At 64.9% G+C, this 230686-nt stretch carries 167 protein-coding genes, 1 tRNA gene, 35 pseudogenes and 1 riboswitch (2 of these 204 running past the window's edge); of the genes and pseudogenes, 135 read left to right on the top strand and 68 right to left on the bottom strand.

What is annotated here, in order from left to right; all coding sequences use genetic code 11:
* A protein-coding gene (locus CKW46_RS18985; RefSeq protein WP_015356172.1) for a DUF2561 family protein crosses the window boundary here: on the top strand, positions 1-402 show its 3' portion. The gene continues 237 nt to the left of window position 1, outside the view; only the last 402 of its 639 coding nucleotides appear in the window; its start codon lies beyond the left edge, outside the window; its stop codon occupies positions 400-402.
* A gap of 445 nt (positions 403-847) precedes the next feature.
* On the opposite strand, the gene qcrB is transcribed toward CKW46_RS18985, so the two are convergent.
* The 4 genes from qcrB to ctaE form a co-directional block, all read right to left on the bottom strand.
* The gene (qcrB, locus tag CKW46_RS18980; RefSeq protein ID WP_015356171.1) at positions 848-2533 is read right to left on the bottom strand and encodes a cytochrome bc1 complex cytochrome b subunit; all 1686 of its coding nucleotides are present in this window, start codon (positions 2531-2533) and stop codon (positions 848-850) included.
* The gene (qcrA, locus tag CKW46_RS18975; RefSeq protein ID WP_041300403.1) at positions 2530-3714 is read right to left on the bottom strand and encodes a cytochrome bc1 complex Rieske iron-sulfur subunit; all 1185 of its coding nucleotides are present in this window, start codon (positions 3712-3714) and stop codon (positions 2530-2532) included. Before qcrA ends, qcrB begins: the two co-directional genes overlap by 4 nt.
* A complete protein-coding gene (qcrC, locus tag CKW46_RS18970) occupies positions 3711-4550 on the bottom strand; it encodes a cytochrome bc1 complex diheme cytochrome c subunit (protein WP_036427271.1) in 840 nt (279 codons plus the stop codon). The genes qcrA and qcrC overlap by 4 nt, the downstream gene beginning before the upstream one ends.
* Before the next feature lie 118 nt (positions 4551-4668).
* On the bottom strand, positions 4669-5280 hold the full coding sequence (ctaE, locus tag CKW46_RS18965; protein ID WP_041299334.1) for an aa3-type cytochrome oxidase subunit III: 612 nt from the start codon (positions 5278-5280) through the stop codon (positions 4669-4671).
* Positions 5281-5430: 150 nt separating this feature from the next.
* Here ctaE and trpD point away from each other — a divergent pair, with 150 nt between their 5' ends.
* Positions 5431-6534, top strand: a complete 1104-nt coding sequence (gene trpD / locus CKW46_RS18960) for an anthranilate phosphoribosyltransferase (RefSeq protein ID WP_012394897.1) — start codon at positions 5431-5433, stop codon at positions 6532-6534.
* Here the strand turns inward: trpD and CKW46_RS18955 are convergent.
* Positions 6472-8403: pseudogene (locus CKW46_RS18955) on the bottom strand (DEDD exonuclease domain-containing protein); the annotation flags it as partial. The gene trpD and the pseudogene CKW46_RS18955 overlap by 63 nt on opposite strands.
* Before the next feature lie 182 nt (positions 8404-8585).
* Between CKW46_RS18955 and CKW46_RS18950 the strand changes: the two are divergent.
* From CKW46_RS18950 to pimB, 4 genes and pseudogenes are all read left to right on the top strand, one after another.
* Positions 8586-8840, top strand: coding sequence for a hypothetical protein (locus tag CKW46_RS18950; protein ID WP_012394895.1), 255 nt, complete (start codon positions 8586-8588; stop codon positions 8838-8840).
* A 174-nt stretch (positions 8841-9014) separates the two neighbouring features.
* Entirely contained in the window at positions 9015-10175 is a 1161-nt protein-coding gene (gene ripC, locus CKW46_RS18945) for a peptidoglycan hydrolase RipC (protein ID WP_482052259.1), read from the top strand.
* Positions 10176-10233: 58 nt separating this feature from the next.
* A pseudogene (locus CKW46_RS18940) lies at positions 10234-11045 on the top strand (hypothetical protein).
* Between the two features lie 71 nt (positions 11046-11116).
* Positions 11117-12274: a GDP-mannose-dependent alpha-(1-6)-phosphatidylinositol monomannoside mannosyltransferase gene (gene pimB / locus CKW46_RS18935; protein WP_020725623.1), complete on the top strand. Its 1158-nt coding sequence runs from the start codon at positions 11117-11119 to the stop codon at positions 12272-12274.
* Positions 12275-12398: 124 nt separating this feature from the next.
* Here the strand turns inward: pimB and CKW46_RS18930 are convergent, their stop codons facing one another.
* On the bottom strand, positions 12399-14201 hold the full coding sequence (locus CKW46_RS18930) for an AMP-dependent synthetase/ligase (RefSeq protein ID WP_482052258.1): 1803 nt from the start codon (positions 14199-14201) through the stop codon (positions 12399-12401).
* Positions 14202-14408: 207 nt separating this feature from the next.
* On the opposite strand from CKW46_RS18930, the gene CKW46_RS18925 reads away from it, so the two are divergent.
* The 5 genes and pseudogenes from CKW46_RS18925 to CKW46_RS18905 all read left to right on the top strand — a co-directional run bounded on the left by CKW46_RS18925 (position 14409) and on the right by CKW46_RS18905 (position 17804).
* Positions 14409-14798, top strand: coding sequence for a hypothetical protein (locus CKW46_RS18925; RefSeq protein WP_011741296.1), 390 nt, complete (start codon positions 14409-14411; stop codon positions 14796-14798).
* Between the two features lie 96 nt (positions 14799-14894).
* Positions 14895-15329, top strand: coding sequence for an SRPBCC family protein (locus CKW46_RS18920; RefSeq protein WP_011741295.1), 435 nt, complete (start codon positions 14895-14897; stop codon positions 15327-15329).
* Positions 15326-16599 (top strand): annotated as a pseudogene (locus CKW46_RS18915) (ArsA family ATPase). The gene CKW46_RS18920 and the pseudogene CKW46_RS18915 overlap by 4 nt, the downstream one beginning before the upstream one ends.
* Positions 16596-16985 (top strand): hypothetical protein, encoded by a 390-nt coding sequence (locus CKW46_RS18910; RefSeq protein ID WP_015356162.1) that lies wholly within the window; start codon positions 16596-16598, stop codon positions 16983-16985. Before CKW46_RS18915 ends, CKW46_RS18910 begins: the two are co-directional and overlap by 4 nt.
* 87 nt (positions 16986-17072) lie before the next feature.
* Positions 17073-17804 (top strand): lysophospholipid acyltransferase family protein, encoded by a 732-nt coding sequence (locus CKW46_RS18905; protein ID WP_482053444.1) that lies wholly within the window; start codon positions 17073-17075, stop codon positions 17802-17804.
* On the opposite strand, the gene CKW46_RS18900 is transcribed toward CKW46_RS18905, so the two are convergent.
* A complete protein-coding gene (locus tag CKW46_RS18900; protein ID WP_482052257.1) occupies positions 17805-19088 on the bottom strand; it encodes a glycosyltransferase 87 family protein in 1284 nt (427 codons plus the stop codon).
* 40 nt (positions 19089-19128) lie between these two features.
* Between CKW46_RS18900 and CKW46_RS18895 the strand changes: the two genes are divergently transcribed.
* From CKW46_RS18895 to CKW46_RS18885, 3 genes are read left to right on the top strand one after another with little or no spacing between them, the layout of a single operon-like run.
* The gene (locus CKW46_RS18895) at positions 19129-20046 is read left to right on the top strand and encodes a hypothetical protein (protein WP_176456274.1); all 918 of its coding nucleotides are present in this window, start codon (positions 19129-19131) and stop codon (positions 20044-20046) included.
* Positions 20047-20055: 9 nt separating this feature from the next.
* Positions 20056-20535: a polyadenylate-specific 3'-exoribonuclease AS gene (locus CKW46_RS18890; protein ID WP_012394886.1), complete on the top strand. Its 480-nt coding sequence runs from the start codon at positions 20056-20058 to the stop codon at positions 20533-20535.
* A 48-nt stretch (positions 20536-20583) separates the two neighbouring features.
* Positions 20584-21972, top strand: coding sequence for a class II 3-deoxy-7-phosphoheptulonate synthase (locus CKW46_RS18885; RefSeq protein ID WP_012394885.1), 1389 nt, complete (start codon positions 20584-20586; stop codon positions 21970-21972).
* Positions 21973-22164: 192 nt separating this feature from the next.
* On the opposite strand, the gene CKW46_RS18880 is transcribed toward CKW46_RS18885, so the two are convergent.
* On the bottom strand, positions 22165-23166 hold the full coding sequence (locus CKW46_RS18880) for a 3-oxoacyl-ACP synthase III family protein (protein WP_041299330.1): 1002 nt from the start codon (positions 23164-23166) through the stop codon (positions 22165-22167).
* Positions 23167-23382: 216 nt separating this feature from the next.
* Here CKW46_RS18880 and CKW46_RS18875 point away from each other — a divergent pair, with 216 nt between their 5' ends.
* The gene (locus tag CKW46_RS18875; RefSeq protein WP_020725618.1) at positions 23383-23526 is read left to right on the top strand and encodes a hypothetical protein; all 144 of its coding nucleotides are present in this window, start codon (positions 23383-23385) and stop codon (positions 23524-23526) included.
* A gap of 8 nt (positions 23527-23534) precedes the next feature.
* Here CKW46_RS18875 and CKW46_RS18870 read toward each other — a convergent pair whose 3' ends face one another.
* Together CKW46_RS18870 and CKW46_RS18865 are read right to left on the bottom strand one after the other, a co-directional pair.
* Complete coding sequence (locus tag CKW46_RS18870) at positions 23535-23669, bottom strand: hypothetical protein (protein ID WP_265339393.1); 135 nt, start codon at positions 23667-23669, stop codon at positions 23535-23537.
* Between the two features lie 132 nt (positions 23670-23801).
* Positions 23802-24340, bottom strand: a pseudogene (locus CKW46_RS18865) (terpene synthase family protein); the annotation flags it as partial.
* Positions 24341-25162: 822 nt separating this feature from the next.
* On the opposite strand from CKW46_RS18865, the pseudogene idsB (CKW46_RS18860) reads away from it, so the two are divergent.
* The 8 genes and pseudogenes from idsB (CKW46_RS18860) (at position 25163) to idsB (CKW46_RS18825) (ending at position 33360) form a co-directional block, all read left to right on the top strand.
* Positions 25163-26199, top strand: a pseudogene (gene idsB, locus CKW46_RS18860) (geranylgeranyl diphosphate synthase IdsB).
* Between the two features lie 182 nt (positions 26200-26381).
* A complete protein-coding gene (gene idi, locus CKW46_RS18855) occupies positions 26382-26918 on the top strand; it encodes an isopentenyl-diphosphate Delta-isomerase (RefSeq protein WP_015356155.1) in 537 nt (178 codons plus the stop codon).
* A 53-nt stretch (positions 26919-26971) separates the two neighbouring features.
* A complete protein-coding gene (gene mvk, locus CKW46_RS18850) occupies positions 26972-27931 on the top strand; it encodes a mevalonate kinase (protein ID WP_482052255.1) in 960 nt (319 codons plus the stop codon).
* Positions 27928-28938, top strand: a pseudogene (gene mvaD, locus CKW46_RS18845) (diphosphomevalonate decarboxylase). The gene mvk and the pseudogene mvaD overlap by 4 nt, the downstream one beginning before the upstream one ends.
* Complete coding sequence (locus CKW46_RS18840) at positions 28935-29873, top strand: phosphomevalonate kinase (RefSeq protein WP_482052254.1); 939 nt, start codon at positions 28935-28937, stop codon at positions 29871-29873. The pseudogene mvaD and the gene CKW46_RS18840 overlap by 4 nt, the downstream one beginning before the upstream one ends.
* 197 nt (positions 29874-30070) lie before the next feature.
* Positions 30071-31126 carry a hydroxymethylglutaryl-coenzyme A reductase family protein gene (locus tag CKW46_RS18835; protein ID WP_117436091.1) on the top strand — a complete coding sequence of 352 codons (1056 nt, stop codon included), beginning with the start codon at positions 30071-30073 and terminating at the stop codon, positions 31124-31126.
* A 45-nt stretch (positions 31127-31171) separates the two neighbouring features.
* The gene (locus CKW46_RS18830) at positions 31172-32338 is read left to right on the top strand and encodes a hydroxymethylglutaryl-CoA synthase (RefSeq protein WP_482052253.1); all 1167 of its coding nucleotides are present in this window, start codon (positions 31172-31174) and stop codon (positions 32336-32338) included.
* Positions 32339-32354: 16 nt separating this feature from the next.
* Positions 32355-33360, top strand: a pseudogene (gene idsB, locus CKW46_RS18825) (geranylgeranyl diphosphate synthase IdsB).
* Positions 33361-33492: 132 nt separating this feature from the next.
* Here the strand turns inward: idsB (CKW46_RS18825) and CKW46_RS18820 are convergent.
* Entirely contained in the window at positions 33493-34728 is a 1236-nt protein-coding gene (locus tag CKW46_RS18820; protein WP_482053443.1) for a protein kinase domain-containing protein, read from the bottom strand.
* 150 nt (positions 34729-34878) lie between these two features.
* Between CKW46_RS18820 and CKW46_RS18815 the strand changes: the two genes are divergently transcribed.
* Positions 34879-35283: an Rv2175c family DNA-binding protein gene (locus CKW46_RS18815; RefSeq protein ID WP_011741279.1), complete on the top strand. Its 405-nt coding sequence runs from the start codon at positions 34879-34881 to the stop codon at positions 35281-35283.
* 37 nt (positions 35284-35320) lie between these two features.
* Here CKW46_RS18815 and CKW46_RS18810 read toward each other — a convergent pair whose 3' ends face one another.
* Together CKW46_RS18810 and idsA2 are read right to left on the bottom strand one after the other, a co-directional pair.
* The gene (locus CKW46_RS18810; RefSeq protein ID WP_117436088.1) at positions 35321-36901 is read right to left on the bottom strand and encodes an alpha-(1->6)-mannopyranosyltransferase A; all 1581 of its coding nucleotides are present in this window, start codon (positions 36899-36901) and stop codon (positions 35321-35323) included.
* Between the two features lie 4 nt (positions 36902-36905).
* On the bottom strand, positions 36906-37964 hold the full coding sequence (gene idsA2, locus CKW46_RS18805; RefSeq protein ID WP_036426503.1) for a bifunctional (2E,6E)-farnesyl/geranyl diphosphate synthase: 1059 nt from the start codon (positions 37962-37964) through the stop codon (positions 36906-36908).
* A 285-nt stretch (positions 37965-38249) separates the two neighbouring features.
* Here idsA2 and CKW46_RS18800 point away from each other — a divergent pair, with 285 nt between their 5' ends.
* Positions 38250-39146, top strand: a complete 897-nt coding sequence (locus CKW46_RS18800; RefSeq protein ID WP_117436086.1) for a mycobacterial-type methylenetetrahydrofolate reductase — start codon at positions 38250-38252, stop codon at positions 39144-39146.
* Positions 39147-39191: 45 nt separating this feature from the next.
* Here the strand turns inward: CKW46_RS18800 and lppM are convergent, their stop codons facing one another.
* Positions 39192-39839 (bottom strand): lipoprotein LppM, encoded by a 648-nt coding sequence (gene lppM, locus CKW46_RS18795; RefSeq protein ID WP_015356146.1) that lies wholly within the window; start codon positions 39837-39839, stop codon positions 39192-39194.
* 149 nt (positions 39840-39988) lie between these two features.
* Positions 39989-40627, bottom strand: a complete 639-nt coding sequence (locus tag CKW46_RS18790; RefSeq protein ID WP_011741274.1) for a GNAT family N-acetyltransferase — start codon at positions 40625-40627, stop codon at positions 39989-39991.
* Between the two features lie 302 nt (positions 40628-40929).
* On the opposite strand from CKW46_RS18790, the gene CKW46_RS18785 reads away from it, so the two are divergent.
* The 21 genes and pseudogenes from CKW46_RS18785 to CKW46_RS18685 all read left to right on the top strand — a co-directional run bounded on the left by CKW46_RS18785 (position 40930) and on the right by CKW46_RS18685 (position 65802).
* Positions 40930-41334 (top strand): SCO2097 family morphological protein, encoded by a 405-nt coding sequence (locus CKW46_RS18785; protein ID WP_117436085.1) that lies wholly within the window; start codon positions 40930-40932, stop codon positions 41332-41334.
* A 397-nt stretch (positions 41335-41731) separates the two neighbouring features.
* Positions 41732-42162 (top strand): annotated as a pseudogene (gene mraZ, locus CKW46_RS18780) (division/cell wall cluster transcriptional repressor MraZ).
* 1 nt (position 42163) lies between these two features.
* Positions 42164-43351 carry a 16S rRNA (cytosine(1402)-N(4))-methyltransferase RsmH gene (gene rsmH, locus CKW46_RS18775; protein WP_086085356.1) on the top strand — a complete coding sequence of 396 codons (1188 nt, stop codon included), beginning with the start codon at positions 42164-42166 and terminating at the stop codon, positions 43349-43351.
* Positions 43348-44619, top strand: a complete 1272-nt coding sequence (gene ftsL, locus CKW46_RS18770; protein WP_482052252.1) for a cell division protein FtsL — start codon at positions 43348-43350, stop codon at positions 44617-44619. Before rsmH ends, ftsL begins: the two co-directional genes overlap by 4 nt.
* Positions 44616-46691 carry a peptidoglycan D,D-transpeptidase FtsI family protein gene (locus tag CKW46_RS18765; RefSeq protein WP_015356142.1) on the top strand — a complete coding sequence of 692 codons (2076 nt, stop codon included), beginning with the start codon at positions 44616-44618 and terminating at the stop codon, positions 46689-46691. Before ftsL ends, CKW46_RS18765 begins: the two co-directional genes overlap by 4 nt.
* 250 nt (positions 46692-46941) lie before the next feature.
* Positions 46942-48732, top strand: a complete 1791-nt coding sequence (locus CKW46_RS18760) for a PE family protein (protein WP_482052251.1) — start codon at positions 46942-46944, stop codon at positions 48730-48732.
* Positions 48733-49131: 399 nt separating this feature from the next.
* Positions 49132-50700: a UDP-N-acetylmuramoyl-L-alanyl-D-glutamate--2,6-diaminopimelate ligase gene (locus tag CKW46_RS18755; RefSeq protein WP_051153676.1), complete on the top strand. Its 1569-nt coding sequence runs from the start codon at positions 49132-49134 to the stop codon at positions 50698-50700.
* Positions 50697-52274 carry a UDP-N-acetylmuramoyl-tripeptide--D-alanyl-D-alanine ligase gene (locus tag CKW46_RS18750; RefSeq protein ID WP_020787137.1) on the top strand — a complete coding sequence of 526 codons (1578 nt, stop codon included), beginning with the start codon at positions 50697-50699 and terminating at the stop codon, positions 52272-52274. The genes CKW46_RS18755 and CKW46_RS18750 overlap by 4 nt, the downstream gene beginning before the upstream one ends.
* Positions 52271-53350 (top strand): phospho-N-acetylmuramoyl-pentapeptide-transferase, encoded by a 1080-nt coding sequence (gene mraY / locus CKW46_RS18745; protein ID WP_015356136.1) that lies wholly within the window; start codon positions 52271-52273, stop codon positions 53348-53350. The genes CKW46_RS18750 and mraY overlap by 4 nt, the downstream gene beginning before the upstream one ends.
* A 1-nt stretch (position 53351) precedes the next feature.
* Positions 53352-54818 (top strand): UDP-N-acetylmuramoyl-L-alanine--D-glutamate ligase, encoded by a 1467-nt coding sequence (murD, locus tag CKW46_RS18740; protein ID WP_482053442.1) that lies wholly within the window; start codon positions 53352-53354, stop codon positions 54816-54818.
* A 6-nt stretch (positions 54819-54824) separates the two neighbouring features.
* Entirely contained in the window at positions 54825-56456 is a 1632-nt protein-coding gene (ftsW, locus tag CKW46_RS18735; protein WP_015356134.1) for a putative lipid II flippase FtsW, read from the top strand.
* Between the two features lie 104 nt (positions 56457-56560).
* Positions 56561-57652: an undecaprenyldiphospho-muramoylpentapeptide beta-N-acetylglucosaminyltransferase gene (murG, locus tag CKW46_RS18730; RefSeq protein ID WP_499019305.1), complete on the top strand. Its 1092-nt coding sequence runs from the start codon at positions 56561-56563 to the stop codon at positions 57650-57652.
* Positions 57649-59114: pseudogene (murC, locus tag CKW46_RS18725) on the top strand (UDP-N-acetylmuramate--L-alanine ligase). Before murG ends, murC begins: the two are co-directional and overlap by 4 nt.
* Positions 59111-60067 (top strand): cell division protein FtsQ/DivIB, encoded by a 957-nt coding sequence (locus CKW46_RS18720; protein WP_015356131.1) that lies wholly within the window; start codon positions 59111-59113, stop codon positions 60065-60067. Before murC ends, CKW46_RS18720 begins: the two are co-directional and overlap by 4 nt.
* A gap of 249 nt (positions 60068-60316) precedes the next feature.
* Positions 60317-61476, top strand: a pseudogene (gene ftsZ / locus CKW46_RS18715) (cell division protein FtsZ).
* Positions 61477-61567: 91 nt separating this feature from the next.
* Positions 61568-62275 (top strand): peptidoglycan editing factor PgeF, encoded by a 708-nt coding sequence (pgeF, locus tag CKW46_RS18710; protein ID WP_036426505.1) that lies wholly within the window; start codon positions 61568-61570, stop codon positions 62273-62275.
* Positions 62272-63057: a YggS family pyridoxal phosphate-dependent enzyme gene (locus CKW46_RS18705; RefSeq protein WP_020725594.1), complete on the top strand. Its 786-nt coding sequence runs from the start codon at positions 62272-62274 to the stop codon at positions 63055-63057. Before pgeF ends, CKW46_RS18705 begins: the two co-directional genes overlap by 4 nt.
* A gap of 64 nt (positions 63058-63121) precedes the next feature.
* Positions 63122-63793 carry a cell division protein SepF gene (locus CKW46_RS18700; RefSeq protein WP_015356129.1) on the top strand — a complete coding sequence of 224 codons (672 nt, stop codon included), beginning with the start codon at positions 63122-63124 and terminating at the stop codon, positions 63791-63793.
* 177 nt (positions 63794-63970) lie between these two features.
* Positions 63971-64261, top strand: coding sequence for a YggT family protein (locus tag CKW46_RS18695; protein WP_020725593.1), 291 nt, complete (start codon positions 63971-63973; stop codon positions 64259-64261).
* A 257-nt stretch (positions 64262-64518) separates the two neighbouring features.
* The gene (gene wag31 / locus CKW46_RS18690) at positions 64519-65313 is read left to right on the top strand and encodes a DivIVA-like cell division protein Wag31 (RefSeq protein ID WP_482052249.1); all 795 of its coding nucleotides are present in this window, start codon (positions 64519-64521) and stop codon (positions 65311-65313) included.
* An 84-nt stretch (positions 65314-65397) separates the two neighbouring features.
* Positions 65398-65802: a hypothetical protein gene (locus CKW46_RS18685; protein ID WP_015356128.1), complete on the top strand. Its 405-nt coding sequence runs from the start codon at positions 65398-65400 to the stop codon at positions 65800-65802.
* A 195-nt stretch (positions 65803-65997) separates the two neighbouring features.
* On the opposite strand, the gene CKW46_RS18680 is transcribed toward CKW46_RS18685, so the two are convergent.
* From CKW46_RS18680 to CKW46_RS18655, 6 genes and pseudogenes are all read right to left on the bottom strand, one after another.
* Positions 65998-66432 carry a type II toxin-antitoxin system VapC family toxin gene (locus CKW46_RS18680; RefSeq protein WP_117435415.1) on the bottom strand — a complete coding sequence of 145 codons (435 nt, stop codon included), beginning with the start codon at positions 66430-66432 and terminating at the stop codon, positions 65998-66000.
* A 5-nt stretch (positions 66433-66437) separates the two neighbouring features.
* A pseudogene (locus tag CKW46_RS18675) lies at positions 66438-66587 on the bottom strand (type II toxin-antitoxin system Phd/YefM family antitoxin); the annotation flags it as partial.
* A gap of 254 nt (positions 66588-66841) precedes the next feature.
* Complete coding sequence (locus CKW46_RS18670) at positions 66842-67783, bottom strand: alpha/beta fold hydrolase (RefSeq protein ID WP_015356126.1); 942 nt, start codon at positions 67781-67783, stop codon at positions 66842-66844.
* 148 nt (positions 67784-67931) lie between these two features.
* A pseudogene (locus CKW46_RS18665) lies at positions 67932-69135 on the bottom strand (ISAs1-like element IS2404/ISMul1 family transposase).
* A gap of 263 nt (positions 69136-69398) precedes the next feature.
* Positions 69399-69662, bottom strand: coding sequence for an integrase core domain-containing protein (locus CKW46_RS18660; protein ID WP_081652170.1), 264 nt, complete (start codon positions 69660-69662; stop codon positions 69399-69401).
* Positions 69601-70350, bottom strand: a complete 750-nt coding sequence (locus CKW46_RS18655) for a hypothetical protein (protein ID WP_499018079.1) — start codon at positions 70348-70350, stop codon at positions 69601-69603. Before CKW46_RS18655 ends, CKW46_RS18660 begins: the two co-directional genes overlap by 62 nt.
* On the opposite strand from CKW46_RS18655, the gene CKW46_RS18650 reads away from it, so the two are divergent.
* The 5 genes and pseudogenes from CKW46_RS18650 to CKW46_RS18630 all read left to right on the top strand — a co-directional run bounded on the left by CKW46_RS18650 (position 70336) and on the right by CKW46_RS18630 (position 76270).
* Positions 70336-70887, top strand: coding sequence for an IS30 family transposase (locus tag CKW46_RS18650; RefSeq protein WP_482052247.1), 552 nt, complete (start codon positions 70336-70338; stop codon positions 70885-70887). The two genes, CKW46_RS18655 and CKW46_RS18650, sit on opposite strands and share 15 nt — an antisense overlap.
* 334 nt (positions 70888-71221) lie before the next feature.
* Positions 71222-72424: pseudogene (locus CKW46_RS18645) on the top strand (ISAs1-like element IS2404/ISMul1 family transposase).
* Positions 72425-72494: 70 nt separating this feature from the next.
* The gene (locus tag CKW46_RS18640; protein ID WP_015356122.1) at positions 72495-72893 is read left to right on the top strand and encodes an MmpS family transport accessory protein; all 399 of its coding nucleotides are present in this window, start codon (positions 72495-72497) and stop codon (positions 72891-72893) included.
* Positions 72890-75748 carry an MMPL/RND family transporter gene (locus tag CKW46_RS18635; RefSeq protein ID WP_482052246.1) on the top strand — a complete coding sequence of 953 codons (2859 nt, stop codon included), beginning with the start codon at positions 72890-72892 and terminating at the stop codon, positions 75746-75748. The genes CKW46_RS18640 and CKW46_RS18635 overlap by 4 nt, the downstream gene beginning before the upstream one ends.
* A 291-nt stretch (positions 75749-76039) precedes the next feature.
* Entirely contained in the window at positions 76040-76270 is a 231-nt protein-coding gene (locus CKW46_RS18630) for an MbtH family protein (protein WP_020725582.1), read from the top strand.
* Between the two features lie 80 nt (positions 76271-76350).
* On the opposite strand, the pseudogene CKW46_RS18625 reads toward CKW46_RS18630, so the two are convergent.
* Positions 76351-76628 (bottom strand): annotated as a pseudogene (locus tag CKW46_RS18625) (IS256 family transposase); the annotation flags it as partial.
* A 656-nt stretch (positions 76629-77284) separates the two neighbouring features.
* On the opposite strand from CKW46_RS18625, the pseudogene CKW46_RS18620 reads away from it, so the two are divergent.
* Positions 77285-77614, top strand: a pseudogene (locus tag CKW46_RS18620) (integrase core domain-containing protein); the annotation flags it as partial.
* A 265-nt stretch (positions 77615-77879) separates the two neighbouring features.
* Positions 77880-78023, top strand: a pseudogene (locus tag CKW46_RS18615) (SAM-dependent methyltransferase); the annotation flags it as partial.
* A gap of 17 nt (positions 78024-78040) precedes the next feature.
* Here CKW46_RS18615 and CKW46_RS18610 read toward each other — a convergent pair.
* Positions 78041-79244, bottom strand: a pseudogene (locus CKW46_RS18610) (ISAs1-like element IS2404/ISMul1 family transposase).
* A 141-nt stretch (positions 79245-79385) separates the two neighbouring features.
* Here CKW46_RS18610 and CKW46_RS18605 point away from each other — a divergent pair.
* The 3 genes and pseudogenes from CKW46_RS18605 to CKW46_RS18595 form a co-directional block, all read left to right on the top strand.
* A pseudogene (locus CKW46_RS18605) lies at positions 79386-80072 on the top strand (phthiotriol/phenolphthiotriol dimycocerosates methyltransferase); the annotation flags it as partial.
* A gap of 170 nt (positions 80073-80242) precedes the next feature.
* Positions 80243-80425: pseudogene (locus CKW46_RS18600) on the top strand (replication initiator); the annotation flags it as partial.
* 647 nt (positions 80426-81072) lie between these two features.
* Complete coding sequence (locus CKW46_RS18595) at positions 81073-81330, top strand: Site-specific recombinase (protein WP_240274758.1); 258 nt, start codon at positions 81073-81075, stop codon at positions 81328-81330.
* 84 nt (positions 81331-81414) lie between these two features.
* Here CKW46_RS18595 and CKW46_RS18590 read toward each other — a convergent pair.
* Positions 81415-81500, bottom strand: a tRNA-Leu gene (locus CKW46_RS18590).
* Between the two features lie 149 nt (positions 81501-81649).
* Between CKW46_RS18590 and CKW46_RS18585 the strand changes: the two genes are divergently transcribed.
* The 3 genes from CKW46_RS18585 to CKW46_RS18575 all read left to right on the top strand — a co-directional run bounded on the left by CKW46_RS18585 (position 81650) and on the right by CKW46_RS18575 (position 85074).
* Entirely contained in the window at positions 81650-83005 is a 1356-nt protein-coding gene (locus tag CKW46_RS18585) for a M20/M25/M40 family metallo-hydrolase (RefSeq protein ID WP_015356118.1), read from the top strand.
* A 26-nt stretch (positions 83006-83031) separates the two neighbouring features.
* On the top strand, positions 83032-83559 hold the full coding sequence (locus CKW46_RS18580) for a YbhB/YbcL family Raf kinase inhibitor-like protein (protein WP_117438193.1): 528 nt from the start codon (positions 83032-83034) through the stop codon (positions 83557-83559).
* 126 nt (positions 83560-83685) lie between these two features.
* Positions 83686-85074 (top strand): HNH endonuclease signature motif containing protein, encoded by a 1389-nt coding sequence (locus tag CKW46_RS18575; RefSeq protein WP_041299313.1) that lies wholly within the window; start codon positions 83686-83688, stop codon positions 85072-85074.
* 11 nt (positions 85075-85085) lie between these two features.
* Here CKW46_RS18575 and CKW46_RS18570 read toward each other — a convergent pair whose 3' ends face one another.
* Genes CKW46_RS18570 through CKW46_RS18560 form a run of 3 tightly spaced genes read right to left on the bottom strand, consistent with a single transcriptional unit; the run spans position 85086 to position 87531 of the window.
* Positions 85086-86168 (bottom strand): quinone-dependent dihydroorotate dehydrogenase, encoded by a 1083-nt coding sequence (locus tag CKW46_RS18570; protein ID WP_015356116.1) that lies wholly within the window; start codon positions 86166-86168, stop codon positions 85086-85088.
* 32 nt (positions 86169-86200) lie between these two features.
* Positions 86201-86464 carry a DUF5703 family protein gene (locus tag CKW46_RS18565; protein WP_011740349.1) on the bottom strand — a complete coding sequence of 88 codons (264 nt, stop codon included), beginning with the start codon at positions 86462-86464 and terminating at the stop codon, positions 86201-86203.
* Positions 86461-87531 (bottom strand): YncE family protein, encoded by a 1071-nt coding sequence (locus CKW46_RS18560; RefSeq protein ID WP_117438195.1) that lies wholly within the window; start codon positions 87529-87531, stop codon positions 86461-86463. Before CKW46_RS18560 ends, CKW46_RS18565 begins: the two co-directional genes overlap by 4 nt.
* Positions 87532-87641: 110 nt before the next feature.
* Here CKW46_RS18560 and CKW46_RS18555 point away from each other — a divergent pair, with 110 nt between their 5' ends.
* The 6 genes from CKW46_RS18555 to CKW46_RS18530 all read left to right on the top strand — a co-directional run bounded on the left by CKW46_RS18555 (position 87642) and on the right by CKW46_RS18530 (position 91957).
* Positions 87642-87944: a hypothetical protein gene (locus tag CKW46_RS18555; RefSeq protein ID WP_015356113.1), complete on the top strand. Its 303-nt coding sequence runs from the start codon at positions 87642-87644 to the stop codon at positions 87942-87944.
* Positions 87945-88005: 61 nt separating this feature from the next.
* Complete coding sequence (locus CKW46_RS18550; RefSeq protein ID WP_011740346.1) at positions 88006-88836, top strand: undecaprenyl-diphosphate phosphatase; 831 nt, start codon at positions 88006-88008, stop codon at positions 88834-88836.
* Positions 88833-89579 (top strand): histidine phosphatase family protein, encoded by a 747-nt coding sequence (locus tag CKW46_RS18545; RefSeq protein ID WP_086085733.1) that lies wholly within the window; start codon positions 88833-88835, stop codon positions 89577-89579. The genes CKW46_RS18550 and CKW46_RS18545 overlap by 4 nt, the downstream gene beginning before the upstream one ends.
* An 88-nt stretch (positions 89580-89667) precedes the next feature.
* Positions 89668-90255 carry a DUF3090 domain-containing protein gene (locus CKW46_RS18540; RefSeq protein WP_011740344.1) on the top strand — a complete coding sequence of 196 codons (588 nt, stop codon included), beginning with the start codon at positions 89668-89670 and terminating at the stop codon, positions 90253-90255.
* Positions 90239-91054, top strand: coding sequence for an SCO1664 family protein (locus tag CKW46_RS18535; RefSeq protein ID WP_015356110.1), 816 nt, complete (start codon positions 90239-90241; stop codon positions 91052-91054). The genes CKW46_RS18540 and CKW46_RS18535 overlap by 17 nt, the downstream gene beginning before the upstream one ends.
* 111 nt (positions 91055-91165) lie before the next feature.
* Entirely contained in the window at positions 91166-91957 is a 792-nt protein-coding gene (locus CKW46_RS18530) for a 3'(2'),5'-bisphosphate nucleotidase CysQ (protein WP_015356109.1), read from the top strand.
* Positions 91958-91985: 28 nt separating this feature from the next.
* On the opposite strand, the gene CKW46_RS18525 is transcribed toward CKW46_RS18530, so the two are convergent.
* Positions 91986-93602, bottom strand: a complete 1617-nt coding sequence (locus tag CKW46_RS18525) for an aldehyde dehydrogenase family protein (RefSeq protein ID WP_482052245.1) — start codon at positions 93600-93602, stop codon at positions 91986-91988.
* Between the two features lie 310 nt (positions 93603-93912).
* Here CKW46_RS18525 and CKW46_RS18520 point away from each other — a divergent pair.
* The 4 genes and pseudogenes from CKW46_RS18520 to CKW46_RS18505 all read left to right on the top strand — a co-directional run bounded on the left by CKW46_RS18520 (position 93913) and on the right by CKW46_RS18505 (position 98544).
* Positions 93913-95116: pseudogene (locus CKW46_RS18520) on the top strand (ISAs1-like element IS2404/ISMul1 family transposase).
* 132 nt (positions 95117-95248) lie between these two features.
* Entirely contained in the window at positions 95249-96484 is a 1236-nt protein-coding gene (mshC, locus tag CKW46_RS18515) for a cysteine--1-D-myo-inosityl 2-amino-2-deoxy-alpha-D-glucopyranoside ligase (RefSeq protein WP_482052244.1), read from the top strand.
* Between the two features lie 23 nt (positions 96485-96507).
* The gene (locus CKW46_RS18510) at positions 96508-97389 is read left to right on the top strand and encodes an SDR family oxidoreductase (RefSeq protein ID WP_015356107.1); all 882 of its coding nucleotides are present in this window, start codon (positions 96508-96510) and stop codon (positions 97387-97389) included.
* 33 nt (positions 97390-97422) lie between these two features.
* On the top strand, positions 97423-98544 hold the full coding sequence (locus CKW46_RS18505) for an FAD-dependent monooxygenase (protein WP_252872615.1): 1122 nt from the start codon (positions 97423-97425) through the stop codon (positions 98542-98544).
* 137 nt (positions 98545-98681) lie between these two features.
* On the opposite strand, the gene CKW46_RS18500 is transcribed toward CKW46_RS18505, so the two are convergent.
* Positions 98682-99560: a PAC2 family protein gene (locus CKW46_RS18500; RefSeq protein WP_482052243.1), complete on the bottom strand. Its 879-nt coding sequence runs from the start codon at positions 99558-99560 to the stop codon at positions 98682-98684.
* Positions 99561-99909: 349 nt separating this feature from the next.
* On the opposite strand from CKW46_RS18500, the pseudogene CKW46_RS18495 reads away from it, so the two are divergent.
* Positions 99910-100119, top strand: a pseudogene (locus CKW46_RS18495) (vitamin B12 dependent-methionine synthase activation domain-containing protein); the annotation flags it as partial.
* On the opposite strand, the pseudogene CKW46_RS18490 reads toward CKW46_RS18495, so the two are convergent.
* Positions 100116-101553 (bottom strand): annotated as a pseudogene (locus CKW46_RS18490) (PPE family protein). The pseudogenes CKW46_RS18495 and CKW46_RS18490 overlap by 4 nt on opposite strands.
* A 392-nt stretch (positions 101554-101945) precedes the next feature.
* Between CKW46_RS18490 and CKW46_RS18485 the strand changes: the two are divergent.
* The 5 genes and pseudogenes from CKW46_RS18485 to CKW46_RS18465 all read left to right on the top strand — a co-directional run bounded on the left by CKW46_RS18485 (position 101946) and on the right by CKW46_RS18465 (position 107482).
* Positions 101946-104250 (top strand): annotated as a pseudogene (locus CKW46_RS18485) (PE family protein).
* Between the two features lie 118 nt (positions 104251-104368).
* Positions 104369-104650, top strand: coding sequence for a phosphoribosyl-ATP diphosphatase (locus CKW46_RS18480; protein WP_011740335.1), 282 nt, complete (start codon positions 104369-104371; stop codon positions 104648-104650).
* Positions 104651-104652: 2 nt separating this feature from the next.
* Positions 104653-105507 carry an ATP phosphoribosyltransferase gene (gene hisG / locus CKW46_RS18475; protein WP_482052242.1) on the top strand — a complete coding sequence of 285 codons (855 nt, stop codon included), beginning with the start codon at positions 104653-104655 and terminating at the stop codon, positions 105505-105507.
* Positions 105508-105623: 116 nt separating this feature from the next.
* A complete protein-coding gene (locus CKW46_RS18470) occupies positions 105624-106106 on the top strand; it encodes a glycine zipper 2TM domain-containing protein (RefSeq protein WP_015356101.1) in 483 nt (160 codons plus the stop codon).
* The gene (locus tag CKW46_RS18465) at positions 106103-107482 is read left to right on the top strand and encodes an FAD-containing oxidoreductase (protein WP_012394785.1); all 1380 of its coding nucleotides are present in this window, start codon (positions 106103-106105) and stop codon (positions 107480-107482) included. The genes CKW46_RS18470 and CKW46_RS18465 overlap by 4 nt, the downstream gene beginning before the upstream one ends.
* A 39-nt stretch (positions 107483-107521) precedes the next feature.
* On the opposite strand, the pseudogene CKW46_RS18460 reads toward CKW46_RS18465, so the two are convergent.
* Both CKW46_RS18460 and CKW46_RS18455 read right to left on the bottom strand, forming a co-directional pair.
* Positions 107522-109122 (bottom strand): annotated as a pseudogene (locus CKW46_RS18460) (DHA2 family efflux MFS transporter permease subunit).
* A gap of 312 nt (positions 109123-109434) precedes the next feature.
* Positions 109435-110638 (bottom strand): annotated as a pseudogene (locus CKW46_RS18455) (ISAs1-like element IS2404/ISMul1 family transposase).
* Between the two features lie 348 nt (positions 110639-110986).
* On the opposite strand from CKW46_RS18455, the gene otsB reads away from it, so the two are divergent.
* Together otsB and CKW46_RS18445 are read left to right on the top strand one after the other, a co-directional pair.
* A complete protein-coding gene (otsB, locus tag CKW46_RS18450; protein ID WP_482052241.1) occupies positions 110987-114643 on the top strand; it encodes a trehalose-phosphatase in 3657 nt (1218 codons plus the stop codon).
* A gap of 127 nt (positions 114644-114770) precedes the next feature.
* Entirely contained in the window at positions 114771-116054 is a 1284-nt protein-coding gene (locus CKW46_RS18445) for an Rv1453 family transcriptional regulator (protein ID WP_117436809.1), read from the top strand.
* A 53-nt stretch (positions 116055-116107) separates the two neighbouring features.
* Here CKW46_RS18445 and CKW46_RS18440 read toward each other — a convergent pair whose 3' ends face one another.
* Positions 116108-117097 carry a quinone oxidoreductase family protein gene (locus CKW46_RS18440; RefSeq protein ID WP_015356095.1) on the bottom strand — a complete coding sequence of 330 codons (990 nt, stop codon included), beginning with the start codon at positions 117095-117097 and terminating at the stop codon, positions 116108-116110.
* 19 nt (positions 117098-117116) lie between these two features.
* Between CKW46_RS18440 and CKW46_RS18435 the strand changes: the two genes are divergently transcribed.
* Positions 117117-117971, top strand: coding sequence for a DcsG N-terminal domain-containing protein (locus CKW46_RS18435; RefSeq protein WP_015356094.1), 855 nt, complete (start codon positions 117117-117119; stop codon positions 117969-117971).
* Here CKW46_RS18435 and CKW46_RS18430 read toward each other — a convergent pair.
* The 4 genes from CKW46_RS18430 to mptB form a co-directional block, all read right to left on the bottom strand.
* Positions 117921-118850 (bottom strand): COX15/CtaA family protein, encoded by a 930-nt coding sequence (locus tag CKW46_RS18430; RefSeq protein WP_482053441.1) that lies wholly within the window; start codon positions 118848-118850, stop codon positions 117921-117923. The genes CKW46_RS18435 and CKW46_RS18430 overlap by 51 nt on opposite strands.
* 70 nt (positions 118851-118920) lie before the next feature.
* A complete protein-coding gene (locus CKW46_RS18425) occupies positions 118921-119709 on the bottom strand; it encodes an ABC transporter permease (protein WP_012394018.1) in 789 nt (262 codons plus the stop codon).
* Positions 119706-120665, bottom strand: a complete 960-nt coding sequence (locus CKW46_RS18420; RefSeq protein ID WP_012394019.1) for an ABC transporter ATP-binding protein — start codon at positions 120663-120665, stop codon at positions 119706-119708. Before CKW46_RS18420 ends, CKW46_RS18425 begins: the two co-directional genes overlap by 4 nt.
* Complete coding sequence (mptB, locus tag CKW46_RS18415; RefSeq protein ID WP_482052240.1) at positions 120662-122479, bottom strand: polyprenol phosphomannose-dependent alpha 1,6 mannosyltransferase MptB; 1818 nt, start codon at positions 122477-122479, stop codon at positions 120662-120664. Before mptB ends, CKW46_RS18420 begins: the two co-directional genes overlap by 4 nt.
* 80 nt (positions 122480-122559) lie before the next feature.
* Here mptB and CKW46_RS18410 point away from each other — a divergent pair, with 80 nt between their 5' ends.
* From CKW46_RS18410 to CKW46_RS18365, 10 genes and pseudogenes are all read left to right on the top strand, one after another.
* On the top strand, positions 122560-123345 hold the full coding sequence (locus CKW46_RS18410; protein WP_012394021.1) for a helix-turn-helix transcriptional regulator: 786 nt from the start codon (positions 122560-122562) through the stop codon (positions 123343-123345).
* On the top strand, positions 123342-124787 hold the full coding sequence (gene sufB, locus CKW46_RS18405) for a Fe-S cluster assembly protein SufB (RefSeq protein ID WP_012394022.1): 1446 nt from the start codon (positions 123342-123344) through the stop codon (positions 124785-124787). The genes CKW46_RS18410 and sufB overlap by 4 nt, the downstream gene beginning before the upstream one ends.
* Positions 124784-125983 (top strand): Fe-S cluster assembly protein SufD, encoded by a 1200-nt coding sequence (gene sufD / locus CKW46_RS18400; protein ID WP_012394023.1) that lies wholly within the window; start codon positions 124784-124786, stop codon positions 125981-125983. Before sufB ends, sufD begins: the two co-directional genes overlap by 4 nt.
* Positions 125980-126762: a Fe-S cluster assembly ATPase SufC gene (gene sufC, locus CKW46_RS18395; RefSeq protein WP_015356090.1), complete on the top strand. Its 783-nt coding sequence runs from the start codon at positions 125980-125982 to the stop codon at positions 126760-126762. Before sufD ends, sufC begins: the two co-directional genes overlap by 4 nt.
* 2 nt (positions 126763-126764) lie before the next feature.
* Positions 126765-128018: a cysteine desulfurase gene (locus CKW46_RS18390; protein ID WP_015356089.1), complete on the top strand. Its 1254-nt coding sequence runs from the start codon at positions 126765-126767 to the stop codon at positions 128016-128018.
* Positions 128015-128512, top strand: a complete 498-nt coding sequence (sufU, locus tag CKW46_RS18385; RefSeq protein WP_085981860.1) for a Fe-S cluster assembly sulfur transfer protein SufU — start codon at positions 128015-128017, stop codon at positions 128510-128512. Before CKW46_RS18390 ends, sufU begins: the two co-directional genes overlap by 4 nt.
* Positions 128505-128852: a metal-sulfur cluster assembly factor gene (locus tag CKW46_RS18380; protein WP_011739953.1), complete on the top strand. Its 348-nt coding sequence runs from the start codon at positions 128505-128507 to the stop codon at positions 128850-128852. The genes sufU and CKW46_RS18380 overlap by 8 nt, the downstream gene beginning before the upstream one ends.
* 183 nt (positions 128853-129035) lie before the next feature.
* Complete coding sequence (locus CKW46_RS18375) at positions 129036-129983, top strand: PE domain-containing protein (protein ID WP_420891792.1); 948 nt, start codon at positions 129036-129038, stop codon at positions 129981-129983.
* A 61-nt stretch (positions 129984-130044) separates the two neighbouring features.
* Positions 130045-131248, top strand: a pseudogene (locus CKW46_RS18370) (ISAs1-like element IS2404/ISMul1 family transposase).
* A gap of 28 nt (positions 131249-131276) precedes the next feature.
* Positions 131277-131882 (top strand): PecA family PE domain-processing aspartic protease, encoded by a 606-nt coding sequence (locus CKW46_RS18365; RefSeq protein WP_482052238.1) that lies wholly within the window; start codon positions 131277-131279, stop codon positions 131880-131882.
* Positions 131883-131893: 11 nt separating this feature from the next.
* Here the strand turns inward: CKW46_RS18365 and CKW46_RS18360 are convergent, their stop codons facing one another.
* Both CKW46_RS18360 and CKW46_RS18355 read right to left on the bottom strand, forming a co-directional pair.
* A complete protein-coding gene (locus CKW46_RS18360) occupies positions 131894-133723 on the bottom strand; it encodes an acyl-CoA dehydrogenase (protein ID WP_011739954.1) in 1830 nt (609 codons plus the stop codon).
* A 105-nt stretch (positions 133724-133828) separates the two neighbouring features.
* Complete coding sequence (locus tag CKW46_RS18355; RefSeq protein WP_482052237.1) at positions 133829-134887, bottom strand: PE family protein; 1059 nt, start codon at positions 134885-134887, stop codon at positions 133829-133831.
* Positions 134888-135031: 144 nt separating this feature from the next.
* On the opposite strand from CKW46_RS18355, the pseudogene CKW46_RS18350 reads away from it, so the two are divergent.
* The 7 genes and pseudogenes from CKW46_RS18350 to CKW46_RS18320 all read left to right on the top strand — a co-directional run bounded on the left by CKW46_RS18350 (position 135032) and on the right by CKW46_RS18320 (position 142289).
* A pseudogene (locus CKW46_RS18350) lies at positions 135032-136234 on the top strand (ISAs1-like element IS2404/ISMul1 family transposase).
* 406 nt (positions 136235-136640) lie between these two features.
* Positions 136641-138620, top strand: coding sequence for a heavy metal translocating P-type ATPase (locus tag CKW46_RS18345; RefSeq protein ID WP_482052236.1), 1980 nt, complete (start codon positions 136641-136643; stop codon positions 138618-138620).
* A 94-nt stretch (positions 138621-138714) separates the two neighbouring features.
* Positions 138715-139071, top strand: coding sequence for a thioredoxin family protein (locus tag CKW46_RS18340; RefSeq protein ID WP_117436008.1), 357 nt, complete (start codon positions 138715-138717; stop codon positions 139069-139071).
* 66 nt (positions 139072-139137) lie between these two features.
* Positions 139138-139467, top strand: coding sequence for a thioredoxin (gene trxA, locus CKW46_RS18335; protein WP_041299304.1), 330 nt, complete (start codon positions 139138-139140; stop codon positions 139465-139467).
* Positions 139468-139550: 83 nt separating this feature from the next.
* A complete protein-coding gene (locus CKW46_RS18330; RefSeq protein WP_020724991.1) occupies positions 139551-140360 on the top strand; it encodes an enoyl-CoA hydratase in 810 nt (269 codons plus the stop codon).
* Positions 140361-140384: 24 nt separating this feature from the next.
* Complete coding sequence (locus tag CKW46_RS18325) at positions 140385-142013, top strand: ABC-F family ATP-binding cassette domain-containing protein (protein ID WP_482052235.1); 1629 nt, start codon at positions 140385-140387, stop codon at positions 142011-142013.
* An 84-nt stretch (positions 142014-142097) separates the two neighbouring features.
* Positions 142098-142289, top strand: a complete 192-nt coding sequence (locus CKW46_RS18320) for a helix-turn-helix domain-containing protein (RefSeq protein ID WP_011739624.1) — start codon at positions 142098-142100, stop codon at positions 142287-142289.
* Position 142290: 1 nt separating this feature from the next.
* On the opposite strand, the gene CKW46_RS18315 is transcribed toward CKW46_RS18320, so the two are convergent.
* Together CKW46_RS18315 and CKW46_RS18310 are read right to left on the bottom strand one after the other, a co-directional pair.
* Entirely contained in the window at positions 142291-142854 is a 564-nt protein-coding gene (locus CKW46_RS18315) for a TetR/AcrR family transcriptional regulator (protein WP_011739625.1), read from the bottom strand.
* Positions 142855-142863: 9 nt separating this feature from the next.
* Entirely contained in the window at positions 142864-145683 is a 2820-nt protein-coding gene (locus CKW46_RS18310; RefSeq protein ID WP_015356082.1) for an aconitate hydratase, read from the bottom strand.
* A 302-nt stretch (positions 145684-145985) separates the two neighbouring features.
* On the opposite strand from CKW46_RS18310, the gene CKW46_RS18305 reads away from it, so the two are divergent.
* The 9 genes and pseudogenes from CKW46_RS18305 to CKW46_RS18265 all read left to right on the top strand — a co-directional run bounded on the left by CKW46_RS18305 (position 145986) and on the right by CKW46_RS18265 (position 155048).
* Positions 145986-146537 carry an Rv1476 family membrane protein gene (locus CKW46_RS18305; protein WP_015356081.1) on the top strand — a complete coding sequence of 184 codons (552 nt, stop codon included), beginning with the start codon at positions 145986-145988 and terminating at the stop codon, positions 146535-146537.
* 231 nt (positions 146538-146768) lie between these two features.
* On the top strand, positions 146769-148178 hold the full coding sequence (gene ripA, locus CKW46_RS18300; protein WP_015356080.1) for an NlpC/P60 family peptidoglycan endopeptidase RipA: 1410 nt from the start codon (positions 146769-146771) through the stop codon (positions 148176-148178).
* A gap of 25 nt (positions 148179-148203) precedes the next feature.
* Entirely contained in the window at positions 148204-148923 is a 720-nt protein-coding gene (gene ripB / locus CKW46_RS18295) for an NlpC/P60 family peptidoglycan endopeptidase RipB (protein ID WP_011739629.1), read from the top strand.
* Positions 148924-149121: 198 nt separating this feature from the next.
* Positions 149122-150237 carry a chaperone MoxR1 gene (gene moxR1, locus CKW46_RS18290; protein ID WP_011739630.1) on the top strand — a complete coding sequence of 372 codons (1116 nt, stop codon included), beginning with the start codon at positions 149122-149124 and terminating at the stop codon, positions 150235-150237.
* Positions 150238-150296: 59 nt separating this feature from the next.
* Positions 150297-151208 carry a DUF58 domain-containing protein gene (locus CKW46_RS18285; protein ID WP_482053440.1) on the top strand — a complete coding sequence of 304 codons (912 nt, stop codon included), beginning with the start codon at positions 150297-150299 and terminating at the stop codon, positions 151206-151208.
* 34 nt (positions 151209-151242) lie between these two features.
* Positions 151243-152249, top strand: a pseudogene (locus tag CKW46_RS18280) (VWA domain-containing protein).
* Positions 152250-152363: 114 nt separating this feature from the next.
* Complete coding sequence (fabG1, locus tag CKW46_RS18275; protein ID WP_011739633.1) at positions 152364-153131, top strand: 3-oxoacyl-ACP reductase FabG1; 768 nt, start codon at positions 152364-152366, stop codon at positions 153129-153131.
* Positions 153132-153209: 78 nt separating this feature from the next.
* Complete coding sequence (gene inhA, locus CKW46_RS18270; RefSeq protein WP_015356077.1) at positions 153210-154019, top strand: NADH-dependent enoyl-ACP reductase InhA; 810 nt, start codon at positions 153210-153212, stop codon at positions 154017-154019.
* A gap of 6 nt (positions 154020-154025) precedes the next feature.
* On the top strand, positions 154026-155048 hold the full coding sequence (locus tag CKW46_RS18265) for a ferrochelatase (protein ID WP_482052234.1): 1023 nt from the start codon (positions 154026-154028) through the stop codon (positions 155046-155048).
* Between the two features lie 6 nt (positions 155049-155054).
* Here the strand turns inward: CKW46_RS18265 and CKW46_RS18260 are convergent, their stop codons facing one another.
* A complete protein-coding gene (locus tag CKW46_RS18260) occupies positions 155055-156005 on the bottom strand; it encodes an Rv1486c family protein (protein ID WP_117436026.1) in 951 nt (316 codons plus the stop codon).
* 57 nt (positions 156006-156062) lie between these two features.
* Here CKW46_RS18260 and CKW46_RS18255 point away from each other — a divergent pair.
* The 3 genes and pseudogenes from CKW46_RS18255 to CKW46_RS18245 all read left to right on the top strand — a co-directional run.
* Positions 156063-156221: pseudogene (locus tag CKW46_RS18255) on the top strand (NfeD family protein); the annotation flags it as partial.
* A gap of 892 nt (positions 156222-157113) precedes the next feature.
* Entirely contained in the window at positions 157114-157857 is a 744-nt protein-coding gene (locus tag CKW46_RS18250; protein ID WP_051045874.1) for a response regulator transcription factor, read from the top strand.
* Positions 157857-159377 (top strand): sensor histidine kinase, encoded by a 1521-nt coding sequence (locus tag CKW46_RS18245; protein WP_015356072.1) that lies wholly within the window; start codon positions 157857-157859, stop codon positions 159375-159377. Before CKW46_RS18250 ends, CKW46_RS18245 begins: the two co-directional genes overlap by 1 nt.
* Before the next feature lie 4 nt (positions 159378-159381).
* Here CKW46_RS18245 and CKW46_RS18240 read toward each other — a convergent pair whose 3' ends face one another.
* Both CKW46_RS18240 and CKW46_RS18235 read right to left on the bottom strand, forming a co-directional pair.
* Positions 159382-160356: a S1 family peptidase gene (locus tag CKW46_RS18240; protein ID WP_117436018.1), complete on the bottom strand. Its 975-nt coding sequence runs from the start codon at positions 160354-160356 to the stop codon at positions 159382-159384.
* Between the two features lie 64 nt (positions 160357-160420).
* On the bottom strand, positions 160421-161194 hold the full coding sequence (locus CKW46_RS18235; protein WP_499018072.1) for a TVP38/TMEM64 family protein: 774 nt from the start codon (positions 161192-161194) through the stop codon (positions 160421-160423).
* A gap of 206 nt (positions 161195-161400) precedes the next feature.
* Between CKW46_RS18235 and mutA the strand changes: the two genes are divergently transcribed.
* From mutA to lipL, 4 genes are all read left to right on the top strand, one after another.
* Positions 161401-163278: a methylmalonyl-CoA mutase small subunit gene (gene mutA, locus CKW46_RS18230; RefSeq protein WP_482052232.1), complete on the top strand. Its 1878-nt coding sequence runs from the start codon at positions 161401-161403 to the stop codon at positions 163276-163278.
* Positions 163279-163283: 5 nt separating this feature from the next.
* Positions 163284-165545, top strand: coding sequence for a methylmalonyl-CoA mutase (gene scpA, locus CKW46_RS18225; RefSeq protein ID WP_482052231.1), 2262 nt, complete (start codon positions 163284-163286; stop codon positions 165543-165545).
* 88 nt (positions 165546-165633) lie between these two features.
* Complete coding sequence (gene meaB / locus CKW46_RS18220) at positions 165634-166623, top strand: methylmalonyl Co-A mutase-associated GTPase MeaB (RefSeq protein ID WP_015356067.1); 990 nt, start codon at positions 165634-165636, stop codon at positions 166621-166623.
* Positions 166624-166686: 63 nt separating this feature from the next.
* Complete coding sequence (lipL, locus tag CKW46_RS18215) at positions 166687-167973, top strand: esterase/beta-lactamase LipL (RefSeq protein WP_117436021.1); 1287 nt, start codon at positions 166687-166689, stop codon at positions 167971-167973.
* A gap of 19 nt (positions 167974-167992) precedes the next feature.
* Here lipL and CKW46_RS18210 read toward each other — a convergent pair whose 3' ends face one another.
* The 3 genes from CKW46_RS18210 to CKW46_RS18200 all read right to left on the bottom strand — a co-directional run bounded on the left by CKW46_RS18210 (position 167993) and on the right by CKW46_RS18200 (position 170724).
* Positions 167993-168205: a dodecin gene (locus CKW46_RS18210; RefSeq protein ID WP_011739649.1), complete on the bottom strand. Its 213-nt coding sequence runs from the start codon at positions 168203-168205 to the stop codon at positions 167993-167995.
* Between the two features lie 127 nt (positions 168206-168332).
* Entirely contained in the window at positions 168333-170237 is a 1905-nt protein-coding gene (locus CKW46_RS18205) for a hypothetical protein (RefSeq protein ID WP_499018071.1), read from the bottom strand.
* Between the two features lie 19 nt (positions 170238-170256).
* Positions 170257-170724, bottom strand: a complete 468-nt coding sequence (locus CKW46_RS18200; RefSeq protein ID WP_238559376.1) for a GtrA family protein — start codon at positions 170722-170724, stop codon at positions 170257-170259.
* Positions 170725-171071: 347 nt separating this feature from the next.
* On the opposite strand from CKW46_RS18200, the gene CKW46_RS18195 reads away from it, so the two are divergent.
* From CKW46_RS18195 to CKW46_RS18170, 6 genes and pseudogenes are all read left to right on the top strand, one after another.
* Positions 171072-172328 (top strand): nucleotide sugar dehydrogenase, encoded by a 1257-nt coding sequence (locus tag CKW46_RS18195; RefSeq protein ID WP_117436023.1) that lies wholly within the window; start codon positions 171072-171074, stop codon positions 172326-172328.
* Positions 172325-173344 carry an NAD-dependent epimerase/dehydratase family protein gene (locus CKW46_RS18190; RefSeq protein WP_012394060.1) on the top strand — a complete coding sequence of 340 codons (1020 nt, stop codon included), beginning with the start codon at positions 172325-172327 and terminating at the stop codon, positions 173342-173344. The genes CKW46_RS18195 and CKW46_RS18190 overlap by 4 nt, the downstream gene beginning before the upstream one ends.
* 29 nt (positions 173345-173373) lie before the next feature.
* Entirely contained in the window at positions 173374-174867 is a 1494-nt protein-coding gene (locus CKW46_RS18185; protein ID WP_015356061.1) for a glycosyltransferase, read from the top strand.
* A gap of 85 nt (positions 174868-174952) precedes the next feature.
* Positions 174953-175885 (top strand): NAD-dependent epimerase/dehydratase family protein, encoded by a 933-nt coding sequence (locus CKW46_RS18180; protein ID WP_041299295.1) that lies wholly within the window; start codon positions 174953-174955, stop codon positions 175883-175885.
* Between the two features lie 398 nt (positions 175886-176283).
* Positions 176284-177487: pseudogene (locus CKW46_RS18175) on the top strand (ISAs1-like element IS2404/ISMul1 family transposase).
* A 518-nt stretch (positions 177488-178005) separates the two neighbouring features.
* The gene (locus tag CKW46_RS18170) at positions 178006-179574 is read left to right on the top strand and encodes a glycosyltransferase family 87 protein (RefSeq protein ID WP_482052229.1); all 1569 of its coding nucleotides are present in this window, start codon (positions 178006-178008) and stop codon (positions 179572-179574) included.
* Between the two features lie 171 nt (positions 179575-179745).
* On the opposite strand, the gene CKW46_RS18165 is transcribed toward CKW46_RS18170, so the two are convergent.
* The 7 genes from CKW46_RS18165 to rfbF form a co-directional block, all read right to left on the bottom strand.
* A complete protein-coding gene (locus CKW46_RS18165; protein ID WP_499018069.1) occupies positions 179746-180903 on the bottom strand; it encodes an FGGY family carbohydrate kinase in 1158 nt (385 codons plus the stop codon).
* Complete coding sequence (locus CKW46_RS18160; RefSeq protein WP_252872506.1) at positions 180875-181963, bottom strand: 3-dehydroquinate synthase; 1089 nt, start codon at positions 181961-181963, stop codon at positions 180875-180877. The genes CKW46_RS18165 and CKW46_RS18160 overlap by 29 nt, the downstream gene beginning before the upstream one ends.
* The gene (locus tag CKW46_RS18155) at positions 181954-182643 is read right to left on the bottom strand and encodes an SDR family NAD(P)-dependent oxidoreductase (protein WP_117436758.1); all 690 of its coding nucleotides are present in this window, start codon (positions 182641-182643) and stop codon (positions 181954-181956) included. The genes CKW46_RS18160 and CKW46_RS18155 overlap by 10 nt, the downstream gene beginning before the upstream one ends.
* Before the next feature lie 137 nt (positions 182644-182780).
* Positions 182781-183584, bottom strand: a complete 804-nt coding sequence (locus tag CKW46_RS18150; RefSeq protein ID WP_223161481.1) for an aldolase/citrate lyase family protein — start codon at positions 183582-183584, stop codon at positions 182781-182783.
* 165 nt (positions 183585-183749) lie between these two features.
* Positions 183750-185570 (bottom strand): thiamine pyrophosphate-binding protein, encoded by a 1821-nt coding sequence (locus tag CKW46_RS18145; protein WP_482052228.1) that lies wholly within the window; start codon positions 185568-185570, stop codon positions 183750-183752.
* Positions 185567-186511: a glycosyltransferase family 2 protein gene (locus CKW46_RS18140; protein WP_482053439.1), complete on the bottom strand. Its 945-nt coding sequence runs from the start codon at positions 186509-186511 to the stop codon at positions 185567-185569. The genes CKW46_RS18145 and CKW46_RS18140 overlap by 4 nt, the downstream gene beginning before the upstream one ends.
* An 8-nt stretch (positions 186512-186519) precedes the next feature.
* Complete coding sequence (gene rfbF, locus CKW46_RS18135) at positions 186520-187296, bottom strand: glucose-1-phosphate cytidylyltransferase (RefSeq protein ID WP_015356050.1); 777 nt, start codon at positions 187294-187296, stop codon at positions 186520-186522.
* Between the two features lie 177 nt (positions 187297-187473).
* On the opposite strand from rfbF, the gene rfbH reads away from it, so the two are divergent.
* From rfbH to CKW46_RS18120, 3 genes are read left to right on the top strand one after another with little or no spacing between them, the layout of a single operon-like run.
* Positions 187474-188817 carry a lipopolysaccharide biosynthesis protein RfbH gene (gene rfbH, locus CKW46_RS18130; RefSeq protein ID WP_012394085.1) on the top strand — a complete coding sequence of 448 codons (1344 nt, stop codon included), beginning with the start codon at positions 187474-187476 and terminating at the stop codon, positions 188815-188817.
* Between the two features lie 2 nt (positions 188818-188819).
* Positions 188820-189836, top strand: coding sequence for a CDP-glucose 4,6-dehydratase (gene rfbG / locus CKW46_RS18125; RefSeq protein ID WP_012394086.1), 1017 nt, complete (start codon positions 188820-188822; stop codon positions 189834-189836).
* A complete protein-coding gene (locus CKW46_RS18120; protein WP_015356047.1) occupies positions 189833-190333 on the top strand; it encodes a GtrA family protein in 501 nt (166 codons plus the stop codon). The genes rfbG and CKW46_RS18120 overlap by 4 nt, the downstream gene beginning before the upstream one ends.
* Here the strand turns inward: CKW46_RS18120 and CKW46_RS18115 are convergent.
* From CKW46_RS18115 to pks2, 3 genes and pseudogenes are all read right to left on the bottom strand, one after another.
* On the bottom strand, positions 190300-191919 hold the full coding sequence (locus CKW46_RS18115) for a hypothetical protein (protein ID WP_482052226.1): 1620 nt from the start codon (positions 191917-191919) through the stop codon (positions 190300-190302). The two genes, CKW46_RS18120 and CKW46_RS18115, sit on opposite strands and share 34 nt — an antisense overlap.
* A 339-nt stretch (positions 191920-192258) precedes the next feature.
* Positions 192259-192915: a class I SAM-dependent methyltransferase gene (locus tag CKW46_RS18110; RefSeq protein WP_482052225.1), complete on the bottom strand. Its 657-nt coding sequence runs from the start codon at positions 192913-192915 to the stop codon at positions 192259-192261.
* Positions 192916-192968: 53 nt separating this feature from the next.
* Positions 192969-199183, bottom strand: a pseudogene (gene pks2, locus CKW46_RS18105) (sulfolipid-1 biosynthesis phthioceranic/hydroxyphthioceranic acid synthase).
* Between the two features lie 304 nt (positions 199184-199487).
* Here pks2 and CKW46_RS18100 point away from each other — a divergent pair.
* The 4 genes and pseudogenes from CKW46_RS18100 to CKW46_RS18085 all read left to right on the top strand — a co-directional run.
* Positions 199488-200051: a carboxymuconolactone decarboxylase family protein gene (locus CKW46_RS18100; protein WP_015356043.1), complete on the top strand. Its 564-nt coding sequence runs from the start codon at positions 199488-199490 to the stop codon at positions 200049-200051.
* 132 nt (positions 200052-200183) lie between these two features.
* The gene (locus CKW46_RS18095) at positions 200184-201317 is read left to right on the top strand and encodes a nitronate monooxygenase (RefSeq protein ID WP_482052224.1); all 1134 of its coding nucleotides are present in this window, start codon (positions 200184-200186) and stop codon (positions 201315-201317) included.
* 177 nt (positions 201318-201494) lie between these two features.
* A riboswitch (M-box (ykoK) riboswitch) is annotated at positions 201495-201664 on the top strand.
* Between the two features lie 285 nt (positions 201665-201949).
* The gene (locus tag CKW46_RS18090) at positions 201950-202183 is read left to right on the top strand and encodes an Rv1535 family protein (protein WP_011739657.1); all 234 of its coding nucleotides are present in this window, start codon (positions 201950-201952) and stop codon (positions 202181-202183) included.
* Positions 202184-202425: 242 nt separating this feature from the next.
* Positions 202426-203151: pseudogene (locus tag CKW46_RS18085) on the top strand (glycosyltransferase family protein); the annotation flags it as partial.
* 101 nt (positions 203152-203252) lie between these two features.
* On the opposite strand, the gene CKW46_RS18080 reads toward CKW46_RS18085, so the two are convergent.
* Entirely contained in the window at positions 203253-203924 is a 672-nt protein-coding gene (locus CKW46_RS18080) for a class I SAM-dependent methyltransferase (protein WP_015356040.1), read from the bottom strand.
* Between the two features lie 101 nt (positions 203925-204025).
* Between CKW46_RS18080 and CKW46_RS18075 the strand changes: the two genes are divergently transcribed.
* Entirely contained in the window at positions 204026-204775 is a 750-nt protein-coding gene (locus CKW46_RS18075; RefSeq protein WP_012394100.1) for a glycosyltransferase family 2 protein, read from the top strand.
* Positions 204776-204892: 117 nt separating this feature from the next.
* On the opposite strand, the gene CKW46_RS18070 is transcribed toward CKW46_RS18075, so the two are convergent.
* From CKW46_RS18070 to CKW46_RS18055, 4 genes are all read right to left on the bottom strand, one after another.
* On the bottom strand, positions 204893-205627 hold the full coding sequence (locus CKW46_RS18070) for a GAP family protein (RefSeq protein ID WP_117436766.1): 735 nt from the start codon (positions 205625-205627) through the stop codon (positions 204893-204895).
* 24 nt (positions 205628-205651) lie between these two features.
* Positions 205652-206896, bottom strand: coding sequence for a glycosyltransferase (locus tag CKW46_RS18065; protein ID WP_117436767.1), 1245 nt, complete (start codon positions 206894-206896; stop codon positions 205652-205654).
* 63 nt (positions 206897-206959) lie between these two features.
* Positions 206960-207922, bottom strand: coding sequence for a hypothetical protein (locus CKW46_RS18060; RefSeq protein WP_499018064.1), 963 nt, complete (start codon positions 207920-207922; stop codon positions 206960-206962).
* Positions 207923-208347: 425 nt separating this feature from the next.
* Positions 208348-209856 (bottom strand): condensation domain-containing protein, encoded by a 1509-nt coding sequence (locus CKW46_RS18055; RefSeq protein WP_482052221.1) that lies wholly within the window; start codon positions 209854-209856, stop codon positions 208348-208350.
* Between the two features lie 699 nt (positions 209857-210555).
* On the opposite strand from CKW46_RS18055, the gene ileS reads away from it, so the two are divergent.
* On the top strand, positions 210556-213756 hold the full coding sequence (gene ileS / locus CKW46_RS18050) for an isoleucine--tRNA ligase (protein WP_482052220.1): 3201 nt from the start codon (positions 210556-210558) through the stop codon (positions 213754-213756).
* A gap of 4 nt (positions 213757-213760) precedes the next feature.
* Here the strand turns inward: ileS and CKW46_RS18045 are convergent.
* Positions 213761-214812, bottom strand: a pseudogene (locus CKW46_RS18045) (hypothetical protein).
* 55 nt (positions 214813-214867) lie between these two features.
* A complete protein-coding gene (locus CKW46_RS18040) occupies positions 214868-215440 on the bottom strand; it encodes a class I SAM-dependent methyltransferase (protein ID WP_164497857.1) in 573 nt (190 codons plus the stop codon).
* A 66-nt stretch (positions 215441-215506) separates the two neighbouring features.
* Here CKW46_RS18040 and CKW46_RS18035 point away from each other — a divergent pair, with 66 nt between their 5' ends.
* Positions 215507-216919, top strand: coding sequence for a DNA polymerase IV (locus CKW46_RS18035; protein WP_482053438.1), 1413 nt, complete (start codon positions 215507-215509; stop codon positions 216917-216919).
* Here CKW46_RS18035 and CKW46_RS18030 read toward each other — a convergent pair.
* Positions 216884-217840 carry an asparaginase gene (locus CKW46_RS18030; RefSeq protein ID WP_012394109.1) on the bottom strand — a complete coding sequence of 319 codons (957 nt, stop codon included), beginning with the start codon at positions 217838-217840 and terminating at the stop codon, positions 216884-216886. The genes CKW46_RS18035 and CKW46_RS18030 overlap by 36 nt on opposite strands.
* Before the next feature lie 75 nt (positions 217841-217915).
* Here CKW46_RS18030 and lspA point away from each other — a divergent pair, with 75 nt between their 5' ends.
* Positions 217916-218506 carry a signal peptidase II gene (gene lspA, locus CKW46_RS18025; protein ID WP_012394110.1) on the top strand — a complete coding sequence of 197 codons (591 nt, stop codon included), beginning with the start codon at positions 217916-217918 and terminating at the stop codon, positions 218504-218506.
* A gap of 14 nt (positions 218507-218520) precedes the next feature.
* Positions 218521-219432: an RluA family pseudouridine synthase gene (locus CKW46_RS18020; RefSeq protein ID WP_117436790.1), complete on the top strand. Its 912-nt coding sequence runs from the start codon at positions 218521-218523 to the stop codon at positions 219430-219432.
* Between the two features lie 7 nt (positions 219433-219439).
* On the opposite strand, the gene CKW46_RS18015 is transcribed toward CKW46_RS18020, so the two are convergent.
* From CKW46_RS18015 to CKW46_RS18005, 3 genes are all read right to left on the bottom strand, one after another.
* Complete coding sequence (locus CKW46_RS18015; protein WP_482053437.1) at positions 219440-220165, bottom strand: class I SAM-dependent methyltransferase; 726 nt, start codon at positions 220163-220165, stop codon at positions 219440-219442.
* 338 nt (positions 220166-220503) lie between these two features.
* Entirely contained in the window at positions 220504-221139 is a 636-nt protein-coding gene (locus tag CKW46_RS18010; RefSeq protein ID WP_015356027.1) for a lysozyme inhibitor LprI family protein, read from the bottom strand.
* A gap of 83 nt (positions 221140-221222) precedes the next feature.
* On the bottom strand, positions 221223-221633 hold the full coding sequence (locus tag CKW46_RS18005; protein WP_011739673.1) for a group I truncated hemoglobin: 411 nt from the start codon (positions 221631-221633) through the stop codon (positions 221223-221225).
* Between the two features lie 238 nt (positions 221634-221871).
* Between CKW46_RS18005 and CKW46_RS18000 the strand changes: the two genes are divergently transcribed.
* From CKW46_RS18000 to CKW46_RS17975, 6 genes and pseudogenes are all read left to right on the top strand, one after another.
* Complete coding sequence (locus tag CKW46_RS18000; RefSeq protein WP_117436771.1) at positions 221872-222888, top strand: SDR family NAD(P)-dependent oxidoreductase; 1017 nt, start codon at positions 221872-221874, stop codon at positions 222886-222888.
* A 4-nt stretch (positions 222889-222892) separates the two neighbouring features.
* Positions 222893-223696 (top strand): SDR family NAD(P)-dependent oxidoreductase, encoded by an 804-nt coding sequence (locus CKW46_RS17995; protein ID WP_012394116.1) that lies wholly within the window; start codon positions 222893-222895, stop codon positions 223694-223696.
* A 119-nt stretch (positions 223697-223815) separates the two neighbouring features.
* Positions 223816-224247, top strand: a pseudogene (locus CKW46_RS17990) (type II toxin-antitoxin system Rv0910 family toxin).
* Positions 224248-224313: 66 nt separating this feature from the next.
* On the top strand, positions 224314-227856 hold the full coding sequence (gene dnaE / locus CKW46_RS17985; protein ID WP_015356025.1) for a DNA polymerase III subunit alpha: 3543 nt from the start codon (positions 224314-224316) through the stop codon (positions 227854-227856).
* Between the two features lie 126 nt (positions 227857-227982).
* Positions 227983-229808, top strand: a pseudogene (gene fadD11 / locus CKW46_RS17980) (fatty acid--CoA ligase FadD11).
* A 14-nt stretch (positions 229809-229822) separates the two neighbouring features.
* Positions 229823-230686 carry the 5' portion of a lysophospholipid acyltransferase gene (locus CKW46_RS17975; protein WP_117436792.1) on the top strand. It continues 1011 nt past the right edge of the window, so only the first 864 of its 1875 coding nucleotides appear in the window; it begins with the start codon at positions 229823-229825; its stop codon lies beyond the right edge, outside the window.

The following is a 230686-nucleotide window of genomic DNA, read 5'->3' as shown; positions in this document are numbered from 1 at the left end:
GGGGCGGTCCCGATGCTGTTGCGGGCGCGACGGATGGCCGAGACTGGACCGCTGGTGACCTCGGTGCCATTGCGTAGAACGGGCGGGCAGCCGTTGCGGACGGCCAACGCCACGATGCGAGCCGCCGACCGTAGCGCGCGTCGGGATCACGCAAATGGGCGCTCGGAGGGCACGGAGTGGTCTAGCGAGGCGGTGGACCGCGTTTGGTTGCGTGGCACCGTGGCCCTGGTCGGGACGATAGGGATTGCTTTGATTGCCGTTGGCGCAGCGACCAATCTGATGGCGGTCGGTCACGACGGTGCGTCCTGGGTCGCCTACGGGCTGGCTGGGATCGTGACCGCAGGAATGCCGGCGATCGAGTGGTTCTACGTGCGCCAGTTGCGTCGCGTCTCGGTCAAATAGATCTCGGCCGGATAGGTCTCGGTCAGGCACCAGCCGGCGACTTCCCCGGCGTTCGTCCCTATGGCTGTCGTGGTTCAGACGCCTGAGATGCCTCGGATGCCGGGTGGGGGAGGGGAGAGGTGGTGGCTATCTCGACCGGTGCTGGTGTAGCGCAGTCGGGGACCGGCTGAGGGCACGAATTCCCCACGGACGAGCGATGGTTGGCGGATGGCCTACTCGCGGTCCGGGCCAGCGAGTGCCGGTGGCCATGATGGGGTCATTGGGTTCAATCGGTTCTGTGGGTTTATTGGGAAACCCACTTGGCGCCGCCCCAACGGCCACCTAACGCGACGCCATAGAACCAAGTAGCAGGGCCCAAAGACGCCAATAGGCCGGCTCCCGAAAGCGGGTCGAGGTGACTCCGCTTGGGGAACCGGGCCTGGCCAGTGGTTGCTACCCGTCGAGGCTAGTGATCACCCTCGTCGTTGGACGTCTCGTTGAGGCTGTCCTGGTATTCGCGCAACGCTGTCAGAGCACGGTGTTCGGCGGCGTGACCCGCCTCGCGCAGTGCCGCGTCCTCCGATGCCGGATCGGCGGTCAGGAAGCTACCGCTACCCGGCGATCCCGCCGAGCCCAGCTTGTTCATTCGCTTGGGCAATGGAGCGCCCTGGTAGTCCAGCGGAAGCGGATGACCATGCTCGTCGACCGGACCGAGCGGCTGGTGCAGTTCGATGTAGGCACCGTGCGGCAGCCGCTTGATGATGCCGGTCTCAATACCGTGCTCGAGCACCGCACGGTCGCTGCGCTGCAGTCCGATGGACCACCGGTAGCTGATGAAGTAGACGAACGGCGGAAGAATCACCATGCCGATACGTCCGATCCACGTCGTTGCGTTCAACGAGATGTGGAACTTCAGCGCGATGATGTCGTTCATCGCCGCCAGCGTGAGCAGCATGTAGAACGAGATCGCCATCGCTCCGACTGCGGTACGAACCGGAGCGTCACGCGGCCGCTGCAGCAGGTTGTGGTGCGCGTAGTCGCCGGTAAACCGCTTCTCCAGGAAGGGGTAGACGATCAGGAGCATGAAAATGAGACCCATGATCAGAGCGACCCACACCGGTGCCGGAATGGTGTGGTGCCAGAAGTAGAACTCCCATGGCGGCCAGATACGGGCCAGGCCTTCGGTCCACATCATGTAGAAGTCGGGCTGCGACCCTGCCGAGACGTGGGCCGGCTTGTAGGGGCCCAGATTCCAGATCGGGTTGATCTGCAGCAGACCGCCCATCAAACCCAGCACACCGGTGATGGCTGCGAAGAACGCACCAGACTTGACCGCGAACACGGGCATCACTCGGACACCGACGACGTTGTGCTCGGTGCGGCCCGGGCCGGGGAACTGGGTGTGCTTCTGGAACCACACCAAGGCCATGTGCATCCCGATCAGCGCCAGGATGATTCCCGGCAGCAACAGGATGTGCAGGGAGTACATGCGCGGGATGATGTAGCCCGCAGCGGTGCAGTCGTCGCCCACACCACCGCAGGGGAAATCGCCGCCGAACAACGCCCAGTGCAGCCAGGTGCCGATCACCGGCATCCCCAGCGTGATCGAGGAGAGCGCGGCCCGCAAACCGATGCCGGAGAGCAAGTCGTCAGGCAGTGAGTAGCCGAAGTATCCCTCGAACATGGCCAGGATCAGCAGCAACGAACCGATGATCCAGTTGGCCTCACGTGGCCGCCGGAATGCGCCCGTGAAGAAAATACGTGCCAAGTGCACCATGATCGCCGCGGCGAACATCAGTGCCGCCCAGTGGTGTACCTGGCGGACGAACAAGCCGCCACGCACCTCGAAGGAGATGTCGAGTGCCGACGCGTAGGCCTTCGACATCTCCACGCCGCGCAACGGCTGGTAGACGCCGTTGTAGGTGACGTCCATCATGGACGGATCGAAGAACAGCGTCAGGTACACGCCGGTGATCAGCAGCACGATGAAGCTGTACAGCGCGACCTCGCCGAGCAGGAACGACCAGTGCGTCGGGAAGACTTTGTTGAACTGTCTGCGCAGCGCTGCAGCGGGGTGGTAGCGCGTATCAATGTCCTCGGCCTGGCGGGCTAGGACATCACCGATCTTCGGCGGACTGAGTTTCGGGCTCATGATGTTGTGCGCTCCCAGAATGCCGGTCCAACGGGGTCGATGAAGTCGCCGTTGGCGACCAAATATCCCTCGGTGTCGATTGTGATAGGCAACTGCGCCAGCGCACGCGCGGCCGGGCCGAATATCGGCTTGGCGAAATGCAGCGCGTCGAACTGGGATTGGTGACACGGGCACAGAATTCGGTAGGACTGCTGCTCATACAGCGAAGACGGGCAGCCCAGGTGAGAGCAGACCTTGGTGAAGGCGAAGAGTTCTCCGAAGTTGAAGCTTTCTTGGCCTTGGCGCTTCACCACGCGGTGCATGTCGGTGGGCTTGATCCGAATCAGCATCACGGGGTTGCGGACGCCCATTGAGATCCGCTGCAGCTTTTCGTGGGATTCGACGGTGGTGCCGTCGCCGTCGGACTCCCGCCAGGGAAACACCGTCTCCATCCCGCCGGCGTCCAAGTCCTCGGGGCGCATCTTGGTGTACGGAGGCCCGTCACCGAGTCCGGTGGCTCGCGCCAGATAGATCGTCTCGCCGTGGAAACGCGGGGTCCAGCCCGAGGTCCACAGCACGGCCTTCTTGCCGTCAGCGGTGGGGACCACCGGCTTCCACGGGTTCTTGATGAGGCCGCCGGCAAACGCAACCAAGGTGCCGAGCCCGAACGCGCCCAGACCCACGCCCAACGACGCGCCGACCATCTTGCGCCGTCCGATCGTGGAGGCTTCGAAGGCGTCGGCGAGGTTGGCCACCACCGTCTTGCGGTCTACCTCGCGGGAGGCGCCGTCATGGCGATCTTGGATGGTGATCTCTTCGGGGATAAAGCGTTTCTGGAAAAGCACCGCGCCGATCGCGATCGCCAGTACGGACATCCCGAAGGTCAACCCGTACAGCGGGGTGGCAAGGGAGTAGAGCAGGTTGCCCTTGTCTCCGCTCGGCTTGTACTCCCACGGCCAGAAGAGGAAGACCAGCAGCAGCGCCAGGCCGAAGAACCCACCCAGCAAAAGCCAGAGGGCCACGCCGCGCTCCGCGCGCTTCTCCGCCTTGGTGCCCTCTACCGGCCAGCGAGGTTCCTTGTGGGCGATGCGCACGCCGTCGATGCTGCCGCCCAGCTCCAGCAGTTCTTGCTGGGACATTTCGGCCAGCGCGGCCTCGTCGGGCTCGCGCGAGACGCCGGTTTCCGTTGAGCCGTCGCTCATGATCGCGCCCCAATCCACAGTGCCAGCCCAATGGCGGCGACCATACCGATGATCCATATCGCCATGCCCTCAGGTGCGGGACCGAATCCACCGAGTCCGTAGCCGCCGGGCTGCCGCTCCTCGGCGGCGTTGCGAACGTAGGCGATGATGTCCTTCTTCGCGTCGAATGACAGCTGACGGTCGGAGAACTTCGGCATGTTCTGCGGACCCGTCAGCATCGCGGTGAGGATCTGCTGCTCGTTGGCGGGCCCCAGATCCGGCGCGAACTTGCCGGAGGACAGCGCCCCGCCCTTGCCCGTGAAGTTGTGGCAGGAGGTGCAGTTGAGGCGGAACAGATCACCGCCGCGGCCCAGATCATCTCCGCGCAGCGACTTCATCGCGAGGCTGCCGTCGGGGTTGCGCACCACGGTGGGGCCACCGCCGTTGGCTTGCACGAACGCGCCAAGAGCGTCGGTTTGTGCCTCATCGAAAATCGGCTCTTTGCGCTGTGCCTGCGCTTCGCCGCGCATGGCTGGCATCCGGCCCGTCGATACCTGGAAGTAGACGGCGGCCTCGCCGACTCCGATCAAGCTGGGGCCGTGGTCGGGCACGCCTTGCAGGTTGGCGCCGTGGCAAGACACACATGAGGTGTCGAACAACTGCTTGCCGGTGCGAAGCAGTGCGGCGGAAGACTCGTCGGCGACGGCTACCTGCGGGGCGGGTGTGAGTACGGCCGCCACGCCGCCAGCGATGGTCAGGGCTATCAACAGCAGCAGCCCACCCGATAACCGGCGATGAAGACGCCGTCGTGCGCGACTAGTTCGCTGTTCTGATCGGTGACTACGCGGGCCGCGCAGCGTCCCGACGAGTCGCCGGGCAACCGGCTCACTGCCACCGGATCGGGTGAATCCCAGTTTCTTCAACTGAGCTCTCCTGTTCGTTTCCTGATCGTGCCTGTTTGGGGGCTGCCAGCTGTTATCGAATGAAATAGATCACGGTGAACAGCGCGATCCACACGATGTCGACGAAGTGCCAGTAGTAGGAGACGACGATGCTGGCGGTTGCCTGGGCCGGGGTGAACTTACTCATCCTGGTCCGCACCAGCAGGAATATGAACGCGATCAGACCGCCCGTGACGTGTAGCCCGTGGAAGCCAGTGGCCAGATAGAACACGCTTCCGTAGGCGCTGCCGGGGATGGTCGTCCCATGAGTCACCAGGTGGTAGTACTCGTAGCCCTGGCCCAGGACAAAGAACAGACCCATCAGGAAGGTGATCACATACCAGCGGCGTAGCCCAAACACGTCGCCGCGCTCGGCCGCGAACACCCCCATCTGGCAGGTGAACGACGACGCGATTAGCACCAACGTCACCGGCACGGCCTGATAGAGATTCAGCTCCGTGGGCGGTGGCGGCCACTTCCCGCCGGCTTGCGAGCGCGCGGTGAAGTACATAGCGAACAACCCAGCAAAGAACATCAGCTCGCTGGAAAGCCACACTATGGTGCCGACACTGACCATGTTGGGTCGGTTCAGCGAATGCACGCGCGACGTGATGGCAGTACCCGAGGTCCCTACAGCACTCGTCACATCCGCAAGTATGACGCTTTGTAGTTGTCGAACTCTACCCGGGGCTGAAATTCGCTTCCGAGAGTCGCGTCGGCGCTGCGTTTGCGCCGGTCGCGGCCAACCGGTGGGCGGGCGATAGGAGGTAGTCGGACGCATGGGACTATCGGGCGCGTGGTGCTGTCATCCGAAGCTTCATCCGCGGCCGACCACTCGGCGGCCGCACCCATACCGACGTCCTCGTGGCCGCAGCTGCTCGGCCGGCTAACGGAGGGCAAGCATTTGGAGCCGGGTCAGGCGGGCTGGGCCATGGAGCAGATCATGAGCGGCAACGCGCGGCCCGCCCAGGTCGCCGCTTTCGCCGTCGCCATGAAGATGAAGGTTCCCACCGCGGGCGAGGTCGGCGAGCTGGCCGACGTGATGCTCGCCTACGCGCGTCCGATGCCGGCCGACTTGATCCGCGACGACACCGTCGACATCGTCGGCACCGGTGGCGACGGGGTCAACACGGTGAACCTGTCCACTATGGCGTCCATCGTGGTCGCCGCCGCGGGTGTGCCGGTGGTCAAGCATGGCAACCGAGCCGCCTCGTCGTTGGCCGGCGGCGCGGACACCCTGGAGGCCCTTGGGGTGCGCATAGACCTGGGGCCCGATCAGGTCGCGCGCAGCCTCAACGAGATCGGGATCGGGTTCTGTTTCGCGCCGCAGTTTCATCCGTCCTATCGGCAAGCATCGGTGGTTCGCCGTGAAATCGGGGTGCCCACCGTGTTCAATCTCCTTGGCCCGCTGACTAATCCGGCGCGGCCGCGGGCCGGATTGATTGGCTGTGCTTTCGCCGATCTCGCCGAGATCATGGCCGGTGTGTTCGCCACGCGTGGGTCCAGTGTGCTGGTGGTGCATGGCGACGACGGGCTCGACGAGCTGACTACGACTACGACGAGCACGATCTGGCGTGTCCAGGCGGGAACGGTCGACAAGTTGACTTTCGACCCGGGAGATTTCGGGTTCGCGCGTGCTGAATTGAGCCAGCTACTCGGCGGAGACCCGCAGGCCAACGCGGCCGAGGCGCGCGCTGTCTTGGGCGGTGCAGCCGGGCCTGTCCGGGACGCGGTGGTGCTCAATGCGGCTGGTGCGATCGTTGCTCATGCCGGGCTATCCAGCCGCGCTGAATGGCTGCCCGCCTGGCAGGACGGGCTGCAACGCGCCGCGGTGGCTATCGACAGCGGTGCGGCCGAGCAATTGCTCGCGCGATGGGTGCGGTTCAGCCAGCACGTCTGATTGCCGGCCGCCATCCGGGCGACCACGCGGATTTCCTTGGCTAACCTGCTCTGCGGCCAGCCGCGCCGAACGCGCCGCAGCCGCCCATGCCGCCCACGGTCCGGCTGATCTCAGCGGCGAAGTCCAGCCGGCGGACTCCGCACGGTCGGCGGTGTGCTCAGCGCCGGTGACTCGCACGATCCGCACTCCCGGGGTCGCCAGCCAGCGGGCAATCAGCGCGGTCTCTTCTACCAGCGCGCCGCCGAGTGGCGCCGGTGCCGGCAAGATCGTTTGCGCTCCGGCGTGGAGGGCGTCGACCACCGGCATCGGCGGTGTCCCACGTCGGGAATTACCGGCGGCTGCGAGCTGGCCGTGGCGGATCACCGCGAACTGGTAGCCGCCGCAGCCATCGGGAGCGGCCGCGACCAGCTCGGGCAGGGCTACCAGCGCGCGCAGTCGTTGGCCACGCCAGAGCACTTCGACAGCTGTGGCGATGTGGTCGCGCAGCCGTGCCGCGCTCTCATAGCGGTGCCGCTCGGCCAGGTCGCTGACTTGGTGCACGGCCGCGGTCAGTGCGGTGTTATCCACTCCCTCGATCAAGTCGGCCGCACGCTTGGCCGCGTCGGCGTACCCCTCGGCGGTGACGTTGCGCGCGGCGGGGCAGGCCGACACCTCCAACTCTGGGCAAGCCGGACCATGCAGTGCCGAGCGGGCCAGCCGCTTGGTGCAGGTTCTGACACCGGTGAAGCGCGCCAGCAGGGCCGCCGTTTCTGTCGCGTCGGTGCGCGACCGAAACGGGCCGACAACGCGGTCATGCCGGGGAGCACGAACTACCGATAGGCGGGGAAACGCCTCGTCGGTGAGCGTTACCCACCACCAACGGTGCGGGAACCTCGATCGACGGTTGTACGGCGGTGCATGCGCGGCAAGCATCCGCAGTTCACGGACTCCGGCCTCGAGGGCATGTGCGCACTCGACATGGTCGACGGCGCCGGCCAGGGCGACCATCTCCTTCATCCGGCCCCGAGAATCGGCGCCGTTGAAGTACTGACTGACCCGGCGGCGCAAGTCGACGGCGGTGCCCACATAGAGGACTTCGCCCGATGGCCCTCGGAACAGATAGATCCCCGGGCGGTGCGGCAGCCGGTCGGCGAGCACTCGCTTGCGACGCTGTGCCGGCGTCACGCCCGGTAGGTATGCACGCAGCTCGGCGTAGGAATGCACGCCCTGGTTGCCCACCCGCTCAATCAGGGCATGCAACACCTCGACAGTGGCGCGCGCGTCGTCGAGGGCGCGGTGTGTGGGTTGGGTGGCGACGGAAAACAAGCGCGCCAAAGCGGCCAACCGCACGCTGGGTGCTTCTTCGCGGCTGAGCACTCGGCGAGCCAGCCGGACCGTGCACACCACCTTCGATCCCGGCCGCGCGATGTCGCAGCGCCCTGCGGCCGCCCGCAGGAACCCGATATCGAACCCGGCGTTGTGGGCGACCAGGACCGAGTTGCCGACGAACTCGAAGAACATCGGCAGGACGGAGTCGATCGTCGGGGCATCACACAGCATGGCCGTGGTGATTCCGGTCAATCGCACGATCTGGGGTGGGATGCTGCGTTGCGGGTCGACCAGGGTCGCGAATTCGCCCAGGATCACGCCACCACGTACCTTGACGGCCCCGATCTCGGTGATGGCGTCCGGCGGCGATGCTTCAGTGCCCGTCGCTCGTCCGCCGGTGGTCTCCAGGTCCACGACCACGAAGGTGGTTTCGCGCAGCGACACGTCGTCTGCCTGGGCGGCCGCCGGGTCAGTGAGGTCGGTGCCCGGTAAGGCGATGTCCGCAAAGGCGGCCGGATCGAGCCCGGTGAGACTCAGCTGAGTTCCACCCGTCGCACCCATGGCCGTGACGTTAGGCACTCGCACCGACATTCGCCGGTTCCCACGCGGCGCGCGCAGACACTCGCACCGGCTGTCAGGGAGTGCTGCCGGATCTCGGCAGGACCAGATCTGTCGGTGGCGCCGGTTAGCGTTCGGCTCAGTTGACAGTGAGCGCAAGACACTACCGAGAGGACCGACCCCAAATGGCACACACCAGCGGAACCGACAGCAAAAGCGGTGCGGGGGCCGAACCGGGCGATCCGGTGGTGATTGATTGTGATGACTGCGCGGTCCGCGGGCCCGCGTGCCGCGACTGTGTAGTCAGCGTCTTGCTCGGGGTCCCCGACGAGTTGATGTACGACGAACGCGTGGCGCTGGAAGCCCTCGCGGATGCCGGGCTGGCGCCAAGGTTACGGCTGGTCCCAATCCGCCGTAACCGAGCGACTGGCGTCGCGTAGAAGTTATGTATGGTGGTGATCGCGCAAAGACGCGCTCCCACATGAAAACTACAGAAATCTTGCTATTTTCTTAACTCTCCCGTTTGGACAAACGCCGATATCATTTCGTAACCTATTTGAGACCTAAACCGGCTCGACGGCACATCGCCGATGGCAGTTTAAGGAAGCAAAATCTTGAGGCTCGACTGTAGGCAATTGACTGCGCGCGTTATCCGGCGGTCCGCCATCGGTTCGTTAGCGAGCTTCACCGCGTTGTCCGGCTTCGTCGCCGCGGGTGCGATGGCGGACCAGGCTGAGGACGCGCTGGCAAAGCTAAACGAGCTATCTCGGCAGGCGGAACAAACCACCGAAGCGATGCACAGCGCAGAGCTCGACTTGGGCGCGAAGCTGGCGGCTCAGCAGGCCGCTGAAAACAAGCTCATTGACGACCAGGCCGCGCTGGACGCTGCCAAGGGGCAGCTGGCTTCGTTCCAGACCGCGGTCAACAAGGTCGCCGCGGCCGCTTACATGGGTGGTCGCGCCAACGGTATGGACACGATTCTGACGGCTCCGTCCCCGCAGCTGCTGATCGACGGCCTGTCGATGCAGCGCGTGATGGCGCACCAGATGGCCACCCAGATGTCGGGTTTCCGGACCGCCAGGGAGCAGGCCGCCAAGGCTGAGCAGGCCTCCGAGAAGTCGGCCGCCGATGCCAAGTCCGCCGCCGAACAAGCTGCGGCCGTGCGGGCAAATCTGCAGCACAAGCAGAGCCAGCTGCAGGTCCAGATCGCGGTCGTCAAGTCGCAGTACCTGGCATTGACTCCGGACCAGCGCACCGCGCTCGCCGATCCAGGACAGGTTCCCGCCGGATTGCCAGGTGCCCCCGGGCCGGCGCCGGAGGGCACACCGCCAGGTGGACCGCCGCCAGCGGGCGCACCGGTGCCGGGTGAGGCCCCGCCGCCCGGTGGAGTGTCCGCGATGCCGTTCACGCCGCCAGACGGTGCCGGCGGCGACCGCGCGGCCGTGGTGCAGGCGGCGCTAACCCAAGTTGGGACGCCCTACGCGTGGGGCGGTGCCGCTCCAGGTGGGTTCGACTGCTCCGGGTTGGTCATGTGGGCCTTCCAGCAAGCCGGCATCGCGCTACCTCACTCCAGCCAGGCGCTGGCCCATGGAGGTCAACCGGTATCGCTGTCGGACCTGCAGCCAGGCGACGTCCTGACCTTCTACTCCGACGCGTCACATGCCGGCATCTACATCGGTGACGGACTGATGGTCCATTCGTCCACCTACGGTGTACCGGTGCGGGTGGTGCCGATGAATTCCTCGGGACCGATCTACGACGCGCGCCGCTACTGACGGCTCTACCACGGTGCTGCGGCATCGATCCCGATGGTTTTCGATTGCGCTGGCGTGCATATTTGTCATCGAGTTGGTAACGGCTGCCGCCGTAACGCGTCATCCGGATAGTGCGCCACAGCGGTCACTAGCGTCTGCTGAGGATCCTGGCCCGCCGACGGTTGTCATCGGAGATCGGACCGTGCGGCTGATCAACCTCGGCGGCGCGAACTCCGACCTACTGTTGTCGCGCGTCGGGGCGGACATCCGCGGCGCGGTCAATGCGGTGGTGGCCTTCTGGGGCACCGACTGGGCCCGCGAAATCTCGGTGGTGGCCGCCGGTTCAGACGAACAATTCCGAACGGCGGCGGGCGGCGGTACGGCGTCCCAATGGGCTGACATCGCGGCGGTGACTGGGCCGAGCGCTTCGATCCTGGCAGCCGGGCGGTGGCTGGCCAACGAATTGTGTTCGCACCAGGCGCGGTCAAGATGAGCGCCACGGCACTGCGAATAGTGCTGACCCACGAGCTTTTTCACTACGCGGCCCGCGTTGACACGGCACTTGACGCGCCGCGGTGGTTGACCGAGGGGGTGGCCGATTTCGTCGCGCGGCCGACCACTTCCCGGCCGGCTGAGGCCCCACCCGCAGCTCTGCCGTCAGACGACGACCTCGACATTCCCGGGCCGGCGCGCTCGCGAGCGTATGACCGAGCATGGTGGTTTACCCGATTTGTGGCCGACACCTATGGCACCACCAAGTTGCGCGACCTCTACCTGGCCGCCTGCGGTCCAGGGCATTCGGACTTGCCGCGAGCCGCGCTCGAGGTGCTTGGCACGGATGCTGCCGGGCTGCTCGCCGGCTGGCAGCAATGGATGAGCGTCTCGTCCTGATTCGAGCACGATCCAACGCGTGGCAAAGACCGCTGGATAGTCCACATCGTGGCCAGGCTAGATTGGCCCTGGTGAGTCGGGTCCTGCTGGTAACTAACGACTTTCCGCCCCGTCGCGGCGGCATCCAGTCGTATCTGAGCGAGTTCGTCGGTCGCCTCGTTGAGGCCGGGTCGCATTCCATAACGGTCTATGCACCGCAATGGAAGGGTGCGCAGGGGTATGACGACGTGGCCCGGGCCGCGGGCTATCGGGTGGTACGCCATCCCAGCACGCTGATGCTGCCCGTTCCGACAGTCGACAGCCGGATGCGCCGGCTGATCGCCCAGCACGACATCGATACCGTGTGGTTCGGTGCGGCCGCACCGTTGGCTCTGCTGGCGCCGCGTGCGAGGCAGGCTGGTGCGACCCGGGTGCTGGCCAGCACGCATGGTCACGAGGTGGGTTGGTCGATGCTTCCCGTCGCGCGGTCGGTACTGCGTCGAATCGGGGACACCACTGACATTGTGACCTTCGTCAGTCGCTACACGCGCTCGCGATTCGCGCCGGCCTTCGGGCCCGCGGCTTCATTGGAATACTTGCCGCCCGGAGTCGACACCGACCGGTTTCGGCCGGACCCGGCCGCCCGCGCCGAACTTCGCAAGCGCTACCAGCTGGGGGAGCGGCCCACCGTGGTGTGTGTGTCGCGGCTGGTGCCGCGCAAGGGCCAGGACACCCTGATCAAGGCGCTACCCGCGATCCGCCGGAGGGTCGACGGGGCGGCGCTGGTAATCGTCGGAGGCGGCCCCTACCTGGAGACGTTGCGCAAGCTGGCGCGGGACTGCGAGGTGGATGAGCATGTGACGTTCACCGGCGGCGTGCCGGGCGAGGAGCTGCCGACCCATCACGCGATGGCCGACGTGTTCGCGATGCCGTGCCGCACTCGGGGCTCTGGTATGGACGTTGAGGGCTTGGGCATCGTCTTTCTCGAGGCGTCCGCCAGCGGCGTGCCGGTCATTGCGGGTGAATCTGGTGGAGCGCCGGAAACGGTGCAGCACAACAAGACCGGGCTGGTGGTCGACGGCAACTCGGTGGACAAGGTCGCCGGCGCGGTCATCGAGGTGTTGGCCGATCGCGACCGGGCGGCCCGGATGGGTGACGCCGGCCGGCAGTGGGTGACGTCTCAGTGGCGCTGGGACACGTTGGCGGCCCGCCTCGCCGAGCTTCTGCGCGGCGACGATGCCGGCCGGTGAGGCCGGAGGAGGAGTCGGGCGATTGGGGTGGTGCGCGGCGACGATGCCGGCCGGTGAGGCCGGAGGAGGAGTCGGGCGATCCGCTCATGCGCGCCGCCGGCGGAGCCGCCGGCGGCGCGTTGGACTAATCCTTGGTGTAGATCGCCTCGATCTCGACGGAGAACTTTTCGGCGACCACGTTGCGCTTGACCTTCATCGTTGGCGTCAACTCGCCGGTGTCCTCGGTGAAATCGACGTGCAGAATTCGGAATTTGCGGATCGATTCGGCGTGGGACACCGCCAAGTTGGCCTCCTTGACGGCCGCATCCACCTCCGCAACCAGGTCGGGGTCCTCGGCCAGGTCGCGCACCGCCGCATGGTCGGCCTTGCTGTTGCGTTGCTTCCAACCGCCGAACGCCTCGGGATCGATGGTGATCAGTGCGCCGATGAACGGCTTGGCGTCCCCGACCACCATCGCCTGGCTGATCAGCGGGTGCGCCCGTAGCTGATCCTCTAGCACCGCGGGGGCGACGTTCTTACCGCCCGCGGTGACGATGAGCTCCTTCTTGCGGCCGGTGATGCTCAGGAAGCCGTCGTCGTCAACTGCGCCGAGGTCGCCGGTCCGGAACCAGCCGTCGGTGAATGCCTCGTCGGTGGCCTGTTCGTTGCGCCAGTAGCCGCTGAACACCACGCCGCCGCGTACCAATAACTCGCCGTCGTCGGCGATTCGCAAACTGTTGCCGGGCACCAGTTTTCCGACCGTCCCGATTTTGAGAGCGTCAATCTGGTTGACCGTGACGGCCGCGCTGGTCTCGGTCAGTCCGTAGCCCTCGTAGATGGTTAGGCCGACCCCGCGATAGAAGTGACCAAGTCGTGCGCCCAACGGTGCCCCACCGGAGACCGCCGCGTGGCAGTCGCCGCCAAGCGCCGCGCGCAGCTTGTGGTACACGAGCCGGTCGAACAGTGCATGCTTGGCGCGCAACAGCAACCCCGGGCGGCCGTCATCCCAGGCTCGACTCCAATCGACCGCCGTCTGCGCGGCGAGCTTGAAGATCGCCCCCTTGCCGTCGTTGGAGGCATTCTGTTCCGCGGTGTTGTAGACCTTCTCGAAAACCCGCGGTACCGAAACCACAACGGTGGGTTTGAACACCGCAAACAGTGGCAGCAGATTCTTGATGTCGCTGGTGAATCCGACGGTCACCTTGCTGGCGAAGGCCGACAAGGTAAGCGCCCGGGCCAGCACGTGGGCCAGTGGCAAGAAGACCAGCAGCCGTTGCCCGGGGGTCAGCAGCGTGGGTAGGCACTCCTGCGTGCCGCGAATCTCGTGAAGCAGGTTGGAGTGGGTGAGTTGGCAGCCCTTCGGCCGCCCGGTGGTGCCCGAGGTGTAGATCAGGGTTGCCGGATCCGAGGAGCGCAGCGCATCGAGTCGCGCCGTCAGCTCTGCCCGGTCAACCGACCCGCCCTCCTCGGCGAGCTGCTCGAGCGCCTTGGGACCCGAACCGTTGATAACCAGGACGCGGCGCAGGGCGGGCAGGTCACCGGTCAGCTCGGCGATCATTGCGGCATGCGCGTCAGTCTCAGCGAACGCCAGCACGGCTTCTGAATTCTGCAGCACCCAGCGCACCTGCTCGGCAGACGATGTCTCGTAGATGGGCACGGTGACAGCGCCCACCGCCAGGATCGCCAGATCCAGGATCGCCCACTCGTAGCAAGTGGCCGAGAAAATGGACACCCGGTCACCGGCCTGGACTCCGAGTGCGATCAAACCCAATGCTGCAGAACGAATGTGCCGGGCCGCCTCGGCGCAGGTGATATCGGTCCAGATACCGTCGATCTGGCGCTGATAGATGATGTGGTCGGGATCATCGCGCTCGTGCTCGAAAACCATGGCCGCGACGTTGTCGCGCTCGTCGACGGAAAAACGGGCGGGGACACTGTACTGACGCACTTCGTTTCGACCTCGCTACACCTGTTGTGGCGTTGATTGCCATTTTGCGGGCGGACTGCCTGCTCACAGCCTAATCGCAGCATTCGCGCAGCATGGAGGCGCCTGGTTGGCACCTGGTTCGGATTCTCACTGCGATTGCCCGCGCGCGGGTTCCGCACCTGCGGGGTGGTGCCAGCTCCCCTCAGGTGGGTGTGTGAAGCTGTGGCCATGAACAGCATCCAGATCGCGGATGAGACGTATATCGCCGCGGATGGCGCACGGGTCGGAGCCGCGGTCGCGGATCGATCAAGCTGGAGCCGGTGGTGGCCCGATCTGTGGCTGCAAGTCACCGAGGACCGCGCCGACAAGGGAATCAGGTGGGCGGTTACCGGGGCCTTGACCGGCACGATGGAGATCTGGCTCGAGCCGTCGTTGGACGGGGTCGTGCTGCACTATTTCCTGCATGCTGAACCCACTGGAGTGACGGCTTGGGAGTTGGCCCGGATGAAGCTGGCGAAAATGACGCATCAGCGCCGGGTGGCGGGCAAGAAGATGGCGTTCGAGGTGAAAACGACGTTGGAGCAGACACGCCCGATCGGAGTTTCTCCGGTAATTTAGCCGGGTCAAGGTAGCGCTTCGGGGAGTACCGTTTCTGCCGGAAGGCCGTGTCCCCGGGAAAAAACATCGAGTGCGGGGGCAGAGAAAGGTGGTCAGGTGGCGGACAAGACGACGCAGACGATTTACATCGATGCGGAGCCGGGTGAGGTGATGAAAGCGATCGCTGACATCGAGGCCTACCCCGAATGGATCTCCGAGTACAAGGAAGTCGAAATCCTCGAGGCCGATGACGACGGCTATCCGATGTTGGCCCGGATGTTGATGGACGCCACCATCTTCAAGGACACCCTGATCATGGCCTATGAGTGGCCGGCAGACCGTCAATCGCTTAGCTGGACCCTGCAGTCCAGCTCGCTGCTGAAGGCCCTTGAAGGTTCGTATCACTTGGCGCCCAAAGGCTCTGGTACTGACGTTACCTACGAGTTGTCGGTTGATCTGGCCATTCCGATGATCGGAATGCTCAAGCGCAAGGCTGAGCGCAGGCTGATCGACGGAGCCCTGAAAGATCTGAAGAAACGAGTTGAGGGCTGAGTGATCCTGTTGCGCCCACCCCGGCTCAGATCAGTCTCTTCGTAGGCAAAGGCGGGGTAGGAAAATCCACTTTGGCGGCCGCCACCGCGGTTTGCGACGCCACTGCTGGTCAGCGGGTGTTGGTGGTATCCACCGATCAGGCGCACTCGCTGGGTGATGTGCTGGGCATTGCGGTTGCGCCGACGGGCTCCGGCGAGCCGGTTCGTGTTTTTGCTGATCTCGAGACCGGTCAGGTCGACACCGGCGGGGGTTCTTGGACGCCCTAGCGCTGGACACCCTGGCGTTGCTCGAAGACCGCTGGCGAGACGTTGTCGATGCCCTCAATGGGCGATTTCCGGATTCGGAGTTGGGCAGCATTGCTCCCGAGGAGCTCTCCGCGCTGCCCGGAGTCCAGGAAGTGCTCGGTCTGCACGCGGTCGGTGAGCTCGCGGCCAGTGGACGTTGGGACCGCATCGTGGTCGACTGCGCCTCGACCGCGGACGCCCTGCGGATGTTGACCCTCCCCGCCACCTTCTCCCTGTACGTCGAGCGCGCGTGGCCGCGGCATCGCCGGCTCAGTCTCGCTATCGAAGATGGCCGCTCGGCCGCGCTGGTGGAGCTGCTGGAGCGAACCAGTGCCAGCGTCGATCGACTCAGCACTTTGCTGACGGATGGTTCTCTGGTCGGCGCGCATCTGGTGCTGACTCCTGAGCGGGTGGTCGCAGCGGAGGCGACGCGCACGCTGGGATCGTTGGCCCTGATGGGCGTCCGCGTCGAGGAATTACTCGTCAATCAAGTTCTGGTGCGGGACGAGGCATACGAGTACCGCAGTCTGCCCGACCACCCCGCCTTCTATTGGTATGCCGAACGCATCTCCGAGCAGCGTGCCGTTCTCGAGGAACTCGACGCCACCATTGGCGATGTGGCGCTGGTGCTGGTTGCGCATGCGGCCGGCGAGCCGATCGGACCCAAGGCCCTCGGTGGGCTGCTTGATGGCGCCCGCCGGCGCCGCGGAAGCGCGCCGCCGGGGCCGCTGCGTCCGATTGTTGACCTCGAGTCCGGGTCCGGCCTTGGGGCGGTATATCGTCTGCGGCTAGCGTTGCCCCAGCTCGATCCCGGTTCGTTGACACTGGGCCGAGCTGATGACGACCTGATCATCAGTGCCGGCGGCATGCGGCGCAGGGTGCGGTTGGCCTCCGTATTGCGGAGGTGCATCGTGCTGGACGCGCGCCTGTCTGGCGGTGAGCTGACCGTTCGATTTCGACCAGATCCGGAGGTGTGGCCGACGTGACTGGGCCCCATACCGAAGTTGGTCCTGAACTGCGCAAACTCGCCCAGGCGATCCTCGATGGCGTAGATCCTGCACTGCGCGCCGCGGCCGCCATGGCATCGGGCGGAGCGACCGGCAAGTGCCAACAGGTGTGGTGCCCGCTGTGTGCGCTCGCTGCGCTGGTCAATGGTGAGCAGCACCCGTTGACGACGGTTATCGCCGAACACAGTGTGGCGTTGCTCAACGTGATTCGCGCCATAGTCGACGACATCGACCGATCGGCGAAACCGCCGCCGGATGGTCCGCCCGGCGGGGGCCTCAGCAGTGAGAGCGCCCCCGAAAACGGGTCGGCGAACGCCGATGCGAAGACGCGCTACCAGGCGATCCCGATTACTCTGCAAGAGTAAGCGACCAACCTACGGAGGTGGTCGTACCTATCGCCGATGGGTACAGTTGGCGCAGACATCATTCCGATGCGGGTGAGAGGGAGGGCCATGTGGTACTATCTATTCAAGTACATCTTCATGGGCTGGCTCTTCACCCTGTTGGGGCGGCCGAAAGTCGAAGGGCTGGAACACATCCCGAGCTCCGGGCCGGCTATTCTCGCCAGTAATCACCTCGCTGTGGCCGACAGTTTCTACCTGCCATTGGTCGTGCGTCGTCGGATCACCTTCCTGGCGAAGGCCGAATACTTCACCGGTACCGGCGTGAAAGGCTGGATCAACCGCTGGTTCTACAGCGTCTCCGGGCAGGTGCCGATCGACCGCACCAATTCCGACGCGGCACAGGCCGCACTCGAAATCGCCGCAGGACTGCTGCGCCAGGGCAAGCTGCTGGGCATGTACCCAGAAGGCACCCGCTCGCCCGACGGTCGCCTCTACAAAGGCAAGACGGGCCTGGCTCGGCTGGCGCTGCACACCGGAGTTCCGGTCATCCCGGTGGCGATGATCGGCACCAATGTCGTCAACCCGCCGGGACGCAAGATGTTGCGCTTCGGCCGCGTCATCGTTCGTTTCGGTAAGCCGATGGATTTCTCGCGGTTCGAGGGTCTGGCCGGCAACCACTTCATCGAGCGGGCCGTCACCGACGAGGTGATGTACGAGCTGATGGGGCTCTCGGGCCAGGAGTACGTCGACATCTACGCCGCCAGCATCAAGAACGGCGGCAAGGGGGATGACGACGGGTCCGGCGACGCGGTACGGATTCCCGAAACCGCCGCCGGATAATCAGCGCGCGGCCGGGGCCGGGGTTCGGTCCGGCTCCGCCGGACGCTGCATTGTAATCCGGGTGGTGACCGTCAGTCCGGCCACGACGATCACGGCCAACGCCCACCACACGTAGGACATGCCGGCCAGCTGACGCCACCAGGCCGCGGTGGCCTCGCGGTGTTTGGGCAGCAAATCGATCGGTGACCAGCGCATCAGCGCCAATCCGGCAATGGTGACCACCGCCAGCGCGACGTTGCGCCGCCGCCAGGCCAGCACCCCGGTCACGACCACCGCCGGCAACATCCAAACCCAATGATGCGACCACGACACTGGGGAAACCACCAGGCCGAACAAGGCGACACAGATCACCGCAAGGCTTGGCTCTTCGGCCTGCAGGACCCGCCGCATCGCCCAGACGGTCACCGCGAGTACCCCTAAAGACAGCAACACCCACAGCAGGTGGCTCGCATGCTCGCCGATCGGTAGGCGGGCGAGTGCGCCCGCAATGTTCTGGTCGGTGTTGAGCGCCGCGGAACCGATCCGGTCGGTGTGCAGCAAGGTGTCGGTCCAGTACTCCCATGAGTCGTGCCAGGCCAGCGCGAAACCGGCCAGCGTGGCGACCACGAAAGACGCCACCGCCGTCAGCGCCGCCCGGTTGTCGCGGCGCAGCAGGAAGTAGAGCAGGAACACGGCCGGAGTCAGCTTCAGGGCGATCCCCAAGCCGAGCAACAGCCCCCGGGGCCACGGTGTGCGACGCGGGAAGCAGTCGAGTATCACCAAGGTCATCAGCACGGCATTGATCTGGCCAAAAGCGAAGTTGGAACTGATCGGCTCCAGCCAGAGCGAGGCCGGGGCCACGATGATGACCGCCAACCACAACCGGCGCAGCCACGCGGGTCCGGGCAGCTGCTCCGAGTTGGGCCACACATCCAGAGCGGTAAGCACCACCACCGTCGACGCGATCAGCACCACCAACGTCAAGAATGTGATCGCCACACTGGCCGCCGGCATGTGTAACCAGGCAAACGGGCTGAACACCACCGCCGACAGCGGAGGGTAGGTGAACGGCAGGTCCAGTCCGATTGGTGTGTGGAACTTCACGTCGCCGCTGTAGAGCGGGCGCCCGTCCAACCAGGCCTGACCGCCCATCTGATAGATGTCGATGTCGATGCGGTATGGGATGTGCCCGAACAACCGCCAGACCACGTATGCCAGTGCCGCGGCCGCTACCAGCCACAGCAGGTACCAAACCGAGACCCGCCCGAGTCGACTGCCCACGTCGGGCGACCTCAATGTACTCATTTCCCCGACAGCCTAATCGTTACCGGACGGCCGGACACCGCTGCAGCGAGGCTGCCGACCTGCATTCGTCGGTGGGCGTAACTTTTTTGAGGTGTTCTATTGGCTGCAGCATGACATTGTCGACCGCGGCCGATTGCCGCTTTTGTGCTGCCTGGTTGCCTTCATCCTGACGTTTTTTGTGACCCGCACCTTCGTGCGCGTCATCCGCGGGCGCCCAGACGATGGCCCGCCGCCCAGGTGGTGGCAGCCCCGCAATGTGCACCTCGGGTCGGTGCATGTCCACCATGTGACATTCGGGGTGGTGCTGGTGATGATCTCGGGGCTGACCTTGGTGACGCTGGCTGTCAACGGACGCGAGCCCGAACTCAGCGTGGCGGCAACTTTTTTTGGGATCGGCGCGGCACTGGTGCTCGACGAGTATGCGTTGATCCTGCATCTGTCCGACGTCTATTGGGAGGAAGACGGCCGTACCTCGGTGGACGCGGTTTTTGCGGCGGTAGCGGTGGCGGGTCTGCTGACCCTGGGTTTGCATCCCCTGATGTTCTTCCCGACGATCTGGTCCGGTAGCGATTCGGTGCTCCCGCGTGCGGTGGTGGTCGGCGGATTGGTGCTCACGCTGCCGCTGGCAACGGTGGTGCTGATCAAGGGCAAGGTGTGGACCGGGTTGCTCGGCATGTTCATCGTGGTGTTGCTGGTCATCGGTGCAATCCGGCTGTCGCGGCCGCATGCCCCTTGGGCCCGGTGGCGCTATACCGCGAAACCGGACAAGATGCGGCGAGCGTTGCAGCGCGAGCGCACCTTGCGCCGCCCGGTGGTGCGGGCCAAGCTCTGGTTGCAGTGTGCGATCGCCGGCACCCCTCGGCTGCCCGACGAGCGCGCCGTCGAGGCGCAGTTGGATCGCGACGTTCACCCCGCGCCGCCACCCGAGGGCACCGAGCCGATATTGACCTCCGTATAGGCTGCGGCGATGCGGTACTTCTATGACACCGAGTTCATCGAGGATGGCCGCACCATCGAACTGGTCTCGATCGGCGTGGTCGCCGAGGACGGCCGTGAGTACTACGCCGTTTCCACGGAATTCGATCCGGAACGGGCTGGAAGTTGGGTTCGTGCCCATGTGCTGACCAAACTGCCGTCACCCGCCTCGCAGGTGTGGCGTTCGCGCCGCCAGATCCGCCTGGACCTGGAGGAGTTCCTCGGTGTGGACAGCGGCGAGCAGATCGAACTATGGGCCTGGGTCGGGGCCTACGATCATGTCGCGCTGTGTCAGTTGTGGGGTCCGATGCCGGGCCTGCCGAAGGCGATACCGCGTTTCACCCGGGAATTGCGGCAGCTGTGGGAGGATCGCGGCAGCCCGCGGCTACCCCCGCGGTCCCGAGATGCCCACGACGCGCTGGTCGATGCCCGTGATCAATTGCGAAGGTTTTTGATCATCACCGACCGCTAGCAACGTTCGGCCCATCAGCCCGCAACAATGCCCAGTTACCATGTACCGATGAACTGGACCGTCGATATTCCGATTGACCAGCTGCCGTCGTTGCCGCCGTTGTCTGATGAGTTGCGGGCGCGGTTGGATGCTGCGTTGGCTAAGCCGGCTGCTCAGCAGCCCAGCTGGCCGGTCGATCAGGCGACGGCGATGCGTAAGGTGCTCGAGAGTGTGCCGCCGGTGACGGTGCCTTCGGAGATCATCCGGTTGCAGGAGCAGCTGGCGCAGGTCGCTCGTGGTGAGGCGTTTTTGCTGCAGGGTGGGGATTGCGCGGAGACGTTTACCGATAACACCGAGCCGCATATCAGGGGCAATGTGCGCACGCTGTTGCAGATGGCGGTGGTGCTGACCTATGGCTCGAGCATGCCGGTGGTCAAGGTTGCTCGGATTGCGGGGCAGTACGCCAAGCCGCGCTCGGCCGATACTGATGCGTTGGGGTTGAAGTCCTACCGCGGTGACATGATCAATGGTTTTCCGCCCGATGCTGCTGCCCGCGAGCATGATCCGTCGCGGCTGGTGCGTGCCTACGCCAATGCCAGTGCGGCGATGAACTTGGTGCGGGCGTTGACGTCGTCGGGGTTGGCGTCGCTGCATTTGGTTCATGATTGGAACCGCGAGTTTGTGCGGACCTCGCCGGCGGGGGCGCGCTATGAGGCGCTGGCCAACGAGATCGATCGGGGCCTGCGGTTTATGAGTGCCTGTGGGGTGGCCGACCGTAATCTGCAGACCGCTGAGATCTACGCCAGTCATGAGGCTTTGGTGCTCGATTATGAGCGGGCGATGTTGCGGTTGGGTGAGGGGGAAAACGGTGAGCCGCAGTTGTATGACTTGTCCGCCCATACCGTGTGGATCGGTGAGCGGACCCGTCAACTCGATGGCGCCCACGTTGCTTTTGCGGAGGTGATCGCCAATCCGATCGGGGTCAAGATCGGCCCGACGATGACTCCGGAGCTGGCTGTCGAGTATGTCGAGCGGCTGGATCCGCATAACAAGGCGGGCCGGCTGACGCTGGTGAGTCGGTTGGGGAACAACAAGGTCCGTGATCTGCTGCCGCCGATCGTGGAGAAGGTCCAGGCCGCCGGTCACCAGGTGATCTGGCAGTGCGATCCGATGCACGGCAACACCCACGAGTCATCCACCGGCTACAAAACCCGCCACTTTGACCGCATCGTCGATGAGGTACAGGGATTCTTCGAGGTCCATCGCGGCCTGGGAACCCACCCGGGTGGTATCCACGTCGAGATCACCGGCGAGAACGTCACCGAATGCCTGGGCGGCGCGCAAGACATCTCCGACTCCGACCTATCCGGGCGCTACGAGACCGCCTGCGACCCACGACTGAACACCCAACAATCACTGGAACTGGCCTTCCTGGTCGCCGAAATGCTGCGCGACTAACCGCCGTTGGCGGTGGGCTTTCCGATGGGATGACCGCTGCTGACCGTCCGAATTTCGGACGGTCAGCCCGCGGTGCTGGGGTCGGTTACCCGGGTCCGGCGCGCGCCTGTTCGTGACCAGGCGCGGGCAGGATTGCGACGCTCCCGGATCGTCGCCCCGGTCGGGGGCGGTCCGGTGGTGGCGCAGCGCGTGCTACTTGTGAGCGCCCACATCACCCGCGCTGCCCGACGCCGCGGCCAGCAGCGTGATACCGGCGGCCATTCCCCCACCGAAACCGATGCACAGGATATTGCCGTGCAGCTCGGGGTACGCGTGGTGCAGGGTGATGGGGATCGATGCCGAACCGGTGTTGCCGAATCGGTCGATGGTTTGGTGGCATGTGGCGTTACGCAGGTCCAGTAGCGAGTAGATCTCATCGAGCATGCGTCCATTGGCTTGGTGCATCACCACGTGGTCGATGTCCTCCACAGCGAGGTGGTGTCGCGCCAAGAATTTGCGGACTTGCTCCGGGACCGTGGTGGTGACGAAGTCGCGGACGCCTCGACCGTCCATGTGGAAGTAGTGCTGTCCCGCGTCGAGAGTGGCCGTGGTCAGGGGCTGGCGGCTGCCGCCGCCGGGCACCCCGATCAGGTTGATGTGCTGGGTGAAGGTGTGCAGTTCGGTGTCGACGATGCGCAGGTGCCTCGAGCTGGCTGTGGTGGGTCCGACCACCACAGCACCGGCGCCGTCGCCGAACAGGCAGACCGTTTTTCGGTCGGTGGGGTCAAGGATGCGTGAGTAGACGTCTGCTCCGATGACCAGCACGTGGATGCTGTCACGTTGGGCCAGCGCGTGTGCGGTGTTGATGGCGAACAGGAACCCGCTACACACCGCATTGGTGTCGAAGGCGTATGCGCTGTTGGCGTGCAGCGCATTTTGGACAAAGGCGGCCGTGGGTGGCTGGGGTTGGTCGGGTGTGGAGGTCGAGACGATGATCGCTCCGAGCTGCCCGGCGTTGATTGCGGTGTTGGCGAGGGCCTGTTCGGCGGCCTGGACGGCCAGATCCGAGGTGGCCTGCTCCGGGTCGGCCCAGCGTCGGGTCCGGATCCCAGTTCGGGCGAATATCCAGGCATCGTCGATGCCGGCGCTGGCACCTGCCTGGTTGTTGGTGACGACGCGCGGCGGTACGAATGCGGCGGTGCCTAGTATGCCCACTGTGGGCGGTAAGGGCACAGATTCCTCTGGGGGAGAGGGCATTTGCGCGAGCGCGCAACCACAGCAGCATTCGGGACGGTGCTCCATGATCTCCTCCAGGAAATTGTTGTGGAAGTTATTGCGAGATCAGTGTCGAATGGGTGACCGTTGACAGCGTGTGGATGGCGCTGGCCCGGTCACCGTGGATGCAGTTGTGGTCGAGTTGAAGTGGCGGTCTTGGATTTTGGTGTTGTCCTGCTGACGACCGCGGCCAAGACGCCGGCCGTGAACTACCTGGCTGAACCAACGGTCGCCAGTTTCTTTTCGCTCACGGCCGCGCCTTGTCGTGTGCTGATGTTCGCCGCAGCCCCTGGGCGCTGATGCGAGTCCTAGGTTCGCAAGTCCCCGAATACTTCCTTTTCGCGCTCCATGTCGATGGCGCGCGATGCGTAGTGTGCGGTCTCCAATGACCACGCCACGTTGCCGGTTATCCAGTTGCTGCAGGTATCCAGCATGGAGATCACGCCTTGTTGATCTTCGGTTGGCAAGCGTGGGATGAGGTGGGTGTGGATGAGCTGTTTGGTTTGATCGAAGCGCGCGATCTCCTCGTGCAGGTACTGACTGACCCGGTCGGCTGCTTGCGCAGTCGTGAGATCATCCTGAGACCGCAGGACGGCGACGTAGTTGCACAGGTCGCCCAGACTGAGCTCTTTGGGCGCGGAGTAGAGGTCCTGCTCCAGGACACGATGTTGTTGGCGGCTTCGCGAGCGGCCCGTATGTATGGGTGCACCAACAGCGACTCCGATAGGGCACGTCTAGCGGCGGCTTCGCCGAGGTCGAGCGTGATGAATACTGCGCTGGAGATCAGCCGGTGGGCTCGATATGACTGTTCGTCGAGCGCAATGCGTGATGCGTTGATCAGGGCATGGCTTCGGTAGGAGTTGACGTAATCGACCATGTCGTTGGCCAGTCGTCTGCACCAGTACGCCGGCATGCCCTGGGTAGTCCGCTCCCAAAGATCCTCCAACGCCACCACATAGGGCCTGACTACTGGGCTCGGGGGTGCTGAGGGCAGCCCGGTGTAGACGGTGTTGGTGGCCGCCGCCGTCGCAATGGCAAAGTCCTGATCGCAGCCGTCTATCGATTCATCGAAAACGTCGTCGAAGGCAAAGAGCCAACCGATCCAGTCCGCCATCAGATCAAGCTCCGCACCGGTTGCCGCCGGATAGGTCCATGCCGCCAGGCGATGCTGCGCGAGTGCATCGAAGGCGTCACCGTTGGGGCCGTCGAGGACGATGCCTGTGGCACGAGACCATGTCTTCAGGTGTTCCCCTGCTTTGTCGACATCGGGGCTGATTGTCGCCTCGGTACCCAAGTCGACCTGGGGGAAGTCAATAACGTTCACTTGGAGTCCATTTCCGTTGCGCTACTGGGAATTTCCGCCGCTGATTGAACAGGCTCGTCCTCAATGGATTCTCAACGGATCTTGAACCGTGGCGGAGTGTCTCGCCGCGAAAGGAGTGTGATCAAGCTGGGCAGCTTGATGTTTCGGCGTCGCAAGGTGTGATGTGAATGGAGAGCCCGTCGGGCGTGTGTGATCGGGGCCGGGCGAGCGGCAGAGCGGAGTTAAGTCCCTGCAAGAGCGACATCTTCACGAAGTCTCGCACTCTCATCGCCGCCCGCGTCGCATCCTGAATATGGGTACCAAAACGCACTTGCCTGCGGGTTCCGTCCCGCGGCCGCGATGGCCGCATCTGGGGCGGCTGGCATGCGTCCCGGGGGAGGCGAGCGGCGCCGCGCGTCGGTCTCAAGCGACTCACCCAGACATCTATTACGTACACGTTAAATCCAGATCGCACTTGGATATTCGGTTGATCCCTACCGGATCGACATGCTTCTGCGGCCCAACGAGCGCCGCAGGTCAGCTCATTGAGAAGTTGTTGAGGCCGGTACCGGACACTGCTCGTCACCGCTTGTGGTTCGCGGACAGGTTTCTTCTGATGTGAGGAGTTGGTCGATGTCGTTGGGCATGGTCAATGTTGCCAATGCGACCCCGAACGCAGCTCGGGCGCTGCTGAAAAATGCTCGGCAACAGTGCGATCCGGTCTTGCGGACAGCAGTGGGGTGGTTGAGTGAGCCGTTGGCCAAGATGACCGGATATCACCTCGGCTGGTGGGACGTCAATGGGGTGCCGGTAGATGGTTCGTCTGGCAAGTCGATTCGGGCGGCGTTGGCGTTTGGGGCGGCGTCGGCGTGTGGTGATGCGCGTGCCGCAGCTCCTGTGGCGGCGGCGGTGGAGTTGATGCACAACTTCTCGTTGGTTCATGACGACGTGATGGATCGCGATGCCACTCGCCGGGGTAGGGCGACGGTATGGGCGGTGTGGGGTGAGACCAATGCGATTGTTCTCGGAGATGCGTTGCACGCGTTGGCCGGCCGTGTGTTGGTTGAGATGTTGGAGCCTGAGGTTGCGGCGAACGCCGTTATGAGGTTGGAATCCTCGTGTGTGACTTTGTGCGATGGCCAGTTCGAAGATTGTGACTTTGAGACACGCGAGTCGGTGAGCGTTGATGGCTATCTGGAAATGGCGGCCGGCAAGACGACGGTATTGATGGGTTGTGCCTGTGCGTTGGGGGCGTTGGCCGCGAATGCGGATCCTGCCACGGTGACGGCGATGCATCAGTTCGGTTTCCAACTGGGCTTGGCGTTCCAGATCGTCGATGATGTGATGGGTCTCTGGGGAGATCCGAATGTCACCGGTAAGCCGGTCGGTAGTGATCTGGCCCGCCGCAAGAAGACTTTTCCGGTGGTCGCCGCCTTGGGCTCTGGTACGGAGGCGGCGGCTAGCTTGGCGCAGCTTTATGGGGCTGAAGAGCCGATGTCAGCCGATGAAGTGCGGCAGGCGATCGACTTGGTGGAGACCGCGGGGGCCGCAAGGCCGCCGAGCGGCAGGCCGATGAATGCATCGGTGCCGCGCTGGCGGCACTACCTGACTCCGCGCGATCAGAAGATCTGATTGCGTTGACGCAATTGGTCATTGCCCGCGACCGGTGACCTCTTACACCGAGCCGAAATGAAATCAGAACGGCCCGAGAGGCCCCCTTGCTGCACTTCTTGGTTGTCGGGTAAGCGGCCAACAGTTCAGTAGCGGTTGACGATTTGGTAGGCCGCGACGATGCGGTGATGGGGAACTGCTTCCGGGGATTTGCCGGACCACGCTGAAAGGACTGCTTGAAATGCCGGAGATCATGTTGGAGTTGGTTGATGCCGGTGGCGTCACGCAGGGTGTGGCGGAGAAGATCGCTGCGCATGAAGCGCCGGGGCTGCTGCATCGCGCGTTCTCGGTGTTCCTATTTGATGACTCCGGGCGAATGGCACTGCAGCGCCGTGCCGCGGGCAAGTATCACTGGCCAGGAGTCCTGTCGAACGCATGTTGCGGACACCCGTTTCCTGGGGAGAGCCCGCGGGTGGCCGCGCAGCGCCGAGTGCGCGAAGAGCTCGGGCTCGACGTCGAACTCGTACCGGCAGGGACGGTGACGTATCGCCACGCCGATGCGCAGACGGGTCTGGTCGAGCATGAGTTCAACCACCTGTACGTGGGGCGAATCTCGGGTCCGCCACAACCGGACCCCGACGAGGTCTCGGAAGTGCGCATGGTGACCGCGGCCGAACTGGCCCAGCTGCTCGAAGCGGATAGTTTCTCCGGTTGGTTCCTCACCGTATTAGGCGCCGCCCGAGTCGCTTTCGCCCAGTTCACGCAAGAGATCTACTAGCGATAGGGCAACAAGTGAGTCATCCCGCGATGAAGGCACGTTCGAGATCGGGTGTGGGAACGGCGACCGGGAAAGCGATCGTCCTAGGCGAGCACCTGGTGGTGCATGGGGCGGCCGCACTGGCCATTCCGATCCCGATATTGGTCGAGACGGCCACCGCACACCGGGGCCCGGCACCAACCCCGGTCCGGCAGCCAACGGTGGGGTCGATGGGTCTGGACATGGCGTCGCTGATCTCAGACTTCGCTGAACGGTTCGACGTGCCAGCCGCAGTCGCGTCGGGCGTGGTTGTCGAGGTGTCGCACGTCGTGCCATGCGGGCGTAGGTTGGGGTCGAGCGCGGCGGTGGTGCGAGCGGTGGTGCTGGCGCTTGCGGACCTGTTTGAGTGTGAGCCGTCTGCGGCGCAGGTTTATGAGCTGGTTCAGTCCAGGGAGCGAACCGCGCACGGCACACCCAGTGGGGTGGATGCGGCCGCTACCGGCGCTGACGGGCCCATTGTGTTCCACCGGGGGGCTGTCCGACCGGTGAGCCCGGCGCCGGTAGGGGTGTTTGTGGTGGCTGACAGCGGCGAGATCAGCGCGACCAAAGACTCCGTCGCTGAGGTCGCGGCAATCTTGACTGCCGACAGAGACGGCTTGGCTCGTCGGGACTGGCTCGTCGAGCAACTCGATGCTCTGGTCGGTCGCGCGGCCATCGACATGCAGCAAGGCGATCTCACCGCACTCGGGGCAGCGATGGCTCGCAACCACGACCTGCTCCGCGGGCTGAACCTGTCAACGCCGCGGCTGGAGGGTCTCATCGAGGCGGCCAACACCAGTGGCGCAATGGGCGCCAAACTCACTGGCAGCGGTCGCGGCGGATGCGCACTCGCACTTGCCCGCGATTGGGTCCACGCGCAAGTCATCGGTGAGGCAATGCTCAAGGCCGGCGCGGTGGCTACCTGGGCTGTCGCGCTCGACTCCTTCGCCGGACGGCTCACCGCGAGCGCATCGGGTCGCGAGGTTGCGCCGTGAGCACAGCAGCGGCGACCGCGGTCGCTCATCCCAACATCGCGCTGATCAAGTAGTGGGGCAAGCGCGACGAAGAGTTCATGCTTCCGATGACCTCGAGCCTGTCGATGACCCTGGATATCTTCCCGACTACGACCACCGTCGAGGTCGGGCCCACCGGCGGTGGAGTTGGTCCGGATATCGTGATGATGGCCTGGAAGCCGGCGCCGGAGGCTTTTTCGACCCGAGTTACCGAATTCTTGGATCTGCTCCGAGTGCGGGTGAAGTCGCGGGCCCCGGCGATCGTTGATACCCACAATGCGGGGCCCACCGGAGCTGGGTTGGCCTCATCGGCGAGTGGCTTCGCCGCGCTGGCCGCCGCTGCGTGTGCGGCCTACGGGTTGGACACCGATGTCCGGGAACTGTCCCGGCTAGCGCGTCGTGGTTCAGGCTCGGCGAGTCGTTCGGTGTTCGGCGGGTTCTCGGTGTGGCACGCCGGTGCCGCGATTGGAGCCGACGGTGATGCCCAATCCTATGCCGAGCCAATCGATGTCGCGCTTGATCTAGCGCTGGTGGTCGTTGTGGTCGAGGCCGGGGCCAAGCAGATCTCGAGCCGGGCGGCAATGAGCCAGACCGTCAAGACTTCTCCGCTGTATCGAGCCTGGGCTGACGCCAGCGGTGATGACCTGCACGCGATGCAGGCCGCGCTTGCCGCCGGCGACTTGCACGGCGCCGGTGCGATCGCCGAGGCCAACGCGATGGGCATGCACGCCACCATGCTGGCCGCCCGGCCCGCTGTTCGATACATCAGTGCGGCCTCGCTACAGGTAATCGACCGGGTCGTCGCGATGCGCGGCGACGGCATCGCGGCCTACCTGACGATGGACGCCGGTCCCAACGTGAAGGTGCTCTGCTCGCGCGATGATGCGGCACTTATCGCGGCCTCACTGAAGGAGCTGAGTCAGGTCCAGACGGTGGTGGTGGCCCATCCGGGGCCCGGGGTGGCTCTTGTAGAGAAGGCCACGCGGTGAACAGCATCCGAAAAGCACCGGGCAAACTGGTCATTTTGGGCGAGTTCGCGGTCGTCGAGCCTGGCTGTGGCGCGCTGGTCGCTGCGATGGACCGCTATGTCACTGTCCAGGCCGCGGATCTGGGCATCGGTGGCGGGGTCGCCGTCAGTAGCGAGCTGATAGCTGGCACTGTGGATTTGGATTCTGACCGGTCCGTCGCGGCCCGGCAGCTGCCGCATATCGCATCCGCGGTGGCCATCGCGCGCCAGTGGCTGGACTGCCCGGACCGCGGCGTCGGACTGACGATCACCTCGCAGCTGCATGAGCGTGGCGTGAAGCTGGGCCTAGGTTCCAGTGGGGCTGTCACCGTGGCGGTTGTCGATGCGGTTACCGCCGCATGGGGCGCCCCGGTAGACCGGACGACCTTATTCCGGCTTGCGTTGATCGCGACCGCGCGCCTGACGACCTCTGGCTCCGGTGTTGACGTGGCTGCGGCGGTGTTCGGAGGCTGGCTGTCCTACCGCTCCCCGGATCGCCAAGCCATCGTCGAACTCGCCGCCGCGGACCTGCATTCGGCGGTTCACGCCGAATGGCCCGGCCACGTCATCGCCGCGGTCGCGCCGCCGCCTGAACGTCTGCTCGTCGGGTGGACGGGCGCTCCCGCGGCCACCACGGCCCAGATCGGCAGGCTGGCATCCGGCGACCGAACCCGCGACGAGATTGTGCGCCGGTTCCGCGAGTCTTCCGAAGAATGTGTCGACGCCGCCATTGGCCTGCTGACACCTGCGACGGCCTCCTGCTGCGGGTCTGCGCCCGCTGGCGCGGGACTCGGCGAGCATGTGCGTCAGTTCCGGAATCTGCTGTGCGAGTTGGACCGCGCTACTGCAATGGGCATCTTTACCGAGCGGCTCAACGCGCTGTGCGCCGCAGCAGAAACCAGCGGCGCGGCCGCTTAACCCTCCGGTGCTGGAGGTGGCGACTGCGGGATTGCATTGGCAGGAAGCTCCGTCGATGTGGCCGGGCTTGGCCGTAGCTGGCTGCACGCGGGCATCCGCCCCCTCGACGTCGACGTAGCCCCACCAACGGTGAACGCCGCCGATATTGCTCTTCCAACAACAACATCCTTCTAACAGCCCGAAAGAGGTAACCACAAATGACCACACAACAGGAGCAGCTCTCGGTGCATGTCCCCCTACGCTGGGTGAGGCCCATCAAGATCTCGGGCAGCGAAGGGCAATTCAGCGCCCATGCACCGTTGGCCACCTATGAATCACCGGTATGGCCGTCCGTTGGTCGCGGGGCCAAACTGTCCCGTCTGACCGAAAACGGCATTGTCACAACCCTGATCGACGAGAAGATGACCAGGTCGATCCTGCTGATCGCCCCCGATGCCGCCGTCGCAAACAACACCGCGCGCCAACTGCAGACCGAATTCGCAGAGCTAGCAGCGGTTGTCGGACAAACAAGCCGCTTCGCCGAGTTGATCGGGATGCACCCGCAGATCACCGCGAACCTACTGTTCATTCGATTCGAGTTCCGCACCGGCGACGCCAGCGGCCACAACATGGCCACACTAGCGGCCGATCACCTGATCGCACATATCCTGACCCGCTATCCGCAGATGGAATACGGATCGATCTCGGGCAATATGTGCTGCGACAAAAAGCCGACCGCGATCAACGGCATCCTAGGCCGCGGAAAAAACGTGGTCACCGAGATCGTGATTCCCCGCGACCTCGTCGAACAGCACCTGCACACCAGCGCGGCAGCGATCACCGCGCTCAACATCCGCAAGAAACTCATCGGCACCCTGCAAGCCGGTACCATCCGATCGGCCAACGCGCACTACGCCAACATGCTGCTGGCCTTCTACCTCGCCACCGGCCAAGACGCCGCCAACATCATCGCAGGCTCCCAAGGTGTAACACACGCCGAGGACCGCGACGGCGATCTGTACTTCTCCTGCACCATTCCCAACCTGATCGCCGGCACCGTAGGCAACGGTAAAGACCTGGACTTCGTCACCGACAACCTCGCCCAGCTGCGATGCCGCGAACAACGGCCCCCCGGCGCCAACGCACGCCGGCTCGCCGTAATCTGCGCGGCCACCGTGCTGTGCGGCGAACTGTCACTCATGGCCGCCCAAACCAACCCAGGCGAACTCATGCGCGCGCACACCACATACGAACGCAAACCATCGACGGCCTAACAACAGACAACCCCAAAACCGCAACACCGGAAAGGAACATCCATCATGGTCTCGATCGGAATTCACGACCTATCAATAGCCACTGCGCATTACGTACTCGACCACGCAACCCTGGCCGAACACCACGGCGTGGACGTGAACAAATACCTCATCGGTCTGGGCCAACAGCAGATGAGCATCGTCGCACCAGATGAGGACATCGTCACTTTGGCCGCCGCGGCCGCCGACCCGATCATCAAACGGCATGGCAGCCAAAAGATCCGGACAATAGTCATCGGTACCGAGACCGGCGTCGATCAGTCCAAATCGGCGGGAATCTGGGTGAGCTCCCTGCTCGGCCTACCCTCGAGCGCCCGCGTACTCGAAGTCAAGCAAGCTTGCTACGGGGTGACGGGTGCTCTGCAACTCGCGCTGGCACTCGTACACCGCGACCCGACCCAGCAGGTGTTGGTCATCGCAGCCGATGTGGCCCACTACGACCTCGACAGCCCGGGCGAGCCCACTCAGGGCGCAGCGGCCGCGGCGATGCTGGTTTCGGCAGACCCCGCGCTGCTGCGGCTGGAGGAGCCCACGGGAATCTATACCGCCGACATCATGGACTTCTGGAGACCGAACTATCGCAGCACCGCGTTGGTCGACGGAAAGGCCTCGGTCACCGCATATATGGAGGCGGCATCGGGCGCGTGGAAAGACTACACCGAACGCGGCGGTAGACCCTTCGGCGAATTCGCGGCTTTCTGCTACCACCAACCGTTCACGAAAATGGCGTACAAGGCACACAAACAACTGGCCGCAGAAGCCGGTGAAGATGCCAGCGACGCCGCGGTCCAGGCGGCGGTCGGCAACACCGTCGAGTACAACCGGCGGATCGGCAACAGCTACACCGCATCATTGTATCTGGCCCTCGCGGCGCTGCTGGATCAAGCGGACGACCTCTCAGATCAGCCGATAGCGATGCTGAGCTACGGATCAGGTTGTGTAGCCGAACTATTCGCCGGAACCGTCACTCCCGGATATCAGCAACATCTACGCACCGATCAGCACCGCGCAGCGCTGGAAACGCGAATCCCGCTGAGCTATGAGCACTATCGCAGACTGCACAACCTCACGCTGCCCACCAACGGCAACCACCACAGCCTGCCGGTGGAAACCTCCCGCCCGTTCCGGCTGACAGCGATCTCCGAGCACAAACGGATGTACGGCGCAGTCTGATGTGAGGAGGTGGTCGATGTCGCTCGGCATGGCCGATGTTCCAGATGCGCCACCGGATGCGGGTCGGATACTGCTGTCGCGGGCTCGGCGCGAGTGCGATCCGGTAATGCGGGTAGCCGTGGGCTGGTTGGCTGAGCCGTTGGCAACCATGGCCGGGTATCACTTGGGCTGGTGGGATGTCAACGGATCCGGGACGGGTGGTTGGTCAGGGCGGGCGACGCGGGCCGCTTTGGTGGTCGGGGCAGCCGCCGCTTGCGGTGACGCGAGTGCGGCGGCTCCGGTGGCGGCGGCGGTGGAGTTGATGCACAATTTCTCGCTGGTTCACGACGACGTGATGGATCGCGATGTCACTCGCCGCGGCAGGGCGACGGTATGGACGGTCTGGGGAGAAACCAGCGCGATCATGTTCGGAGATGCGCTACACGTCTTGTGTAGTCGCGTATTGGCCGAGATGTTGGCGCCCGAGGTTGCCATGACCGCGATCGCGACGTTGGAGTCGTCGTTTCTGGGTTTGCGTGTCGGCCAGGTCGATGATGGTGACTTCGAGACGCCCAAGCGGGTAACGGTCGACGGGTACTTGCGGATGGCAGCCGGGAAGACCGCGGGATTGATGGGGTGTGCCTGTGAGCTGGGGGCGCTGACCGCGGGTGCGGATCCGTTGACGGTATCGGCGATGCGGTAGTTAGGCTACCACCTGGGCCTGGCCTTTCAGATCCTCGACGACATCGTCGGCATTTGGGGAGATCCATCTGTCACCGGCAAGCCGGTCGGCAGCGATCTGGCCCGCCGCAAGAAGACTCTGCCGGTGATTGCGGCGTTGGAGTCCGGCTCCTCGGCGGCGCTCAAACTGGCTGAGCTGTATCGGTCTACGGAGCCGATGACGGCCAATGATGTGGCGTGGGCGAGTGAACTGATCGAAGCCGCAGGGGGGGCGCAAGGCAGCTCGGCGGCATGCCGATGAACTCATGGATGCCGCCCTTGCCGCGTTGCCTGACCAGCTAGGCTCGGCTGATCTGATCTGATCTGATCTGATCTGATCTGATCTGATCTGATCGGCTTGGCGCAACTGGTGATCGGTCGCGATAGGTGATCAGGCGGTGCTGGGTGGTCAGCGGATCGCCGGCGTAGGAAACTCGCTCAGTGGTGTTGCGCGACTACAGCAGTCCGCTCAAGTTGCTGCCGATCGTCCACGCCGCGGCCGCAACCATCCCGGTGATTGCCAGCACCACCGCCACCCAGATCAGCACGGTGCGACGGGCACGCTGTCGTGCCCAGGCAAATTCGTTCAGGGAGATTCCGGCGAACTGCCCTGACACCGGCTCGTATTCATACTCGTCGGATTCGTCATCGAAGTCGGAGCCGGGGGGCTCGTTGTGATTCTCGGGTTCTCGGGGGAGCTCGCGCGTCGGCTGGCGGCCGTGCGGAGAGGCCGAGACTTGCTCGGAGGCCTCGAAGGGCCGGTGTTGGTTGACTCGGCTGTGCTGCAGCGCCGCCGACCGGTGCTGTGCCGAGTTGCGCGGTGCCGGCACCCGGAATTCGGGCAGCGCCAGCTCCTCCACGATTGCGTCCAGATCGGCCGCCATCTCGATCGCGTCGGCGTACCGTTCACTCGGGTCACGGGCGGTAGCGCACGCCACAAATTCATCGAACTGTGTTGGAACGCCCGTGATCACAGCGCTGGCGGGGCGCACGTCATGATCGAGTCGTTGATACGCGATGGACAACGCCGTGTCACCGGTGAACGGCGTAGCGCCGGTGAGCAGTTCGTAGGTGAGGATGCCGGCGGAGTAGACGTCACTACGGGGGCCGGCGTTGCCGTCGCGGACCTGCTCCGGGGACAGATAGGCTGCGGTGCCCAAAATGACGCTGGTGGAGGTGATCCCAGCCGCTGCGACGGCACGGACCAGCCCGAAGTCCGCGATTTTCACGTCACCGTCATCGGAGATCAGGATGTTCTCCGGCTTGACGTCGCGGTGGACCAAGCCGGCTCGGTGCGCGGTCGCCAGTCCACCAAGCACCGGGCGCAGCACCGCCGCGACGGCATGGGGCGGCATCGGGCCACGTTCGCTCAGCAGCTCCCGCAGGGTGCCGCCTTCGATGAGCTCCATCACCAGAAATGGATGCCGCGCATCTAAGCCCTGGTCGTAGACGGCGATCAAGCCGGGGTTCTTCAGCCGGGCGACCGTGCGGGCCTCGAGCTGAAAGCGGGTGAGGAATTGCTGATCGCCCGCATAGCGGGAGTCAATCACCTTCAGCGCGACCGGGCGATCGAGGCGAACGTCCAGGCCGCGGTAGACCGTCGAGGTTCCGCCGCTGGCGATCCTGGCCCCGACCAGGTAACGGCCATCCAACAGCGCGCCGTCCAATTGGTCCCCAATCCCGGCTTCAATTCGGCCCCGATGCGGGCCGACACGGTCTGCGAAGGAGCCGGGGAATTCAGCTCGAGCCACTGAGCCATCCTAGGTTGCGCCGCGAATCGCAGGGCGCAACGTAGCCGCAACGCGCACACCCGCCAGCTTGCCAGGTTCTACACTGGCGCGGTGGGCAGTATTCCGGCCGGCGACGACGTCCTGGACCCCGACGAACCAACCTATGACCTGTCTCGGGTCGCCGAACTTCTCGGCGTTCCGGTCAGCAAGGTGCATCAGCAGTTGCGCGAAGGCCACCTTGTCGCGGTGCGGCGCGAGGGGGGTGTGGTCGTGCCGCAGGTCTTTTTCACCAGCTCAGGTCAGGTGGTCAAGAGCTTGCCAGGGTTGTTGACGATCCTGCATGACGGCGGATACCACGACACCGAGATCATCCGGTGGTTGTTTACGCCGGACCCGTCGTTGACCGTCACACGCGACGGCTCACGCGACGCGGTGAGCAACGCGCGCCCCGTCGACGCGCTCCATGCTCACCAGGCTCGTGAAGTCGTCCGCCGCGCGCAGGCCATGGCCTACTAAGAAGGCTCGATCCAGGCCGTCTGAGGCTCGCTGAGCCCTACTGAGGGTCCTTGGTGCCCATATCGAGGGGCGCCGCGGGCTCGTCGGCCGGTGTCTCGCCAGGCCGGGTGCGCAGGTCGGGCGCGCGGTAGAGCGCGTACCACGCGGCCAGTGCGCAGCCTGTGGCGATCCAGAAGTGCAGCCAGGAGTACATCCCGTGTGATCCGTCGGGCTTAAAGATCACCATGATCCAGGTCGAAATCCCGGCGATGGCCGCCATCGATCGCCGGGACTGCGCCAGCGGCGCCGCGACGGCCAGCGGCCAGGAGTAATACCAAGGCAGGGCGGCTGGTACGAACAGCACCACGATGAGCATCGACCACGCGATGCCGGTCAATGCGGCCCGGTCGTCGCGCCGGAACCGCCACCACAGCAGCGGGAGCGATACGGCGATGATCGCGATTCCGATGAGTCGGGTGACGTGCAGCAAGGTGTAGAAGTCGAGCGTGAAGAAGTTCCTGCCCAGGGCATGGATCAGGTTGGCCGCCCCGGTCGGCAGGGTCAGCCAGTTGATGATCTTGACCGAACCGGCCAGCGCAGTGAGCCACCCGAGCCCCACCCGGGCCACCGCGGACAACACCGAGAACACGGCAAGAAAAACCAGTAGCGAGGCGGCGGCGGCCACCAGGAAGGCATGAGCCGGCCGATACCCCCGGCGCTCGTGTAGATGGCGCATCCATACCCAGAACAGGAAGGGCAGTGCCAGCCCGGCCGTCGCCTTGACCGCGACGGCGACCGTGATCAGCGCGATACCCGCAACATGGTGGCGTTGCAGGGTTAATGCGATACCGGCGGCCATCAGGCCCACCATCAGCATCTCGTTGTGCACCCCGCCCATCAGATGAATCAGGACCAATGGGTTGAGAACACAGATCCACATTGCGGTTGGGCTGTCGGCCCCGAGATGGTGAGCCAGGCGCGGGGTCGCCCAGATCAGTAGGGCCAACCCGGGCAGCATGCACAAACGCAGCAGCATGGTTCCTGCGACAACGTTGTTGCCGACGATCATGGTGACGACCTTTGCCACCAGGATGAATGCCGGACCGTACGGTGCGGTCGTGATCGTCCAGATCGGACTTACGTCGTTGAGCAGCGAATTCGCGTTGGCAACCGGGCCGACGGCGTAGGGGTCCAGGCCGTCGCGGAGCAGTGCCCCCTGGGCGAGGTAGGAGTAGGTGTCCCGGCTGAAGATGGGCACCGAAAGCAACAGGGGCGCCAACCAGAACGCCGTGGTGGCCCGCATGGTGAACTCGCTGGCTTGGCCGGCGAGGACCCCTCGCCCCAATCGCAGCCAGGCGATCAGCATGAGACCAACGCTCAGCCACAAAACGATCGATGACAGCACCAGCCCGTGACCGAAGCGCAGCCAGGACATGTGGATGGATTCCAGCAGTGGATCGTGCTGGCGGATGCTGCCCGCTCCCAGCCCGCCGACGGTGATCAGCACCGCACCCAGCAGCCCCAGCCGCGCAGGCCCGGCCTGGGGGGAGGACGCAAACTCTCGAATCCGCGAAAGGCGTTGCCTAACAGACATTTTTGTCACAGAGAGGGCTTCCGGAGTGGGTGTTGGACTTGTCATTGGTTCAGGCCGACCGGTCCGTGGCCGTCCGGGCCAGCGCGGACAAGCCGGCTTTGGCGCTGGCATTGATGGGTATGGACTCGAGTGTGGCAAGTGCGCGCCGGGTGAGCCCGGCGATCCGGTTCTCGGCGGCCGCAAGGGCCCCGACCCGCACGATCACCTCGCGCAGCTCGCCCACCTGCGAGTCGGTGAGCTCACTGCCGACCGCGGACCGCAACAAGTTGGCGGCCTTCGGGTCCGACCTGTCCGCCAGCGCGGCCGCCTCGGCGATCAACACCGTGCGCTTTCCCGACCTCAGGTCGTCGCCGGATGGCTTTCCCGTCACTGCCGGGTCGCCGAACACCCCCAGCACGTCGTCGCGCAGCTGAAACGCGACTCCGAGATCGGTTCCGAACTGGTGGAACGCCTCCTGGACATCGGGCCGGTCGGCGGCCGCGGCCGCCCCCAGCTGCAACGGCCTCGAGACCGTGTAGCAGGCGGTTTTGAAGGTTGCGACAGTCATTGCCGACGTAATGGAATCGGCCGCGCTGGCTTCGGCCACGATGTCAAGGTATTGCCCGCCCAGCACCTCGGTGCGGATATCCGACCAGACGCGCTGGACCCGCCGTTGCGCGTCGGGTGACAGGCTTGACTGGGAAACCCGCGAAATGATGTCGTCGGCCCAGGCCTGTGCCACATCGCCGATCAGGATCGCTGCCGAGATCCCGAATTGCTGTGCTGGGCCGAGCCAGTTCCGGTCCCGGTGTAGCGCCGCGAAGTGTATGTGGGCCGTTGGCCGGCCGCGCCGCGTTGACGAGGCGTCGATGACGTCGTCATGTATCAACGCCCAGGCATGTAGCAGCTCCAGCGCAGAAAACAACAACAGTAGATCCGGGTCGGGATCTTCGGTTGTCACGGCCTGCCAGCCCCGATAAGCGAAAATCGGCCTTAGCCGCTTGCCCCCGGAGAGCACGAACTCTTCCAGCCATGCGGTCAAGGCGCCGTAGTCGTCGCCGATGTAGGCCGCCTGGCTGCGACGATCACGCAAGTACAGTCGCAGTTGGTCGGTGATGGCGCCGGCCAGCTCTTCGGTTGCCGATGCGTCGACGCTCAGCGCGGCGCCCCTTTCTGCTCGGCTTGTCTCTGGCCCGACAGTGTATTAGGCCACAGCGCAGGCGGCGGGTGTTGGTCTTTTAGGGTTGCGGCGCGGGTTGACCCCACAAGTTGCTTCGCCTAACTGACTAACCCACACCTATGCTGTTGGAAGTGACCTGGGTTTTGCGGCTCCGCGCGACCCGGATCCCCTGTGCGCGGTGTGGCGCCGCCTGGCAACGGGCAGAGAATAATCGTCAAAACAAAGGGGAGCTGTGTGACCCTACGCACGATCGCGCTTGAGCTGGTGCCGCCCAATGTCGATGGCGGCAAGGAACGGGCATTGGAAGATGCGCGCAAAGTGGTGCAGTACTCGGCGGACTTCGGGCTGGACGGCCGTCTGCGGCACGTGATGATCCCCGGGATGATCGCCGAAGACGACGATCGGCCGGTGCCGATGCAGCAGAAGCTCGACGTGCTCGACTTCTGGCAGATCATCAAACCCGAAATGCCGGGGATCAACGGCTTGTGTACGCAAGTAACCGCGTTTACCGACGAAGCGGCCCTGCGTCGCCGGCTGGTGGATTTGTCTGACGCCGGTATGGAGGGCGTGGTCTTTGTCGGCGTGCCGCGCACCATGAACGACGGGGAAGGCTCCGGGGTTGCACCCACCGACGCGTTGTCGATTTATCGTGACTTGCTGCCCAACCGCGGTGTGATCGTGATTCCCACCCGAGACGGCGAACAGGGCCGGCTCAATTTCAAGTGCAACCAGGGCGCCACCTACGGCATGACCCAGCTGCTGTATTCGGACGCCATCGTCAAGTTTCTCACCGAATTTGCCGACAGCACCGACCACCGGCCCGAGCTGCTGCTCTCGTTTGGCTTCATCCCGAAAGTCGAAAGCCGCGTCGGCCTGATCAACTGGCTGATCCAGGATCCCGGCAACCCTGCGGTGGCCGTGGAACAGGAGTTCGTCAAGCGCCTGGCCGCGAGCGAACCTGCTCAGAAGCGCCAGCTCATGGTCGACCTGTACAAGCGGATAATGGACGGCGTCGTCGGTCTGGGCTTCCCGCTCAGCATCCATTTCGAGGCGACCTACGGGGTGTCTCCGGCCGCTTTCCAGACCTTCGCGGAAATGCTCGCCTACTGGGCGCCCGACACACACGGCTAGCCCGTTCGGCGGCACCGGGCCCCGGCGGCGTCGAGTCGAGCGCGCTTAGCTTGGCGGCTGATCGCCGGGGGCTGTGAATCGCGGGGAGCGGTCCCGGCTGACCCAAGCCAGCGCCGCCACCACCCCGGCGGCGGCGAACGACGCGATGGCGAGCCAGATGCCTGCCGCGGTGAAGGACCGGGTGTTGGGATCGGTGTAGCGCGCCTGAGCGTTCATGGTGCTGACCACACCCGGCTTGAGTTTCCACTGCACCACTTCGGGCTCGATGCGATCGCCGTTGGTGGACGTCACGGTGCCAGGGAACGCAACGGTCAGCTCGACCTCGGCATCGGCATCGGTCACCGACGTCAGATCGACGCGGCCCTCGAGAATCACCATGTTGCCGTTGCGGCGCAGCGACAGGTTCACTCCGGCGGCGTCGGGATTCATGTTGGCCAGCTGAGGCAGTTCGGCGAAGGTGAGATCGGAGAACACCGCCTGCGATCCCACGTAGCCGTCGCTGTCGTAGTTGGAGACCGCGACCTTCTGGCTGAACGCGACGTTGTCGCTGTCCAGCTGGGGCCCGGTGTCCTTGTTGTTCTTCGGTTTTGCCGCCGCGATGATCTCCCCGGACACCAGGTCCTCGGGCGAGATGGTGATCGACGCTCGGACCCGCAGGCACCCGGTGGCAAGCGGCACCAGCATCAATAGCATTGCGATTGCCAGCAACCGCCGTCGTCGGGCGCGCAACGCTGGGGCAGCTGGGGCTGAAAGTGGGGGAGAGCTGGCACGCACCTGGTCATCGTGCCAGACCCGGTGGGTTGGTACGGCAACCTGTCCGCCGGTTCGGGTGCCGCCGGGGCCTACAGGGGAAGCGCGCGGCCCAGGATTGCGAATGCGCGCGGATCGCCGGCGAAGTAATAGCCGCGGAGGATGTCGGTGAATCCCAGCCGCCGATACAGCCGCCACGCTCGATTGTCCTCGCCATTGCTTTCCGGAGTGGAGAGCAAGACGCTCTCCTCGCCGCGGCCGGCCAGAAGCCGACGGGTGAGCGCCTCTCCGATGCCCCGGCCTTGGGCGTTCGGATGGATATGCAACTCCGTTAGCTCGAAGTAGCTGCTCATCACCCGAGCGATCGCGTGCATCGGAAAACCGCGGCGTTGCAGGCCCAAAACGACCTGCTGTTGCCACCATTGACCGGGTGCTCCGGGATAGCCGTAGGCCACCCCGACCATCGGAGCGTTGGCCAGATCTGCGGCCGGCAACTCGTGGTTGGGATCGGCGCCAATGATGTCGGGGAGCTGCGTTGATGGCTGTGTTTGCGGTACGTCAACCGCGGCCACCGCCTTCCAGCCGCTGCGTCGGACGTGTTCCAGCCACATGGCAGCGCGCTGGTTTTCGGTGCCTCTGGGGTAACGCATCGCGTCGACGTAGACCGTCAAGGCCTCCCTGAGGCGGCGCTCCATCTCGTCCGGCGGCAGATCAATGACGAAGATCGTCAACGCGGGCTGCCCTCCTCGTGGTTGTTTGGTGCGATGCTTCAGCACCAGTATCTGACCACGCGCCAGTAGCTCAGCGAGCGGTTGGATGGTGATCGACCCGGAGTCGACGGGGCAATTGTGATGGGTTGCATCGCAGCGGTACTCCCACCCATTCGTGCGCATTGATGACGCCAGGATAGAATCGCCGGCGAGCCAGTGGTACCGCACGGATTCAGCTCGTATCATCTGAGTTAGTTGCCCGCACAACGGGCATCCGCGTTGCTATCGGTAGTTACGTGACAGCTGTCGGCAAGGAGGGACGAATGCCACTCTCCGATCATGAGCAGCGGATGCTCGAGCAGATCGAGAGCGCTCTCTACGCCGAAGACCCCAAATTCGCCTCGAGCGTCCGTGGCGGGGGTTTCCGTGCACCGACAGCGCGCCGGCCGTTACAGGGCGCGGCGTTGTTCGTCATCGGTCTGGCGATGCTGGTCTCCGGTGTGGCGTTCAAGGCCACGATGATCGGAAGCTTCCCGATTTTGAGTGTGTTCGGCTTCGTCGTCATGTTTGGCGGCGTGGTGTTCGCCATTTCTGGCCCGCGGTTGTCGGGTCGGGTGGATCACTCCCGGCCGGCGTCTGGCACATCGCGTCAGCGCCGCGGCAAGGGGTCGGGCGGCTCGTTCACCAGTCGTATGGAGGATCGGTTCCGCCGCCGTTTCGACGAGTAGGCAAATATCTGAACAAGGCGGGGCGGCCCACGGCCGCCCCTTTTTTGTGCCGCGGTGCGCTGGGCTGCCCGGTGCGGGTTTGCCCTTTTCCCCGTGCGCACCCACGAACTGGGCAATTACGGCGGATAGTCCGTACCGATCCCCATCTGTGACCGATCGGCGTGTCGCATATGCCCCACTTGGCCCCCATTCTCGGCCTGGATGCCTCTGAAATGCGGCTTTGTCACTCCTTAGACCCTCTACATGGGGGTGGTGGCGGTAGGGCTTCATACCGAAGTGGTAGATCAGTGGAAAAACATGGGCGCGAAACCCTGGCAATGGGGCGAAGTGGGGGATTGTGGGGTATGGTGGCTGAAGTGTTTGGGTGAGCAGAGTGACTCTGGCTGGAGGTGGCCTAGTGTTTCTCGGCACCTACACGCCCAAACTCGATGACAAGGGGCGGCTAACGCTGCCGGCCAAGTTTCGCGACGCATTGGCAGGGGGGTTGATGGTCACCAAGAGCCAAGATCACAGCCTTGCTGTCTACCCCGGTCGGAGTTCGAGCAATTGGCTCGCCGGGCCAGCAAGGCGCCGCGCAGCAACCCCGAAGCGCGAGCCTTCCTGCGTAACCTCGCCGCCGGCACCGATGAACAGCATCCCGACAGCCAGGGCCGCATCACGTTGTCGGCCGACCACCGCCGCTATGCGGGCCTCACCAAGGACTGCGTGGTGATCGGAGCGGTTGACTATCTCGAAATCTGGGATGCGCAGGCCTGGCACGAGTACCAGCAACTCCATGAAGAGAACTTCTCCGCGGCCAGCGATGAAGCACTCGGCGACATTTTCTGAGGTGCATGTCCGTGCACCGTGGTCTCTGCCCGAACCGACCCTGGCGTACTTCCCCAACGCCAGGTTCGTGCCTTCGGACAGGGACCTCGGCGCAGGGGCATTGCGCCTGGTAGGCGAGGATTGCCCGGCCCCAACCAGGGGAGGTGTCGCGGTGGCTGACGGCCCGACGGAACCCGGCTTCAATGACTTCCACCATGTGCCCGTGCTGGCGCAACGCTGCGTCGAACTGCTCAGGCCCGCGCTGACTCGCCACCACGCGGACGGGTCGGAGGCGGTTCTGGTCGACGCCACTATCGGCGCGGGTGGACACGCGGAGCGGTTCTTGACGGAGCTGCCGGGTTTGCGACTGATCGGGCTCGACCGTGATCCCAGTGCCCTCGAGATCGTCCGGACTCGATTGGCGCGCTTCGCCGACCGGGTCACGCTGGTGCACACGCGCTACGACGGTCTGGCCTCGGCGTTGACCGAACTGGGTTATGGCGCAGCGCAATCGATCGACGGCGCGCTATTCGACCTGGGCGTCTCGTCGATGCAGCTCGACCAGGCCGAACGAGGCTTCGCCTATTCCAAGGACGCCCCGCTGGACATGCGAATGAATCCGCAGTCAGCGCTGTCGGCGGCCGACATCATCAATACCTACGACGAGGCGGCACTGGCCGATATCCTGCACCGCTACGGCGAGGAGCGGTTCGCGCGCCGCATCGCGGCCCGCATCATCCGCAGGCGCGCCGACAGGCCGTTCACCACCACCGCGGAACTCGTTGCTCTTCTCTACGAGGCGATTCCGGCTGCGGCGCGGCGTACCGGCGGACATCCGGCCAAGCGCACGTTCCAGGCGCTGCGAATTGCGGTCAACGACGAGCTGGGCTCCTTGCGTAGTGCCGTCCCCGCCGCAATGGACGCGCTTGCTGTTGGCGGGCGGATTGTCGTCATGGCCTACCAATCTCTGGAGGACCGGATCGTCAAGCGGGTGTTCGCCGACGCGGTCGCCTCGCGCACACCGGTGGACCTTCCGGTTGAACTTCCCGGCCATGGGCCGCGATTCCGCTCGTTGACCCACGGCGCCGAACGCGCGGATGCGGCCGAGGTGGAACACAACCCGCGCAGCGCGCCCGTGCGATTGCGGGCGTTGCAACGGCTTGAGCTCGAGGCACTACCGCGACAAGGAACCGGGAAGGGCGAGTCATGAAGGCGAAGCGCGAGGCTCGGGTGCCTGGAAAACGCCAAAGCGGCGATCGTGGCGGCGGACGCGACGGTTCGGTCGCCCGTACCACCAGGCGCACACCGGCTGACGCGTCGCGCCGTGGTCGGGCCGGAAAGAAGAAGGCGCCCAACCGGGAGGCGCGGATCCCGATGTCGGGACCGCAGACCACACCCATGCCGCGGCCCGCGGAGCGCCCGGCGCGGCCGAAGAACACCGGGCAAGCCAAAGCGCGGGCCAAGGCTCGGAAAGCCAAGGCACCCAAGGTCGTCCGGCCCAAGCTGACGGAGCGGATGGCGGTCCGGCTGGCCTCGATGGACCTGCGTCCCCACGCACTGCTCAGCAGGGTTCCGTTTGTGGTGTTGGTGATCGGCTCGCTCGGGGTGGGGCTGGGGCTCACCTTGTGGCTGTCCACCGACGCGGCCGAGCGTTCGTATCAGCTCAGCCATGCTCGGGAGCGAACCCGGATGCTGCAGCAGCAGAAGGAATCGCTGGAACGCGATGTGCGCGAGGCGGAATCCGCGCCCGCGTTGGCCGAAGCGGCCCGCAAACAGGGCATGATCCCCACCCGGGACACCGCCCATCTGGTTCAGGCTCCGGACGGAAACTGGGTGGTGGTGGGTACCCCGAAGCCGGCTGATGGTGTACCCCCGCCACCGCTGAACAGCAAGCTGCCCGAAGAAGGTCCTCCGGCGCCTCCGAAGCCGGCCGTGTTGCCGCCCGAGGTTCCGGTGCGGGTGATGCCGGGTCCCGACGATCCGGCGTTGCTACCCAGAACGGGACCGCAACTGTTGCCGCGCACTCCAGACGGTTCGTCGACCCTTGGCGCCGGCACCAACCACCTACCGGGCCAGCCCCCGATCGAGATTCCGGGGCAGGTACCCGGGGCGCCGGGGCCGGTGCCGCTTCCCGGCCAGTTGCCTGGCGTTGCGGGTCCGGTCACCGGGCCGGGACAGTTGCCAGGACCGGCGGCCGGGGCGGTCCAAGTTCCCCCGGCTCCGGTCGTGTTGCCCGCACCAGTGCCCGCTCAGGTGCCCGCTGAGGTGCCGGTACCGGTGCCAGCGGTCACGGCGCCGCCCGTCGCGGTCGTCCCCGTGGCCCCGCAGACCCCACTGGCTGCGCCGGTGCCGGGGACGGCCGGGCTTCCGGTGGCTCCTCAGGCGGCGGTACCGGCGCCGGTGCCAGCGCTTCCGGCTCCGGCTAGCGGTATACAGCCCGGTCCAGCCGCTGCTGCGGCGCCAGGGGTGTCACGGTGAGCCGCGGCGAATCGCGGCAGGCTCGTCCGTCGCAGTCCTCGCGGTCACGGCGGGTCTCGGGCAAGGCGCATAGCGCCCACGAACCGCGCCAGCCCAGGTCGTCCGGTAAGACGCGGGCCGACCGCTCGCCCAAGCAGGTTCGTGAACCGAAGCGACTGCCCCAAGCCAAACAGGCCAAGAAGACCCGTCCGGCGGCGCGCACTGAGGTCGGCCCGCCCGGCCGGTCGGCACGGGAGCGGCGCACCCGCCAGGCGGTGGAAGTTGCCAGCCGCGGTGCTTCATTCGTGTTTCGGCACCGAGCCGGAAACGCGGTGATCTTGGTGCTGATGCTGGTGGCGGCGACCCAGCTGTTCGTTCTGCAGGTATCAAATGCCGAGGACCTGCGTGCGCAGGCGGCTGGTCAGCTGAAGGTCACCGACGTCGAAGCCGCGTTGCGCGGCTCCATCGTCGACCGGCACAACGATCGGCTCGCCTTCACCATCGAGGCACGTGCGCTGACATTCCAGCCGAAGCGGATTCGCAAGCAGCTGGAGGAGGCCAAGCTGAAGTCTCCGGCTGCGCCCGACCCCCAGCAGCGGCTGAAGGACATCGCGAAGGATGTTGCGGGCAAGCTGAACAACAAGCCCGATGCGCCCACCCTGCTCAAGAAGCTGCAGAGCAACGAGTCGTTCGTGTACCTGGCACGCGCCGTCGATCCGGTTATCGCCAGCGCGATCACCGACAAGTATCCCGAAGTCGGTTCGGAGCGCCAGGATCTGCGCCAATACCCGGGTGGATCGTTGGCGGCCAATATCGTGGGCGGCATCGACTGGGACGGCCATGGTTTGCTCGGCCTGGAGGACTCGCTTGACGCGGTGCTGGCCGGCACCGACGGGTCGGTGACCTACGACCGGGGATCGGACGGCGTCGTCATCCCCGGCAGCTATCGCAACCGGCACAAAGCGGTGCACGGGTCCACCGTCCAGCTGACCCTGGACAACGACATCCAGTTCTACGTGCAGCAACAGGTGCAGCAGGCGAAGAACTTGTCCGGAGCCCGCAACGCCTCGGCGGTGGTCCTGGACGCCCAGACCGGCGAAGTCCTTGCCATGGCCAACGACAACACCTTCGACCCGTCTCAAGACATCGGCCGCCAGGGCGACCGCCAACTCGGCAATCTGGTGGTGTCATCGCCTTTTGAGCCGGGTTCGGTAAACAAGATCATCGCCGCGGCCTCGGTCATCGAGTACGGGCTGAGCACCCCCGACGAAGTGCTACAGGTGCCCGGCACGATCCAAATGGGCGGCGTTACCGTGCACGACGCCTGGGGCCACGGTGTCATGCCCTACACCACGACCGGGGTGTTCGGGAAGTCTTCGAACGTGGGCACCCTGATGCTCGCGCAGCGGGTCGGCCCGGAACGTTTTTACGACATGGTCGGCAAGTTCGGTCTGGGCCAGCGCACCGGTGTCGGATTGCCCGGCGAAAGCGCCGGCCTGGTGCCGCCGCTCGACCAGTGGTCGGGCAGCACGTTCGCGAACCTGCCGATCGGCCAAGGGCTTTCGATGACACTGCTGCAAATGGCCGGCATGTACCAGGCGATTGCCAACGACGGGGTGCGGATACCGCCGCGGATCATCAAGGCGACCATCGCCGCCGACGGAACGCGTACCGAAGAGCCACGGCCCGAGGGCATCAGGGTGGTGTCGGCGCAGACCGCTCAAACCGTGCGCGAGATGCTGCGCGCGGTCGTCCAGCGCGACCCGATGGGCTATCAGCAGGGCACCGGAACCGCCGCCGCGGTGCCGGGCTACCAGATGGCGGGCAAGACCGGAACCGCGCAGCAGATCAACCCGGCATGTGGCTGCTATTTCGACAACGTGTACTGGATCACCTTCGCGGGACTGGCCACCGTCGACAATCCTCGCTACGTCATCGGCCTGATGCTGGACAACCCGGAACGCAACTCCGATGGAACCGCCGGTCACTCGTCGGCGCCGCTGTTCCACAACATCGCTGCGTGGCTGATGCAGCGCGAGAACGTGCCGCTGTCCGCGGACCCGGGGCCGCCCCTGCTGCTGCAGGCCACCTAGGAACCTGCTGCCGAGACCCACCACTGAACCAGCGCAACGCCTAGGTGCGCCGGCTCGTGTCGCGACCGCTAGGGAGAATGCTGGCCGCCATGCCTCACTGGAATCAGTCAAATATCAGAAACTGCGGTTTACATTCGGCATTGAATGTAAAGTTCTGGCAATCGGGAATTGCGTGATGTCAGAACTCGGTCGACCTGTCCATCCGGGTCGCCCGCTAACCGGCATCGGACTTGCGTGAGGGGATTTAGCGATGTCTTTCGTGTCGGTAACTCAGGAGGCACTGGCCGCGGCTGCGTCGGATGTTGGGGTGATCGGGTCGAGCCTGCAGGCGGCCAATATGTCGGTGGCGGCCCCGACGGCCGGGGTGTTGGCAGCGGGTGCTGATGAGGTGTCGGTGGCGATGGCGGCGTTGTTTTCCGGTCATGGACAGGCTTATCAGACGCTCAGCGCTCAGGCGAATGCGTTTCATGCCCAGTTTTTGCAGGCGTTGACCAATGCGGGGGGCGCGTATGCGGCCGCGGAGGTGGCCAACTTATCGCCGTTGCAGGGTGTTGAGCAGGGTGTGTTGGGGGTGGTCAATGCGCCCGCGCAAGCGTTGTTGGGGCGCCCACTGATCGGTGATGGGGCGGCGGGAACCGCGGCCAGCCCTAATGGTGGGGCTGGGGGGTTGTTGTACGGCAATGGTGGGGCCGGCTACAGCTACACCAGCGGCGCCACCGCTGAGGCAGGTGGTAACGGGGGCGCGGCGGGGTTGATCGGCAATGGCGGGGCTGGAGGCAGTGGCTGGGCCGGAGGAGCTGGGGGTGCCGGGGGCAACGGTGGATGGCTCTACGGCAACGGTGGGGCCGGCGGGCTAGGCAGGGCCGCCGCTGGGGACTACACAGCGGGCGGGGTTGGTGGTGCGGGTGGCAACGCTGGGCTGTGGGGTGACGGCGGAGCCGGCGGCAACGGCGGCGCTACCTATGATTACGATCAGAATTTCTCTCGACTGGGGGCACTCGAGGGGGCCGGTGGTAACGGCGGGCATGGTGGGCTGCTTTTCGGCAATGGCGGCGGCGGTGGCGACGCCGGGGCAAATAATAAATTCGTTACGGCTCAGGCCACGCCGAACGGCGCTGCCGGAGGGTACGGGGGAAACGCCGGGCTGTGGGGCAATGGCGGGGCCGGCGGCGACGGTGGCTTCGGCGGTACCGCAACAGTAATCGGGGACGGCGGGACCGGCGGAAACGGCGGGGCCGGCGGAAACGGCGGGTTGTTGTCCGGCGACGGCGGGGCCGGTGGGGTCGGCGGCACCGGGGGCATCCAGATCTACAGCGGCGGAGGCATCGGCGGTGCTGGCGGTATCGGCGGGAACGGAGGGGCCGGCGGTACCAGTGGGCTGATCGGCGATGGTGGAGCCGGTGGGGCCGGCGGAACCGGTGGTGGAAACGCCGGCGTCGGTGGTGTGGGCGGTGTCGGCGGAACCGGGGGAGCGGCGAGACTGTTTGGCAGTGGTGGAAGCGGTGGGATCGGTGGAACCGGCGGGCATAGTCTCATCAACAGCGGCGGCGGCATCGGCGGAAAAGGTGGCGGCGGCGGGGCAGCCGGGTTGATCGGCGATGGCGGGGCGGGCGGCAACGGAGGGGACGGTACTGGCGCTGGTGGCCTGGGCGGCAACGGTGCCAGCGCCGATTGGATCGGTAACGGCGGGTCCGGCGGCGCCGGCGGGTCCGGCGGACTCGGTGCACATGCCGGTGCCGGCGGGAATGGCGGGTCGTTGTACGGCAATGGCGGGTCCGGAGGGGCTGGCGGAACCGGCGCTAGCGGTGCCGGCGGCAACGGTGGTGGCGGCGGAGCAGCCGGGATGATGGGTGATGGCGGGGCCGGCGGCGACGGTGGGGACGGCAGCGCGGCTGGCGGGCTGGGCGGCGACGGTGGCAACGCCGATTGGCTCGGTAACGGCGGGGCCGGCGGAACCGGCGGGTTCGGCCTACCGCCAGCGACCGGCGGTTTCGGCGGGCGAGGCGGTCGACTATTCGGCTCGCCCGGCGCCCAGGGCTGACGTGCGCTGATGTGCCTGTCGGCGGCTTGCCGGTGCTGATTGCGCCGCCGCCGTCTGCTGCTGGTCGGCTTTCATGTGGCCTAGCCGCTGTTTATCGGGGTGTCGTGCGCCTCAGTAGGTAGCGCCCAGGAACCGGCGTGAGCGCGATTGTCGGCCCCGCCCCGCCGGGTTGCGGCCGATCACGAGCTGTTCGTCGCGGTGCTTGACCTAGGCTCGGGCTCCGGCGGTCGGGAACGGCGGGCCAGATGTCCGCTGTGAGCTGGGCTGTCACTGCGGGTCAACCCAGAGTTGGGCAGCCGGCGCGGCGCCGGGTGGGTACGGCACCGCGTCGTTACCGGGCGCGACTGGGTAGGGTGTCATGGCCGACCGGTTTCTCCCGGTGTCGGCCGTCGGACGGAGGTGGTGAGCGAGGTGGAGTCGGTGTTGCGCCCCAGCGCCGGCCCAGGTGTGCCGCTGGCTGAGCTGGCAGTTCAAGTCGGAGCGGTGCTCGCCGATGGCCCACATCGAGCCGCGGCCGTCCCGGACACGCTGATCACGGGCATGACGCTGCGCGCTCAGGCGGTGCAGCCAGGCGATCTGTTCGCGGCGCTGGCAGGATCTGCCACCCACGGGGCACGCCATGCCGCCGACGCGATCGAGCGCGGTGCCGTCGCGGTGCTCACCGACCCTGCCGGGGTGACGGCGATATCCGCGCTGGGTTGTGTGCCCGGCACCGTGCCGGTACTCGTCCATCCCGCGCCCCGCGGCGTACTGGGTGAGGCCGCCGCGCTGGTGTACGGACACCCGTCCGACCGGCTGACCGTTGTCGGTATCACCGGAACGTCGGGTAAGACCACCACGACCTATCTGGTGGAGGCCGGTTTACGGGCCGCCGGGCGGGTCGCCGGCCTGATCGGCACCATCGGCATCCGCATCGATGGCGCCGACATACCCAGCACCCTGACCACCCCCGAAGCGCCCGCCCTGCAGGCAATGCTGGCGGCGATGGTCGAACGCGGGGTGGACACGGTGGTAATGGAGGTGTCCAGTCACGCGCTGACCCTGGGCCGGGTGGATGGCATCCGGTTCGCGGTCGGCGGCTTCACCAATCTGTCGCGCGATCATCTCGATTTTCACCCCACGATGGCTGACTACTTCGAAGCCAAGGCATTGCTGTTCGATCCTGCCTCGGCGCTGCGTGGCCACAGCGTGGTCGTCTGCATTGATGACGAGGCCGGTCGTGCGATGGCCGATAGAGCCGGTGTCGCCATCACCGTCAGCGCCACAGGTCAGCCGGCGCACTGGCGCGCAACCGATGTGGCCCCGGTGGGGGCCGGAGGGCAAGAATTCACCGCGCTCGATCCTGCCGGCGTGGGGCATCGGGTGCGCATTGGGTTGCCCGGACACTACAACGTGTCCAATTGCCTACTGGCGCTGGCGATTCTGGATGCTGTCGGGGTCTCGCCGGAGCAGGCTGCGCCAGGGTTGCGGGAAACCCGGGTGCCTGGGCGCCTGGAACAGGTGGACCGCGGTCAGGACTTCCTGGCGCTGGTGGACTACGCGCACAAACCCGGCGCGCTGCGGGAGGTGCTGAGCACCCTGCGGAATCCGCAGCGCCGGCTGGCGGTGGTCTTCGGGGCAGGCGGTGATCGTGACCCTGGCAAGCGTGGACCGATGGGGCGCATCGCCGCGGAGCTGGCCGATTTGGTCGTTGTGACCGACGACAATCCTCGTGGTGAGGATCCCGGGGCAATTCGACGCACGATTGTGGCCGGGGCGGCCGAAAGCGGCGGGGCGGCGCAGGTGGTTGAGATTGCCGACCGAGGTGAGGCGATTGGCTACGCGGTCGACTGGGCGCGCACCGGTGACGTGGTGCTGATTGCGGGTAAGGGGCATGAAACCGGGCAGCGTGGCGGCGCAGAAGTGCGTCCGTTCGACGACCGGGTGGAGCTGGCCCGAGCCTTAGAGGCGCTGGAGTCCTGCACATGATCGACTACACCGTCGCCGAGATCGCCGAGATTGTCGGGGGGACGCTGGTCGACATCTCGCCGCAAGAGGCTGAGCAACGGCGGGTCACCGGGACCGTGGAGTTCGATTCGCGGGCGGTCGGCCCGGGCGGATTGTTTCTGGCTCTGCCCGGCGCGCGTGCCGACGGACACGATCACGCGGCGGCGGCGGTCGCGGCCGGTGCCGTCGCCGTGCTCGCCGCCCGCCCCGTCGGGGTCCCGGCGATCGTGGTTTCACCCGAACCGGACTCGACCGCCGACGCGTTGACCGGGGTGCTCGAGCACGACGCCGACGGGTCGGGTGCGGCCGTGCTGGCCGCCCTGGCCAAGTTGGCCAAGGCGGTGGCCGCGGAGCTGGTGGCCGGCGGACTGACCATCATCGGGATCACCGGGTCGTCGGGCAAGACATCGACCAAGGATCTGGTGGCCGCGGTGCTCAAACCTTTGGGCGAGGTCGTCGCACCACCCGGGTCCTTCAACAACGAACTCGGGCATCCCTGGACCGTGTTGCGTGCCACCCGCAGCACCGACTACCTGATTCTGGAGATGTCGGCACGCCATCCCGGCAATATCGCCGCGCTGGCACGGGTGGCACCACCGGCCATTGGGGTGGTGCTCAACGTCGGCACCGCACACCTGGGGGAGTTCGGTTCACGCGAGATCATTGCCCAAACCAAATCTGAGCTGCCGCAAGCCGTCCCGGCATCCGGGGTGGTCATCCTCAACGCGGATGACCCGGCTGTGGCGGCCATGGCCGAGGTGACTGCCGCCCGGGTGGTTCGGGTGGGTAGAGCCACCGCCACCGGAGCCGGCTGGGCCGGTCCCGGTGATGTCTGGGCGGGACCGGTCTCGCTGGATCGGCTGGCCCGGCCGCAGTTCACCATGCACGCCGGTGACGCCGCGGCCCAGGTACGACTCGGGGTGTACGGGGACCACCAGGTCTCCAACGCGTTGTGCGCCGGCGCGGTGGCCCTCGAATGCGGCGCGAGCGTGTCGCAGGTGGCGGCCGCACTCGCCGAGGCGGGGCCCGTGTCGCGGCACCGGATGCAGGTGAGCACCCGGCCGGACGGGGTGACGGTGATCGATGACGCCTACAACGCCAACCCGGATTCCATGCGCGCCGGGCTGCAGGCGCTGGCGTGGATCGCCCGCGGTGAGGCGGAGTCGACCGCCGCGAGTCAGCCTGGTGTCCGGCCTCAAAGTCGGCGCAGTTGGGCAGTGCTGGGCGAGATGGCTGAGCTCGGCGCGGACGCGATAACCGAGCACGATCACATCGGCAGGCTCGCCGTGCGCTTAGATGTGTCTCGACTCGTTGTCGTGGGAACTGGGAGGTCGATGAGCGCCATGTACCACGGAGCGGTCATGGAGGGTTCGTGGGGCACGGAGGCGGTCAGCGTCCCGGACCGCGACGCTGCCCTGGCATTGTTGCGCGCGGAGATCCAACCCGGAGATGTCGTCCTGATCAAGGCCTCGAACTCGGCCGGCCTGGGTGAGCTGGCCGACGCGCTGGCTTGCGCAGACGCAGGCTGTCAAGACCGCGGGAGTGCGCACTCATGAGACAGATCATGATCGCCGTCGCCATCGCGGTGGCGGTTTCCATCCTGCTGACACCGGCCTTGATCCGGCTGTTCACCAAGCAGGGATTTGGTCACCAGATCCGTGAGGACGGCCCACCGAGCCACCACAGCAAACGCGGAACACCGTCGATGGGTGGAGTCGCGATTCTGGCCGGCATCTGGGCGGGCTACTTCGGTACCCACCTCGCCGGCCTGGCTTTTGACGGCGAAGGAATCACCGCATCGGGTCTGCTGGTGCTGGGCCTGGCGACATCGCTGGGCGGCGTCGGATTCCTCGACGACATGATCAAACTCCGCAGGTCGCGCAACCTGGGGCTGAACAAGACGGCCAAGACGGTGGGGCAGATCACCTCCGCCGTGCTGTTCGCGGTGCTGGTGTTGCAGTTCCGCAATCCGGCCGGGTTGGCGCCGGCCAGCGCCGAACTGTCCTATGTGCGCGAGATCGCCACCGTCACCTTGACGCCGGCGTTGTTCGTGCTGTTCTGTGTGCTCGTTGTCAGCGCCTGGTCGAATGCGGTCAACTTCACCGACGGGCTCGATGGGCTGGCTGCTGGGTGCATGGCGATGGTCACCGGCGCCTACGTGTTGATCACCTTCTGGCAAGACCACAACGCCTGTGTCACGGCACCCGGGCTGGGCTGCTACAACGTGCGTGATCCGCTGGACCTGACGCTCATTGCCGCCGCGACCGCCGGTGCATGCATCGGCTTTCTGTGGTGGAATGCCGCTCCCGCCAAGATCTTCATGGGCGATACCGGATCCCTCGCGCTGGGCGGCATCATCGCCGGACTCTCGGTAACCAGCCGCACCGAGATCCTGGCGGTGGTGTTGGGGGCGCTGTTCGTCGCAGAAATCACATCGGTGGTGCTGCAGATCCTGACCTTCCGCACCACCGGGCGCCGAGTATTCCGAATGGCGCCGTTCCACCATCACTTCGAGCTGGTCGGGTGGGCCGAAACCACGGTGATCATTCGTTTCTGGCTGCTCACCGCCATCACCTGTGGTCTGGGCGTGGCCCTGTTCTACGGTGAATGGCTGGCCGCGATCGGTGCCTGACATGCTGGACCCGCTGGTGCCGGGCGCACCGGTGCTGGTCGCCGGCGCCCGGGTGACCGGCCGCGCGGTGCTGGCCGCACTGACCCGCTTCGGTGCGATACCAACGATGTGTGATGACGATCCGGCGATGCTGCGTCCCTTCGCCGAGAGCGGGGTCGCCACCGTGGACCCGTCGGTCGCCGTGCAGCAGCTGGCGCAGCCCGAACCCAGCCCGGAATCAAGATATGCCCTGGTAGTTACCAGTCCCGGTTTCCAGCCGAGCACGCCCGTGCTGGCCGCGGCGGCGGCCGCCGGCGTGCCCATCTGGGGCGATGTGGAGCTGGCCTGGAGATTGGATGCCGCGGGCTGCTACGGACCGCCGCGTCGCTGGCTGGTGGTGACCGGGACAAACGGCAAGACCACTACGATCTCGATGCTGCACGCCATGCTGGTGGCCGGCCAACACCGCAGCGTTCTGTGCGGAAACATCGGCAGCCCGGTGCTGGACGTGCTCGAGGAGCCCGCGGACCTGTTGGCCGTGGAGTTGTCGAGCTTCCAGTTGCGTTGGGCGCCATCGCTGCGGCCCGAGGCCGGCGTGGTCCTCAACATCGCCGAAGATCACCTCGACTGGCACGGCACGATGGCGGCCTACACCGAAGCCAAGGCGCGGGTGCTTACCGGTCGGGTGGCGGTGGTAGGGCTCGACGACAGCCGCGCGGCCGCGCTGCGCGACACCGCGCCGGCTCCGGTACGCGTCGGCTTCCGAATCAGTACGCCGGCGGTCGGAGAGTTGGGCCTGCGCGACGGGCATCTCGTCGACCGGGCCTTCTCCGACGATCTGGTGCTGTTGCCGGCCTCCTCTATCCCGGTGCCGGGACCGGTGGGAGTCCTCGACACCCTGGCCGCGGCCGCATTGGCTCGCGCGGTCGGGGTGTCGGCCGATGCGATCGCCGACGCGGTCGCCTCGTTTCAGGTTGGCCGGCACCGCAGCGAAGTTGTGGAGGTCGTTGACGGCATCACCTACGTCGACGACTCCAAGGCCACCAACCCGCACGCTGCCGAGGCATCGGTACTGGCCTATCCACGGGTGGTGTGGGTGGCTGGCGGACTGCTCAAGGGCGCATCCGTGGACGCGGAGGTGGCCCGGATGGCGTCGCGGCTGGTCGGGGCGGTGCTCATCGGCCAAGATCGCGCAGAGGTTGCCGAGGCGTTATCACGACACGCGCCCGATGTCCCCGTTGTCCAGGTTGTGACAAGCGAGGATGCTGATATGGGTGAGGCGTGTGGTGCTTCTGTTACAAAAGTTGACGATGTTGGGGGTTCCCTCGGCGCTCGCGTGATGCGTGCCGCGGTGGCGGCGGCTCGCAATATGGCCAGGTCCGGCGACACGGTGCTGCTGGCACCGGCCGGCGCCTCATTTGACCAGTTCACCAGCTATGGCGATCGCGGCGACGCCTTCGCGGCGGCCGTGCGCGCCGCGGTCCGGTAGGCGGGAGTGGCCAGCGCTCTGACCCGGCTGTTACGCCGGGGCAAGACCGATACCGAGAATGCCGACCTGCAGGCCGACACGGACCCGGAGGTAGCGGATTCGGCTGACTCCGCTGCCGAGCAGCCGGTAGCCGCTGACGCGAGCGACAAGGCCGCGAAGGGGCAAACCAACTCCGAGGAGCGGGGTCCGCGCACCCGTTTCGGTGCCTGGCTGGGTCGGCCTATGACGTCGTTTCACCTGATCATCGCCGTTGCTGCATTGCTGACCACCCTCGGACTGATCATGGTGCTGTCGGCCTCGGGGGTGCGGTCCTATGACGACGACGGATCGGCATGGGTGATCTTCGGCAAGCAGGTCCTGTGGACGGGGGTAGGCCTGGTCGGTTGCTACGTCGGTCTGCGCATGTCGGTGAGCTTTTTGCGGCGCATCGCGTTCTCCGGCTTTGCCTTCACCATCGTGCTGTTGGTGCTGGTGCTGATCCCGGGAATCGGCAAGGAAGCCAACGGCTCTCGGGGATGGTTCGTGGTGGCCGGCTTCTCGATGCAGCCCTCTGAGCTGACCAAGATGGCATTCGCCGTCTGGGGTGCGCACCTGCTGGCGACCCGCCGCATGGAGCGGGCATCCCTGCGCGAGATGCTGATTCCGCTGGTCCCGGCAGCGGTGATCGCGCTGGCCCTGATCGTGGCTCAGCCCGACCTCGGGCAGACGGTATCGATGGGCATCATCTTGCTGGGCCTGCTCTGGTACGCGGGCTTGCCGCTGCGCGTTTTCATGAGCTCATTTGCGGCCGTTGTTGTCTCGGCGGGGGTGCTAGCGATGACCGCGGGTTATCGGTCGGACCGAGTGCGCTCCTGGCTCGACCCCGACAACGATCCCCAAGACTCGGGCTACCAGGCGCGGCAGGCGAAGTTTGCGCTGGCCCACGGCGGCATCTTCGGTGACGGTCTGGGCCAGGGCGTGGCCAAATGGAACTACCTGCCCAACGCCCACAACGACTTCATCTTCGCGATCATCGGCGAGGAGCTGGGCCTGGTCGGAGCGCTGGGACTGCTCGGCCTGTTCGGGCTGTTCGCCTATACCGGAATGCGGATAGCACGCCGCTCGGCCGATCCGTTTCTGCGGTTGTTGACCGCCACCGTGACGCTGTGGGTGTTGGGCCAGGCGTTCATCAACATCGGCTACGTGATTGGCCTGTTGCCGGTCACCGGGTTGCAGCTGCCGCTGATTTCGGCCGGCGGGACATCGACGGCCACCACCCTTGCGATGATCGGCATCATCGCCAACGCGGCACGACACGAGCCGGAGGCGGTTGCCGCGTTACGGGCGGGCCGCGACGATAGAGTGAATCGGATGCTGCGGCTCCCGCTACCCAAGCCGTATGCGCCCACCCGCCTCGAGGTGTTCCGCGACCGTAAGCGCGTGCAGCCACCAGCTGCCCGGCCACCGGCCAAGCAGGCGGCGGCGCGGAAGGCTCCCAAGGCGGCGACTCGGCTCGCCGAGGAGCCGCTGCGGCCAGCGTTGCCCCGCAGACCAGATCGGTCGGGCGCTCGGTCCGGGCAGCAGGGGGCTGGGCAGCGCTACGCCGGTCAGCGTCATAGTGGGCGGGTTCGTGCATTGGAAGGTCAGCGTTACGGGTGAATGACACGGTCAGGGAGCCGGCTGGCGGGCTCGGGGTAAATCACGGTCCTGCATTGTCGGTTGTGCTCGCCGGTGGCGGCACCGCGGGCCATGTGGAGCCCGCGATGGCCGTGGCCGATGCGCTCAGCGTCCTGGAACCGAATGTCAGAATCACCGCTTTGGGAACATCGCGCGGTCTGGAAACCAGGTTGGTGCCCGCGCGCGGTTATCACCTCGAGCTGATTACGCCAGTGCCGCTGCCGCGCAAACCCAGCGGCGACCTGGCCCGGCTTCCTCTCCGGGTGTGGCGAGCCGTCCGGGAGACCAGGGCGGTGCTCGACTTGGTCGATGCCGACGTCGTCATCGGATTCGGTGGCTACGTCGCGCTGCCCGCTTACCTGGCCGCCCGCGGCATCCCCGGGTTACGGCGCCGGATCCCGGTCGTGATTCATGAAGCCAACGCCAGGGCAGGGCTGGCCAACCGGGTCGGTCTACGGACCGCGGACCGGGTGCTCTCGGCGGTCCCGGATTCGGGGCTACGGGGTGCCGAGGTAGTCGGGGTGCCGGTCCGGGCAGCGATCACCGCCCTTGACCGCATGGCTCTGCGAGCGGAAGCGCGGGCTCACTTCGGCTTCGCCGACGACGCCCGGGTGTTGCTGGTGTTCGGCGGATCGCAGGGCGCGGTGTCACTCAACAAGGCGGTTTCTGCCGCTGCCGCCGAGCTGGCCGCGTCGGGTGTTTCGGTGCTGCACGCGCACGGGCCAAAAAACGTCCTAGAGCTCCTAGCGCCACGTACCCCCGGCCAAGATGACCCGCCTTACGTCGCGGTGCCCTATCTGGACCGGATGGACCTCGCCTACGCCGCTGCTGACCTGGTGATATGCCGTTCCGGTGCGATGACGGTAGCCGAGGTATCGGCCGTCGGACTGCCGGCGATCTACGTTCCGCTGCCGATCGGCAACGGCGAGCAGCGGCTCAATGCGCTCCCGGTGGTCAACGCCGGCGGCGGCATGGTGGTTGCCGATGCCGATCTCACGCCGGCGCTGGTAGCTCGCGAAGTGACCGGCCTGCTCACCGACCCGCCGCGACTGGCGGCGATGACGGCGGCCGCCGCGCAGGTCGGACACCGCGACGCGGCGGCGCAGGTGGCTCAGGCGGCATTGGACATCGCGCGTCTGGCTCCGTCACGGCGACGAGCTGTCGGAGGGCGACGATGACCGCCGAGCAATTGCCGCCCGAACTGCAACGGGTGCACATGGTCGGCATCGGGGGAGCGGGGATGTCGGGCATCGCCCGCATCCTGCTCGACCGCGGTGGTTTGGTGTCGGGCTCTGACGCCAAGGAATCGCGGGGTGTGCACGCGTTGCGGGCACGCGGCGCGCTGATCCGGATCGGGCACGACGCGTCCGCACTGGACTTGCTGCCGGGTGGTGTTACGTCGGTCATCACCACCCACGCCGCCATCCCCAAGACCAATCCGGAGCTGGTCGAAGCCCGCCGCCGCGGCGTACCGGTAATGCTGCGACCGGTTGTGTTGGCCAAGCTGATGGACGGGCGCACCACCGTGATGGTGACTGGCACACACGGCAAGACCACCACGACCTCGATGGTCATCGTTGCGTTGCAGCATTGTGGCCGCGACCCCTCCTTCGCGGTGGGCGGTGAACTCGGTGAGGCCGGCACCAACGCCCACCACGGCAGCGGCGACTACTTTGTCGCCGAAGCCGACGAAAGTGACGGCTCGCTGTTGGAATACACCCCCACGTCGCCGTGGTGACCAACATCGAGGCCGATCACCTGGACTTCTATGGCAGCACCGAGGCTTATGTCGGGGTGTTCGACGCTTTCGTGGAGCGACTCGCCCCCGGCGGAGCGCTGGTGGTCTGTGCCGATGACCCGGGCTCGGCGGCGCTGGCCGAACGCTCCGCCGAGCTGGGCATTCGGGTGCTGCGCTACGGATCGGCCGGACATGCCGGGGCCGCGTTGGCCGCGACGTTGGTGTCGTGGGAACAGCGGGGCACCGGAGCGGTTGCGCAGATCCAGCTGGCAGGCGAGGCGGACCCACGCTCGATGCGGCTTTCGGTGCCCGGGCGGCACATGGCGCTCAATGCCCTGGGTGCGCTGCTGGCAGCGATCGAGGTCGGCGCCCCGGTCGGCGAGGTGCTCGACGGCCTGGCCGGTTTCGAGGGGGTGCGTCGGCGATTCGAACTGGTCGGGACGGCGGAATCGGTGCGGGTTTTCGACGACTACGCGCACCATCCGACCGAGGTCAGGGCGACCCTGGAGGCGGTCCGCTCGGTGGTTCGCCAAAGTGGCAGCGGGCGTCTACTGGTGGTATTTCAGCCACATCTATATTCCCGGACAAAGGCTTTCGCCGCCGAGTTCGGCAGCGCTCTGGATGCCGCTGATGAGGTGTTCGTGCTCGACGTCTACGCCGCGCGCGAGCAACCGCTGACTGGGATCAGCGGAGCCAGTGTCGCCGAGCATGTCACCGTGCCGGTCCGCTATCTGCGTGACTTTTCTGCGGTGGCGGAGGTGGTGGCCGCGGCCGCGGCACCGGGCGACGTCGTTGTCACCATGGGTGCCGGAGATGTCACCCTGCTCGGACCGGAGATCGTGGCCGCGCTGCGGATGCGAGCCGATCGCAGTGAACCCGGACGGCCAGGAGTGTTGCAGTGACCGAAGCTAGCGACGGCCGATCGACCGACGTGGTCGCCGACGACCTGGACGACGAGCGCGAACCGGCCACCGTACCGATCGCCATCGATTCTCAGGAGCCGCAGGAGGCCGCGGACCAAGCCGAGGATCAGGACGAATTCGAGGGACCACGCCGTCGCGCCCGTCGTGAACGCGCCGAACGCCGTGCCGCCGAGGCTCGCGCGATCGCGATCGAGGAGGCTCGGCGCGACGCCAAGCGGCGCGCTCGCGGCCACGTCGCCAAGGAACCTCAGCCGGTCGCTCGTGGCGTCGTTCGCGGCTTGAAAATGCTGCTGGCCACCGTGGCGTTGGTGGTGGTGGGTGTGGGGTTGGGGCTGGTGCTCTACTTCACCCCGGCGATGTCGGCTCGCGATGTCGTTGTCACGGGGGTCGGCACGGTGACCCGCGAGGAAGTGCTCGGCGCGGCGAGTGTGCCGACCGGGACCCCGTTACTGCAGATCAACACCAAAGATGTCGCCGACCGAGTAGCGACGATCCGTCGGGTGGCCAGTGCGCGGGTGCAGCGCCAATACCCATCGGCGCTCCGGATCACCATTGTGGAGCGGGTGCCGCTGGTGGTGAAGGATTTCCCGGACGGCCCGCACCTGTTCGACCGCGACGGGGTGGATTTTGCGACCGGTCCGCCGCCACCCGCGCTGCCCTACCTCGACGTCGATGATCCGGGGCCGACCGATCCCGCCACGCTGGCTGCGTTGGCGGTATTGACCGCGCTGCGTCCCGAGGTCGCCGGCCAAGTGGGCCGGATCGCTGCTCCGTCTGTGTCATCGATCACTCTGACGCTCGCCGACGGGCGAGTGGTGATCTGGGGGACCACCGATTGTGCCGAGGAGAAGGCGGAGAAGCTAGCGGCGTTATTGACGCAGCCAGGGCGGACCTACGACGTGTCCAGCCCCGATCTGCCGACCGTGAAGTAGTCCGCAACCCGCCGCGAGAGCCCGACCCGATTCGCATTCGGCGCCCGACCTGACGCCGTGCTCAGCGGTAGGGCACAAAAAAATGCGCATGACGCGTCGGCGCGCCTGCACGGCTAGTTCCCGTCGTACCCATACGGTTCTGGTTACGCGGAACTACTTGACATAACTCTAACTCTATGGTTGAGGTTGAGGGTTTTGCAAGCAGACACACCGCAGGAGAACTGAGCCCGTCAGGGAGGAAGACGAATGATGACCCCCCCGCATAACTACTTGGCTGTCATCAAGGTCGTTGGTATCGGTGGTGGCGGCGTCAACGCTGTCAACCGCATGATCGAACAGGGCCTCAAAGGCGTGGAGTTCATCGCGATCAACACCGACGCGCAGGCGTTGTTGATGAGCGATGCCGATGTCAAGCTCGACGTCGGCCGTGACTCGACCCGGGGACTCGGCGCCGGTGCCGACCCAGAGGTCGGACGCCGAGCCGCCGAAGACGCCAAGGATGAAATCGAGGAGCTGCTACGCGGCGCCGACATGGTGTTCGTCACCGCCGGCGAAGGTGGTGGCACCGGCACCGGCGGTGCGCCCGTGGTGGCCAGCATCGCGCGCAAGCTTGGTGCTTTGACCGTAGGCGTGGTGACCCGGCCGTTCTCCTTCGAGGGCAAGCGCCGCAGCAACCAGGCGGAGAACGGTATAGCGGCTTTGCGGGAAAGCTGCGACACCCTCATCGTGATCCCCAATGACCGGCTGCTGCAGATGGGTGACGCCGCCGTATCCCTGATGGACGCGTTCCGTAGCGCCGACGAGGTGCTGCTCAACGGTGTGCAGGGCATCACCGACCTGATCACCACGCCAGGCCTGATCAACGTCGACTTCGCCGACGTCAAGGGCATCATGTCTGGTGCCGGTACCGCACTGATGGGCATCGGGTCGGCCCGCGGCGATGGTCGATCACTCAAAGCCGCCGAAATTGCCATCAATTCGCCGCTGTTGGAAGCGTCGATGGAGGGCGCCCAGGGCGTGCTGATGTCGATTGCCGGTGGCAGCGACCTGGGCCTGTTCGAGATCAACGAGGCGGCGTCATTGGTACAGGATGCCGCCCACCCAGACGCCAACATCATCTTCGGAACCGTCATCGACGATTCGCTGGGCGACGAGGTGCGGGTGACCGTGATCGCAGCGGGCTTCGACGCCAGTGGACCGGGCCGCAAGCCCGTGGCGGGCGCGACCGGCGCCGCACCCGGGGAGACCGGGGCGCGCATCGGATCGAGTCGGCCAAGGCGGGCAAGCTCAGCTCGACGTTGTTCGAGCCGGTCGACGCGGTCAGCGTGCCGCTGCATACCAATGGTGCGACGTTGAGCATTGGCGGCGATGACGACGACGTCGATGTGCCACCCTTCATGCGCCGTTGAGGGTCTCAATTTGCTTGCCAGAACGCGACAAACCGGCCGCGGCCGGACCGCGCCGCAACCTGGTCGGCAGTCGAATCCGGATACTGGTGGGGTGAGCGTTCGAATCCGCCGGGTGACTACCACTCGGAAGGGCGGTGTGTCCAAGCCGCCTTTCGACTCCTTCAACCTCGGTGACCACGTCGGTGATGACCCGGCCTCCGTGGCGGCCAACCGAGCCCGGCTGGCCGCCACCATCGGTATGCCCACCGAACGAGTGGTGTGGATGAACCAGGTCCACGGTGACCGGGTTGAGGTGGTCGACGCGCCGCGCGACAACGCTTTCGATGACACCGACGCGTTGGTGACCAAGGTTCCCGGCCTGGCGTTGGCGGTGCTGACCGCCGACTGCGTGCCGGTGTTGATGGCCGACGCGCGGGCGGGCGTCACCGCGGCCGTCCATGCCGGCCGGGTGGGCGCACAGCGCGGCATCGTGGCGCGCACGGTGGAGGCCATGCAGGCGCTGGGCGCGCAGCCCGGTGACATTTCGGCATTCCTGGGTCCGGCGGCCAGCGGGCGCAACTACGAAGTTCCCGCGGCGATGGCCGACGAGGTCGAGGCGGCGTTGCCGGGCAGCCGGACCACCAGTGCCGCCGGGACGGCCGCGCTGGACCTGCGCGCCGGAATTGCCCGCCAGCTGGGGGACTTGGGTGTGAAGTCCATCGATGTCGACCCCCGTTGCACGGTGGCGGACCCGACCCTTTTCAGCCATCGACGCGGTGCGCCCACGGGGCGGCTGGCGTCGCTGGTGTGGATGGAATGACCGCGATGGTCGTGGACATTTCAGCGCAAGGGGAGCGTCAGTCAGAACTGACGCACGCGTTGGCGGTGGTGCGGTCGCGACTCGCCGCGGCCGCCGAGGCGGCGGGGCGCAAGGTCAGTGAAATCGAGCTGCTGCCGATTACCAAGTTCTTCCCGGCGACCGATGTTGCCATCTTGGCGCGACTGGGTTGCCGAGCCGTGGGGGAGTCGAGGGACCAGGAGGCTTCGGCAAAGGTCGCCGAGCTGGCCCGGATGTTTTCCGCTCCCATGCGGTCGGGATCGCGGGGGATTCAGTGGCACATGGTGGGCCAGATTCAGCGGAACAAGGTGCGTTCGCTAGCAAACTGGGCACACACCGCTCACTCGATCGACACCCCCCAACTGGTGACAGCGCTGGACCGAGCGATAACCACGGCGATAGCCGATCGTCGGCGCGGCAATCCGTTGCGCGTGTATGTCCAAGTGAGCCTTGACGGCGACGTCTCCCGCGGCGGTGTCGACATGACCGACCCCGGTGCGGTGGACCGGATCTGCGCCCAGGTCAGCGATTCGCAGAGCCTCGAGCTGATCGGTTTGATGGGTGTTCCGCCCCGCGATTGGGACCAGGAAAAGGCCTTTGAGCGGCTGCAATCCGAACACAGTCGAGTGCTCGAGTCGTTCCCTACGGCGGTGCGACTTTCCGCCGGTATGTCCGATGACCTCGAGATCGCCGTGAAACATGGATCGACGTGTGTGCGTGTCGGTACCGCGCTATTGGGTTCGCGGCGGTTACGGTCACCGTGAAAAGTCACTGTAGTCACACCTTCATCACAGACAACAAATATCCCAGGGCTAGAAGGGGTCAGCGATGAGCACTCTGCACAAGGTCAAGGCCTACTTCGGTATGGCTCCGATGGAGGATTACGACGACGAGTATTACGACGACCGCGGGCCTTCCCGCGGCTATTCGCGTCCTCGAGTCGAGGATGATTACGGTCGTTATGAAGGGCGCGATTTCGAAGACCCGCGCCGCGATCCTCGTGCCGGTATGCGCGCCGATTTGCGAGGCGAGCCGGCCGACTATCCACCGCCGGGCGGCTATCGGGGTGGATACCCTGATGAAGCGCGATTCCAGCCGCGCGAGTTCGACCGGGCCGATATGGCCCGGCCGCGCTTCGGGTCGTGGTTGCGCAACCCCACCCGCGGCTCGCTGGCGATGGACCCGCGCCGGATGGCGATGATGTTCGAGGAAGGTCATCCGTTGTCGAAGATCACCACACTGCGCCCCAAGGATTACAGCGAGGCACGCACCATTGGTGAGCGGTTCCGCGACGGCACGCCGGTGATCATGGACTTGGTGTCGATGGACAACGCCGACGCCAAGCGGCTGGTCGACTTCGCGGCCGGTTTGGCCTTCGCGCTGCGCGGATCGTTCGACAAGGTTGCCACCAAGGTCTTCCTGCTCTCGCCCGCAGACGTGGACGTAACCCCGGAGGAGCGTCGTCGGATCGCCGAAACCGGCTTCTACGCTTACCAATAGACAAATCTGCTGCTGTTCAGCCCGGCAGGTCGCAGCTCGGCCTGACGGGCTGTCCGCTCGTCGGGGCCGGCTGCGGTGAACCTATGCGATGTGTGCCGTTGGGCTGGTCGGTAGGCTTGCGCTTGCCGACCGCACGGGCGGCGTCCTCGTATCCGAATCGGTAAGGTCAGGCTCTCGTTGGTGCTGTTTTTCCAGATTCTCGGGTTTGCGCTGTTCATCTTCTGGCTGCTGCTCATCGCTCGGGTTGTCGTCGAGTTCATTCGTTCGTTCAGTCGTGACTGGCGCCCCACCGGTTTCACGGTGGTGATCCTCGAGATCATCATGTCGATCACCGATCCTCCGGTGAAGCTGCTGCGCCGGCTGATCCCGCAACTGACCATCGGCGCGGTGCGCTTCGATCTCTCCATCATGGTGCTGCTGCTGGTGGCCTTCATCGGGATGCAGCTGGCATTCGGTGCCGCCGCCTGAGTGGCCCCTGCCGCCATTTGGACTTAGTTGAGAGACGGTTCGGCCACGATTTGGCGACAAGTTTGGCCGGCATGATTTTCAAATCTAAGGAATGTGATTTATTTGCCTGAGAGTTTGAAATTGGTCCTTATTTATTTAGTCCAATCGGCAACCGCCGAGTCTGGTGTGACAGGATGGACGGCAGTTGAGCGACTGCTGCCAGTTCGTTCTACACTTTCCAGATCGTTTGACCGTCCAGGAACTTGAGGGGACAAACAATGCCGCTTACACCTGCCGACGTCCACAATGTGGCGTTCAGTAAGCCGCCTATCGGCAAGCGCGGGTACAACGAAGATGAGGTCGACGCCTTCCTTGACCTGGTGGAGAACGAGCTCACTCGACTGATCGAAGAGAATTCGGATCTGCGTCAACGGATCGCTGAGCTGGACCAGGAGCTGGCCGCGGGTGCTGGCGGCGGGGCTGCTGTGACCGCTCAGCCCACCCAAGCCATGCCCGTGTACGAGCCGGAGCCCGAGCCGGCAAAGCCCGCTGCGCCTGTGGCCTCGGCGGCAACCAACGAGGAACAGGCCATGAAGGCGGCCCGGGTGCTGAGCCTGGCGCAAGACACCGCCGACCGCCTCACCAGCACAGCTAAGGCCGAATCGGACAAGATGCTGTCCGACGCCCGCGCCAACGCCGACCAAATCCTCAGCGAGGCCCGGCACACGGCCAAGACAACGGTCACCGAAGCCCGGCAGCGCGCCGATGGGATGCTCGCGGATGCGCAGGCCCGGTCGGAGAGCCAGTTGCGGCAGGCCCAGGAGAAGGCGGACGCCCTGCAGGCCGATGCCGAGCGCAAGCACTCCGAGATCATGGGCACCATCAACCAGCAGCGCACCGTGCTGGAAGGCCGCCTCGAGCAACTGCGGACATTCGAACGCGAATACCGGACCCGTCTCAAGACCTACCTGGAGTCCCAGCTCGAGGAACTCGGTCAGCGCGGATCGGCCGCGCCGGTCGATTCGAGCGCGGACGCCGGCGGGTTCGAGCAATTCAACCGGGGCAACAACTAGCCGGGACACGGGCCGGGCTGGCCGGCTGGCGCGCAAACCCTGGTAGGTTTTGGCAGTCGCTGCCCGCCGGCCGGAGGATGACCGATGCTGATCATTGCCCTCGTTTTAGCCCTCATTGGGCTCGTTGCGCTGGTGTTCGCGGTGGTCACCAGCAATCAGCTGGTGGCGTGGGTGTGCATCGGCGCCAGTGCACTGGGTGTGGTTTTGCTGATCGTTGACGCCCTCAGGGAGCGTCAGCAACGTGAGGCGGCCAGCAAAGACCAGGATGAGGCCGAACAGCCAGCCGATGCCGACGGCGAGGCCGACTACGTCGAATACCCTGACGATGACGCCGAGGCGGAACCGGCCGCCGAAGATGTCGAGGACGTCGAAGAGGGCTCCGAGGACACCGAGGGCCAAGAGGACGCAGAGGGCACAGACGCGGGCTCCGATACTGCGGAAGAATCGACGGTGTCCGCCGACGCTAAGCGTGACGACAGCGCCGAATAGCGCGCCATGCCGTGGCTCGAGCCCGATCTTGTTGGCTAGCGCGGCTTATTGGCTCGGATTGAGCCTGTCCGACTACCTCGAGAAGCTGATGCTGTTGTCGCGAACCTGAACTGCGACACGGGTCGAGACCTGGCGAATCGGTACCTGATCGTCGTCCGTGCTGGGGTTGACTCACTCCGATATCGGGGCGGTGGGCTAGGGGTCGAGTTGGGCGGGGGCTACTCGGCACCTGGCGGCTTGGGCTCCGGTGTGCAGGCGTCGGTCCCATGCGGCGATGATCAGGCCTGGGGCGCCGACTGCCAACGCGCTGGCCAGATGGACAGCCTGGGCTCCGCGTAACGCGTGGGCGCGGGCGAGGTGGTCGGCGTGGTGTTCAACCGTCGTGGTGTGTTCTACGGGGCGGGTGGCGGTCCAGAAGTCCTCCCAGTCACGCTCGGCTTCGGCGAGCTCGGATTCGGTTAGGTCGTGATTGCGGGCTGCTGCGGCGAGTGCGGCGCGGACTTCTGGGTAGGCCAGGCGGGCGGACAATGCGGCGTCGCAGCCGGCCCATGGCACGGACGCCAGCGAACCCCCTGTCTCGGTGGTGAGAAGTTTGACGAAGGTGCTGGCGTCGAAGTAGACGAGTGGCACCGGTCAGCGACCGGCCGTTGCGCGGTGGCCTTGCCGATCACGCCTTCGGCCGTGAGTCGCTCCAAGATGCCTGCGTTGTCCAGCGCAGTGAGTCGCGCGACCGTAATCCCGCGGTCGGTGATGACGACCTCACCACCAGCCCGAACTCGATCGAGCGGAGGTGGGGTGGCAGCGGGCCGATTCGCCGATTCGTCCGCGGCCAAGACGCCGTCGCCCATATGTGCGCGGTCATCGTCATCCTGATGAGGGGGCCCGCACTGCACACAACGTCGCCGCTGTGTAACCGCCGACCGCGACCAACTACCGGATCGTGTGCGCCGACTGTGCATCAGCACGGCATTCACACAGCCTGACAACGCCGCCCCGACGACCAGCGATAACCCCGATCGGGCAGGGTCCCCCGGCATGCTTAAACCGGTGCGGGACCGATGAATTCGACGCCCGCACGAATCGCGGGGCTGTGCCTCAGGATCCGGAAATGCGCCAGGCGGCCGAGTCCCCGTGTCGTCATCAAACGCGCGCCTGGCCAGGACGCAACAATCTTTTCGCTCGTCGCATATGGAGTCTCGGGGTCATCGGGGTCGTGGATGAGCAGCATCGGCGGATAGTCGGTCCGAGCGGCCACCCGGACCATGTTGGTGTCCTCTAAAGGCATGCCGATACGGCGTTCAAGACGGCGCTGCAGGCCGGCGCGTATCCGTCGGCCGAAGCCGTGGCGCGCGGCGAAGAGATCCAGATAGATCGGGCACTCTCCCATTGGCGCGAGAAACACCAAACGCCCGACCGTCGTGCCCCATGCCGCCGCGAATACGGTCGCGTTGGCCCCGAGCGAGTGGGCGACGACAGCGCGGGCCGGCCCGTGCTCTCGGATGATCGCGGCAACCGCTTCGGCGCACTCGATGGCGGTGGTGCGACCCGGTGCCAGTGCGCCCGGATCGGACTCGTTATGGCTGGGCAGATCGAACGCGATGACGCGATGACCGGACTTGACGAGAGGTTTGATGAACATGCCGAGGTGCGGGCGACGCCCGCCCCAGCCGTGCACGAGATAGACCGGTGGCCCCTCGCCCCAGGCTTCCCCGACGATGCGATGCCCGTTCCAGTGCGCTTCCAGTGGCTGGCCGGGCGGAACGCCGGGCGGCATGCGCAAACTTGACTCCAGGACCGGCGGGGTGCACCACAGCTCGGTCGCCCACCGCGACCCCAATGCGGGGGCGAAGCGCTCCAGCAGCCAGAACGCCCGGCGGACTCGAGTGGCCACCGGCGGTTGGACACCGGAACCCTGCACGTCGAGAACGGTCGGGCTCGAAGAATCGCTGCCGATCTCGTCCGTGCTCTCCCGATTGATCATCTATCGCCTGCCTTTCAGATCGTCGACTCACGGCTGCAAAGCAGCTGAGCCGCCGCTGGTGGTGCAAGGTACCAAGGGCGTCCTGGCCTGGCAACGCGCCGGTGTTGTCGGGAGGGTAAGCATGTGTCCAGGGCTCCGGCGTTGTTGATTAGCAGGCTTGTGAGCTGGGGAATTGTGGATTGAGGAGGTCTAGGCGGCGGTTGGCGGTCAAAGCGGTGATCCGGCAGGCTTCGGCGATGTTGTCGGCGCCGTTGAGGCGGTGCAGATTGATCGCGGTGTTGCGTAGCGTTGCTAGGACCTGTGCGCCGTTTCCGGTATGTGCCCTTTGACGGTCTTCGTCGAAGGTGACGTCGCGTATCCAGTGCAGGCTGTTCTCGATTCCCCAGTGTTGACGCATCCAGGTCATGATCGCGGTAGGGCGGGCGTGCTCGAACGGCAGGCTGTAGATGGCATAGACCACCTCCACGCTGCGCTGGTCGGTGGCGGTGATCAAGCGTTCACGAGTGATCCGGATGATTTGTTTTGCGTAGGGGAAGCCGATTCCTCGTGCAGCGGTGATGATTTGCAGGGTGCGGGTCTCGACACGGCCGTGGCCGCGGGAGTCGTCGGTAGCGGCTGCGGGCACCTCGGCCCAGGGCAGCGCGGTGATACGCGCAAGTATTTTGGCTTGGTTGGACTTGACGATCATCAGGTAGTGCGACTTCAAGGTGGCGCAGATCAACTTCGCGGTGACGACCTGGGTATGCATCGCATCCACGGTGACCAGCCACCGCAAGCTACCCGGCAGCAGCGTGAGCAGGGCACGTACGCAGGGAATTTCATTGCTTTTCTCGGCGACAGCGAGTTGACCGAGCACCAATCGGGCACGGTGGGCGAACACCGACACGAGATGCGTGGCTGTCGCTTTGGCGCGTAAAGGCACCACGCAGCATCTTGCCGTCCAACGCGATCGGCACCAATCCACTGGGGTCGCTGCTGGCCACGTGTGCAGTGAAGTAACTGCCCATCCTGGCGTTGAGGTCGGCGGGGTCTAGCCGAGACAAAACAGCGCGGAAGGTCTTCTCACTGGGCCGCCGGAACCGGACCCCTAATTAGGCCAACACATCATCGGGAGCGGTGGCCGCCCATGTGGCAAAACCAGCATAGCCGCGCATCCCCGCGGCAGTGGCCAGAACCGCGATCGCCAACAAAGCCATCAGCGAATACCTCCGACCGCGTGGGTCCCTCGGGTCTGGCACCGAGGCCAACACATCGAGAAACTCCGATCCGATGAGCTCACTGCGCTCACCAGGACTCCAGCGGTCGAACACCTCTGGAACCGACGACACAGGCAATACTGAAACGGTAGGCACGGGCAACTCCAGACCAACGACGAACAGTAACCAACTCGATCGTTCTCCAGATAGCCCGTGCCTACACTCCGGCCCCAATAGCGCGGCACCAAAGATCATCAACCCAGCTCACAAGCCTGCTAATCAACAACGCCGGAGCCCTGCCCTGTCCCCGAATCGACGGAGCTGCTGTCCACAAACCGGGTCGGCGGCAGCCGAATACTGACTAGAGCGCGGCAAGGTGGGTCCCAGTCATCGTCGCAACACATGATGGCCTGGCGAGTCTAGCAAGAGGGCGAAAAGCTCGGCGGGACTTCGGTTGACGGGGCCCCAGCTTCCGGGCCGACTTCTATGAGAGCTTTTGGTTGGTGGTTTCCCGGTGCATTTCGGAAGGCCTTGGCGGTGAGGTCGTTCAATGCGCTGTGAGGTCGGTCGGTGGTGTATTCGGTGCACCAGTCCTCGGCGAGAACCTGGGCTTCGAGCAGACTACCGAAGGTTTCGGTGGTCAGGAATTCGTCGCGAAAGCGCCCGTTGAAGGATTCGCAAATGCCCGTTTTCCCACGGTGCGCCGGATTCGATAAGAATGGTGCCTACCGCGCCGAAGCGAGCCCAATCAGCCAGGGTGTGACTGGTCAGTTCGGGTCCGTTGGCCATCCGGATGTGTTCGGGCTTGCGGCCCGTGGTCAGGATCAGCCCATCAGAATGATCGGCGTTCCAGGATCGTCGTGGCCGGATGGCCAACGCCTCGCGGGTGAACTCGTCAATGACGTTGCAGAAGCGCAGCTGAAGGCCATCGACGGTCAGGTCGTGCTGATAGTCCAGCGCCCACACATGATCGGGGCGGGCCGCGGCCCTGGCGCTGTGGCCCCCGCGCCAGGGCCCAGGCGCATGCACTTGCGGGTCTTCGGCCGACGTTGCAGCCGTTCGTCTTTCCACAATCGGTGCGTGCGTTTCGGATTGACTACCAAGCCTGGTGGTTTCCAGGGACGATCGCAACACTTCTCTAGATTCTGGAGGTTGTGTTGGCATTGTCGCGTCGGGTGAAGAAGGGGCCAGGGCGTCGCCCATCGCCGCGCCACCGTGCGGAGAGCACGTCAGCATCGGCGCCGAGTGGACACGAACAGTGAGCTCGGCGCCGTGATCGGCGAGCTGCTTGCTCAGCGGTGGAGCCCGCAACAGATCAGCCGTCATCTCCGGCTGCGCTTCCCCGACGACCCCTAGATGCGGCTGTGCCACGAAAGCATCTACCAAGCTGTGCATCAACCGAATTCGCGGTTCCTGCGCCCCTCGCGTTTGGCACCGCACCGACGCTCACCGTTGCGCACCGGTCGAGATCACCGCCGAGCACACCACCGCCAACAGCGCCGGCGCGGCCGTTTCCAACAGCCGATGCTGACCATCCACGACCGGCTGTTCCCGCCCGTCGACCGATCAGAGGCAGGGCACCGGGAGGGTGACCTCATCATCGGTGACAACCACCACTCAGCGATCGGCACGCTAGTCGAGCGTCAGAACCGAATGCTACGACTGCTACACCTGCCCCGCGCCGACTCCGACTCGCTACACGGAGCCCTGGTAGCCCGCATACAGGATCTGCCGACGGCTCTCATGCGGTCTATCACCTGGGACCAGGGCACCGAGATGGCACGCCATCTGGCACCACGAAGGAGCGTGGAGCGCCGGTGTACTTCTGCGATTCCCGATCACCCTGGCAACGGGGTAGCAACGAGAACACCAACGGACTGCTGCGCGACTACTTCCCGAAGGGCGTGACGCCTATCAGTCACCCGCCAGCGCACCTGCAGGCCGTCGAGGACGACCTCAATCACCGTCCGCTTCGAGACCGTTGTCCCGCCGACCTATTCGCCGCCCAGTTAGCCTCGCAGAATCCGCCGGTGTTGCGACGTTGACTTGAAACCACCCCGTCGTCAACAGGAACTCTGCGTTCCACACGGACACATGCTCAGGGCTCCGGCGTTGTTGATTAGCAGGCTTGTGAGCTGGGTTGATGATCTTTGGTGCCGCGCTATTGGGGCCGGAGTGTAGGCACGGGCTATCTGGAGAACGATCGAGTTGGTTACTGTTCGTCGTTGGTCTGGAGTTGCCCGTGCCTACCGTTTCAGTATTGCCTGTGTCGTCGGTTCCAGAGGTGTTCGACCGCTGGAGTCCTGGTGAGCGCAGTGAGCTCATCGGATCGGAGTTTCTCGGTGTGTTGGTCTCGGTGCCAGACCCGAGGGACCCACGCGGTCGGAGGTATTCGCTGATGGCTTTGTTGGCGATCGCGGTTCTGGCCACTGCCGCGGGGATGCGCGGCTATGCTGGTTTTGCCACATGGGCGGCCACCGCTCCCGATGATGTGTTGGCCTAATTAGGGGTCCGGTTCCGGCGGCCCAGTGAGAAGACCTTCCGCGATGTTTTGTCTCGGCTAGACCCCGCCGACCTCAACGCCAGGATGGGCAGTTACTTCACTGCACACGTGGCCAGCAGCGACCCCAGTGGATTGGTGCCGATCGCGTTGGACGGCAAGATGCTGCGTGGTGCTTTACGCGCCAAAGCGACAGCCACGCATCTCGTGTCGGTGTTCGCCCACCGTGCCCGATTGGTGCTCGGTCAACTCGCTGTCGCCGAGAAAAGCAATGAAATTCCCTGCGTACGTGCCCTGCTCACGCTGCTGCCGGGTAGCTTGCGGTGGCTGGTCACCGTGGATGCGATGCATACCCAGGTCGTCACCGCGAAGTTGATCTGCGCCACCTTGAAGTCGCACTACCTGATGATCGTCAAGTCCAACCAAGCCAAAATACTTGCGCGTATCACCGCGCTGCCCTGGGCCGAGGTGCCCGCAGCCGCTACCGACGACTCCCGCGGCCACGGCCGTGTCGAGACCCGCACCCTGCAAATCATCACCGCTGTACGAGGAATCGGCTTCCCCTACGCAAAACAAATCATCCGGATCACTCGTGAACGCTTGATCACCGCCACCGACCAGCGCAGCGTGGAGGTGGTCTATGCCATCTGCAGCCTGCCGTTCGAGCACGCCCGCCCTACCGCGATCATGACCTGGATGCGTCAACACTGGGGAATCGAGAACAGCCTGCACTGGATACGCGACGTCACCTTCGACGAAGACCGTCAAAGGGCACATACCGGAAACGGCGCACAGGTCCTAGCAACGCTACGCAACACCGCGATCAATCTGCACCGCCTCAACGGCGCCGACAACATCGCCGAAGCCTGCCGGATCACCGCTTTGACCGCCAACCGCCGCCTAGACCTCCTCAATCCACAATTCCCCAGCTCACAAGCCTGCTAATCAACAACGCCGGAGCCCTGGGGGGTGTACTGAGATCGTCACCGTTCTGAAACGAGCGCGGTTGCCGCTGGTGCTGGCGGTGGTGTTTGCCGTCGGTGGTTTCGCGGTGTCGCGGGTTCGCGGGATGTTCGGCTCGCAGCAGCTGCCGACCTACGCTGATAGCACGCCCGCGGGTAGCGTCAGCAGCTCGGGCCCCAAGCGCGTGCGATACGAGATCTTCGGCGCACCAGGCACCATCGCCGACATCAACTACATGGACCCGGCCGGCGAAGCTCAGCAGCTCAACGACGTCGCACTGCCCTGGTCGATTGACGTCGAAACGGACGCACCGTCGATGGTGGCCAACATCATCGCGCAGGGAAACAGCGATTTCCTCGGCTGCCGTATCTCGTCTGACGGCGAGGTCAAGGATGAACGGACCTCCAGCGCCGTGAGTGCATACGTGTATTGCATTGCGAAGTCCGCGTGACCACCCGGGTGTTTCGCCCATCGTCGCGAGAGGTGCGCACCGAGCACGCATTGCTGGCGCGCTGGATCCGTCGCCTGGCGATCCCGATCATGTTGGGTTGGCTGGCGATCATCGTCCTCATCAACATCCTGGTTCCTTCGCTTCAACAAGTCGCGGCCGATAACTCGGTGTCGATGAATCCCGCCGGCGCCCCGTCACTGCAGGCGATAAAGGAGATGGGCCGGGTGTTCGGCGAGTCCAGGTCCGACAGCGTCGCGCTGATCCTCCTGGAGGGTCGACAACCGCTGGGGGCCGATGCTCACGAGTACTACGACGACCTGGTGACGCGACTGCGGGCCGATACCGCCCACGTCCAGAATGTCCAGGACTTCTGGGGTGATCCGCTGACCGAAGGCAGCGCTCAGAGCCCGGACGGCAAGGCCGCCTACCTTCAGCTGTACCTCTCCGGGAACATCGGCGACACACTGGCCAACGAGTCGGTCGGGGCGGTGTGGGCGGCTGTGGATGCGCGCCCGCCGCCGCCCGGTGTGAAGGTGTATGTCACCGGTCCGGCGGCACTGCAGGCGGACCTGATCCACTCTGCTGAACGCACGGTCAGAACGATCAAGATTGCTACGTTCACGGTGATCATCGTGCTGATGTTGTTCTTCTTCCGTTCGGTCCCAACCGTTCTGGTGCTGCTCGGTGTGGTCGGTATTCAGCTGTCGGCGGCGACCGGTGTCGCCGCCGTGATCGGCTATCTCGGGGTCGTCGAGCTGTCAACGTTCGCGGTCAACCTCGTGGTCGCCATGGCTATCGCGACCGGGACCGACTACGCGATCTTTTTGATCGGCCGCTACCAGGAAGCGCGCGCCGCGGGGGTCGACCGCGAATCGGCGTACTACGAGATGTGGCACGGCACTGCGCACGTTGTGTTGGCTTCGGGGCTGACGATCGCCGGCGCCGCGTTGTGTATGAGCCTGACCCGAATGCCGTATTTGCAGAGCCTCGGCGTGCCGACCGCAGTAGCCATGCTGGTGGCCTTGAGTGTTGCGTTGACCCTGGGCCCGGCTGCGGTCACCGTCGCCAGTCGGTTCGGCCTGCTGGAGCCCAAGCGTGCCATACGAATTCGCTTCTGGCGTCGCATCGGAACCGCGGTGGTGCGGTGGCCCGCACCGATTCTGCTCGCGTCACTGGCGGCGGCCCTGGTCGGACTGATAGCACTGCCGTTCTACCAACCCAGCTACAACGATCGCCGATACATCCCCGGCGACATCGAGGCCAATGCGGGCTATGCGGCCGCCGAGCAGCACTTCTCGGCGGCCCGGATGAATCCTGAGGTTCTGCTGGTGGAGGCCGACCACGACCTGCGCAACCCGGCTGACTTCTTGGTGATCGACAAGCTCGCCAAAGCCATTTTCCGCGTGCCAGGTGTTGCGCGGGTGCAGGCGATCACCCGGCCGGATGGTGCACCGATCCAGCACACCTCGATACCCTTCATGATGAGTATGCAGGGCGTCGGTCTACAACAGAACATGAAGTTGATGTTTGACCGCATCGACGATATGAAAGCTCAGGCCGAGTCGTTGGGCAACACGGTGGCGATCATGAAGCGGATGCAGGCTTCGATGTCCCGAATGGCCGGAGTGGGCGACGGTCTCGTCGTCGACATGGATGACATGCAGACCGCCGTTCGCGACGCGCGGGACAGTTTGGCGGATTTCGAGGATTTCTTCCGACCGATCCGCAACTACTTCCACTGGGAGCCGCACTGCTTCGACATCCCGGTGTGCTGGGCTCTGCGGTCGGTGTCCGATTCCGTCGACGGGATCGACGCGATGACCGACCAGATGGATCGGATGATCAAGGGTATGACCGACTTGAACGCCCTGATACCGGAGATGATCGCGCAGTTCCCCCCCATGATCGCAACCATGGAGAGCATGCAGCAGATGATGCTGACGATGCACAGCACCATGTCCGGCATGTACCGCCAGATGGACGAATTGAGCCACGGCGCAGCCGAAATGGGTAAGGCTTTCGACGCGGCGCGCAACGACGACTCTTTCTACCTGCCGTCTGAGGTCTTCGACAATCCCGACTTCCGGCGCGCGATGGATCTGTTCATCTCGCCGGACGGCAAGTCGTTGCGGATGATCATCTCGCACCGCGGTGATCCGGCGTCGGCAGAAGGGATATCGCGGGTGGATCCGATCAAATTGGCGGCGATCGAGGCGCTCAAGGGAACCCCGCTGGAGAATGCCAAGGTGTCACTGGGCGGAACTGCCTCGGTCTACCACGACCTGTCGGAAGGTACTCGATACGATCTTGTAATCGCGGTGATCGCCACGGTCTGCCTGATTTTCGCGATCATGCTGTTGATCACGAGGAGTCTGGTCGCCGCGATGGTGATCGTGGGCACGGTGCTGCTATCGCTGGGCGCATCCGTTGGACTCTCGGTTCTACTGTGGCAGTACATCGTGGGTCTGCCGCTGCAGTGGATGGTGATGTCGATGGCTGTCATCATCCTGTTGGCGGTCGGCGCGGACTACAACCTGATGATGGTGGCCAGGTTCAAAGAGGAGATTCCGGCCGGGCTGAAGACGGGGATCATCCGCGCGATGGGTGGAGCAGGCAGTGTAGTGACGGCGGCAGGTCTGGTATTCGCCTTTACGATGACTTCGATGGTGGTCAGTGATCTGCGCACCATCGGTCAGATCGGGATGTTCATCGGGCTCGGCCTGCTGTTTGACACGCTGATCGTGCGGTCGTTCATGGTGCCCTCCATCGCGGCGCTGCTCGGCCGGTGGTTCTGGTGGCCGATCAATGTACGGACCCGACCCGCTCGGGCACGGCCAGTGCGGCCGCAAGCCTGATCCGATAATGGAGGCCGAATCATATGGCGGACTGGCTAGTTCGATAATCGGCCCATACGTGCGCCGCACCCCGATTGACCCCTCTGTGCGAACGCGTAGTGGTGTCCATGTCGTCAGGGACTACCGGAAAAAGCTCGGTGAAGTACCGAACACGGATACAATGTGCTGCGGAAGCTTGCATAACGCCAACTACGACACGCACATCAGCCGAGCCGGACCGGCCACTCGGCGCTGGCTGGTCTGAACGCAATTTTCGAGTTGAAGTAGCGAGAAATGGGGGATGGAAGCACCGTGAGCGTCAATCCATTCGACGACGAGAACGGCACCTTCTTCGTCGTGGTTAACGACGAGGAACAACACAGCCTGTGGCCAGTCTTCGCTGAGGTGCCGGCGGGCTGGCGGGTGGTCTTCGGTGAGGCAGCGCGCGCTGCGTGTCTGGACTACGTGGAACAGAACTGGCCCGATATCCGGCCGAAGAGTCTGCGCGAGCGGTTAGCTCAGGACCGGCCCGTTGAAGCGTAAGTCATCGGGTCCGCGCCGGTCGGATGGATATTGGTGAGCGCGCCCTTCCGCTGACGCGGGGCGGCTGGATATTTGGCTTGCGCATCTACACGACGATCGTTGACCCGCGGCGCGTGCGCCTTGGCCGCGCCCGCCGCGGTCAGCACCTCGCGCTCCTGGTGATAGCCGTTGCGCACCACCAGGCGGTGGCCGTCTCGTCGAGTTGGTCGGCGAACCGGGCTGCGTAGGCGGCGACCTCGGCCTGCAGTACGGCGGTCAGCATCGGCCGAGCACCGTCGCGGACGATCTCATCGAGCAACGACCGATGATCGGCGGCCATGTCGTTGGCCTCCGCGGCATCGTGATCTGTGGTGAGCACGGGCGTAACTTCCCAACCAGCGCGCCAACGTCGTTCTTGATCAGAGTTTCTGGACTTTCAGATCATCAACGGGAGGGTGCGCCCACTTTCACGCCCCCTCACCAAAGCTCATGTCGGGTAGTCCTGGCGCATTGGTGCGCCGGGGCTGGCCAGGTCCTCCCACCCGGTTTCCCATCCCGTCTGCCCGAGCTTCAAATAACCAGGTGTCATCAAGGGGGGCAATCACGTTCGCCCGTCCGGCCCTCCCCTCCTGGTCGCTCCTCCGGATGGAAACGGAGGCCCTTAGGTTCCTTCCCTGAGCTTCGCACCAGGCAGGACCAGTCGACGCACGTCAGAGCGGGGATCGGTCACGAACACCAACCGAGAACTACGCGACCGGCACCACCGACCTCCTACTCACGAGTTCACTCACACACACGACATCGCTTCGCACGCAAAGGTTCTAATCATTGCTCATGGCATCGCCCAGGACGACCATTGCTGATTTCTGTAGGAATGTTGAAGCGCGAATGCCGGAATTACTGCGACATCAGCGGTTTCCGGCGCGCGCTGTCGAAAACAGCTGGCCTGACCCCGATTGGGATCCATGGCTTATGAGAGCCTTGCAGCAGCCCACGCTGTGGGCAGGAAGGCTCGACAAGATCATGGCAACGAGGAAGCGGCATAGCACCGGCGATGACCTCATCGACGAACTCGACCGCATCGCCGCCCAGCGCGGCACCTACCCGGCCGTACTCTGATGCGACAACGGACCCGAATTAGCCTGTGCAGCAATGGCCGACTGGGCCAACGAACATGTCGGCCTGCACTTCATCCCACCCGGTGAGCCCTGGCGAAACGGCTACGTCGAATCATTCAACTCCCGCATCCGTGACGAATGCCTCAACATCAATAACTTCTGGTCCCTGCCCTAGGCCCGCGTGGTCATCAGCGACTGGAAACACGACTAGAACCGACACCGCCGCCGCTCAGCCCTGGGATACTAAGCCCCCGCCGACTACGCTGCCACCTGTACACACCAATGAACGACTCTCGTTCTCCGTGGACCAATTCATGGGGTCCGGTCACAGCGCTTACCGCGGCGACCCGGCGCGGCAGAACCGAGTGGTTCTCAATTTCCGCACGTCGGCATTCGATCGAGACTTTGATCGGCGCTTCGGAATCGGCGGCTTTTACCACCTCCGGCCTCGCAGGCCGGTTTGGGATGTATTCGAGCGTTTTCATGTCTGGTGTCTGCCATACTTTCTGCCTATGGCCTTCAGCCCCGCCCACCGCCTCCTCGCCCGCTTGGGAAGCACCTCGATCTACAAGAGGGTTTGGCGGTACTGGTACCCGTTGATGACGCGCGGGCTCGGTACCGACGAAATTGCATTCCTCAATTGGGCCTATGAGCAGGGCTCCGGCGTTGTTGATTAGCAGGCTTGTGAGCTGGGGAATTGTGGATTGAGGAGGTCTAGGCGGCGGTTGGCGGTCAAAGCGGTGATCCGGCAGGCTTCGGCGATGTTGTCGGCGCCGTTGAGGCGGTGCAGATTGATCGCGGTGTTGCGTAGCGTTGCTAGGACCTGTGCGCCGTTTCCGGTATGTGCCCTTTGACGGTCTTCGTCGAAGGTGACGTCGCGTATCCAGTGCAGGCTGTTCTCGATTCCCCAGTGTTGACGCATCCAGGTCATGATCGCGGTAGGGCGGGCGTGCTCGAACGGCAGGCTGCAGATGGCATAGACCACCTCCACGCTGCGCTGGTCGGTGGCGGTGATCAAGCGTTCACGAGTGATCCGGATGATTTGTTTTGCGTAGGGGAAGCCGATTCCTCGTGCAGCGGTGATGATTTGCAGGGTGCGGGTCTCGACACGGCCGTGGCCGCGGGAGTCGTCGGTAGCGGCTGTGGGCACCTCGGCCCAGGGCAGCGCGGTGATACGCGCAAGTATTTTGGCTTGGTTGGACTTGACGATCATCAGGTAGTGCGACTTCAAGGTGGCGCAGATCAACTTCGCGGTGACGACCTGGGTATGCATCGCATCCACGGTGACCAGCCACCGCAAGCTACCCGGCAGCAGCGTGAGCAGGGCACGTACGCAGGGAATTTCATTGCTTTTCTCGGCGACAGCGAGTTGACCGAGCACCAATCGGGCACGGTGGGCGAACACCGACACGAGATGCGTGGCTGTCGCTTTGGCGCGTAAAGGCACCACGCAGCATCTTGCCGTCCAACGCGATCGGCACCAATCCACTGGGGTCGCTGCTGGCCACGTGTGCAGTGAAGTAACTGCCCATCCTGGCGTTGAGGTCGGCGGGGTCTAGCCGAGACAAAACAGCGCGGAAGGTCTTCTCACTGGGCCGCCGGAACCGGACCCCTAATTGGGCCAACACATCATCGGGAGCGGTGGCCGCCCATGTGGCAAAACCAGCATAGCCGCGCATCCCCGCGGCAGTGGCCAGAACCGCGATCGCCAACAAAGCCATCAGCGAATACCTCCGACCGCGTGGGTCCCTCGGGTCTGGCACCGAGGCCAACACATCGAGAAACTCCGATCCGATGAGCTCGCTGCGCTCACCAGGACTCCAGCGGTCGAACACCTCTGGAACCGACGACACAGGCAATACTGAAACGGTAGGCACGGGCAACTCCAGACCAACGACGAACAGTAACCAACTCGATCGTTCTCCAGATAGCCCGTGCCTACACTCCGGCCCCAATAGCGCGGCACCAAAGATCATCAACCCAGCTCACAAGCCTGCTAATCAACAACGCCGGAGCCCTGGGCCTATGAGGAAGATCCGCCGATAGACCTGACGTTGGAGGTATCCGACGAGCCCAACCGAGACCACATCAACATGTACCACCGCACGGCCACCCACGTGGAGCTGAGCGGCAAACGGGTCTTGGAGGTCAGTTGCGGCCACGGCGGCGGAGCCTCCTACCTCACGCGCACCCTGCATCCGGCCTCCTACACGGGGCTGGACTTGAACCGGGCCGGCATCAAGCTGTGCCAGCGACGACACAACCTCCCTGGTTTGGATTTCGTGCGGGGCGACGCCGAAAACCTGCCCTTCGAGGACGAATCCTTCGACGTGGTACTCAATGTCGAAGCCTCGCATTGCTACCCGCACTTTAGTCGTTTCCTCGCCGAGGTAGTGCGCGTCCTGCGCCCGGGAGGATATCTCCTGTACACCGACCTGCGCCCTAGCAATGAGATCGCCGAATGGGAGGCTGACCTTGCCGGCAGCCCGCTGCGGCAACTCTCGCAACGGGAAATCAATGCGGAGGTGGTGCGCGGTATCGAGAAGAATTCACACACGTCACGGGTGCTGGTCGATCGCAATCTGCCAGCCTTCCTGCGTTTCGCGGACCGCGCGGTAGGTAGGCAGCTGTCCCGCTACCTGGAAGGCGGGGAACTCTCGTACCGGATGTACTGCTTCACTAAGGATTTCGCGGCGTCCCGATGAACCCAGCTGAGCGCGAGTTCGGCATTGTCGTATACGGTGCCACCGGCTTCTCCGGTACGTTGACCGCCGAACGCCTCGCCCAGAGCGGGTCGGCGCACGGATGTCCCGGCCGGCCGCTCTAGTGAACGGCTGCGGGCTACGCGAGAGACGTTGTGCTCGATTTCGGCTCTGCCGATGGCGATGAGCTGGTGGCGTGGGAGTTTGACCATGCCGGCCCCACCAGCCCCGGCGACCGCACCCTCATTTACGCCGCTGCCCTGCAACGCATTCATACCCGCCGCGTAGGCCTGGTGGAAGCCCGTCGCCAAAGCCCCAGCCAACAGACAGATCCGCCCAACGGCGGCGATGGCTGACAATTCCCGAGCAGCGGGTGCTAGCACCGATTGTGACAGTCGAATCGACGCATCGGCCGTGTCGAACGGAGGTGTTGAAATGGTTGTACCCGAGAACTATTGCCTTCCGCAGGACGCCGACCGTGCGCTGATGCAGGTCATACTGGCTGTACGGGACCGGATGCTTGGATCAGCGAGGGGAGTGGCGTGAGTCGGAGGTTCGCCTTCTACGGCCGAGTGAGCACGGAGGACGCTCAAGCCCCAGAAGCGAGTCGAATCTGGCAGAAACGGCGGGCCATCGACCTGATCACTCCGCATGGCGGGGTCCTCATCGGTGATTACTTCGATGTGGGACAAAGCCGTTCGCTGCCGTGGAAGCGGAGGCCCGAAGCGTCGTGTCTCCAAGTTGTCGTGATCCGGGAGGTTGTTAACGGCGTGCTGCTTGAAAGTGGGAGGGCCTCCTGACGGGGTGGATGTGTCTGCATGCACCCGTAGGAGGTCCTTGTGTCTCACGCTAACGCTCGTACCAATGTGTTCGCTGGTCAGTTGATCGTTCGTGAAGACGAGGTGACTGCGCGACTTGATGAATGGATCGCCATCTTGGCCAATCCGGAAGACCTCGCCGCGGGCAGGACGTCGACCCGGCAGCCGGTACTGGCTACGCCGGCATGCAACGCCAGCTTCGCGAGGCGAATGCCCAGGTTGCTGCTTTGGTTACCGCCGTGGAGTCTGGCGTGGCCGTGGAGGACTTGACCGCCGCATTGCATCGCCGCACCGCCGAGCGTGACGAGCTGAAGGCCCGTCTTGAGCAAGTGGAGCGGCCCCGTGTCATGTCCGCCGCACAGATCAGCGAATTAGTCGAGGAACTGGGTGGGCTGTCAGCCGTGCTCGGTGCCGCGACCGGGGCGGAACGCGCACAGGTGTAGGCAAGCCTAGGTTTGCGTCTTTGACTACGACCCCTACCTGGGACGGGTCAAGGCGACGGCCGACTTGAGTCGTGTCGCCGGATGTGTCCGAGGGGGGACTTGAACCCCCACGCCCATTAGTAGGGCACTAGCACCTCAAGCTAGCGCGTCTGCCATTCCGCCACTCGGACAAACCAACCGCATCGGTCGGCAGCTAAGGCTATCGGATGGGTGCGGCTGGACCCAACTTGGCCGGACGTCGGCCCGTTGGTGGGGTTGCGGCAACCTGAATGTGCGGGCGGCGTCAGCGGCTGGGCCGAGGGTGGTAGGAAAGGTGACTGTGACCCAAAAGAATGGGGAGACCGGGACTTCAACCGACTCGCGCGATGACGTTGCCGAGGTTGTCAGCAGATTGATTCGGTTCGACACCACCAACACCGGCGAACCTGAGACCACCAAGGGCGAGGCGGAGTGTGCCCGCTGGGTAGCCGAACAACTCGCAGAGGTCGGGTACCAGACCGAATACGTGGAGTCCGGTGCACCGGGCCGGGGCAACGTGTTCGCTCGCCTTCGGGGCGCGGACAGCTCCCGGGGCGCCTTGCTGATCCACGGCCATCTGGACGTGGTGCCGGCCGAGGCCGCCGATTGGAGCGTGCACCCGTTTTCCGGCGCGATCGAAGACGGTTATGTCTGGGGCCGCGGCGCGGTCGACATGAAGGACATGGTCGGGATGATGATCGTGGTTGCCCGGCACTTCCGCCGAGCCGGGATCGTGCCACCTCGCGACCTGGTTTTTGCCTTCCTCGCCGACGAGGAGCACGGTGGCCACTTCGGTGCGCACTGGCTCGTCGATAACCGCCCAGATCTATTCGACGGTGTCACCGAGGCGGTCGGCGAGGTTGGCGGCTTTTCCCTGACCGTCCCGCGCCGGGACGGGGGTGAACGCCGGCTGTACCTGGTCGAGACCGCCGAAAAGGGAATCCTGTGGATGCGCTTGACGGCCCAGGGGAGGGCGGGCCACGGCTCCATGGTGCACGACCACAACGCAGTCACCACGGTCGCCGAGGCGGTAGCCCGGCTGGGCCGTCACCAGTTTCCGCTCGTGATCACCGACACCGTCGCCCAGTTTCTCCACGCGGTGAGCGAGGAGACCGGGCTCGAACTCGACCCCGACTCACCGGACCTGGAAGGGACTCTGGACAAACTCGGCCCGATCGCTCGCATGCTCAAGGCGGTGCTGCGCGATACCGCGAATCCGACCATGCTCAAAGCCGGGTACAAGGCGAACGTCATCCCGGCGACGGCGGAGGCGGTGGTGGACTGTCGCGTCCTGCCAGGCCGTCAGGCGGCATTCGAGGCCGAAGTCGACGAGCTGATCGGCCCCGATGTGAGCCGGGAGTGGATAAGCGAGTTGGCGTCCTATGAGACCAGCTTTGACGGGGACCTTGTCGATGCCATGAATGCCGCGGTGCTGTCGGTCGATCCCGACGGCCGAACGGTTCCCTACATGCTGTCCGGTGGGACCGATGCGAAAGCCTTCGCTCGCTTGGGTATTCGCTGCTTTGGCTTCAGCCCGCTGCGGTTGCCGCCGGAACTGGATTTCGCCGCGCTGTTCCACGGTGTCGATGAGCGGGTGCCCATCGACGCGCTCAGGTTCGGCACCGAGGTACTGACACACTTCCTGACACACTGCTAGTCGGAAAGCACAGGAGAGGACTGACCATGACATCGCCAGACCCGTACGACGCGCTACCCAAACTGCCTTCATTCAGCCTGACCTCGGCTTCGATCACCGACGGGCAGCCGCTTGCCACACCACAAGTCAGCGGAATCATGGGAGCGGGCGGGGAGGATGTCAGCCCGCAACTGAGCTGGTCGGGATTCCCCGAAGGGACGCGCAGCTTCGCGGTCACCGTCTATGACCCCGATGCCCCCACCCTGTCCGGGTTCTGGCATTGGGCGGTGGCCAACCTGCCCGCCGACGTCACCGAATTGCCTGCCGGGGCCGGCGACGGCCGCGAACTACCGGGGGGTGCGCTCGCCCTGGTCAACGACGCGGGCATGCGGCGCTACATCGGCGCCGCGCCGCCAGCCGGGCACGGTGTGCACCGCTACTACGTCGCGGTGCATGCGGTCGACGTCGACAAGCTCGAACTCAGCGAGGGCGCCAGCCCTGCTTTCCTGGGGTTCAACCTGTTCCAGCACGCAATCGCGCGCGCGGTCATCCACGGGACCTACGAACAGACATAGCCGTCACGGCCCGCGCGGGCACGGCGGTTTCGGGTCGGGTAGACCACGCCGTCCTTGATCCGGCCGCCTGATCGGCATGAATGCCGGTGTGGCAGTTCTGTCGGTGTGCGCCGATAGTATTCGAACATGCATTCGAATGGATGTTCGGATCGGGAGTCGGTGGTCGCGACGCTGGACCGGCTCGGTCGTGCGGTCGATGCGTTGGTTGAGGTGTCGTTCGAGGCGTTGACCACTCCGGAGCGGTTGCGGGTGTTGGAGCGGTTGGAGGTGGTGGCGCGTCGGTTGCCGGCGGCCCAGTATGCGTTGCTCAACCAGCTTGATGAGCAGGCTGGTGAGGCGGAGTTGGGTGGGCGACTGGCGGCGGTGGTGGCCAGTCGGTTGCGGATCACCCGCAGCGAGGCGGGTCGCCGGGTGGCTGAGGCTGCCGAGGTGGGGCCGCGGCGCGCGTTGAGCGGTCAGCCGGTGGGGCCGGTGTTGACGGCCACGGCCGCGGCTTTGCGGCAGGGGGTCGTGGGGGAGGGTCACGTCCGGGTGATTCGTGACTTCTTTCGGCAGCTACCTGCTGGCGTCGACGTGGGGACCCGGGACAGGGCCGAGGCTCATCTGGCGAAGCTGGCTACCCAGTTTCGTCCTGATCAGTTGGCCAGGTTGGCGGGGCGGTTGATGGATTGCCTCAATCCTGATGGTCGCCATAGCGATGAGGACCGGGCGCGGCGGCGTGGTCTGAGCCTGGGTAGGCAGGGGTTGGACGGGATGTCGCGCATTAGCGGGTGGCTGACCCCGGAGGCGCGCGCTGGGTTGGAGGCGGTGTGGGCCAAGCTGGCCGCACCGGGGATGTGTAACCCCGAGGACGAGGCCGCGGTGGTGGATGGGCCGGTGTCGCGCGACGCCGCTGATCGTGACAGTCGCAGTGTGAGTCAACGTCAACATGACGGGTTCAATGCGGCGTTGCGGGCGGTGTTGGCGTCGGGAGAGCTGGGGCAGCATAACGGGTTGCCGGCGTCGATCATCGTGTCGACCACGCTGAAGGAGTTGGAGGCCGCCGCGGGCAGGGGGCTGACCGGTGGGGGCACGTTGCTGCCGATGTCGGATGTGATCCGGTTGGCTCGTCACGCGCATCACTATCTGGCGGTGTTTGATCGGGGTGAGGCGATCGGGCTCTATCACGCCAAACGGTTGGCCACACCGGGGCAGCGGATCGTTCTTTACGCCAAAGATCGCGGTTGCACCCGCCCGGGCTGTGACGTGGCGGGCTATCAGTGCGAGGTGCATCATGTCGCCGCATGGGCCATCAGCGGGCGCACCGATATCAACCAACTCACCCTGGCCTGCGGCCCGGATCACAAATTGCTCGAGCAAGGCTGGCGCACCCGCAAGAACGCTCACGGCGATACCGAATGGCTCCCACCGCCGCACCTCGACCACGGACAGCCAAGAACCAACAGCTACCACCACCCGGAAAAACTGCTCCGCGACAGCGCCGACGATGACGACGAGGGTCACGGGGCGGCGTAAGCCTGTCGCTCCTAACTGGGCGGACGTCCCCGCTCGGCGGCGTTGGAGCCGACCGCTTCGTGCAGTGAGCCGAAACCGCCCTGGTGCAGCCGGCGGGCGATGCCGTCGTGAATGTGCTTGGACCACAGGCCCCCGCCGTAGATGAAGCCGGTATAGCCCTGCAGCAACGATGCACCGGCGGTAATTCGGTCCCAGGCATCCTCGGCGGTTTCGATGCCGCCCACACTGATCAGGGTCAGTCGATCGCCGACGCGCTGATAGAGCCGGCGCAACACCTCGAGTGAGCGCTCTGCCACCGGCGGCCCGGAAATGCCGCCCGCGCCGAGTTGGCCGACGCCAGGGGTCAGCAACCCATCGCGCGACACGGTGGTGTTGGTCGCAACGATGCCGGCCAGGCCAAGCTCGACGGCCAAGTCGGCGACCTCGTCGACGTCGGAATCGGAGAGGTCGGGCGCAATCTTCACCAGTACCGGTGTCGACGTTTCGGCCAGCACGGCGGCCAGGATGGGCCGTAGTGACTCCACCGCCTGCAAATCCCGCAATCCCGGTGTGTTCGGGGAGCTGACGTTGACCACCAGGTAGGACGCCAGCGGGCCGACCAGTCTGGCGCTGGCCCGGTAATCGTCAACCGCCTGGTCGGCCGGGGTGGTCTTGGTCTTGCCGATGTTGACCCCGACGGGTACTTCGGGATGGTGGCGGGCCAGCCGGATTGCGAGTGCGCCCGCGCCGTGGTTGTTGAATCCCATCCGGTTGAGCAGCGCTAGGTCCTCGGGCAACCGGAACAGCCGTGGGGCCGGGTTACCGGGCTGCGGGTGCGCGGTGACCGTGCCGACTTCGGCATAGCCGAAGCCCATCGCGGCCCAGGTGTCCAGTCCGGTGCCGTCCTTGTCGAACCCCGCGGCCAGTCCGAGCGGGCCGGGAAATCGCACCCCAAACACGGTAGAAGCCAGCACCGGGTCGGTCGGGCCCAGCCATCGCGTCAACATCCGCCGTACCGGTGTGGCCGCGGTGGCACCGCGCAGCACGGCAAAAACCAACTTGTGCACCCGCTCGGGCGGCAGCAGGAACAGCAGCCTACGCAGCAAGCAGTACATTCGAGACCCGTCCTGGTGCGGGTTGGCCACCGTCACAGTTCCGACTGGTCGGGCATCGGGCTATCCAGACGAGACTTCTTGCGACGCAACAACACACGTCTGCTGCCGTCGGTGTAGAGGCGCACCCGGGTCAGCTCCCAGCCGCGATACTCGGCCTCGATGGACAGCCGGGTGGATGCGCTGAGCCTGGTCACTTCCGGCGGCAGGCGCAGTGGCGCCCACTCATACTCGTCCGACATGTCGGTGGCCCAGCCGGCGGGCAACTGGCCCCGCCGCGACACGGAACTGCTGGTCAAGGGACACCTGCCGCATGCTCGATGACCTGTACCCCAGCGCCTGACCCGGACACGACGAATAAGGTGCCTGACGCTTCGTCAAAGGCCAACGAGTTGGGTTGCTGCACGGTTGGGTAACGCACCTTTTCCACGGGTATTCCGGTGCTGAGATCGTAACCAATAACGAGGTTCGCCGCGGTCTGGGACACCCAGGCCAGTTGATTCGACCCCGCTAGCCCGTACGGGTCCTGTGGCACCGGGTAGGCCTGGCGCAGGATCAGCGGGTCAACGCCATACACCAGCAATTGGCCGCCACGGGTATCTGCGACCAGCACTCGCCCCAGCGAGTCGGCGGCCGTGGTGGTCGCCCCCTCACCGGCGCGTAGTGCCTGTTCGGCGCGCCCGTCGGCGTCGATCGTCGTCACCGAAGTCTGTCCGCGGTCCAACACGACGGCTGTGTTTCCTTGCGTAACGACCGCATCGACGCGGGCGAAGATCTTGATCCGGCTGAGGACCTGGGCGGTGCCGGCGGAGGCGGGGGTTTGCGGTGAGGCCAGGGTGTACAGGGCGCCGTCGGCGGTGCCCAAAACTAGCTTCCCGTCCATCCGGCGTGCGATCGCGGTGAATTCGGTGTCTGCCGAATCGGCCACGTTGACCTGCGATACGCCCCCACTGGGCAGGTCCACCACGAAGTAGCCGCCACGGGCAGACGCGTAGGCCTTGCCGTGGCCGTCACCGGTCAACCCGGTTGCGGGCCCGGGAAGTGTGATTGGTCGAGCTGGGGTTTGCTCCTGAGCGAACACGCTGATGCTGGCCGGCGCCGATGCGTCCGAACCCGGGCTCAGAACGGCCAACCTGCCGGAGTCGACGTCATACACCGCCGCCTGCGGATGCCCGCCCAGCGGCCGAACCACACCTGCCGGAGGCTGAGAAATCGGCGGAGACACGGCCGGCCGCGCGGGCTCGATCGTGGGCGGCGTGGATTGCAGCGGGCCCGAAGAACAGCCCGTCAACAGGGTCAGCAGGGTCAGCAAAATGACTGGTGCGTAAAAATAGCGCTGAAGTGGTTTTCTATGATTTCGCAGCAACGTCTACCCTCTGAATGTCGGCCATGGACTCGAAAATTTAAGGAACGTTGTCGCATCCAATCTCGTCATGTTGCCCACGGAAAGTATTTCTGACGAGGTATTGTCTGGGCATGACCGTCGCTGCTGACCGGCATACCGCAGACAAAGGGTTTGCGATCGAAGACATGTTGACGGGCATTTTCGCCAGTGGGTACGGGCAAGTCGGAGATGGCCACAGTTTCTCCTTCCGCATCGAACACCGCTCGCTCGTTGTCGAAATTTACCGACCCCGTCTGACCGGGCCGGTTCCGCAGGCCGAAGACGTCGTCGCACGGTCGGTCCGCGGCTTGGTCGATATCGACCTCACCGACGAGCGCAGCCTGGCGGCGGCGGTGCGTGATTCTGTCACGCATGCCCTGCCTGCGTCGCACTAGTCACATCTCATAACGGGCTCTCGCACCAGGTACGGTCGTCGTCGTGTCTGCAGTTGCGGCGATGTCCTGGTGGCAAGTCATCTCGTTGGCTGTCGTGCAGGGTCTGACCGAATTCTTGCCGGTTTCCTCATCGGGACACCTGGCAGTGGTGTCGCGGGTTTTCTTCAGCGACGATGCCGGTGCTTCTTTCACTGCGGTCACCCAGCTGGGCACCGAAGCCGCCGTACTGGTCTACTTCGCCCGCGACATCGTGCGCATCCTGCGGGCCTGGTTCGACGGTCTGGTGGTTAAGTCGCATCGCAACGCGGACTATCGCCTTGGCTGGTACGTCATCATCGGAACCATCCCAATCTGTGTGTTGGGGCTGCTGTTCAAGGACGAGATTCGGTCGGGCGTGCGAAACCTGTGGGTGGTGGCCACGGCGCTGGTGGTGTTCTCTGGGGTAATCGCGCTTGCCGAATACCTGGGCCGCCAGAGCCGTCACGTCGAACAGCTCACCTGGCGCGATGGCCTGGTGGTCGGGGTTGCCCAGACCCTGGCGCTGGTTCCTGGGGTTTCTCGGTCCGGCTCGACCATCAGCGCCGGCCTGTTTCTAGGGCTAGACCGTGAGTTGGCCGCCCGGTTCGGCTTCCTGCTCGCCATACCGGCGGTGTTCGCGTCCGGGTTGTTCTCCCTGCCCGATGCCTTCCACCCCGTGACGGAGGGCATGAGCGCTACCGGTCCGCAGCTATTGGTGGCCACCCTCATCGCTTTTGTGGTCGGCCTCGCCGCGGTGTCATGGTTCTTGCGGTTTCTGCTGCGCCACAGCATGTATTGGTTCGTCGGCTACCGGGTGGTGGTTGGCGTGGTAGTGCTGATTCTGCTGGCTACCGGTACGGTCGCGGCGACATGACCGTCATCCTGTTGCGCCACGGCCGGTCCACTTCGAACACCGCAGGCATTCTGGCCGGTCGTTCCGAGGGGGTCGACCTTGACGACAAAGGGCGCCAGCAGGCCTCGGGGCTGATCGACCGGATCGGCGATCTGCCGGTCCGTGCGGTGGTGTCCTCCCCGCTACTGAGGTGCCGCACCACCGTCGAGCCGCTGGCCGATGCGCTGTGTCTGGAGCCGCTGGTCGAAGAGCGACTCGCCGAGGTGGACTACGGGGACTGGACCGGCCGCAAGATCGCTGAGCTGGTCAACGAGCCGCTGTGGCGAGTGGTCCAGGCGCACCCCAGTGCCGCGGTGTTCCCGGGCGGCGAGGGTTTGGCGCAGGTGCAGGCGCGGGCGGTGGCCGCCGTTCGCGAACACGATCGACGGCTGGCCGAGAAGTATGGGGGCGATGCGCTCTGGCTGGCGTGTACCCATGGCGACGTCATCAAAGCGGTGGTGGCCGATGCCTACGGTATGCACCTGGATAGCTTCCAGCGAGTGACCGCCGACCCCGCATCGGCGAGCGTGATCCGCTACACCCAGCTGCGGCCGTTCGTGCTGCATGTCAACCACACCGGTGCGCGGCTGTCCGCAGGACTGCGCGCGGGCCTTCCCCCGAAGGCGGCGCCGGACAAGCCAGACGAAGAGCCCGACAAGGTTCAGACTGAGTCAGTCGGTGGCGTGCCGTCCGGAGACGCGGTGGTCGGCGGCTCGACCGACTAGGGGAGCGGTCCCCACCGCTGTGGTTTAGCGGTGCGGACCCCCTGCGAATCCCACGACAACGCCATCTGCACGGTATTTTGGAGGTGCCATGGCCCGCGCAATTCACGTATTCCGTACACCCGACCGATTCGTGGCCGGGACTGTTGGTCAGCCCGGAAATCGCACGTTCTACATCCAGGCGGTGCACGACAAACGAGTCGTGTCGGTGGTCTTGGAGAAGCAGCAGGTCGCGGTCCTCGCCGAGCGCATCGGCGCGTTGTTGCTCGAGGTCAACCGCAGGTTCGGCACACCGGTTCCCCCGGAACCCGCCGAGGTTGACGATCTAAATCCGCTGATCATGCCGGTGGACGCCGAATTTCGGGTCGGGACCATGGGGTTGGGCTGGGACTCGGAAGCCCAGACCGTGGTCGTCGAATTGTTGGCGGTCACCGACGCGGAGTTCGACGCTTCGGTGGTGCTCGATGACACCGACGAGGGTCCCGACGCGGTGCGGGTCTTCCTGACGCCGGAGTCGGCGCGGCAGTTCGCCACCCGGTCCAACCGGGTCATCTCGGCGGGGCGCCCGCCGTGTCCGCTCTGCGACGAGCCGCTGGACCCCGAGGGACATATTTGTGCGCGCACCAATGGCTATCGGCGCGACGTGTTGCTCGGGTCCAGCGATGACCCCGAGGAATGACGAACGCGAGGTAGTGCGGGACGGCGAGCTGACGGTCCTCGGACGTATTCGTTCGGCCAGCAACGCCACTTTCCTGTGCGAATCCACCCTCGGCGACAACACCGTGCACTGCGTCTACAAGCCGGTTTCGGGTGAACAGCCGCTATGGGACTTTCCCGATGGCACCCTGGCCGGCCGCGAACTCAGCGCATATCACGTTTCGGCCCAGTTGGGCTGGAACATCGTGCCCTACACCGTGATTCGAGACGGACCCGCCGGGCCCGGGATGCTGCAGCTGCGGGTACAGCAACCCGGTGACGCGGTAGGCACCGATCCCCGGCCCGGGCCCGACCTGGTCGACCTGTTTCCCTGCGGCAAGCCGCAACCGGGTTACCTGCCGGTCCTTCGCGCGTACGACTACTCCGGCGACGAGGTCATCCTGATGCACGCCGACGATGTCCGGTTGCGGCGGATGGCGGTGTTCGACGTCCTGATCAACAATGCCGACCGCAAAGGCGGGCACATCCTCTGTGGCGTCGACGACCGGGTGTACGGGGTCGACCACGGCGTGAGCATGCATGTCCAGGACAAGCTACGGACAGTGCTGTGGGGCTGGGCGGGCAAGCCGATCGATGATCAGACCCTGCAGAAGGTTGCCGGGCTCATCGATGATCTGCGTGGGAAGCTGGGCGAGACGCTGGCGGGCTTGATCACCCATGCCGAGATTGTCGCTCTGGGCAGGCGGGCGGAGATGTTGCTGGACAATCCCGTGATGCCTGGACCGGACCGCCACCGCCCAATACCGTGGCCGGCCTTCTAGAAGGTTGTCGCGAGTCCGATCCGGCGCGTTTGACCGTTCCTGATCGCCGTTGTGGGTGCGACGTGTTTGGTCCGGCATGAGCGCGCGTGCCAACTCGGCGATACTTGTGCGGTGAGCCACCCGCCCGCGCGCCACCTGACCGATGCGGAGCTGGCTGCCGACCTCGCGGTGGACGCTGGGAAATTGCTGCTGGCCGTGCGGGAAGAGGTTGGTTTCGACCATCCATGGGCGCTTGGTGACGCCGGTGACTTCCAGGCGAACTCCCTGCTGCTACGGCGGCTACGGGCGGAGCGGCCCGGTGACGCGGTGCTCAGTGAGGAAGCTCACGACGACCTGGTGCGGCTGAAGTCTGATCGGGTGTGGATCATCGATCCGCTGGACGGCACCCGCGAGTTCTCCACGCGTGGCCGGGACGACTGGGCGGTTCATGTCGCGTTGTGGCAGCGTCGCGCCAACGGCAGGCCCGAGATCACCGATGCTGCCGTGTCACTGCCGGCCCGCGGCAACATCGTTTTCCGCAGCGACACGGTGACCGCCGACGCCGCACCGGTCGGGGTGCCGGATGTCATTCGGGTGGCGGTCAGCACCACCCGTCCGCCGGCAATCCTCTATCACGTCAGTCGGACGCTGGCCATCCAACCAGTCGCCATTGGTTCGGCCGGTGCCAAGGCGATGGCCCTCATCGAGGGCAAAGCCGATGCCTATCTGCACGCCGGAGGCCAATGGGAATGGGACTCGGCGGCGCCGGCCGGCGTGGTGATGGCCGCCGGCATGCACGCATCCCGATTGGATGGGTCGCCGCTTCGGTACAACCAGCTGGACCCCTACCTGCCCGATTTCGTGATGTGTCGCCCCGAGCTGGCGCCTGTGCTGCTCGATGCCATCCGGCAGGTGTGGCGGTAAAACCGCTACCGGTTGGATCGGCCCCGTCCTACCGACCTAGTCGACGCCGCCAGTCTCTGGCCGACAGCATTCTGACCACCTTCTCCGCGAAGCTGCCCTTCTTGCGGCTATAGGGGTACCAGAGCAACTCCTTTTTCATCGCGACCCGCTCAGCGACGATGCTCTTGGGGTGGCAGTACTTGCGGATGCCTTCGGCGCCGCCGGAGCGGGTGCCCAACCCCGACTCCTTCCAGCCGGCCATCGGAACCCCAATTTGAAAGATGCCGGTGATCACATTGTTGATGTTCACGGTGCCGGTATTCAGGCGCCGGGCAATGTCAATTGCCTTTGCTTTGTCGCGTGTCCAGACGCTGCCGGACAACCCGAATCGGCAATCGTTGGCTTTCTCGATCGCCTCCGCAACGTCGCGCACCTTCATCACCGGCAAGGTCGGGCCGAATGTCTCCTCACGCATGCAGTCCATGTCATGGTCGACATCGACCAGCACCGTCGGTTCGTAGAACAACCCGTCCCCGCCGGGATCACGCGTTTTGCCGCCGATGAGAACCTTCGCGCCCTTGCAGACCGCGTCGTCGACGTGTCGAGACACTATCTCGAGTTGTTGCGCGGTAGTCATCGAGCCTATTTCGCACGAATAGTCATGCCCGGCATCCATGCCCTGACGCAGCTGCGCTGTCCTGGCCACCAATTTGCTCACGAACGTGTCAAATACCGGGGCCTCGACATAGATCCGTTCCACCGAAATGCAGACTTGGCCGGTGTAGGCGAATCCGCCCCAAACCGCGCCGTCGACCGCCCTGTCGATGTCGGCGTCCGCGCAGACGATCATCGCGTCTTTGCCGCCAAGTTCCAGCCCGCACGGGATCAACCGTTCGGCCGCGGCGACGGCGATCCGGCGCCCGGTGCCCACCGAACCGGTGAACATCACGTAATCAACGACGTCGACGAGGGCCGCACCGGTTTCTCCGAAACCGAAGACCACGTCGAGCACGTCCGGTGCACCGATCTGCTTCCACCCCTCCACCGCGTGCTGCCAGGCCAATGGCGTGAATTCCGAGGGCTTGGACAGCACGGCGCATCCGGCCAACAGGGCGGCGGGAACGTCGAGCAGCGGTACCGACAACGGACCGTTCCACGGGGTGATGACGCCGACCAGGGGATAAGGCTCGTAGACAATGGTCAGCTTCTTGGCCGCGTTGGCTGCGCCGTATGGGCGCACCGGCTGGTCGGCCAAAAACTCTGCGGCGTTGTCGATCCAGTAGTTGATGACCTGCACGGTGGCGATCTCGATACCCGCGTCACCCCAGGACTTGCCCGTTTCCAGCTGCAGCGGCGTCAGCAGATCATCGCGGTGGTCGAGCATCCAGTCGCGCCATCTGCCCAGCCAGCACGCGCGGCCGGACACACCCAATCGCTGCCACTCGGGTTGTGCGGCCCGTAGCCGTGCCGCCGCCGCCGCAACGCCATCGACCGTTGTGACTGGGACGGTTCCGACGATCTCGCCGGTGGCCGGACATTTGACCACCACTTCATCGCGGGTGTCGGCTTCGGCCGGGTTTGCCTGATTTGTCGTATCCATCATCACTGCCACCGCCTTTGCCGCCGGCGCCAACCGGAGCTGTTCGTACGGTACCCAGCAGACCACAAATTTCCGGGTTTGCAGAGCCCATTTTGAACAAGCGCGGAACCCCTCGGCAATGCCCAGCGGCCAGAATCTCCGCGTTTGCCCGGCTGCGCGTGATCGCCGGGCCGCGCTGGAACGCGGGTCACCCAGCGTGAGCCCGATGGCCGGGCTCCTCCTCGGCCCGCACCCAGGGCTCCGGCGTTGTTGATTAGCAGGCTTGTGAGCTGGGTTGATGATCTTTGGTGCCGCGCTATTGGGGCCGGAGTGTAGGCACGGGCTATCTGGAGAACGATCGAGTTGGTTACTGTTCGTCGTTGGTCTGGAGTTGCCCGTGCCTACCGTTTCAGTATTGCCTGTGTCGTCGGTTCCAGAGGTGTTCGACCGCTGGAGTCCTGGTGAGCGTAGCGAGCTCATCGGATCGGAGTTTCTCGGTGTGTTGGCCTCGGTGCTAGACCCGAGGGACCCACGCGGTCGGAGGTATTCGCTGATGGCTTTGTTGGCGATCGCGGTTCTGGCCACTGCCGCGGGGATGCGCGGCTATGCTGGTTTTGCCACATGGGCGGCCACCGCTCCCGATGATGTGTTGGCCTAATTAGGGGTCCGGTTCCGGCGGCCCAGTGAGAAGACCTTCCGCGCTGTTTTGTCTCGGCTAGACCCCGCCGACCTCAACGCCAGGATGGGCAGTTACTTCACTGCACACGTGGCCAGCAGCGACCCCAGTGGATTGGTGCCGATCGCGTTGGACGGCAAGATGCTGCGTGGTGCCTTTACGCGCCAAAGCGACAGCCACGCATCTCGTGTCGGTGTTCGCCCACCGTGCCCGATTGGTGCTCGGTCAACTCGCTGTCGCCGAGAAAAGCAATGAAATTCCCTGCGTACGTGCCCTGCTCACGCTGCTGCCGGGTAGCTTGCGGTGGCTGGTCACCGTGGATGCGATGCATACCCAGGTCGTCACCGCGAAGTTGATCTGCGCCACCTTGAAGTCGCACTACCTGATGATCGTCAAGTCCAACCAAGCCAAAATACTTGCGCGTATCACCGCGCTGCCCTGGGCCGAGGTGCCCGCAGCCGCTACCGACGACTCCCGCGGCCACGGCCGTGTCGAGACCCGCACCCTGCAAATCATCACCGCTGCACGAGGAATCGGCTTCCCCTACGCAAAACAAATCATCCGGATCACTCGTGAACGCTTGATCACCGCCACCGACCAGCGCAGCGTGGAGGTGGTCTATGCCATCTGCAGCCTGCCGTTCGAGCACGCCCGCCCTACCGCGATCATGACCTGGATGCGTCAACACTGGGGAATCGAGAACAGCCTGCACTGGATACGCGACGTCACCTTCGACGAAGACCGTCAAAGGGCACATACCGGAAACGGCGCACAGGTCCTAGCAACGCTACGCAACACCGCGATCAATCTGCACCGCCTCAACGGCGCCGACAACATCGCCGAAGCCTGCCGGATCACCGCTTTGACCGCCAACCGCCGCCTAGACCTCCTCAATCCACAATTCCCCAGCTCACAAGCCTGCTAATCAACAACGCCGGAGCCCTGGGCCCGCACCGCGGGCCGCGGGTGGGTTTGGGTCGCCCGCGTGAGCCCGATGGCCGGGCTCCTCCTCGGCCCGCACCGCGGGCCACATCGTCGCCCAGCCTAGAGTCGAGGCATGCAATCTTGGTCGTCTGCACCGGTTCCCATCGTGCCGGGGCGTGGGCCGGAACTCCGGCTCTACGACACCGCTGACCGGCAAGTGCGTCCGGTGGCGCCGGGAAACACGGCCACCATGTACGTCTGCGGGATCACGCCCTATGACGCGACGCATCTGGGCCACGCCGCGACTTATCTGGCGTTCGACTTGATCCATCGTCTGTGGCTGGATCTCGGCCATGAGGTGCGCTACGTGCAGAACGTCACCGACGTCGACGATCCGTTGTTCGAGCGAGCCGACCGTGACGGCGTCGACTGGCGTGACCTGGCCGCCCAGGAGGTAGCGCTCTTCCGCGAGGACATGCCGGCGCTGCGGGTCCTCACGCCCCACGACTACGTCGGGGCTACCGAGGCGGTTGCCGAAATCATCGAGCTCGTTGAGAAACTGCTCGCTTCCGGCGCCGCCTATGTCCTGGACGGCGAACATCCCGACGTCTACTACCGCTCCGATGCCACACTGCAATTCGGCTACGAGTCCGGCTACGACCGCGACACCATGCTCGGCCTGTTCGAGCAGCGTGGCGGTGACCCGGGCAGACCAGGCAAGAACGATGCGCTCGACGCTCTGCTCTGGCGCGCGGCGAGACCCGGGGAGCCCAGTTGGCCGTCACCGTTCGGCCCCGGCCGGCCGGGCTGGCACATCGAATGCGCGGCCATTGCGCTCAGCCGCGTGGGCAGCGGTCTGGACGTTCAGGGCGGCGGCAGCGACCTGATCTTCCCGCACCACGAATTCACCGCCGCGCACGCCGAATGCGTCACGGGTGAGCGGCGATTCGCGCGGCACTACGTACACGCCGGCATGATTGGCTGGGACGGACACAAGATGTCCAAGAGCCGCGGCAACCTGGTGCTGGTATCGGGGTTGCGTGCCGAGGGAGTCAACCCGGCGGCGGTCCGGCTGGGGCTGCTGGCCGGGCACTACCGGGCCGACCGGTTCTGGTCCCAGCAGGTGCTCGATGAGGCGGTCGGTCGATTGCAGCGCTGGCGCGCCGCGACGACATTGCCGGCCGGTCCAGACGCGGCGGCGGTTGTGGCCCGGGTGCGCCAGTATCTGGCCGACGATCTGAACACGCCCAAAGCGATTGCGGCACTCGATGGTTGGGCGACCGATGCGCTCGACTACGGAGGCCATGACGAGGTAGCGCCAAGGTTGGTGGCCAGCACCATCGATGCGTTGCTGGGGGTAGACCTGTAGCCCACGGTGGTACGTTTTCGGCCATGACATCGGTGCAGGACAAAGTCGTCTTCATCACGGGCGGTGCTCGCGGCATTGGGGCAGAGGTCGCCCGTCGCCTCCACAACATGGGCGCCAAACTGGTGCTGACGGATCTGAGCGAGGCCGAGCTGGCGACGATTGCGGCCGAACTCGGTGGAGACGACCGAGTGCTCACCGTGGTTGCCGACGTACGCGATCTGCCCGCCATGGAGGCGGCCGCCGATCAGGCCGTCGAGAAATTCGGCGGCATCGACATCGTGATGGCCAACGCCGGCATCGCCAGCTACGGTTCGGTGCTGCAGGTGGATCCGGAGGCGTTCAAGCGGGTGCTCGACGTCAACGTTATGGGTGTCTTTCACACCGTGCGTGCCACCTTGCCGGCGGTCATCGAACGCCGCGGCTACGTGCTGATCGTCTCTTCGCTGGCCGCCTACGCGGCATCTCCCGGGCTGGCGCCTTACAACGCGTCGAAGGCCGCGGTCGAGATCTTCGCCAACGCGCTTCGACTGGAAGTCGCAGACCGTGGCGTCAGCGTCGGGTCGGCGCACATGTCGTGGATCGACACCGCTTTGGTTCGTGACACCAAGGGCGACCTGCCCGCGTTTGCTGAGCTGCTGTCCAGGCTGCCCTGGCCATTGAACAAGACCACCTCGGTGAACAAGTGCGCGGCCGCCTTCATCAAGGGCATCGAAGGTCGCAAGACCCGTATCTACTGCCCGGATTGGGTGGGACTGTTCCGCTGGCTCAAGCCAGCGCTCTCCACGCCGCTGGGTGAGCTGCCCGTCCGTAAGGCCACAGCCGAGCTACTGCCCAAGATGGACGCTGAGGTGGCGGCGCTCGGGCGCTCCACCAGTGCCTACAACCAGGGCTTGGAAAAGCCGTAGCCGCGGGCTGCGCAGAAGGAAGTCGGTGACGCCGTGAGGGTGGCTGTTTGCGGCGCCGGCATCGCGGGGCTGGCACTGGCGGAGCGGATGTCGGCGCTGGGTGCCGAGGTCGTGCTCGTGGAGCGCTCACCCGGTCCGCCGAATCAGGGCGCCATGATCGACCTGTTCGGAGCTGGATACGAGGCGGCCGATGCGATTGGCATCCTGGACGCGATTCGAGACGTCTCCTATCCCATCGGTGACACCGGCCTGGTCGATGAGCTGGGCCGACGTCGGGCCGGTCTGCCCTACGGGCGCATCGCCAAGGCACTCGAAGACAGGCTGTGCCGGATAACCCGAACCGATCTGCACAAGGTCCTCCTGGACAACCTTCCGACCAATGTCGACCTGCGGTTCGGTACCTCGGTGTCGGAGGTGACGCACGGCGACGATCGCGCGGTGGTGACCCTGGACGACGGTGCGCGCCTCGATGTCGATCTACTGGTCGGCGCCGACGGGATCCACTCCACGGTGCGGGCACTGGCGTTCGGCGCCGAAGCGCAATATCTGCGCTACCTGGGCTTTCATTTCGCGGCCTTCGTCTTCGACGCCTCTGACATGGACGACACGGCCGGCGATCACGTCGTCATCACCGACACCGTCGACCGGCAACTGGGTCTCTACGCCCTGCGCAATGGCCAGACGGCGGTCTTTGCGGCCTATCGCGCTGCCGATCCCGAACCGCCTCCCGACGCCCGTGCGGCGCTACGGGACCGATTTGCGGGCATGGGCTGGCTGGTGCCCGAGGTGCTCGAGAGATGTCCGCCATCGGGGGACATCTACTTCGGGCAGGTTGCACAGGTCGAGATGCCGCGCTGGAGCACCAACCGTGTGGTCCTGGTCGGCGACGCGTGCTCGGCGGTCTCGCCGCTGACCGGGCCGGGTGCCTCGCTGGCGCTGGCCGGCGCATACGTGCTGTCCGAGCAGCTGCGCAGAACGTCATCGGTGGAGCGCGCGCTGGACTTCTACGAGCGGCTTTGGCGTCCGACGGTCGAGGAGAAGCAGGAAAGCGCGCGCGGTCTCCGGCTGGATGCTGTCGCCGTCGTCCTCACAGCTCTCGATTCGCCGCGCCGGGCTGCGCTTCACCTGGCGCCCGCTGATCAACCGATTCGTTGAGACAACTTTGGCCGGTGAGCCCACCGCCGTCATAGCCATGCTGCGCCAGGGGATGTCAGACTCCGACAGCCCGATTGCGTCCAACTAGGTTTGCCACAGCGGCGCTGCCTGGGACAGACCGGCGAGAGCTCGGCGGGCTAGAGTCCAAAACCTGGCCGGCGGCGCCGCAGATAGCGCTCGAATTCGGCGGCCAGTGCGTCCCCGTCGATCTTGCCCAGCGCGTCGTTCATTTCGACCGCTTCATCGCCGTGCTTCTCCAGCGTCTGCACGTACTCGGCCAGCTCGTCGTCATCAGAGGTCATCTCGGTGATCTCTTGCTCCCACACCTCGGCTTGGGCGGGCAGGCTCGACAGCGGTACCTCGATGTCGAGCACGTCCTCGACGCGGCGTAACAGCGCCACCGTGGCCTTGGGGTTCGGCGGGTGCGATACGTAGTGCGGCACCGCCGCCCAGAACGTCACCGCCGGGATCCCGGCCGCCACACACGCGTACTGAAACACTCCCGCAATGCCGGTTGGGCCCTCGTAGCGCGTTTCTTCCAGACCGAAGACCCGCGCCGACTCGGCCGAGTAGGCCGCGCCCGATACCGGGACCGGGCGGGTATGCGGCGTATCGGCCAGCAAGGCCCCGAGGATCACGACGGTGTCGACGTTGAGTTTCTCGATGATCGCCAGCAGCTCCGCACAAAATGTGCGCCAGCGCATGTTGGGTTCCAACCCGCACATCAATACGACATCGCGGCCACTGTCGGGTGGGCGGCAGTGCGAGATCCGCATCGCTGGCCACTCCAGCTCCCGGGTAACCCCGTCGATCTGTCGGATGACCGGCCGATTCACCTGATAATCGTAGTAGGCCTCGTCGTCGATCTCCACGATGGGAGTCGCGTTCCAGATGGCGGCAAGGTGTCCGACCGCGTCGCTGGCGGCGTCGCCCGCGTCGTTCCAGCCCTCAAACGCCGCCACAACCACGGTCTTGTGTAGTTCAGGCAGCTCTCGGCTGGCATCGGACGGGGTCATCTGGTCAGCCTAAGGCCTCGAGTGGGTTAGCTGAGCGCATGCCTCCTGACCGGCCGGATATCGCGGGCGCAATCGGTCGGTCGCTGTCAACGGCTGAGGGAATTGCATAGCGCCACTATGTTTGCTGTGTGTGACTGCCGCTGGCAGGCCCCCTTACGACACTGATCTCCTCGTGCTGCAGCGAGATCCTCAACGAAACCCGCCCTGACGTGCTGGAAACCATCCACCGGAACTAATTCGAGTCCGGTGCCGACGCGGTAGAGACCAACACCTTCAGCTGCAACCTGTCCAACCTCGGCGACTACGACATCGCCGACGAGATCAGGGACCTCTCGGAGAAAGGCACGGCGAGGACAACTTCAAGCTCGGCTATCGAGGTGCCCGCTTCGCCTTCGGCTACGGCGCCTGCCCCGATCCGGAGGATCGCGCCAAGATGATGAAGCTGCTGGAGCCCGAACGCATCGGCGTGACCTTGTCCGAAGAACTGCAGTTGCACCCCGAGCAGTCGACGGACGCCTTTGTGCTGTACCACCATGAGGCGAAGTACTTCAATGTCTAGCAGGGGTCGGCGTCGGTCCAGGTGCGTGGCAGCATGGGTAGCGTTGTGGTTTCGGCGAATCTGGTTTCCCTGCCCGCGGTGAGCCTATCCGGTTGTCCAGCAATTGTTTTGGAGATTTCTCGGGAAAATTCAGACGCATTCGCGCCGTGTTCGCTGACGGCGCTTGGCTCCGCTGCTGGTGGGTCCACTGTGGTCGGGTATCCGTCGGCGTCAAGGAATTCATAGCGGTACTGGCGTAGGCGTTTTGTGCCGTCCGGGCTCTGCGGGAGGCGGCTCGGGCCTGGTCGTCGGGCAGTCTGGCGGCCGGTGCCACGGCGTCGGCGGTGGCACCGGCAAGCGCTTTGCCGTTTGTCGTCGGAGTGTGGCCGCCGCCGTCGGGGCCGAGGACGGCGTAAAAGCTCTGGGCGGCAACGGGTCCAGCGGAGGAGGGGCCCGATGGTGCGGCGGCCGCGTGCGCAGTGGGAGTCGACCCGGCAACGGTAGCGCCGCTGCTAACGTCGGCAACGGCGACGCCGGTGGTCGCGGGTGAGATCTGATGGTTCGGGGGTGCGGACTGTGCAACGTCGGGCAGGGGCGGCGCCGTTTGTGGTGGGGTGCTGATGCCGGCAAGCCCGGCCAGCCCTACAGTCACGGCCGGTAGCCCGAGCGGACTGATTGCCGGGGTGAAAGGGCCGAAGTAGATCATCGGGTCTAGCACCGCGTATGCGACGAACTTGAAAACCGACCCGGACGCGAACGAGATGAATGAGTCCAGAACGTGGACAACGAATTTCTCCAACGGCCCCGAGAGCGTCTCGGCTGCCAGGTTGCGCAGGAAATTCAGGAAGCCCTGAAGCGCTTGGAGGATGATTTTCACGGGATCGGGCATGGAGCTAGTCGCGGCGGGGCGGCATCGGCCGTCATGATCTGGGGTGCGGGCGAAGTCCGGGGCGTCGCCGTCACGCTATGTTGGCTGACAGCCTGATAGCCGGTCATGGTGATGGCGGCCTGGACCCACATCCGCATGTAGTCGGATTCGTTGAACGCGATCGGGATGGTGTTGATCCCGAAGAAGTTGGTGGCCACCAATGCGCCGTGCACCGCATGGTTGGTGGCCAGCTCGGCGAGGGTGGGCATGGCCGCCAAGGCCGAGGTGTATCCGGCGGCCGCGGATTCGTGGGCGGTGGCCGCTGCGTTGGCTACCGCGGCGGCCTGGGCCAGCCAGTCGAGAAACGGTTGGTGCGCCGCAACAAATCGCTCGGCCGTCGGCCCGTCCCAGGAACCGGCCCGCACGGTCGCGAGCAGCTGGGTGAGTTCGTCCGAAATGTCGGTGTATTGCGTGGCGAGGGCCCGCCATGCTGCCGCCGCGGACCACAGTGCGCTGGGGCCCGGGCCGGTGGAGAGCAGGGTCGAATGCACCTCAGGGGGAAGCGCGAACCAGATCGGGAAGGTCATGAGCCGCCTCCTCCATCACAGAATAAAGTTAGGCTAACCTATCTTAGGTTGGCCTAATGTGGCCAGGGGGCTGGCGCGGGTTGGGGTGTGGTCGGCGTTGGCGCGCCCCGGTCGAGGGGGGGTCAGTTGGCTTGCCCGGTTTGGGCGGGGTCGCCGCGCGCCTCGGGTCGGGTTGGCTGAAGTCCCCTCTCCAAGGGGGCGCTGCCCGGGTATTCGACCGCGGTTGAATATTGCCGCTTGCGGAAATATTTGTGGGACATATTTGAAAGTTCTATGAGCGCCAGGGAAAGCTCTAAAAGTTGCCGATGGAAATGGTAGTCGTAGACGACCGTGTGAGTGGTTAGTTTGCCGAGTGCTCGACAAATGTTGCGCGATGAGTGGGTGACGTAGCGATGTGGTACTTATCGGTGGCCCCGGACGAGTTGGCGGCGGCGGCAACGGAACTGCGCGGCGTCGGCTCGATTGTCAGCACGGTCAATGCGGCTGCCGCGGTTCCGACCACCGCGCTTTGGCCCGCCGCTGCCGATGAGGTCTCGGCCGCCATAGCGGCGCTGTTTTCCAGCCACGCCCAGCAATATCAATCGCTCAGCGTCCAGGTGGCGGCGTATCACGACCAATTCGTTCGAGCCCTCGCCGCCGGTGGTGCGTCTTATTCGCTCGCCGAGGCCGCCAGCGCGTCACCGCTGGAGCAGCTGCTTGACCTGATCAACCTGCTCAGCCAGACGCTGCTCGGCCGCCCGCTGATCGGTGACGGCGCTGACGGCACCGCATCGGCCCCCAACGGAGGTGCCGGGGGGATTGCTCTACGGCAACGGGGGCAACGGCTACGACAACAGCGCAAGCGCCGGGGTTGCCGGCGGTGCCGGCGGATCTGCCGGATTGGTCGGTAACGGTGGCATCGGTGGTGCCGGTGGGGCACTCGCGGCGGGAGGCGCAGGCGGGACCGGCGGGCTGCTGTTCGGCAACGGCGGGTCCAGTGGGGCCGGTGGACTGGGTGCAGTGGGCGGCCAGGGGGGTGGCGCAGGGACGCTGTCACTGGTCGGAAGCGGTGGCGACGGTGGGCACGGCGGCGAGGGAACGCCAGGCGGATCCGGCGGCACCGGCGGCGGCGGCAGTGCGGGACTGTTCGGGCGCGGCGGTTTCGGTGGGAGCGGCGGGACGGGCGGCGATGGTGTCGTGGGTAGCCCGGCCGCGCTAGACGGCGGCGCCGGTGGGACCGGGGGATCGGGTGGCTGCGGCGGACTGTTCGCGGTGGGCGGCGATGGTGGCCACGGCGGGATCGGCGGCAACGGAGCTCGTGGCGCCGACAGGGTCGGCGATGGTGAGTCGGGCACCGCGGGCGGCAACGGCGGTGCAGGTGGTGCTGGTGGCGTGGGCGGCACCGGGATCTTGTCGGGTTCTGATGGCGGCGGCGGCGGTGGCGGTAACGGTGGTCGTGGCGGTGATGGTATTCGGGGTGCGGATGGGGTGCTCGACTGTGAGTCGGGTTACTTGGGCGGCAGCGGCGGGGCTGGCGGTGCCGGTGGTGCGGGTGGCGGCGGGAGCCAGGTGGGTTCTGATGGTGTCGGCGGCGCCGGCGGCACCGGGGGCGCCGGTGGTCACGGGGCCCGGGGCGCCGACGGCCTTCTCGATGGTGAGGCGGGCTCCAAGGGCGGTGCCGGCGGGGGTGGTGGCGCAGGCGGTGCGGGTGGCGCCGGGAGTCAGGCCGGATCCGACGGTGTCGGTGGTGCGGGTGGCGACGGCGGGGACGGCGGTCACGGCGCCTACGGCGACGGCAAAGCTGGTGGCGGCGGCGGGGCCGGTGGTCGCGGGGGCGACGGGGGTGACGGGGACACCGGTGGTGCTGCCGGCAACGGTGGCGACGGGGGCGCGGGCGGGAATGCTGTGGCCAATTCAGGGCGGGGAGGCGGGACCGGTGGAGCCGGCGGTGTCGGTGGGGACGGCGGCAACGGTACAAACGGCGTCGGGGGGGCCGGCGGTCACGGCGGGATTGGCGGCAATGCCGGCAGTAGCGACGCCGCAAATGGTGCAGTCGGGAGCCGCGGCGGTGACGGCGGTGCCGGCGGTAAGGGCGGGCAGGGCACCACCGGTGGCGACGGCGGTAACGGTGGATCCGCCGGCAAAGGCGGGACAGGGGGTGCCGCAGCTCAGACCAACGACGCGGGTGATGGCGGTGACGGCGGCGCCGGCGGCGACGGTGGCATCGGCACGCTCGGGCCCGGCGGTGACGGCGGTGCCGGCGGTAATGGCGGATCCGGCGGTGACGGCAATACCGAGCCCGTCGGCCACTCGCTCGGCGGTGGCGGTGGCGTCGGCGGCAACGGCGGACAAGGGGGTGCCGGCGGCCAGGGCATCACCGGCGGGGACGACACCGAAAACGCCGAGCCCAGCGCCGGCGGCGCCGGCGGCGAGGGCGGTATGGGCGGCGGCGGCGGTGACGGAGTCGTCGGGACCGGCGGTATGGGCGGCGGCGGTGGTCAAGGCGGCGCAGGTGGCGATGCCATCGACAGCTTCGGCGGCATCGGCGGTAAGGGTGGCGGCGGTGCTGACGGCGGTGGCGGCGGCGCCAGCTCGACCAGCACTGGCGGCGCCCCAGGCGGCGTCGGCGGCGATGGTGACGACGGCGATCCCCCGACCGGCCAGACCGGCGGCGGCGGCGGTACCGGCGGTGGTGGCGGCGCGCCGGGTGTTGTCTGAGCAAGCCGGCGGCTGGGCTGCGGCAGCACCAGGTGGTCAAAGTGGCCGACGGTGGGCATGCCACTGATGGGGTAACTCGGCCGCCAGGTGAAACCGCCGTGACTTTGCCTGGTGAGGCATGAAACAATCGCTGGCCGTGAAGACCTTCGAGGATCTGTTCGCCGAACTCGGTGACCGCGCCCGCACGCGGCCGCCCGGCAGCGCCACGGTGGCGGCGCTGGATGCCGGGGTGCATACCTTGGGTAAGAAGGTTCTGGAGGAAGCCGGCGAAGTCTGGCTGGCCGCCGAGCATGAATCCAACGAGGCGCTGGCCGAGGAGATCAGCCAGTTGCTGTACTGGACCCAGGTGTTGATGATTTCGCGCGGAGTGTCTCTCGACGAGGTGTACCGGAAGCTGTGAGCATGTTGCGGGTGGCGGTTCCCAACAAGGGCGCCCTGAGCGAACCGGCCACGGAGATTCTGGCGGAAGCCGGCTACCGGCGGCGCACCGATCCAAAAGACCTGACGGTCATCGACCCGGCGAATAACGTCGAGTTCTTCTTCCTGCGGCCCAAAGACATCGCCATCTACGTCGGCTCGGGACAGCTCGACTTCGGGATCACCGGACGTGATCTGGTCCACGATTCCGATGCGCAGGTGCGCGAGCGCTTGGCGCTGGGATTCGGGTCGTCGAGTTTCCGCTACGCCGGCCCCGCCCAGCGAGATTGGACGATGGCCGATCTCGCTGGCAAGCGGATCGCCACCGCGTATCCGAATCTGGTCAGAAAGGATCTGGCCGCCAAGGGTATTGAAGCAACGGTGATCAGACTCGACGGGGCGGTGGAAATCTCCGTGCAGCTGGGTGTGGCCGATGCCATTGCCGATGTGGTGGGCTCGGGCCGCACCCTGCGGTTGCACAATCTCGTCGCATTCGGTGAGTCGCTGTGTGACTCGGAGGCGGTGCTGATCGAGGGGAACGGCCGCGACGGCGCCGCCCAGGTCGAGGCCCGCGATCAGCTGGTCGCCAGGGTGCAAGGCGTGGTCTTCGGCCAGCAATACCTGATGCTGGACTACGACTGCCCGCGCGCGGTGCTGGACAAGGCCACCTTGATCACCCCTGGCCTGGAGTCGCCGACCATCGCCCCACTCGCCGACCCGGAATGGGTTGCAGTGCGGGCATTGGTGCCGCGCCGCGATGTCAACGGCACCATGGACGAACTTGCCGCCATCGGGGCCAAAGCCATTCTGGCTTCCGATATCAGGTTCTGTCGGTTCTGAGCATGTGCTATGGGGCGTTGCTGTGTTAGCGTCCCGCTAGGGCCGATTGCCCGCTAGTTGCATGGGCATTCCCCTTCACGTCGCCAGGCTGTTCGTCTGTCCCAGGAGGGATCGTTGTGACGCACTTTGTTCTTCTGCTGCTGGCTCTGCTCATCGGCGTTGTCGCTGGCCTGAGGTCGATGACGGCTCCAGCCGTGGTCTCCTGGGCCGCGTTCTTGAGCTGGATCAATCTTCATGGAACATGGGCGTCCTGGGTGGGCAACCTCATCACGGTCGTCATCCTGTCGGTCCTCGCGGTTGGCGAGCTGGTCAACGACAAGCTCCCCAAGACCCCACCGCGCACCGCGCCACCGGTGTTCGCGGTTCGAATCATCTTGGGTGCCTTCGCCGGTGCAGTCATCGGCACGGCGTGGGGTTATCGGTGGGGCGGGCTCGGGGCAGGAATCATCGGCGCCGTCCTGGGCACCCTGGGTGGCTACCAGGCGCGCACCAAGTTGGTGGCCGCGCGCGGCGGCCACGATCTGCCCATCGCACTGCTGGAGGATTCGATCGCTGTCCTGGGTGGTTTTGCCATCGTTGCGACAGTGGCCGCCCTGTGACACAGCATTACGACGCGATAGTCGTCGGTGCCGGCCAGGCCGGCCCGCCATTAGTGGGTCGGCTGACCGCCGCGGGCGAGCGCGTTGCGATCGTGGAGCGCAAGCATGTCGGCGGTACCTGCGTGAACTCCGGGTGTATCCCGACCAAGACGCTGGTCGCCAGTGCGCACGCCGCGCAATTGGCCCGCCGTGGCGCCGAATACGGTGTCGGTACCGGCCCCATCAGCGTGGACATGGCCAAAGTCAAGGCACGCAAAGACGGCATCATGCTCGCCGACCGTAAGGGTGTCGAGGATTGGCTGGACGGCATGAACGGCTGCACCGTGTTCCGCGGGCACGCCAGATTCGAGGATCCGCACACCCTGCGGGTCGGTGACGACCTGTTGAGTGCGGACCGGATATTCCTCAACGTCGGTGGCCGCGCGGTGGCTCCGAACATCCCGGGGCTTGCCGACATCGATTTCCTGACCAACGTGTCCATCCTCGAACTCGACACGCTGCCAGAGCATTTGGTCATCGTCGGCGGCAGCTATATCGCGCTGGAGTTCGCCCAGATGTACCGTCGTTTCGGTGCTCCGGTCACCGTCGTCGAGCGGGGACCGAGGCTGGCTTCCCGCGAGGACGAGGACGTCTCGGCCACCATCCGAGAGATCCTGGAGGCCGAAGGCATCAACGTTGTAGTTGGTGCCGACGACGTGCGAATCACTAAGCGCGACAGTAGCGTTGGCGGCTTCGAGCTGACTCCCTGCGCGGGCGCGGCCCCCATTGCGGGCAGCCATCTATTGCTGGCGGTGGGGCGTCGGCCCAACACCGATGACCTGGGGCTGGAGGCCGCCGGGGTGCAGACCGACGCCCGCGGCTACATCGTGGTGGACGACCAGCTCAAGACCAGCGTCGACCACATCTGGGCGATGGGCGACTGCAACGGCAAGGGCGCCTTCACTCACACGTCGTACAACGATTTCGAGATCGTTGCGGCCAATCTGCTCGATGACGACCCACGCCGGGTCAGCGATCGCATCACCACCTACGCCCTCTACATCGACCCGCCGCTGGGGCGGGCCGGGATGAGTGTTGCTCAGGCCCAGGCGACCGGGCGCAAGCTGCTGGTCGGAAAGCGGCCGATGACCAGGGTCGGTAGGGCCGTGGAAAAGGGTGAGACGCAAGGCTTCATGAAGGTGGTCGTCGACGCGGACACCGACGAGATCCTGGGAGCGACGATCTTTGGCGTGGGCGGTGACGAAGCCATTCACGCGATCCTCGACGTGATGTCGGCCAAAGCGCCCTACACCACGTTGTCACGAACGATGCATATCCACCCCACGGTCAGCGAACTCGTTCCCACGATGTTGCAGGAGATGGCGCCGCTGGTCTAGCGGCGATCATCAGCGCAGCGGGATGGGGCACAGCGGGTTTCACCCCGGGACATCGACATCTCCTGGCGCAATCGTTGTTGGCTTTGCCGGTAGGAACGCCGCGGGAAAATACGCCAGCGCCCCCAGGACGGCCGCCACCGCGAACGTCAGCGTGTAGGCATGCGAAAGGTCATGCTGCAACTCGACCAAAAAATCGGGGCCAACCGCTCGCGCCGGTACCGCCGAGGGGGCAATCGGCACGACGTGGCGCTCGGCGTTCTCGCGCAACACCGCCATGTTGTTTGCTGTCGAGATGGTGTGGCTCCGGCAGAACTGGTTGGTCAGGATCATCGACATCAGTGCCGCACCTATCGAGCCGGATATCTGCTGATTGACGCTGATCAGCGCCGATCCGCGGGCGATCTGATGCGGGGCCAGGACTCGCATTACCGACGCGGCGAGCAGCAGTCCGGTGCAGCCCAAGCCCATACCGGCGACGGTCAGGCCGGCCAGCAGCGTGGGCAGATAATCTGCCTCGTTGGCGACTCCGAAGACGAATGTGCCCGTTCCGGTGGCAATCAGAGTGAGTCCGATCAGCACCACCTTGCGTGGACCGCGGCTGTCCATGAAGGCGCCGGTAAGCGGCATGGTCAGCATGGCTCCGAATCCGATAGGGACCATCATCAGCCCGGACCGCATTGGAGTCTGGTGTAGCAGTTGCTGAAAGTAGCTCGGCAGTAACAGGCTGGCATCCGCCGCCCCGGCGACGTACAACAGCAGCGCCAGGTTGGCCAGCCGGACCACTCGGTCGGTAAACAACCGCAGATCGATTAGCGGGTGATCCGTTCGATACCAGACGTGCAGGGCGAACGCGGTAATCAACACCGCACCGCTGATCGCCGGTACCCACACGCGGTGATCGGTTACCGTGCCCGACCCTGGGATTGCTGATACTCCCAACAAGAGCATCGCGATGCCGGGCAACAGCAGTAGCATGCCGATGAAGTCGAAGCGTTCGGACGGTTTCGGTGGATCCTCCGGGACGAGGATCGTGGCAAGGCCGAATGCCAACAGGCCGGCCGGCACGTTGATCAGAAAAATCCATTGCCAGCCGTACGAGTCGATCAGCCAACCACCCAGAATCGGTCCCAACATCGGGCAGTCAGCATGGGAATGGCCCCTACCGCGAGCAGGCGGCCGAGCCGCCTTGGTCCCGCCTGGTGGGTCACGATGGCAAGGACCAGCGGCCCCAGCACGCCCCCACCGATACCCTGCACCACGCGAAATATGATCAGTAGCCCAATGTTCGGGGCGCTCGCACACAGCATTGAGCCGAGCGTGAACGTCGCAACCGCGCCCATGAACAGCCGTTTGGCGCCCAATCGGTCGGCCGCCCACCCTGTCATTGGCGTAGCGGTGGCCATTCCAAGCATGTAGCCGGCCACAGTCCAGGCGACAGTGGCCTGGGTGGAATGGAATGCCACGGTGAAGGTGCGTTGCGCGACGGTGACGATGCTGATGTCGAGGTTCGCCATGATCGCGGCTATCAGGCACACGCCCGCAATTCGGATGGTCGGCCAGTCGAGCCGGTCGGGATAGTTGTCTTGAGTCGGGCCCAGCTGCGTCGCAGTGGCGCGTGCATCGGCCCCGCAGGGCTCCATCGCGAGACACCTTGTACGGCACGGGTTGCTTTCGCAGCCCCGATCAGTTCGAAAATTGTTATTCATGCTCTGGTGAATTCACTGAGAGTTGTCTTATCCGCGAAAATACTTCTCAAAAGGCAACGATTTCCCACGCCCTGGCTGCATCGGGTTCCCGCGGTTCGCGCGTGAAATCGATGACGATCCGCCAGCCAGTCGACAGTATCAAAACGGCGTCAAAGACGCAGCCTAAATCCGAAGTGGCCCAAGGATCAATTAACCCGGTGATGAATTTCTCGCTGGGGTGACGGGTCAGGGCTCCGGCGTTGTTGATTAGCAGGCTTGTGAGCTGGGGAATTGTGGATTGAGGAGGTCTAGGCGGCGGTTGGCGGTCAAAGCGGTGATCCGGCAGGCTTCGGCGATGTTGTCGGCGCCGTTGAGGCGGTGCAGATTGATCGCGGTGTTGCGTAGCGTTGCTAGGACCTGTGCGCCGTTTCCGGTATGTGCCCTTTGATGGTCTTCGTCGAAGGTGACGTCGCGTATCCAGTGCAGGCTGTTCTCGATTCCCCAGTGTTGACGCATCCAGGTCATGATCGCGGTAGGGCGGGCGTGCTCGAACGGCAGGCTGCAGATGGCATAGACCACCTCCACGCTGCGCTGGTCGGTGGCGGTGATCAAGCGTTCACGAGTGATCCGGATGATTTGTTTTGCGTAGGGGAAGCCGATTCCTCGTGCAGCGGTGATGATTTGCAGGGTGCGGGTCTCGACACGGCCGTGGCCGCGGGAGTCGTCGGTAGCGGCTGTGGGCACCTCGGCCCAGGGCAGCGCGGTGATACGCGCAAGTATTTTGGCTTGGTTGGACTTGACGATCATCAGGTAGTGCGACTTCAAGGTGGCGCAGATCAACTTCGCGGTGACGACCTGGGTATGCATCGCATCCACGGTGACCAGCCACCGCAAGCTACCCGGCAGCAGCGTGAGCAGGGCACGTACGCAGGGAATTTCATTGCTTTTCTCGGCGACAGCGAGTTGACCGAGCACCAATCGGGCACGGTGGGCGAACACCGACACGAGATGCGTGGCTGTCGCTTTGGCGCGTAAAGGCACCACGCAGCATCTTGCCGTCCAACGCGATCGGCACCAATCCACTGGGGTCGCTGCTGGCCACGTGTGCAGTGAAGTAACTGCCCATCCTGGCGTTGAGGTCGGCGGGGTCTAGCCGAGACAAAACAGCGCGGAAGGTCTTCTCACTGGGCCGCCGGAACCGGACCCCTAATTAGGCCAACACATCATCGGGAGCGGTGGCCGCCCATGTGGCAAAACCAGCATAGCCGCGCATCCCCGCGGCAGTGGCCAGAACCGCGATCGCCAACAAAGCCATCAGCGAATACCTCCGACCGCGTGGGTCCCTCGGGTCTGGCACCGAGGCCAACACACCGAGAAACTCCGATCCGATGAGCTCGCTGCGCTCACCAGGACTCCAGCGGTCGAACACCTCTGGAACCGACGACACAGGCAATACTGAAACGGTAGGCACGGGCAACTCCAGACCAACGACGAACAGTAACCAACTCGATCGTTCTCCAGATAGCCCGTGCCTACACTCCGGCCCCAATAGCGCGGCACCAAAGATCATCAACCCAGCTCACAAGCCTGCTAATCAACAACGCCGGAGCCCTGCATCCCGGGGAGCCAACTAGCGGGTTGGAGGTAGCGCGCTTACTAGGCCGGGTAGCGCTGTGCGCCCAGCAGGATGGGGTCAGCGGCCGGGACTTTTGTCACCAATCCTTGGCCGAAGTGCTCCGATGGGTGCGAAGACGTTCATTTCGCTGCGGGTGCGCGCGACCATGGGGCGACAACACACTCGGGCTAGGGGATCGCCAAGATGAAGTCGTTCACGATCGATCCGCGTCGCCACGATGGAGTGATCTTCGTCCTCGACGGGGACGGACACGAACAGTCGATCTGGGAGCCGACCGTCGCACTGGCCCGAAAGCTCTGGCAGGTCGGAGTGGGAACCGCCGTCTATTCGCCCGCGGATGAGAGCGTGCGAGTGCTCGATGCGGCAGGGTTGTTCGAGCCAGAGCAAGTCAGTGCACCGCCACAAGCCTCGCGGGCGAAGCCCTACTGCGTCGGCCTCTCGGCTGCCGCCGCCAAGTTGGGGGCCGCTGTCCAACGGTTGGCAGTCGTGGCCGGCATGGATGGCGGGGTGGAGGCTGCCCGCGAGTGCGGCTTCGCCTTCGTCATCGGATTTGACCGGGACGGGCGGGCCGAGGAACTCCTGCGCCGCGGCGCGGACGTCGTCGCTGCCGATCTTGCCGAAGTCACCGTGCGTACCGGCGACGAACGCCTATCTCAGTGCCCCAACGCGCTGGATTCCTACGGTCAGGTGATCGGGATGGTCGCCGGTCGGCAATTGTTCGTCTGTATGGACTACGACGGCACGCTGTCCGAAATCGTGTCGGAGCCCGATGCCGCCACCCTGGTCGATGGCGCCGCCGAGGCGCTGGCGCACTTGTCGACCCAATGCCCGGTCGCGATTCTGTCCGGCCGCGATTTGACCGACATCCGCGACCAGGTAGGGGTACCGGGCATCTGGTACGCGGGCAGCCACGGCTTCGAGCTGATCGCGCCTGACGGTACTCACCACCAGCATGAGGCGGCCGCCGCCGCGGTTGACGTGCTGGCGAGTGCGGCCAAGGACCTTCGTCACGAGCTGGCCCAGATCCCGGGCGTGAGTGTCGAACACAAGCGTTTTGGCGTCGCGGTGCACTATCGCAATGTCGCCCGTGAGCACGTGGCCCAGGTGATCGCGACCACCCACCGATACCGCCGCGAATATGGCCTTCGGGTGACCAGTGGCCGCAAGGTCGTCGAGCTGCGACCCGACATCGACTGGGACAAGGGTGCCGCGCTGGCCTGGATTCGCTCGCTCATCTTCGAAGACTCGCGGGTGCTGCCGATGTACGTGGGTGATGACCTCACCGATGAGGACGCGTTCGATGCGCTGCGGTTCAGCGGCGTGGGGATCGTGGTCCGTCACGACGAGGACGGTGACCGACCCACCGCCGCCAACTTCACGCTGCGCAACCCAAACGAAGTCCGTGACTTCGTTCGACGCGGCGCCGGGTGGCTGGCGCATGCGCACGAGACGCATTCGCGCGGTTGGACTTTCACATTCGAAGGCTACGATCCGCCCAACGAGAAGCTGCGCGAAGCGCTGTGCACCGTCGGCAACGGTTACTTCGCCACCCGCGGTGCCGCACCCGAATCGAAGGCGGGGCAGGTCCACTATCCGGGAACATATGCCGGCGGCGTGTTCAACCGGCTGGACGACCTGATCGGGGGTACCAGGACAGCTCACGAAAGCCTGGTGAACCTGCCCAACTGGCTGCCACTGACCTTCCGGATCGACGGCGGCGACTGGTTTGACGTCGACGCGGTGACGTTGTTGTCCTACCGTCAGACGCTTGACCTGCGCGGTGCGGTGCTGACCCGGGAGCTGACCTTCCGTGACGACGCCGGGCGCACCAGTTCGGTAACCCAGCACCGCTTCGTTTCGATGAACCAGGCGCATGTGGCGGCGCTGCAAACCACCATCGTCGGCCACGACTGGTCGGGGACGATCGAAATCCGGTCCACCATCGACGGCAACGTCCGCAATTCCGGGGTGGAGCGGTACCGAAATCTGGCCAGCAATCATCTGCAGGGTCTGCAAAAGGCTGTGCTGTCTGAGAATTCGGTGTCGATGGCCGTGGAGACCACGCAGTCGAAGATCCCGGTCGCGGTGGCGGCCAGGACCAGCCTGTGGCGCGCGGACGAGCCGGTCGCGGCAACGTACCGGTTGCTCGACGAGGAATTCGAAATCGGCCACGAGATCTTCACCGAGGCCAAACTGGGCCAGCCGTTGACCGTGGAGAAGATCGTCACCTTGGTGAGCGGGCTTGATGTGGCCACCTCACACCCGGCCATCGGAGCCGAGCGCCGACTCGGTCGCCAGGGACGGTTTGCCGAGATTTGTGACGCCCACCGGATTGCCTGGTCGCATCTATGGGAACGGTTGTCGATCGAATTCTCCAACCACACCGAAGAACTGCGCGTATTGCGCCTGCACCTGCTGCACCTGCTGCAGACGGTGTCCTACAACAGTGCGGATCTCGATGTCGGAGTCCCAGCCCGCGGGCTGCACGGTGAGGCCTACCGGGGACACATTTTCTGGGACGAGCTGTTCATCTTCCCGGTGCTGAACCTGCGCCTTCCCGCGGTGACCCGATCGCTGCTGCTGTATCGCTACCGGCGCCTGCTCGAGGCCCAGCGCGCGGCCAAACTGGCCGGCTACCGCGGTGCGATGTATCCGTGGCAGTCCGGCAGCGACGGGCGAGAGGAAAGCCCCGAGCAGCACCTGAACCCGCGGTCGGGCCGATGGATACCCGATGCCAGCCACCGTGCGCACCATATCGGCATCGCCGTCGCATACAACGTCTGGCAGTTCTACCAAGTCACCGGCGATCTCGCGTTCATGATCGATTACGGGACCGAGATGATGGCCGAGATAGCCCGATTCTGGGTGAGTAGGGCGACCTATGACGCCGAGCGCGATCGGTACCACATCAAGGGCGTCATCGGACCCGATGAATTCCATTCCGGTTACCCCGACCGGCCCTACGACGGCGTGGACGACAACGCGTACACCAATGTGATGGCGGCCTGGGTGATCCTGCGGGCGATCGACGCGCTGCTGCTGATGCCGCTGCCGAACCGGTTGGATTTGTACGAAAAGCTGGCACTGACCGAAGAGGAGCTGGCGCAGTGGGACCACGTGAGCCGGCGCATGTTCGTCCCGTTCCACGACGGCGTGATCAGCCAGTTTGACGGATATGAGCAGTTGGCGGAACTGGATTGGGACGCCTACCGGCAGCGATACGGCAACATCCAGCGGCTCGACCGCATCCTTGAAGCCGAGGACGACGATGTCAATCGCTATCGGGCGTCCAAGCAGGCCGACGCGCTGATGCTGCTCTATCTGTTGTCCGCGGACGAACTGGGGGAGTTGCTGGACCGGCTCGGCTACCACATGGAACGGGACCAGATCCCGGAGATGGTGGACTATTACATGGCGCGTACTTCCCATGGGTCGACGCTGAGCGCCGCGGTTCACGGATGGGTGCTGGCCCGCGCCAATCGGGATCGCGCCCTAGAGTTCTTTCAGCAGGTGCTCGAGTCCGACGTTGCCGACATCCAGGGCGGCACCACCGCGGAGGGCGTCCACCTGGCCGCGATGGCCGGCAGCGTGGACTTCGTGCAACGCTGCTTCACCGGACTGGAGATCCGTGCCGATCGCATTGTGTTGTCCCCGCACTGGCCGGAATACCTTGGTGCACTTGGATTTCCGATTCACTACCGTGGTAACCACCTACATCTGAGGGTAAGTGGGAAGGGTGCGGAGATCAGCGTCGAGCCGCGTGATGTGCCGCCGGTCGAAGTGGAATGCCATGGACGGGTGGAGCGGCTGTTGCCGGGAAGCACCGTTCGATTCAGCTAGCGGGCCGTCAACCCCGGCAGCGCCGTAACTCGTTGTTCCACTGGCGCCGTCGCGCCGGTGTCCCGCGAGCTGCTCTATGCAGTACAAAGAGCCGATGAATTTGGCCCAAGTGACTTAATATCGTCCTGTGAAGTCACGCGAGTTATCGCCGCGGGTGCGTGACCTGATCCGTGAAGCGGCGCGGGTTGCGCTCAACCCCAGTCAACAATGGCTCGAAGAATTCGACCGTGCGACGCTGGCCGCAGCGCCGCCAATCGCCGAGAACCCGGATTTGGCGACCGTCATCAGCCGGGCGAATCGCGCCAACCTACGCCACTTCGCGGCGTCCAACCTGCGAAATCCGGGCGACCCGGTACCGGCGAACCTGGGTGCCGAGCCGCTGCGGATGGCCAGGGATTTGGTACGCCTCGGCCTTGACACGCTGGCTCTCGATGTCTACCGCGTCGGGCAAAACGTGGCTTGGCAGCGGTGGACCGACATTGTGTTCGGCCTCACCACCGACCCCCAGGAGCTGCGCGAACTGCTCGATGTGCCGTTTCGGTCGGCGGCGGCGTTCATCGACACCACGCTTGCGGGCATCGCCGCGCAAATGGAGCTCGAGCACCACGAGCTGTCGCGCAATATCTGCGCCGAGCGCCGCCGCATTGTCGAGCTGCTTCTCAATGGCGCACCCATCAGCCGCGATTCCGCCGAATCCCGGTTGGGTTACCCCCTGGATCGGTCGCATACCGCCGCCACCATTTGGAGTGACCGCCCCAACGGTGACCACCGCGACCTGGACCGAGCCGTGGACGCGTTCTGCAATGCCGTCGGGTGCGCAAGCTCGCTGGCCATCATGTCTGCCGCCACGACACGCTGGGTCTGGGTGCGTGACGTAGATGTCTTCGACTGCAGTCAGATTCGTCAGGTGATGCGCGAATTGCCGCACGTGCGCATCGCCATCGGAACCACCGAACCGGGAGTTGACGGGTTCCGTCGTAGCCGCCGCGATGCGCTTACCGCCGCACGCATGTTGATCCGGCTGCGCTCACCCCAGCAAGTTGCCTTCTTCGGCGACGTCGAGATGATTGCCCTGCTCACCGAGAACCCGGACGGTGCGGATGAATTCATCAAGAACACGCTCGGCGACTTCGAGGAAGCCTCCCCGGCTCTGCAACACACCCTGCTGACCTTTATCAGCCAACAGTGCAATGCATCTCGTGCCGCGCGGCTGCTGTACACCCATCGCAACACGTTGATGCACCGACTCGAAACCGCGCAGCGCCTGCTTCCCAAGCCTCTCGAGGACACCACGGTTCGCGTTGCCGTCGCTCTAGAGGTTTTGCAGTGGCGCAGCAAGCAACCCGGCAATCCCGCCGCGAGTGGGGCAGGCAAACCAGACGACCGCACCCCGCCGGAACAGCGGCCCTGAGTCTGGGGGCGTCCGGCGCTTCGGCAGTTGCTGCCCGAGTTGCCCCGAAATGGCTAGGGCAACAACACGACCGACCCAATAGTCTTGCGGGCTTCCAGATCTTGATGGGCCTTCATCGCATCGGCCAGCCGATACCGCCCGCCAACCTCGATGGTGATTACCCCGCTGCTGATCGCGTCGAAAAGTTCGCTGGCCCGCCAGCTGAATTCCTCGGCGGTGCGGATGAAGTGGAACAGCGACGGACGGGTGAGATACACCGAGCCGGCCGCATTGAGCCGTTGCGGTTCGACTGGAGGAACGGGACCACTGGCGGCGCCGAACAATGCGAGCGTCCCGCGTACGGCCAGGCTGGCCAGGCTGGCGTCGAACGTCGTTGCCCCGACTCCGTCGTAGACGGCGGCCACACCGGCACCATCAGTCAGGGCGCGCACCTGTCCGCCGAACTGCCAAGCGTCGGTAGGGTAGTCCAGCACTTCGGCCGCGCCGGCATCCCTGGGGAGCTTGGCCTTTTCCGGAGTTGAGACGGTGCTGATCACCCGTGCCCCCAGGTGAGTAGCCCATTGCGTCAGAATCAGCCCGACGCCGCCGGCGCCGGCATGCACCAAGATGGCGTCGCCGTCGGCAACCGGGTACACCGACTTCAGGAGATAGTGCGCGGTGAGGCCCTTCAGCAGTGCCGATGCGGCCACTTCGGCGCTGACACCGTCGGGCACCTTGGCGGTCAGAGCCGCCGGTGCAGTGCAGAATTCAGCGTAGCCGCCGTTCGTGGAGGCGCTGACCACGCGGTCGCCCACAGCAATCCCGCCGGCATCGGCCGCCGTGGCGCCCGGGCCGAGGGCTACCACGGTTCCGCATACCTCCGAGCCGATGACGAACGGGAGCTCCCGTGGATAACTTCCCGACCGGAAGTAGGTGTCGATGAAGTTGACACCGATCGCCTCGGCCTTGATCACCAGCTCGCCATGACCGGGCTCGGGTTGCGGCCGCTCGACGTAGCTGAGGACTTCGGGACCGCCTGTTTGGCTGACTTCAATTGCGTGCACGCCGCTATCATGCCCGACCATGAAGTTGGCCCGGCCGGACGTCTTCCATCCGCGCGTCGTCTTGGCGGGTTGGCCGCACCAACCAGCCGGTGATGGCGACGACGCCGGGCTGGTTGCGGCCCTGCGCCGCCGCGGTCTGCACGCGCATTGGTTGTCGTGGGACGATCCCGACATCAGTGGCGCGGACCTGGTGATCCTGCGGGCCACCCGCGACTACGCCCGTCGGCTCGACGAGTTTGTGGCCTGGACCGGCGGCGTCCGCAATCTGCTCAACCCGCCCGCGGTGGTGGCCTGGAATGCACACCGGCGCTACTTGGACGACCTGGCGAACAGGGGCGTGCCGATGCTACCCAGCCAGATGTGCCGGCCGGGGGAGCGGTTGCGGTCGCTGCCAGCACCTCAGGTGTTCATCGGCCCCGGCGTAGGCACCGGCACGCGGCGTTTCAGTGATCACGCCAAGGCCGCGGAATATGTCGATGAACTCCACGCGGCAGGACAATCGGCGCTGGTGCACGTCGGTGATCCGGTTCCCGAGGCGGTGCTGATTTTTGTGGGTGGGCGGCCCTCGCACGCGTTCACCACCCAGGAAAACGCGCTACGTCAGGGCGAGCCGGACTTCGAGATCTGGGATATCGGTGCTGCGGCGTTGCGGGCCGCGGCCGCCGCGGCCGGCGTGCAGGCGGGGGAGCTGCTCTGCGCCCGGGCCCACCTGGTCGGTACTCGGCTACTGGAACTGCAATTGATCGACCCGTCGTTGGGCTGGCGGCGCTTGGACACAGCCACCCGAGACCGGGCCCAGCGTGAGTTCGCGCTGAGCGTCCAGTCAGCCCTGGGAGGCCTCGGCCTGGGTCCGTTCTCGCATCGACGCCCATAGCGCCGCGGTCGCTGCGGTACAGGCCGCGGCCCCCGCCACGTGGACGGCAACCAGAGCGGCGGGCACTCCCGTGTAGTACTGCACGGTGCCCACACCGGCTTGGGCGAAAACCAACACCACCAGGACGGTCAGCCGCCGCAGGATCGCGTGGGTGGCGCCGACGGCCAGGAGCCCGAACCCCAGCCCAACCAGCAACGCGAGGTAGGAAACCAGCAGCGATGAGTGCAGGTGCACCAGATCGGTGATCTCGATTTTCAGTCGCGGCACCGTCCGGCTGGGGCTCTTGTCGCCCGCATGCGGGCCGGCCGCCGTCACCAACGTGCCCGTTACCAGGACCGCGGCCAGATTCACCGCGCTGAGCACGGCGAGGGCGCGCAGCGGCTTGACCACCAGTTCGTGCGCAACGCCTTCGTCGGGCTGGCCGACTTTGGCATAGAGCAACACCGACAACCAGACCATCGTCATCGATGCCAGCAGATGGATGGCTACCGTCCACCACAGCAGCCCGGTGCGCACCGTGATGCCACCGATCACGGCCTGCACCACCGTGGAGGCCGGCATCAGCCACGCATAGACCAGCACCTCGGTGCGCCGCCGTGCCCGGGTGACGGCCAACACGGCCAGCGCCGCGGTGATGACCACCGCGAAGGTGATCATCCGATTCCCGAACTCGACGGCCTGATGGATTCGGGGCACCTCGGCGACCGCCACCGGGGTGAAGCTGCCGGGAAAACACTGTGGCCAGGTCGGACAACCCAGGCCCGAGGCCGTGACGCGGACGATTGCGCCGGTGACGGCGATGCCGCCCTGGGTCAGGATGACGGCCGCGGCGATGATCCGCTGAACGCGCAGGCTCGGGTCGGGGAGCAGGTCAACCAACCGCAGCAAGACTCGTCCGAGGGCCACCGCCCGATCGTAGCGACAACTACGTCACGTAGTAGAACGGGTATCAGGTGAAGCGGAACCAGCGCCGCGCCGCCAGCGCCGCCAGTGTTCCCCACACGGCCAGCACAACCACGCCGAACCAGTCCACCGACAGGACCATCGCCCGCGACAGCGCCTCGGTGAGCGCACCCGACGGAGTGAGCCGCGCCGCCCACTTGACCGCGGTGGGAATCACATCGGTTTCGACCGTCAGCGCGCCGAAGCCGGCGAACACGAACCACATCAGGTTGGCGACCGCCAGCACGATCTCGGCCCGTAACGTGCCGCCGAGCAGCAGGCCGAGAGCCGCGAAACCGGCGGTACCCAGGGCAATCACCGCGCCACCCAGCGCCAGCGCGGCCAGCGCCGGGCGCCAGCCCAGGGCGAAGCCGATGGCGCCCAGCACGATTGCCTGCAGGAACACCACGGCGACGACGGCCAGCGACTTGCCGGCGATGATCCCCCAGACGGGCAGCGGGGTTGCTCCGAGCCGTTTGAGTGCCCCGTATCGGCGGTCGAATGCCACCGCGATGGCCTGCCCGGTGAATGCGGTGGAGATCACGGCCAGCGCCATGATCACCGGCACAAAGGTGGCGGCTCGGTGCTGGCCGAAAGAGCCGAGGGGCAGCAGTGTCAGACCAATCAGCAGGGTGATCGGGATGAACATGGTCAGTAGCAGCTGCTCACCGTTGCGCAGCAGCAGCTTCAGCTCCAGACCGAACTGAGCGGCCAGCATCCGGGGCACGGCACTCGGCCGCGGGTCCGGGGTGAAGGTGCCTACGGGAAAGGTGCCTTCGCCGTTGGTCTGCGTCACGATCGCAACTTCCTACCGGTGAGATCGAGGAACACGTCCTCGAGGCTGCGTTGCTCGACCCGCATGTCGGTGGCCAGGACGTCGATGCGCGCGCACCACGCCGTGACCGCCGCCAGCACCTGCGGATCGACGCTGCCTTCGACCAGGTATTCGCCCGGAGTCACCTCGGTGACCCGGTAATCCTCCGGCAGCGCCGACACCAACAACGACAGGTCAAGCCGCGGTGGCGCGGTGAATCTCAATTGGTCTTTGGCGCCGCTGCGCATCAATTCGCTCGGGGTTCCCTCAGCCACCGTGACGCCATGATCGATGATGACCAGCCGGTCGGCGAGCTCCTCGGCCTCCTTGAGTTGGTGGGTGGTCAGCACCACCGTCACCCCGTCGCGGCGCAGGGCGTCGATCAATTCCCACACCAACAGGCGGGCATGAGCGTCCATCCCGGCGGTGGGCTCGTCCAGAAACACCAGCTCGGGACGCCCCACCAGGGCGCAGGCCAGGGCGAGGCGCTGCTGTTGTCCCCCGGACAGGCGCCGGTAGGTGGTCCGTGCCGCATCGGTCAGTCCGAGGGTGTCCAACAACCAGCGCGGATCTAGCGGGTCGGCGGCGTAGGAAGCGACCAGGTCGAGCATCTCGCCGGCGCGTGCCGCCGGATAGCCGCCCCCGCCCTGCAGCATCACACCGATGCGGGGCCGCAGGCGTGCGTTATCGGCGATCGGGTCCAGCCCCAGCACCTCGATGCTGCCGGCGTCCGGGCGCACGAAGCCCTCACACATCTCGACGGTTGTGGTCTTCCCGGCTCCGTTAGGCCCCAGCAGGGCCATCACCTCTGCGGCGCGCACCTCCAAATCGAGGTTGGAGACCGCCGTCACAGAGCCGTACTGTTTGCCGACCCCGCGCAGCCTCACCACGATTTCGGTGCCCCGGCCTGCTGCGGGGTATTTGGGGTCCGAGCTCACGTCGAGTCAGCGTAGGCGTCGGTTGTCGACGTCGGTCGCCGGGTCGCCGGAGGCTTGGCGGCCGGGTCCGCGGTCTCCGGCTGATTCGATTCGCCCTGTTGGTTTGGTTCGGCCTGCTGACTCGCTTCCGCCGGTTGGGTCACCTCGGCCGGAGGGGGCGACTCGACCGGCAGCGCCCTCCAAGGCAACCGGTGGTAGGTGAGGGCCATCAGCACCAACACGATGATCGCGCTGGCCAGGGTGGCATCAACGATTTGGAATAGCGCGAACCGATCGCCATTGGCGGTAGGGCCGAAGATGCCGACGATGAGGGTGATGATGATGGTTGCCACCCGGAATCCGGTGCGGGTGGCCCAGGCGGCCATCGGAATGATCGCCCAGAGCAGATACCAGGGCTGCACAACCGGAAACAACAGCACCGTGAGGCCCAGCGCGACGCCAAGCCCTCCGATCGGGTGCAGGCGGCCGCGGAACACGGCGAGCAGCAGCCAGCTGACCATCACCATGATGATCAAGACGCCCATGGCGCGGGTCAGCGACAGCACCGCGGTGGTGTGATCACCCAGGCGCAGCAGGATCCCGACCTGCCCGGTGCCCAGCGCCAGCAGCGTTGGCGGCGACATCCAGCTGCGCACCACGTTGGCGGTTCCCAGGGTGAACATCCAGCCGAACCCCAGCCCGCTGGCCCAGCCGACCACGGCCATCACCGACAGCGCCAGCGCGGACATCGCGCTGCCGCACACCAGCAGCGCCTTGATCGTGCCGCCATAGCGGTACGCCAATGCCATCGTGATAAAGCCCAGCGCCAGCAGCGACGGCAACTTCACCTGCGACGACAGCGCGATCAGGATCGCCCCGCCCGCCAGCATGCCCAGCGGTTCCCAGGCGGCGGCACGAGCCTTGATTGCCCGGCTGCGCTCCGCGCTACTGGCGCGCCTGGGCGCCGGACGGGGCCGCCCGGAAAGCGGTATGAGCCGCGGCGCGTCAAGACCTCGCAGCGCGAACTCGGCGCCGGTCAGCATCAGTCCGAGCATCAGTGCCTCGTTGTGGATGCCGGCAACCAGGTGCATGAACAGCAGCGGATTGGCCGCGCCCAGCCATAGCGCGCTGACCTCGGCCACCCCGCAGCGTTGGGCCAGGCGTGGGGTTGCCCACACGATCAACGCCACGCCGATCAACACCACCAGTCGGTGGAAGAGCACCGCGGCGACGATGTTCTCGCCGGTCAAATCCGAGATTCCGCGGCCGATCCACAAGAACAGGGGGCCGTAGGGTGCCGGCGTTTCCCGCCACAAGCTGGGGACCGACAGCGTGAAGACGTGGCCCAGTCCCAGACCCGATGCCGGTCCCACCCGGTAGGGGTCCAGCCCGTCCCTCGAGATCTGGCTTTGGGCCAGGTAGGAGTAGACGTCCTTGCTGTACATCGGTGGTGCGATCAGCAGCGGCAGCATCCACAACACCAGCGTGCGGTCCAGTTCCCCGCGCGACATCCGCTGCTTGCCCAGCGCGAACCGGCCGAGCATCAGCCAAGCCAGCGCCATCATGACCGCACCGGTGGTCGTCATGGTCAATGACACCGTCTGTATTCGCGACGGAAGGTTGAGTAACCGCACTCCGAACGTGGGGTCCTGGACTACTGGCCTGGCGCCGGCACCCAGCGCGCCGATGCTCATCAGGACGGTTCCGGTGGCCCCGAACAGGCGAGTTCGTGCCAGTGCGGCGAGTTCGGCGGCGTTCAGCGGCGAGCCCACCGCCTGCTCGTCGCCGTGCAAGCTGGCGATCGATGAGCTCAGCGTGTGGTGGCGGGCTGCCATCAGAGCAGCGTAGCGGCACACCACGCGGTGCCGTCGCGTCGCTCGGGTGTGACCAGCGCAACCCCCTAGCCAGGGCATCCTTGCTAGACCGATGCCCGGAATTGCGTCACACTGGTGTTGTGAAAATCCAACCGGAGTTCAGTGCTGCCCACAGTGCAGCTCTGGTGGCCGGGTCGGATGGCCACACCCGCAGGGCCATCGTGCGGTTGCTCCTGGAATCCGGATCCATCACCGCCGGCGAGATCGGGGACCGGCTCGGGCTCTCGGCTGCCGGTGTACGTCGCCATCTCGATGCCTTGATCGACGCGGGCGACGCCGAATCCGCGCCTGCCGCCCCGTGGCAGCAGGCGGGACGTGGACGGCCCGCCAAGCGCTACCGGCTGACGCCGGGAGGCCGGGCCAAGCTCGAGCACTCCTACGACGACCTGGCGGCGGCGGCGATGCGCCAACTCCGTGAAATCGGTGGTGATGACGCGGTGCGCACGTTCGCCCGGCGCCGGATCGATGCCATCCTGGCCGGTGTGCCGGCCGCTGCCAGCCCTGACGACGCCGCGGTCGAAGCGGCGGCCGAGCGTGTCGCCAGTGCACTGACCAAGGCGGGCTACGTCGCCACAACCACCCGGGTGGGTGGGCCGATCCACGGTGTGCAAATCTGCCAGCACCACTGCCCGGTGTCCCATGTGGCCGAGGAATTCCCGGAGTTGTGTGAAGCCGAGCAGCAGGCCATCGCGGAGGTGCTCGGCACTCACGTACAGCGGTTGGCGACCATCGTCAACGGAGACTGTGCCTGCACCACCCACGTGCCCCTAACCCCGGCGCCCAGCCCGCGCCAACACCTGACGAGCACCGGAGGAGCGTCCGCATGACACTCACACCAGAAGCCAAGACCGCGGCCGAACCGCTGACCCAGGATGAGGCCATCGCCTCACTGGGCAACTATGGCTACGGCTGGTCGGACTCCGACGCGGCCGGCGCGGCCGCGCAGCGCGGGTTGTCCGAGGCCGTGGTCCGCGATATCTCCGCCAAGAAGAACGAGCCCGAATGGATGCTGCAAACTCGGCTCAAGGCGCTGCGCATCTTCGAGCGCAAGCCCATGCCGAATTGGGGCTCCAACCTCGCGGGCATCGACTTCGACAACATCAAGTACTTCGTGCGCTCCACCGAGAAGCAGGCTGCCAGCTGGGACGATCTGCCCGAAGACATCCGCAACACCTACGATCGCCTGGGCATTCCGGAAGCCGAGAAGCAGCGCCTGGTCGCCGGTGTGGCGGCCCAGTATGAGTCAGAGGTGGTCTACCACCAGATCCGCGAGGATCTGGAGGCCCAGGGCGTCATCTTCTTGGACACCGACACCGGTCTGCGCGAACACCCGGAGATCTTCAAGCAGTACTTCGGCACCGTGATCCCGGCCGGGGACAACAAGTTCTCCGCGCTGAATACCGCGGTGTGGTCGGGCGGAAGTTTCATCTACGTCCCGCCGGGCGTGCACGTCGACATCCCGCTGCAGGCCTACTTCCGGATCAACACCGAGAACATGGGTCAGTTCGAGCGGACGCTGATCATCGCCGACGAGGGTTCCTACGTGCACTACGTCGAGGGCTGCACCGCGCCGATCTACAAGTCGGACTCGCTGCACTCGGCCGTCGTCGAGATCATCGTGAAACCGCATGCGCGGGTGCGCTACACCACCATTCAGAACTGGTCGAACAACGTCTACAACCTGGTCACCAAGCGGGCCCGCGCCGAGGCCGGCGCCACCATGGAGTGGATCGACGGCAACATCGGATCCAAGGTCACCATGAAGTACCCGGCGGTGTGGATGACCGGCGAACACGCCAAGGGCGAAGTGCTGTCGGTGGCGTTCGCGGGCGAGGACCAGCACCAGGACACCGGCGCCAAGATGCTGCACCTGGCGCCCAACACGTCGAGCAACATCGTGTCCAAGTCGGTCGCGCGCGGTGGCGGCCGCACCTCCTACCGGGGCCTGGTTCAGGTCAACAAGGGTGCACACGGGTCGCGGTCCAGTGTGAAATGTGATGCGCTGCTGGTCGATACGATCAGCCGCAGTGACACCTACCCCTACGTTGACATCCGCGAGGACGACGTCACGATGGGCCACGAGGCCACCGTGTCCAAGGTCAGTGAAAACCAGCTGTTCTACCTGATGAGCCGTGGGTTGACCGAAGACGAGGCGATGGCGATGGTGGTGCGCGGCTTTGTCGAGCCGATCGCCAAGGAACTGCCTATGGAGTACGCGCTCGAGCTCAACCGGCTAATCGAGCTGCAGATGGAGGGTGCGGTCGGATGACCGTTGACAATCTGACGACGGCCGCCGCACTGAACAAAGGTGAGCTCTTCGCATCTTTCGACGTCGACGCCTTCGAGGTTCCGCACGGCCGCGACGAGCTTTGGCGGTTCACTCCGCTGAAGCGGTTGCGCGGTCTGCACGACGGCTCCGCAGCTGCCTCGGGCAGTGCCCAGCTCACCGTCGGTGAACAGGCCGGTCTGCGGGTAGAGACGGTACGCCGCGGCGACGAGCGGTTGGGCCAGGGCGGTGTTCCCGCCGATCGTGTTGCCGCGCAGGCTTTCTCATCGTTCAACTCGGCAACGTTGGTCACCGTCGGGCGGGACACCCAGCTGGGCGAGCCGGTAAACATCACCATCACCGGCCCCGGTGAAGGCGCGGTTGCCTACGGGCACCTGCAGATCAGGGTCGAGGAGCTGGGTGAAGCCGTCGTGGTGGTCGACCACCGCGGCAGTGGAACCTACGCCGACAACGTCGAGTTCGTGGTCGGCGACTGTGCCCGGCTCACCGTGGTGTGGATCGCGGACTGGGCTGATGACACCGTTCACCTGAGCGCACATCACGCCAAGCTGGGCAAGGACGCGGTATTGCGCCACGTGACCGTGACATTGGGCGGCGAAGTGGTGCGGATGTCGGCCAACGTGCGCTTCACCGCACCCGGGGGCGATGCCGACCTGCTGGGCCTGTACTTCGCTGACGACGGCCAGCACCTGGAGTCGCGGCTGCTGGTCGATCACGCTCAGCCGGACTGCAAGTCCAACGTGCTGTACAAGGGTGCACTGCAAGGCGATCCGGGGTCGGCCCTGCCGGACGCGCACACCGTGTGGGTGGGTGACGTGCTGATCCGTGCCGCCGCCACCGGCACCGACACCTTCGAAGTGAACCGCAACCTGGTGCTCACCGACGGGGCTCGTGCGGACTCGGTGCCCAATCTGGAGATCGAGACCGGCGAGATTGCCGGCGCCGGCCACGCCAGTGCGACCGGGCGTTTCGACGATGAGCAACTGTTCTACCTGCGCTCTCGGGGCATCCCCGAAGAGCAGGCCCGCCGGTTGGTGATCCGTGGTTTCTTCGGCGAGATCATCTCCAAAATCGCGGTTCCCGAGGTGCGGGAACGCTTGACCGGCGCCATTGAACACGAACTGGAAATCACCGAATCACAGGCAACAGAGAAGACGGAAAATACAGCAGCCTCATGACCACATTGATTATCAAGGACCTGCACGTCAGCGTCGAGAATCCCAACGCCGCCGAGGGCGAGCGCGAGATTCCCATCCTCAAGGGCGTCGATCTCACCGTGAAATCCGGTGAGACACACGCTTTGATGGGCCCCAACGGCTCCGGCAAGTCCACGTTGTCCTACGCCATCGCCTGTCACCCCAAGTACCAGGTGACATCGGGTTCCATCACGCTAGACGGCGCCGACGTGCTGGAGATGAGTGTCGACGAGCGCGCCCGAGCCGGACTGTTTCTGGCCATGCAGTACCCCGTCGAGGTGCCCGGTGTCTCGGTGTCGAACTTCCTGCGTTCGGCCGCGACGGCCATCCGCGGCGAGGCGCCGAAGCTGCGGCACTGGGTCAAAGAGGTCAAGGCCGCGATGGCCGCCCTCGAGATCGACCCCGTGTTCGCCGAGCGCAGCGTCAACGAGGGCTTTTCCGGCGGCGAGAAGAAGCGCCATGAGATTCTGCAGCTGGAACTACTCAAGCCCAAGATCGCCATTCTCGACGAGACCGACTCCGGCCTCGACGTCGACGCGTTGCGCGTGGTCAGCGAGGGGGTAAACCGCTACGCGGAGGCAGAACACGGCGGCATCTTGTTGATCACCCACTACACCCGCATTCTGCGTTACATCCGTCCAGAGTTTGTCCACGTGTTCGTCGGCGGCCGCATCGCCGAGTCCGGTGGGCCCGAGCTGGCCGACGAACTCGAGCAGAACGGGTACGTCCGCTTTACCCAAGCGGCGGCCGCAGGGGCCTGAAAGTGACTGTCTCGGTGGCGCGTCTGGACCTCGCGGCGATCCGGGCCGACTTCCCGATCCTGCAGCGCGTCATGTGTAGCGGAAATCAGTTGGCCTACCTGGATTCCGGTGCCACATCGCAGCGCCCGCTGCAGGTGCTCGATGCCGAGCGGGAATTTCTCACCACGTGCAACGGCGCGGTGCATCGCGGTGCCCATCAGCTGATGGAAGAGGCCACCGACGCCTACGAGCAGGGCCGAGCCGACATCGCGGCCTTCGTCGGTGCCGAGCCCGACGAACTGGTGTTCACCAAGAATGCCACCGAGTCACTCAATCTGGTGTCATACGTGCTGGGGGACAGCCGGTTCGACCGAGCCATCGGCCCGGGCGACGTCATCGTCACCACTGAACTCGAACACCACGCCAACCTGATTCCGTGGCAGGAACTCGCCCGGCGCACCGGGGCAACGTTGCGTTGGTACTCGGTGACCGACGAGGGGCGTATCGACCTCGATTCACTGCAGCTCGATGAGCGCGTCAAAGTTGTTACTTTCACCCATCATTCGAACGTGACCGGTGCGTTGGCGCCGGTGGCCGAATTGGTGTCTCGCGCCAAAGCGGTGGGGGCGCTGACGGTTTTGGATGCCTGCCAGTCGGTGCCGCATCAGCCGGTCGACTTTCACAAACTTGATGTGGATTTCGCCGCCTTCTCGGGACACAAAATGCTGGGTCCCAACGGAATCGGTGTGCTCTATGGCCGTCGTGAGCTGTTGGCGGCGATGCCGCCGTTCCTCACCGGCGGTTCGATGATCGAAACGGTGACCATGGAGGCCAGCACGTACGCGCCCGCGCCCCAGCGCTTCGAGGCGGGCACCCCGATGACCTCCCAGGTGGTCGGATTGGCGGCAGCGTCGCGCTATCTGGACGCCATCGGTATGGATGTCATCGAAGCCCACGAGCGTGACCTGGTTGCCGCGGCCATCGAGGGGCTCTCGGCCATCGAGGGCGTCCGTATCATCGGACCCACGTCGATGGAGAACCGCGGGTCGCCGGTGTCGTTCGTCGTTGATGGGGTGCACGCCCACGATGTCGGTCAGGTGCTCGATGACGAAGGCGTCGCGGTCCGGGTCGGGCATCACTGCGCATTGCCGCTGCACCGCAAGTTCGGCGTAGCCGCAACCGCGCGCGCGTCGTTCGCGGTGTACAACACCCGCGACGAGGTGAACCGGCTGTTGGCCGGTGTGCAGCGGTCGCTGAATTTCTTTGGGAGAGGCTGAAGTTGCGACTGGAGCAGATGTATCAAGACGTGATCCTCGATCACTACAAGCACCCGCAGCATCGTGGATTGCGGGAGCCGTTCGCCACCCAGGTCAGCCACGTCAACCCGGTCTGCGGCGACGAAGTCACCCTGCGGGTCACACTGTCCAATGACGGGGCGACGATTGCAGACGTTTCCTATGACGGGCAAGGTTGTTCCATCAGCCAAGCCGCTACCTCGGTGCTGACCCAGCAGGTGATCGGGCAAACGGTGCCAGAGGCGCTCGAGACCGTCGACGCCTTCAGCCAAATGGTGTCCTCGCGCGGAACCGTGCAGGGCGACGAGGATGTCCTGGGCGACGGAGTTGCGTTTGCCGGCGTCGCGAAGTATCCGGCTCGGGTGAAGTGTGCCTTGCTTGGCTGGATGGCCTTCAAAGACGCACTGGCCCAGGCTATTACCGCAAATGCGCTAGCCGAAGGCGGCGAACACGTGGAGGGGGTCAGCGATGAGTGAAACCACCGCTCCCAATGAAGAGATGCTCGCCGACATCGAGGAGGCGATGCGCGACGTCGTCGACCCCGAACTGGGCATCAATGTCGTCGATCTGGGGCTGGTCTACGGACTGAACCTGGCCGAAGGAGAGGACGGTACCGTCGCGCTGATCGACATGACGTTGACCTCGCCGGCCTGTCCGCTGACCGATGTCATCGAGGATCAGTCGCGCAGCGCGTTGGTCGGCAGCGGCCTGGTCAACGAGATGCAGATCAACTGGGTGTGGAACCCGCCGTGGGGGCCGGACAAGATCACCGAGGACGGGCGGGAGCAGCTGCGCGCCCTTGGTTTTACCGTCTGACTCGACGCTCCGTCGGCCCGCGCCGGCCGACAATCTGTCGCCATACAGTTGGTCATTAACCTGTATTGTTTCTGGCCTATGCTCGGCCGTGGCCAACATCTAGACTGTGACTTCGACCACACTGTTCCAAGTCGACTTACCGGCTAGGTGTGGCATCCGTCGCTGGCGAGTGAGGGGGCTTATGTGTCTCTTCTGGTGGTGGCGCCCGAGCTGGTGACTTCGGCGGCGGCCGACTTGCAGGGCATCGGTTCTTCGGTCAACGCGGCAAACGCGGCGGCGGCGATTTCGACCACCGAACTTACCGCCGCGGCCGCCGATGAGGTCTCTGCGGCCGCGGCAACACTGCTGGGAGGCTTCGGTCAGCAGTACCAAGCGCTGGCAGGTCAGTTGGCAACCGCCTATGACCAGTTGGCCAGCAAGCTGGCGGCCGACGCGGCTGCATATCTCGGTGCCGAGTCCGCCAACGCAAATCAGCTGCTCTCGAACGCGGTCAACGCATCGACCGCCCTGGTCAACGGGCCATTTCTGGAGTTGACTGGACGTCCGCTGATCGGCAACGGGGCCAACGGCTATACCAACGCCCAAGGCATAGGGACACCCGGCGGAGCCGGTGGGTGGTTGTATGGCAACGGCGGAAGCGGTGGCAACAGCACGCATGCCGGCGTGGCTGGGGGCGCGGGCGGAAACGCAGGTCTGATCGGCAACGGCGGAATGGGCGGGGCCGGCCTGCGCGGCGGGGATGGTGGCACCGGTGGCCTGGGGGGCTGGCTGTGGGGCCAAGCCGGGGCCGCGGGCACCGGCACCCCGCTACCCGCGAACGAAATCCTGATGCGGGTGGACCAATACGGCAACCCAGTGGTGACCATCTCGGTCGGCGGGGGCCCCGGCATCGCCGTGACGGTCGATACCGGAGCCAGTGGCCTGTTGGTCCGGCCTCAAGACGTCAATCTGCAGTCTCTGGGCACCCCCACCGGTTCGGGCGCCGTCACCTACGGCAATAGCAGCTACGCGTTCAACACCGTGCAATATCAGACATATCAGACAACGGTCAGGGCTCCGGCGTTGTTGATTAGCAGGCTTGTGAGCTGGGTTGATGATCTTTGGTGCCGCGCTATTGGGGCCGGAGTGTAGGCACGGGCTATCTGGAGAACGATCGAGTTGGTTACTGTTCGTCGTTGGTCTGGAGTTGCCCGTGCCTACCGTTTCAGTATTGCCTGTGTCGTCGGTTCCAGAGGTGTTCGACCGCTGGAGTCCTGGTGAGCGTAGCGAGCTCATCGGATCGGAGTTTCTCGATGTGTTGGCCTCGGTGCCGGACCCGAGGGACCCACGCGGTCGGAGGTATTCGCTGATGGCTTTGTTGGCGATCGCGGTTCTGGCCACTGCCGCGGGGATGCGCGGCTATGCTGTTTTTGCTACATGGGCGGCCACCGCTCCCGATGATGTGTTGGCCTAATTAGGGGTCCGGTTCCGGCGGCCCAGTGAGAAGACCTTCCGCGCTGTTTTGTCTCGGCTAGACCCCGCCGACCTCAACGCCAGGATGGGCAGTTACTTCACTGCACACGTGGCCAGCAGCGACCCCAGTGGATTGGTGCCGATCGCGTTGGACGGCAAGATGCTGCGTGGTGCCTTTACGCGCCAAAGCGACAGCCACGCATCTCGTGTCGGTGTTCGCCTACCGTGCCCGATTGGTGCTCGGTCAACTCGCTGTCGCCGAGAAAAGCAATGAAATTCCCTGCGTACGTGCCCTGCTCACGCTGCTGCCGGGTAGCTTGCGGTGGCTGGTCACTGTGGATGCGATGCATACCCAGGTCGTCACCGCGAAGTTGATCTGCGCCACCTTGAAGTCGCACTACCTGATGATCGTCAAGTCCAACCAAGCCAAAATACTTGCGCGTATCACCGCGCTGCCCTGGGCCGAGGTGCCCGCAGCCGCTACCGACGACTCCCGCGGCCACGGCCGTGTCGAGACCCGCACCCTGCAAATCATCACCGCTGTACGAGGAATCGGCTTCCCCTACGCAAAACAAATCATCCGGATCACTCGTGAACGCTTGATCACCGCCACCGACCAGCGCAGCGTGGAGGTGGTCTATGCCATCTGCAGCCTGCCGTTCGAGCACGCCCGCCCTACCGCGATCATGACCTGGATGCGTCAACACTGGGGAATCGAGAACAGCCTGCACTGGATACGCGACGTCACCTTCGACGAAGACCGTCAAAGGGCACATACCGGAAACGGCGCACAGGTCCTAGCAACGCTACGCAACACCGCGATCAATCTGCACCGCCTCAACGGCGCCGACAACATCGCCGAAGCCTGCCGGATCACCGCTTTGACCGCCAACCGCCGCCTAGACCTCCTCAATCCACAATTCCCCAGCTCACAAGCCTGCTAATCAACAACGCCGGAGCCCTGAGACAACGGTGAATTCCGGGAATGGCATCGTCACCAATCCGACCAATGTTGCGGTCGCTACGTCGGCAACCCAGACAATCAATGGCGTCACCACTTCTATTCCGCTCTCGTCGCTGCCCCTATATTTGAGAATTGGGCCAAAAAACGATTTCCCGCTGCCTGACCAGGTGACCGCCGAGCTGCCGGGTGACCTCAATCAAGGTGTGCTGATAAACACGAATCTGGGTTACCTGCAGTTTGGTGCCAACCCGCTGACCCCGGTCGCATCGGTCACCGGCTCTCCGGTCACTGACCTGCAGATACAGATCAACAACGGCCCACTGCAGCCCGCTACCGGCTCGTTCATCGATTCGGGCGGGTTATACGGCACCATTCCTTCAAGCCTCATTCCCGGCGTTCCGGTTGGCTATTCGGTGCCGGTGGGAACCACCATTACGGTCTATACCACCGACGGTGTGCAGTTGTACTCCCAGACGGTTACTGGTAGCACCAACGCGCCATTAGTTGTGCCGTCGAACAACCCATTCAATACCGGCAATTATCCCTTCCTGCTGGGGCCGATATACATCTCGAACGGCCCAACCGGGGGTGGGCAGACAATTTTTGACTTCTGACGTCAGGGGCCTCAGAAGGCTTCTTCGGAAATGCGCATGATCTCGTCGTCGATGGATTCGATGACGGCCCGCACTCCGGTCAGCTTCGGCAGCATGTTCTTGGCGAAAAAGGTCGCCACGGCGATCTTGCCTTTGTAGAAGGCCTCGTCGTCCTTGCTGGGGGAGTCGGCCAGCGCAGCGTGTGCGACGCCGGCCTGCACCAGCAGCCGCCAACCGATGATCAAGTCTCCGACCGCGAGCAGGTAGCGCACCGACCCGAGCCCCACCTTGTAGATGTCGGTCGGATGCTGGGCGGCCGACATCAGGTAGGTGGTCAGTGTGCCCGTCATCGCGGTGACGTCGTCGAGCGCGGTCTGTAGCAGCTCGGCTTGCGGTTTCAGCGACGGATCGACGTTGTCGATGGTCTGCGTGATCTGAGCCGTCACGAACTGCAGCGCCTGACCGTGGTCACGGACGATCTTGCGGAAGAAGAAGTCCAGTGACTGGATGGCGGTGGTGCCTTCGTAGAGGGAATCGATCTTGGCGTCGCGGATGTACTGCTCGATCGGATAGTCGGACAGGAAGCCGGAACCGCCCAGGGTCTGCAGCGACTCGGTGAGGATTTCGTAGGCCCGTTCCGACCCGACACCCTTGACCACCGGCAGCAGCAGATCGTCGACGCGGTGCGCCATGTCGTGGTCCGCGCCCGAAACCCGTTGCGCAACAGCGTCGTCCTGGTGCGCTGCGGCATACAGATACAGCGCCCGCAGCCCCTCGGCGTAGGCCTTCTGGGTCATCAGGCTACGGCGCACATCGGGGTGATGCATGATCGTGACCCGTGGCGCGGTCTTATCGGTCATCTGGGTCAGATCCGCGCCCTGCACCCGCTCCTTGGCATAGGCGAGTGCGTTGAGGTAGCCGGTGGACAGCGTCCCGGAGGACTTCACCCCGATCGTCATTCGCGCGTGCTCGATCACGGTGAACATCTGAGCGATCCCGTTGTGCACCCCGCCGACCAGGTAACCCACCGCGGGTACGTCGGTGGCGCCGAACGTCACCTCGCAGGTCGGGGAGGACTTCAGGCCCATCTTGTGCTCCAGGCCGGTCACGTAGACGCCGTTGCGCGGCCCGAGTTCCCCGGTGTCGGGGTCGAACAAGTAGTTCGGGACGTAGAACAGACTCAGCCCTTTGGTGCCTGGACCGGCGCCTTCGGGACGGGCCAACACCAGATGGAAGATGTTCTCGCTCGTGTCGCCTACGTCGCCACCGGAAATGAACCGCTTGACGCCTTCGATGTGCCAGGTGCCATCGGGTTGTTCGATGGCCTTGGCGCGGCCGGCGCCGACGTCAGAGCCCGCATCGGGCTCGGTGAGCACCATGGTGGCCTGCCACCCGCGCTCGATTCCCATTGCCGCCCATCGCCGTTGCTCCTCGTTGCCCTCGGCGTAGAGCGATTGCGCCATCGTCGGGCCCAGGATGAAGAAGCCCGCAGACGGGTTGGCGCAGAAGATCATTTCGTTGACGGCCCAGGTCAGTGGCGGAGGGGCGGGCATTCCGCCGATCTCCTCGGCCAAGCCCAGGCGCCACCACTCGGCGTCTTTGATGGCCTGGACGGTCTTGACTAGCTCATCGGGCACGCTGATGGAGTGGGTGGCCGGGTCAAATACCGGTGGGTTGCGGTCCGCGGCGGCAAAGGTTTCGGCGACCGGGCCCTCGGCCAAGCGCGCCGCTTCGGACAGGATCGTACGAACGGTGTCGGCATCGAGTTCGCTGTACTTTCCGGTGCCGAGGACGGCGCCGACATCGAGAACCTCGAATAGGTTGAACTCGAGATCACGGACGTTGGCGATGTAGTGCCCCAATGCAGTTCCCTTCGACTCGGCTGATCGGCGCTTTCCGGGGCTTAGTCTCTCCGAGCGGGCAAAACGTACGCAACCGTAACCAGCCGCGGGCGGACTGACCTGCCACTAGCCGTTGGTGCCGTCCTGGCCGAACAGCAGCCCACGGGTTCCGCCGAGACCGTCGGTGCCGGTGCCACCGCCGGTGCCACCGTCGCCGCCATTGCCGATCAGCAGCGCGTTGCCACCGTTGCCGCCGTTGCCGCTGACTCCGCCGCCATCGCCACCGGCCCCACCGTTGCCGATGAGCCCGGCCTGGCCGCCCACCCCGCCGTTGGCGTTCGAGCCGCCGGTGCCGCCAATACCGCCGTTGCCGACGAAGAAGCCGGCGTTGCCGCCATTGCCGGAGTTGCCCATGGAACTCGAGTCCCCGCCCGCGCCCCCGTTGCCCAGCAGCCAGGCCCTGCCACCGTTACCACCGCCGAAGACGCCGCTGCCGCCATCACCGGCGTTGCCGAACAGCAGCCCGCCATTGCCGCCGAGGCCACCGATCCCAGCCAGACCGCTGGTACCGCCGGCGCCGCCCATACCGATCAGCAGGGCAGAGCCGCCGGCTCCGGCGGTACTACCGGTGCCGCCCATACCGCCGGCCCCGCCGTTGCCGAGCAGCAGCCCTCCCGTGCCGCCGTTGCCGCCGAGCGCGCCCCCTCCGCCGGTTCCGCCGGCGCCACCACTGCCGAACAGGCCCGCGGATCCACCGGATCCACCGGCCACCCCGGCGGTAGCTGACGAGAAGCCCTTGCCCCCATCGCCGATGAGCAGTCCGCCGGCCCCGCCGTTCGGGTTGGCCGCTGTCCCATCGGTGCCGTTACCGATCAGGGGGCGGTTCAACAGCAACTGGGTGGGTGCGTTGATCACATCGAGCAGCGGCTGCAGCGGATTGACGCTGGCAGCCTCCGCGGCGGTGTACGCCGCCGCGCCGCCGAACAGTGTTTGCACGAATCGCTCATGAAACGCCGCAGCTTGCAGGCTCACGGCCTGGAAGCTCTGGCCGTGCGAACCGAACAAAGACGCGACCGCGGCTGAGACCTCATCGGCCGTCACGGCGGTGGTCTGAGTCGCCGCCGCCGAGTTCGCCGTCTCGATCAGTGATCCGATGCGAGCCAGGCTCCCGGCTGCCTCCGACACCCAGGGCTCCGGCGTTGTTGATTAGCAGGCTTGTGAGCTGGGTTGATGATCTTTGGTGCCGCGCTATTGGGGCCGGAGTGTAGGCACGGGCTATCTGGAGAACGATCGAGTTGGTTACTGTTCGTCGTTGGTCTGGAGTTGCCCGTGCCTACCGTTTCAGTATTGCCTGTGTCGTCGGTTCCAGAGGTGTTCGACCGCTGGAGTCCTGGTGAGCGTAGCGAGCTCATCGGATCGGAGTTTCTCGATGTGTTGGCCTCGGTGCCAGACCCGAGGGACCCACGCGGTCGGAGGTATTCGCTGATGGCTTTGTTGGCGATCGCGGTTCTGGCCACTGCCGCGGGGATGCGCGGCTATGCTGGTTTTGCTACATGGGCGGCCACCGCTCCCGATGATGTGTTGGCCTAATTAGGGGTCCGGTTCCGGCGGCCCAGTGAGAAGACCTTTCGCGCTGTTTTGTCTCGGCTAGACCCCGCCGACCTCAACGCCAGGATGGGCAGTTACTTCACTGCACACGTGGCCAGCAGCGACCCCAGTGGATTGGTGCCGATCGCGTTGGACGGCAAGATGCTGCGTGGTGCTTTACGCGCCAAAGCGACAGCCACGCATCTCGTGTCGGTGTTCGCCTACCGTGCCCGATTGGTGCTCGGTCAACTCGCTGTCGCCGAGAAAAGCAATGAAATTCCCTGCGTACGTGCCCTGCTCACGCTGCTGCCGGGTAGCTTGCGGTGGCTGGTCACTGTGGATGCGATGCATACCCAGGTCGTCACCGCGAAGTTGATCTGCGCCACCTTGAAGTCGCACTACCTGATGATCGTCAAGTCCAACCAAGCCAAAATACTTGCGCGTATCACCGCGCTGCCCTGGGCCGAGGTGCCCGCAGCCGCTACCGACGACTCCCGCGGCCACGGCCGTGTCGAGACCCGCACCCTGCAAATCATCACCGCTGTACGAGGAATCGGCTTCCCCTACGCAAAACAAATCATCCGGATCACTCGTGAACGTTTGATCACCGCCACCGACCAGCGCAGCGTGGAGGTGGTCTATGCCATCTGCAGCCTGCCGTTCGAGCACGCCCGCCCTACCGCGATCATGACCTGGATGCGTCAACACTGGGGAATCGAGAACAGCCTGCACTGGATACGCGACGTCACCTTCGACGAAGACCGTCAAAGGGCACATACCGGAAACGGCGCACAGGTCCTAGCAACGCTACGCAACACCGCGATCAATCTGCACCGCCTCAACGGCGCCGACAACATCGCCGAAGCCTGCCGGATCACCGCTTTGACCGCCAACCGCCGCCTAGACCTCCTCAATCCACAATTCCCCAGCTCACAAGCCTGCTAATCAACAACGCCGGAGCCCTGCTCCGACACCCACTGCGTATCTGCAATCACGAATGACATCGCGCACCTCCAGTATGAAGCGTCAGCGGCCGAAGAATTTTACCGCAGTTCTGCCGGATCTGTTTGCCCATTGCGCATCCTTTCCCGGCTGAAATTGCATGAACAAGGATGCAATTCAGGCGGCATCTGAGGCCAAGAAGATGGGTGCGGGAGGTTGCCCTGAGTCCCCGGTTTAGGGCTCACGAAGGATGCCGGACATAAGCCGGCTTCGTTTACATTGCGGCTTGCCTTGTCGCAGTGACCAATTCAATCGCATACCGCAATGCAATCGAGATTTTCCCGGGTTCTTGGCGTCCCTAGACTCGGTTCATCCTGACGAACTCCCACCCCTCTGTGAGGCCGCCGGAATGACTTTGACCGCGTTTGAAGTGAGTGCTGCCGAGGCTTCGTCAGATCGGTCGGATCGCATTCCAAGCACCAGCGTTCGACCGTTGACTTGGCGTGCCGCGCTGTGGTCGGTCATGTCGGTGCGTTGGGCGGGAATCGCGCTGGCGCTGTTCTTGACCGGGCTGGTGGCCCAGCTCAACGGCGCTGCGGAGCCGGTGTGGTGGACGCTGTATCTGGCCTGCTATCTGGCCGGTGGATGGGGTTCGGCCTGGGCCGGCGCCCAGGCGCTGCGGAATCGGGCCCTGTACGTGGATCTGCTGATGATCGTGGCCGCAATCGGAGCCGTGGCAATCGGGCAGATCTTCGATGGGGCGCTGTTGATCGTGATCTTTGCGACCGCCGGCGCACTCGATGATGTCGCGACCAAGCACACCGCTGACTCGGTCAAAGGGTTATTAGACCTGGCGCCGGAGCAGGCGACGGTCTTCGATGTCGATGGCAACGAGCAGGTGGTGGCGGCCAGTGAGCTGGTGGTCGGCGATCGGGTCGTGGTGCGCCCGGGCGAGCGCATACCGGCCGACGGTGCGGTGCTGTCGGGATGCTCCGAAGTCGACCAATGCTCTATCACCGGCGAGTCCATGCCGGCTGCCAAGGGCCGTGGTGATGAGGTGTTCGCCGGCACCGTCAACGGCTCAGGGGTCTTGCAGTTGCTGGTCACCCGCGACCCGTCGCAAACGGTAGTGGCCCGCATCGTCGAGCTGGTTTCCGAAGCGTCGGCGACCAAGGCCAAAACTCAACTGTTCATTGAAAAGATCGAACAGCGCTACTCCATCGGTGTAGTCATCGCCACGCTTGCGTTGATCGCCATTCCGCTGATGTTGGGTACCCCGGTGCAGGTGGTTTTGTTGCGCGCGATGACATTTATGATCGTTGCCTCCCCGTGCGCAGTTGTACTGGCGACCATGCCGCCGTTGCTTTCGGCGATTGCTAATGCCGGTCGGCACGGAGTACTGGTCAAATCCGCGATTGTCGTGGAGCACCTTGCCGACACCGGCGTGGTCGCTTTGGACAAGACCGGAACATTGACATTCGGGCTACCGCAATTGGCCATCGTCGAGCCGCTTAGTGCCGATGTCGGTAGCAAGAAATTGCTTCAATTAGCTGCTGCCGCAGAACAATCCAGCGAGCACCCGTTGGGCCGGGCGATCGTGGAGGAGGTGCGTCGGCGTGGTATCACCATCCCGGGGGCCGAGGACTTCCGCGCCCTGCCCGGTCGCGGAGTCCGGGCCAGCGTCGGCCGTGAGTTTGTCGAGGTGTGCAGCCCGCACAGCTATCGGGGCGCCCCGCTGCCCGAACTAGCCCCGATCCTGGAGGCCGGTGCCACCGCGGCCATCGTCTTGCGTAACGGCGTCGCCATCGGGGTGCTCGGACTCACCGACCAGGTTCGTGCGGATGCGGCACCGTCGGTTGCGGCCCTGACCGCCTTGACCTCAGCCCCGCCGGTGCTACTCACCGGCGACAACCCGTGCGCGGCCCAACGAGTCGCACAGCACGCCGGGATCACCGACGTACGCGCCGCACTGCTGCCCGAGCAGAAGGTGGAAGCCGTTCAGGCGCTGCAGGCCAGCGGTCATCGGGTGCTCGTTGTCGGCGACGGTGTCAACGACGCGCCCGCCATGGCTGCGGCGCACACATCGGTCGCCATGGGTGCCGGCGCGGATCTGACGTTGCAGACGGCCGACGGCGTCACGGTGCGCGACGAACTGCACACCATTCCGACCCTGATCGGACTGGCTCGTCAGGCCCGTCGTGTGGTCACCGCCAATCTGTTCATCGCGGGAACCTTCATCAGTGTGCTGGTGTTGTGGGATCTGTTCGGGCAGTTGCCGCTACCGCTGGGGGTAGCGGGTCACGAAGGGTCCACCGTGCTGGTGGCGCTGAACGGCATGCGGGTGCTGACCAACCGGTCCTGGCGAGCCGCGGCATCGCCGGTGCGCTAGGCGCTGGTGAGCCAAGCGGTCAAAGCGGACAACTCTGCGGTTGCCCTCGACGTAGGCTCGATGCCGGACCGACGCGCGATGGGTGAGGAAACCAGTGGCCACCGAAGATCTGACGGCAGCGAACTTCAAGCAAACCGTCCACGGAAACGACAGTGTGTTGGTCTACGTGTGGGCGCCGTTGTGCGCACCGTGTGACGTTTTCGCTCCCACCTACGAGGGGTCCTCGGACAAGCACCCCGACATCGTGCACGGCAAGGTCAACTTTGAGACCGAGCAGGAGCTGGTCTCCGCCGCGGCGGTCAAACACCTGCCCACATTGATGGCGTTCAAGAAGGGCAAGCTGGTGTTAAAACAAGCCGGCATCGCCAACCCCGCGGTCATGGACGATCTGGTGCGGCACCTACGGGAGTACCGGATCGAGCCGGCGGTAGCCCAGAAGGGCCTGCTCTAGCCCCCGCTTGCGTTCGCCGCAGGCTCGACCGGAACAAACCCGCCCCGCCGCGGCGTTATGGCTGACATGGCTACCCAAGACTTAACAGCTGCAAAGTTCAGCGAAACCGTCAACGACAACGACATGGTGCTGGTCGACTTCTGGGCCTCCTGGTGCGGCCCGTGTCGCGCGTTCGCGCCTACGTTCCAGGCGTCCTCGGAGGCTCACCCCGACGTCGTGTACGCCAAGGTTGACACCGAGGCCGAGCAGGAGCTGGCTGCGGCCGCCCAGATCCGGTCCATTCCTACGCTGATGGCCTTCAAGAAGGGCAAGCTGCTGTTCAACCAACCCGGCGCGCTGCCCGCGGCGGCTCTCGAGGACCTGGTAGGACAGCTCAAGTCCTACGAAGTCGTCTGACGGCTGGCAGCGTGCCAGCAGCCCCGGTGCGCTGATGGTGGCATTACGCGCGGTGCTGTGGCCCTACGCGATACCGTTCACGGGTGTCTTTGGTCCTGTTAGAGCACCCGCGTCCAGACATTGCGCTGGTCACCCTCAACCGGCCCGAGCGGATGAACTCCATGGCCTTCGACGTCATGGTGCCGCTCAAGGAGGTGCTCGAGGAGGTCAGCTACGACAACTCGGTGCGGGTGGTGGTGCTGACCGGGGCTGGCCGGGGCTTCTCGTCTGGCGCTGATCACAAGTCAGCGGGCGCCGTTCCGAACGTTGGGGGATTGACCCGGCCGACATACGCGCTGCGTTCGATGGAGCTGCTCGACGAAGTGATCCTGATGCTGCGGCGTTTGCATCAGCCGGTGATCGCCGCGGTCAACGGGCCGGCCATCGGTGGGGGACTATGCCTGGCGTTGGCCGCCGATGTCCGGGTGGCCGCGGCCAGCGCGTACTTCCGGGCCGCCGGCATCAACAATGGGCTGACCGCCAGCGAGCTGGGCCTGAGTTACCTGTTGCCCAGGGCCATCGGGTCCTCGCGCGCCTTCGAGATCATGTTGACCGGCCGCGATGTCACCGCGGAGGAAGCCGAGCGGATTGGTCTGGTGTCCTGCCGGGTGCCCGATGGTCAGCTACTGGACACCTGTTACGCGATCGCGGCACGAATGGCGGCCTTCTCCAGGCCGGGAATTGAGTTGACCAAACGCACACTGTGGAGTGGACTAGACGCCGCTAGCCTGGAGGGGCACATGCAGGCCGAGGGGCTGGGCCAGCTCTTCGTCCGCCTGCTGACCGCAAACTTCGAAGAAGCGGTGGCCGCACGCGCCGAGAAGCGGCCGGCGGTTTTCACCGATGACAAGTAACACCACAACGCAGGGAGAGAGATCGTGATCACGGCCACGGACCTGGAGGTCCGCGCTGGCGCGCGTATCCTGCTCTCGCCTGACTGCCCGGACTTGCGGGTGCAACCTGGCGATCGGATCGGTCTGGTCGGCCGCAACGGAGCGGGCAAGACGACAACCTTGCGCATCCTGGCGGGGGAGAGCGAACCGTACGCTGGTTCGGTCACCCGAGCCGGTGAAATCGGATACCTGCCACAGGATCCGAAAGAGGGCGACCTCGAAGTGCTGGCTCGCGATCGGGTGCTGTCGGCCCGCGGCCTGGACGTGTTGCTCACCGACCTGGAGAAACAGCAGGCACTGATGGCCGAGGTGGCCGATGACGCTGCCCGCGACCGCGCCATCCGCCGCTACGGCCAGCTCGAGGAGCGGTTCGTGGCGCTGGGCGGTTACGGCGCCGAAAGCGAAGCCAGCCGCATCTGCGCCAGTCTCGGCCTGCCCGAACGGGTGCTCACCCAGCAGCTACGTACCTTGTCCGGGGGCCAGCGCCGCCGGGTGGAGCTGGCCCGCATCCTGTTCGCGGCATCGGACACCGGCGCGGGTTCGTCCACCGTTTTGCTGCTCGATGAGCCGACCAACCATCTCGACGCGGATTCGGTTGGCTGGCTCCGCGATTTCCTGCGAGCGCATACCGGTGGGCTGATCATCATCAGCCACAATGTGGAGCTGCTCGCCGATGTCGTCAACCGGGTGTGGTTCCTGGACGCCGTTCGGGGCGAGGTCGACGTCTACAACATGGGCTGGCACAAGTACCTCGATGCCCGGGCTACCGACGAGCAACGTCGCCGCCGGGAACGCGCTAACGCCGAACGTAAGGCCACCGCGCTGCGGACCCAGGCTGCCAAGATGGGCGCTAAGGCGACCAAAGCTGTTGCCGCCCAGAACATGTTGCGCCGGGCGGACCGGATGATGGCCGCGCTCGATGAGGAACGTGTGGCCGACAAGGTGGCCCGAATCAAGTTCCCCACTCCGGCCGCCTGCGGCCGGGTGCCGCTGGTAGTCAAGGGGCTGAGCAAGACCTACGGGTCGCTGGAAGTGTTCACCGGCGTCGACTTGGCGATCGACCGGGGGTCGCGGGTGGTCGTGCTCGGTCTCAACGGTGCCGGTAAGACCACGCTGCTGCGTTTGTTGGCCGGTGTGGAGCACCCCGATACCGGCGGGCTGGAACCTGGACACGGTTTGCGGATCGGCTATTTCGCGCAGGAGCATGACACGCTCGACAACGACGCGACCGTTTGGGAGAACATTCGCCACGCCGCACCCGAATCCGGCGAGCAGGAGTTGCGCGGGCTATTGGGTGCGTTCATGTTTACCGGTCCGCAGCTCGACCAACCGGCCGGCACGCTCTCCGGTGGGGAAAAGACCCGGTTGGCGCTGGCCGGCCTGGTGGCCTCCACCGCGAACGTCCTGCTGCTCGACGAACCGACCAACAATCTCGATCCCGCCTCGCGCGAGCAGGTCCTCGATGCGCTGCGCAGCTATCAGGGCGCGGTGGTGCTGGTGACACACGACCCTGGTGCGGCCGAGGCGCTCGACCCCCAGCGCGTGGTGCTGCTGCCCGACGCGACCGAGGACTACTGGTCCGACGAGTACCGGGACCTCATCGAGCTGGCCTGAATAGCGCCAGGCGATTTCGTCCAAAGTGGCCCTTTGGCGGCAGCGGGTTTCTACGCTAGGTGCCGGGGAGCGATGGAGGTGCCCATGCGAAAGTCAAAGAAGACGCGCGATCAGCTGCTGGATGAGTTGCGCCACGCCTACGAAGCCGGTGCCAGCATTCGCAATCTGGCTGCCAACACCGGCCGCTCGTACGGATCCGTTCACAGCATGCTGCGGGAATCCGGTACCACGATGCGTAGCCGCGGCGGGCCCAATCACCGTTCCCGGCCGCGCTAAATCAGCTGCGGCGCAACGAGTTCTCCACCAAGTCGAGAACGTCGGTGAGCCGTTGCGGATCCTCCCCGGATGCCAGTCGTGCAACCAGCCCGTCAAGAACCAGGTCCAGGTAGCACTGCAACACTTCGTTGGGAACGTCGTCGCGCACCCTGTTGGCCTGCTTCTGGCGACGTAGCCGATCGGTGGTCGCGGCCGCCAGCTCGGCGGAGCGCTCCGCCCACCCGCGGCTGAACTCCGGGTCGTTGCGCAGCTTGCGGGCGATCTCTAGCCGGGTGGCCAGCCAGTCGAACTGCTCTGGCGCGGCCAGCATGTCACGCATCACCTGGATGAGGCCTTCGCGGGATGCGACATCGGCCATCCGCTCGGCATCCTCATGTGCCAGCGCGAAAAACAGTGCGTCCTTGTCCCGGAAGTGGTGGAAGATCGCACCGCGCGACATGCCGATCGCCTGTTCCAGACGCCGGACCGTGGCCTTGTCGTAGCCGTACTCGGCAAAGCAACGGCGAGCGCCGTCGAGGATCTGGCGGCGGCGGGCCGCCAGATGGTCCTCGCTGACCTTGGGCACGGTTCGGGGCTAGCCCGACTTCAGCATGTTGCGCAGCACGTACTGCAGGATGCCGCCGTTGCGGTAGTAGTCGGCCTCACCCGGAGTGTCAATGCGCACCACCGCGTCGAACTCGATCGGGTCGGCACCGTCCTTGGTGGCCTTCACATGCACCGTCTTGGGAGTCTTGCCGGAGTTGAGCTCTTCAATACCGGTGACGTCGAAGGTCTCGGTGCCATCCAGGCCGAGTGACGATGCCGACTGCCCCGTGGGGAACTGCAGCGGAATGACGCCCATGCCGATCAAGTTGGAGCGGTGGATACGCTCGAACGACTCGGCGATCACCACCCGCACGCCCAGCAGCAGCGTTCCCTTGGCCGCCCAGTCGCGAGACGAACCGGAACCATATTCCTTGCCGCCCAGCACCACCAGCGGAATGTTCTGTGCCGCATAGTTTTGCGCCGCGTCGTAGATGAAGGCCTGCGGCGCGCCATCCTGGGTGAAGTCGCGGGTGTAGCCGCCGGAGACATCGTCGAGCAACTGGTTGCGCAACCGGATGTTGGCGAACGTGCCGCGAATCATCACCTCGTGGTTTCCGCGTCGCGACCCGAAGGAGTTGTAGTCCTTGCGTGCCACGCCGTGCTCGTCGAGGTACTGGGCGGCCGGGGTGCCCGGCTTGATTGCGCCGGCGGGGGAAATGTGGTCGGTGGTCACCGAGTCGCCAAGCAGCGCGAGCACCCGCGCGCCGGTGATGTCACTGACCGGAGCGGGGGCAGCGGCCATCCCCTCGAAGTACGGTGGCTTGCGCACGTAGGTCGAGCTCTGGTCCCAGTCAAAGGTGTTGCCGCTGGGGGTGGGCAGGTTGCGCCAGCGCTCGTCACCCTTGAACACGTCGGCGTAGTTCTTGGTGAACATCTCCTGGTTGATCGCCGAGGCGATGGTGTCGGCGACGTCTTGCTGCGACGGCCAGATGTCACGCAAGAAGACGTCTTTGCCTTCCTTGTCGGTGCCCAGCGGCTGGTTCTCGAAGTCGAAGTCCATGGTGCCGGCCAGCGCATAGGCGACGACCAACGGCGGCGAGGCCAGGTAGTTCATCTTGACGTCGGGGTTGATCCGGCCCTCGAAGTTCCGGTTGCCCGACAGCACCGCGGCCACCGAGAGGTCGTTGTCGTTGACGGCCTTCGAGATCTCTTCGGGCAGCGGCCCGGAGTTGCCGATGCACGTGGTGCAGCCGTAGCCGACCAGGAAGAAGCCCAACTTCTCCAGGTACGGCCACAACCCGGCCTTGTCGTAGTAGTCGTTGACCACCTGAGACCCGGGCGCCATGGTGGTCTTCACCCATGGCTTGGAGGTCAGCCCCTTGTCGACGGCGTTGCGGGCCAGCAGCGCGGCGCCCAGCATCACCTCGGGATTGGAGGTGTTGGTGCAGGAGGTGATCGCGGCGATCACCACCGCGCCGTGGTCGAGCACGAACTCGCCGAGTTCATCGGAGCGCACCCGCACGGGCTTGCTCACCCGGCCATCGGCGTGCGCGGCCGCGGAGTGGACGGCGGCGACATCGTCATTGGCGAAGGTCAGTTGCCCGGGGTCGCTGGCCGGGAAGGTTTCCTCCACTACCTCGTCCAGTTTCGAGTGCTGGTCGTGTGCGGAGGAGTCGTCGCTGACGTAGTGGGTGATCTGTTCGCGGAAGGTGCCTTTGGCCTCGGACAAGACGATTCGGTCCTGCGGGCGCTTGGGCCCGGCGATGGACGGCACCACGTCGGACAGGTTGAGTTCGAGGTACTCGGAGAACACCGGCTCGTGCTTGGGGTCGTGCCACATGCCCTGTTCCTTGGCATAGGCCGCAACCAGCGCCACCTGCTCAGCGGAGCGACCGGTCAACTCGAGGTACTTGATGGTCTCCTCGTCGATCGGGAAAATTGCTGCGGTGGAACCGAATTCGGGGCTCATGTTGCCCAGCGTGGCGCGGTTGGCCAATGGCACCTCGGCCACGCCCTCGCCGTAGAACTCGACGAACTTGCCGACGACGCCGTGCTTGCGCAGCATTTCGGTGACGGTGAGCACCACGTCGGTGGCTGTGACGCCGGGTTGGATCTCGCCGGTCAGCTTGAACCCGACCACCCGCGGGATCAGCATCGACACCGGCTGGCCGAGCATCGCCGCCTCGGCTTCGATGCCGCCCACGCCCCAGCCCAGCACGCCGAGGCCGTTGACCATGGTGGTGTGCGAGTCGGTGCCCACGCAGGTGTCGGGATATGCCACGCCGTCACGGTCCATCACCACGCTGGCCAAGTATTCGATGTTGACCTGGTGCACGATGCCGGTGCCGGGAGGCACCACTTTGAAGTCGTCGAAAGCGCCTTGCCCCCAGCGCAAGAACTGGTAGCGCTCACCGTTGCGCTGGTATTCGATCTCGACGTTGCGCTCGAAGGCGTCGGCCCGACCGAACAGGTCGGCGATCACCGAGTGGTCGATCACCAGGTCGGCGGGGGCCAGCGGGTTGACCTTGTCGGGCTGGCCGCCGAGATCTCCGATGGCTTCACGCATGGTTGCCAGGTCGACGATGCACGGCACCCCGGTGAAGTCCTGCATCACAACGCGGGCGGGAGTGTACTGGATTTCGATGCTGGGTTCCGCTTGCGGGTCCCAGTTCGCAATGGCCTCGATGTGATCCTTGGTGATGTTGCTGCCGTCCTCGTTGCGCAGCAGGTTCTCGGCGAGCACTTTGAGGCTGTAGGGAAGCTTCTTGGTGTTTGGGACGGCGTCGAGACGATAGATCTGGTAACTCTTGTCGCCGACCTCGAGGGTGTTGCGGGCTCCGAACGAGTTCACAGAATCTTTGCTGGTCACATCAACTCCCAAGGATTAAATTCTCCCGCCAACGGGCCGTGTCGACGGGGCTTCAAATGCGCAAAGCAACATTAACAGTACGCTTGTCCTGCATTGCGTTGGCACTCGCACTGTCAGTCTTGTCGCGCGGGGCGCGTGGTGGAACCCCATTTTTCGACTCGACCGCGGGAGGTGGCCCCACGACCTGCCTACTGTCAGGCTAGGGTGGCCGCGGTAGCCGGAATTCACCCGGGTGGGACGGCATCATCCGGCCGTCCGGCGCGCGAGCCGAACCCGTGGGCCAACGCGGCAGAAAGGACGTCATGAGCGGACCAGAAACTATCCCGTTCCTGCCGGCCTACATCCCGCAGGACGTCGACATGGCGGCGGTCAAGGCCGAGGTCGCCGCGATCGGCGTCAGCGCTCCACCCGAGGCACTGCCCGGACTGGTAGAGGTGGTCAGCCAAGCGCAGCACGATGGAATCAATCTCAAGATCGTGCTGATCGACCACAACCCTCCCAACGACACCCCCCTGCGGGACATCGCGACCGTCGTCGGCGCCGACTACCCGGATGTGACGGTGCTAGCGCTGAGCCCGAGCTATGTCGGCAGCTACAGCAAGGAGTTCCCACGCGTCACCCTGGAGGCGGGGGAGGACCATTCCAAGACGGGCAACGCCGTCCAGTCCGCACAGAACTTTTTGAACGAGCTCGATACACCCGAGTTTCCCTGGACCGGGTTGACAATCTTTTTGTTGATTGGGGTGCTCGCGGCAGCGGTCGGAACCCGGTTCATGCAGCTGCGCGCCAGGCGATCAGCAACCTCTCCCGAGGTTGCCCAGGCGGTGGCCGAGCTGGCTGACCCAGGGGTTTAGCCAGCTAGAAGGGCATTTCTGGCATTTGCGCGGATCTACTCCGTCTGCCGGTGGCAAACGCGCTAGATAACCGTTCGGTCACATTAAACGCACGTAGCGGGCGCACTTTGTGACATACGTTTCCTTTGCGTCAAGTGTGACGTACGGTGCGAATGGTGATTGTGATGTTTTTGGCGCTTTCCGTACCAACAGGCGCCGTCCGTCCGGTTTAAGCCATAGGAGACCTGACCAATGAGACGGACCCGCCGTAGCTCAGCTTCGAGATCGGCAGCAAGACTTGTCCGACCGGCCATTCCCTCGGTGGTCAGTGTTGCCCTGCTGGTAACGGTTCCAGCGGTGGCCAATGCTGATTCCCGAACCGACTCCATCGCCGCGCTGATCGCCGACGTCGCACGGGCGAACCAGCGGCTGGACGACCTGAGCGCCGCCGTTGAGCTCGAGCAGGAGGGCGTCAACAAGGCGATGGTCGCCGTGGAGACGGCCCGGGATGAGGCCGCCGCCGCCGAGCACGAACTCGAGGCCAGCCAGCAAGCGGTCAAAGATGCCAATGCGGCCATCGCCGCGGCCCAACACCGGTTCGATACGTTCGCGGCCGCCACCTATATGAATGGCCCGTCGGACAGCTACCTGACCGCGACCAGTCCCGACGAGATCATCGCGGCGGCGACCGCCGCCAAGACCCTGGCCGCGAGTGCGCAGACCGTCATGGCGAATCTGGAGCGGGCGCGGACCCGGCAGGTCAACAAGGAATCGGCCTCGCGGCTGGCCAAGCAGAAGGCCGACAAGGCCGCCGAAGACGCCAAGACCAGCCAGGACGCGGCCGTGACGGCGCTCACCGATACCCAACGCAAGTTCGACCAACAGCGCGAGGAAGTCAATCGCCTGGCCGCCGAACGCGATGAAGCGGAAGCCAAGCTGCAGGCCGCCAGGCTGGTTGCCTGGTCCTCGGCTGGTGCAGAAGGTCCGCCGCCGGGGGCGATGTGGGATCCCGGGGCGAGACCGGGCAACGGGCGCCGGTGGGACGGCTGGGACCCCACGCTGCCTCAGATGCCCAGTGCCAACATCCCCGGCGACCCGATCGCCGTGGTTAACCAGGTGTTGGGCATCTCGGCAACATCTGCGCAGGTCACGGCCAACATGGGGCGAAACTTCCTGCAGCAGTTGGGCATCCTCAAGCCCACCGACACCGGAATCACCAACGCCGCAACGGGCGCTACCCGGATTCCGCGGGTCTATGGGCGACAGGCCTCCGAATACGTGATACGTCGCGGAATGGCGCAGATCGGAGTGCCCTACTCCTGGGGCGGCGGTAATGCTGCGGGACCCAGTAAAGGAATCGACTCCGGGGCGGGTATCACCGGCTTCGACTGTTCGGGCCTGGTGCTCTACTCGTTCGCCGGGGTGGGAATCAAGCTGCCGCACTACTCGGGTTCGCAGTACAACCTGGGCCGCAAGATCCCAACCTCGCAGATGCGCCGCGGCGACGTCATCTTCTACGGACCCGGCGGCAGCCAGCACGTCACCCTTTATCTGGGCAACGGTCAGATGCTCGAAGCCCCCGACATCGGGTTGAAAGTACGGGTTGCGCCGGTGCGCACCAGCGGCATGACGCCCTTCGTGGTCCGCTACATCGAGTACTAGCACGATGAGTAGTTATCGAGGTCCCATGCGATACAAGCGATTTCGCCTACTCGGTCTGGCCTGGATAACCCTGGCGGTGGCAGCTCTGATGGTCGTGGTGTCAGCGCCGGCTGACGCCGATCCGGGCGGATGGGATCCCACCTTGCCGGCAACCGCCAGCGCGGGTGCACCCGGGGACGCGCTTGCCATGGCAAATGCTTCGCTGCAGGCCACCGCCCAGGCCACCCAGACCACTTTGGACTTGGGCCGGCAGTTTCTCGGCGGGCTCGGGATCAATCTGGGCGGTAGTCCCGCGCCCAGTGCGGCCAATACCGGAGCAAACCGGATCCCGCGGGTTTACGGCCGGCAGGCGCTCGAGTACGTGATCCGTCGGGGCGGATCGCAGATGGGGGTCCCGTATTCCTGGGGCGGCGGCAGCCTGCAGGGCCCCAGCAAGGGCGTCGACTCCGGTGCCAACACCGTCGGTTTCGACTGCTCGGGGTTGATGCGTTACGCCTTCGCCGGGGTGGGCGTGCTGATCCCACGCTATTCCGGTGACCAGTACAACGCCGGCCGGCATATTTCTCCTGATCAGGCGCGGCGCGGCGACCTGATCTTCTACGGCCCGGGGGGCAGCCAGCACGTGACCATGTATCTGGGCAACGGCCAAATGCTGGAGGCATCCGGAAGCGCGGGCAAAGTCACGGTGAGCCCGGTGCGCAAGGCCGGCATGACCCCCTTCGTGACTAGGATCATCGAGTACTGAGTCAGGTGTGCCGCCCGGTTAGCGGGCCCGGGCGCCTGAGGCGGAGCGGGGCGTGGTGCGCCGGTTACGGTTGCCGGTCGGCAACCGCGGCGTCGACGGAATCCAGGAGGCCTGGAATAGTTGAACGCGGGCACGTCGCTGCCCCGCGAATTTAGTCGTGTCAGCAGTCGTGTCTGATCGAGCGGTGGAGGGTTGTTGATGACATCAGCAGGTGGCGGTTACTCGGGTCCGGGTGGGCATTCGGCCCCACCGGCCCATGAGGCGCCTTCGGGTGGCCCGGACGGGCTGGCCGCCGAGGTACACACCCTCGAGCGGGCAATTTTCGAGGTCAAGCGGATCATCGTCGGCCAGGACCAGCTGGTGGAGCGGATGCTGGTCGGCCTGCTGGCCAAAGGGCATGTGCTGCTCGAGGGTGTTCCCGGGGTAGCCAAGACGCTGGCGGTGGAGACCTTCGCCCGAGTGGTCGGCGGGTCGTTCGCGCGTATCCAGTTCACGCCCGACCTGGTGCCGACCGACATCGTCGGTACCCGTATCTACCGGCAGGGCAAGGAGGAGTTCGACACCGAACTGGGCCCCGTGGTGGCCAACTTCCTGCTTGCCGACGAGATCAACCGGGCGCCGGCAAAGGTCCAGTCGGCTCTGCTGGAGGTCATGGCCGAGCGGCACGTGTCGATCGGCGGGAAGACCTTCCCGATGCCCAACCCTTTCCTGGTGATGGCGACCCAGAACCCGATCGAGCAGGAGGGTGTCTACCCGCTGCCCGAGGCGCAGCGCGACCGCTTCCTGTTCAAGATCAACGTCGGTTACCCGACACCCGAGGAAGAGCGGGAGATCATTTACCGGATGGGCGTCACCCCGCCGCAGCCCAAGCAAATCCTGGGCACCGGTGACCTATTGCGGCTCCAGGACATCGCCGCCAACAACTTCGTACACCACGCTTTGGTCGACTACGTCGTCCGCGTGGTGATGGCAACGCGCCAGCCCGAGCAGCTGGGCATGAACGATGTCAAGACCTGGATCGCGTTCGGTGCTTCACCGCGCGCGTCGCTGGGCATCATCGCCGCGTCCCGGGCGCTGGCGCTGGTCCGGGGCCGCGATTACGTGATCCCGCAAGACATTATCGAGGTGGTTCCCGACGTGCTGCGGCACCGCCTGGTGCTGACCTACGACGCACTGGCCGACGAGATTTCGCCTGAGATCGTGATCAACCGGGTCCTGCAGACGGTTGCCCTGCCGCAGGTGAATGCGGTACCGCAGCAAGGTCATTCGGTGCCGCCGGTGATGCAGGCCGCCGCGGCGGCTGGCGGTCGGTGAGCGATTCGGTCCCGGTGGCTCAAGAGGCGGTTGGGCCACGTGTCGTCAACCCGCCGTCGATGCAGCGCGGGGACATCAATGACCCCAAGCTGGCGGCGGCGCTGAAAACGCTCGAGCTGGCCGTCCGCCACAAGCTGGACGGCGTGCTGCATGGCGACTACCTGGGCCTGCTCCCGGGGCCGGGGAGCGAGCCGGGCGAATCCCGCATCTACCAGCCCGGCGACGACGTACGGCGGATGGACTGGTCGGTTACCGCCCGTACCACCACACCGCACGTACGGCAGATGATTGCCGACCGGGAGTTGGAGACCTGGTTGGTGGTCGACATGTCGGCCAGCCTGGACTTCGGTACCGCCGTGTGCGAGAAGCGTGACCTTGCGGTAGCGGCGGCCGCGGCCATCTCGTTCCTCAACAGCGGTGGCGGCAACCGGCTTGGCGCCCTGATTTCCAACGGCGCCACGCTCACTCGGGTGCCGGCGCGATCCGGGCGCCAGCATCTGCAGACGATGTTGCGCACCATCGCGACCACACCCAAGGCGCCGGTCGGGGTGCGCGGCGACTTGGCCGTCGTCATCGATGCGCTGCGCCGTCCGGAGCGCCGTCGCGGGATGGCGGTGATCATCAGCGACTTCCTGGGGCCGATCAATTGGATGCGCCCGCTGCGGGCGATTTCAGCTCGGCACGAGGTGCTGGCCATCGAAGTGCTCGATCCACGCGATGTCGAACTGCCCGACATCGGCGACGTGGTGCTGCAAGACGCCGAAACCGGGGTGACCCGTGAGTTCACCATCGATGCCCAGCTGCAGAACGACTTCGCCCGGGCGGCCGCGGCGCACCGGGCCGACGTGGTCCGCACCATCCGCGGTTGCGGGGCACCGGTCATGTCGCTTCGCACCGACCGCGATTGGATCGCCGACATCGTCCGTTTCGTCACCTCCCGCCGGCGTGGGGCAATCGCGGGGCGCCGGTGACACCAACGCTCATGCACGTTGAGACAGGTCTGTTATGACATTGCCGTTGCTGGGGCCGATGACGCTGTCCGGCTTTGCACACTCTTGGTTCTTCCTATTCCTCTTGGTCGTCGCCGGGTTGATCGCGGTCTACGTCGTGCTGCAACTGGCGCGCCAGAAGCGGATGCTGCGGTTCGCCAACATGGAGCTGCTGGAGAGCGTGGCCCCCAGCGACCCTCGCGCTACCGTCACATTCCGGCGATGCTGCTGGCTCTATCGTTGGTGCTGTTCACCGTCGCCATGGCCGGGCCGACGCACGACGTCCGGATTCCACGCAACCGCGCGGTGGTCATGCTGGTGATCGACGTATCGCAGTCGATGCGGGCCACCGACGTCGAGCCCAACCGCATGGTCGCGGCCCAAGAGGCCGCCAAACAGTTCGCCGACGAGCTGACCCCCGGGATCAACCTTGGGCTGATCGCATACGCCGGCACCGCGACGGTCCTGGTCTCGCCGACGACCAATCGGGAGGCGACCAAGGCCGCGCTCGACAAGCTGCAGTTCGCCGACCGCACCGCCACCGGGGAAGCGATCTTCACGGCCCTGCAGGCCATCGCCACCGTCGGAGCGGTGATCGGTGGTGGCGACACACCACCGCCGGCTCGCATCGTGCTGTTCTCCGACGGCAAGGAGACGATGCCGACCAATCCGGACAACCCCAAGGGCGCCTATACCGCCGCACGCACGGCCAAGGACCAGGGTGTTCCGATCTCGACGATCTCCTTCGGCACCCCCTACGGCTTTGTCGAGATCAACGATCAGCGCCAGCCGGTGCCCGTCGACGACGAGACGATGAAGAAAGTCGCCCAGCTCTCCGGCGGAAACTCCTACAACGCCGCGACCCTGGCCGAGTTGAACTCGGTCTACGCCTCGCTGCAGCAGCAGATCGGGTACGAGACGATCAGAGGCGACGCCAGCATGGGTTGGCTGCGTCTGGGCGCGCTCGTCTTGGTGGCAGCGGCGCTGGCCGCGCTGCTCATCAACCGCCGGTTGCCGACCTAGCTCTGGCGCGCGAACGTAGCGCAGGGCACAATCCGGGGCAGAAAATGCGCCGGGGCGTCTCGTTGGCGACCAGCCGGTTACAGGCTTGCGGTGGTGAGGCGCTAGGTTGGCGGGGTGACTGATACGGCCACCGAGCAAAACACCGAAAGTGCCGCCGACGGCGGCAAACCCGCATTCGTATCCCGCTCAGTCCTGGTGACGGGCGGAAACCGGGGGATAGGTCTGGCGATCGCGCAGCGACTGGCCACCGATGGTCACAGGGTGGCCGTCACGCACCGCGGATCCGGGGCTCCCGAGGGGCTGTTCGGCGTCGAGTGTGACGTCACCGACAACGACGCCGTCGACCGTGCGTTCAAAGAGGTCGAGGAGCACCAGGGCCCGGTCGAGGTGCTGGTGTCCAACGCCGGCCTGTCCGCGGACGCCTTTCTCATTCGGATGACCGAGGAGAGGTTCGAAAAGGTTATCGATGCCAACCTCACCGGGGCATTCCGGGTGGCTCAGCGCGCATCTCGCAGCATGCAGCGCAAGAAGTTCGGCCGGCTGATCTTCATCGGTTCGGTCTCCGGTAGCTGGGGGATTGGCAACCAGGCCAATTACGCCGCCTCCAAGGCAGGCGTGATCGGGATGGCGCGCTCGATCGCCCGCGAGCTGTCGAAGGTCAATGTGACCGCCAATGTGGTGGCGCCGGGCTACATCGACACCGATATGACCCGCGCGCTGGATGAGCGGATTCAGGAGGGGGCGCTGCAGTTCATCCCGGCCAAGCGGGTCGGCACCGCCGCCGAGGTCGCCGGGGTGGTCAGCTTTCTGGCCTCCGAGGATGCGAGCTACATCTCCGGTGCGGTCATCCCCGTCGATGGCGGCATGGGTATGGGCCACTGAGTCCACCCATGAGGCGAAGGCTTCGGCCACGACCTGAAGGAATCACGACCTAACCGAACCACAACACGAAGGACGGACATGGCAGGACTGCTGGAAGGCAAACGGATCCTGGTCTCCGGGATCATCACCGACTCCTCGATCGCGTTTCACATCGCCCGGGTGGCCCAGGAACAGGGTGCCCAACTGGTGTTGACCGGTTTCGACCGGATGCGGCTGATCCAGCGCATCGTGGACCGGTTGCCGCAGAAGGCTCCGCTGATCGAACTCGACGTGCAAAACGAAGATCATCTGGCCAGCCTGGCGGGTCGGGTCACCGAGGTGATCGGGGAGGGCAACAACCTCGACGGCGTGGTGCACTCGATCGGCTTCATGCCGCAAAGCGGAATGGGCATCAACCCGTTCTTTGATGCGCCCTACGAGGACGTCTCCAAGGGCATCCACATCTCCGCGTATTCCTATGCTTCGCTGGCCAAGGCGCTGCTGCCGATCATGAATCCCGGCGGTTCCATCGTCGGTATGGACTTCGATCCCACTCGGGCGATGCCGGCCTATAACTGGATGACGGTTGCCAAGAGTGCGCTGGAGTCGGTCAACCGCTTTGTCGCGCGCGAGGCTGGCAAGTATGGCGTTCGTTCGAATCTGGTTGCAGCAGGACCGATCCGGACCCTGGCAATGAGCGCGATCGTCGGCGGTGCGCTCGGCGAGGAAGCCGGCGCACAGATTCAGCTGCTCGAAGATGGCTGGGATCAACGAGCTCCGGTCGGATGGAACATGAAGGACCCCACGCCGGTCGCCAAGACGGTGTGTGCGGTGCTGTCCGAATGGCTCCCGGCGACCACGGGCGACATCATCTTCGCCGATGGTGGCGCACACACTCAATTGCTGTAGCGGGCAATGGAATTTGATGCCATCCTGCTGCTGTCCTTCGGCGGGCCGGAAGGTCCGGAGCAGGTGCGGCCGTTCCTGGAGAACGTGACCCGCGGCCGCGGAGTGCCGCCCGAGCGGCTCGACGCGGTGGCGGAGCACTATATGTATTTCGGCGGGGTGTCGCCGATCAACGGCATCAACCGGGCGCTAGTCACCGAGCTGCGCGCCGAAGTTGGCCTGCCAGTGTATTTCGGCAACCGCAACTGGGAGCCCTACGTCGAGGACACCGTTATGGCGATGCGTGACAACGGTGTTAAACGAGCGGCGGTTTTCGCCACCTCGGCCTGGAGCGGGTATTCCGGCTGCACTCAGTACGTCGAGGACATTGCCCGAGCGCGTCGGGCCGCCGGGCCGGATGCGCCCGAACTGGTGAAGCTCAGAAGCTATTTCGATCATCCGTTGTTTGTCGAGATGTTCGCCGATGCCATTGCGGCTGCTGCGGCAACGGTGCCGAAAGGCGCCCGCTTGGTGTTTACCGCGCACTCGATTCCGGTGGCCGCGGATCGGCGCTGTGGGCCCGGGCTCTACAGTCGCCAAGTTGCCTATGCCGCAAGCCTGGTCGCCGCGGCGGCGGGATATGACGACTACGATCTGGCCTGGCAGTCGAGATCAGGACCGCCCCAGGTTCCGTGGCTCGAGCCCGATGTCGCTGACCATCTCGAGATGCTGCGCGCCGGCGGGGTCAAAGCCGTGATCGTCTGTCCCATTGGATTTGTCGCCGATCACATCGAAGTGGTGTGGGATCTCGACGCTGAGTTGCGGGCTCAGGCGCAGGATGCCGGGATCGCACTTGCCCGGGCCGCCACGCCGAATGCCGATCGCCGATTCGCGCGGCTGGCCCGGGGCTTGATCGAGGAACTTCGCAGCGGTGGTGAGCCGGCGCGAGTCGGCGGCCCGGATCCCGTGTCCGGATGTCTGGCCGGCGTCAACGGCGAGCCGTGCCGCCCACCACATTGCGCCGCGCGGGAAACAGCACCTCAGGGGGCCTGATTGCGGTCAGTCAGACCAGGCTGAGTGCAGGATCGCGCTGATCGCGGCCATCCGTGCCGAACGCACCACGGCGTTGAGCGGCCGCAGCGCGTCGGTGGCGATCTGAACCTCCGACGACGATTGCGTTCCCACCGGCTCCAGCCCGGCCACCATCCGGTGTGCCATGTGTTCCGGGGCGGAGTCGGGCAGTCGGCTGAGCCCGGAACTGACTGCGATGATCGCGTCGACATGGGCGGCGTTCTCCAGCACCCGCAGCGCTCTCGACGGTGCGTGGTCGGGGATGCGGTGTTGCCGTGATGATTCCAGCATCTGCTCAACCAAACCGCGTGGATTGGCCACGTCGCTGGCTGCCGATCCCAATCCGATGGCACTCAATGCTTCGGCAGCTGAACGCACAGCCGAACGCAGTGCATATTCGGCGTCGGCGAGTTCGTAGTGATCGAAGGCCGGGGCTCCCGGTAGCGAGTACACCGTCCAGGCCAGTGCAGACAATTCGGGTGTCCCCGTCTCGTCATCTGCGGCTTCATCCGCATCGCTGTAAGAGAACTCAGGGACCAGTCCGATAGCGGTGCCGGGATCATCGGGATTGCTGACGATCAGCGCTTCGCCGGAGGCCAGCGCGCCACGCGCGAATTGCGTTCCAGCCGAAAGTCCCCGTACATCACCCGGTACCGGCAGCACCACGTTGATGGTCCCGAACAACCCGTCGGGCGTCGGCGGCGCCGCCGCCGTCGACCTGCCCACCGCGGCACGCAGTGTCTGCAGCAGCGACACCGTACCCACATTGTGCACGTCCGGCCACGGCAATCCGGTATGGCCCGCCGCGACGGCATCATACGCGGTAACCGATTGTGTTGGCGCCCAGAGTGATAACGCGTCCAAAAGATCGTCGGGCGCGGCCTTGCCCGCGAGCCAGGCATTGGCCCACATCGACAGCGAAATACTCGGACACCACATGGTCTCGCAGTGTAGTTGTTCGCCGCGGCTAAGGCGGATCACGCGTATCCTGTGGCCATGCCTGTCGCGCTGATCTGGCTGATTGCAGCGTTGGTGCTCGCCGGAGCCGAGGCGTTGACCGGCGACATGTTTTTGCTGATGCTCAGTGGTGGCGCTTTGGCTGCTTCGGGAATCAGCTGGCTGACGGACTGGCCGCTGTGGGCGCGCGGTTCGATCATCGGTCGCTAAATGTACGTTTACGATTGTAAACAATTGTTTATCAGTTGGTGCGCCGGGGGTACTACGACGAACCCCGCCCCGGTCGCAGATGTCGTGCATCGCGACCGGGGCGGGGACACCGGTTTGCGGCCAATGATCACCCGCTAGGATGTCGTTGTCCCGCCACCCTCAGGCATGCGCACCTGGTGTTGCGGGTGCTGGTGTCGGCGCAGGCGATTGCGGGCCGCCCGGCAACTGCCCGGGCGCGGGTGGTTTTGGTGCCCCGGGGAGTTGCCCGGGCCCCGGTGCCCCCGGCGGCGGACCGCCCCGGAAGGCGTGGCCCGCCGGCGGCACCGGCATCGGGGGCGGTCCCCCGGGCATCGGACCCCGCAGCGCGCCCGGTCCGGGCGGAGGCGCTTGGTGCCATCTCATGGACGGGCCCCCGCCGCCTGGCCCCGGAGGCGGGGGAGGTCCGAAGGCAAACGCCCAAAGAAACAGCGCCGCGCCCGCGGTTCCCATCGCACCAACGAGTAGGCCCAGCAGGCCCGAGCCCACCAGCATCCCCGTCGAGAAGCGGCGCTGCTGATGTCCGGGCGGGGCGGGCGGCACCGGCGCGGCCGGGGCGGGCGGTGCGGGTGGCGGGGCGGCGCCCTGGCCTGGCGCCTGGGCGCCGATGTTTGGGGTCGTGTTGCTGTCTTGTGCACTCATGGCGATCTCCACTCCGTCGTTGTCGGTGATCGCGACGCTAATTTCCGAACTTGAAGTGGAACTGAAGAATGCCGAGCGCGCCGCACCGCCGAGACCGGACCGGGTGGTTGCGGCGGTCGGATCGGCACCCAGATTGTCGGTTATCGCAAGAAACGTGCGGCGCTTCAGATTGATCTCAGGACCACGCGTTAACAATGGGGCCATGACCGATCGTTCACGAACCGACCACACCGGCAATCGCCAGGTTGCGAGCCGCACGGACCAATTCAGTGTCGGCGCGCCGAGAGTGCTGGTGGTCGAGGATTCCGTGACCATCCGCGAAATGGTCAACGAGGCCCTGGCCGACGTCGGCTACCACACCGACACCCGCTCCGATGGAGAAGGACTGGAAGAAGTTCTGCAGGGCCTACGGCCCGACCTGGTGGTACTCGACGTGATGCTGCCGGGTCGGGACGGATTTGCCCTCATCGACGTCATCCGCGAGTGGGGCGATATCGGCATCGTCTTGATCACCGCCCGCGACGGTCTGCCCGACCGGCTGCGCGGTCTCGACGGAGGTGCCGACGACTATGTGGTCAAACCGTTCGAGCTCGCCGAACTCGTGTCGCGGGTGGGCGCGGTTCTGCGCCGCCGGGGTCGGCTGCCCCGGGTGGTTCAGGTCGGCGATCTGATGCTGGACAGCGAGGCTGGGGTCGCTGCACGCGACGGCCACCAGCTGGACCTGACCGCCACCGAACTCCGACTGCTCGACTTCCTGGTACAACAACGCGGCCGCATCGTGAGCGCCACGCAGATCCTCAATGCCGTGTGGGGCTACGACGCCTACGACGCCAACCTGGTGCAGGTGCATGTCAGCAGCTTGCGCCGCAAGCTCGAAGCGCATGGCCCACGAATTGTGCAGACCGTCCGAGGCATCGGCTACCGGTTGCAGCCGCCGAGGTCATGATGGCCGAGGAGCTCGAATCCCCGGGCGATCCCGAAACCCCCACCCCGTCGCTGCAGCGACGGGTGATTCTGCTGGTGGTGGCCTTGCTGGCGGTGCTATTGGTGGTGCTGGGTGTGACCATCGACGTCAGCCTGGGCTTGCAGGCTCGGCGGAATCTGCACGATCTGCTGCTGGCGGCCACCTCGCGCGCCGACGCGCTGGCCTCGGTGGGCACCTCTCCGGAACTGATCGCCGCCGAGATCAACGGCGGCAGCGTGCGCGCGCTGCTGGTGACAGCCGACGGTGCTACCTACGGGGACCCCAACATCAGCCCGGACACCACCGCGGGCCCCGCCGTCCCGGCGCTGCCCGGCCCTCCGCCCCTGATTCCGCCCGGGGGGCACCAGGGTCCTCATGGCCCCCCGCCGCCGCCTCCCCCTCCACCTGGGGGACCGCCGCCCGGACCGCGGCCGGATGCGACCGCCACGGCGGCGGTACACACCTTGCCGGATGGTTCGCGACTGATCCTGGTCGCCGACACCACGCAGACCACTCAAGTGACCCGCCAGCTGCGCCAGCTGATGATCGGTGCCGGGCTGGTGACCCTGGTAGTGGCGGCACTGCTACTGGTACTGGTCAGCCGGGCGGCATTGGCGCCGCTGGATCGGCTCGCGGCGTTGGCCAAGGACATCACCACCGGAGATCGCGGTCGCCGGCTGCGCCCCAGCCGCGGCGATACCGAACTCGGCCGGGCCGCGAGCGCTTTCGACGGAATGCTGGATGCGCTGGAAGACTCAGAGCTGCGTGCCCAGCAGGCCGCTACGGCCGCGCAGCGCGCCGAGAACGCGACGCGGCAGTTTCTCGTGGATGCCGCCCACGAACTGCGCACTCCGATCGCGGGGATGCAGGTCGCCGCCGAACAACTCGCCAGCAGCGCCGGGCAGCAGCAGGAAGATCCCGCAGCGCGCGGCCAGTACCGCCGCGCCAGCCTGCTGCTCTCTGATGCGCGTCGCGCGGGACGGCTCGTCGCCGACATGCTGGATCTGAGCCGTATCGACGCGGGGCTGCCGCTGGATCGCCACGACACCGACCTGGCCGAGATCGTCGACGCCGAAAGCCAGCGAACCACGATGCTGGCGCCGCAGATCACCGTGACCCGGTCCGGGCTTGGCACGCTTACCGTTGCGGCCGACCCGACTCGGGTGGCGCAGATCCTGTCCAACTTGCTCGACAACGCGCGCAGATACACCCCGGCCGGGGGAGCCATCGCCATCGATCTGCGGGCCGGCCAAGGAGTGGCCACGGTTACCGTCACCGACACCGGCCCCGGTATCCCCGACGACGCGCGCAACCGCATCTTCGAGCGCTTGGTGCGACTCGATGCCGCGCGCACCCGCGACCATGGTGGTGCGGGCCTGGGTTTGCCGATCGCGCGGGCGCTGGCCCGGGCACACGGGGGCGAGCTGGTTTGTCTACCGCACCAGGGTGGTGCACGATTCCGGCTCACTTTGCCGCTGGCGGTGGCCGGTGGCGTTGAGTGAACGCTCAGGGGGAACCCGGTTCGGTAATGGCGGTCAGGCTCCACCGGTCCAGCCAGGGGCGCACCAGCTCGGCGATTGAGAATGTGGCCGGTGTCGAGCATCCGGGATGTGGGTCGTTGGCATGGCCGGCCCGAATGAGAATGCCGACCGCCACCGCGGTGCCATCGTCGTCCAGGCGGTAGACCGGGCCCCCGGAATCGCCGCATTCGCTGGCCGCCAGAAATGCCACCTTGCTCGCACTGATATCGGTGACTTGCCCACATTCCGCTCGGCCCGTCTTCATCCCGAACTTGCAGAGCAGTTGCCCCACCTTCAGATCGGTGGCTATGCCGGTGACCGGAACAGCCGCCTTGATCGCCGGGGACTGCGGGATCTTTCCGGAATCCAGCGTGATCAGTCCGATGTCGTGGGCTTCCCCGTTGAGGCCCTCGCTGATCGACTGGCTGAAGGTACCGATGTTCACGTATCCGCCGCCCGCGGAGTAGTTGATGCTGACCTTGCTCGCTTCGCCTTCTTTGTTGCAGTGGCCGGCGGTGAGTATCCCGGTCCGGCCGGCGTTGGTGCGCACCAAGAACCCAGCGGTGCAGCCCATTCCTCCTGACCCGTCGGCGTAGGTGACGGCGATGCCGGTGCCCGGGGCAATGGCACTGGCGCCTGGCAGGGCAACCAGGGGTCGCGCCGGCATCGTGCTCTTGCTTGGCAGCCAGATAGCCGCGACGAATCCGGCCGCGCAGATCAGCGCGGCAATCGTCAGTCGCCCACCGTCGGACTGCCGCCGCTGCGGTGGCGCGGCGTAGGGCACATTCGTGCCGCCGAACATCTGCTCTTGTGTCTCGGGGTGCTGCCTGCGGCGCTGGCTCAGCACCGGCCAGGCTGCCACCGACAGGCACAGCAGCGCTCCGGCCAACAACAACGCGGTGCGAGCCAGGGACGACGGCGAGCCCAGATTCGCGAGCGCGTGCGCACTGACGCCGACCATTGGGTAGATCTTTCAGGCAAAACGGTTTGAGATTCAATACCGGTCTACGACCGGCAGCTGACGGTCAGACGCCCAGCGGCTCGCAAGCCGGCTCGAGAACGGGTCCGTGGTCCGATGGCGCCTGGTGGCGATGGTGCCGTCGATATTGGCGGACCTCGAAGACCAGCCCGCTCATGCCCAGGGCCGCCGTGCATACCGACACCAGAACCAGCAATGGGCTGCCGTCACCGGCGAGCGCACTGCCCAGAATCACCACCGCGACGGTGCCGGGGAGCAAGCCCGCCAGCGTGGACAGCGTGTAGGGGACCACCCGCACCGCCGATGCGCCGGCGCCATAGTTGAGCGCCGCAAACGGCACGGCGGGGATCAGCCGCAGCGACAAGATCGCCAGCCAGCCCCGTTCCCGCAGACGCTCATCGAGCCGGTCGACCGCACCGTGCGGCACCAGCCGGTTCAGCCGCCACCCGGCCGCGCGCACCAGCAGCAGCGCAATCACCGCGCTCGCCGTACTGGCCGTCACCGCAATCACGATGCCCAAGACCGGTCCGAACAGCAGGCCGCCGGCAACGGTGAATGCGGTACGGGGAAAGGGTGGCACCGTGACGACGATGTGGACCAGCAGAAACACCAGGGGTAACCATGGCCCCACCGATGATGCCCAGTCCCGCATCTGCACCGCGGTAGGCAGCGGAACCAGCAATGCCACCGCCACCAGTAGTGTGATTCCTGCCATGGTGCTGACCTTGGGCAGTCGTGACATCTGCCGTGCGGCCGTCCGGAGCGTGAGAGCGATGCCGCGCACCGTATCGGTGGTTTTGCACAGGACAGAGGCTGTCACAATCACCCAGAGTACGGGGCGAAGGTGAATATATCGTTTCTCCCGGCTGGCGTTTCTGGTCACACTGTGAGCGGCAAGGCTGCACCTGGTCACCTAGCCCCCGGCTCCAATCAACTAGCCTTATTAGTCTAGCCTTATTAGTTTAGTGGCAGGCCAAGAGCAACCGGAAACAAAGTTGTCAATTGCTGCGTAAATAGGAGCAGTCGGTGTCCATTGATGTACCCGAGCTCGCCGAGCTAGAACAGGTTCGCGAGCGTTGGCGCAGTGCGGTCGCCGGTGTTCTTTCCAAGACCGCGCGGCCGGATTCTGCCGGGTTCGGCGATCAACCCGAACGGCTGCTGAACACTCCCACCTACGACGGAATCGCCATCCGGGCGCTCTACAGTGCCTTCGACGAGTTGCCGGAACCACCGCTGCCGGGCGAGTGGCCCTACGTCCGGGGCGGCGACGCGTTGCGCGACGTCAACTCGGGCTGGAAGGTCGTCGAGGCGGTACCGCAGCCGGATGCGTCCGTGGTGGACGCCAACCAGGCGCTGCTGGGCATGTTGGGTGACGGCGTCAGCGCGCTGCTGGTCCGGGTGGGGGACCACGGCGTGGCGCCTGACCAGCTCGAAGGGCTGCTCGCGGGTGTGTATCTGAACCTGGCGCCGGTGATTGTGGATGCCGGTGCCCAGTACCGGGCGGCCAGCGAGGCGATGCTGCGGTTGGCGGCTGGGCTGGATACCGACCAGCGCGCGACGATGTCGATCGATCTGGGCGCCGATCCGTTGACCGCGACGCTGAGCGGGCGTCCCGCCCCCTCGATTGACGATGTACTCGCGATCGCGGGACGGGTGGCCGGTGATCGAGGCGTGCGGACGATCACCGTCGACGGGCCGGCGTTTCACAATCTGGGCGCGACTGCGGCCTGGGAACTCGCGGCCACCATTGGCGCGGCGGTGGCCTATCTCCGGCTGCTCACCGAATCCGGTCTCTCGATCGGCGACGCGCTGGCACAGATCGGCCTCCGGCTGGCCGCCGATGACGACCAGTTCATGACACTGGCCAAGATGCGAGCCGCGCGCCGGTTGTGGGCCCGGGTCGCCGAGGTCGCCGGTGACCCGGATGGCGGGGCGGCGACGTTGCACGCGGAGACTTCGCTGCCGATGATGACCCAACGCGACCCGTGGGTGAACATGCTGCGTTGCACCCTGGCCGCCTTCGGCGCGGGTGTCGGCGGTGCGGACACCGTGCTGGTTCATCCCTTCGATGTCGCGATTGCGGGTGGCTTTCCGGGTACGGCCACCAGCTTTGCGCGCCGGATCGCCCGCAATACCCAACTGTTGCTGTTGGAGGAGTCCCACGTGGGGCGCGTGTTGGACCCGGCCGGTGGGTCGTGGTTCGTCGAGGACCTCACCGAAGAACTGGCCCAACACGCCTGGCAGCATTTCCAGGCCATCGAGGCGCGTGGCGGATTTGTCAACGCCCATGACTACGTCGCCGGGCAGATCGCCGAGCTCGCCGCACGCCGCGCCGACGACATCGCGCATCGGCGGATCGCGATCACCGGGGTCAACGAATTTCCCAACCTCGACGAACCTGCTCTGCCGCAACCGGATCGCGGTTTCTCGCCCGACGGCTGCGGAAAGCTGTTGCGCTACGGCGCCGAATTCGAGACATTGCGCGATCGATCGGATGCCTACTTGTCCGACACCGGAGCGCGACCGCGGGTGCTGTTGCTGCCACTGGGTCCGCTGGCTGAACACAACATTCGGGCGACTTTCGCATCGAATCTCTTGGCCTCGGGTGGCGTCGAGGCGCTCAATCCGGGAACCGTCGACGCGCAAGGCGTCGCAACGGCGGTAGCTGAGGCGGGTTCGCCGACGGTCGCGGTCATCTGCGGCACCGACCGCCGTTATCGGGACGAGGCGCCCGCCGTGGTCGAGGCGGCAAGATCGGCCGGCATCTCCCGGGTCTACCTGGCCGGACCGCCGGGCGCACTGGACGAGGCGGTTGACGTCGCGAGTCGGCCCGACGAATTCTTGACCGCGAAAATCAATGCGGTGCAAGCCCTGTCCGATCTGCTCACGCGGTTGGGAGCGTAGCCACGATGACTACCACTGCATCGGCCATCGGCAGTTTCGCTGACGTACCACTTCATGGCGAGCGCGCTGTGGCGTCGGCCACCGAAGCGTCGGTGGAGAAACAAGTAGCAGCGACCGCTGCTGCGCACGGGTACGCAACCGATCAACTTCGATGGCAGACGCCGGAAGGTATTGAGGTCAAACCCGTTTACATCGGTGCCGACCGCAGGGCAGCGCAGGCCGACGGCTATCCGGTGAACAGCTTTCCTGGGGAGCCGCCCTATGTGCGGGGCCCGTATCCGACGATGTACGTCAACCAGCCATGGACCATTCGCCAGTACGCCGGCTTCTCCACCGCTGCCGACTCCAATGCGTTCTACCGTCGCAATCTGGCCGCTGGCCAGAAGGGGCTGTCCGTCGCCTTTGATCTGGCGACCCACCGCGGCTACGACTCCGATCACCCCCGTGTTCAGGGCGACGTTGGAATGGCGGGCGTAGCAATCGATTCCATTCTCGACATGAGGCAATTATTCGACGGTATCGACCAATCGTCGGTCTCGGTGTCGATGACCATGAACGGCGCCGTGCTGCCGATCTTGGCGTTGTACGTGGTCGCGGCCGAGGAACAGGGCGTGCCGCCGGAGAAACTGGCCGGCACCATCCAAAACGACATCCTCAAAGAGTTCATGGTGCGCAACACCTACATCTATCCGCCCAAGCCGTCCATGCGGATCATCTCCGACATCTTCGCCTACACCAGCGTGAAAATGCCCAAGTTCAACTCCATCTCGATCTCCGGCTATCACATCCAAGAAGCCGGAGCCACAGCGGATTTGGAGCTGGCATATACCCTTGCCGACGGTGTCGATTACATCAAAGCGGGCCTGGATGCGGGCCTGGACATCGATAAGTTCGCGCCCCGGCTGTCCTTCTTCTGGGGCATCGGGATGAACTTCTTCATGGAGGTCGCCAAACTGCGTGCCGGCCGGTTGTTGTGGAGTGAGCTGGTGGCGAAGTTCGAGCCGAAGAACTCCAAATCGCGGTCGCTGCGTACCCATTCGCAGACCTCAGGCTGGTCGCTGACGGCGCAGGACGTCTTCAACAACGTCGCCCGCACTTGTATCGAGGCGATGGCCGCCACCCAGGGGCACACCCAGTCGTTGCACACCAACGCACTTGACGAGGCGCTGGCGCTGCCCACCGACTTCTCCGCACGCATCGCGCGCAACACTCAGCTGCTGCTGCAGCAGGAGTCGGGTACCACGCGCCCGATTGACCCCTGGGCGGGCTCGTACTACGTGGAGTGGCTGACGCACCAGCTTGCGCAGCGGGCACGTGCTCAAATCAACGAGGTTGCCGAACTCGGCGGCATGGCGGCGGCCATCGGCGAGGGGATTCCCAAGCTGCGCATCGAAGAGGCGGCCGCGCGCACCCAGGCGCGCATCGACTCCGGCCAGCAGCCGGTCATCGGGGTGAACAAGTACCAAGTCGACGAGGACCAGCAAATCGAGGTACTCAAGGTCGAAAACAGCCGGGTACGTGCCGAGCAGCTGGCCAAACTGCAAGAACTGCGAGCCGGCCGCGACCAGGCGGCGGTCGATGCCGCCCTGGCCGAGCTCACCCGCGCCGCCGCCGCCCACGGTCGGGCCGGCGATGACGGGTTGGGTAATAATCTGCTCGCGCTGGCCATCGACGCGGCCCGCGCCAAGGCCACCGTCGGAGAGATCTCCGATGCGCTGGAACAGGTGTATGGCCGCCATCAGGCGGAGATCCGCACCATCGCCGGCGTCTACCGGGACGAAGTTCAAGGAGGCGGCAACATCACCCCGCTTTCCAAAGCGACCGAGCTTGTCGAGAAGTTCGCCGAGGCGGACGGCCGTCGCCCCCGCATCCTGGTCGCCAAAATGGGCCAGGACGGCCACGACCGCGGCCAGAAGGTGATCGCGACGGCGTTTGCCGACATCGGGTTCGACGTGGACGTCGGCTCACTGTTCTCCACGCCCGAGGAGGTGGCCCGCGAGGCCGCCGACAACGACGTGCACGTCGTGGGCGTGTCGTCGCTGGCCGCTGGCCACCTGACGTTGGTGCCGGCCTTGCGGGACGCGCTGGCCAAGGTGGGACGGCCGGACATCATGATCGTGGTCGGTGGTGTCATCCCACCGGGCGACTTCGACGAGTTGTACGCCGCCGGGGCCACGGCCATCTATCCGCCCGGCACCGTGATCGCCGACGCCGCCATCGGCCTGTTGCACAAGCTGGCCGAGCGGCTGGGATACCCGCTGGACTAGTGGCCGGTAAAACTACTCGCGTGAGTGTGACGCCATCGCGCATTCCGCCGCGCATCTGCATCAGGGCGTGTCCGATGAGGTGGGGCCGGTGACCTCCCCGGACGACGCCAAGGTCGAGCAACTGGCCGCCGCCGTGCGCAATGGCGACCGTGCCGCGCTGCCACGGGCGATCACGCTGCTGGAGTCCACCCGCGCCGACCATCGGCGGCAGGCCCAAGAGCTGTTGCTGGCACTGCTCCCCGAATCCGGGAAGGCCCATCGGGTGGGTATTACCGGCGTCCCGGGAGTGGGGAAGTCCACCACGATCGAGGCCCTGGGCATGTACCTCATCGAGCAGGGCCACAAGGTGGCCGTGCTGGCGGTGGACCCCTCGTCGACGCGTACCGGCGGATCGATTCTGGGCGACAAGACGCGGATGGCGCGGTTGGCAATGCACCCGGATGCCTACGTCCGGCCCTCTCCGACGTCGGGAACTCTGGGCGGCGTAGCAAAGGCAACGCGGGAATCGGTAGTGCTCTTGGAAGCCGCCGGCTTCGACGTGGTTCTGATCGAAACGGTCGGCGTCGGCCAGTCCGAAGTGGCCGTCGCAAACATGGTCGACACCTTCGTCTTGCTGACTTTGGCGCGCACCGGCGACCAACTACAGGGCATCAAGAAAGGTGTGTTGGAGCTGGCCGACATCGTGGTCGTGAACAAGGCCGATGGGGAACATCTGCGCGATGCGCGTTTGGCCGCCAGGGAGCTGTCCGGCGCTATCAGGCTGATCTACCCACGCGAAACAATCTGGCGGCCACCGGTTCTCACGATGAGCGCGGTGGAAGGAACCGGTCTGACACAGCTGTGGGAAGCTGTCGAGCGCCATCGCCAAGTGCTCACCGAGGCCGGTGAGTTCGAAGCGCGCCGACGCGAACAGCAAGTGGACTGGACATGGCAGATGGTGCGAGATGCGGTGCTGGACCGAGTGCTGTCCAACCCGGACGTGCGCAAGATCCGAGCCGACGTCGAGCGCCGGGTTCGGGCGGGGGAGCTGACTCCCGCTCTGGCCGCCCAGCAAATTTTGGATACCGCGCAGTCCTAACGGAATGGTAAATTAATTCCGGGTTTGACACTGGGCTCTATGAAATCCAAGTAAATTCAAGATGTGACGATAGACATCGGAGTCAATCGCCGCGCGGTTTCTTCCCACGGTGACCCTGACGCAGGCCATCGTGTATCCGGCGCTGCGGACTCTCAATTTGCGTGCGTCGTTCGAATGTTCTCCAGCATGTTTCCCGCTCGCCGGTTTGGTGGGGGAGCGTTGGCGGTCTACCTGGACGGCCAGCCTGTCGTGGACGTGTGGAAAGGGTGGGCGGACCGCAAGGGCGAGGTCCCGTGGTCAGCGGACTCGGCCCCGATGGTGTTCTCGGCCACCAAGGGCATGGCCGCCACCGTGATCCACCGGCTCGCCGATCGGGGGCTGATCGATTACGAGGCGCCGGTCGCGCAGTACTGGCCGGAGTTCGCGGCCAACGGCAAGGAGAAGCTCACCGTCCGCGAGGTGATGCGGCACGCGGCGGGCTTGTCGGGACTGCGCGGTGCCAGCCAGGAAGACCTGCTGGATCACGTCGTGATGGAGGAGCGGCTGGCGGCGGCGGCTCCGGGAAGGCTGCTCGGCAAACCGGCCTATCACGCGCTTACCTTCGGTTGGTTGATGTCCGGCCTGGCCAGGGCCGTGACCGGCAAGGACATGCGCGTCCTGTTCCGCGAGGAGCTCGCCGAGCCACTGGACACCGACGGTTTTCATCTGGGCCGGCCGCCGGCGGGCTCGCCCACGCAGGTCGCCCAGATCATCATGCCGCAGGACATCGCCGCCAACCCGCTGGTCACCTTTGCGGCGCATAAGATCGCCAACCAGTTCTCCAGCGGATTCCGTTCGATGTACTTTCCGGGCGTCATCGCGACGGTTCAGGGCGAAACCCCCATGCTGGACGCCGAGATTCCGGCCGCCAACGGAGTCGTCACCGCCCGCGCGCTGGCGCGGATGTACGGCGCGATCGCCAACGGCGGCGAGATTGACGGCACCCAGTTCCTGTCGCGGGAGCTGGTGGCGGGGCTGACCGGCGAGCGGCGGCTGCAGCCGGATCGCAATTTCTTCATGCCGATGGCTTTTCACCTGGGCTACCACAGTCTGCCCATCGGCAACGTGATGCCGGGGTTCGGTCACGTCGGGATGGGCGGGTCCGTCGGATGGACAGATCCGGAGACCGGCGTGGCGTTTGCGCTGGTGCACAATCGGCTGTTGACTCCGCTGGTGGCCACCGACCACGCCGGTTTCGTCGCCATCTATGCCCTGATCCGGCAGGCGGCCGCCAAGGCCCGCGAGCGTGGCTACCAGCCGGTCACGGGCATCGGGGCGCCGTACTCGGAGCCGGGAGCCGTCGCGGGCTGAGCCCAGGGGCGTTCTAGCGCTAAGAATCTTCGAGCCGGAAGCCCACCTTCATGGTCACCTGAAAGTGGCCGACGGCGCCGTCAACCAGATGGCCGCGCACTGATTCGACTTCGAACCAGTCCAGGGCGCGCATAGTCTGGGCGGCCCGGGTCAAACCGTTGCGGATTGCCGCGTCGACTCCGTCGGCCGAGCTTCCGACGATCTCGATTACCCGGTAGGTGTGATCGCTCATTTCGTCCCCTTATCTTTGAGTGTTGACGTCCCAAGAGGGTCCGAAGAGTCATCTTGCGCCGGTGGTCGGCGCCGGATGAGGCCCGACACGCAGCTGGCTCGGTGCAAATGACCAAGCGCGTCCAGCGTCAGGGGCTGAGGTGCATCTCGTAAAAGCGCAGCCGCGCCGTGGGCTTGCCCTGGCCCAGCGACCGGCTCCGGTCAACACCGATTGTGCGGGAGTCGATCTCGAGATTGGTGGCGCTGACGGAATCGGGCGTCTTGATCAGAAACGGCTCCGCGGCGTTGCCGGCGATGAGGCGATAGCTGACGCCGTCCAGGTTCACCGTGAAAGAGGTCAGGGGAACGAGCGATCCCATGAAAAGCCGGTCGATGAAGGTTGGCTCCAGATCAACGCCGACCAGGACGGCCACGTCCGGTCCGCTTGGTTTGGGCACCGGGACGGGCTTGCCGTCGTGGACAACGACTTCTGAGATCGGGGTGAGCGGTCCGCACAGGGGCTGGGTATGGGTGAACAGCGCCCAATGGTCTTCCACCGCGCTGCGGCGGAAAACGCACAGCAGTGCGCGCGAATACAGCGGGTTCTCCTGCACGCCGAGCCGTCCGTTGATACCGGTGGCGGGCGAGGTCGCCGATCGCAGCGACAGGACGAACTGCGGCCCGGCCGCGAGGGTGTCGCGGTTTAGCTTGTCCAGCGCCGGTGTGTAGACCGAGTAGGTCTGGAATATCGGCGCCGGGTGCCAGGCGAAGTCGTAGGCCCACACGGCTGAGGTTTCATCCGGGTCGATGTGAACCGGATCCGGCCCGATCGTCTTGACGAAGCGGCTGGGAATGTCATAGAGCCGACGCTGGCGTGCCTTGGCCTCCTCGATATGGCTGCGGGCGTGACCTGGTACGGCGACGGTTGCCAATCGGTCGAGTGCGCGCACTGGTGCCTGTATCACCCCGAGGGGGCGCAGTTCGATCGCCACCACGCCGGCAACAAAGATCACGACGACGGCGACGACGACGAACTTGGCTGCCCGAGGAAGTATTTCGAACACACCCCCCACCGCCATCGCAACGACCATCAGTCCGAGCAGGGCGGCGAAGTGAATCGTGTCGTAGCGTCCGAACGCACTCTTGGCGACAAGCACGGTTGTCACCCCGACCAGCACCACATACTTGCGTGGGATCTGCGGGCTGCCGCGAAAGAACATGACGAAAAGCGCAACGAACCAGACCAGGGTCAAGGTGACGGCGCCGCCGGCATCCAAGGGGATCGGCACTGACTGCGCATCGATGTATCCGGACACGATCTCGGAGCTGAGCCGCAGCCACGTTGGCAGGTTGCCCAGTGGTTGCCCCATGAGCGGCCAGCAGACCGGAACGGTGGCGGCGAACGCGGCGACAGTAGCGCAGTGCCGCCACCGTGCTTTCCAATCCAGCAGCAGCGACATGCCCAGGGCGATGGCCAAGACCACTGGGCCGGTGTTGAACTTGACCAGCAGCTCAAATCCCGCCACCACGCCGAGCGCGGTGGCGGTGATGAAGACCGTCGACCGTTGCGGGTCGGACCGCAACAGGGGAACACTGGCCCACGCCAAGGCCGCCAGCACGACCATTTCGGGGTACATGGTCCCCATCGCGATGGCGGTGACGCCGGTGGTCACGAACGCCAATGCGAGCGATGTCATCGGTGGGTGTCGTTGGCGCAGCGCCGCGGCGATACCCAGGAACAGCGCTGCCACGACGATTACCTGATAGATCGTCGACAGCACGGCCTGAAGCGGTGAGTAGTAGGAACTGTCCTGCAGAAAGGCCAGCGGTCCGTAGGTGAAGACGATTTGGGGTCCCCACGCGAGGTGGCGGATTTGGCCCAGCGCCACCGCGGCCTGCCAGGACGGGTCTACCCCGGTTGGGGCTTCGACGGGTACCTGAGGCCAGAAAAAGACCACGGCAACAAGTGCGGCCAGGCAACGCTGCCAGCGTGCGGAGCCCCATGTCGTCTCCGAAAACCAGGAGCTGGCGCGCTCCGACTGCGTTGAAAGCATGCGTGCAAGTTATCCCGGATCAGGCCCGCATCTCGCTGAAGACCAGGTGGGTGTGTCCGGCCGGACGTTGGTCGAGCCTGAAGAGCCACCTGTCCAGGAGTAAGAAGCGGCCGACCCATACGACACCGAAGCCAAGCACCTGGGCGAAGAATACGGCGAGGCCATGCACCGGCGTTGGCTCAGCGGCCATCGCGCGGTCGACGAGGTAGGTGAAGCTGGTGGCCAGAACGACGGCAAGCATCACCATCGTCCAGAACAACAGCACCTGCTTGTGCAGATCGCCCCCCGACGTTGCCCGCCAAACGAAGTGCTTGTTGGCGAAGAAGTTGGGAATGGTGGCCACGCCCGCGGCCAGCAGCGAGGCGATGGTGTAGTTGTGCAGCCACGGGCCCAGCACCTGGATGAGGCCCTGTCCGATGGGCAGAAACACCAGCGCTACCGCGCCATAACGCAGCTTTCTGCGCGCTGCTTCGCTGCTGGTGTGCATGATCCAGCCCCCCGCCGGCCCCATGGTCAGCCAAGTTACCTGCAACCAAGTAGGCACGGGCCAGAACTCGAGAATCCGGGCGGGCCGGCGCGGCCGGAATCCGGATCTTCACCATTCAAGAGACAAGCTCGCGGCGCGCGTGAAATGTTGTAGCGAAAGGCTGCCGCCGTCAACGGAGCCGCGGGGAGTACCGGCCTTGTTGGTTCGCGAGAAATGCCGCAGGCTCTGGCGGTGATCTCGTAGGCTCCAACACCATCCATATAGACCTATCTAGACAAACGACCGGCCCTTGTTATGGTCCAACCCCTTAACGAGGCCGAGAGCATGAAGGGGAGGCGGCGGTTCGCGTGACAACTCAACCGTCCGAACGGATCTGTATTGTCGGGGGCGCCGGCCACGTCGGGCTTCCGCTGGCGCTGGTGCTTGCCGACGAGGGGTACAACGTTGACATCCTCGACACCAACGCCGAAGCCTTGGAAACCATCATGGCCGGGCGGATGCCCTTCATCGAGACCGGAGCCGAGGATCTCCTCAAGCGGCTGCTGCCAACCGGGCGAATCAGCGGTAGCACCGATTCGCAGGTGGTCCGCAACTCCGACAACGTGATCTGTGTGGTGGGGACTCCGGTCGACGAATACCTAACGCCTCAGGCGCACAAGTTCTTTCGGGTGATCGATGAGATCAGCCCGTACTTCCACGATGGGCAGACCCTGATCCTGCGAAGCACCGTCTACCCGGGACTGAGCCAGCGGGTCCACGACATGTTCTCCGAACGTGGGATTGGCGTTCACGTCACCTTCTGTCCGGAGCGCATCGCCCAAGGACATTCGATCCGGGAATTGCGGATCATCCCGCAGATCATCAGCGGATTCGACGCCGAGGGACTTCGGGTGGTCCGCGAGCTCTTCTCCGGGATAGCCAGTGAGATCATCAAGGTCGAGCCGCAAGAAGCTGAGCTGGCCAAGCTCTTCTGCAACAGCTACCGCTATATCCAGTTCGCGGTCGCCAACCAGTTTTACCTGCTCAGTCGCGAGGCGGGGCTCGATTTCGACCGAGTTCACCATGCCGCGACCTACAAGAACAGCCGCGTCGACAGCCTGCCGAGGGCCGGACTCGCGGCCGGCCCGTGCTTGTTCAAGGACACCATGCAGCTCGCCGCGTTCAGCAACAACAACTTCATGCTCGGGCATTCGGCCATGCTGATCAACGAAGGCCAGCCGCAGTTCATCGTCAACATGCTCAAGCGCCGGGTTAATCTGCGTGACAAGACGGTTGGCATACTCGGTATGACGTTCAAGGCCGACTGCGACGACACGCGCGACTCGCTCAGCTTTAAACTCAGGCACCTGCTGATGCTGGAAGCAAAGGAAGTGATCTTGCACGACCCATTCCTCGAGGGCAAGGATTACCACCCGCTGCAGACCGTGGTGGACCGGTCCGACGTCATTGTTGTAGGCGTGCCCCACTCCGCCTATCGGGGCCTTCGGGTCCCGCGCGGCAAAGTGGTTGAGGATGTCTGGGGGTGTCTGGACGTCACCGAGCTCGACGTTGACCCGTGCAACGGGGCGAACCTGGCGGACCTGGGGACGGCGGCGGCCCGGTGAAGGTACTGGTAACCGGCAGTGCAGGATTCATCAACGGGTACGTCGTCCAAGAGCTGTTGCAGGCTGGGCACGAAGTGGTCGGCATCGACAACTATTCCAAGTACGGCAAGGTAACGAAGAGCTACGACGACCACCCCAACTACCACTTCGTCGAGGGCGACGTCAAAGACGTTGACCTGATGTTCGAGCTGGTCGAGGGTTGCGAGCAGATGGTGGCCAGCGCCGCCCGCATCGGTGGCATCACCTATTTTCACGAGTACGCCTACGACTTGCTGGCCGAGAACGAGCGAATTGCGGCTGCCCACTTTGACACGGCGATCTATGCATACCGCAAGGGTTGGCTGAAGAAGATCAACGTGATCAGTTCTTCCATGGTGTTCGAGAACGCCAGCATTTTCCCGACGCCGGAAAAGCACATCACCGAATGCCCGCCTCCAACAAGCACTTACGGCTTCCAGAAGCTGGCCTGCGAGTACTTCGCCCATGGTGCCTACGAGCAGTACGGGCTGCCGTACACCATCATTCGGCCCTTCAACTGTGTCGGAACCGGTGAACAACGCGCGCTTGGTGGCCGTGAAATCCCAAGCGGAAATGTCAAACTCGCGATGAGCCACGTCGTGCCAGACCTGGTCCAGAAGGTCGTCAAGGGCCAAGATCCGCTGCACATCCTGGGGGACGGTAGCCAGGTACGCCACTACACCTACGGTGGGGACCTGGCCCGGGGGATTCGCACCTGCATGGAGCACCCCGCGGCACTCAACGGCGACTTCAACCTGTCGACCCCGGAAGCCACCACCGTGCTGGAACTGGCAGAAGTGATCTGGCGCAAGATGCGCCCTGACACTCCCTTCCGTTACGAAAGTGATCCGCCATTCGAGCACGACGTGCAGCTGCGCTCTCCCGACGTTCACAAAGCGACCCAGGTACTCGGCTTCGAGGCGACGACTACGCTTGACGCCATGCTCGACGAAGTCATCCCGTGGATCGTGAACGCGGTTGAGGCCGGGACGATCTGACGTGTATTGGTGCTACCCACGAGGACGCCATGCGCATCGCAGGTGAACCCGACCTGCAGCAGCTCTATCGCAATCGCTTTGGCCACGCCCGCGAATCGCGTGCCGCCATTTGGGCCGTACTAGTTCGCGATTTCTTTCAAGCGTGGGTCAGGCGCAGCGACACGGTGCTCGATCTCGGCTGTGGTTACGGCGAGTTCCTCAATCATGTCTGCGCCGCACGTCGGATCGGTGTCGATCTGAATCCCGACAGCGCCGACATGCTCGAGCCCGGCATCGAGTTCCACGGCGGGCGGGCCGATGATCTCAGCTTCTTGGCCGACGAGTCGGTGGATGTGGTTTTCACCAGCAACCTGCTCGAGCACCTGCAGAGCAAGGCCGAGGTGGAGCGCACCACCGCTGAGGCACACCGTGTGCTCAAGCCCGGGGGGCACCTCATAGCGATGGGGCCCAATATTCGCTTTCTCAGTGGCGACTATTGGGATTTCTGGGACCACACGGTGCCGATCAGCGACCGTTCGCTCATTGAGGTGCTCGAATCCCAGCATCTGAGGATCGTCGACGACTACGACCGGTTCTTGCCCTATACGACGAGGTCGCCCTGGCCGCAGGCGCCAATCTTGGTGCGGCAGTACCTGCGTTCCCGGGCGGCGTGGCCGATTTTCGGCAAGCAGTTCGTGATTCGTGCCCGCAAAGAACGAACCGACCTCGACGACGAGCGCCTGATCAGCGTGGTGATCCCGGTCTACAACGAGGGCGAGAACATTCAAGTCTGCGTCCGCAGATTGACCGAGGCGTTGTCGGACGTGCCCCACGAATTACTCGTCTGCTACGACTTCGACGAGGACACGACGTTACCGGCGCTCGCGGCGATGCCAGACAAGCCGGGGACGCTGCGGTTGGTCCGCAACTCCATCGGCAAGGGCGTGGCCAATGCCCTGATCGCCGGCTTTGCGGCGGCCCGTGGGGACGTCGTCGTGACCAGCATGGCCGACCTGTCTGATCCGCCGTCGGTGATTCCGTTGATGGCAGCCAAGATTCGCGACGAGGGAGCCGACATCGTCAGCGGTTCGCGGTACATGCCCGGCGGCTCGCAGACCGGCGGGCCCCGGTTGAAGACGCTGATGTCGAGGACGGCCGGGCTCAGCCTGCATTACGTGGGCAGGGTGCCCACCCATGATGCGACGACCAACTTCCGCGGATACAGCCGGCGTTTCCTCGATGAAGTTCCAGTGGAGAGCATCAAGGGGTTTGAGGTGGGTTTGGAACTCACCACGAAGGCGCACTTGATGGGCTTTCGCGTCGATGAGGTGCCCAGCAGCTGGGAAGACCGGACCGCCGGCACCAGCAAGTTCGACCTGGTCGGCTGGTTGCCCTCGTATCTGCACTGGTACGGGTTGGCGATGCGGGGTCCGGTGTTGCGCGGGACCACCGGCTCGCTGGCCGCGCTCGGGGCCATGTGGCTCGCGCGCCGGCGCCGCTGTGTTGATGCTCAGCAGAGCCGAAAGACATTGCCGTCGAAGTGAATCGGAGTACGCAGGAATGCCGGCCCGCGCGGCCGCAGGCTCCTGGCCGTGCGCACCTGAACTGCTCCACGGGTGGACTTGCTCCGTGACGACATTGGTGAATGCGAGCGCGCGCGCACTGGCGGCGCGGGCGCTTGGCGAGGACCGAGTGCTTGTCACCGGCGCATCGGGCTGGCTCGGGCGCACCGCACTGGATCTGCTGGCCCCGCTGGGCCTGCCCACGCTGGCCCTGGCCAGCCGGGCCCGGACCATTCGGGTCGGGGATCGCGACATCGATTGCCGGGTATGGGACGAGCGGGAAGTGGCCTCCTTTGCGCCCACGGTCGTGCTGGACTGTGCGTTTCTTACGCGCGACCTAGTCGCCGGCATGCCGCTGGGCGAATATGTTGGCGCCAACCGTGCCCTCACCGAGCGCCTGGTCTACGCGACACAGCTACCCGACGTCCGGCTCGCGCTCACGGTCTCCAGCGGTGCGGCGGTCTATCCGCGGGACGCGCTGATGGACCCGATCGAGGACAACCCGTATGGCTACCTCAAGCGCGAGGCCGAGCAGCGCCTGGCGCAGGCCGCTGCCGAGGCCGGGACGGTGCCCGCGGTCCTGCGGGCCTGGAGTATCTCGGGTGCTCACGTGCAGAAGCCGGAGGCCTACGCGCTGGGGTCGATGATCCGGGCAGCCAGTTCGGGGGCGATCCGGATCACCGCCCGCCGCCCGGTATTCCGTCGGTATTCCCTAGCTGAAGAGCTGCTGGCGGTGGCGATCGCCGAGGGCGGGATTGGCCCGGTCACCATCGACAGCGGCGGCGAGCTGGTGGAGATGGCCGAGCTTGCCGCGCGGGTCGCCGCGGTGGTGCGCCCCGATGCGGTGATCAGCCGCGACGAGATCGATCCCCGCAATCCGGATCAATACCATTCTGACGGCCGGGATTGGCAGCGGCTGTGCCAGAAGTGGGATTTGGCTAGCGCACCCCTTGATCGTCAGATCGAGATCACCGCCCGCGGAGTGCTTGGTATGGCCTAAGCAGTTTCGGCGCAGAGTTGGCGAGATTGCCGGGGATGGTCACTTTTTCGATTATGCAATGTGTGGCGTGTTCGATTGCCTGAGCCGGCGGCGAGGAGCTGAAATATCTTCAGCGGGGGCGTTTTTCGGGTAATCCGCCAATGGTCGATATCGAGACCGGCAAATGCGAACAGTCAAAGTGATCATCGAGTTCTCGATCGGCGAATCCAACGAGTCCAAAACCGCCGCCATGCCCGTGTGCCCTCGGTATGATCCCAGGGCTCCGGCGTTGTTGATTAGCAGGCTTGTGAGCTGGGTTGATGATCTTTGGTGCCGCGCTATTGGGGCCGGAGTGTAGGCACGGGCTATCTGGAGAACGATCGAGTTGGTTACTGTTCGTCGTTGGTCTGGAGTTGCCCGTGCCTACCGTTTCAGTATTGCCTGTGTCGTCGGTTCCAGAGGTGTTCGACCGCTGGAGTCCTGGTGAGCGCAGCGAGCTCATCGGATCGGAGTTTCTCGGTGTGTTGGCCTCGGTGCCAGACCCGAGGGACCCACGCGGTCGGAGGTATTCGCTGATGGCTTTGTTGGCGATCGCGGTTCTGGCCACTGCCGCGGGGATGCGCGGCTATGCTGGTTTTGCCACATGGGCGGCCACCGCTCCCGATGATGTGTTGGCCTAATTAGGGGTCCGGTTCCGGCGGCCCAGTGAGAAGACCTTCCGCGCTGTTTTGTCTCGGCTAGACCCCGCCGACCTCAACGCCAGGATGGGCAGTTACTTCACTGCACACGTGGCCAGCAGCGACCCCAGTGGATTGGTGCCGATCGCGTTGGACGGCAAGATGCTGCGTGGTGCCTTTACGCGCCAAAGCGACAGCCACGCATCTCGTGTCGGTGTTCGCCCACCGTGCCCGATTGGTGCTCGGTCAACTCGCTGTCGCCGAGAAAAGCAATGAAATTCCCTGCGTACGTGCCCTGCTCACGCTGCTGCCGGGTAGCTTGCGGTGGCTGGTCACCGTGGATGCGATGCATACCCAGGTCGTCACCGCGAAGTTGATCTGCGCCACCTTGAAGTCGCACTACCTGATGATCGTCAAGTCCAACCAAGCCAAAATACTTGCGCGTATCACCGCGCTGCCCTGGGCCGAGGTGCCCACAGCCGCTACCGACGACTCCCGCGGCCACGGCCGTGTCGAGACCCGCACCCTGCAAATCATCACCGCTGCACGAGGAATCGGCTTCCCCTACGCAAAACAAATCATCCGGATCACTCGTGAACGCTTGATCACCGCCACCGACCAGCGCAGCGTGGAGGTGGTCTATGCCATCTACAGCCTGCCGTTCGAGCACGCCCGCCCTACCGCGATCATGACCTGGATGCGTCAACACTGGGGAATCGAGAACAGCCTGCACTGGATACGCGACGTCACCTTCGACGAAGACCATCAAAGGGCACATACCGGAAACGGCGCACAGGTCCTAGCAACGCTACGCAACACCGCGATCAATCTGCACCGCCTCAACGGCGCCGACAACATCGCCGAAGCCTGCCGGATCACCGCTTTGACCGCCAACCGCCGCCTAGACCTCCTCAATCCACAATTCCCCAGCTCACAAGCCTGCTAATCAACAACGCCGGAGCCCTGGGGGAAAGGCTACCGACTCCCAAAATTTCGGAAAAATTTTACCACCGAATCATGCCTTCTACAATGCGGGGTGCGAAAAGTGGTGATGTGGTTCGTCTTTTCGGCGCCCGACCATGAAGCTTTGTGTTACGTCATTCGCCACTTTTCTGCACCCATTTGGGAAGTGCTGTATACCCGGGTTCCGGATCGAATTTTCCTGGATTTTCCGCGGTGGGCGGCTCGGCGCCCACCGGTGGCGGTGCGTCGTGTTCCTCGGGGTGCGCTGTTTGGGGCGGTATCGCATCGCCATTGCGGCGGCATTGCACCGGCGTTGCACGCCGATTGCACCGTCGACGTGCACGACATCGTCGGAGCGGTGACTGCCAACATGGCTGCTACACCGCAACAAGATTTGCCCAATCCTCCGCGGCAGCACAACGTGCGCACTAGTCTACCGATTAGGGGGGTGCGTTGGGCACCCGCTCTTGCGGAGTTTTCGGATCCGAATGGAGAGCACACGTGAGTCGACCTGTGGAGGTTCCGCGGGACCTGATCACGGCGTTCCGGCAGCAGATCCACGGACTGACGGAGCAGTCTGAGCGCACGCTCCTGCTCGGCATCGTGCTGTGGACATCGGTGGTGTCGCTGGTGACGGGGTTCATCTACGTCGAGTACTTCTCTATCGACGTGTTCAGCTCGCTGCTCTATGTTCCGCAGGACTGCTGGCTTCATTGGGACATGAACGTCGGCCGGCACTGCTTCAGTGATTATGCGTGGCAAGCGACCGCTGCGCTCCGGCCGGACCCTTGGGAACATCTGGGGCCACCGAACTGGCCGGGCAACCCCTACCAGCCAGCGGCCATGGTGCCATTCCTGATTTTCGGGCTCCTCGGTAAGTGGTTGCACTGGCCGCAGCTGGGACTGTTCTGCTACCTGATGACTTTGGTGGTCGCGGTTCTCACCCCAGCCCTGTGGGCCGTCCGGGGCGCGCGTGGTCTCGAGCGCCTGGTGACGTTCTTGGCGTTGGGTGTGGCCGCGATCCCGGCATGGGTCGCCGTCGATCGGGGCAACTCCACCGGGTTCCTGGCGCCTATCGCACTGGTTTTCCTGGTGGCGCTATGCCGCCAGCGCTGGGGCCTGGTCACTGGGATGGTGATTCTGGCCGCCCTGCTCAAACCGCAGCTCGTTGTGCTCGCCGTCGTGCTGTTCGCGGCACGAAAGTGGCGGTTGGGTGGGATCGCGGTGGTCGGTGCCGTGGTAGCGAACCTGAGCGCGTATCTGCTGTGGCCGAGTAACTTCCCGGGGACGATCACACAGTCGATCCACAATGCCCTGGGCTACGGCGCCTTTAGCGAGGCAATCAGCGTCGGAAATGTGTCCTTCGGCAAGGCCCTGTTGTGGATCCCCGACGGGTTGAAGGTTCTCGAGACCGGCGGCACCTTGCCGGATGGCTACCTTGGCGGTCTGCGTGGCCTGATCGGGTATGGCGTTCTGGCGCTGGTCGTCGGGGCGGTGATGGTCCTCGGGCGGCGCATTCCGCCGGTCATGGTGGGCATCGTGCTGTTGGCCGCCGCCTCACTTTTCCCAGCCGTGACGTACCGCTACTACCTGGTGTTCGTCTTGGCGGTCGCAGCGCTGATCGTCCGGGACCCCGAGGGGCCGCCTGGGGCGGGAATTTTCGATCGCATCGGCCACGGTCGTCGGGCCGTCGGTGTCAGCGTCAGCGTCGCTACGGCCTTCAGCATTGCCCACATCGCCGTCCCCGGCCCATCTTTCCCAGTGCCGGTTGCGGGCGAGCCCGGAGTGCTCACAGCGTTTGGCACAAGTCCGGTCATCACGACCACGGCGGTGGTCACGCCGGCTTTGTGGTTGCTCGCGTGCGCGGTGATCATTGTGTCGTACGCGCGCAGACCGGTTCGCGACGTCTCCGAAGATCCGTCCCCCGTATCGGTATCGGAGGAAATCGGGCCGGTGGTATCGGCCCGAGAAGCGGCGGAAAATGCGAATGAGACTGTGAGCGACGCTCAAAAGCTTTCTGCCATCGCCAGAAATCTTCAATCCGCTTCGGAGGCTAGGCAACTGCGGTAGCTACCGTGGGCGCGCCGGGGCGTTTGCCGGGCGTGCCGATATTTCCGGATCCCTAGATTCGACCGGCAAGTACGGCCAACCCACGCAGGGCCATGTCACCTTCGGGGGCAACCCGCGCCGGCAGTTGCAGGGACGTCTGAATTGCCGTGCGCAGGGGAGCGAAACGTTGCGCTACTCCGCCGCAGAACAGAAGCTCATCAGTCGGTTGGAATCCGACATCGACTGCCCCTCGACGTATGGCGAGGCGACCGCGGCGACGAGTGCCCGGACCAGGTCCTCGGGGCTGGTTGCGTCAGTGATACCCGACCAGCCGCCCCCGGCGACGGTATGGAACGAGGGGTGAGCGCGGGGAAGTTCGGTTCGGGCCGGCGCGGCGGCGGTGTTGGCGGCCCAACGCCAGGCCTCGTCGTCCGCACGACCGCGTGACAGCAACGCAATACCGTGGGTCAACGCACGCCCGGCCGGCAGATGTGTCCTCGTGTGCAGCAACATTCCGCCGAAGTAGGGCCTGGTCTGGCACCGGTCACCGGCATGTGCGCAGGCAAGCCGGGCGACCTGCCCCCCAGTCGCAATATTGCAGGCTGTGACGCCGGCGCGCAGTCCTGCCCCCAGGAACGCGGCCTGCTGGTCACCCACCGGGGTGTAGACGGTGGCACCCGAACGTTCGTGGACGCCGACCGCTGCCAATGACGATGACACGCGAGGTAAGGCCATGCGTGAGCCGCCGACGGACGTAGTGAGCCGCTCCGACCACGATCCGGAGGTCAGGTCGAACATTCCGGACGCGGCGGCATCGGTGACATGCGCTACGAAGTCCGGCTTCTTGGTCAGCGCTGCGGCCACCCAGGACAGCAGGCTATGCACGCGGACACGACCGTCGAAAGCCGAAAGATCGGTTGCGAAAATGCCCGCCACGGGCAGGCCGGAGCGTAGTTCGTTGCCGACCGCATGCCAGACGTCCGGCGCAAAGCTTTGCCGCAACCGATCCAGCTGCGCAATCCCGTTGTGGACACGTAGTGCTCGGTTGTCCTGCCAGGTGATCAGCGGAAGGTGTGGGACGTTGTGTTCATCAGTCAACGTCCAACCGTGCATCTGGCCGCTTAGCAGGATCCGTTGCGGGGTGGCGGCCGGCGGCAACCCTGAGGCGATCGCCGCCTCGACCGCGGCAAGGACCTCTGCGGGGTCGACGGTGCGGTACGGCCCGTCGAGCGACGTGAACGGGGGAAACGGGTACCTGCGCTCCGCGACGACGCCCTCGTCGGGGCGCAGCACCGCGACCTTGACGTAGGTGGCGCCGAGGTCAACGAGCAGCGAAAAGGGGGTCGCCATCCAGGTATTCCACGACCTCGGCGACAAGTGCCTCGTCGAGCGGCTTCGGCACGATCCGCAGATCGCCCTCGTCGTGCAACACGGCGAAATACATGACGCCCTTGCGCACCTTCTTGTCGCGTTTGAGCGTGTCGACCAACTCGCGGGCCGACGGGATGGCGCCAATCGCGTAGTCGGTGTTGGCGTCAAGGACAGTGCGCACCCGGGCTGCAGTCGCGGGACTGGTCAATCCCCATTTCACTCCGAGAAAGTTGATCAGATCCATGCCCCACATCACCGCGAGTCCGTGCGGAACCTCGTTGTGGGTGAGCGCTTCGAGTGCATGGCCGAAGCTGTGGCCGTAGTTGAGCACCCGTCGCAGATCGGACTCATGCTCGTCCTGTTCGATGACGAGCCGCTTGCTTTCCAGGGCGTTGCGGATCATTTCCAGCACCCGCGGGTTGCGGTGGCCGCCATGGGTCAGGGCCTCGGCGAGCTGGTCGAAGAAGGCGCCCTCATTGGTGAGCGCGAGCTTGTAGATCTCTCCGTAGCCGGAGTCGACCTCGATCTGCGGCAGGCTCGTCAAGAACTCTGAGCAAACAATCACGTGGCTGGGGGAGTGGAACACCCCGAGCTGGTTCTTCAGGGGGAGCACGTTGATGCTGGATTTGGCTCCGATGCAACTGTCCGCCTGGCTGAGCAGGGTGGTCGGAACGAATGTCCATCCCACACCGCGGTAGTAGATGTGGCAGGCGAAGGTAGCGATGTCCTGGATGACGCCACCACCGATCGCGACGACGTGGGCGGACCGGGTTGCCTTGTTCTCCAGCAGCCAGTCGACGAAAAGGCTTACGCCAGAAAGGGTTTTGCTCTCCTCGTCGGCTGCCACTCGATAGGTCGGGCGTTCCGGCAACGGCCCCAAAGCGTCGCCGTAGAGGTCCACCAGCGCTTCGTCGATGATCACCAGGGTTTCCGGGCCGACATCGATGAGCTCGGGAACCAGCTTGACTTCCCCGACGAAATCCACAGGATAATCACCCTGCTCGGACTTGATGATCATCCGATCCTGGGTCACACGCACAAGAAACCTCCGTCAATCGGTATCGACTGGCCAGTGATGTAGGAGTTCTCCGCGGACACCAGCCAGGAAATGAAAACAGCAATCTCCTCGGGTTCGGCTAACCGGCCCACCGGAACACGTTCGGCCAGGGCTTGGAGTTGTTTGGCGTCGTTGTTCTGGTAGGTGAGGTCGGTGAGCACGAAGCCCGGAGCGACACAGTTGGCCAGCACTCCGTAGGGGCCGTACTCGACCGCAACCGACCGCACCACTTCCTCGATCGCGGCCTTGGAGGCGCTGTAGGCGACCCGGCCGGTGCGGGCCCGATGTGCATAGACGCTCGACACGGCGACGACTCTGCCGAACCCGGCGGCCGCCATCCGGGGGAGCAGCCCCTGCAGGAGCAGCAGATTGGCGGTGACGTTGACCTGCTGCGTGCTCGACCAGTTGTCGGCCGACAGGGTCTGCAATGGTTCGGGATTGTTGATGCCGGCGTTGAGCACCAGGATGTCGACCACTTGGTCCAGGCCGGTGAGGTAGTCGGCAACCGATTCCGGTATCGACAGATCGAGTTCCTGACGGCCAGGCCTGAGGACCGTGATTCCTTTGGACTCGAGGGTGTCGGCAACGCTGCGGCCGATTCCCCGCGCGGCGCCGGTAACCAGGGCCCTGGACGGACCCCCGGCAGGGGACCTAGAAATCATGCGTTGTCGCAATCCGCGGGCACGAAAAGGAAAGCGCAGCCGGGCCGGACTCGGTCACGCTCGCTTTCCCCTTCTGGCACGCGCCCAAAACCGTTGGCCGCCCGTTGCCTGCCAATCGTGGTCGCTGCAAGGGTGCCTCAGTGGTGATTGAGGACCTTCCAGCGCGCGTCGAGCATCTCGATGCGCTTGGCGTCCTCATCGGTGATGTGACCGTAGTAGTCGCGCTTGTTGAGCAGCCACAGCAACTCGAAGTGGACCGCGTTGAGCAGGCCGTCGGATATCGATGCGAGCGTGCCGGCCGAGCCGTCGAACACGACCTTGCGGGTTTCGAACCGGGTCAGGTGCACGTTGGCGACCTCGCGGATGGTGTCCAGGGTGTCGCTGGATATCGCGCCGCCCAGGACCAGGTCCAGACCCGCCTGCTTCGCCTTCTCGGCAACGGTGGTCACATACTTGGTGATCTCGGGTGAGTTGATGGTCTCGCGGGTCTGTCCGAGCGATCCGGTGAAGTCCACCCGGCCGAAGACGATGCCATGCACGCCACGGCCCTTGTTGGCCAGCGCAAGCATCTCGTCGAGGTTGTTGTAACCCGTGATCGTTTCCAGGTTGAACAAGAAGTCGGTGTCGAGTTCCTCGTCCTCGTCATAGACGGCGTTCTTGGCGGCGATGTATTTCGACAGCGCATAGGCGGACTCCACCATGGGCGCGACGATGTAGCGCACACCGATCTGCTTGGCCTCCAACAGGTCACGCATGGCTTCGCAACCGCCGACCTTGACCGTCAGCGGCAGACCCGCCGAGCGGGCGATGTCGACCAGACGAAGCAACTCGTCGATGCGAGTGCCTTCGGCCTCGAACTCCGCCTTGACGCTCACTACGCCGTGTTTTTCCTTACCCACGCGCAGAATTTCGGCCATCTGCCGTTCGGTCTTGTTCACCATGCCTCCCCTGGTAAAGCCTCGCGTTGAGTGTGCAGAGTATAACTGCCGGTCACGCAGCCTCGTGGGCATTTGCGCAGTAAAACCCGCCTCGGAGCGGGCAATTGAGCTCAGTTTTGTGCGGCGGCGGATACAAGTATTTACCCTTCGGTCGCATGCGGTGGTGGTTCAGGCTTGCGGTAGCACCGCGCCCAGGTACACGGTTACCCGCTCCTCGACGTCAGTGGGAAGGTCCGGGCTCATCCGGTGCAGTGGGTTCGACTTCATCGAGCCGTCCGCCTGCACGGCCGAACTGATCTTGGGATAGTAGGTCTGATCGGGGTCGATCGGAACTTCGATGAGCGCCGGACCGTCCGCGTCCAGCAGCGATCGGATGGACGGATCATCGAGTCCGCCGGCGGCATCGACTCGTGCGAACGGAATCCGGTATGCCCGCGCCAGGTCCGCCCAGTCCGGCAGGCCCAACCCGGTTTGCCCATCGCAGCCGATCCAGGCGCCGCCGAAGTAGTTCCGTTGCGTCATCCGGATCGACGCGTACCCGTTGTTGTTGAGTACGAAGACCTTGACCTTGGCGCCCGTTGCCGCAAGCGTGCCCAGTTCTTGGAGGTTCTGCGCGAACCCGCCGTCTCCCTCGGTCAACAACACCTGGCGGCCCGGGTTGGCCAGGGCCGCCCCGAGCGCCCCGGACAGCCCGTAGCCCATGGCCGCTATCGACTTGTTCGAGACCAGCTTTTGGTTGGCCCGCTGCTGTAGCGCCTGCATGGCGACGGTGAACGAGCCGCCACTACTGCAGGGCAGCACGATGGCATCCGGTTCGGCGACTTCGGCGAGCCGCATCGCGAATTCGTAGGGCTTGACGTATCCGGGTGCCGTGACGTTCTGCGGGTCGTTCAGCGGCAACTGGGCGCGCACCGACGCGATGAATTCCCGCCACGGCTGCCACCGGTCGGGATCACCCAGATCGGCGGAGTACAGGGCGTCCAGGAACCGGTCGGCGTCGCCATGCAACGCAAGGTCGACTCGTGGATGTCCTTTGGTCAGTTCGGCGGCGTCGATGTCAACCTGCACCAGCCGCCCGATCGGCACGAATTCTTCCCAGGCGAATCCGGTCTGCTGTAGCCCCAATCGGGTGCCGATGGCGATCACCAGATCGGCTTGCTGCACGAGAAGATTGGCGGCGCGCTGTCCCCAGGTGTTCGGGCGTCCGGAATACCTGGGGTGTTCGCTGGGAACCCTGTCCGCCCCATGCCATGTGGTCATGATGGGGATGCCGGCGGCCGCCGTGCGTTCACCCAGTGTGAGGACCGCATCACGGCTCACGCCGCCGCCGACCAAGACGACGGGGCGCTGCGACTCGCGCACCAACTCGACGACGTGTTCGACGTCGGTCGCGGGAACCTCTGGTACGGCGTCCGCCTCCGGGACGGCAATCGGATCCTGCCCAGCCAAGGGGAGCGCCGCCTGGGTGTCCAGGCAGACTTCGAGGAAGACCGGGCCCTGTCGCGGCGTGCGCCCGTCGAGCACGGCGTCCAAGATGACATCGCGGCCAACCGGGCGCTCGATCCGCAGCGCACGCTTGGTGACGCTGCTAACCAGTTCCACGCCGTCGATTTCCTGGATGCCGCGCTGGCGCACCGCGCCACGGCTCAGGTCGCTGCTCTTGACCTGCCCGCCCAACACCAACAGCTCGCGACTCTCCTGCCAGGCACCGGCAATGCCGGTCACTGCATTGGTGAGGCCGGGGCCAGCCGTCACCAGGGCCAGGGCGCGGCCGCTTCCCTCGTCGCGAGAGGCGTTGAAGTACTCCACGGCGATCGCGGCGGCCACCTCGTGCACGAACGGTACGCACACCATTCGGGTGCGTACCGAGTTCAGTAGGTGCATGATGTTGCCGCCCGCGACAAAGAAGCAGTGCGTGTAGCCGGCACCCACCAGCCAGTCGACCAGCTGGTCGGAATACTTGGCGGGTTCCGCGGGGGCTGGGCTCACATGCCCACCTTTCGAGTGACGACGAAGTTGGGGCGCTGCTTGACCTCCTCGTAGATGAGCGCGAGGTACTCGCCGACAACCCCTAAGAGCAGGGTAATCACCCCGAAGCCGACCAGCATCAGACTTACCAGCGAACCGAAGCCGGGGAAGGGGACGCCGTAGAAGACGAAGCGCACCGCGAGCACGAACACCGCGATAGCGGCAACGGCCCTCAAGAGGAAACCGGTAAGGGTGATGAGTCTCAGCGGCACGTAGGAGTGCGCGAGAATTCCCTTGCCGGCCAGGTCCATCACTTTGAAGGTGTAGGCCTTGGACTCGCCGGCGAAGCGGGGCGCCCGCTTCATCGGCAGCCCAATCGATTTGAAGCCGACCCACGAGAAAAGCCCCCGGACGAACCGGTTGCGCTCGTCCATTAACCGGACCGCCTCGTACACTTTCCGGTCAACGAGGCGAAAATCGCTGGCGTTACTGGTAATTCGATCGTCGGTGAGTCTGCCGGCCAGCCAGTAGAACAGCTGGGAGTTCATCCGGCGGATGGGGCCGACACCACCGCGCTCGGTGACCACGCCGTAGACGTTCTCGTAACCCTGCTCCCACGCCCGGATCATGTCCGGGATGAAGTCGGGTGGGTCCTGCAGGTCGGCGGTCATCAGGACAACCGCGTCGGCGTCAACCACGTTGAGGCCAGCGGTCAATCCGCCGTCCATCCGGAAGTTGCGCGCCAGTTGCAGGATCTTGAACCGAGGGTCGGCCGCGTTGATGGCGAGCAGCTTTTCCATCGTGTCGTCGGTCGAGCCGTTTTCGACGATGATCGCCTCGAAATCGTATGCGGGCTCGGAATCGAACATGGCGGCCAGTTGGCGCGCCAGCTCCTCGACGCATTCGCTCTCGTTGTAAGCAGGGGCTATGACGGCGATCTTTTTCTTCGTTCCCGCACCCACTCCCACGCTCACTCCCATACTTTCCACGGCGGATTCCCGCTGTTCCAGAGGTTGTTCAGCAGTTGTGACTCCCTAAAGGTATCCATCGGCTGCCAGAAGCCGTGGTGCGGGAACGCGGCGATCTGGCGGTCTTCGGCCAGGCGCCGCAACGGCTGGTCCTCGAGTACGGTTTCGTCGCCTTCGAGGTAGTCGAAGACTCCGCGCTCGAAAATGAAGTAGCCGATATTGATCCAGTCTTCGGTCTTGGGCTTCTCCCGGAACTTGGCCACCGCGCCGTCCTGCTCCAGGTCGATGACCCCGAACCGACTCATCGGCTGGGTGGCTGTCACCGTGGCGATCTTGCCGTGTGAGCGGTGGAACTTCAGCAGTGCGGGGATGTCGACGTCGGCGATACCGTCTCCGTAGGTGCACAGGAACGGCTCATCGCCAACGTACTTGTGTATCCGTTTGATTCGGCCGCCGGTCATCGTGCTCAAGCCGGTGTCGGCCACCGTCACGCGCCAGTTGAATTCGTCGTGCGAGCCGTGATACTTGATGCTCGACTGGTCGCCGAGGGTGATGGTGAAGTCCAGATTGGACACCCCATAGTTGGAGAAGTAGTCCTTGATGTACTCGCTCTTGTAGCCGGTGCAGACAACAAAGTCGGAGATTCCGTGGTGCCCCAGGACTTTCATGATGTGCCACAGCACTGGCCGGCCACCTACCTCGACCATGGGCTTGGGCCGGAACTCGGTCTCCTCACGCATACGAGTTCCGAGACCACCCGCGAGGAGCACGGCTTTCATGATGGATCTTCCAATCTCAAAGTAAGCATTCCCCCGAAGCGGTTTCGCTGACGCAGCGTCGCGCAGGTGACACACTAGCAATGTCGCGAGACGCAGGGTGGCGTTTCGAGGTCGCGACGTACGGTATGAATTCCAAACGCTTGAGGAGATCTCATTTCAAGACTCGATACCGATGGGTTGGGGGACAACGGGCTCGAGGAGGATCGTGCCGATATCCTCGCGGCCGTTCGTGGCTACGCAAAGCGCAAGCTCGCGACGTCGGAGTTCGTGGCAGGGACCACGCCGGTCCCCGTGTCGGGCAAGGTGCTCGACCCCGAGGACTTCGCTGCACTTGTTGACGCGTCCCTGGACGGCTGGCTGACCGCGGGCCGGTTCCATCCGCTCTTCGAACGGGCGCTGTCCCGCTACGTCGGCGCCCGTGACGCCGTCTTCGTCAATAGTGGCTCAAGCGCCAACCTGTGTGCCCTGAGCGCCCTGACCAGCCCAAAGCTGGGGAAGAACAAGAAGCGGTTCGGAAAGCGGCCGCTGGAGCCCGGCGACGAGGTGCTGACGGTGGCCTCCGGATTTCCCACCACGGTCAACCCGATCATCCAGAACGGGCTGCGGCCCGTTGTTGTCGACATTGAGCTGGGCACCTACGACGCTATCCCGGAGCGCCTGCGCGAAGCGGTCGGGCCGAAGACTCGGGCGATCATGATGGCCCACACGCTGGGTAATCCGTTCGATCTGGACACCGTCCAAGAGCTGTGCGACAAGCACGGTCTGTGGCTGGTCGAGGATTCCTGCGACGCGCTCGGCTCGACCTATGACGGCAAACGCACCGGAAGCTTCGGCGACACGGCGACCGTGAGCTTCTATCCCGCACACCACATCACCACCGGCGAGGGCGGTGCGGTGTTCGTCAAGTCGGCGTTGGTCCGCAAGCAGGTCGAGTCCTTCCGCGACTGGGGGCGCGACTGTTACTGCGCGCCGGGAAACGACAACACCTGCCAGAAGCGGTTCGAATGGCAGCTTGGCGATCTGCCCAAGGGCTACGACCACAAATACATCTACAGCCATATCGGGTACAACCTGAAAGCCACCGACATGCAGGCCGCGCTGGGGCTGTCTCAGCTAGCAAAGCTCGACGGATTCGTGCAGGCGCGTAAGGAGAACTTCGATTACCTGAGCGCGCGACTGTCCGGCGTCGAAGGTCTGATCCTGCCAGTGGCCACGCCGAATTCGGATCCGTCGTGGTTCGGTTTCCCGATTACTCTCGATCCCGCGCACCCGGTGGAACGCACCAAGTTCATGCGCTTCCTCGATGAGCGCAAGATCGGTTTCCGTCAGCTGTTCGCCGGCAACCTCGTGAAGCAGCCGGCGTATCGCAATGTTGACTTCAGGATCGTCGGCGACCTGACCAACACCGACATCGTGATGAATCGGACCTTCTGGGTGGGCACTTTCCCGGGTCTGACCAAGCCGATGCTGGATTTTGTGGCGGACTCGATCCGCGAGTACATGGCCGAGGCCGCGCGATAGCCGTGCATTACCTGATTACTGGCCATACCGGGTTCAAGGGACCCTGGCTGGCGTTGCTCCTTCTGAGTCGCGGCCACCAGGTGTCCGGTCTGGCACTCGATTCCGAGCAGGCCGGCCTGTTCAAGCGCGCGGGCCTTGCCGACCAGCTTGTCTCCGATTTGCGTGTGGACATTCGCGAGTCGGAGGCCACCACGGCAGCGTTGCAGGCGGTCGCGCCGGACGTCGTGATCCACCTGGCCGCCCAGTCGCTGGTCCGTGAGTCCTACCGCAACCCGCGCTACACCTATGAGACCAACGCCATGGGCACTCTCAACGTGCTCGAGGCCGTGGGCGCCACCCCTTCGGTGCGTGCGCATGTCGTCATCACCACCGACAAGGTCTACCGCAACGTCAACCAGGAGGCCGGCTATGTCGAAACCGACCCTCTGGGTGGAGACGATCCCTACAGCGCGTCGAAAGCCATGGCGGATCTGCTGACCCAGTCTTGGGTTCGTAGTTTCCCCAATTGCCCCACAGCCATTGCGCGTGCCGGCAATGTGATCGGTGGGGGCGACATCAGTCGCGACCGCCTGTTCCCAGACCTGGTGGACGCTTACGCGCGGGGCCAGGCTCCGCGCCTGAGATTCCCCCGCGCCGTGCGGCCATGGCAGCACGTACTCGACTGCCTCAATGGCTACCTGACCCTCGCCGACGCGCTGCTGGCCGGATCCGGTCTGGGCCAATGGAATTTTGGGCCGGGCCGCGACAGCTTCGTAGAGGTAGGCCAGGTGGCCTCGTTGGCTGCCGAACTATGGGGCGGCGGCGCACACTGGGATCTCGACGACGGAGATCACCCACACGAGGCGAATCTGCTGGCCCTCGATGCCGCCAAGGCGCAGGCGGAGCTGGGCTGGCGCAATCGGCTAGGTTTCCGCGATGCGGTGGCCTGGACAATCGATTGGGAGCGCCAGGTGCATGGCGGTGCCGATCCGCTCGCCGTCACCCGAGACCAGATCGCCGCATTCGAAAGCCTGGAATGACCGAATTCGACCTGCCACCGGAACCGGCGCCGCCCGGGCCGCTGATCCGGCTCTTCCGCGACCAGCGAGTGGCCTTCCTGGTGGTGGGCGGAATCAACACGGTCGTCGGATTTGCGATCTTCGTCGCCTGCTCGGAGAGCGTGGGCCAATTCGTCGACCACAGGTTCGGCAAGGTCGCGGGCTCGTTGGTGACACTTGGCATTACGCATGTCTTGAGCGTGCTGTTCGCCTTCGTGATGCATCGGCGATTCGTGTTCCACGTGCGCGGACATGTGCTGCGCGATCTGGCGCGTTTCGAAAGCGTGTATCTCACGTCGCTGGGCATGAACGCTGTGGCCCTACCGGTGCTGGTCGCGATGGGCATCCCACGCATCACGGCGCAGGCAGTCATCATCGCGGTGAGCACCTTCCTCAGCTATTTCGGCCACCGGCACTTCTCGTTTCGCCGCAGTGCCGCCGACACTCAGGACGACGCCTCGAATGCGGAGCGCACATAGAACGTGCACCCGTCACAGCCATCGATGATGGGGACGGTGTGAAACTGTTGGCGCACCAGTTCGGATAGTTGCGGATAGATTCGCGCCAGCGTCACCGTCGGCGGAAGGCAGTAACCCAGCGGGTGCTCGGAGCGCAGGGGTGGGCATTGGGGGCGTTTGACGTTGGTGGCGTCGACGACGCAACTTGCCTGCTCGATTCCGGCGCGCATGATCGGCTCGGCGGACTCGCGAATGGCGGGGTTGATCGCCATCCCGAGCACGTTGGGATAGGGGACGGTGTTCTGCCAGTCCTGTTCGACGAAAATCTCGGGCGCCCAGCCCCAAACCAGGGCGGACGAGCCGGGCGGGCAGGCACGGGCCATGCTGGAATTGCGGTGGACCGAATTCGTGGAGAACGCGGCGGCCGCCTGTTGCGGCGACAGCGGTCGCCACCGATTCATGGCATAGCCGACCACGAGCATGACGACCGTGACCGCGGCCACCGCGCTGGCCACTAGAGCTGGTGACAAACGCTGGGGAACCAGTTGTGCGCCAGGCTTGATTGGCATTGTTGTGGCCAGGCCGAGGGCTCCGAAAAGCAGAATCAGGTAGTGGGGGAAGCCCATGCCGCCGATCAGAGTGCACACCAGTCCGCCCCCGATCACGACGACGCGGGCCAGTTTCGACCGCCTGTCGCTGTGCCGGCCCAGCCAGATCACTACGGCGAGCAGCACCAGCATGTAGCCCGCCGGCCAGGTGAACGTGTCCCAGGTGTGCAGAAGTTTCTGCATCGCGGTGGGGCCGCCCGCATAGGACCCCAAAAACGACAGGGTCTGATCGACGAGGACCCAATTGGTCGCGGGAGAAACCACGATCGTCAGTACGATCGCCGCAAGTGGTAACACCGCGCCCGCCGCCCACCAAACCATCGATACGACCGTGCGCTTGGTGTGGGTGTGCAGCACCATCATTTGTGCCGCGGCGAATGCGACGGCTAAGGGCGCGACCTGGAACTGTGAGCCGACCGTGACGCCGGCTAGCGCGCCGACAACGGCGAACAGCCAGGGCCGCGCCGCTAATTGTTCGCGTCTCACCAGTGCCGATGTCACGACGAGCGATGTCGGTAGGTATTCGGTGGCGAGCGCGCCGAAGTCCAATGGGTCGCCCACCGGGAAAATCACGGCGAAGGGAAACCACCACAAGGCAGTGACCACCCACGCGGGACCGAATCCGATGACGCGGGAAGCGGCGACGAGAAGGGCGGCGGCGGTGAGCCCCAGCAATGCTGCGGCCAAGAAATGGGCGAAGGTGAGGGTCAACGGTGCACCGAAGACAGCAAGACCGGTGAGGAACAACGTCCAATACGGGCCGGTGGTCCCGGTTATCCAGGTACTGAACGGAACTGGTGAGTGACGTGCTGCGCGTGCCTGAACCAACAGCTCGGCCTCATCGGGGTTGAGGTAATTCCATTCGCTGATCTGCTGGCCACGCAGGACCGCTGTGGCTAGTACGAACCCCACCGCAATGGCGATGTACAAGAGGGCTGACCGTACGCGGACGCTGCTGATGATCTGCTCCTTCGGGAGGTGGTCGTCGGTGCCTGCCATGGCGTCGGATCCGCAGCGACGTTGCGCCTAGACCACGGTCACGCGAAATGCTTCGCTAGGAACTCTGACAGCGCCGGCAAAACCGGCTCGACACCGACGGATTCGGTGCGCCTGAACCGGGAGCTGGTCATGCCGCTACGCCGGCCCGATGACGTGCGTACCGAACGAGTTCATCGGTTCATCTGTGTCGTCGCTGGGCGGCACAGCGTGATTCATGGTCCGAGCATACGTTTTTGAGCGCGGAGTCGGATGCGATCTTGCTGTGCTTGGAGCAAACCATCTCCCGGACAACACCGTCCGGCGCGTACACATCGGCCCAGTCGAAAATCTCATCCACACTCAAGAGGCTGGAGTAGCCACACACGCGTACTGCAGAAAGACCCCATCGACGAAGTGCCCCAGACTCAAAGCGACGAACAACGCACCAAAAGGCCTCAGGAAAGGATTGATGCCTTTGATGCGTTGCATCGAAAACCCAGCGTCCTCAAACATTCGCACCATGCTGCTGCGGGTGAAGAAGCGCAGGTGCGTGCGGTCGAAGATGCCAAAATCCTCCTGCGGGAAGTCCCTTCGGAAAACTACTTTGCCCAGCGCGGGCAAGTAGCGGATGTTCGGGATCGAGGCGACAACGACGCCATCGGGCTTGAGTTTGGTTCTGAGCCGCTTGAGCGTGTCCAGCGGATCCACCAGGTGCTCCAACACGTCGTTACAGACGACCGCGTCAAAGTAGTTGTCGGGTAGCTCGGCAATTCGGGTGCTGGCGTCGCCGGCAAGGACATGGTCGAGCAGTTCGCCGGCACGCTGGGCTGCCTCTTCGTTGTACTCGAGGCCCCATACTTCCGCGCCGGTGCTCTGCTTCACGATGGCACCGAACACGCCCTCACCACAACCGAGTTCGAGCACGCATTGCGCGTCGACCGGTAGGAATCGCAACATCTCCGGCCGCTTGTGACCGTAGTACTCGGTGACGCTCGTTGTCTCCGGCAAGATACGCATGACTTATCCGTCCCGAAGGGCGAATAGCCCTGATTCGCATCTACTTTCAGTGCTCATTGTGACGATGCTGCGGCTTCTTCCGGCGCCAACTGGGCAAACAGGTGGTCCGCTAGGCCTCGTACGGTGGTGATGTCGGTGGAGCTGATCCGTATTCCGGTCTCGGACTGCACCCGGGTGCGCAGCTCGAGGTTGCCTAGGGAGTCGAGCCCGTACTCGGAGAGCGGACGGTCCGGATCGATGGTGCGGCGCAGGATCAGGCTGACCTGCTCAGCCACCATTCGCCGCAGCTGCCCGGGCCACTCATCCAACGGCAGCGCGTCCAACTCGCTACGGAATTTGCTGGACCCCGAACGGCCTTGCTCCAAGGCCTTGAACGCTTCGGCGAACTTGCTGCGTTCGGCAAAGGCGGTCACCCACGGTGCACCAATGATCGGAGCGTATCCGGTGTAGGTGCGGTTGTGGCGGAGCAGGGTTTGGAAGGCGTAGGCGCCTTCGTCGGGGGCGATGGCGGCGTCGCTGCTTTCGGCCAGGGCGATGGCGCGGCCGATTTCGGCCCAGGGGCCCCAGGCGATGGCGGTGGCGGGCTGGTTTTGGTTGTGGCGCCAGTGGGTGAAGGCGTCGAGCCAGCTGTTGGCGGCGGCGTAGGCGCCTTGGCCTGGTGAGCCGAGCATGGCTGCTGCGGAGGAGAAGGAGCAGAACCAGTCCAGGGGTTGGTCGGTGGTGGCTTGGTGGAGGTGCCAGGCGCCGTAGACCTTGGGGGCCCAGTCGCGGTCGAGGAGTTCGTCGGTGATGTTGGCCAAGGTGGCGTCTTCGACGACCGCGGCGGCGTGGAGCACTCCGCGTAGGGGCAGGTTGGTGGCGGTGGCGTTGGCGACCAGCCGTGCTGCGGTGGCGGGTTGGGCGATGTCGCCGCATTCGACCACGACATCGGAGCCGATCGAGCGGATCAGTTCGATGGTTTTGAGGGCTTTTTGGCTCGGTGCTGAGCGGGAACTGAGCACGATGCGTCCGGCCCCGGCGGTGGCCATTTTTTCGGCCAGGAACAGTCCCAGCCCGCCCAGGCCGCCGGTGATGATGTAGGAGCCATCGGCGCGCAAGACCGGTACCTGTTCGGGGGGGCAGGACCACCGCACTGCGTCCGCTGCTGGGGATGTCGAGCAGCAGTTTGCCGGTGTGGTCGGCGGCGCCCATCACCCGGATCGCGGTGGCCGCCTCGGCCAGCGGGTAGTGGGTGTCTTGGGGCATGGGTAACACGCCCTCGGCGGTGTGCTGATAGACCGTGGTCAACAGCTCGCGGATCAGTCGGGGATGGGTGATCGAGAGCATCCCCAGATCGACACCGTAAAACGACAGGTTGCGCCGGAACGGGAACAGGCCCATCTTGGTGTCGCCGTAGATGTCGCGTTTGCCGATCTCGACGAACCGCCCGCCCCAGGCCAGCAACTCCAGCCCGGCGCGCTGGGCGGCGCCGGTCAGCGAGTTGAGCACGATATCGACCCCGTAGCCGTCGGTGTCGGCGCGGATGGCCTCGGCGAACTCGATACTGCGTGAGTCATAGACATGCTCAATGCCCATGTCGCGTAACACTTGGCGACGCTTGGGGCTGCCCGCGGTGGCATAGATTTCGGCTCCGGCCGCGCGCGATCGCGATCGCGGCCTGGCCCACCCCACCGGTTCCGGAATGGATGAGCACCTTGTCACCAGCACGGATACGGCCCAGATCATGCAAGCCATACCAGGCGGTCGCGTGCGCGGTGGTCACCGCGGCCGCTTGCGCGTCGGTCAGACCCGCCGGGATCGGGGTAGCCAGCGCGCCATCACAGGTGACAAAAGTGGCCCAACAACCATGCGAGGACATCCCACCGACTCGATCACCAACCTGATGATCGGTGACATCGGGACCCACCGCGGTCACCACATCGGCGAAATCGGTACCCAACTGCGGCATCTGCCCATCGGGGGAGTTATACCGACCGAAACTGACCAACACATCCGCGAAGTTGATACTGGAGGTGGTGACCGCGACCTCGATCTGACCCGGCCCCGGCGCGACCCGATCAAAAGCCACAAACTCCATCGTCTGCAAATCCCCAGGCGTGCGGATCTGCAACCGCATCCCCTCAGTGTCATGCTCCACCACCGTGGTCTTGCGCTCTTCGGGACGCAACGGCATCGGCGACAACCGCGCCGTATACCACTGGCCACAACGCCACGCCGTCTCGTCTTCCTCAGAGCCCGACAACAACTGACGCGCAACCACCTCAGAACCACTGTGCTCATCAACATCAACATGAGTGGTATGCAAATGCGGATACTCAGCACCAATCACCCGCAACAAACCACGCAACCCAGCCTGCTCCAAATTGGCACTTTCACCACCCAACACCGTCTGCGCACCCCGCGTCACCACAAACAACCGCGGCGCCTCACCCATAATCTCGGGCAACTCCCGAACAACACGCACCACATGCCGAACGTAATCGCTGGTCACGGGGCTGCTGCAGCCCGTCCCGGTCATGACGACCACGCCCGCGAACCGGTGCTCGCGCAGCTGATCGCGGAACCGCTCAGCGTCGGTGATGTGGTCGGCCTGCAGGTGCCAGCTCGTCGTGATGCAGTCGGTGCCAAGCGACTTCAGCGCCTCGGCGAGCCGCGTCGTGAGTCGATCGACGGTTTCTGAAATCCCGACCAGCAGCCAGCTTTCGGGGTTTGGCGCTTGGGGCTGGGGCAGCTCGCGCTGCTGCCATTCCGTGCCCAGCAGGTGCCGACTCATCAAGCGATCCTGGTCGGCCAGCTCCGATAGCCCGGTACCCATCAGCAGGCCGCGCACCGCCAGTAGCACGGTCCCATGCTCGTCCAAGACGTCGATGTCGGCTTCGGCGTCATGGCCGCAGGCGGTCACTCGCGTGTAGCAGAAGCGTGCGTCGCGGGTCGATGCATGGGAACGCAGCCGACGCACACCCAACGGCAACAGCAAGCCGTCGTTGCCCATTTCCCGCACAACCGGGTGCGCGAGAACCGACTGGAAGCAGGCGTCCAACAATGCCGGGTGGACCAGATAGCCGGCCTGTTGGGTGCGCATCGAACCCGGCAAGCTGATCTCGGCGAGCACCGCATCGCTGCCGCGTTCACAGACATGCGCCGCGACCAGGCCCGTGAACGCGGGGCCATAGTGAATTCCGTTCTTGCCGAACCATTCCCGCAGTTCGTCTCCGTCCAGACGGCAGGCATGGGCGGCTAGCAGCGCCTCGATGTCATAGCCCGCCGGTTGCGAGTCGCGCTCGACCGCACGCAGTAGTGCGGTACTGCGGCGCACCTTTTCGCCGCCGCGAACTGTGTCCACAGCGAAGCTGGCGATCCCGGGTGCCTCGAGCAAAGCGACAGCGCCTGCCGCGGTTTCATCGTCGAGTAGCAGCATCTCGTGGAAGCCGATGTCGCCGACCTCCGACAGATCGCCGAATACCGTATTGGCAGCCGTGAGCGCCATTTCGCAGTATGCGGCCCCCGGCAGCGCGGCCACACTGTTCACCTGGTGATCGCCCAACCAGGGGAGCGTGGCGGTGCCGATTTCGGACTGCCACGCGTGCCGCACCGGTTCCTCCAGCAGATCGACGTGCGCCCCTAAAAGAGGTTGCGCTGCAACGCTGTTGGCGCATCCGTGTCGCCTGGTATCCGCCGCTGTGAGCAGGAGACGACGATTCGCCCACACGGGTAGCGGAGCATCCACCAATTGCCCGTCGGGGCATAGCGTTGCGAAGTCCACCGCGGCGCCCGCGCTGTGCAGGTCGGCCACCAAGCCACGCAACCCGTGGGGCAGCGGCTGGTTGCGTCGCATCGCCGGCAGGGCTGCGGCGGGGATATCCAGGCTTGCCGCGGTCTGCTCGACAGCGCGGGTCAGCAGCGGGTGCGGTGACAACTCGCTGAAAACCCGGTAGCCGTCGTCAAGTGCCGCGCGCACCGCTGCCGAAAAACGCACCGCATGACGCAGGTTGTCGACCCAGTAGCGGGCGTCGCAGCGCGGCCGTTCGCGCGGGTCGAAGGAGGTCGCCGAGTAGTACGGGACCTGCGGCGCCAGCGGCTCGACATCCGCCAGTAGTTCGGAAAGTTCGCCGAGGATCGGCTCGACCTGCGGGGTGTGAGATGCCACGTCGACGGCCACCTCACGAGCCATCACCTCGCGCTCTTCCCAGGCTGCGACCAGCTCGCGCACGGTGTCGGTGGCCCCGCCGATCACGGTGGACTGCGGCGAAGCCACCACCGCAACCACAACGTCCTTGGCCCGATGACGGACCAGGTCTTCGCGTACTCGTGCGGCGGGCAGCTCCACCGACGTCATCGCGCCGCTACCCGCGAGCCGGGTGCACAGCCGGGAGCGGCGACAAATGACCTTCACCCCATCGGCCAGCGATAACGCCCCGGCCACGACGGCAGCCGCCACCTCGCCGAGGGAGTGGCCGATGACCGCCCCGGGATGGACCCCGTATGACCTCATTGCCTGTGCCAGCGCTACCTGTATGGCAAATAGCGTTGGTTGCACCCGGTCGATGCCGGTCACCGTCTCCATCGCCGTCATCGCCTCGGTCACCGAAAAGCCGGACTCGGCGGCGATCAGCGGCTCGAGCTCGGCCACGGTAGCGGCGAAAACCGGTTCATTGGCCAGCAAGCTCGCACCCATGGTCGCCCACTGCGAACCCTGCCCGGAGAACACCCACACCGGGCCGAGATCGTCGCGGCCGACGGCGGCCGGATAGGGGGTATCGCCGGCGGCTGCCTCGCGTAATCGGTGGGCCAACTCGGTTCGGTCGCCGGCGATGAGTCCGGCTCGCACCGGTTGATGGGACCGTCGGCGTGCCAGGGTGTAGGCCAAATCCGACGGCGATACTTCGTGATTGTCGATCCAGTCGGCGAGCCGTTCGGCGGTCTGCCGCAACGCCTCTGTCGAGCTGGCGGACACCGTGAACAGCAACGCATCGCCCAACCCGGCTGTGCCGTTGCGGTAAACGGCCGGCTCGGGGGCTTGCTCGAGGATGACATGAACGTTGCTGCCCGACATGCCATACGACGACACCGCCGCCCGCCGAGGGGTCCGGCCGTTGCCTTCCGGCCAAGGCGTAATCGCTTGTGGCACAAACAGTGCGCTGTCGATTTCGGCTAGCTCATCGGGGAGCCGGGTGTGATGCACCATCGGCGGTACCAGGCCATGTTGGAGGGAAAGGACGGCCTTGATGATCCCCACCGCCCCGGCGGCGGCCTCGGTGTGGCCCACACTGCTCTTGGCCGATCCGACCGCGCACGGGTTCCCGTTGCTGCCGTAGACCTGTGCCAGGCTGCTGAATTCGATCGGATCACCAACCGGCGTTCCGGTGCCATGCGCCTCGACCATGCCAACGGTATCGGCGTCGACGCCGGCGACAGCCAGCGCCGCTCGGTAGGCCGCGACCTGGGCGTCGGGCGAGGGGGTCGAGATGTTGTCGGTGCGTCCGTCTTGGTTGGTTGCCGTGCCGCGCAGCACGGCAAGGACTCGATCGCCGTCGCGCACGGCATCGGGAAGCCGCTTGAGCACCAACACTGCGCAGCCCTCGGAGCGGACAAACCCATCGGCGGAGGCATCGAAGGTGCGGCAACGGCCGGTCGGAGAGAGCATGCCTTGCGCGGATGCCGAGCTGAACACATCCGGTTCGAGCATGAGCATGCAGCCACCCGCCAGAGCAAGGTCACTCTCACCCCCGTCCAGACTGCGACAGGCCATATGCACCGCAAGCAAACTCGACGAACAGGCCGTATCCACCGTCATGGCTGGACCGCGCAGGCCCAGGGCATAGGACACCCGACCGGAAGCCATGCTGAACGCGGTTCCCGTGAACGCGTAGGCATCACCCAGCGCGCCGGCATCGTCGGTGACAAATGCGTAGTCGTCATGACACATCCCGACGAACACCCCGGTCAGCGAGCCGCTCAGCGACATCGGTGGCATGCCGGCATGCTCGACGGCTTCCCATGACGTCTGCAACAGCAAGCGGTGCTGGGGATCTATCGCGATGGCTTCACGCTCGCTGATCCCGAAGAACTCCGGATCAAAACCGGCCACATCGTCGAGGAATCCGCCCCAGCGCGACACCGAGTGGTCCGGCACGCCCGGTTCGGGGTCGTAGTACTCATCGGCGTCCCAGCGGTCGGCGGGAATCTCGGTGATCAGGTCGTCCCCGCGCAGCAACGCCGTCCAGAACTTCTCCGGAGAGTCGATGCCCTTGGGGAGCCGGCACCCCATTCCGATCACCGCTACGGGGGTGACATGTGATTTAGCCACAGACCGATCTCTACATCTATTGAAGTAAGTCTCTTGACGTCTATTGGAGTTGGCAGCATCCGCAGCGTAGCCGGTTCGGCCGCCCAGCCACGCAAAGCGAGCGTCTTGGGAAATGCGTGTCGCGGGACCTGTCCAATGCCGCGGCAGCGCGCAGTTTGTCATGTGATGGCCGTTTTGTGCTGCGCCGCAACGAGTCTGCAATTGACTCGCGAGTTGATAGTTCATAGTGTGCTGGTAGTCGGCGAGCCCAACGGAGTGATAGACTATGACTATTCCCCGCGTGCCACTACTGTCGGTCAACGAGGCCAAGGCCGCCGCCGACGAAGCGGGCGTGCCCAACTACATGGCTGAGCTCAGCATCTTTCAGGCGTTACTGAACCATCCGCGGCTGGCCCGGACCTTCAACGACCTGCTCGCGACCATGCTCTGGCATGGCGCCCTCGACCCTCGGCTGCGCGAATTGGTGATCATGCGGATCGGGTGGCTTACCGCGTGCGACTACGAATGGACCCAGCACTGGCGCGTTGCCTCCGGCCTGGGGGTCTCCGCCCAGAACCTACTCGGGGTGCGTGATTGGCGCCAATACAACGGATTCGGTCCGACCGAGCGTGCTGTGTTGGCGGCGACCGACGACATCGTGCGCGACGGCGCGGTGAGTGCCTCGAGCTGGGCGGAGTGTGAGCGCGAATTGCATGGGGACGTAACGGTTCTTACCGAACTCGTCACCGCGATCAGTGCGTGGCGCATGGTTGCCTCGATCCTGCACAGCCTCAAGGTTCCGTTGGAGGATGGCGTGGCGAGCTGGCCGCCCGATGGCTGTTCGCCCTAGCGGCAACGTCGCCGCAGTTGCGGAACAGCACGGGTGAATTCTTCGGCCGAGTTCGCGAAGGCTGAACACGTAACGCGTTGAGTGTCATGCGATTCGATTGACATATCGGTCTGGGATTCTTAGCGTCGGGAAATGCGAACCAGAGTGGCCGAAATGCTCGGCGTCGAGTTTCCCATCTGCGCTTTTAGCCACTGCCGAGACGTGGTCGCCGCGGTGACCAACGCGGGCGGTTTCGGGATTCTGGGTGCCACCGCTCACAGCCCGAAACGGCTGGAGAGCGAGCTGACCTGGATCGAGGAGCAAACGCGCGGAAAGCCCTACGGAGTTGACCTGTTGTTGCCGCCCAAATACGTCGGGGCGGAGCAGGGAGGAATCGACCCGGTGCAGGCTCGCGAGTTGGTGCCCAAAGCGCATCGGGCGTTCGTCGAGGAACTGCTGGCCCGCTACGGCATCGCACCGTCCCCGGAAGCCGGAGCGGAGCGGATTTCGCGATCCGGGGGAGGGCTCAACATCTCGCCGAAAGGCTACGAGCCGCTGTTGGACGTGGCCTTCAGCCACGACATCCGCCTGATTGCCAGTGCGCTGGGGCCGCCGCCGAGCGATCTCGTCGAGCGGGCTCACAAGAAGGAAGTGCTGGTAGCGGCCCTGGCCGGGACCACCCAACACGCGCGACGACACGCGGCGGCCGGTGTCGACCTGATCGTCGCGCAGGGCACCGAGGCCGGCGGTCATACCGGCGAGGTGGCCACGATGGTGCTGGTTCCCGAGGTGGTGGATGCGGTTGCGCCGACACCCGTACTGGCCGCCGGCGGCATCGCCCGCGGCCGCCAGATCGCCGCCGCACTGGCCCTTGGAGCCGAAGGCGTGTGGTGCGGGTCGGTTTGGTTGACCACCGAGGAAGCCGAGACGGTCCCGGCGGTCAAGGACAAGTTCTTGGCGGCGACCTCCTCGGATACCGTGCGTTCGCGGTCGATGACGGGCAAACCGGCACGGATGCTGCGCACCGCCTGGACCGACGAATGGGCCCGCCCCGATACCCCCGAACCCCTTGGTATGCCGCTGCAGACCACGCTGATCACCGATTCGCAGATCCGAATCAACCAGGCTGCCGTCCAACCCGGAGCCAAGGCACGGGAACTGGCCACCTATTTCGTGGGTCAGGTTGTCGGTTCGCTTGACCGTGTGCGGCCGACTCGGTCGGTGGTGCTGGAGATGGTCGAGGAGTTCATCGACACCATCGGGCGGCTGGAGCGACTCGCCGATTGATCGTCGACACCTGATTCAAAGCCATCTCAAATACATCGACTTCGGTATCAAAAGCCCAGGTCAGAAGCGTCTAACCTGGCGAAAAGCTGTCAGCGTGCCGGGGGAAAGCGTAAAGAATCGGACACGGGCACCGGTTCACGTTGACCCGCGCAGCCCGGTCATGCATGATCGGTCAGGCAAGCACCTCGTTAGGTGAGGCGGCTACACGAACATAGGCCACTGACCCCGAACGTCGAAAGACGCCCCGGGTCAGGACAGCTCCTCCCGGCTTAAGGGTTGAGCCCAGGTGGCTTCCGGTTTACCGGACACGTCGTGTGGTGCCAAAGCTTTGACGAGTGGGGTGTGGATTCTCCGACGTTCGTCGGGCATCTGTACTCCTTTGCGCATGGAAATCGTGCGGTTATCCGCACGCGTCGTGGTTGTGAGGAGGTGAGGGACGCATGAGTTCCAGTGGCAGTCCGGGTCGATATCCGGGCTATGTTTCGTCCCGATCCGGCCCCAAGCGCGACGTCCTCAGCTGAATCTGCCCACGCAGATGGTCTGCGGACCAAACGCTCTTGGATCGGAATCGCTACGGGACGGGACATATCAGTCCAATTCATTCTCGTTTCGAACCTGTCCGGGAGGGCATCATGACCGTAGCTGTTTTCGACGAAGTGGTAACCGTATCGCCCGCGCCGCGGCTGACGGTAGTACGCGATGGAACGCCACCTCCGGCTCCGGCTGCCAAGAAGAAGTCGGCCAACCGCAGCGACTTCGTCGGGGGCGACCCGCTGGTCGCCGGCGCGGCTCGGTTGCTGAGCGTTCCGGTGCGCCACGTCTACGCCGCACTCTGGCGCGTTGGATTGCTCGAAGTCCAGGCGTGAGCCATGGATTGCGAGCATCGCAGCCTTACGAGCGAGTCCGTAGCTGACGCACGGTTCCAAGGGGTTGCCACGCCACAGACGTAGGCGTCTGTGTTCTGTGGCTTGGCAACCCCTTGGAACTATTGGCGCGCAACAACCGCGTCCGCGCGCCGGGTTGATGCAGTCGGCGTTGGGCGGCGGCCCCGCCCTTGGCGTCGACTGCGGCGCTGGTTCCGGAATGGACTTGGGCGCCGACCCGGTCAGTGTACGGTCAACTCATGTCCGTACTGATTATTGTCCCGGTGTTCGGGCAGCATGAGTACACGCATGCATTGGTCGGTGACTTGGAGCGCGAGAGCGCGGAGTATCTGATCGTCGACAACCGGGGCGACTACCCCAAGATCGGCAATGAACGCGTTGTCACGCCGCGTGAAAACCTGGGCTGGGCGGGGGGGAGTGATCTCGGATTCCGAATTGCGTTCTCGGAAGGGCACTCCTACGCGATGACACTCAACAACGACACCCGGATCTCAAAGGGATTCGTCGCCGGCCTGCTCGATCCGCGCCTGCCCGCCGATACCGGAATCGTTGGGCCGATGATCGATCACGGGTTCCCGTGCGCGGAAGATGACCAGAAACCCGAGGCCGCGAACTACATTCCCCGACCGCGATATCGGGCGGTAAGTGCGGTCGAGGGAACCGCACTTGCGTTGTCTCGAGAATGCTGGCGGTCGGTCGGAGGCATGGACCTGCGCACCTTCGGCCGCTACGGGTGGGGCGTGGACCTTGATCTAGCCCTGCGTGCTCGCGATGCTGAGTTCGGTTTGTACACAACCGAGATGGCGTACATCAACCATTTCGGCCGCGGAACGGCCAACAAGCATTTCGGGAAGTTTCGGTACTTGATCGGCGCCAACTCCGCCATGGAGCGGGCAATGCGGCGTGTTCATGGCCGTAAGTGGCGCAAGCTATTTCCCCCGGGACGCTGCCGCAAGCGGCGCCGGGAAGCCCGATCACGTACACGGCCCACCAGCTCGAGCAGTGACTTCGGCCGCTTCCTCAATCTGACGACAACCTCTCGGGATAACTCTCAGGAGGTGGGCTTTGAAGCTGATGGTGACGCGATGCAGGCGTATTGCAGGTATCGGCCATCGGCGAAGTATCCGAGGGTCAGTACGGCCAGCGCTACGCCAATGGCCCCGTTCCAGGCGTTGATTCCCGCGATCCGGCGTACCCCGAAGCCTGACGTCTTGAACAACCGCACCAGGCTCCTGCGGGTAAAGAAGCGAATGTAGGTGCGGTCGAAGGTGCCAAAATCCTCCTGCGGGAAATCCTTTCGAAACAGCACCTTGCTCAGAGCCGGTAGGAAACGGATGTTAGGGACCGCCGCGACGACGACGCCCTCGGACGTGAGCTTGCACCGAAGCTGTTTCAGCGTCGCAGTCGGGTCGACCAGGCGCTCCAAGACGTCGTTACAGACGATCACGTCAAAGTGGTTGTCCGGCAGCTCCGCGATCCGCTCGGCTACGGTGCCGACGAGTACCCGGTCGATAGCCGCGCTGGCCTGTTGGGCCGCTTGTGAGTCGGACTCGATGCCCCAGACCTCTGCGCCAGTACGCTCCTTGAGCGTTGCCCCGAGCGTGCCCTGCCCGCAGTGGAGGTCAAGGATCCGTTGTGCGGTTGTTGGAACGAACCGCAATATCTCCGTCTGCGTCGGGCGGTAATACTCAGTAACACTTTTCGATTCTCTGGCGATGTGCATGGCTGCTATTCCGTCCTGTAAAGCGAAGCGCCCCCGAGCATAGCCCCGTCGCGCCGGTCGTTATCGGGGTTCCAGCAACCAGATCCTGCTAGGATCGCTTCGTGTTGGGTGAGGCCTCAACCGGGGGGAATACCGATATGGCCGGCTCTCGGGAGCTGCGTTTCTCTATCGTCATTCCCGCACACAATGAAGAGGAATACATCGCTTCCACCCTCGAACACGCCAGTAGCCTTTCATATCCCACCGAGTCCTTTGAAGTAATCGTGGTGGAGAACGGCTCCTCGGACCGCACCCTCGATGTCGCAAGACAGTTCGAGGGCCGCAACGTCCGCGTTTTCACCAGCGACACGGCCGGAGTATCGGCAGCAAAGAACTTCGGTATCGACCGGCTGTCACCGCACAGCGACTGGGTGGTCTTCTTGGATGCGGACACGATCCTGAAGCCCAATTTCCTCCTCGATCTCGATGCGCAGTTGCGGGCATCACGCAAGACGCTCTCCGTGGGTACCACGAAGGTTCTGCCGCTCGGTGGCGGCCGGCACGCGCGCGCCTGGTTCGCCTGTTATGACCTACTGCACCGGTTGGGTGGCTCATATGCCATCCAGATAGCCAAGCGTTCGCTGTTTCCGGAGCTCAGATTCGACGAGCATCTCATCATGGGGGAGGACCTGCTGCTGATCAAGCAGGCCCGCAAGCTCGGCAAGTTCTTCTATGTGCCAACGGACACGGTCTATACCTCGACCCGCCGGTTCGACACCGTCGGGTACTGGCGGCTCTATTTCCAGTGGGCCTCGTTCGAAATATTGCCGCGGCGGCTACAAAAGCGCCGTGGCTACAAAGTCATCCGATAGATCGCTTTCCTACCGGGGAGTATTGGCCGCCCGGACGCCGGCGGCACAGTCTTGGACTGTTAGTCGACCATCGGGTCCGAAAGCATCCTGAATGGAACCACGCCGTGCGGGCCGTGCTCAGATGGTGCCCATACCGTTTGTGACCAGGGCAATACCTGCCAAGCCGACAGCAACGGCGATGATCTGGCGCCGGTGGGCTCGCAACCAGTTGCGCAGCCACCGCATGGTTGCCTCGGTGCGGCCGGGGTGCACCAGGTAGCTGATCAGCGGGATCTCGATGATCGCAAGCATTACCAGCAGATAGACGAAGGTCGCGCTGAGCTGCGTGCCCATTGCGGCCCCTGAGGCCCCGATGGCCGTGAGCGCCACCAGGTATTCGACCGGCGGTGGGCCGGCCGAGCTGAGGCCAACCACGAAGGCGGCCCAGGGAAACCCACCTTCGAGAGCGCCCTGAGCGCTCGCCATCAACCGGGAGAAGCGGGTCGGGGTCTCCGCGACCATCAGCGTCGACGAGTCTCCGGCGCCGGAAGCGACCAGCGCCGGTGAGCGCACCGAGAACCCCGTCGCGACCAGGGCAGCGACCAGCAGCGCGACGACGCCCAAGCCGACTTGTAGGTGCCCGACAACCGACGTTGCCGCCAGCGACGAGACGTTGTCGACAATGGCGTTGGCGAGGTCACCCAGCAGCAGTAGAACGGCCAGCGCGACGCCGATCCCGGTCGCCATACCGCCGAACCAGAATGCGAGCAGGTTCACCATCGGACGCGGCTTGGAGACCAGGAAGATGGCAACCCCGAGACGCACCGGCTCGGTCGCCGTCATCACCGCCAGGATCAGTACCGTGGTCCACATCTTCCCCTCCTTCCCCTCGCCGACTCAGCTAACCGACACCTCATTTTCCAGAAGATCTGCTGCCCGCGTGGCGCTTTCGCCAGGTTTGCTCATCTCATTTGCAATCGTGCGGGCGCGGGCGACGTAATCGGGACCCAAAATGCAGCGGAGATCGCTGACCAATGTCTCTTTTGTGGTCGACGCCAAACGACGTCCAGAGCCAATTTTTAGCCGTTTGATCTGCGCCAACCAGATCGGTTGTTCTATCCAGATCCAAAGGATCAGGGTCGGGATGCCAGCCCGCATACCCGCTGCGGTTGTTCCGGCCCCGCCGTGGTGCACGACTGCGCGACACGCCGGAAATACCGCGGCGTGCGATACCCTGGAGACCAACTTCACGTTTTCGGGGGCCTGCAAGCCGCCCAGATCATTCGAACCGGTGCAAATCAATGCACGTTCGCCCAACTCCGCACACGCCGCGCTGATCATGGCGATTGTTGCGGCGGGCGATTCCACCGGCATGCTGCCGAAGCCGAAGTAGATCGGCGGCGTTCCGGAAGCGATCCACGACAGCACCTCGTTGTCGGATTCTGTCGGCATTTCCAGGGTCAGGGCACCGACAAACGGTCGGCGATCGCCCCATTCCGCCCACTCGGCGGCCAGCCCGGGAAAGCAAAGCTCGTCATAGGCTTGGATCTCGAGTGAGCGGCCTTTCAGAATTCGCGAAGTCGAGGATGAGGACGCCTTGGCCATACCAAGCTCGCGTCGTTGCGCTTCCTCGGGATTTTTGGTCACGCGCCAATGCACCCACCACAGCGCTGAGATGACCGAGCGGTTCAAGCGCGGCGACAAGATCGGAATGACCCGGCTGTTCACCCGCGACGGGAGGAAGTGCATCGTTGCTAGCGGAATCCCGTAATACTCCGCGGCGTTCAAGGCGATGCCCTGGTGGATCATGCCGGTCAGGACCAGGTCGGCGCCGTCTGCCAGCGTTTTCAGGGTTCCCGCCATGTCGGACCAGGCCTGGCGCAGATCCGATATGCCCTCGCGCACCAACTTGATCGAAGTTTGCGGCTTCCAGAATTCCTGGAGGTTGTCCTCGTCGTTGAGCAGCTCGTCGGTGTCGGGGCCGTAGGGCACCGCCTCCAAGCCCGCTGCCGCGGCCACGCCGGTCAGGTTGGGGGGTACTGCGACGCGTACTTCGTGGCCTCGGCGCGATAGTTCCCGCCCGAGTGCAGCGCACGGTTCGACATCGCCTCGCGTGCCGTTTATCGCCAGTGCAAATTTCATCAGCGGCCCCCAACCACTTCTTCCGTCCTTAAAACCCCAATCGACCCAGCTACCCGGCCCCAGTCATCCGAGTAACTCCGCCTTGAGCGAATAGTCGGCAAGTGTTTTCTCCACCAGTCCTCTGAGGTACTGGTTCGAGTTCTCGGCGCCGGGTTGGTAAGCCGATACGCTGATGAATACCGAGTTTTCGAGCCGCCCGGAAAACAGATATAGCTCGCCGCTTTCCCGTTCAGAGCGTTGTCTGATGGCTCCCCGGTTGAACATGCGCGCGGAGGAATACCGGGCCCCGGTTCCGTCGACCCGGGTCAGAGCCTGACTGAGCTCGCCAAGATTGGAACAACCCACCGGCAGATCCGACGTTCCCATGGCCAGCACTTCCATTTTCCGGGCCAACCATTTCGGTGTGTAGGGCACCAGTGGAAGAGGCTTGAGCAGCTCGTTAGGGGCGTCTTTCAGCGCGGACAGGCTTTGTTTCGTCTCGTTGCGGATGAACTGCAAATCGGTTCGCGCGCGATCGGGGTCGAGATCGAAGGTGATCGCCGTGACAGCATTCGCCCGAGTGTCATCGTTGGTGCGTTCGCTGACCGGCATGATTATCGTGACGGCGCCATCTGTCGCCCGCACCCGGCCCATGAGTTGGGCAAGTCGGGTAGCAAAGGACACGAACAGCGAACCACTGGACCCGCTCAGATCGAGAGCACAGGAATCCCAGGTCTCCAGATCGCAGAACGCCGTCACCGATGGAGTCACGATCGGTTCATCGGCGCCGTCCGACACGGTCGGCGGCTTGCCGGTTTGGCCTGCTGCTCCGGTATCGCGTCTGAGCACGATGAGGATCAACGCGAGCAGGGCCCGGAAGACCTCTGGCAATCCACGAAGGGCATCCCATAGATCGACGAGCAGGCCTTCCATCCGGCCGCGCGATCCCGGCGGCGGATATCCGAAGTCCCGGGTGATGCCGTTGATGGCCTCGAAGACGGCGAGGCCACCGGCGACACCGTCCACCACCGAGTGGGTGATGACCACGCTGACCGCCGTGCCGCCGTCCTGCAGCGGAAGGACCCCCAAATGCCAGCAGGGCCCATACTCGGGGTCAACTGGAATCTGTGCGCGTTCGTCCAACCACGCCGTAATTTCGCTTCGCGGCCGGGGCGTCGCGGCGACGTCGATGTCAGGCGCTTCGTGGTAGGCGACCCATCGAGGACGACCGAAAGGCAACGGAGAGCGCTCGATCCGGCGCCCCAGTAGCCCATAGCCAAGGTTCTCGTTGAACCGCCGCAACCCGTCCATGTCCGCTTCGCGGTCATAAATCCACAAAGTCTGACCGACCGTTTCGAAACCGGTAGCCCGCAGCCTCAGGAAAGCCGCCTGGTCGAGAAAGGCGATCCTGTTATCCGTCATGGCCGACGAGCTGCGGGTCCGAGACGCGTTGAGCACCCGTTGTTTTCCGCCTAGCCGGTACGCCATGACGTCAAAGGGGACACCGTCGCAGGGGGTTCGTAGGTACGCCGGCTGTAGGCGAGGTGCAGCTGACTGCCGGTGCGCGAGGGCGCCGGTATCACGTCGCGTCCTTCGGCCACCCGAACAAACGCGGACTTCAGCGCCTCGACGTAGCGGGTAACCGACTCACGGGCCACCGGGTTGTTCGGGAACAACACCGTCAGCTGGGTCTCTTTCTCGAGCCGGTTCACCCGGATGTCAATCTGACCCATCATGCCGCCATCGTGGCAGAGGCGGGCGCGCAAACCTTCCACATGGGAGTTCGCCATAGCGGACAGCGGCGGAATGCCGGCGTCCAAGTAGAACAGCAAGGGTGCTCCCCACTGCCCCTCACGCAGCCACGGCACCAGCTCCATCACGCAGTCCAAGGGCACCTCCGCCAGGTCGCGACCGGAGTCGAAGGATCCCTGGGCTGCCTTGACGATCTCTCCGAACGACGATCCCACGGTCGGAACGGTGATCGGCACGAAGCCGGTGAACCATCCGGTCGTCATGAAGTCTTCTTCGGTGCGGCGGATGTCGATTGGGACAATCGCGTAGTACTCGTCGGCTCCGGTCAATTCGTGCTGGACCACGGCCGAGATTGCGAACACGCCCCCGCAGAACCGGGCCCCCGCCGACATACAGGCGGCTTCGAAAGCCAGGGTCTGGCGCTCGTCCATTAGACGGACGCCCATCATTTCGCACTGCGCGGAGGTATCGCCAAGCGGCAGTGGGAATTTGGGAAGGGAGCCGTCGTTGTTGTCGAAGAATTCGGTCCACTTGCTCATGACCGGGGAATCCAGGGTGAGACCGGAGATGTGCTCACGCTGCCGGTTGCAGTAGTTGTCGTAGCTGCCCGGTGCGGCCAACCGCAGCGGAGCTCCGCCGCTGACGAGGGCCAGGTACATCAGGTGAATCTCGGCAAACACCACGCCGACGAACATCGCGTCACAGTGAAGGTGGTCAATGGCCACGCAGAAGGTGAAGTGGTCCGCACGCTGAATGATCGAGAAGCGCACGCACCCCCACTCCAGCGGACTCGGGGTGGCCAACAGATGCTCGCGCCATTGACTCTGGGTGGTCAGCTCACCGTGTTCGACGGCGACGAACTGAATGTCGTTGGGCCGCTCGAGGGTCCGGCGCACGAAGTGATCGCCCTCGGTGTGCTCGAACCAGCTGCGGAAGGTGTCGTGACGGCGCATGTGTGCGTTGACGACGTGCGTCATGGTGCGGATGTCGCAAATTCCGGGGATGTCCCAGGAGGAAATGAGCAACCGCGACATTTCCAGTCCGCGCTCGCGGTAGGACCGGAAGTTGCGAAGGTGATGGGCCTGCATGTAGCTGGGCGGCATCGGGCTTATCGGCGCTTTGGCGGCCTTGGCGAGCGAGCCACGCGATGGCTGCCACGACACCAACGTGCCCGGCTCAGGATGCCAGTCGCTGATTGTCCCAGCTTCGACCTTCCCTACTCTGACCATTTCTCCTCCAAGTCGCCCAGCAGGTTGCGGTGCACCGGAGAGCTGCAGGTGGTCCACAAAACCTGAAACGGTTGTGATGTTTGCAGGGGCCCCGTTGAGCCGGGCTTCAGATAGCGGCTTTGGTCGCTTGGGCTCGAGTCGGTGTTGCCACGCTGCAACATCACCCGCGACGTGTCGGTTTGGCCGGCCCCCAATACCGGCCAACCGACTGGGGTGGTGACGGCACTCGACGTGCCAGGTAATGTGTGTGTTCACATGCCCCCTCTTAGTTGGCTGCGCCTTTGCAAAGGCACGACCACTCTGCCGTCGGTATAACTACGCCGACGCTGTGAGGACCCTTCATCTGGGTATTTACTTGTTAAACGCTGGTAGAGCAGAGCCTAGTTGATAGGCGGGCGTTAGATTTCGGTTTTCGCTGCATTGGGATTGAACTGGGTGCCAAGTGCGGGGATTTATGCGTCGGGCCCAGCATCGGCGCGCCTGCGACCAGGTAGTATTGCCGCAACAGCGTTGATCCGGCTATCACCGGTTAGCTTTCGGAAGAACAGCCTAAAAGCCCAGTAGAACCGAACGGTTGGGTCCGTTACAGCCCAAATTGAGCGGCCGCACTCAGGTGCGGCAAGCGGGGTGGTACCGCGGCGCTCGCGCACTGAGCGCGTCGTCGTCCCCGTGCCGTGTGATTTCTGGCACAGGAGACCGATGACTGACAGCACTTATCCGCGCAGCAACCTGGGCGCCGACCACCGTGGCGGCTCTCCGGACTTTCCGGAACTGGAAACCCAGGTGCTTGATTACTGGGCACGTGACGAAACTTTCCGGGCCAGTATCGAGCGCCGCGACGGCGCGCCCGAGTATGTCGTCTACGACGGGCCCCCATTTGCTAACGGCCTGCCCCATTACGGTCACCTGCTCACCGGTTACGTCAAGGACATCGTTCCGAGGTACCGAACCATGCGTGGATTCAAAGTGGAGCGCCGTTTCGGCTGGGACACCCACGGGCTGCCGGCCGAACTCGAGGTCGAGCGTCAGCTGGGAATTACCGACAAATCCCAGATCGACGCGATGGGGATTGCCGCGTTCAACGATGCCTGCCGCGCGTCGGTTTTGCGCTATACCGACGAATGGCAGCAGTACGTTACTCGCCAGGCTCGGTGGGTCGACTTCGACAACGACTACAAAACGCTCGATCTCGGCTACATGGAGTCGGTGATCTGGGCGTTCCGGCAACTTTGGGACAAGGGGCTGGCCTACGAGGGCTACCGGGTGTTGCCCTACTGCTGGCGTGACGAAACCCCGTTGTCCAATCACGAGCTCCGGATGGATGACGACGTCTACCAAAGCCGCCAGGATCCGGCGCTTACGGTTGGATTCAAGGTGGTTGACGGCGAACCGCAGGGGGAGCTGGCCGGGGCCTACCTGCTGGTGTGGACGACCACGCCGTGGACTCTGCCGTCGAACCTCGCCGTGGCCGTGCACCCGGATGTGACGTATCTGCAGGTAAGCGTGGGGGATCGCCGCCTTGTGCTGGCCGAGGCGCGTCTAGCGGCCTACACGCGCGAACTCGGCGAAGAGCCGGAGGTGATTGGCAGCTATCGTGGCGCCGACCTCTTGGGCATACGCTATCTGCCGCCGTTTGCGTATTTCATGGATTCGCCAAACGCGTTTGCGGTGTTGGCGGGCGAATTCGTGACCACCGAAGACGGTACGGGCATCGTGCACATGGCACCCGCCTATGGTGAGGACGACATGGCGGTTACCAGCCCGGTCGGCATCGAGCCGGTGACACCTGTGGATGCCAAGGGCCGCTTCGACTCCTCAGTGCCCGACTACCAAGGGCAACACGTTTTTGATGCCAACGCCCAGATCATCCGTGACCTGAAGAATCAGAGCGGTCCGGCGGCGGCCAACGGTGCGGTGCTGATCCGCCATGAGACCTACGAGCACCCGTATCCGCATTGCTGGCGGTGTCGCAACCCGCTGATCTATCGCGCCGTGTCCTCGTGGTTCGTCACAGTGACTAAATTCCGGGAGCGGATGGTTGAACTCAACCAGCAGATCACCTGGTACCCCGAGCACGTCAAAGACGGTCAGTTCGGTAAGTGGTTGCAGGGTGCCCGGGACTGGTCCATTTCACGAAACCGGTATTGGGGCACTCCGATCCCGGTCTGGAAGTCCGATGATCCCGCGTATCCAAGGATCGATGTATACGGCAGCTTGGATGAGTTGGAGCGCGACTTCGGCGTCCGGCCCACCAACTTGCACCGGCCCTACATCGACGAACTCACCCGTCCCAATCCCGACGATCCCACCGGGCAGAGCACGATGCGACGCATTCCTGACGTGCTCGACGTGTGGTTCGACTCGGGATCGATGCCGTACGCACAGGTGCACTACCCGTTCGAGAATGGGGACTGGTTCTTGGGCGGGGCGGCCGGCGACGCCGGCGCCCACTACCCGGGCGATTTCATCGTCGAGTACATCGGACAGACGCGCGGCTGGTTCTACACCCTGCACGTGCTGGCCACCGCGTTGTTTGATCGACCGGCGTTCAAAACCTGTGTAGCGCATGGCATTGTGCTGGGTTCTGACGGCCAAAAGATGAGCAAGTCGTTGCGCAACTACCCGCACGTCGCCGAAGTGTTCCACCGGGATGGTTCCGACGCCATGCGGTGGTTCCTGATGGCATCGCCGATTCTGCGCGGCGGCAATCTGATCGTCACCGAACAGGGCATCCGCGAGGGCGTACGGCAAGTGCTGCTGCCATTCTGGAATGCCTATAGCTTCTTGGCTCTGTACGCACCGAAAGTCGGTACCTGGCGCACCGATTCGGATCATGTGCTGGATCGCTACATCCTGGCCAAGCTCGCGGTGCTGCGCGATGACCTCACCCAGGCCATGGAGGTCTGCGATATTTCGGGGGCTTGTGAACAGCTGCGCCAGTTCACCGAGGCTTTGACGAATTGGTATGTCCGAAGGTCGCGTTCGCGGTTCTGGCAGGAAGATGTCGATGCCATCGACACACTGCACACCGTGCTGGAGATCACCGCGAGGTTGGCGGCACCACTGCTGCCGCTGGTCACCGAGGTGATCTGGCGTGGGCTAACCGGCGAGCGCTCAGTGCATTTGACGGACTGGCCGCAGGCTGGCGAGGTCCCCGCGGACGCAGAACTGGTGGCCGCGATGGACCAGGTCCGTGAAGTGTGCTCGGCCGCGTCTTCGCTGCGCAAGGCCAAGAAGCTGCGGGTACGTTTGCCGCTGCTGAAATTGACCGTGGCAGTCGAGAATCCACAAGCGCTAAAGCCGTTCACCGACCTGATCGCCGACGAACTCAACGTCAAGCAGATCGAGTTGACAGATGCGATCGGCACCTACGGCCGGTTCGAACTGACCGTCAACGCTCGGGTTGCCGGTCCCCGGCTGGGCAAGGACGTGCAAGCTGCCATCAAGGCGGTCAAAGCCGGCGAAGGGGTTGTCAACTCCGACGGCACCCTGACGGCGGGTCCGGCGGTGTTGCAGCCCGAGGAGTACAGCTCCCGGCTGGTGGCCGCCGACCCGGAATTCACGGCGGCCTTGCCGGGCGGTGCGGGCCTAGTGGTGCTGGACGGAACCGTCACACCCGAACTCGAGGCCGAGGGCTGGGCCAAGGACCGCATCCGGGAATTGCAGGAGCTGCGCAAGTCCACCGGGCTCGACGTTTCCGACCGCATCCAGGTGCTGATCTCGGTACCGGGGGAGCGCGCCGAGTGGGCGCGCACTCACCGCGATCTGATTGCCGGCGAAATCCTGGCCACCACTTTCGAATTCGGTGAACCCGACGATGGCGTCGAGATCGGAGACGGGGTGCGGGTGGCAATCGCGAAATCTGGCGGAGCAGGGGTGTCCGGGCGCGAGCAGGCCTAAGACGTCAGCCGGCGCTGGTTGGGCCGCGCCCTGTGATCGCTACCCGATCCATCAGGGCGCGGGCGGACCGGATCGTCGAGCGGACCTCCTGCAGCAGTTTGGCCGGATGCTGTTGGTCCAGGTTGCTGAGCCGGTTGTAGCGGTCGATGCCGAACCCCGCTGACTCCAGGTGAATCCGCAACGGTAGAGCCAGCGTGCGGAGCCCCTCGAAGTGCAGGTAGGGCACCACCGGCTGGCCGGTCACCAGCAGGCAGGTCGACTGGTGCATGCGCGCCGTCTGGGCGGCGAAGGTGTAGGTATCGGCGGAGTTGGCTCGACGGTTGTCCGGGTCGGGCGACGGGGTTTCCAACAACATGACCGGCACGCCGAGGCCGTTGCCCTCCGGTGGAAAACTCCACACCGCCCGGTCGCGTTGCGGGTTATCCACCCGTTGTCGTATGTGCGCGGTCACCTCACCGGTGTCCAGCCCCAGTACGTCCTTTGCTGCTGCCACCAGGAGCTCGAACTCCGTGCGTGCCCCCGGCGCGCAGACGGCTACCGCATCCAGTTCGGATTCCAGTAGCTGGCGTGATGCTGCCGCCAGCACCACCTGGCCGATGCGCCGGCCGGTAGCCATCTCTCGTGCGTAGCCCACCCGCAGCTGGTTGGTATAGCGTCCACCGCCGATCACCAAGAGGTGATCGAAGTCCGCGCCCTCGGGCGTGGTGGCTGTGACCAGACCCAGTTCGCTGGCCAACGCCGTGATCTGTTCCAGTTGGGTGGCGGGCAGGTCCAGGCGCGGGATCAGCCATCTGACCGCGCCGGCCGCGTCCTGACTGTGTAACCGGCCGGTGGCGGAGGCCCGGGCCCGCCCCGGTAGTCCCACACCTTGCTGAATTCGTCGAGCACCGCAAGTCGAGTCGGGAGGTCGCCGGCGGGTGGGGAGCCGCCGAACATTTCGACCAATTCCGTCAGAGCGGGCTGAGTGCTCCAGGCCTGGACCTGCTGACAGATTCCTGCCACGAAGTCATCACCGGACCGGCCGAAGGTAGTTGACTCGCTATCGGACGGACACACCGTGGTTCCTTACCGTTTCTCAATACCCTTATTTGACATATCTTTTCGATATAAGTCAGGCTTTGGGTTTCTGTGCACGCCAGCGTTGCCTGCCGGCCTGAACCTCAACTTCGACATCGTGAAATCCCGCTGCGCGCAGGCGATCCGGGAGGTCCGTCGGTGGAATAGGATTGCAGGTGTCGCGAAAGTGCAAGATGCTGAACAGTAATGAAGGAATCCCGTCGCTCCCGGCGAAGACACCACCGGGGCGCAGCACACGATAGGCCTCGGCGAACAGTTCATCCTGCAGTTCAGTGGTAGGGACGTGATGCAGCATGGTGAAAGACACCACCGAGCTGAACTCTTCGGCGGGCAGCCCGGTGTCGGTGCCGTCGCCGTTGATGATGCGTGCCTGCTCCCCATAGCGCTCTTGTAGACGCCGCGCCATGGCTGGGTCGATTTCGACCGCTGTGAGCTTTGGCGTCTTGTCCACCAGCACCCGAAGAAAGGCTCCGTAGCCCGGCCCGATCTCGAGGGCGTTGTCACCGAGGTCCACATCGGCGAGAACCCAGGGCAATACCTGGCCCTTGACCTCATTTGCCCAGCGGTCAGAGTCGCAGCACAACCTATGCACAAGGTTCATTGCCATACTGACCGACGTTAGTCGAGATCGCCTCCGGCGGGCCCCGACTAGTCCCGAATAGTATTGCCGGTTGTGGAGTCCCGTTGGGTGCTGCACCTGGACATGGACGCGTTCTTCGCCTCGGTTGAGCAGCTCACCCGACCAACCTTGATGGGCCGGCCGGTGCTGGTGGGTGGTATGGGTGGGCGCGGTGTGGTCGCCGGCGCCAGCTATGAGGCGCGCGTTTTCGGGGCCCGTTCGGCCATGCCGATGCACCAGGCTCGGCGGTTGATCGGTGTGACCGCAGTGGTGTTGCCGCCGCGCGGCGCCGTGTACGGGGTGGCCAGTCGCCGGGTGTTCGACACCGTGCGAGGCCTGGTTCCCGTCGTCGAGCAGCTGTCGTTCGACGAGGCCTTCGGGGAACCACCACAACTCGGTGGGGCCGCTACGGCGGAGGTGGAACAGTTCTGCGAAGACCTGCGGCGACGGGTGCGCGACGAAACCGGCCTGATCGCCTCGGTGGGTGCCGGCTCGGGTAAGCAAATTGCCAAGATCGCCTCTGGACTGGCCAAGCCCGACGGCATCCGGGTCGTCGCCCGTAAGGAAGAACAGCTGCTGCTGGGCGGCTTGCCGGTGCGCCGGTTGTGGGGCATCGGTCCAGTTGCCGAGGAGAAGCTGCATCGCCTCGGGATCGAGACGGTCGGACAGTTGGCGGCGCTGGCCGACGCTGAAGTGGCCAACATCCTTGGCGCGACCGTCGGGCCCGCGCTGCACCGGCTGGCGCGCGGCATCGACGACCGGCCGGTTGCCGAGCGCGCGGAAGCCAAGCAGATCAGCGCGGAGTCGACCTTTGCCATCGATCTGACCACCCTCGATCAGCTCCGCGACGCGCTTGATCCGATTGCCGAGCACGCTCATCAGCGGTTGCTGCGCGACGGTCGCGGGTCTCGCACCGTCACGGTGAAGCTGAAGAAGGCCGACATGAGCACGTTGACTCGCTCGGCGACCTTGCCCTATGCGACAACCGATGTGGGAGCACTGTTGGCGCTGGCCCGCCGGCTGCTGCTGGATCCGGTCCAGATCGGGCCCATTCGCCTGCTGGGCGTGGGTTTCTCGGGGCTGAGCGAGGTACGCCAGGAATCGCTGTTCCCGGATCTGGACCTGGCGGCGGAGACGTCAGAAGAAGCCCATCAGGACTTTCACCCCTCGCATGGTGCGTTGTCGAGCACCCCAGCCGGTGCCGTGTGGCGAATCGGCGACGACGTCACCCACCGGGAGCTTGGTCACGGCTGGGTACAAGGAGCGGGTCACGGAGTGGTCACCGTGAGGTTCGAGACTTGTGGTTCAGGCCCCGGGCCAGCGCGGACCTTTCCCATCGAGACCAGCGACATCACCGCCGCCAACCCGGTGGACAGCCTGGATTGGCCGGATTTTGTCGGCCAGTTGCGGGTCGAGAATGCCGCTGACACCTCAACCCCAGCGGTCGATGACCTCGACGATGGGTAGCTCGGCTGTCAGCGCTGCCATCAGCAGCACCCGCGCCTGCGACGGCGGCAGCCGTGGCACCATCACCGCGCCCGCGGCCACCAGATCATGGCCAGGGCCGTAGCCGGCGCCGACCCGAGCGCCGGCAACACGGGTGGAGACCGCTATCACCACCCCGTTGCCGCAATGCCGCCGCACCCCGTCGATCACGGCCGCGCCGGCATTGCCCGACCCCAGGGCCTCCAGCACGATGGCGCGCGCGCCGGCGGCCACACATGCGTCCAGTGCTACAGCGTCGCTTCCGGGGTAGACCGCGACGATATCGACCCGGGGTGCATCGGCGGCCAGAACGTCGCCGAGATATGGCCGCGATTTCGCGCGCCGCAGCGTCACCTCGTCGGTGACGGTGCCCAGAAGTTCGCCGGCGAATCCGCTCAGGTCATCGGTTGCCGCCTTGCGAAGTCCTAGCGGCTCGAGCACCCGACCTGCAAAACACACCAATACCCCACAGTCGCGTACCGCGGGATCGCCGGCCACGATAAGCGCGTCACGCAGGTTGGCTGGACCATCGGCATCGGCGGCATCGGAGCTGCGCATGGCCCCGGTCAACACCACCGGGGTGCTGCCGGAATAGGTGAGGTCCAACCACAGCGCGGTCTCTTCAAGCGTGTCTGTGCCGTGGGTGATAACCACCCCATCGGGCCCATTGGGGCGGTCGGCGCCGCGCCCGGTGATGGCGTGCAGGGCGGCGCGGATGCGATCCCAGTCCGCCGGCACCAGCTGCGAGCTGTCCAGCGCCATCAAGTCGACGATTTCGACATCCAGATCCCCGCTCACGGCAGCGGTGAGCTGCGCACCGTTACGAGACGGTCGGCGCACTCCGTCGGTGCCCGTGCTGGTCGAGATCGTTCCTCCGGTGGTGATAACGGTGAGGCGGGCCATGGTGGGATCATCTCGCACCCATGTCATCGGCATCCGCATGTGGGTACCGGTACAAAGCTGAGGGATGATGGGGGAGTGTCTGACGAACCAACCGGATCAGCCGATCCACTGACGACAGCGGGAGAGACCGGGGTGACTGAGGAACCCAAGGTTTCCGCGCCGGAGCCGCCGCCACGGCGGCTGCGGCTATTGCTGTCGGTCGCGGCGGTGGTGCTGGCGCTGGACGTTGTGACGAAGGTGCTGGCCGTCAAGCTGCTGCCTCCCGGCCAACCGGTATCGATCATCGGTGACACGGTGACCTGGACATTGGTGCGCAATTCGGGTGCCGCTTTCTCGATGGCGACCGGCTACACCTGGGTTTTGACCTTGATCGCGACGGGCGTGGTGGTCGGAATCTTCTGGATGGGCCGGCGGCTGGTGTCGCCCTGGTGGGCCGTGGGGCTCGGGATGATCCTGGGCGGCGCAATGGGCAACCTGGTCGACCGCTTCTTCCGGGCACCCGGGCCGCTGCGCGGGCACGTCGTCGATTTCTTTTCGGTCGGTTGGTGGCCGGTGTTCAACGTCGCTGATCCGTCGGTGGTCGGTGGCGCCATCCTGCTGGTAATCCTGTCGATCTTCGGCTTCGACTTCGACACCGTGGGCCGGCGAAAGGCCGATGAGCGTTGACGGGCGATCGCTCGATGCCGGTTCCGGAGGGATTGGCAGGAATGCGTGTTGATGCGGGGCTGGCCCGTCTGCTGGGTCTGTCCCGCAGCGCGGTGGCCGTCATCGCCGAGAACGGTGGTGTCGAACTCGACGGTGTGCCGGCGGGCAAATCCGATCGGCTGACCGCGGGGGCCTGGCTGCACGTCCAGCTGCCGGAGGCGCCGCCGCCGCCGGAGAACACCCCCGTCGAGATCGAGGGCATGACGATCCTGTACTCCGACGACGACATTGTCGCCGTCGACAAGCCGGCCGCGGTGGCAGCACATGCGTCGGTGGGCTGGACGGGGCCCACGGTGCTCGGTGGCCTGGCGGCGGCCGGCTACCGGATCAGCACGTCCGGCGTACATGAGCGGCAGGGCATTGTCCATCGCCTCGACGTCGGGACGTCCGGGGTGATGGTGGTCGCGCTGTCCGAACGCGCCTACACGGTTCTCAAGCGGGCCTTCAAACAACGCATCGTCGACAAGCGCTATCACGCTCTGGTGCAAGGACATCCAGATCCATCCATCGGAACCATCGACGCACCGATCGGTCGGCATCCCGGCGGCGAGTGGAAGTTTGCGGTCACCAAGAACGGCCGGCATAGCCTCACCCACTACGACACCGTCGAGGCCTTCGTGGCGGCCAGCCTGCTTGACGTGCATTTGGAAACCGGGCGCACTCATCAGATCCGGGTGCATTTCGCGGCATTGCATCATCCGTGCTGTGGTGACCTCGTTTATGGGGCCGACCCGAAACTGGCCAAACGGTTGGGTCTGCAACGTCAATGGCTGCATGCGAGATCGCTGGCCTTCGCGCATCCCGCCGATGGCCGGCGCGTGGAGATTGTCAGTCCGTATCCGCCAGATCTGCAGCACGCCCTGGATGTGCTCCGCGACGAGGGGTGAGCGATGCTCACTCGGTCGGCTTTCGCGCTTCCACCAACACCCGCGTCGGGTGGGTGACGAAGCGTCCGTCGACCTGGATGCGTTCATGCAACTCGACCAGTCGCTGAAAGTACGGCTCTGCCGTGAAATCCGGCACCGTCCAAATCAGCTTGCGCAGGAAGTACACCACCGCGCCGATGTCGAAGAATTCAGCCCTGAGCCGCTCCATGCGCAGCTCCACGATCTGTAACCCGGCCGCCTGGGCCTGGGCACGCTGAGCCGCGGGCTCTAGCCGCTCCCACAGCTGGGGCTGCGGTCCGATGACGTGTCCCACGAGTTCGGCTACCGTCGCCGGCCCGGGGTGCTGCGCGAGGTAGGTGCCGCCGGGAAGCAACACCCGGGCAATCTCACTCCACCACACGGTGATGGGATGGCGACTGATCACCAGGTCGAACGCTTCATCGGCGAACGGCAGCGGCGGCTCATCGCGCGTTGCGACCACCACCACGCCGCGCGGGCGCAACCGCTGGGTGGCTAGCGCCGCATTCGGCGGCCACGATTCGGTCGCGGCCATGGTCGGTGGAAACTTCGGCGCGCCGGACAGCACCTCGCCGCCACCGGTATGGATGTCCAGGGCGGCCGACGCGCGGGCCAATCGCTGGCTCATCAGCCGCTGGTACCCCCACGACGGTCGTTCTTCTGTCGCTCGGCCTTCTAGCCAGGAGAAATCCCATCCCACGACCGGCGCCGCCATGGCTTCGGCCACGAGTTCCTCAAATGAGCGTTGGGCGGCCGTCACCGGGGCCGCCGTTGCGGCATGCGGGCCTCGACGAGCGTGCCGCGCGGATGCCGGCGTCTGGATGCCAGCGCGGCATGCGGTGGCCACGATTCGACGGCGGCGCACGGGCGTCCGTGCGGGCGGGAGAAATCCCGGTCGGGCACGGGGGCCCGCCCGGCCTCTGCCGCCGGGACTTTGAATGCACGGCGCATGCGAGGCATTTTCGCCGCAAGCAACCCGTGCCGTCGACCACGAGCGGTGATCCGGATCGGGCGCCCGGCCCGCCCGCGGCCTAGCGCCGGGCGTGAGGGGCCTCAGGTCGTGGTGCAGACAAATTTGGTGCCGTGGAAATCGAGCTGCACTTCGCCCTGGTGCTCCCAGTACTCGACGCCTTGACGGCCGTACCGGGCACCACTGCCCGATAGCTGCACGAACAGGATGTACTGGTCGCCTCGCCAGGTCAGCACCGCCGTCTTGGGATCGAGTTCGTTGTAGAACTGTGCAGTCAATGGGCCGTCCTCCGCGGGGCACCGGTAGCTGATCACGGGCGGAGCCGCGGTGGCCGGGTCCGCGATGGCCAACTGCGCCAACCGGGTCTGGTAGGACTCCTGCAGACAGGTGCGCATGTCAGGGTTCTGCGCACATTGGTCACGCGTCTCCGCCCAGTGACCTTGGGCCAGCGTCAGCGCCGCTTTGTCGGTGCCGGGACGGTCCAGCGCCTGCTGGTAGGCGGTGTCGAGCCGGCGATCGAGTTCGGTCAACTGGGGGTCGTTGCAGACCAGTCGCTGGGTGTCATCTTCGGGGTTGGTGCAGTCGAGCAGCGGTGCGGCCGTCGATGTCGGCTGCGAGCCGCTCGTGGTGCCGGCCGGCGAATCGGGAGTCGAATGCGTTGTTGCTGAACTGCAGGCGCTCAACGCCAAGGCGGCCCCGATGAGGGCGATAAGTCTCATATGTGCTGACTACCGGCTTGCGGAGGGCGTGCAAAGCGCGATACGCCAGACCGGGCGCAATTCCTGCGGGCTCCGGCGGGGGATCAGACTCCCGCGGTCGTGGTCTCGCCCGAGGCGATGTCTGTGGCCAACGGTGCCACGAGCTTGAGAATGTTGGTGACGGTCTCAGAAGGGACCCCTGCTGCGGTCAGTGAGTCGCCCAGATGCCCGGCTACCAAGCTGAAGTGCGCCATGGTGATTCCGCGGCCCTGGTGGACCTGTTTCATCGGTGCGCCGGTGTAGGGCTCGGGTCCGCCGAGGGCTGCCGCAAAGAACTCGGCCTGTTTGCCTTTGAGGCGGTTCATATTCGTTCCGGTGAAGAAGCCGCCGAGTTGATCGTCGGCGAGCACACGTACATAGAAGTCTTCGACGACGGCTTCGATCGCCTCATACCCGCCGATCTTGTCGTAGATGCTGACCGGCGCACGTTTACGAAAGCGTGACAGTAGTCCCATGTTGCAAGGGCAGCATGGGGCAGTTGCGCATCGATTAGAGTGCCGTCACGCGCGCATTGCCTCGGGTAACAAGCAGATTGCTCATCGACCGCGGATCCAGGCGTTTGCTGGGTCTCGGCCGGCCGGCCCGTGGCGGCGCTCGCGTCACGGCAAGTCGTATCTATTCGAGGATGGATGTCCTAGGTTTGCTTTATGACCCACGTCACACTATCCACACCGCCCTCAGGAGCAACTTCACATGAAGCTAGGTGACCTCACCAACCTGGTCGAGAAGCCGTTCGCGGCGATGTCGAACATCGTCAACACGCCCAACTCGGCGGGGCGCTATCGGCCCTTCTATTTAAGGAATTTGCTCGACGTCGTCCAGGGCCGCAAACTCAGCGACGCGGTAGAGGGCAAGGTCGTGCTCATCACCGGTGGGTCATCGGGGATCGGCGAGGCGGCCGCGCACAAGATCGCCGAAGCGGGCGGCACGGTGGTGCTGGTCGCGCGCACCAGGGAAAACCTGGAAAAGGTGGCCGATGACGTTCGGGCCGGTGGCGGTGCGGCGCATGTCTACCCGTGCGATCTGTCCGACATGGACGCCATCGCGGCGATGGCCGATCAGGTGCTGGCCGATCTGGGCGGTGTAGACATCCTGATCAACAACGCGGGCCGCTCGATTCGACGCTCGCTGGAGCTGTCCTACGACCGGATTCACGACTATCAGCGGACCATGCAGCTGAACTACCTCGGTGCGGTGCAGCTCATTCTCAAGTTCATCCCCGGGATGCGGGAACGCGGGTTTGGGCACATCATCAACGTCTCCTCGGTCGGTGTGCAGACCCGCGCACCGCGCTTTGGCGCCTACATCGCGAGCAAGGCGGCATTGGACAGCCTCTGCGACGCGCTGCAGGCCGAGACCATCAATGAAGGGGTTCGCTTCACCACCGTGCACATGGCGCTGGTGCGGACGCCGATGATCAGCTCGACGACGATCTACGACAAATTCCCGACCCTGACGCCCGAGCAGGCCGCCGGGGTCATCACCGACGCGATCGTGCATCGGCCGCGGCGGGCCAGCTCGCCGTTCGGGCAATTCGCGGCCGTGGCAGACGCCGTCAACCTGGCCGTCATGGACCGGGTGCGCAACCGCGCGTTCGGCATGTTCAGTGACTCCTCTGCCGCCAAGGGCAGTGAATCGCAGTCTAGTACAACAGAACTCGATAAGAGAAGCGAAACATTCGTCCAGGCGACCCGAGGGATACATTGGTGAGACTATGAGCCTTCCGAAACCAAACAAACAGGCCACTGTCGTAATAACCGGCGCCTCATCCGGCATCGGTGTCGAGTTGGCCCGCGGCCTTGCCGGCCGGGGCTTTCCGCTAATGCTGGTCGCGCGGCGCCGTGAGCGCCTCGAGGAACTGGCCGACGATCTACGGGACAAGTTCTCGATCGCCGTTGAGGTGTTGCCCCTCGATCTGTCCGATGCGCAAGCCAGAACTCAGCTCGCTGACCGGCTCCGCAGCGATTCGATCGCCGGTTTGTGTAACAGCGCCGGCTTCGGCACCAGCGGCCGTTTCTGCGAGCTGCCACCCGAACGCGAAAGCGAGCAGGTCACGCTCAACGCGCTGGCCCTCATGGAGTTCACCCGCGCGGCGTTACCCGGCATGGTGGAGCGCGGTGCCGGTGCGGTGCTCAACATCGCATCCATTGCCGGCTTCCAGCCCATTCCCTTCATGGCGGTGTATTCGGCCTCCAAGGCCTTCGTGCTCACCTTCTCCGAAGCCGTTCAGGAGGAGTTGCACGGTACGGGAGTTTCGGTCACCGCGCTGTGCCCGGGACCGGTGCCCACCGAGTGGGCCGAGATCGCCAGTGCCGAGCGGTTCAGCATTCCCTTGGCGCAGGTGTCTCCGCACGACGTCGCCGAAGCCGCGATCGAGGGGATGCTGACCGGCAAGCGCACCGTCGTGCCCGGCGTGGTGCCCAAGTTCGTCAGCACCAGCGGCAGGTACCTACCACGCAGCGTGCTGCTGCCCGCGATCCGGATCGGGAACAAACTGCGCGGCGGTCCCAGCCACTGACCGCCGTGTCGACGGCCCCGCGGTGTTGGTTGCGGCACGCCAATGCCCGGGGCGCCGGCGTGCTTTGCGCGGGTGGTGCTTCGCGCGGCCGTGCCTTGCCGCACGGCTAGGCTCATGCGATGGCTTCCGTTGAGATGACCGCCGATGCCCCGATCCCTCCGCAGGACACCTGGGACCATGTTTCGGATCTGTCGGAGTTGGGCGAATGGCTCGTGATCCACGAGGGGTGGCGCAGCGAGCTACCCGAGTAGCTCAGTGAGGGCGTCGAGATCGAGGGTGTGGCCCGTGCCAAGGGCATGCGCAACCGGGTGACGTGGACGGTGACGAAGTGGGATTCGCCGCGCGAGGTCACGATGTCAGGATCGGGCAAGGGCGGAGCCAAGTACGGCGTAAGCCTCACCGTCGAGCCAAACGCGGACGGGTCCACCCTCGGGTTGCGCCTCGAGCTGGGCGGGGGCGCGTTGTTCGGTCCGCTCGGGTCGGCTGCGGCGCGCGCCGTCAAGGGGGATGTCGAGCAGTCGCTGAAGCAGTTTGTCGAGCTGTATGGATAGCTGCCACACGACACGTTGGCGACACGCCCGAACGCTGTCGGTGGTCGGTCCTAGACTGGCGTGCCTATGAGCGGTTCTTCTTCGCGGTCCTTTGTGCACCTGCACAACCACACCGAGTACTCGATGCTGGATGGTGCGGCGAAGATCACCCCCATGCTGGCCGAGGTGGAACGGCTGGACATGCCTGCGATCGGGATGACCGACCACGGAAACATGTTCGGCGCCAGCGAGTTCTACAACTCGGCAACCAAGGCCGGGGTGAAGCCGATCATCGGCGTCGAGGCGTATGTAGCTCCCGGCTCTCGTTTCGATACCCGTCGCATCACCTGGGGTGATCCCAGCCAGAAGGGCGACGACGTATCCGGTAGCGGCTCTTACACTCACCTGACGATGGTGGCCGAGAACGCGACCGGCCTGCGCAACCTGTTCAAGCTGTCGTCACTGGCCTCGTTCGAGGGTCAGCTCGGTAAGTGGTCGCGCATGGATGCCGAACTTGTCGCCGAGCACGCCGAGGGCATCATCGCCACCACCGGCTGCCCCTCCGGTGAGGTGCAGACCCGGCTGCGGCTGGGCCATGACCGCGAAGCGCTGGAATCGGCCGCCAAGTGGCGGGAGATTTTCGGCGCCGACAACTACTTCCTCGAGTTGATGGATCACGGACTGTCCATCGAACGCCGCGTCCGTGAGGGTCTGATCGAGATAGGCCGCAAGCTCGACATTCCGCCGCTGGCCACCAACGACTGCCATTACGTCACTCGCGACGCCGCGCACAACCACGAGGCGCTGCTGTGTGTTCAGACCGGCAAGACGCTCTCGGACCCCAACCGGTTCAAGTTCGACGGTGACGGGTACTACCTCAAGTCCGCCGCCGAGATGCGCCAACTCTGGGACGACGACATCCCGGGCGCCTGCGACTCCACCCTGCTGATCGCGGAGCGAGTGCAGTCCTATGCCGACATATGGACCCCGCGTGACCGGATGCCGATCTTCCCGGTGCCCGAGGGGCACGATCCGGCGTCGTGGCTGCATCACGAGGTGATGGCGGGCCTGCGGCGACGTTTCCCGTCCGGTCTCGGCCAGGACTACATCGACCGGGCTGAGTACGAGATCAAGGTGATCTGTGACAAGGGTTTCCCGTCGTACTTCCTGATCGTGGCCGACCTGATCAACTATGCGCGGTCGGTCGACATTCGAGTGGGACCGGGGCGTGGTTCGGCGGCCGGCTCGCTGGTGGCCTACGCGATGGGCATCACCAACATCGACCCGATACCGCACGGTCTGCTGTTTGAGCGGTTCCTCAACCCGGAGCGCCCGTCAGCGCCCGATATCGATATCGACTTCGACGACCGCCGTCGCGGCGAGATGGTGCGCTACGCCGCCGACAAGTGGGGCCAGGATCGAGTCGCCCAGGTCATCACCTTCGGCACCATTAAGACCAAGGCGGCGCTGAAGGATTCCGCGCGTATCCACTATGGCCAGCCCGGGTTCGCGATCGCCGACCGAATCACCAAAGCGTTGCCGCCGCCGATCATGGCCAAGGACATTCCGCTGTCCGGCATCACCGACCCGGCCCACGAGCGGTTCAAGGAGGCCGCGGAGGTTCGCGGCCTCATCGAGACCGACCCCGACGTCCGCACCATCTACCAGACCGCGCGCGGGCTGGAAGGCCTGATCCGTAATGCGGGCGTGCACGCGTGTGCGGTGATCATGAGCAGCGAACCCCTGACGGAGGCCATTCCGCTGTGGAAGCGGCCTCAAGACGGGGCCATCATCACCGGCTGGGACTACCCGTCGTGTGAGGCGATCGGCCTGTTGAAGATGGACTTCTTGGGCCTGCGAAACCTGACGATCATCGGCGACGCGATCGAGAACATCAAGGCCAACCGGGGAATCGACCTCGACCTGGAATCGCTGCCGCTCGACGACAAGCCCACCTACGAGCTGTTGGGACGCGGTGAGACGCTGGGCGTTTTCCAGCTCGACGGCGGGCCGATGCGCGACCTGCTGCGTCGCATGCAACCCACCGAGTTCAATGACATCGTCGCTGTCCTGGCGCTGTACCGGCCAGGCCCGATGGGCATGAACGCCCACAACGACTATGCCGACCGGAAGAACAATCGCCAGGCGGTCAAGCCGATCCACCCCGAGCTGGAGGAGCCGCTGCGCGAAATCCTCTCGGAGACCTACGGTCTGATCGTCTATCAAGAGCAGATCATGTTCATCGCCCAAAAGGTCGCCTCCTACACGATGGGTAAGGCCGACGCGCTGCGCAAGGCGATGGGCAAGAAGAAGCTCGAGGTGCTCGAGGCGGAATACAAGGGCTTTTACGAAGGCATGACCGCCAACGGATTCTCCGAAAAAGCGGTCAAGGCGCTGTGGGACACCATCCTGCCGTTCGCCGGATACGCCTTCAACAAGTCGCACGCCGCGGGCTACGGTCTGGTCTCGTATTGGACCGCCTATCTGAAGGCCAACTACCCGGCCGAGTACATGGCAGGGTTGCTGACCTCGGTCGGTGACGACAAGGACAAGGCCGCGGTCTACCTGGCCGATTGCCGCAAGCTCGGCATCACCGTGCTACCGCCCGATGTCAACGAGTCATTGGTGAACTTCGCCTCGGTCGGGCAGGACATCCGCTTCGGGTTGGGTGCGGTGCGCAATGTCGGGGCCAACGTCGTCGGTTCGTTGATCGGTACCCGCAGCGGCAAAGGCAAATTCACCGACTTCTCCGACTACCTGAACAAGATCGACATCTCGGCCTGCAACAAGAAAGTCACCGAGTCGCTGATCAAGGCGGGGGCGTTCGACTCGCTCGGGCACCCGCGCAAAGGCCTCTTCCTGGTGCACACCGACGCCGTGGACTCGGTGCTGGGTACCAAGAAGGCCGAGGCGATGGGACAGTTCGATCTCTTCGGCGGCAGCGACTCGGGTGCCGACGCGGTGTTCACCATCAAGGTTCCCGAGGACGAGTGGGAAGACAAACACAAACTCGCACTGGAACGCGAGATGCTGGGCCTGTACGTGTCGGGGCATCCACTCAACGGGGTGGCACATCTGTTGGCCGCCCAGGTTGATACCGCGATCCCGGCAATCCTGGATGGTGATGTCTCCAACGATGCCCAGGTGCGGGTGGGTGGCATCCTGGCGGCCGTGAACCGGCGGGTCAACAAGAACGGGATGCCTTGGGCATCAGCTCAATTGGAAGATCTCACCGGTGGTATCGAGGTGATGTTCTTCCCGCACACCTACTCCAACTATGGCGCCGATATCGCCGACGACGCCGTGGTGCTGGTCAACGCCAAGGTCGCGATTCGCGACGACCGCATCAGCTTGATCGCCAACGAGCTCGTGGTGCCCGACTTTTCCAATGCCCAGGCGGATCGGCCGCTGGCCGTGAGCCTGCCCACCCGGCAGTGCACCATCGACAAGGTCACCGCACTCAAACAGGTGCTGGCTCGGCACCCGGGTACGTCTCAGGTGCATCTGCGGCTGATCAGTGGGGATCGGATCACCACGCTGGAGCTCGACCAGTCACTACGGGTCACGCCATCGCCGGCGTTGATGGGCGATCTGAAAGAGCTGCTCGGTCCCGGCTGCCTGGGCAGCTGACGGCGGGCTGGCGCCCAGCGTCAGGCTAGCGTGACGCTCGTTTTTGGGCGCAACACCAGCGTGACGCTTGGTGTGTCGCGGACGTAGGCTCAGCGATGGAGCGCCGGTCGATCAAGGAGGACGGAAATGACCCCAACCGAGCGTTCGACCACCATGTGCGAGGCGTTCCAGCGCAGCGCCGCGATCGATCCGGATGCCATCGCACTCCGGACGCCGGGGGGCGCCCAGACGCTGACCTGGAGAGAGTATGCCGACCAGGTGCGGCAGGTAGCCGGCGGCCTCGCGGGGCTGGGGGTGGGACGCGGGGACACCGTTTCGCTGATGATGGCCAACCGGGTCGAGTTCTACCCACTCGAAGTCGGCGCGCAACACGTTGGCGCCACGTCGTTCTCGGTGTACAACACGTTGCCCGCCGAACAGTTGACCTATGTGTTCGACAACGCTGGCACCAAGGTCGTGATCTGCGAGGAGCAATACGTCGACCGCATCCGTGCTAGCGGCGCATCCATCGAGCACATCGTCTGCATCGACGGCGCGCCGGAGGGCACCATGTCGGTGCAGGAGCTGTACGCGGCCGCGCCGGACGACTTCGATTTCGAGGCGACATGGGCAGCAGTGCAGCCCGATGACGTGGTGACCCTGATCTACACGTCCGGTACCACCGGGAACCCCAAAGGGGTCGAGATGACCCACGCCAACCTGCTGTTCGAGGGGTTCGCCATCGAGGAGGTGTTCGGCATTCAGTTCGGTGACCGGGTTACCTCCTTCCTCCCGACCGCGCACATCGCCGACCGGATGACCGGCCTGTATCTGCAGGAGATGTTCGGCACCCAGGTCACCGCGGTGGCCGACGGACGGGCGATCGTCTCCGCCCTGCCCGATGTGCGACCCACCGTGTGGTGCGCGGTGCCGCGGGTCTGGGAGAAGCTCAAGGCCGGCATCGAATTCACGATCAGCCACGAGACCGATGAGATGAAGAAACAGGCCCTGATCTGGGCGATGTCAGTGGCCGCCAAGCGCGCAGAGGCCATGCTTGCCGATGAACCGATGTCAGCCGAGGTGGTCGACGAATGGACCAAGGCCGACGAGTTGGTGCTGTCGAAGTTGCGCGAACGGCTGGGATTCGGCGAACTCCGGTGGGCGGTCTCAGGAGCGGCGCCGATCCCCAAGGAGACTTTGGGATTCTTCTGCGGTATCGGCATTCCGATAACGGAGATCTGGGGAATGTCCGAGCTGAGTTGCGTTGCCACCGCCAGCCATCCGCGCGATGCGCGACTGGGTAGCGTCGGCAAGCTGCTGCCCGGATTGGAAGGCAAGATCGCCGATGACGGCGAGTACCTGGTTCGCGGTCCGCTAGTGATGAAGGGCTACCGCAAAGAAGCCGCCAAGACCGCGGAGGCCATCGACGAGGATGGCTGGTTGCACACCGGTGACATCTTCGATGTCGATGCGGACGGCTACCTGCGGGTGGTGGATCGCAAGAAGGAGCTGATCATCAACGCGGCCGGAAAGAACATGTCGCCGGCAAACATTGAGAACACCATCTTGGCGGCCTGTCCGATGGTGGGCGTGCTGATCGCGATCGGTGACGGTCGTCCGTACAACACTGCGCTGCTGGTCTTCGATGCCGACTCGGTGGGGCCCTACGCGGCCCAGCACGGGATTTCGGATGCGTCGCCGGCCGCGCTTGCCGCTGACCCAGCAGTGATTGCCCGGATCGCCGCGGGCGTGGTCGAAGGCAACGCCAAACTATCGCGGGTGGAACAGATCAAGCGCTTCCGCATATTGCCGACACTGTGGGAACCCGGGGAGACGAGATAACGCTGACCATGAAGCTCAAGCGCCGGCCGATCGTGACGAAATACGCGGCCGAGATCGAAGAACTCTATGCGGCCAAGCCGGGACCTCACGTCCACGAACCCGCGTCCGCGGCAACGGTACAACCGGCGTGATGAAGGGGCCACTGATGACTGCGCGCGAGGTTGGTCGGGTCGGAGCGCGAAAGCTGTTGCAGCGCAGTGGGATTATCGATGAATCGATATCGCCGCTGTCGACTGACGCGGCCGAGGTCGCTGAGCTGATGAGTGCCCCATGGTATGACGAGCGGCTTGCCAAGCTGGCCGCCGAACTCGGGCGCGATCCCGACGGGGTGCGTGCGGAGGCCGCGGGGTATCTCCGCGAGATGGCGGCCACGCTCGATGAGCGCGCAGTGCAGGCCTGGCGCGGTTTCAGTCGTTGGCTGATGCGGGCCTACGACGTGCTGGTCGACGAAGATCAGATCGCCCAGCTGCGCAAGCTGGACCGCAAGGCGACGTTGGCGTTCGCCTTCTCGCATCGCTCCTACCTGGACGGCATGCTGCTTCCGGAAGTGATTCAGGCCAATCGGCTCTCGCCGGCGCTGACGTTCGGTGGTGCGAATCTGAACTTCTTTCCAATGGGTGCCTGGGCCAAGCGGACCGGTGCGATTTTCATCCGGCGCCAAACCAAAGACATTCCGGTTTATCGCTTTGTGCTGCGGGCCTACGCCGCACAGTTGGTGCAGAACCATGCGAATCTGACCTGGTCGATCGAGGGTGGGCGGACCAGGACGGGCAAGTTGCGGCCGCCGGTATTCGGCATCCTGCGCTACATCGCCGACGCGGTCGATGAAATCGACGGTCCCGAGGTGTATTTGGTGCCCACGTCCATCGTGTACGACCAGTTGCACGAGGTTGAGGCCATGACGACCGAGGCCTACGGTGCGGTGAAGCGGCCCGAAGACCTGCGATTCCTGGTCCGGTTGGCTCGCCAGCAGGGGGAGCGCGTCGGACGTGCGTACCTGGACTTCGGT

Origin of the sequence: Mycobacterium liflandii (genome assembly GCF_022354805.1) — a bacterium.
GTDB lineage: Bacteria > Actinomycetota > Actinomycetes > Mycobacteriales > Mycobacteriaceae > Mycobacterium > Mycobacterium marinum.
The sequence above is the reverse complement of the archived record's forward strand: the minus strand, read 5'-3'. Positions and strand labels throughout refer to the sequence as shown.

Coding starts and splice junctions, on each gene's coding strand:
- CKW46_RS18510 (WP_015356107.1), top strand. CDS start 96,508: ATGACATCGGTGCAGGACAAAGTCGTCTTCATCACGGGCGGTGCTCGC.
- CKW46_RS18435 (WP_015356094.1), top strand. CDS start 117,117: ATGAAGTTGGCCCGGCCGGACGTCTTCCATCCGCGCGTCGTCTTGGCG.
- CKW46_RS18700 (WP_015356129.1), top strand. CDS start 63,122: ATGAGCACTCTGCACAAGGTCAAGGCCTACTTCGGTATGGCTCCGATG.
- ftsL (WP_482052252.1), top strand. CDS start 43,348: ATGAAGGCGAAGCGCGAGGCTCGGGTGCCTGGAAAACGCCAAAGCGGC.
- CKW46_RS18040 (WP_164497857.1), bottom strand. CDS start 215,440: ATGGCAATGAACCTTGTGCATAGGTTGTGCTGCGACTCTGACCGCTGG.
- moxR1 (WP_011739630.1), top strand. CDS start 149,122: ATGACATCAGCAGGTGGCGGTTACTCGGGTCCGGGTGGGCATTCGGCC.
- CKW46_RS18100 (WP_015356043.1), top strand. CDS start 199,488: ATGACTATTCCCCGCGTGCCACTACTGTCGGTCAACGAGGCCAAGGCC.
- CKW46_RS18885 (WP_012394885.1), top strand. CDS start 20,584: ATGAACTGGACCGTCGATATTCCGATTGACCAGCTGCCGTCGTTGCCG.
- CKW46_RS18265 (WP_482052234.1), top strand. CDS start 154,026: ATGGAATTTGATGCCATCCTGCTGCTGTCCTTCGGCGGGCCGGAAGGT.
- sufB (WP_012394022.1), top strand. CDS start 123,342: ATGACACTCACACCAGAAGCCAAGACCGCGGCCGAACCGCTGACCCAG.
- CKW46_RS18155 (WP_117436758.1), bottom strand. CDS start 182,643: ATGATTTCTAGGTCCCCTGCCGGGGGTCCGTCCAGGGCCCTGGTTACC.
- CKW46_RS18830 (WP_482052253.1), top strand. CDS start 31,172: ATGGTCTCGATCGGAATTCACGACCTATCAATAGCCACTGCGCATTAC.
- CKW46_RS18595 (WP_240274758.1), top strand. CDS start 81,073: ATGCAACGCCAGCTTCGCGAGGCGAATGCCCAGGTTGCTGCTTTGGTT.
- mptB (WP_482052240.1), bottom strand. CDS start 122,479: ATGGCAGCCCGCCACCACACGCTGAGCTCATCGATCGCCAGCTTGCAC.
- qcrB (WP_015356171.1), bottom strand. CDS start 2,533: ATGAGCCCGAAACTCAGTCCGCCGAAGATCGGTGATGTCCTAGCCCGC.
- CKW46_RS18065 (WP_117436767.1), bottom strand. CDS start 206,896: ATGAAATTTGCACTGGCGATAAACGGCACGCGAGGCGATGTCGAACCG.
- sufC (WP_015356090.1), top strand. CDS start 125,980: ATGACCACATTGATTATCAAGGACCTGCACGTCAGCGTCGAGAATCCC.
- CKW46_RS18285 (WP_482053440.1), top strand. CDS start 150,297: ATGCAGCGCGGGGACATCAATGACCCCAAGCTGGCGGCGGCGCTGAAA.
- otsB (WP_482052241.1), top strand. CDS start 110,987: ATGAAGTCGTTCACGATCGATCCGCGTCGCCACGATGGAGTGATCTTC.
- CKW46_RS18095 (WP_482052224.1), top strand. CDS start 200,184: ATGCGAACCAGAGTGGCCGAAATGCTCGGCGTCGAGTTTCCCATCTGC.
- trxA (WP_041299304.1), top strand. CDS start 139,138: ATGGCTACCCAAGACTTAACAGCTGCAAAGTTCAGCGAAACCGTCAAC.
- CKW46_RS18205 (WP_499018071.1), bottom strand. CDS start 170,237: ATGCTTTCAACGCAGTCGGAGCGCGCCAGCTCCTGGTTTTCGGAGACG.
- CKW46_RS18500 (WP_482052243.1), bottom strand. CDS start 99,560: ATGACCCCGTCCGATGCCAGCCGAGAGCTGCCTGAACTACACAAGACC.
- CKW46_RS18250 (WP_051045874.1), top strand. CDS start 157,114: ATGACCGATCGTTCACGAACCGACCACACCGGCAATCGCCAGGTTGCG.
- rfbF (WP_015356050.1), bottom strand. CDS start 187,296: ATGAAAGCCGTGCTCCTCGCGGGTGGTCTCGGAACTCGTATGCGTGAG.
- CKW46_RS18345 (WP_482052236.1), top strand. CDS start 136,641: ATGACTTTGACCGCGTTTGAAGTGAGTGCTGCCGAGGCTTCGTCAGAT.
- CKW46_RS18070 (WP_117436766.1), bottom strand. CDS start 205,627: ATGTGGACCACGGTACTGATCCTGGCGGTGATGACGGCGACCGAGCCG.
- scpA (WP_482052231.1), top strand. CDS start 163,284: ATGACTACCACTGCATCGGCCATCGGCAGTTTCGCTGACGTACCACTT.
- CKW46_RS18535 (WP_015356110.1), top strand. CDS start 90,239: ATGACCCCGAGGAATGACGAACGCGAGGTAGTGCGGGACGGCGAGCTG.
- CKW46_RS18120 (WP_015356047.1), top strand. CDS start 189,833: ATGACCGAATTCGACCTGCCACCGGAACCGGCGCCGCCCGGGCCGCTG.
- ripB (WP_011739629.1), top strand. CDS start 148,204: ATGCGATACAAGCGATTTCGCCTACTCGGTCTGGCCTGGATAACCCTG.
- CKW46_RS18030 (WP_012394109.1), bottom strand. CDS start 217,840: ATGGCCCGCCTCACCGTTATCACCACCGGAGGAACGATCTCGACCAGC.
- CKW46_RS18890 (WP_012394886.1), top strand. CDS start 20,056: ATGCGGTACTTCTATGACACCGAGTTCATCGAGGATGGCCGCACCATC.
- CKW46_RS18575 (WP_041299313.1), top strand. CDS start 83,686: ATGCATTCGAATGGATGTTCGGATCGGGAGTCGGTGGTCGCGACGCTG.
- CKW46_RS18165 (WP_499018069.1), bottom strand. CDS start 180,903: ATGGCGACCCCCTTTTCGCTGCTCGTTGACCTCGGCGCCACCTACGTC.
- CKW46_RS18185 (WP_015356061.1), top strand. CDS start 173,374: ATGCGCATCGCAGGTGAACCCGACCTGCAGCAGCTCTATCGCAATCGC.
- CKW46_RS18545 (WP_086085733.1), top strand. CDS start 88,833: ATGACCGTCATCCTGTTGCGCCACGGCCGGTCCACTTCGAACACCGCA.
- CKW46_RS18480 (WP_011740335.1), top strand. CDS start 104,369: ATGAAACAATCGCTGGCCGTGAAGACCTTCGAGGATCTGTTCGCCGAA.
- CKW46_RS18570 (WP_015356116.1), bottom strand. CDS start 86,168: ATGTACTGCTTGCTGCGTAGGCTGCTGTTCCTGCTGCCGCCCGAGCGG.
- CKW46_RS18200 (WP_238559376.1), bottom strand. CDS start 170,724: ATGCACACCAGCAGCGAAGCAGCGCGCAGAAAGCTGCGTTATGGCGCG.
- CKW46_RS18110 (WP_482052225.1), bottom strand. CDS start 192,915: ATGCGTATCTTGCCGGAGACAACGAGCGTCACCGAGTACTACGGTCAC.
- murG (WP_499019305.1), top strand. CDS start 56,561: ATGGCCGTGGCCGATGCGCTCAGCGTCCTGGAACCGAATGTCAGAATC.
- CKW46_RS18150 (WP_223161481.1), bottom strand. CDS start 183,584: ATGGTGAACAAGACCGAACGGCAGATGGCCGAAATTCTGCGCGTGGGT.
- CKW46_RS18785 (WP_117436085.1), top strand. CDS start 40,930: ATGCCACTCTCCGATCATGAGCAGCGGATGCTCGAGCAGATCGAGAGC.
- CKW46_RS18650 (WP_482052247.1), top strand. CDS start 70,336: ATGCGGCTGTGCCACGAAAGCATCTACCAAGCTGTGCATCAACCGAAT.
- CKW46_RS18750 (WP_020787137.1), top strand. CDS start 50,697: ATGATCGACTACACCGTCGCCGAGATCGCCGAGATTGTCGGGGGGACG.
- CKW46_RS18810 (WP_117436088.1), bottom strand. CDS start 36,901: ATGACAAGTCCAACACCCACTCCGGAAGCCCTCTCTGTGACAAAAATG.
- CKW46_RS18115 (WP_482052226.1), bottom strand. CDS start 191,919: ATGGCAGGCACCGACGACCACCTCCCGAAGGAGCAGATCATCAGCAGC.
- CKW46_RS18835 (WP_117436091.1), top strand. CDS start 30,071: ATGACCACACAACAGGAGCAGCTCTCGGTGCATGTCCCCCTACGCTGG.
- CKW46_RS18245 (WP_015356072.1), top strand. CDS start 157,857: ATGGCCGAGGAGCTCGAATCCCCGGGCGATCCCGAAACCCCCACCCCG.
- CKW46_RS18015 (WP_482053437.1), bottom strand. CDS start 220,165: ATGGCGGCGCCGGTCGTGGGATGGGATTTCTCCTGGCTAGAAGGCCGA.
- CKW46_RS18760 (WP_482052251.1), top strand. CDS start 46,942: ATGTCTTTCGTGTCGGTAACTCAGGAGGCACTGGCCGCGGCTGCGTCG.
- CKW46_RS18010 (WP_015356027.1), bottom strand. CDS start 221,139: ATGAGACTTATCGCCCTCATCGGGGCCGCCTTGGCGTTGAGCGCCTGC.
- CKW46_RS18080 (WP_015356040.1), bottom strand. CDS start 203,924: ATGCACATCGCCAGAGAATCGAAAAGTGTTACTGAGTATTACCGCCCG.
- CKW46_RS18305 (WP_015356081.1), top strand. CDS start 145,986: ATGAGCGGACCAGAAACTATCCCGTTCCTGCCGGCCTACATCCCGCAG.
- CKW46_RS18260 (WP_117436026.1), bottom strand. CDS start 156,005: ATGTGGTGTCCGAGTATTTCGCTGTCGATGTGGGCCAATGCCTGGCTC.
- CKW46_RS18900 (WP_482052257.1), bottom strand. CDS start 19,088: ATGAGTACATTGAGGTCGCCCGACGTGGGCAGTCGACTCGGGCGGGTC.
- CKW46_RS18210 (WP_011739649.1), bottom strand. CDS start 168,205: ATGAGCGATCACACCTACCGGGTAATCGAGATCGTCGGAAGCTCGGCC.
- CKW46_RS18055 (WP_482052221.1), bottom strand. CDS start 209,856: ATGGTCAGAGTAGGGAAGGTCGAAGCTGGGACAATCAGCGACTGGCAT.
- dnaE (WP_015356025.1), top strand. CDS start 224,314: ATGAGCGGTTCTTCTTCGCGGTCCTTTGTGCACCTGCACAACCACACC.
- CKW46_RS18670 (WP_015356126.1), bottom strand. CDS start 67,783: ATGATCAATCGGGAGAGCACGGACGAGATCGGCAGCGATTCTTCGAGC.
- mraY (WP_015356136.1), top strand. CDS start 52,271: ATGAGACAGATCATGATCGCCGTCGCCATCGCGGTGGCGGTTTCCATC.
- CKW46_RS18320 (WP_011739624.1), top strand. CDS start 142,098: ATGCGAAAGTCAAAGAAGACGCGCGATCAGCTGCTGGATGAGTTGCGC.
- sufD (WP_012394023.1), top strand. CDS start 124,784: ATGACCGTTGACAATCTGACGACGGCCGCCGCACTGAACAAAGGTGAG.
- murD (WP_482053442.1), top strand. CDS start 53,352: ATGCTGGACCCGCTGGTGCCGGGCGCACCGGTGCTGGTCGCCGGCGCC.
- CKW46_RS18950 (WP_012394895.1), top strand. CDS start 8,586: ATGGCACACACCAGCGGAACCGACAGCAAAAGCGGTGCGGGGGCCGAA.
- hisG (WP_482052242.1), top strand. CDS start 104,653: ATGTTGCGGGTGGCGGTTCCCAACAAGGGCGCCCTGAGCGAACCGGCC.
- ripA (WP_015356080.1), top strand. CDS start 146,769: ATGAGACGGACCCGCCGTAGCTCAGCTTCGAGATCGGCAGCAAGACTT.
- mshC (WP_482052244.1), top strand. CDS start 95,249: ATGCAATCTTGGTCGTCTGCACCGGTTCCCATCGTGCCGGGGCGTGGG.
- CKW46_RS18090 (WP_011739657.1), top strand. CDS start 201,950: ATGACCGTAGCTGTTTTCGACGAAGTGGTAACCGTATCGCCCGCGCCG.
- idi (WP_015356155.1), top strand. CDS start 26,382: ATGCCGGAGATCATGTTGGAGTTGGTTGATGCCGGTGGCGTCACGCAG.
- CKW46_RS17995 (WP_012394116.1), top strand. CDS start 222,893: ATGAGCCTTCCGAAACCAAACAAACAGGCCACTGTCGTAATAACCGGC.
- inhA (WP_015356077.1), top strand. CDS start 153,210: ATGGCAGGACTGCTGGAAGGCAAACGGATCCTGGTCTCCGGGATCATC.
- CKW46_RS18580 (WP_117438193.1), top strand. CDS start 83,032: ATGACATCGCCAGACCCGTACGACGCGCTACCCAAACTGCCTTCATTC.
- CKW46_RS18380 (WP_011739953.1), top strand. CDS start 128,505: ATGAGTGAAACCACCGCTCCCAATGAAGAGATGCTCGCCGACATCGAG.
- CKW46_RS18555 (WP_015356113.1), top strand. CDS start 87,642: ATGACCGTCGCTGCTGACCGGCATACCGCAGACAAAGGGTTTGCGATC.
- CKW46_RS18925 (WP_011741296.1), top strand. CDS start 14,409: ATGAACAGCATCCAGATCGCGGATGAGACGTATATCGCCGCGGATGGC.
- CKW46_RS18240 (WP_117436018.1), bottom strand. CDS start 160,356: ATGGTCGGCGTCAGTGCGCACGCGCTCGCGAATCTGGGCTCGCCGTCG.
- CKW46_RS18540 (WP_011740344.1), top strand. CDS start 89,668: ATGGCCCGCGCAATTCACGTATTCCGTACACCCGACCGATTCGTGGCC.
- CKW46_RS18685 (WP_015356128.1), top strand. CDS start 65,398: ATGCTGATCATTGCCCTCGTTTTAGCCCTCATTGGGCTCGTTGCGCTG.
- CKW46_RS18005 (WP_011739673.1), bottom strand. CDS start 221,633: ATGGGACTACTGTCACGCTTTCGTAAACGTGCGCCGGTCAGCATCTAC.
- qcrA (WP_041300403.1), bottom strand. CDS start 3,714: ATGAGCGACGGCTCAACGGAAACCGGCGTCTCGCGCGAGCCCGACGAG.
- CKW46_RS18905 (WP_482053444.1), top strand. CDS start 17,073: ATGTGGTACTATCTATTCAAGTACATCTTCATGGGCTGGCTCTTCACC.
- lppM (WP_015356146.1), bottom strand. CDS start 39,839: ATGCTATTGATGCTGGTGCCGCTTGCCACCGGGTGCCTGCGGGTCCGA.
- ileS (WP_482052220.1), top strand. CDS start 210,556: ATGACTGACAGCACTTATCCGCGCAGCAACCTGGGCGCCGACCACCGT.
- wag31 (WP_482052249.1), top strand. CDS start 64,519: ATGCCGCTTACACCTGCCGACGTCCACAATGTGGCGTTCAGTAAGCCG.
- CKW46_RS18020 (WP_117436790.1), top strand. CDS start 218,521: ATGCCGGTTCCGGAGGGATTGGCAGGAATGCGTGTTGATGCGGGGCTG.
- CKW46_RS18550 (WP_011740346.1), top strand. CDS start 88,006: ATGTCCTGGTGGCAAGTCATCTCGTTGGCTGTCGTGCAGGGTCTGACC.
- CKW46_RS18000 (WP_117436771.1), top strand. CDS start 221,872: ATGAAGCTAGGTGACCTCACCAACCTGGTCGAGAAGCCGTTCGCGGCG.
- CKW46_RS18705 (WP_020725594.1), top strand. CDS start 62,272: ATGACCGCGATGGTCGTGGACATTTCAGCGCAAGGGGAGCGTCAGTCA.